At 62.4% G+C, this 226,617-nt stretch carries 205 protein-coding genes and 5 pseudogenes (1 of these 210 only partly in view); 110 read left to right on the forward strand and 100 right to left on the reverse strand.

The window, feature by feature from the left end; translation table 11 throughout:
- Positions 1-71: 71 nt before the first annotated feature.
- The 7 genes and pseudogenes from ACIPZC_RS03420 to ACIPZC_RS03450 all read left to right on the forward strand — a co-directional run.
- Positions 72-1,169, forward strand: a pseudogene (locus ACIPZC_RS03420) (type VI secretion system Vgr family protein); the annotation flags it as partial.
- A gap of 430 nt (positions 1,170-1,599) precedes the next feature.
- Positions 1,600-2,478 (forward strand): T6SS immunity protein Tli4 family protein, encoded by an 879-nt coding sequence (locus tag ACIPZC_RS03425; protein WP_400624839.1) that lies wholly within the window; start codon positions 1,600-1,602, stop codon positions 2,476-2,478.
- Positions 2,479-2,485: 7 nt separating this feature from the next.
- A pseudogene (locus ACIPZC_RS03430) lies at positions 2,486-2,674 on the forward strand (contractile injection system protein, VgrG/Pvc8 family); the annotation flags it as partial.
- A 533-nt stretch (positions 2,675-3,207) separates the two neighbouring features.
- Positions 3,208-5,724: an excinuclease ABC subunit UvrA gene (gene uvrA / locus ACIPZC_RS03435; RefSeq protein WP_400624841.1), complete on the forward strand. Its 2,517-nt coding sequence runs from the start codon at positions 3,208-3,210 to the stop codon at positions 5,722-5,724.
- A 243-nt stretch (positions 5,725-5,967) separates the two neighbouring features.
- Positions 5,968-7,617 carry an MFS transporter gene (locus ACIPZC_RS03440; RefSeq protein ID WP_400624843.1) on the forward strand — a complete coding sequence of 550 codons (1,650 nt, stop codon included), beginning with the start codon at positions 5,968-5,970 and terminating at the stop codon, positions 7,615-7,617.
- Entirely contained in the window at positions 7,614-8,747 is a 1,134-nt protein-coding gene (locus tag ACIPZC_RS03445) for an HlyD family secretion protein (protein ID WP_400624844.1), read from the forward strand. The genes ACIPZC_RS03440 and ACIPZC_RS03445 overlap by 4 nt, the downstream gene beginning before the upstream one ends.
- A 128-nt stretch (positions 8,748-8,875) precedes the next feature.
- Entirely contained in the window at positions 8,876-9,508 is a 633-nt protein-coding gene (locus tag ACIPZC_RS03450; RefSeq protein WP_400624846.1) for a hypothetical protein, read from the forward strand.
- A 34-nt stretch (positions 9,509-9,542) separates the two neighbouring features.
- On the opposite strand, the gene ACIPZC_RS03455 is transcribed toward ACIPZC_RS03450, so the two are convergent.
- Positions 9,543-10,418, reverse strand: coding sequence for an AEC family transporter (locus ACIPZC_RS03455; protein ID WP_400624848.1), 876 nt, complete (start codon positions 10,416-10,418; stop codon positions 9,543-9,545).
- 438 nt (positions 10,419-10,856) lie between these two features.
- On the opposite strand from ACIPZC_RS03455, the gene ACIPZC_RS03460 reads away from it, so the two are divergent.
- The 5 genes from ACIPZC_RS03460 to ACIPZC_RS03480 all read left to right on the forward strand — a co-directional run bounded on the left by ACIPZC_RS03460 (position 10,857) and on the right by ACIPZC_RS03480 (position 14,901).
- Positions 10,857-12,149 carry an MFS transporter gene (locus ACIPZC_RS03460; protein ID WP_267823511.1) on the forward strand — a complete coding sequence of 431 codons (1,293 nt, stop codon included), beginning with the start codon at positions 10,857-10,859 and terminating at the stop codon, positions 12,147-12,149.
- Between the two features lie 111 nt (positions 12,150-12,260).
- Positions 12,261-12,572 (forward strand): hypothetical protein, encoded by a 312-nt coding sequence (locus ACIPZC_RS03465; RefSeq protein ID WP_267823509.1) that lies wholly within the window; start codon positions 12,261-12,263, stop codon positions 12,570-12,572.
- Positions 12,573-12,620: 48 nt separating this feature from the next.
- Positions 12,621-13,172, forward strand: a complete 552-nt coding sequence (locus ACIPZC_RS03470; protein ID WP_400624851.1) for a YbhB/YbcL family Raf kinase inhibitor-like protein — start codon at positions 12,621-12,623, stop codon at positions 13,170-13,172.
- 44 nt (positions 13,173-13,216) lie between these two features.
- Positions 13,217-13,888, forward strand: coding sequence for a class I SAM-dependent methyltransferase (locus ACIPZC_RS03475; RefSeq protein ID WP_400624853.1), 672 nt, complete (start codon positions 13,217-13,219; stop codon positions 13,886-13,888).
- A gap of 176 nt (positions 13,889-14,064) precedes the next feature.
- Positions 14,065-14,901, forward strand: coding sequence for a bifunctional allantoicase/(S)-ureidoglycine aminohydrolase (locus ACIPZC_RS03480; RefSeq protein WP_400624855.1), 837 nt, complete (start codon positions 14,065-14,067; stop codon positions 14,899-14,901).
- Between the two features lie 99 nt (positions 14,902-15,000).
- Here ACIPZC_RS03480 and sodC read toward each other — a convergent pair whose 3' ends face one another.
- Positions 15,001-15,516 (reverse strand): superoxide dismutase [Cu-Zn] SodC, encoded by a 516-nt coding sequence (sodC, locus tag ACIPZC_RS03485; protein WP_267823503.1) that lies wholly within the window; start codon positions 15,514-15,516, stop codon positions 15,001-15,003.
- Positions 15,517-15,716: 200 nt separating this feature from the next.
- Between sodC and ACIPZC_RS03490 the strand changes: the two genes are divergently transcribed.
- The 4 genes from ACIPZC_RS03490 (at position 15,717) to ACIPZC_RS03505 (ending at position 19,092) form a co-directional block, all read left to right on the forward strand.
- Positions 15,717-16,634: an AEC family transporter gene (locus ACIPZC_RS03490; RefSeq protein ID WP_400624858.1), complete on the forward strand. Its 918-nt coding sequence runs from the start codon at positions 15,717-15,719 to the stop codon at positions 16,632-16,634.
- A gap of 48 nt (positions 16,635-16,682) precedes the next feature.
- Complete coding sequence (locus ACIPZC_RS03495) at positions 16,683-17,294, forward strand: cell wall hydrolase (RefSeq protein ID WP_241805718.1); 612 nt, start codon at positions 16,683-16,685, stop codon at positions 17,292-17,294.
- Between the two features lie 245 nt (positions 17,295-17,539).
- Positions 17,540-18,391 carry a CAP domain-containing protein gene (locus ACIPZC_RS03500; protein ID WP_241805719.1) on the forward strand — a complete coding sequence of 284 codons (852 nt, stop codon included), beginning with the start codon at positions 17,540-17,542 and terminating at the stop codon, positions 18,389-18,391.
- Between the two features lie 89 nt (positions 18,392-18,480).
- Positions 18,481-19,092, forward strand: a complete 612-nt coding sequence (locus ACIPZC_RS03505; RefSeq protein WP_267823497.1) for a LysE family translocator — start codon at positions 18,481-18,483, stop codon at positions 19,090-19,092.
- Positions 19,093-19,095: 3 nt separating this feature from the next.
- Here ACIPZC_RS03505 and ACIPZC_RS03510 read toward each other — a convergent pair whose 3' ends face one another.
- On the reverse strand, positions 19,096-20,304 hold the full coding sequence (locus ACIPZC_RS03510) for an MFS transporter (RefSeq protein WP_241805721.1): 1,209 nt from the start codon (positions 20,302-20,304) through the stop codon (positions 19,096-19,098).
- 113 nt (positions 20,305-20,417) lie between these two features.
- Positions 20,418-21,317: a LysR family transcriptional regulator gene (locus ACIPZC_RS03515; protein WP_400624861.1), complete on the reverse strand. Its 900-nt coding sequence runs from the start codon at positions 21,315-21,317 to the stop codon at positions 20,418-20,420.
- Between the two features lie 117 nt (positions 21,318-21,434).
- On the opposite strand from ACIPZC_RS03515, the gene ACIPZC_RS03520 reads away from it, so the two are divergent.
- From ACIPZC_RS03520 to ACIPZC_RS03530, 3 genes are all read left to right on the forward strand, one after another.
- Positions 21,435-21,788, forward strand: coding sequence for a cupin (locus ACIPZC_RS03520; protein ID WP_400624863.1), 354 nt, complete (start codon positions 21,435-21,437; stop codon positions 21,786-21,788).
- A 41-nt stretch (positions 21,789-21,829) separates the two neighbouring features.
- Complete coding sequence (alkB, locus tag ACIPZC_RS03525) at positions 21,830-22,474, forward strand: DNA oxidative demethylase AlkB (RefSeq protein ID WP_400624865.1); 645 nt, start codon at positions 21,830-21,832, stop codon at positions 22,472-22,474.
- Between the two features lie 113 nt (positions 22,475-22,587).
- Positions 22,588-23,310 (forward strand): hypothetical protein, encoded by a 723-nt coding sequence (locus ACIPZC_RS03530; RefSeq protein WP_400624867.1) that lies wholly within the window; start codon positions 22,588-22,590, stop codon positions 23,308-23,310.
- Between the two features lie 89 nt (positions 23,311-23,399).
- Here the strand turns inward: ACIPZC_RS03530 and ACIPZC_RS03535 are convergent, their stop codons facing one another.
- The 19 genes from ACIPZC_RS03535 to mnxG all read right to left on the reverse strand — a co-directional run bounded on the left by ACIPZC_RS03535 (position 23,400) and on the right by mnxG (position 44,641).
- On the reverse strand, positions 23,400-24,251 hold the full coding sequence (locus tag ACIPZC_RS03535; protein WP_400624869.1) for a CsgG/HfaB family protein: 852 nt from the start codon (positions 24,249-24,251) through the stop codon (positions 23,400-23,402).
- A gap of 33 nt (positions 24,252-24,284) precedes the next feature.
- On the reverse strand, positions 24,285-24,698 hold the full coding sequence (locus ACIPZC_RS03540) for a curli assembly protein CsgF (protein WP_267823484.1): 414 nt from the start codon (positions 24,696-24,698) through the stop codon (positions 24,285-24,287).
- Positions 24,695-25,102, reverse strand: a complete 408-nt coding sequence (gene csgE, locus ACIPZC_RS03545) for a curli production assembly/transport protein CsgE (protein ID WP_241805728.1) — start codon at positions 25,100-25,102, stop codon at positions 24,695-24,697. Before csgE ends, ACIPZC_RS03540 begins: the two co-directional genes overlap by 4 nt.
- A complete protein-coding gene (locus tag ACIPZC_RS03550) occupies positions 25,099-25,626 on the reverse strand; it encodes a type II secretion system protein (RefSeq protein ID WP_267823480.1) in 528 nt (175 codons plus the stop codon). The genes csgE and ACIPZC_RS03550 overlap by 4 nt, the downstream gene beginning before the upstream one ends.
- Positions 25,601-25,975, reverse strand: a complete 375-nt coding sequence (locus ACIPZC_RS03555) for a type II secretion system protein (RefSeq protein WP_241805730.1) — start codon at positions 25,973-25,975, stop codon at positions 25,601-25,603. Before ACIPZC_RS03555 ends, ACIPZC_RS03550 begins: the two co-directional genes overlap by 26 nt.
- Before the next feature lie 5 nt (positions 25,976-25,980).
- Positions 25,981-26,454, reverse strand: a complete 474-nt coding sequence (locus ACIPZC_RS03560; RefSeq protein ID WP_241805731.1) for a type II secretion system protein — start codon at positions 26,452-26,454, stop codon at positions 25,981-25,983.
- Complete coding sequence (locus ACIPZC_RS03565; protein ID WP_241805732.1) at positions 26,451-28,328, reverse strand: secretin N-terminal domain-containing protein; 1,878 nt, start codon at positions 28,326-28,328, stop codon at positions 26,451-26,453. The genes ACIPZC_RS03560 and ACIPZC_RS03565 overlap by 4 nt, the downstream gene beginning before the upstream one ends.
- Positions 28,325-28,822: a hypothetical protein gene (locus tag ACIPZC_RS03570; protein WP_400624872.1), complete on the reverse strand. Its 498-nt coding sequence runs from the start codon at positions 28,820-28,822 to the stop codon at positions 28,325-28,327. Before ACIPZC_RS03570 ends, ACIPZC_RS03565 begins: the two co-directional genes overlap by 4 nt.
- The gene (pilO, locus tag ACIPZC_RS03575; protein WP_241805734.1) at positions 28,822-29,385 is read right to left on the reverse strand and encodes a type 4a pilus biogenesis protein PilO; all 564 of its coding nucleotides are present in this window, start codon (positions 29,383-29,385) and stop codon (positions 28,822-28,824) included. Before pilO ends, ACIPZC_RS03570 begins: the two co-directional genes overlap by 1 nt.
- Complete coding sequence (locus ACIPZC_RS03580) at positions 29,372-29,914, reverse strand: PilN domain-containing protein (protein WP_400624874.1); 543 nt, start codon at positions 29,912-29,914, stop codon at positions 29,372-29,374. The genes pilO and ACIPZC_RS03580 overlap by 14 nt, the downstream gene beginning before the upstream one ends.
- 1 nt (position 29,915) lies before the next feature.
- Positions 29,916-30,710, reverse strand: a complete 795-nt coding sequence (locus ACIPZC_RS03585; RefSeq protein WP_400624875.1) for a hypothetical protein — start codon at positions 30,708-30,710, stop codon at positions 29,916-29,918.
- On the reverse strand, positions 30,691-32,370 hold the full coding sequence (locus ACIPZC_RS03590; RefSeq protein ID WP_400624876.1) for a GspE/PulE family protein: 1,680 nt from the start codon (positions 32,368-32,370) through the stop codon (positions 30,691-30,693). Before ACIPZC_RS03590 ends, ACIPZC_RS03585 begins: the two co-directional genes overlap by 20 nt.
- Positions 32,371-32,427: 57 nt before the next feature.
- Positions 32,428-32,961: a response regulator gene (locus tag ACIPZC_RS03595; RefSeq protein WP_241805738.1), complete on the reverse strand. Its 534-nt coding sequence runs from the start codon at positions 32,959-32,961 to the stop codon at positions 32,428-32,430.
- 237 nt (positions 32,962-33,198) lie between these two features.
- Positions 33,199-33,840: a SurA N-terminal domain-containing protein gene (locus ACIPZC_RS03600; RefSeq protein WP_241805739.1), complete on the reverse strand. Its 642-nt coding sequence runs from the start codon at positions 33,838-33,840 to the stop codon at positions 33,199-33,201.
- Positions 33,841-33,852: 12 nt separating this feature from the next.
- On the reverse strand, positions 33,853-35,379 hold the full coding sequence (locus tag ACIPZC_RS03605; RefSeq protein WP_400624878.1) for an ABC transporter substrate-binding protein: 1,527 nt from the start codon (positions 35,377-35,379) through the stop codon (positions 33,853-33,855).
- A 69-nt stretch (positions 35,380-35,448) separates the two neighbouring features.
- Complete coding sequence (locus ACIPZC_RS03610; protein ID WP_400625772.1) at positions 35,449-36,084, reverse strand: SCO family protein; 636 nt, start codon at positions 36,082-36,084, stop codon at positions 35,449-35,451.
- A 26-nt stretch (positions 36,085-36,110) separates the two neighbouring features.
- Complete coding sequence (locus tag ACIPZC_RS03615) at positions 36,111-36,764, reverse strand: SCO family protein (RefSeq protein WP_241805742.1); 654 nt, start codon at positions 36,762-36,764, stop codon at positions 36,111-36,113.
- Positions 36,761-38,743 (reverse strand): cytochrome D1 domain-containing protein, encoded by a 1,983-nt coding sequence (locus ACIPZC_RS03620; protein WP_400624881.1) that lies wholly within the window; start codon positions 38,741-38,743, stop codon positions 36,761-36,763. Before ACIPZC_RS03620 ends, ACIPZC_RS03615 begins: the two co-directional genes overlap by 4 nt.
- Positions 38,744-38,761: 18 nt before the next feature.
- The gene (mnxG, locus tag ACIPZC_RS03625) at positions 38,762-44,641 is read right to left on the reverse strand and encodes a manganese-oxidizing multicopper oxidase MnxG (RefSeq protein WP_400624883.1); all 5,880 of its coding nucleotides are present in this window, start codon (positions 44,639-44,641) and stop codon (positions 38,762-38,764) included.
- Between the two features lie 310 nt (positions 44,642-44,951).
- On the opposite strand from mnxG, the gene ACIPZC_RS03630 reads away from it, so the two are divergent.
- Positions 44,952-45,239, forward strand: a complete 288-nt coding sequence (locus tag ACIPZC_RS03630) for a hypothetical protein (protein WP_012314315.1) — start codon at positions 44,952-44,954, stop codon at positions 45,237-45,239.
- A gap of 85 nt (positions 45,240-45,324) precedes the next feature.
- On the opposite strand, the gene ACIPZC_RS03635 is transcribed toward ACIPZC_RS03630, so the two are convergent.
- From ACIPZC_RS03635 to ACIPZC_RS03655, 5 genes and pseudogenes are all read right to left on the reverse strand, one after another.
- Entirely contained in the window at positions 45,325-45,585 is a 261-nt protein-coding gene (locus tag ACIPZC_RS03635; protein WP_241805745.1) for a DUF1652 domain-containing protein, read from the reverse strand.
- The gene (locus tag ACIPZC_RS03640; RefSeq protein ID WP_241805930.1) at positions 45,539-45,715 is read right to left on the reverse strand and encodes a hypothetical protein; all 177 of its coding nucleotides are present in this window, start codon (positions 45,713-45,715) and stop codon (positions 45,539-45,541) included. Before ACIPZC_RS03640 ends, ACIPZC_RS03635 begins: the two co-directional genes overlap by 47 nt.
- Positions 45,716-45,805: 90 nt before the next feature.
- Positions 45,806-46,677 (reverse strand): annotated as a pseudogene (locus ACIPZC_RS03645) (pirin family protein).
- A 101-nt stretch (positions 46,678-46,778) separates the two neighbouring features.
- Positions 46,779-47,651 (reverse strand): alpha/beta fold hydrolase, encoded by an 873-nt coding sequence (locus tag ACIPZC_RS03650; protein ID WP_400624886.1) that lies wholly within the window; start codon positions 47,649-47,651, stop codon positions 46,779-46,781.
- Positions 47,652-47,672: 21 nt separating this feature from the next.
- The gene (locus ACIPZC_RS03655; protein WP_241805748.1) at positions 47,673-48,293 is read right to left on the reverse strand and encodes a LysE family translocator; all 621 of its coding nucleotides are present in this window, start codon (positions 48,291-48,293) and stop codon (positions 47,673-47,675) included.
- A gap of 137 nt (positions 48,294-48,430) precedes the next feature.
- Here ACIPZC_RS03655 and ACIPZC_RS03660 point away from each other — a divergent pair, with 137 nt between their 5' ends.
- Positions 48,431-48,910 carry a GNAT family N-acetyltransferase gene (locus ACIPZC_RS03660; protein ID WP_241805749.1) on the forward strand — a complete coding sequence of 160 codons (480 nt, stop codon included), beginning with the start codon at positions 48,431-48,433 and terminating at the stop codon, positions 48,908-48,910.
- Between the two features lie 87 nt (positions 48,911-48,997).
- Here ACIPZC_RS03660 and ACIPZC_RS03665 read toward each other — a convergent pair whose 3' ends face one another.
- Positions 48,998-50,170 carry an MFS transporter gene (locus ACIPZC_RS03665; protein ID WP_400624889.1) on the reverse strand — a complete coding sequence of 391 codons (1,173 nt, stop codon included), beginning with the start codon at positions 50,168-50,170 and terminating at the stop codon, positions 48,998-49,000.
- 179 nt (positions 50,171-50,349) lie between these two features.
- Between ACIPZC_RS03665 and mexE the strand changes: the two genes are divergently transcribed.
- From mexE to ACIPZC_RS03690, 5 genes are all read left to right on the forward strand, one after another.
- Positions 50,350-51,591 carry a multidrug efflux RND transporter periplasmic adaptor subunit MexE gene (mexE, locus tag ACIPZC_RS03670; protein WP_400624891.1) on the forward strand — a complete coding sequence of 414 codons (1,242 nt, stop codon included), beginning with the start codon at positions 50,350-50,352 and terminating at the stop codon, positions 51,589-51,591.
- Positions 51,592-51,603: 12 nt separating this feature from the next.
- A complete protein-coding gene (locus ACIPZC_RS03675; protein ID WP_400624893.1) occupies positions 51,604-54,783 on the forward strand; it encodes an efflux RND transporter permease subunit in 3,180 nt (1,059 codons plus the stop codon).
- Entirely contained in the window at positions 54,780-56,195 is a 1,416-nt protein-coding gene (locus tag ACIPZC_RS03680; RefSeq protein WP_400624895.1) for an efflux transporter outer membrane subunit, read from the forward strand. The genes ACIPZC_RS03675 and ACIPZC_RS03680 overlap by 4 nt, the downstream gene beginning before the upstream one ends.
- A 199-nt stretch (positions 56,196-56,394) precedes the next feature.
- The gene (locus ACIPZC_RS03685) at positions 56,395-57,450 is read left to right on the forward strand and encodes a tetratricopeptide repeat protein (protein ID WP_400624897.1); all 1,056 of its coding nucleotides are present in this window, start codon (positions 56,395-56,397) and stop codon (positions 57,448-57,450) included.
- Positions 57,451-57,542: 92 nt separating this feature from the next.
- Positions 57,543-59,156 (forward strand): response regulator, encoded by a 1,614-nt coding sequence (locus tag ACIPZC_RS03690; RefSeq protein ID WP_400624899.1) that lies wholly within the window; start codon positions 57,543-57,545, stop codon positions 59,154-59,156.
- A gap of 5 nt (positions 59,157-59,161) precedes the next feature.
- On the opposite strand, the gene ACIPZC_RS03695 is transcribed toward ACIPZC_RS03690, so the two are convergent.
- Entirely contained in the window at positions 59,162-61,150 is a 1,989-nt protein-coding gene (locus tag ACIPZC_RS03695; RefSeq protein ID WP_400624901.1) for an ATP-binding protein, read from the reverse strand.
- A gap of 281 nt (positions 61,151-61,431) precedes the next feature.
- Here ACIPZC_RS03695 and ACIPZC_RS03700 point away from each other — a divergent pair, with 281 nt between their 5' ends.
- Both ACIPZC_RS03700 and ACIPZC_RS03705 read left to right on the forward strand, forming a co-directional pair.
- The gene (locus tag ACIPZC_RS03700) at positions 61,432-62,115 is read left to right on the forward strand and encodes a type 1 glutamine amidotransferase domain-containing protein (RefSeq protein WP_400624903.1); all 684 of its coding nucleotides are present in this window, start codon (positions 61,432-61,434) and stop codon (positions 62,113-62,115) included.
- Positions 62,116-62,249: 134 nt separating this feature from the next.
- Positions 62,250-63,056 (forward strand): CSS-motif domain-containing protein, encoded by an 807-nt coding sequence (locus ACIPZC_RS03705; protein ID WP_241805757.1) that lies wholly within the window; start codon positions 62,250-62,252, stop codon positions 63,054-63,056.
- A gap of 16 nt (positions 63,057-63,072) precedes the next feature.
- Here the strand turns inward: ACIPZC_RS03705 and hppD are convergent, their stop codons facing one another.
- Positions 63,073-64,149 carry a 4-hydroxyphenylpyruvate dioxygenase gene (gene hppD, locus ACIPZC_RS03710; protein WP_241805758.1) on the reverse strand — a complete coding sequence of 359 codons (1,077 nt, stop codon included), beginning with the start codon at positions 64,147-64,149 and terminating at the stop codon, positions 63,073-63,075.
- A gap of 297 nt (positions 64,150-64,446) precedes the next feature.
- Here hppD and ACIPZC_RS03715 point away from each other — a divergent pair, with 297 nt between their 5' ends.
- Together ACIPZC_RS03715 and rarD are read left to right on the forward strand one after the other, a co-directional pair.
- Complete coding sequence (locus ACIPZC_RS03715; RefSeq protein WP_400624906.1) at positions 64,447-66,033, forward strand: EAL domain-containing protein; 1,587 nt, start codon at positions 64,447-64,449, stop codon at positions 66,031-66,033.
- Between the two features lie 32 nt (positions 66,034-66,065).
- Positions 66,066-66,953: an EamA family transporter RarD gene (gene rarD / locus ACIPZC_RS03720; RefSeq protein ID WP_400624908.1), complete on the forward strand. Its 888-nt coding sequence runs from the start codon at positions 66,066-66,068 to the stop codon at positions 66,951-66,953.
- Here rarD and ACIPZC_RS03725 read toward each other — a convergent pair.
- Entirely contained in the window at positions 66,916-68,487 is a 1,572-nt protein-coding gene (locus tag ACIPZC_RS03725; protein ID WP_241805761.1) for a TerC family protein, read from the reverse strand. The two genes, rarD and ACIPZC_RS03725, sit on opposite strands and share 38 nt — an antisense overlap.
- A 256-nt stretch (positions 68,488-68,743) precedes the next feature.
- On the opposite strand from ACIPZC_RS03725, the gene ACIPZC_RS03730 reads away from it, so the two are divergent.
- A complete protein-coding gene (locus ACIPZC_RS03730; RefSeq protein WP_400624910.1) occupies positions 68,744-69,325 on the forward strand; it encodes a LysE family translocator in 582 nt (193 codons plus the stop codon).
- Here ACIPZC_RS03730 and ACIPZC_RS03735 read toward each other — a convergent pair.
- The 4 genes from ACIPZC_RS03735 to ACIPZC_RS03750 form a co-directional block, all read right to left on the reverse strand.
- The gene (locus ACIPZC_RS03735) at positions 69,300-70,121 is read right to left on the reverse strand and encodes a helix-turn-helix domain-containing protein (RefSeq protein ID WP_400624912.1); all 822 of its coding nucleotides are present in this window, start codon (positions 70,119-70,121) and stop codon (positions 69,300-69,302) included. The genes ACIPZC_RS03730 and ACIPZC_RS03735 overlap by 26 nt on opposite strands.
- Before the next feature lie 142 nt (positions 70,122-70,263).
- Entirely contained in the window at positions 70,264-71,682 is a 1,419-nt protein-coding gene (locus ACIPZC_RS03740; RefSeq protein ID WP_241805762.1) for a TIGR00366 family protein, read from the reverse strand.
- Between the two features lie 149 nt (positions 71,683-71,831).
- Complete coding sequence (locus tag ACIPZC_RS03745; protein ID WP_241805763.1) at positions 71,832-72,488, reverse strand: CoA transferase subunit B; 657 nt, start codon at positions 72,486-72,488, stop codon at positions 71,832-71,834.
- Between the two features lie 35 nt (positions 72,489-72,523).
- Positions 72,524-73,222 carry a CoA transferase subunit A gene (locus ACIPZC_RS03750; RefSeq protein ID WP_241805764.1) on the reverse strand — a complete coding sequence of 233 codons (699 nt, stop codon included), beginning with the start codon at positions 73,220-73,222 and terminating at the stop codon, positions 72,524-72,526.
- Positions 73,223-73,361: 139 nt separating this feature from the next.
- On the opposite strand from ACIPZC_RS03750, the gene ACIPZC_RS03755 reads away from it, so the two are divergent.
- Both ACIPZC_RS03755 and ACIPZC_RS03760 read left to right on the forward strand, forming a co-directional pair.
- Positions 73,362-74,267, forward strand: a complete 906-nt coding sequence (locus tag ACIPZC_RS03755; RefSeq protein ID WP_400624915.1) for a LysR family transcriptional regulator — start codon at positions 73,362-73,364, stop codon at positions 74,265-74,267.
- A complete protein-coding gene (locus tag ACIPZC_RS03760) occupies positions 74,255-75,076 on the forward strand; it encodes an aldo/keto reductase (protein ID WP_400624917.1) in 822 nt (273 codons plus the stop codon). Before ACIPZC_RS03755 ends, ACIPZC_RS03760 begins: the two co-directional genes overlap by 13 nt.
- Before the next feature lie 53 nt (positions 75,077-75,129).
- Here ACIPZC_RS03760 and ACIPZC_RS03765 read toward each other — a convergent pair whose 3' ends face one another.
- The 4 genes from ACIPZC_RS03765 to lexA are packed head-to-tail and all read right to left on the reverse strand — an operon-like array spanning position 75,130 to position 80,869.
- A complete protein-coding gene (locus ACIPZC_RS03765; RefSeq protein ID WP_400624919.1) occupies positions 75,130-78,210 on the reverse strand; it encodes an error-prone DNA polymerase in 3,081 nt (1,026 codons plus the stop codon).
- On the reverse strand, positions 78,207-79,625 hold the full coding sequence (locus ACIPZC_RS03770) for a Y-family DNA polymerase (RefSeq protein WP_400624921.1): 1,419 nt from the start codon (positions 79,623-79,625) through the stop codon (positions 78,207-78,209). The genes ACIPZC_RS03765 and ACIPZC_RS03770 overlap by 4 nt, the downstream gene beginning before the upstream one ends.
- A 6-nt stretch (positions 79,626-79,631) precedes the next feature.
- The gene (imuA, locus tag ACIPZC_RS03775) at positions 79,632-80,252 is read right to left on the reverse strand and encodes a translesion DNA synthesis-associated protein ImuA (protein ID WP_267823417.1); all 621 of its coding nucleotides are present in this window, start codon (positions 80,250-80,252) and stop codon (positions 79,632-79,634) included.
- On the reverse strand, positions 80,252-80,869 hold the full coding sequence (gene lexA, locus ACIPZC_RS03780) for a transcriptional repressor LexA (RefSeq protein WP_400624923.1): 618 nt from the start codon (positions 80,867-80,869) through the stop codon (positions 80,252-80,254). Before lexA ends, imuA begins: the two co-directional genes overlap by 1 nt.
- A gap of 93 nt (positions 80,870-80,962) precedes the next feature.
- On the opposite strand from lexA, the gene ACIPZC_RS03785 reads away from it, so the two are divergent.
- The 3 genes from ACIPZC_RS03785 (at position 80,963) to ACIPZC_RS03795 (ending at position 84,182) form a co-directional block, all read left to right on the forward strand.
- Entirely contained in the window at positions 80,963-81,628 is a 666-nt protein-coding gene (locus ACIPZC_RS03785) for an HAD family hydrolase (protein ID WP_400624925.1), read from the forward strand.
- A gap of 119 nt (positions 81,629-81,747) precedes the next feature.
- Entirely contained in the window at positions 81,748-82,470 is a 723-nt protein-coding gene (locus tag ACIPZC_RS03790; RefSeq protein ID WP_400624927.1) for a DUF899 domain-containing protein, read from the forward strand.
- Between the two features lie 131 nt (positions 82,471-82,601).
- Positions 82,602-84,182, forward strand: coding sequence for a diguanylate cyclase (locus ACIPZC_RS03795; protein ID WP_400624929.1), 1,581 nt, complete (start codon positions 82,602-82,604; stop codon positions 84,180-84,182).
- Here ACIPZC_RS03795 and ureG read toward each other — a convergent pair.
- Genes ureG through ACIPZC_RS03835 form a run of 8 tightly spaced genes read right to left on the reverse strand, consistent with a single transcriptional unit; the run spans position 84,145 to position 89,699 of the window.
- Positions 84,145-84,768 carry an urease accessory protein UreG gene (ureG, locus tag ACIPZC_RS03800; RefSeq protein WP_119688944.1) on the reverse strand — a complete coding sequence of 208 codons (624 nt, stop codon included), beginning with the start codon at positions 84,766-84,768 and terminating at the stop codon, positions 84,145-84,147. The two genes, ACIPZC_RS03795 and ureG, sit on opposite strands and share 38 nt — an antisense overlap.
- Before the next feature lie 11 nt (positions 84,769-84,779).
- Positions 84,780-85,454, reverse strand: a complete 675-nt coding sequence (locus ACIPZC_RS03805) for an urease accessory protein UreF (protein WP_400624931.1) — start codon at positions 85,452-85,454, stop codon at positions 84,780-84,782.
- On the reverse strand, positions 85,454-85,999 hold the full coding sequence (locus ACIPZC_RS03810; RefSeq protein WP_400624933.1) for a HupE/UreJ family protein: 546 nt from the start codon (positions 85,997-85,999) through the stop codon (positions 85,454-85,456). The genes ACIPZC_RS03805 and ACIPZC_RS03810 overlap by 1 nt, the downstream gene beginning before the upstream one ends.
- Positions 86,000-86,014: 15 nt before the next feature.
- On the reverse strand, positions 86,015-86,506 hold the full coding sequence (gene ureE, locus ACIPZC_RS03815; protein WP_400624935.1) for an urease accessory protein UreE: 492 nt from the start codon (positions 86,504-86,506) through the stop codon (positions 86,015-86,017).
- Positions 86,507-86,516: 10 nt separating this feature from the next.
- Positions 86,517-88,220 carry an urease subunit alpha gene (ureC, locus tag ACIPZC_RS03820; RefSeq protein ID WP_400624937.1) on the reverse strand — a complete coding sequence of 568 codons (1,704 nt, stop codon included), beginning with the start codon at positions 88,218-88,220 and terminating at the stop codon, positions 86,517-86,519.
- Positions 88,217-88,534, reverse strand: coding sequence for an urease subunit beta (locus tag ACIPZC_RS03825; protein ID WP_267823945.1), 318 nt, complete (start codon positions 88,532-88,534; stop codon positions 88,217-88,219). Before ACIPZC_RS03825 ends, ureC begins: the two co-directional genes overlap by 4 nt.
- A gap of 19 nt (positions 88,535-88,553) precedes the next feature.
- Complete coding sequence (locus tag ACIPZC_RS03830) at positions 88,554-88,856, reverse strand: urease subunit gamma (RefSeq protein ID WP_241805779.1); 303 nt, start codon at positions 88,854-88,856, stop codon at positions 88,554-88,556.
- Positions 88,857-88,865: 9 nt separating this feature from the next.
- Positions 88,866-89,699, reverse strand: a complete 834-nt coding sequence (locus ACIPZC_RS03835) for an urease accessory protein UreD (protein ID WP_400624939.1) — start codon at positions 89,697-89,699, stop codon at positions 88,866-88,868.
- 329 nt (positions 89,700-90,028) lie between these two features.
- On the opposite strand from ACIPZC_RS03835, the gene ACIPZC_RS03840 reads away from it, so the two are divergent.
- The 5 genes from ACIPZC_RS03840 to ACIPZC_RS03860 all read left to right on the forward strand — a co-directional run bounded on the left by ACIPZC_RS03840 (position 90,029) and on the right by ACIPZC_RS03860 (position 94,232).
- Entirely contained in the window at positions 90,029-90,406 is a 378-nt protein-coding gene (locus ACIPZC_RS03840) for a glyoxalase superfamily protein (RefSeq protein ID WP_241805781.1), read from the forward strand.
- Positions 90,403-90,765: a hypothetical protein gene (locus ACIPZC_RS03845; RefSeq protein ID WP_267823396.1), complete on the forward strand. Its 363-nt coding sequence runs from the start codon at positions 90,403-90,405 to the stop codon at positions 90,763-90,765. Before ACIPZC_RS03840 ends, ACIPZC_RS03845 begins: the two co-directional genes overlap by 4 nt.
- 190 nt (positions 90,766-90,955) lie before the next feature.
- Positions 90,956-91,975 carry a branched-chain amino acid aminotransferase gene (locus tag ACIPZC_RS03850; RefSeq protein ID WP_267823394.1) on the forward strand — a complete coding sequence of 340 codons (1,020 nt, stop codon included), beginning with the start codon at positions 90,956-90,958 and terminating at the stop codon, positions 91,973-91,975.
- Positions 91,976-92,182: 207 nt separating this feature from the next.
- Complete coding sequence (locus ACIPZC_RS03855) at positions 92,183-92,863, forward strand: response regulator transcription factor (RefSeq protein WP_241805783.1); 681 nt, start codon at positions 92,183-92,185, stop codon at positions 92,861-92,863.
- Positions 92,841-94,232, forward strand: coding sequence for a sensor histidine kinase (locus tag ACIPZC_RS03860; protein WP_400624942.1), 1,392 nt, complete (start codon positions 92,841-92,843; stop codon positions 94,230-94,232). The genes ACIPZC_RS03855 and ACIPZC_RS03860 overlap by 23 nt, the downstream gene beginning before the upstream one ends.
- A 234-nt stretch (positions 94,233-94,466) precedes the next feature.
- Here the strand turns inward: ACIPZC_RS03860 and cysS are convergent, their stop codons facing one another.
- Together cysS and ACIPZC_RS03870 are read right to left on the reverse strand one after the other, a co-directional pair.
- Positions 94,467-95,849: a cysteine--tRNA ligase gene (cysS, locus tag ACIPZC_RS03865; RefSeq protein WP_400624944.1), complete on the reverse strand. Its 1,383-nt coding sequence runs from the start codon at positions 95,847-95,849 to the stop codon at positions 94,467-94,469.
- Between the two features lie 9 nt (positions 95,850-95,858).
- Complete coding sequence (locus ACIPZC_RS03870; protein ID WP_400624946.1) at positions 95,859-97,562, reverse strand: glutamine--tRNA ligase/YqeY domain fusion protein; 1,704 nt, start codon at positions 97,560-97,562, stop codon at positions 95,859-95,861.
- 248 nt (positions 97,563-97,810) lie between these two features.
- Here ACIPZC_RS03870 and ACIPZC_RS03875 point away from each other — a divergent pair, with 248 nt between their 5' ends.
- Positions 97,811-98,311, forward strand: coding sequence for a peptidylprolyl isomerase (locus tag ACIPZC_RS03875; protein WP_241805787.1), 501 nt, complete (start codon positions 97,811-97,813; stop codon positions 98,309-98,311).
- A complete protein-coding gene (locus ACIPZC_RS03880; protein ID WP_400624949.1) occupies positions 98,308-99,030 on the forward strand; it encodes a UDP-2,3-diacylglucosamine diphosphatase in 723 nt (240 codons plus the stop codon). Before ACIPZC_RS03875 ends, ACIPZC_RS03880 begins: the two co-directional genes overlap by 4 nt.
- Before the next feature lie 114 nt (positions 99,031-99,144).
- On the opposite strand, the gene ACIPZC_RS03885 is transcribed toward ACIPZC_RS03880, so the two are convergent.
- Positions 99,145-101,436: an acylase gene (locus tag ACIPZC_RS03885; protein WP_400625775.1), complete on the reverse strand. Its 2,292-nt coding sequence runs from the start codon at positions 101,434-101,436 to the stop codon at positions 99,145-99,147.
- A gap of 220 nt (positions 101,437-101,656) precedes the next feature.
- On the opposite strand from ACIPZC_RS03885, the gene ACIPZC_RS03890 reads away from it, so the two are divergent.
- Positions 101,657-102,031 carry a fe2+ zn2+ uptake regulation protein gene (locus ACIPZC_RS03890; RefSeq protein ID WP_400624951.1) on the forward strand — a complete coding sequence of 125 codons (375 nt, stop codon included), beginning with the start codon at positions 101,657-101,659 and terminating at the stop codon, positions 102,029-102,031.
- Positions 102,032-102,067: 36 nt separating this feature from the next.
- Here ACIPZC_RS03890 and ACIPZC_RS03895 read toward each other — a convergent pair whose 3' ends face one another.
- Positions 102,068-102,256 carry a hypothetical protein gene (locus ACIPZC_RS03895; protein WP_016394938.1) on the reverse strand — a complete coding sequence of 63 codons (189 nt, stop codon included), beginning with the start codon at positions 102,254-102,256 and terminating at the stop codon, positions 102,068-102,070.
- Between the two features lie 150 nt (positions 102,257-102,406).
- On the opposite strand from ACIPZC_RS03895, the gene ACIPZC_RS03900 reads away from it, so the two are divergent.
- The 4 genes from ACIPZC_RS03900 to ACIPZC_RS03915 all read left to right on the forward strand — a co-directional run bounded on the left by ACIPZC_RS03900 (position 102,407) and on the right by ACIPZC_RS03915 (position 104,870).
- Positions 102,407-102,907 (forward strand): hypothetical protein, encoded by a 501-nt coding sequence (locus tag ACIPZC_RS03900; protein ID WP_400624953.1) that lies wholly within the window; start codon positions 102,407-102,409, stop codon positions 102,905-102,907.
- 232 nt (positions 102,908-103,139) lie between these two features.
- Positions 103,140-103,520 carry a Mor transcription activator family protein gene (locus tag ACIPZC_RS03905; RefSeq protein ID WP_241805791.1) on the forward strand — a complete coding sequence of 127 codons (381 nt, stop codon included), beginning with the start codon at positions 103,140-103,142 and terminating at the stop codon, positions 103,518-103,520.
- Between the two features lie 63 nt (positions 103,521-103,583).
- Positions 103,584-104,240, forward strand: a complete 657-nt coding sequence (locus ACIPZC_RS03910) for a DUF2589 domain-containing protein (protein ID WP_400624955.1) — start codon at positions 103,584-103,586, stop codon at positions 104,238-104,240.
- Positions 104,241-104,312: 72 nt separating this feature from the next.
- Positions 104,313-104,870 (forward strand): DUF2589 domain-containing protein, encoded by a 558-nt coding sequence (locus ACIPZC_RS03915; RefSeq protein ID WP_241805793.1) that lies wholly within the window; start codon positions 104,313-104,315, stop codon positions 104,868-104,870.
- A gap of 9 nt (positions 104,871-104,879) precedes the next feature.
- On the opposite strand, the gene ACIPZC_RS03920 is transcribed toward ACIPZC_RS03915, so the two are convergent.
- From ACIPZC_RS03920 to ACIPZC_RS03930, 3 genes are read right to left on the reverse strand one after another with little or no spacing between them, the layout of a single operon-like run.
- A complete protein-coding gene (locus ACIPZC_RS03920) occupies positions 104,880-108,554 on the reverse strand; it encodes a translocation/assembly module TamB domain-containing protein (protein WP_400624958.1) in 3,675 nt (1,224 codons plus the stop codon).
- Positions 108,551-110,293, reverse strand: a complete 1,743-nt coding sequence (locus ACIPZC_RS03925; protein ID WP_400625777.1) for an autotransporter assembly complex family protein — start codon at positions 110,291-110,293, stop codon at positions 108,551-108,553. Before ACIPZC_RS03925 ends, ACIPZC_RS03920 begins: the two co-directional genes overlap by 4 nt.
- A gap of 51 nt (positions 110,294-110,344) precedes the next feature.
- Complete coding sequence (locus ACIPZC_RS03930) at positions 110,345-110,995, reverse strand: GNAT family N-acetyltransferase (protein ID WP_400624960.1); 651 nt, start codon at positions 110,993-110,995, stop codon at positions 110,345-110,347.
- A 163-nt stretch (positions 110,996-111,158) separates the two neighbouring features.
- Here ACIPZC_RS03930 and xthA point away from each other — a divergent pair, with 163 nt between their 5' ends.
- Positions 111,159-111,971, forward strand: coding sequence for an exodeoxyribonuclease III (xthA, locus tag ACIPZC_RS03935; RefSeq protein WP_400624962.1), 813 nt, complete (start codon positions 111,159-111,161; stop codon positions 111,969-111,971).
- A 209-nt stretch (positions 111,972-112,180) separates the two neighbouring features.
- Here xthA and ACIPZC_RS03940 read toward each other — a convergent pair whose 3' ends face one another.
- Positions 112,181-112,933 (reverse strand): anti-sigma factor, encoded by a 753-nt coding sequence (locus tag ACIPZC_RS03940; RefSeq protein ID WP_241805797.1) that lies wholly within the window; start codon positions 112,931-112,933, stop codon positions 112,181-112,183.
- Positions 112,930-113,451, reverse strand: coding sequence for a sigma-70 family RNA polymerase sigma factor (locus ACIPZC_RS03945; protein ID WP_241805798.1), 522 nt, complete (start codon positions 113,449-113,451; stop codon positions 112,930-112,932). Before ACIPZC_RS03945 ends, ACIPZC_RS03940 begins: the two co-directional genes overlap by 4 nt.
- Positions 113,452-113,580: 129 nt before the next feature.
- Here ACIPZC_RS03945 and ACIPZC_RS03950 point away from each other — a divergent pair, with 129 nt between their 5' ends.
- The 4 genes from ACIPZC_RS03950 to ACIPZC_RS03965 all read left to right on the forward strand — a co-directional run bounded on the left by ACIPZC_RS03950 (position 113,581) and on the right by ACIPZC_RS03965 (position 117,069).
- Positions 113,581-114,627 (forward strand): catalase family peroxidase, encoded by a 1,047-nt coding sequence (locus ACIPZC_RS03950; RefSeq protein ID WP_400624964.1) that lies wholly within the window; start codon positions 113,581-113,583, stop codon positions 114,625-114,627.
- Positions 114,624-115,157 (forward strand): cytochrome b, encoded by a 534-nt coding sequence (locus ACIPZC_RS03955; RefSeq protein ID WP_400624966.1) that lies wholly within the window; start codon positions 114,624-114,626, stop codon positions 115,155-115,157. Before ACIPZC_RS03950 ends, ACIPZC_RS03955 begins: the two co-directional genes overlap by 4 nt.
- A gap of 87 nt (positions 115,158-115,244) precedes the next feature.
- Positions 115,245-116,447 carry an MFS transporter gene (locus ACIPZC_RS03960; protein ID WP_400624968.1) on the forward strand — a complete coding sequence of 401 codons (1,203 nt, stop codon included), beginning with the start codon at positions 115,245-115,247 and terminating at the stop codon, positions 116,445-116,447.
- A gap of 76 nt (positions 116,448-116,523) precedes the next feature.
- On the forward strand, positions 116,524-117,069 hold the full coding sequence (locus ACIPZC_RS03965) for a cupin domain-containing protein (RefSeq protein ID WP_012314247.1): 546 nt from the start codon (positions 116,524-116,526) through the stop codon (positions 117,067-117,069).
- Positions 117,070-117,126: 57 nt separating this feature from the next.
- Here ACIPZC_RS03965 and ACIPZC_RS03970 read toward each other — a convergent pair whose 3' ends face one another.
- Entirely contained in the window at positions 117,127-117,720 is a 594-nt protein-coding gene (locus ACIPZC_RS03970; protein ID WP_241805802.1) for a 2-hydroxychromene-2-carboxylate isomerase, read from the reverse strand.
- A gap of 27 nt (positions 117,721-117,747) precedes the next feature.
- Complete coding sequence (locus ACIPZC_RS03975; RefSeq protein ID WP_400624970.1) at positions 117,748-118,479, reverse strand: SDR family oxidoreductase; 732 nt, start codon at positions 118,477-118,479, stop codon at positions 117,748-117,750.
- 87 nt (positions 118,480-118,566) lie between these two features.
- On the opposite strand from ACIPZC_RS03975, the gene ACIPZC_RS03980 reads away from it, so the two are divergent.
- Together ACIPZC_RS03980 and ACIPZC_RS03985 are read left to right on the forward strand one after the other, a co-directional pair.
- Positions 118,567-119,130 (forward strand): TetR/AcrR family transcriptional regulator, encoded by a 564-nt coding sequence (locus tag ACIPZC_RS03980; RefSeq protein ID WP_241805804.1) that lies wholly within the window; start codon positions 118,567-118,569, stop codon positions 119,128-119,130.
- Entirely contained in the window at positions 119,117-119,701 is a 585-nt protein-coding gene (locus ACIPZC_RS03985) for a DUF4157 domain-containing protein (RefSeq protein ID WP_400624972.1), read from the forward strand. Before ACIPZC_RS03980 ends, ACIPZC_RS03985 begins: the two co-directional genes overlap by 14 nt.
- Before the next feature lie 53 nt (positions 119,702-119,754).
- On the opposite strand, the gene ACIPZC_RS03990 is transcribed toward ACIPZC_RS03985, so the two are convergent.
- Complete coding sequence (locus ACIPZC_RS03990; protein WP_400624974.1) at positions 119,755-120,747, reverse strand: bile acid:sodium symporter family protein; 993 nt, start codon at positions 120,745-120,747, stop codon at positions 119,755-119,757.
- A gap of 117 nt (positions 120,748-120,864) precedes the next feature.
- On the opposite strand from ACIPZC_RS03990, the gene ampC reads away from it, so the two are divergent.
- Together ampC and ACIPZC_RS04000 are read left to right on the forward strand one after the other, a co-directional pair.
- Positions 120,865-122,004, forward strand: a complete 1,140-nt coding sequence (gene ampC, locus ACIPZC_RS03995; protein ID WP_400624976.1) for a class C beta-lactamase — start codon at positions 120,865-120,867, stop codon at positions 122,002-122,004.
- A gap of 297 nt (positions 122,005-122,301) precedes the next feature.
- Positions 122,302-122,634 (forward strand): hypothetical protein, encoded by a 333-nt coding sequence (locus ACIPZC_RS04000; RefSeq protein WP_241805808.1) that lies wholly within the window; start codon positions 122,302-122,304, stop codon positions 122,632-122,634.
- A 57-nt stretch (positions 122,635-122,691) separates the two neighbouring features.
- Here the strand turns inward: ACIPZC_RS04000 and ACIPZC_RS04005 are convergent, their stop codons facing one another.
- The 4 genes from ACIPZC_RS04005 to ACIPZC_RS04020 form a co-directional block, all read right to left on the reverse strand.
- Positions 122,692-122,991, reverse strand: a complete 300-nt coding sequence (locus tag ACIPZC_RS04005; RefSeq protein ID WP_241805809.1) for a hypothetical protein — start codon at positions 122,989-122,991, stop codon at positions 122,692-122,694.
- Positions 122,992-123,133: 142 nt separating this feature from the next.
- Complete coding sequence (locus ACIPZC_RS04010) at positions 123,134-123,322, reverse strand: hypothetical protein (protein WP_012314238.1); 189 nt, start codon at positions 123,320-123,322, stop codon at positions 123,134-123,136.
- A gap of 141 nt (positions 123,323-123,463) precedes the next feature.
- Complete coding sequence (locus ACIPZC_RS04015; RefSeq protein ID WP_012314237.1) at positions 123,464-123,784, reverse strand: YbjQ family protein; 321 nt, start codon at positions 123,782-123,784, stop codon at positions 123,464-123,466.
- Positions 123,785-123,875: 91 nt separating this feature from the next.
- A complete protein-coding gene (locus tag ACIPZC_RS04020; protein WP_241805810.1) occupies positions 123,876-124,763 on the reverse strand; it encodes an EamA family transporter in 888 nt (295 codons plus the stop codon).
- A 244-nt stretch (positions 124,764-125,007) separates the two neighbouring features.
- Here ACIPZC_RS04020 and ACIPZC_RS04025 point away from each other — a divergent pair, with 244 nt between their 5' ends.
- Together ACIPZC_RS04025 and ACIPZC_RS04030 are read left to right on the forward strand one after the other, a co-directional pair.
- Positions 125,008-126,063, forward strand: coding sequence for a GlxA family transcriptional regulator (locus ACIPZC_RS04025; protein ID WP_400624980.1), 1,056 nt, complete (start codon positions 125,008-125,010; stop codon positions 126,061-126,063).
- An 82-nt stretch (positions 126,064-126,145) separates the two neighbouring features.
- Complete coding sequence (locus ACIPZC_RS04030; RefSeq protein WP_400624982.1) at positions 126,146-127,351, forward strand: NAD(P)/FAD-dependent oxidoreductase; 1,206 nt, start codon at positions 126,146-126,148, stop codon at positions 127,349-127,351.
- Positions 127,352-127,387: 36 nt separating this feature from the next.
- Here the strand turns inward: ACIPZC_RS04030 and ACIPZC_RS04035 are convergent, their stop codons facing one another.
- On the reverse strand, positions 127,388-127,867 hold the full coding sequence (locus ACIPZC_RS04035) for a VOC family protein (protein ID WP_400624984.1): 480 nt from the start codon (positions 127,865-127,867) through the stop codon (positions 127,388-127,390).
- Between the two features lie 241 nt (positions 127,868-128,108).
- Between ACIPZC_RS04035 and ACIPZC_RS04040 the strand changes: the two genes are divergently transcribed.
- Positions 128,109-129,314: a hypothetical protein gene (locus tag ACIPZC_RS04040; protein WP_400624986.1), complete on the forward strand. Its 1,206-nt coding sequence runs from the start codon at positions 128,109-128,111 to the stop codon at positions 129,312-129,314.
- A gap of 259 nt (positions 129,315-129,573) precedes the next feature.
- On the forward strand, positions 129,574-130,224 hold the full coding sequence (locus tag ACIPZC_RS04045; protein ID WP_400624988.1) for a TIGR04211 family SH3 domain-containing protein: 651 nt from the start codon (positions 129,574-129,576) through the stop codon (positions 130,222-130,224).
- A gap of 54 nt (positions 130,225-130,278) precedes the next feature.
- Here ACIPZC_RS04045 and ACIPZC_RS04050 read toward each other — a convergent pair whose 3' ends face one another.
- Complete coding sequence (locus tag ACIPZC_RS04050; RefSeq protein ID WP_400624990.1) at positions 130,279-131,160, reverse strand: LysR family transcriptional regulator; 882 nt, start codon at positions 131,158-131,160, stop codon at positions 130,279-130,281.
- Between the two features lie 124 nt (positions 131,161-131,284).
- On the opposite strand from ACIPZC_RS04050, the gene argC reads away from it, so the two are divergent.
- The 3 genes from argC to ACIPZC_RS04065 all read left to right on the forward strand — a co-directional run bounded on the left by argC (position 131,285) and on the right by ACIPZC_RS04065 (position 135,098).
- The gene (gene argC, locus ACIPZC_RS04055) at positions 131,285-132,226 is read left to right on the forward strand and encodes an N-acetyl-gamma-glutamyl-phosphate reductase (protein WP_349974254.1); all 942 of its coding nucleotides are present in this window, start codon (positions 131,285-131,287) and stop codon (positions 132,224-132,226) included.
- Positions 132,227-132,306: 80 nt separating this feature from the next.
- Positions 132,307-132,993, forward strand: coding sequence for a GNAT family N-acetyltransferase (locus ACIPZC_RS04060; RefSeq protein WP_400624992.1), 687 nt, complete (start codon positions 132,307-132,309; stop codon positions 132,991-132,993).
- A gap of 479 nt (positions 132,994-133,472) precedes the next feature.
- Positions 133,473-135,098: a methyl-accepting chemotaxis protein gene (locus ACIPZC_RS04065; RefSeq protein ID WP_400624994.1), complete on the forward strand. Its 1,626-nt coding sequence runs from the start codon at positions 133,473-133,475 to the stop codon at positions 135,096-135,098.
- Positions 135,099-135,150: 52 nt separating this feature from the next.
- Here ACIPZC_RS04065 and ACIPZC_RS04070 read toward each other — a convergent pair whose 3' ends face one another.
- Complete coding sequence (locus tag ACIPZC_RS04070) at positions 135,151-136,557, reverse strand: purine-cytosine permease family protein (protein WP_400624996.1); 1,407 nt, start codon at positions 136,555-136,557, stop codon at positions 135,151-135,153.
- 317 nt (positions 136,558-136,874) lie between these two features.
- Between ACIPZC_RS04070 and ACIPZC_RS04075 the strand changes: the two genes are divergently transcribed.
- From ACIPZC_RS04075 to ACIPZC_RS04120, 10 genes are all read left to right on the forward strand, one after another.
- Positions 136,875-137,360: a flavin reductase family protein gene (locus ACIPZC_RS04075; RefSeq protein WP_012314149.1), complete on the forward strand. Its 486-nt coding sequence runs from the start codon at positions 136,875-136,877 to the stop codon at positions 137,358-137,360.
- A 66-nt stretch (positions 137,361-137,426) separates the two neighbouring features.
- Positions 137,427-138,470, forward strand: a complete 1,044-nt coding sequence (locus tag ACIPZC_RS04080) for an LLM class flavin-dependent oxidoreductase (RefSeq protein ID WP_241805821.1) — start codon at positions 137,427-137,429, stop codon at positions 138,468-138,470.
- A 375-nt stretch (positions 138,471-138,845) separates the two neighbouring features.
- On the forward strand, positions 138,846-139,442 hold the full coding sequence (locus ACIPZC_RS04085) for an amino acid synthesis family protein (protein WP_003256068.1): 597 nt from the start codon (positions 138,846-138,848) through the stop codon (positions 139,440-139,442).
- A gap of 68 nt (positions 139,443-139,510) precedes the next feature.
- Positions 139,511-140,344 (forward strand): alpha/beta fold hydrolase, encoded by an 834-nt coding sequence (locus ACIPZC_RS04090; RefSeq protein WP_241805822.1) that lies wholly within the window; start codon positions 139,511-139,513, stop codon positions 140,342-140,344.
- On the forward strand, positions 140,341-141,822 hold the full coding sequence (locus tag ACIPZC_RS04095; protein WP_400624999.1) for an aldehyde dehydrogenase: 1,482 nt from the start codon (positions 140,341-140,343) through the stop codon (positions 141,820-141,822). Before ACIPZC_RS04090 ends, ACIPZC_RS04095 begins: the two co-directional genes overlap by 4 nt.
- Positions 141,823-141,835: 13 nt before the next feature.
- A complete protein-coding gene (locus ACIPZC_RS04100; protein WP_267823299.1) occupies positions 141,836-142,321 on the forward strand; it encodes a flavin reductase family protein in 486 nt (161 codons plus the stop codon).
- A gap of 101 nt (positions 142,322-142,422) precedes the next feature.
- Positions 142,423-142,812 carry a carboxymuconolactone decarboxylase family protein gene (locus tag ACIPZC_RS04105; protein ID WP_012314144.1) on the forward strand — a complete coding sequence of 130 codons (390 nt, stop codon included), beginning with the start codon at positions 142,423-142,425 and terminating at the stop codon, positions 142,810-142,812.
- An 88-nt stretch (positions 142,813-142,900) separates the two neighbouring features.
- Positions 142,901-143,665, forward strand: a complete 765-nt coding sequence (locus ACIPZC_RS04110) for a GntR family transcriptional regulator (RefSeq protein ID WP_012314143.1) — start codon at positions 142,901-142,903, stop codon at positions 143,663-143,665.
- Between the two features lie 2 nt (positions 143,666-143,667).
- Positions 143,668-144,231, forward strand: coding sequence for an NUDIX hydrolase (locus tag ACIPZC_RS04115; RefSeq protein ID WP_241805825.1), 564 nt, complete (start codon positions 143,668-143,670; stop codon positions 144,229-144,231).
- Between the two features lie 105 nt (positions 144,232-144,336).
- Complete coding sequence (locus ACIPZC_RS04120; RefSeq protein WP_400625002.1) at positions 144,337-146,520, forward strand: ATP-binding protein; 2,184 nt, start codon at positions 144,337-144,339, stop codon at positions 146,518-146,520.
- 6 nt (positions 146,521-146,526) lie between these two features.
- On the opposite strand, the gene ACIPZC_RS04125 is transcribed toward ACIPZC_RS04120, so the two are convergent.
- Both ACIPZC_RS04125 and ACIPZC_RS04130 read right to left on the reverse strand, forming a co-directional pair.
- Complete coding sequence (locus ACIPZC_RS04125; protein ID WP_400625004.1) at positions 146,527-148,692, reverse strand: response regulator; 2,166 nt, start codon at positions 148,690-148,692, stop codon at positions 146,527-146,529.
- A gap of 96 nt (positions 148,693-148,788) precedes the next feature.
- Positions 148,789-149,403: a LysE family translocator gene (locus tag ACIPZC_RS04130; protein ID WP_400625006.1), complete on the reverse strand. Its 615-nt coding sequence runs from the start codon at positions 149,401-149,403 to the stop codon at positions 148,789-148,791.
- Between the two features lie 109 nt (positions 149,404-149,512).
- On the opposite strand from ACIPZC_RS04130, the gene ACIPZC_RS04135 reads away from it, so the two are divergent.
- Both ACIPZC_RS04135 and ACIPZC_RS04140 read left to right on the forward strand, forming a co-directional pair.
- Positions 149,513-149,965, forward strand: a complete 453-nt coding sequence (locus ACIPZC_RS04135) for an Lrp/AsnC family transcriptional regulator (protein ID WP_400625008.1) — start codon at positions 149,513-149,515, stop codon at positions 149,963-149,965.
- A 287-nt stretch (positions 149,966-150,252) separates the two neighbouring features.
- A complete protein-coding gene (locus ACIPZC_RS04140) occupies positions 150,253-151,665 on the forward strand; it encodes a cytosine permease (protein WP_241805828.1) in 1,413 nt (470 codons plus the stop codon).
- Between the two features lie 64 nt (positions 151,666-151,729).
- On the opposite strand, the gene ACIPZC_RS04145 is transcribed toward ACIPZC_RS04140, so the two are convergent.
- Positions 151,730-152,503: a transporter substrate-binding domain-containing protein gene (locus tag ACIPZC_RS04145; protein WP_400625010.1), complete on the reverse strand. Its 774-nt coding sequence runs from the start codon at positions 152,501-152,503 to the stop codon at positions 151,730-151,732.
- 170 nt (positions 152,504-152,673) lie between these two features.
- Here ACIPZC_RS04145 and ACIPZC_RS04150 point away from each other — a divergent pair, with 170 nt between their 5' ends.
- Together ACIPZC_RS04150 and ACIPZC_RS04155 are read left to right on the forward strand one after the other, a co-directional pair.
- Positions 152,674-152,913 carry a FeoA family protein gene (locus tag ACIPZC_RS04150; protein ID WP_241805830.1) on the forward strand — a complete coding sequence of 80 codons (240 nt, stop codon included), beginning with the start codon at positions 152,674-152,676 and terminating at the stop codon, positions 152,911-152,913.
- A complete protein-coding gene (locus tag ACIPZC_RS04155; RefSeq protein ID WP_400625012.1) occupies positions 152,913-154,739 on the forward strand; it encodes a ferrous iron transporter B in 1,827 nt (608 codons plus the stop codon). The genes ACIPZC_RS04150 and ACIPZC_RS04155 overlap by 1 nt, the downstream gene beginning before the upstream one ends.
- 297 nt (positions 154,740-155,036) lie before the next feature.
- On the opposite strand, the pseudogene ACIPZC_RS04160 reads toward ACIPZC_RS04155, so the two are convergent.
- Positions 155,037-155,240 (reverse strand): annotated as a pseudogene (locus ACIPZC_RS04160) (NUDIX hydrolase); the annotation flags it as partial.
- 144 nt (positions 155,241-155,384) lie between these two features.
- Between ACIPZC_RS04160 and ACIPZC_RS04165 the strand changes: the two are divergent.
- On the forward strand, positions 155,385-156,035 hold the full coding sequence (locus ACIPZC_RS04165) for a nicotinamidase (protein ID WP_400625014.1): 651 nt from the start codon (positions 155,385-155,387) through the stop codon (positions 156,033-156,035).
- 117 nt (positions 156,036-156,152) lie between these two features.
- Here the strand turns inward: ACIPZC_RS04165 and ACIPZC_RS04170 are convergent, their stop codons facing one another.
- A complete protein-coding gene (locus ACIPZC_RS04170) occupies positions 156,153-157,067 on the reverse strand; it encodes a LysR substrate-binding domain-containing protein (RefSeq protein WP_400625016.1) in 915 nt (304 codons plus the stop codon).
- 126 nt (positions 157,068-157,193) lie between these two features.
- On the opposite strand from ACIPZC_RS04170, the gene ACIPZC_RS04175 reads away from it, so the two are divergent.
- The 5 genes from ACIPZC_RS04175 to ACIPZC_RS04195 all read left to right on the forward strand — a co-directional run bounded on the left by ACIPZC_RS04175 (position 157,194) and on the right by ACIPZC_RS04195 (position 161,336).
- Positions 157,194-158,087: a sugar phosphate isomerase/epimerase family protein gene (locus tag ACIPZC_RS04175; RefSeq protein ID WP_400625018.1), complete on the forward strand. Its 894-nt coding sequence runs from the start codon at positions 157,194-157,196 to the stop codon at positions 158,085-158,087.
- On the forward strand, positions 158,084-158,863 hold the full coding sequence (locus tag ACIPZC_RS04180; RefSeq protein WP_400625020.1) for an SDR family NAD(P)-dependent oxidoreductase: 780 nt from the start codon (positions 158,084-158,086) through the stop codon (positions 158,861-158,863). Before ACIPZC_RS04175 ends, ACIPZC_RS04180 begins: the two co-directional genes overlap by 4 nt.
- A 45-nt stretch (positions 158,864-158,908) precedes the next feature.
- Positions 158,909-160,219: an MFS transporter gene (locus ACIPZC_RS04185; protein WP_400625022.1), complete on the forward strand. Its 1,311-nt coding sequence runs from the start codon at positions 158,909-158,911 to the stop codon at positions 160,217-160,219.
- Between the two features lie 47 nt (positions 160,220-160,266).
- On the forward strand, positions 160,267-160,548 hold the full coding sequence (locus tag ACIPZC_RS04190) for a YciI family protein (protein WP_400625024.1): 282 nt from the start codon (positions 160,267-160,269) through the stop codon (positions 160,546-160,548).
- Between the two features lie 434 nt (positions 160,549-160,982).
- The gene (locus ACIPZC_RS04195) at positions 160,983-161,336 is read left to right on the forward strand and encodes a winged helix-turn-helix domain-containing protein (RefSeq protein ID WP_400625025.1); all 354 of its coding nucleotides are present in this window, start codon (positions 160,983-160,985) and stop codon (positions 161,334-161,336) included.
- Positions 161,337-161,808: 472 nt separating this feature from the next.
- On the opposite strand, the gene ACIPZC_RS04200 is transcribed toward ACIPZC_RS04195, so the two are convergent.
- The gene (locus tag ACIPZC_RS04200) at positions 161,809-162,111 is read right to left on the reverse strand and encodes a LysR family transcriptional regulator (protein WP_400625027.1); all 303 of its coding nucleotides are present in this window, start codon (positions 162,109-162,111) and stop codon (positions 161,809-161,811) included.
- A 212-nt stretch (positions 162,112-162,323) separates the two neighbouring features.
- Between ACIPZC_RS04200 and ACIPZC_RS04205 the strand changes: the two genes are divergently transcribed.
- Positions 162,324-163,625, forward strand: a complete 1,302-nt coding sequence (locus ACIPZC_RS04205) for an OprD family outer membrane porin (RefSeq protein WP_400625029.1) — start codon at positions 162,324-162,326, stop codon at positions 163,623-163,625.
- Between the two features lie 412 nt (positions 163,626-164,037).
- Here the strand turns inward: ACIPZC_RS04205 and ACIPZC_RS04210 are convergent, their stop codons facing one another.
- Positions 164,038-165,273 carry an SRPBCC family protein gene (locus tag ACIPZC_RS04210; RefSeq protein ID WP_400625031.1) on the reverse strand — a complete coding sequence of 412 codons (1,236 nt, stop codon included), beginning with the start codon at positions 165,271-165,273 and terminating at the stop codon, positions 164,038-164,040.
- A 197-nt stretch (positions 165,274-165,470) separates the two neighbouring features.
- A complete protein-coding gene (locus tag ACIPZC_RS04215) occupies positions 165,471-166,460 on the reverse strand; it encodes a LysR family transcriptional regulator (protein ID WP_400625033.1) in 990 nt (329 codons plus the stop codon).
- A gap of 239 nt (positions 166,461-166,699) precedes the next feature.
- On the opposite strand from ACIPZC_RS04215, the gene ACIPZC_RS04220 reads away from it, so the two are divergent.
- From ACIPZC_RS04220 to dddP, 10 genes are all read left to right on the forward strand, one after another.
- On the forward strand, positions 166,700-167,308 hold the full coding sequence (locus ACIPZC_RS04220) for a DJ-1/PfpI family protein (protein ID WP_400625035.1): 609 nt from the start codon (positions 166,700-166,702) through the stop codon (positions 167,306-167,308).
- Between the two features lie 254 nt (positions 167,309-167,562).
- Positions 167,563-168,576: a GlxA family transcriptional regulator gene (locus ACIPZC_RS04225; RefSeq protein ID WP_400625036.1), complete on the forward strand. Its 1,014-nt coding sequence runs from the start codon at positions 167,563-167,565 to the stop codon at positions 168,574-168,576.
- Positions 168,577-168,665: 89 nt separating this feature from the next.
- Positions 168,666-169,985: an NAD(P)/FAD-dependent oxidoreductase gene (locus tag ACIPZC_RS04230; RefSeq protein ID WP_400625038.1), complete on the forward strand. Its 1,320-nt coding sequence runs from the start codon at positions 168,666-168,668 to the stop codon at positions 169,983-169,985.
- Between the two features lie 427 nt (positions 169,986-170,412).
- Complete coding sequence (locus ACIPZC_RS04235; RefSeq protein ID WP_400625040.1) at positions 170,413-171,306, forward strand: dihydrodipicolinate synthase family protein; 894 nt, start codon at positions 170,413-170,415, stop codon at positions 171,304-171,306.
- Positions 171,307-171,319: 13 nt separating this feature from the next.
- The gene (locus tag ACIPZC_RS04240) at positions 171,320-172,810 is read left to right on the forward strand and encodes an aldehyde dehydrogenase (protein ID WP_400625042.1); all 1,491 of its coding nucleotides are present in this window, start codon (positions 171,320-171,322) and stop codon (positions 172,808-172,810) included.
- A gap of 236 nt (positions 172,811-173,046) precedes the next feature.
- Positions 173,047-174,405 carry an MFS transporter gene (locus ACIPZC_RS04245; protein WP_400625044.1) on the forward strand — a complete coding sequence of 453 codons (1,359 nt, stop codon included), beginning with the start codon at positions 173,047-173,049 and terminating at the stop codon, positions 174,403-174,405.
- Between the two features lie 424 nt (positions 174,406-174,829).
- Entirely contained in the window at positions 174,830-175,975 is a 1,146-nt protein-coding gene (locus tag ACIPZC_RS04250; RefSeq protein WP_400625046.1) for a glycine betaine/L-proline ABC transporter ATP-binding protein, read from the forward strand.
- A gap of 67 nt (positions 175,976-176,042) precedes the next feature.
- Positions 176,043-176,996, forward strand: coding sequence for a glycine betaine/L-proline ABC transporter permease ProW (proW, locus tag ACIPZC_RS04255; protein WP_400625048.1), 954 nt, complete (start codon positions 176,043-176,045; stop codon positions 176,994-176,996).
- Positions 176,997-177,038: 42 nt separating this feature from the next.
- The gene (gene proX, locus ACIPZC_RS04260; protein WP_400625050.1) at positions 177,039-178,067 is read left to right on the forward strand and encodes a glycine betaine/L-proline ABC transporter substrate-binding protein ProX; all 1,029 of its coding nucleotides are present in this window, start codon (positions 177,039-177,041) and stop codon (positions 178,065-178,067) included.
- A 96-nt stretch (positions 178,068-178,163) separates the two neighbouring features.
- On the forward strand, positions 178,164-179,507 hold the full coding sequence (gene dddP / locus ACIPZC_RS04265; RefSeq protein WP_400625052.1) for a dimethylsulfonioproprionate lyase DddP: 1,344 nt from the start codon (positions 178,164-178,166) through the stop codon (positions 179,505-179,507).
- Between the two features lie 129 nt (positions 179,508-179,636).
- Here the strand turns inward: dddP and ACIPZC_RS04270 are convergent, their stop codons facing one another.
- Positions 179,637-180,557: a LysR substrate-binding domain-containing protein gene (locus ACIPZC_RS04270; RefSeq protein WP_400625054.1), complete on the reverse strand. Its 921-nt coding sequence runs from the start codon at positions 180,555-180,557 to the stop codon at positions 179,637-179,639.
- 215 nt (positions 180,558-180,772) lie between these two features.
- Positions 180,773-181,669 carry a dihydrodipicolinate synthase family protein gene (locus ACIPZC_RS04275; protein WP_400625056.1) on the reverse strand — a complete coding sequence of 299 codons (897 nt, stop codon included), beginning with the start codon at positions 181,667-181,669 and terminating at the stop codon, positions 180,773-180,775.
- 445 nt (positions 181,670-182,114) lie between these two features.
- Here ACIPZC_RS04275 and ACIPZC_RS04280 point away from each other — a divergent pair, with 445 nt between their 5' ends.
- The 4 genes and pseudogenes from ACIPZC_RS04280 (at position 182,115) to ACIPZC_RS04295 (ending at position 185,015) form a co-directional block, all read left to right on the forward strand.
- Complete coding sequence (locus ACIPZC_RS04280) at positions 182,115-183,098, forward strand: GlxA family transcriptional regulator (protein WP_400625058.1); 984 nt, start codon at positions 182,115-182,117, stop codon at positions 183,096-183,098.
- Between the two features lie 85 nt (positions 183,099-183,183).
- Positions 183,184-184,176: an isopenicillin N synthase family dioxygenase gene (locus tag ACIPZC_RS04285; RefSeq protein ID WP_400625060.1), complete on the forward strand. Its 993-nt coding sequence runs from the start codon at positions 183,184-183,186 to the stop codon at positions 184,174-184,176.
- 301 nt (positions 184,177-184,477) lie between these two features.
- Positions 184,478-184,546 (forward strand): annotated as a pseudogene (locus ACIPZC_RS04290) (hypothetical protein); the annotation flags it as partial.
- Positions 184,547-184,724: 178 nt separating this feature from the next.
- Positions 184,725-185,015, forward strand: coding sequence for a stress-induced protein (locus ACIPZC_RS04295; RefSeq protein ID WP_267823269.1), 291 nt, complete (start codon positions 184,725-184,727; stop codon positions 185,013-185,015).
- 143 nt (positions 185,016-185,158) lie between these two features.
- Here the strand turns inward: ACIPZC_RS04295 and ACIPZC_RS04300 are convergent, their stop codons facing one another.
- Positions 185,159-186,028, reverse strand: a complete 870-nt coding sequence (locus ACIPZC_RS04300) for a LysR family transcriptional regulator (RefSeq protein ID WP_400625062.1) — start codon at positions 186,026-186,028, stop codon at positions 185,159-185,161.
- 110 nt (positions 186,029-186,138) lie between these two features.
- Here ACIPZC_RS04300 and ACIPZC_RS04305 point away from each other — a divergent pair, with 110 nt between their 5' ends.
- Both ACIPZC_RS04305 and ppnN read left to right on the forward strand, forming a co-directional pair.
- Complete coding sequence (locus tag ACIPZC_RS04305) at positions 186,139-187,200, forward strand: YeiH family protein (protein WP_400625064.1); 1,062 nt, start codon at positions 186,139-186,141, stop codon at positions 187,198-187,200.
- Between the two features lie 50 nt (positions 187,201-187,250).
- On the forward strand, positions 187,251-188,624 hold the full coding sequence (ppnN, locus tag ACIPZC_RS04310) for a nucleotide 5'-monophosphate nucleosidase PpnN (protein ID WP_400625066.1): 1,374 nt from the start codon (positions 187,251-187,253) through the stop codon (positions 188,622-188,624).
- 229 nt (positions 188,625-188,853) lie between these two features.
- Here ppnN and ACIPZC_RS04315 read toward each other — a convergent pair whose 3' ends face one another.
- Positions 188,854-190,020, reverse strand: a complete 1,167-nt coding sequence (locus ACIPZC_RS04315) for a GGDEF domain-containing protein (protein ID WP_400625068.1) — start codon at positions 190,018-190,020, stop codon at positions 188,854-188,856.
- An 83-nt stretch (positions 190,021-190,103) separates the two neighbouring features.
- A complete protein-coding gene (gene pssA / locus ACIPZC_RS04320) occupies positions 190,104-191,432 on the reverse strand; it encodes a CDP-diacylglycerol--serine O-phosphatidyltransferase (RefSeq protein ID WP_241805840.1) in 1,329 nt (442 codons plus the stop codon).
- A 156-nt stretch (positions 191,433-191,588) separates the two neighbouring features.
- Here pssA and ACIPZC_RS04325 point away from each other — a divergent pair, with 156 nt between their 5' ends.
- On the forward strand, positions 191,589-192,581 hold the full coding sequence (locus tag ACIPZC_RS04325) for a GlxA family transcriptional regulator (protein ID WP_400625070.1): 993 nt from the start codon (positions 191,589-191,591) through the stop codon (positions 192,579-192,581).
- 4 nt (positions 192,582-192,585) lie between these two features.
- On the opposite strand, the gene ACIPZC_RS04330 is transcribed toward ACIPZC_RS04325, so the two are convergent.
- The 3 genes from ACIPZC_RS04330 to katG all read right to left on the reverse strand — a co-directional run bounded on the left by ACIPZC_RS04330 (position 192,586) and on the right by katG (position 197,738).
- Positions 192,586-193,920: an MFS transporter gene (locus ACIPZC_RS04330; protein ID WP_267823255.1), complete on the reverse strand. Its 1,335-nt coding sequence runs from the start codon at positions 193,918-193,920 to the stop codon at positions 192,586-192,588.
- Positions 193,921-194,028: 108 nt separating this feature from the next.
- On the reverse strand, positions 194,029-195,240 hold the full coding sequence (locus tag ACIPZC_RS04335; RefSeq protein ID WP_241805843.1) for a M24 family metallopeptidase: 1,212 nt from the start codon (positions 195,238-195,240) through the stop codon (positions 194,029-194,031).
- Between the two features lie 239 nt (positions 195,241-195,479).
- The gene (gene katG, locus ACIPZC_RS04340; RefSeq protein WP_400625072.1) at positions 195,480-197,738 is read right to left on the reverse strand and encodes a catalase/peroxidase HPI; all 2,259 of its coding nucleotides are present in this window, start codon (positions 197,736-197,738) and stop codon (positions 195,480-195,482) included.
- A gap of 376 nt (positions 197,739-198,114) precedes the next feature.
- On the opposite strand from katG, the gene ACIPZC_RS04345 reads away from it, so the two are divergent.
- Positions 198,115-199,017 carry a LysR substrate-binding domain-containing protein gene (locus ACIPZC_RS04345; RefSeq protein ID WP_400625074.1) on the forward strand — a complete coding sequence of 301 codons (903 nt, stop codon included), beginning with the start codon at positions 198,115-198,117 and terminating at the stop codon, positions 199,015-199,017.
- A gap of 18 nt (positions 199,018-199,035) precedes the next feature.
- Here the strand turns inward: ACIPZC_RS04345 and ACIPZC_RS04350 are convergent, their stop codons facing one another.
- On the reverse strand, positions 199,036-199,914 hold the full coding sequence (locus ACIPZC_RS04350) for a DMT family transporter (protein ID WP_241805846.1): 879 nt from the start codon (positions 199,912-199,914) through the stop codon (positions 199,036-199,038).
- A gap of 229 nt (positions 199,915-200,143) precedes the next feature.
- On the opposite strand from ACIPZC_RS04350, the gene ACIPZC_RS04355 reads away from it, so the two are divergent.
- Positions 200,144-200,968 (forward strand): aldo/keto reductase, encoded by an 825-nt coding sequence (locus ACIPZC_RS04355; protein WP_400625076.1) that lies wholly within the window; start codon positions 200,144-200,146, stop codon positions 200,966-200,968.
- A gap of 25 nt (positions 200,969-200,993) precedes the next feature.
- Here the strand turns inward: ACIPZC_RS04355 and ACIPZC_RS04360 are convergent, their stop codons facing one another.
- The 4 genes from ACIPZC_RS04360 to ACIPZC_RS04375 all read right to left on the reverse strand — a co-directional run bounded on the left by ACIPZC_RS04360 (position 200,994) and on the right by ACIPZC_RS04375 (position 204,590).
- Positions 200,994-203,093 carry a putative bifunctional diguanylate cyclase/phosphodiesterase gene (locus tag ACIPZC_RS04360; RefSeq protein WP_400625078.1) on the reverse strand — a complete coding sequence of 700 codons (2,100 nt, stop codon included), beginning with the start codon at positions 203,091-203,093 and terminating at the stop codon, positions 200,994-200,996.
- 136 nt (positions 203,094-203,229) lie between these two features.
- Positions 203,230-203,724, reverse strand: coding sequence for a GNAT family N-acetyltransferase (locus ACIPZC_RS04365; RefSeq protein ID WP_400625080.1), 495 nt, complete (start codon positions 203,722-203,724; stop codon positions 203,230-203,232).
- Positions 203,725-203,844: 120 nt separating this feature from the next.
- Positions 203,845-204,057 carry a PLDc N-terminal domain-containing protein gene (locus ACIPZC_RS04370; RefSeq protein ID WP_241805850.1) on the reverse strand — a complete coding sequence of 71 codons (213 nt, stop codon included), beginning with the start codon at positions 204,055-204,057 and terminating at the stop codon, positions 203,845-203,847.
- Between the two features lie 53 nt (positions 204,058-204,110).
- Positions 204,111-204,590 carry an FAD/FMN-containing dehydrogenase gene (locus ACIPZC_RS04375; protein ID WP_267823240.1) on the reverse strand — a complete coding sequence of 160 codons (480 nt, stop codon included), beginning with the start codon at positions 204,588-204,590 and terminating at the stop codon, positions 204,111-204,113.
- Positions 204,591-204,729: 139 nt separating this feature from the next.
- Here ACIPZC_RS04375 and ACIPZC_RS04380 point away from each other — a divergent pair, with 139 nt between their 5' ends.
- Positions 204,730-205,737 carry a GlxA family transcriptional regulator gene (locus tag ACIPZC_RS04380; protein ID WP_267823239.1) on the forward strand — a complete coding sequence of 336 codons (1,008 nt, stop codon included), beginning with the start codon at positions 204,730-204,732 and terminating at the stop codon, positions 205,735-205,737.
- Positions 205,738-205,744: 7 nt separating this feature from the next.
- Here the strand turns inward: ACIPZC_RS04380 and ACIPZC_RS04385 are convergent, their stop codons facing one another.
- Positions 205,745-206,416: a TetR/AcrR family transcriptional regulator gene (locus ACIPZC_RS04385; RefSeq protein ID WP_241805852.1), complete on the reverse strand. Its 672-nt coding sequence runs from the start codon at positions 206,414-206,416 to the stop codon at positions 205,745-205,747.
- 171 nt (positions 206,417-206,587) lie between these two features.
- Positions 206,588-208,495, reverse strand: a complete 1,908-nt coding sequence (gene quiC / locus ACIPZC_RS04390; RefSeq protein WP_241805853.1) for a 3-dehydroshikimate dehydratase QuiC — start codon at positions 208,493-208,495, stop codon at positions 206,588-206,590.
- Between the two features lie 538 nt (positions 208,496-209,033).
- Between quiC and ACIPZC_RS04395 the strand changes: the two genes are divergently transcribed.
- Positions 209,034-210,407 (forward strand): MFS transporter, encoded by a 1,374-nt coding sequence (locus tag ACIPZC_RS04395; RefSeq protein ID WP_400625084.1) that lies wholly within the window; start codon positions 209,034-209,036, stop codon positions 210,405-210,407.
- 35 nt (positions 210,408-210,442) lie between these two features.
- On the opposite strand, the gene ACIPZC_RS04400 is transcribed toward ACIPZC_RS04395, so the two are convergent.
- The 5 genes from ACIPZC_RS04400 to ACIPZC_RS04420 form a co-directional block, all read right to left on the reverse strand.
- Entirely contained in the window at positions 210,443-211,855 is a 1,413-nt protein-coding gene (locus ACIPZC_RS04400; protein ID WP_241805855.1) for a DOPA decarboxylase, read from the reverse strand.
- A gap of 112 nt (positions 211,856-211,967) precedes the next feature.
- Entirely contained in the window at positions 211,968-212,912 is a 945-nt protein-coding gene (locus ACIPZC_RS04405; RefSeq protein ID WP_241805856.1) for a LysR family transcriptional regulator, read from the reverse strand.
- Positions 212,913-213,104: 192 nt separating this feature from the next.
- On the reverse strand, positions 213,105-213,815 hold the full coding sequence (locus ACIPZC_RS04410; RefSeq protein ID WP_039603624.1) for a YebC/PmpR family DNA-binding transcriptional regulator: 711 nt from the start codon (positions 213,813-213,815) through the stop codon (positions 213,105-213,107).
- Positions 213,816-213,910: 95 nt separating this feature from the next.
- Positions 213,911-215,302, reverse strand: a complete 1,392-nt coding sequence (locus tag ACIPZC_RS04415; protein WP_400625087.1) for an FAD-dependent oxidoreductase — start codon at positions 215,300-215,302, stop codon at positions 213,911-213,913.
- 14 nt (positions 215,303-215,316) lie between these two features.
- Complete coding sequence (locus tag ACIPZC_RS04420; RefSeq protein ID WP_400625089.1) at positions 215,317-216,633, reverse strand: MFS transporter; 1,317 nt, start codon at positions 216,631-216,633, stop codon at positions 215,317-215,319.
- A 241-nt stretch (positions 216,634-216,874) separates the two neighbouring features.
- On the opposite strand from ACIPZC_RS04420, the gene ACIPZC_RS04425 reads away from it, so the two are divergent.
- Positions 216,875-217,744, forward strand: a complete 870-nt coding sequence (locus ACIPZC_RS04425; RefSeq protein ID WP_400625091.1) for a LysR substrate-binding domain-containing protein — start codon at positions 216,875-216,877, stop codon at positions 217,742-217,744.
- Positions 217,745-217,919: 175 nt separating this feature from the next.
- Positions 217,920-218,294 (forward strand): DUF2784 domain-containing protein, encoded by a 375-nt coding sequence (locus ACIPZC_RS04430; protein ID WP_241805860.1) that lies wholly within the window; start codon positions 217,920-217,922, stop codon positions 218,292-218,294.
- On the opposite strand, the gene tam is transcribed toward ACIPZC_RS04430, so the two are convergent.
- Together tam and ACIPZC_RS04440 are read right to left on the reverse strand one after the other, a co-directional pair.
- On the reverse strand, positions 218,284-219,060 hold the full coding sequence (gene tam / locus ACIPZC_RS04435; RefSeq protein WP_400625093.1) for a trans-aconitate 2-methyltransferase: 777 nt from the start codon (positions 219,058-219,060) through the stop codon (positions 218,284-218,286). The genes ACIPZC_RS04430 and tam overlap by 11 nt on opposite strands.
- A 285-nt stretch (positions 219,061-219,345) precedes the next feature.
- Entirely contained in the window at positions 219,346-220,755 is a 1,410-nt protein-coding gene (locus tag ACIPZC_RS04440; protein WP_241805863.1) for an amino acid permease, read from the reverse strand.
- A gap of 325 nt (positions 220,756-221,080) precedes the next feature.
- On the opposite strand from ACIPZC_RS04440, the gene ACIPZC_RS04445 reads away from it, so the two are divergent.
- Together ACIPZC_RS04445 and ACIPZC_RS04450 are read left to right on the forward strand one after the other, a co-directional pair.
- Positions 221,081-222,505 carry a PLP-dependent aminotransferase family protein gene (locus ACIPZC_RS04445; RefSeq protein ID WP_400625096.1) on the forward strand — a complete coding sequence of 475 codons (1,425 nt, stop codon included), beginning with the start codon at positions 221,081-221,083 and terminating at the stop codon, positions 222,503-222,505.
- Between the two features lie 282 nt (positions 222,506-222,787).
- The gene (locus tag ACIPZC_RS04450) at positions 222,788-223,330 is read left to right on the forward strand and encodes a WYL domain-containing protein (RefSeq protein WP_400625098.1); all 543 of its coding nucleotides are present in this window, start codon (positions 222,788-222,790) and stop codon (positions 223,328-223,330) included.
- 16 nt (positions 223,331-223,346) lie between these two features.
- On the opposite strand, the gene ACIPZC_RS04455 is transcribed toward ACIPZC_RS04450, so the two are convergent.
- The 3 genes from ACIPZC_RS04455 to ACIPZC_RS04465 form a co-directional block, all read right to left on the reverse strand.
- Entirely contained in the window at positions 223,347-224,081 is a 735-nt protein-coding gene (locus tag ACIPZC_RS04455) for a hypothetical protein (RefSeq protein WP_267823210.1), read from the reverse strand.
- A 98-nt stretch (positions 224,082-224,179) separates the two neighbouring features.
- A complete protein-coding gene (gene codA, locus ACIPZC_RS04460) occupies positions 224,180-225,421 on the reverse strand; it encodes a cytosine deaminase (protein WP_400625100.1) in 1,242 nt (413 codons plus the stop codon).
- A gap of 4 nt (positions 225,422-225,425) precedes the next feature.
- On the reverse strand, positions 225,426-226,617 hold the 3' portion of the coding sequence (locus ACIPZC_RS04465; protein WP_400625102.1) for a PucR family transcriptional regulator. Its footprint extends 26 nt past the window's final position; only the last 1,192 of its 1,218 coding nucleotides appear in the window; the start codon falls outside the window, past its right edge; the stop codon is at positions 225,426-225,428.

Genomic DNA, 226,617 nt, shown 5'->3' on the forward strand with positions numbered 1-226,617 from the left:
GGCGCATCATGCAGGGCTGGCTCCAGAAGGAAATCGGGAGCACAGCATCGGGCATCAGGTAAGCGCTTTGAATGTGGGGTTCATGGAGCACTTACAAAGCCGACAGCCACTGCATCGTCTTCACCGACAGCGTCGACACCCTGCCCGCCCTCGCGCCGCAGAGCGTCCCGTTCCACACCCAGAGCGTCACTGAAAAGCAGGACGGCATCACCCAGTGGAGCACCGGCTCGCAGCTGCTCAGCGGCAAGCTCAACTGGCGCAGTGTCGACTACCTGGCCCACAGCCAGCCCCGCGAAAGCGTGATGCCCGCGCTTGAAGCCGCTTCCGCCCCTGCCGCCTTGGAGCGCTACGAATACCAAGGCCAGTACAACTGGCAGAAGCAGGAGCGCGGCGACTGGCTGAGCCGCGTGCAGATCGAGCAGCGTGAATCCCAGGCCCGCCGCGTGCACGGCCAGGGCGGTGTGCGCCAGTTGCAGGCCGGGCGCTGGTTCGAGTTGACCCAGCACCCGCTGTACGAACGCAAGGCCGCCGAGGCCCGGCAATTCGTGCTGATCGAGGTGCAGTTCTTCGCCGAGAGCAACCTGCCCATGGTCCAGCAGCGCCGTGATGCGCCCGGCAGCCTGGCACCGTTGTTCAAATCGGTACGGCCGGCGCCTGACGATGGGCTGCTCGGCTCGAAGCTCAGCGAAGCCTCCTACGGCTTCTTCCTCAGCACCTTCGAAGGGCAGCTGCACAGCGCGCCGTACCGCAGTCCGTTCGAGCATGCCAAGCCGACCTTACCCGGCCCGCAGACCGCTGTGGTGGTCACCCCCAGCGGCCATGAAGTGTTCACCGACAGCCTCAACCGCCTGTGCGTGCGTTTCCACTGGGATCGCCTGAGCCAGGACGGTGAACTCTCCTCCTGCTGGCTGCGCATGCTGCAACCCAGCAGCGGTCCCGACTGGGGCAGCGTGCACGTGCCGCGGGCCGGTGAAGAAGTCGTCGTCACCTTCCTCGACAACGACATCGACCGCCCGCTGGTCATGGGCCAGGTCTATGGCGGCCACAAACCCGCCTGGCACTCCAGCGGCCTGATGAGCGGCTACAAGAGCAAGGAAGTCGGCGGCGGCGGCTTCAACCAGTGGGTGATGGACGACTCCACCGGCCAGGTGCGCACGCAGATGCGCTCCGACTGGATTGGCTGGGGAGACATAGAATCCTTTAATATTACAAGTGACGACCATTCAGGAAATATTGAACTCGATGCAGGTTTCAAATTCAGCTTCGGGCCCAAAATATCTCCGGGAGATGGAACCGTCCCTGTGGTCTCCTCTGCAAGCTGAAGAAACTTCCCACAAGTCAAGGCAGCTTTCGCCCACGGCAAGAATTCAACGTTACACCCCAATTTTTGCAGAGTGGGCGCGCACAACAACTCGCCTGGCTATGACCACCAGAGCGCCTATAACGATCCGGACGGTAGAACTTTATATGCAACACTGTACGGCATAGTGAGGATTTCTAAAAATGTACAAATCTAGGTATAAGTTTCAACCACGTATTATTTCTATTGGCTTTTTTTTAACAACTCTATTGACGAGCTTTAGTTCAGGAGCACAATCGATGAGCGATCAGACAACCAGATTTTTTTTTGGGAGATTCAGCTTTCAACTGCCTAGTGGAGAGCCCAAAATATGGTCCGCTTATAAAATAGGCGAAAAAAAAATCGAACTTATCAGTAAAAATGGGAAGCGGGAACTTGAGAGGCAAATTGGCACCACTGTTAGCGAAATAAATAAGCTTCACGAATCTGGATACGCGGCATATGATCAAACCGTCAGGCTTAATGGTGGGGGGGCTGTTGTGGTCTCTAAATCCACTGACTATACTTTTGATATTTTTTATCTAACCACAAAAAACACTCTATACAAGCAGCGTGTAGAGCTTATTGAATTGGATTCCTTTAATAGAGCCATGTCCGTTGTAAATGACATAAACTCTAGAATTCATTTTCGCCCACCGACTTCAAGCCCGCCTGCGGGAACGTTCGCCATAGAAGCTGGCTACTTGGATATTCCCGTTGACAAATACCCTGAGCAAGTATCTATAGGACTACCAATTACATCTAAACCTGGAATCCATTTGATATTTGACACGCAAGTCATCGGAGCGCCTGAAGAAGGACTTATTTCGCGTTATGAAAAGCGATCATCGGGAGTAATCAGGCCGCTTCTCAAGAGTGTTCTCTCACGTACTACACTCATGAGGAAGTCAAATAAAACAATTAGCGGACTGCCATTCGAAGAGTTACTTCTCAAGTCAAGAACTGATGGCAAAACTTTATACTCTTTCCGTCTGGAGTATCCCGGAACTCCGGAGTCCAGCCTAGCGCCCTATACAGTTTTAGAATTGAGCACTGTGGAAGGTGGCCCAGGCTTTAAAGATGATGACGAGGCTTTGCGCTTTTGGGATGAATTGGTTGCAACATTGGTGCGTATATGAATTGCACTCCCCCGCAGCCCTGGAACGCTACGAGTACCAGGGCCAGTACACCTGGCAGAAGCAAGAGCGCGGCGACTGGCTGAGCCGCGTGCAGATCGAACAGCGCGAATCCCAGGCCCCCCGCGTGCACGGTCAGGCCGGTGTGCGCCAGTTGCAGGCCGGGCGCTGGTTCGAGTTGACCCAGCACCCGCCGTACTAGTGCAAGCCCGCCGAAGGCCGGGAGCTTGGCAATCCTATTTAAATGGGTACGCCGCGCGCCAGACGATTCGCTGCTCGGCTCGAAACTGAGCGAACCCTCACGCAGCAATCACCCGTCCAAAAGTAGCAGCCCGATCATGAACAGCAGCTGGCCCCCCAAGGTCCAACTGAGCCATCTTGGGCGGCGCCCTAAAAGCCATACCAGGGCGTTCAGTACCAAGGTGATCACGTTGGTGAGCCAAAGGAACGTCAAAGCCCACATGAGGGAGGAGCTGCCAATGAGCATGGGTGCGTGGCCACCTGAGTCGAGTGCCACATACAGGGAAAACAGCGCGCCGACAACGGCGATACTGATGGAAGCGAAACCGATACGACCAGCCAAGCGAGATTGCATAAGCGTCATGTGCAGCACTGCCATTGAAAGTGGGTACAGTCTACTTAGAAGCGCCCTTTCCACAAACAAGAGCACGTATGCCCTTGGCAATGGAAATCCTGTTAACTTGAGCTTTTGACGTCGCCAAGGACCACCCCATGCCACCCCGCCACCCGACCCCGCCAGGCTTCATCCGCGTACGTGGCGCCCGTGAGCATAACCTCAAGAACATCGACGTCGACATCCCCCGGGACGCCTTGGTGGTTTTCACCGGCGTCTCTGGCTCCGGCAAGTCCTCGCTGGCCTTCTCCACCCTGTACGCCGAAGCCCAGCGCCGCTACTTCGAATCGGTGGCGCCCTATGCCCGGCGCCTGATCGACCAGGTCGGCGTGCCGGATGTCGACGCTATCGAGGGCCTGCCGCCAGCGGTGGCCCTGCAGCAGCAACGTGGCACCCCTAGCGCACGCTCGTCCGTGGGCAGCGTCACTACCCTTTCCAGCTCGATCCGCATGCTTTACTCGCGCGCCGGCAGCTACCCGGTGGGGCAGCCGATGCTGTATGCAGAGGACTTTTCGCCCAATACGCCCCAGGGCGCCTGCCCCGAATGCCATGGCCTGGGCCGGGTCTATGAGGTGACCGAGGCGACCATGGTCCCCGACCCGTCGCTAACCATCCGTGAGCGGGCGGTGGCAGCCTGGCCGATGGCCTGGCAGGGGCAGAACCTGCGCGACATCCTCGTGACCCTGGGCTATGACGTCGACATCCCCTGGCGTGAATTGCCCCAAGCGCAACGCGACTGGATCCTCTACACCGAAGAGACACCCACCGTCCCGGTGTATGCCGGCCTCACCCCGGCGCAGACCCGCGCCGCGCTCAAGCGCAAGCTCGAACCCAGCTACCAGGGCACCTTCAGCGGCGCCAGGCGCTATGTGATGCACACGTTCATGCATTCGCAGAGTGCGCAGATGCGCAAACGGGTCTCCCAGTTCATGCGCCCCAGCCCATGCCCGCTGTGCCAGGGCAAGCGCCTGAAGCGTGAGGCGCTGGCTGTAACCTTCGCCGGCCGTGACATCGGCGAGCTGTCGCGCCTGCCGCTGCAGGCACTGGCCGAGGTGCTGCGCACAGTGGCAGCGCCCGGTTACCTGGAGCAGCATGACGACACCCTGACCCTGGAAAAACGCCTGGCGGCCCAACGCATCGCCCACGAATTGCTGGAGCGCATCGCGCCGCTGATCGACCTGGGGCTCGGCTACCTGGCCCTGGAGCGCAGCACACCGACGCTGTCTTCGGGCGAATTGCAGCGCCTGCGCCTGGCTACCCAGCTCAACTCGCAACTGTTTGGCGTCATCTATGTGCTCGACGAGCCGTCGGCCGGGCTGCATCCGGCCGACAGCGAGGCGCTGTTCGAGGCGCTGCAGCAGCTGAAGCAGGCGGGTAACTCGGTGTACGTGGTGGAGCACGACCTGGACACCATGCGCCGGGCCGACTGGCTGATAGATGTCGGGCCGGCGGCGGGGGAACACGGCGGCCAGGTGCTTTACAGCGGCCCGCCACCAGGCCTCGCACAGGTCGCGGCGTCGCGCACCGGCGCCTACCTGTTCGCCGGCCAACAGCCGACGCGCCGCACGCCGCGCCGGGCGCAGGCCTGGTTGCGGCTTGAAGGCATTACCCGCAACAACCTGCGTGAGCTCAGTGTGCAATTTCCGTTGGGCTGTTTCACGGCGGTCACTGGCGTCTCTGGGTCGGGCAAGTCGAGCCTGGTCAGCCAGGCCTTGCTGGAGCTGGTGAGTACACACCTGGGCCATGCCGAACAGCTGTCCGAGCCCGAGGACCAGAGCCTGGAGGACGAGCCTGAACTGCCCAGCAGCGGGCGCGTGAGTGCGGGGCTGGAGCGCATCAAGCGGCTGGTGCAGGTCGACCAGAAACCCATCGGCCGCACGCCACGCTCCAACCTGGCCACCTACACCGGGCTGTTCGATCATGTGCGCAAGCTGTTCGCCGCAACCGAGCAGGCCAAGGCCCTTGGCTTCGATGCCGGGCGCTTCTCGTTCAACGTCGCCAAGGGGCGCTGCGCGACCTGCGAAGGCGAAGGCTTCGTCAGTGTCGAACTGCTGTTCATGCCCAGCGTCTATGCGCCCTGCCCGACCTGCCACGGCGCACGCTACAACCCGCAGACCCTGGCCGTGACATGGCAAGGCATGACCATCGCCCAGGTACTGCAATTGACAGTCGACCAGGCGCTTGAAGCCTTTACCGAACAGCCCCCGGCCCGGCGCTGCCTGCAGGTGCTGCAGGACATCGGCCTGGGCTACCTGCGGCTGGGCCAACCGGCCACCGAGCTGTCCGGCGGCGAGGCACAGCGGATCAAGCTGGCCACCGAACTGCAACGCACCGCCCGCGGCGCTACGCTGTATGTGCTGGATGAGCCCACCAACGGGCTGCACCCGCAGGACATCGATCGCCTGCTGGTTCAGCTGAACCGGCTGGTAGACGGCGGGCACAGTGTGGTGGTGGTCGAGCATGACATGCGCGTGGTCGCGCAGAGCGACTGGGTGATCGACATCGGGCCAGGGGCTGGGGATGCGGGCGGGACGGTGGTGGTGAGTGGTACGCCCGGGGATGTGGCGAGGTGTTCTGCAAGCCGCACAGCCGAGTTTCTGGCCAGAGCTCTTTAGTTTTTTAGACCTTTGGCTTTTTTGGCGCCTGCACTGGCCCTATCGCCGGCAAGCCGGCTCCCACTGGGGTCGCGCCAGCTTTTAGCAGTTGAGCAAGACAGTTGCGCCCAAAGGTACGTGGGTTGCTCCTCAAAAAAGGACAGGTTCGAGCTGCAGTATGAGCTCTGCACTGCTCGGGGCTGAGCCAGCACTGGCGCTGCTGGCGGCTTGCCGGCAGTAGGGCCTGTGGGTACAGTCTGCGCCATGGATAAATACACCCCTCACCAGTGGCTCCCGCACGAAAAGCCCAGCCTGCCCGGTTCCCCTTCCACGCCCCTGCATACACCGGCCAAACGCCTGGCCTTCGGCATGGTCGGGCTGCTGGTGGCGATCACCGGCGGCCTGGGCAGCGCGCTGGTCACCGCCAACCTGGTGTTTCTGCAAGGGGCCCTGGGCGCGACCACTGCGGAAATGGCCTGGTTACCCGCCGCCTATGTCATGACCAACGTGTCGATGAACCTGCTGCTGGTCAAGTTTCGCCAACAGTTCGGCCTGCGCGCCTTCACCGAAGTATTTCTGGTGCTTTACGCACTGGTCACTTTCGCCCACCTGTTCGTCAACGACCTCAACTCGGCCATCGCCGTGCGGGCCGCTCACGGCATGGTAGGGGCCGCGCTGAGTTCGCTGGGCCTGTACTACATGATCCAGGCGTTCCCCGCGCAGTGGCGGCTCAAGGCCATGGTGCTGGGCCTGGGCGCCTCGCAGCTGGCCCTGCCGCTGGCGCGGATTTTCTCCGAAGACCTGCTGCAAATCGCTGAATGGCGCGGCCTGTACCTGTTCGAACTGGGCCTGGCACTGGCCGCGCTCGGTTGCGTACTGCTGCTCAAGCTGCCCCCCGGCGACCGCTTCAAAACCTTCGAGCCGCTGGACTTTCTGACCTTTACCCTGATGGCCAGCGGCACCGCCCTGCTCTGCGCCGCCCTGTCGCTGGGGCGCATCGACTGGTGGCTGGAAGCGCCGTGGATAGGGGTCGCCCTGGCCGCGTCGATCGCTTTGGTGTTCAGCGGCCTGGCCATCGAGCACAACCGCCAGAACCCGCTACTGATGACGCGCTGGCTGGGCAGCGGCGCGATCATCCGCCTGGGCCTGTGCGTGATCCTGATTCGCATGGTCACCTCCGAGCAGTCCACCGGCGCCGTGGGGTTTCTGCAGGTGCTGAACATGGGCAGCGAACAGATGCGCACGCTGTACTGGGTGATGCTGTTCGGCGCAGTGGCGGGCCTGGCCACCAGCGCCCTGACCATCAGCCCCAACCACCTGGTGATCCCGCTGTTCATCTCGTTGCTCGCCATGGCCACCGGGGCGTTCATGGACAGCAGCTCGAGCAACCTCACACGGCCGGCGCAGATGTACCTCAGCCAGTTCCTGCTGGCCTTTGGCAGTACCTTCTTCCTCGGCCCGTCCATGGCCCTGGGCATCAGTCACGTGCGCGCCAACCCGCGCAACCTGGTGAGTTTCTCGGTGCTGTTCGGCATCTGCAACAACCTCGGAGGCCTGATCGGCGCCGCGCTGCTGGGGACCTTCCAGACCTGGCGCGAAAAATTCCACTCCAGCCACCTGGTCGACCGCTTGAGCTACCTCGAACCGCTGGTCAACGCCCGCGTGCAAAGCGGTGGCAGTGGTTATGCCGGTATCCTCGCCGACCCGGCGCTGCGCAGCGAGGCCGGCCTGCGCGTATTGGCCAACGCGGCCACGCGTGAGGCCAACGTCATGGCCTACAACGATGTGTTCATGCTGATCGGCAGCATCGCCATCCTCACCATGATCTGGATTTGCATCCGCGGTTCCTGGCTGTGGTACACAGCCCGCCAGGCCGCTTCACCCGATTCCTCCAGCGGTACTGCCAACCGATGACCGACCAAAACCGCACTACCACCACCACTGCGCTTGCTGAAACCCCGGAAGGCGCCACACCGCCCAGCGAACCCACCAGCCCGGTGCGCACGCGACGGGTGCGTATCCTGTCTTCGATCATGTTTGCCTGCGTGGCCCTGGCCGGCATCCTGCTGGTGCTCTATGCCTGGCGCCTGCCGCCGTTCGGCAGTGCCATCGAAAGTACCGAAAACGCCATGGTACGCGGCCAGGTCACCATCATCGGGCCGCAACTGAGCGGTTATGTGGTCGCTGTGCCTGTACATGACTTCCAGTTCGTCAAGGCCGGCGATTTGCTGGTGCAACTGGACGACCGCATCTACACACAACGCCTGGCCCAGGCCATCGCCCAATTGCAACAGGAGCAAGCGGCGCTGGCCAACAACCTGCAGCAGCGCAACAGCGCCGAAGCCACCATCGCCCAACGTCAGGCCGCCATCGGCGATGCCAAGGCCCAGGCGGACAAGGCCCGCGCCGACCTCAGCCGCAACCAGGCGCTGGTCAGCGATGGCTCGGTGTCGCGCCGCGACCTGGACGTCACCCAAGCCAGCCAGGCCGCTGCCGTCGCCACCCTGGCCCAGGCCAAAGCCGCGCTGGCCATCGCCCGGCAGGACCGCGAGACGGTCATCGTCAACCGCGCCGCACTGGAGGCCTCGGTGGAAAACGCCAAGGCAGCCGTGGAGCTGGCGCGCATCGATCTGGACAATACCCGGGTCACAGCCCCGCGCGATGGCCAACTGGGGCAGATCGGCACGCGCCTGGGTGCCTACGTCAACTCCGGCGCTCAACTGATGGCGCTGGTGCCCGATACCGTGTGGGTGATTGCCAACATGAAAGAAACCCAGATGGCCAATGTGCGTATCGGCCAGCCGGTGACCTTCACCGTCGACGCCCTCAACCACCTGAAGCTGCGGGGCCATGTGCAGCAGATTTCACCGGCCACAGGCTCCGAGTTCGCTTTACTGCAAGCCGACAACGCCACCGGCAACTTCGTCAAGATCGCCCAGCGAATACCCGTGCGCATTACCGTCGATGCCGACCAGCCAGCGGCCAGGCGTCTGAGCCCTGGAATGTCGGTGGTGGTGAGTATCGATACCCAGGATGAAAGATGACTGGACCGGCCCGCGGTGAATCTGAGAACTACGTCGAGATGCCGTCTTGCCACGATTGCGCCGCTCTAGCTCGTGGGTTCTAATTCTGACCCACCGGTTTTATCTTCGCCATCCAAGGACGCTTGATCATGTACAGGAAGCTCGTACCGCTGGCGCTGCTGGCCACTGTGGCTGGCTGCTCGGACACCACGGACACCCGCGAAACCCATTTCCAGAACGCCGCGCAAGCCTACCTCGACACCCAGTACCCCCACTGCTTCGTAGTCACTTCTTTCCCCGCCAAGACCAAGGATTTCGACACCACCGGCACCAACAAGGCGCTGCACGCGCTGGCGCAAGTCGGCGTGGTCAGCGAGAAGGAAATTTCCCGCACTGAAGTGCCGGAACGCCTGTGGCAGCCGGCACGCACCGACATCTATTACGCCTACGACCTTACCGATGAAGGCCGCAAGTACTACAAGGCTGACGCGCAGAAAACGCTCAACGGCAAAACCCGCGGCGGTTTGTGTTTCGGCAAGGCGCAGGTCACTGCGATCGAGCGCTTCACCGAACCGGGTGAGGTGATGGGCCAGACGATTTCCAATGTCACCTACGCCTACAAGATCACCGGCCTGCCGGCCTGGGCGGCGGACGACGAAGTGCAAGCGAACATTCCCACGCTGCATGAGGCCGTGGCCACCAACCAGGCGCCGGTCAAGGAAACAACAGCGATGGTGCTGACCGACAAGGGCTGGGTGCACGAGCGCTTGTTCGACAAGTGAGGTGCCTACCGGCCCCTTCGCGGGGCCGGTCCAGTCAAAGCCACCAGGCCAGCACCAGCGGCAACCAGGCAAACGACAACACGGTCGAGCACATCACCAGGTTGGCCACCTGCTCCGGCTCACGGTTGGCGCGCACCGCCATCAAGTAGTTGAACACCGCCACCGGCATGGCCGACTGCAGCATCAGCACCGCCCGCTCCATCTGCTCCAGCCCCAGCGCCATGCCCACTGCCCAACCCACACCCGCCCCCAGCACGATGCGCACGCCGCCCAGCACCAGGCCGCTGGCGATGTGCTGCGCGCGGATGCTCGCCAGCGACACGCCCAGGGTCAGCAGCATCAGCGGAATCGACATGCCACCGAGCAGGTCTGCCGTATTGGCCAGCCAGCGCGGCAGTTCGAAGTCCAGGAAGATGATCGGCATGGCCCCAGCCAGGCTGATGACGATGGGGTTGCGCAGCAGCGCCTTGAACGTGGCTGCCGTACCGGAGATGGCCATGCCAAGCGTGAACTGCACGATCGACAGGGTAAGGAAGAACGCTACCGCCAACGCCAGCCCATGCTCACCGAAGGCATACAGGCTGATGGGCAGGCCCATGTTGCCGGTGTTGGGGAACATGAACGCCGGCACCAGCACGCGCCAGTGATGGCCCGAGGCGCGGCACACCAGCCAGCCGCACACCGCCATCGCCAGGGTGCACAGCAGGCAGGCCATTGCCATGCTGGTGAAAGCTGCCGGGTCCAGTTCGGTACGGCTGAGGGTCGACAGCACCAGCGAAGGCGTGCCCACGGTCATGACCATGCGCGCGACGAATGCGGTGGGGTAATCCAGGCCTTTGCGGGCCCAGGCGTAGCCGATGCCGGCGACGATGAAGACCGGGGCCAGAACGGCGAACAGTGAAGCGAGCATGGGGTAAGCCTTCCTTGGAAAGGGTGCAGGGCGACATTATGCAGCAGGCGTCAAGGCCCTGCGGCTGATTTGCTGCTCTCTTGAATACCGGGTAAGGCTCAAAATGGCCCCCTTCCGACCTGCGGCGTCGCGTCGCAGCCCCTGGCCCCTTGGGTAAATCGTGCGCAGGCCGTAGAATCGCGCCTCCTTTTCGCCCGTCGCCTTGAACGGTGGCAACCGGCAGCAACGACAGAGTCCGTGCCTGACCACATGCCCGTCATGTGAAATAGGCTCAACCGACCCCGCCCGGCCCAGCGCTTCATGCTGCCAGCGGTTGAGTCTTGCCCAGGTCGCATCCAGCCCAGGCACACCCGTGCAACCTCGCGGCCCTCATTGGGCCTGTTTGGCGTGCGCGTTCGAAAAGGCGCTCTCTCACCGCCACTCCAACTTGAGGTTTGTATGTCTGCGCGTTTGCTGGCCATGGCGCTGGCGCCCCTGCTCGGGCTGTTCATCATTGCCCTGGGCAACGGTTTCATGTCTTCCCTGACTACCCTGCGCCTTGGCGCTGCCGGTGAATCGGCAACGATGATCGGTATCGTTTCGTCGAGCTACTTCCTGGGCCTGACCCTGGGCGCAATCTTCAACGACCGGCTGATCCTGCGCATCGGCCATATCCGCGCCTACTCCAGCTTCGCCGCGCTGATCGCCGCGACCATCCTGCTGCAGGGCCTTTTCTACGACACCACCTGGTGGTCGATCCTGCGCCTGATCAACGGCTGGGCTGCGGTGGGCGTGTTCCTGGTGATCGAGAGCTGGCTGCTGCTGGCGGGCGACGCGAAGATCCGCGGCCGGTTGCTGGCGCTGTACATGATTGCCTTCTACGGCGCCGGGGTGATTGCCCAGGCCGGTTTGGGCGAAATCACGCACCTGGGTGACAGCGCGCCGTTCATGCTGGCCGGCATGCTGGCCGCGTTGTCGGTGCTGCCGATCGTGATCCTGCCGCGGGTATCGCCGCTGCTGGACCAGGTCGAACCCTTGAAGCCACGCCAGTTGCTGGGTGTGGCGCCGTCCGGGCTGGTCGGCTGCTTCGGTTCGGGCGTGGCCATCGCCGGGATCTACGCCTTGCTGCCGCTGTACCTGCAGCGCATCGGCCTGGACGTGGGCGAAGTCGGCAACATGATGGCCTGGGTGATCCTGGGCGCCATGCTGTTGCAGTATCCGGTGGGGCGCTGGTCCGACCGCAAGGACCGCCAGGATGTGCTGATCGCCCTGGCAGCGCTGTGCGTGGTGCTGTCGCTGATCACCGTGTTCCTGCCCTCGCAGTCACCGCTACTGCCGGTGATGCTGTTCCTGCTCGGTGGTGGGGTGTTCGCGCTGTACCCGGTTGCGGTCAGCCATGCGGCCGACCGGGCCCCGTCCGATGCACTGGTGCCGATGATCCAGGGCCTGCTGCTGATCAACTCGCTGGGGTCGGCCATGGCCCCGCTGGCGATTTCGCCAGCCATGACCGAGTTTGGCGAGGCGGGGCTGTTCTGGGCCTTTGCCGTGGTCAACCTGGGCATGGTGTGCTTTTTCCTCTGGCGCCGGGGCAAACGCCCAGCGGCGGAGCACCCGGCACCGTTCACCGCCTCGACCACGTTCTCGCCGACTGGCGCAGAATTGCGCGTGACCGAAGACCTGAAGCAGGCAGCGCAGGAGCACCCGCCGCTGGAGCCAACAGAGGCTCCGGCCCCAGGCGTCAACGCCCACTGAAGCCAGGGGGCTGCCGGGCGGCCCGCAGGGTGACCGCCCGTCGCCCCAAGGGCACCCGGCCATCATTGGCCAGCCAAACGAATGACAGATCATCCGCACAGGAGATTCGCCATGATCCGCATTCGCCCCCTCCCCCTGCTTTTCACGCTCGCCCTGGGCCTTGGCTCGGCTACCAGTTTTGCTGCTTCCGATACCTCCAATACCAACACCGACGCCTATCCGAAAACCGACCAGCAAGGCGGCAAGACTGCCGGTGAAGGTAGCAGCGTCAACAGCCCCGGCAGCAGCCGGGACAACGACAGCGCCAACACTGGCGGCGATGCGGCCGATGGCGCCGCAGGCGGCTCCAACAGCACTGGCGAAGCGACGGGGTCTGGCGCTGGGCATACCGGCGGCACTGCCGAGGACCAGGACAGCCGCTGACGGCAGCCTGGGCTACACTGCGGCGAGTCGCCTTGCCAAGGAATCGCCATGAACCTCAAACCCTGGCTGCTCGCCGCGCTGATGCCCTGCACCGCCCTGGCTGCGGGCAGCGACTCCGGTGCGCTGTCGATCAGCTCATCGTCATTCACTGATGGTGGCGTCATCGCCCTGCAGCAGGTCGGGCCCGACCCGGCCTGCGGTGCGGGCGAGGAGCTTACGCCGCAGTTGAGCTGGATGAATTTGCCTGCCGGCACGCGCTCGCTGGCTTTGGTGATGTTCGACCCGGACGGCGGCAAGGGTATCGGGGTGGTGCATTGGGTCGCTTATAACATCGACCCTGAACTGGGTAGCCTCAAAGAAGGCAAGTACGCCTTGACCACCAAGGGTGTGACCGTGGGCCGTAATTCGCGCGGCACCCTCACCTACCGCGGGCCGTGCCCACCAGCCGGGGACAACCCGCACCACTATGCCTTGACCCTGATAGCCACGGACATACCCATCGGCATCTTGCCCGAGGGGCTGGATCGCAATGGCCTGATGGAGTTGCTGCAAGGGCATGCATTAGGTGCGCAGAGCCTGGTTGGCAAGTATGGACATTGAGGTTGAACGTACCGGCGTTGTCGCAGGCAACCCCGGAGGCCACCATGCCCTCACCTGAAGCAGCCCTGCGCCTTAGCTGGCAGCAAAACGCCCAGCGCTGGATCGAAGCCGTGCGCAGCGGGGCTATCGAAAGCCGGCGGCAAGTCACCGATCAAGCCATGCTGTTCGCGATACTGGGCCGCCAGCCTGAGCGCGCTCTGGACCTGGGGTGTGGTGAGGGGTGGCTGCTGCGCGCCTTGGCCGACCGCGGCATCGATGCCACCGGGGTGGATGGCGATGCCGCGCTGGTTGAGGCAGCACGCAAAGCAGGCTCGCCGAAGGTGCACCTGGCCAGCTACCAGCAACTGTGCGATGGCGCGGTCCAGATCGGTACGGGTTACGACCTGATCTGCAGCAACTTCGCCTTGTTGCATCAGGACATCATCCCGCTGCTGGTGGCGATCAACGCGCTGTTGGCCCCTGGTGGCGCACTGGTGATCCAGACGCTACACCCCTGGAGTGAGGCGCACGGGGATTACCAGGATGGCTGGCGTGAAGAGTCGTTTGCCGGGGTAGCCGGGAAGTGGCAACCCATGCCGTGGTATTTCCGCACCTTGGCCAGTTGGTTGAACGCGTTGGACATGGCAGGTTTCAAGGTGGTGAGCTTACAAGAGCCGCAACACCCACAAAGCACAGCGCCGCAGTCATTGTTACTGGTGGCTGATCGGGTGGGTTGACTCAGGACCAGGCATGCACAGCGAAGCAGGCTGCCATTCAGCAATCAAATACTGCGCATTCCAACATTTAATTTGTGGATGTGCAGCGCTGGCCCCTATGCTGTCCATGCATCCCCTGCACGCACCGGCCGGTGTGGTCCAAGGCATGGGGAGAGAACAACAAGTCGAGATCGTTCATGTCGAATCACTCCTACTTCGCCCCCCACGGTGGGCACCCGGCTCAAACCGAGCTGTTGACTGACCGTGCCATGTTCACCGAAGCCTACGCCGTGATCCCTAAAGGTGTGATGCGTGACATCGTCACCAGCCACCTGCCGTTCTGGGACAAGATGCGCATGTGGGTCATCGCACGCCCACTCACCGGCTTCGCCGAAACCTTCGCCCAGTACATCGTCGAAGTGGCCCCCGAAGGCGGCAGCGAGCGCCCAGAGCTGGACCCTAACGCCGAAGCCGTGGTATTCGTCGTCGAAGGCGAAATCGACATCACCGTCGAAGGCAAGCATCACACTCTGGGCCAGGGCGGCTACGCGTTCCTTGCCCCGGGCGCCGAGTGGAGCCTGCGCAACAACAGCAAATCCAACGTCACCTTCCACTGGCTGCGCAAGCACTACCAGAAGGTCGAAGGCCTGGACATCCCTGAGTCGTTCGTCACCCACCGCGACAACGCCACTGTCATCGAAATGCCGGGTACCGAAGGCCGCTGGGTCACTACCCGCTTCGTCGACATGGCCGACATGCGCCACGACATGCACGTCAACATCGTCACCTTCCAGCCCGGCGGCGTGATTCCGTTCGCTGAAACCCACGTCATGGAACATGGCCTGTACGTGCTGGAAGGCAAGGCGGTGTACCGCTTGAACCAAGACTGGGTCGAAGTGGAAGCGGGCGACTTCATGTGGCTGCGTGCATTCTGCCCGCAAGCCTGCTACGCCGGCGGCCCAGGCAAGTTCAGCTACCTGCTGTACAAAGACGTCAACCGTCACGTGCACCTGACCCTGAACCCAAAGCGTTAAGCCCTCGATGTTGTCGCAGAGCCCGCCACCTGGCGGGCTTTGTGTTTGCGGCACACAGGGTCAAGGCCTGCCGACGTCGCCCTGCACGCTTAGGGCAGCCTACTGAACCACCCCGCAAGCCACCCGCGCACCACCGCCACCGAGCTTCTCGGGGTGGTCGCTGTGGTTGTCGCCCCCTGCATGCACCATCAGCGCGTGCCCTTTGAAGTCCGACGCCTTCAGGCGTGGGGCCAGTACCGGGTAGGTGGCCTTGCCATCCGCGCCCACATACAGCGCCGGCAGGTCACCGCGGTGGCCGCTGTCGTCGTACGGGCCCTTGTGTGCATTGGTCGAGTCCGGATCCCAGTGGCCGCCCGCTGCACCTGCAGGCACAGGCTTGCCATTTTCCTCGGCAGGTGCGCATGAAGGCTTCTGGTGCAGGTGGAAGCCGTGGATACCCGGTGGCAAGTCTTTGAGGTCTGGGGTGAGCACGGCGCCGTACTTGCTCTGTTCGATGCTGACGGTGCCGATCGCTTTGCCTGGGCCATCCGGGGTGGCCAGTTGCAGTTCCACGGTCTGCGCAGCCTGGGCCAGGCCGGCCGTGGCCAGCAAGGCACTGAATACCACTGCTTTCATGATGTATCTCCATGGTTTGAGGTGAACGGTTACCCACCTAACAGGTGGGACTGCACAGGTTGGCAGGCATTCAATCCGGCCACAGAATGAAATACTTCCACCCAAAGCCATCAGCGCATCCTTCAGAGCCGAAACAAGCGTTTCATCCAACCCGCCAGCCACGCTAACCTGTGGCCGTTACCCGGCCACGGATCCCGCCCATGCTCCACCTCCTGCTGACCACGCTGGTTCCCATCATCCTGCTGATCGCCCTGGGCACATTCCTGCGCGTACGCGGTTTTCTTGCCGAGACCTTCTGGCCTGGTGCCGAACGCCTGAGCTACTACGTGCTGCTGCCATCGCTGTTCCTTCATGGCCTGGCGACCGCCAACCTCGAGGGTGTGCCGGTGCTGGGCATGGTCGGTGTGCTGATGCTCTCCACCGTGCTCGGCGCCGCGCTGCTGGTGCTGTATCAAGGTGCGGTGAACCACGATGGCGCAGACTTCACCTCGGTGTTTCAGGGTGGTGTGCGGTTCAACAACTATATTGGCGCTACCCTGGCCGCCGGGCTCTACGGCAGTGCGGGCATTGCCCTGGCAGCGGTGGCCAATGCCGCCATCGTGCCGTTGGTGAACCTGCTCTGCGTGCTGGTGTTCGCCCGCTTCAGCGCACGCCACAGCTCCCCGGCCACCGTGCTGCGGGCGATCTTCGCCAACCCGCTGATCGTTGGCTGTGCCGGCGGGCTGCTGCTGCGCGTCACGGGGTTGGGGCTACCCGCGGGCATCGAGCCAACGATCAAGGCGCTGGGCCAGGCCGCCCTGCCCCTGGGCCTTTTGTGTGTAGGCGCGGCACTGGGCGGCGCCAGCGTCGGCCAACAGGTGCGCCCGCTGCTGGCGGCGTCGACCTTCAAGTTCCTGGTCATGCCGCTGACCACCTGGGGCCTGTGCCGCCTGCTCGGCCTGAGTGGCCAGGCGGCGGTGGTGGCGGTGTTGTTCCAGGCATTGCCTACAGCATCGTCGTCCTATGTCATGGCGCGGCAAATGGGCGGCAACGCGCCGTTGATGGCGACCATCATCGCCTTGCAGACCGTAGCCGCCGCGGTAACCCTGCCTTTGGTGTTAATGCTTTCGCTCAATTGAATACGCTTGGCTAGACTGAGGATCAGCACACACCTCGGAACCTGCACCATGCGCCTATCGTGGATGGTAATCGGCTTCACCTCAGCCCTGCTCGCAGGCCCATTGAATGCTGCTGACACTGCCAAGGCCACCGTTGCCGAGGACAAAGCCGAGGTGCTTGAAGAGAAGGTGGTCGACGATGCGCCTGCACCGAAAAAAGCCGAAACCCTGACGCCCAGTGAAGTCAAGGCAGTCGACCCCGCAGGCCAGGCACCGCTGGACGACAGCATCACCTGCCTGGCACGCACGATCTACTGGGAAGCCAAAGGTGCCGATGAACAGGACATGAGCGCTGTGGCCAGCGTGGTGCTCAACCGCCTGGGCAAGGACGGTTTCCCCGACACCATCTGCGGTGTGGTCAAGCAAGGGGTGGAGAGCAAGTCTTGCCAGTTTTCCTGGTGGTGTGACGGGCGCGCCGACCAGGTCGAGGAGCCGCAACGCTACGACATCGCCAAAGAGATCGCGCGCAAAGCGCTCAACCAGCAGCTCAAGGACACCACCGGCGGCGCGCTGTACTTCCACGACCGCACCGTGCACCCCGACTGGGCCAAGGCCTACCGCAGGACCGCCCAGACAGGGCGCTTCTTGTTCTACAAACCCAACCAGGCGTTGGCACGCTGAGCCGGGTGATCGTCGCGCCCTGACGCCAACGAACGTTTACCCACGCCGTGCAGTCAAACTCAAGCCCCGACAATGCGTGGCAACTCATCGCACTTTTACGGCGGCCCGCGGTCTACCACCTCTTTTGCCGCCTGCAAGCCATTGCTGGTGTTTTCATTGCTTTGCACGACACCGGGCCAAAAGCCTTGGGCTTGTGTAGGATGAGCAGCGCATACCAAGACGCTGCCAGCCACAGGGAGATCCACATGCGCGTCCTGTCATCCGTTGCCGCCTTGTCGTTAAGCCTGGCCGTTTCGACTTCGAGCCTGGCTGCCAACGGCGAAGAAGCGCAACTGATCGATTCGATCAATGCCTACCGCAGCCAGGCCCAACCCTGCGGCGATGAAGCATCGCTTGAGCTGCCGCCGTTGAACAGCGACACCCGCCTGGCGCTGTCGCCCGAAGGTACGCGCGACCTCCAGCAGGCCATGACCCGCGCGGCCTACCCCATGGTCAACGTTCAGGCCATCAGCCTGTCCGGCCCGCGCGATGCGCGCGCCGCCATGCATGCCATCCAGGAAAGCTTCTGCCAGGTGGTGCTCGACCCACAATTCGTCGACATCGGCGTCAGCCAGGAAGGCCGTGACTGGCGCATCGTACTGGCGCGCCCATTGCTCAGCGGGCGCCTGGGCGACTGGCAGGCTGAGGGGCAAAAAGTCCTGCAGGCGATCAACACTGCGCGCAAGGCACCACGGCAATGCGGCGGCCAACCTTTTGCCCCGGCACCCGCGCTTGGCTGGAGCACTGTGCTGGCGGGGGTGGCGGCCAACCATACCAGGGCCATGGCCAACCAGAATTTCTTCGACCACATCGACCGCGACGGCCGCACCCCAGGTGATCGCGCTGAACTGGCCGGCTACCTGTACCAGCAGATAGGTGAGAACATCGCAGCCGGGCGCGACTCGGCGCAGAAGGTGGTGGATGGCTGGTTGGCCAGCCCCGGGCATTGCGCAACCTTGATGAACCCAGACTTCCGCGAAATGGGGGCCGCCTATGCCGTGGACCCAAAAAGCGATGCGGGCATCTATTGGACGGGGTTGTTCGGCACACCGCAGTGAGCCCTGTTAAGCAGCACCTACGCGTTGCGGCTGGCGAACGGTCGCTGGACTGAACAGCTGAACACACCGATAAGCAAAAGGCGCACGACATGGCTCTTGATACCTGGCTCATTTACCTGCTGGCAAGCATCGGCCTGTCGCTGACCCCAGGGCCGAACAGCTTGCTGGCACTGACCCATGGCGCGCTGTATGGCGCTCACCGCACCTTGTTCACCATCGTTGGCGGCGTGTTCGGCTTCAGTGCGCTGATCGCCCTGGCCATGTTCGGGCTGACGGCCCTGCTGCAAACGTCGGCGGCGCTGCTGACGGTGTTGAAGTGGGTCGGTGGCGCCTACCTGGTGTGGTTGGGGATCGCGCTCTGGCGCAGCCCGGCCTTGCACCTTGAGATGGACGCGCGAGCCGCGCAGTTGAGCAATGCCGGCCTGTTCCGCCAAGGCCTGCTGTCGGCCATGGCCAACCCCAAGGTACTGCTGTTCTATGGCGCGTTCCTGCCGCAGTTCATCGACCCCCAGCGCGGCTTGCTCATGCAGTTCCTGATCATGGCCGCCACCTTCGCCAGCGTGGAATTCATGGTCGAATACCTGCTGGCGCGGTTGGCGTTTCGTATCAGGCCCTGGCTGGCCAGAGGTGGCAAGGGTTTCAATCGCTGCTGTGGGGGGATGTTCGCGTTGATCGGGGTGGCACTGCCGCTGGGCCGCTAGGGCTCAACGGGCAGGTTCGCGGCGCTCCACCAGAAGGAACACCAGCAACGCCAGGCCCGGTAACGCAGCCCCCAGCACTGCCACACCCTGCCAGCCATAATCGGCAAACACCGCGCTGGCCGCTGCCGAACCCAATGCACCGCCGAGGAAAATGCTCGTCATGTACAGCGCATTGAGCCGTCCACGGCTGGCCGGGTCCAGCGCGTAGACCTCGCGCTGGCCGATGACCATGTTCATCTGCACGGCAAAATCCAGCAGTACCCCGGTCGTTGCCAGGCCGATGACGCTATAGCCCGGTGCGGTCAACCCCAGCAGCAACGCCACAGGCGCCAACACCAAGGCCAGCAGTGAAGCGGCGCGGGCATGGCCGGCATCAGCCAGGCGCCCGGCCAGTGGCGCGGCAATGGCCCCGACTGCACCCACCAGGGCAAACAGCGCGATCTGGCTTTGCGAAAGGCCATGCTCTGCCACCAGGAACAGCGGAACCGCCGTCCAGTACAGGCTGAACGACGCGAACATCAACGCTTGGTACAGCGAGCGCTGGCGCAACACCGGGTACTGTCGCAGCAGTGCGCTCAACGAGCGCATCAGTGCCGCGTAGCTGGCCTTGTGGTCGGGTACCCGGCGCGGCAGGGTCAGCACCAATAGCAAGATGATCGCCAGCATCAGGCCCGCAGCACCGATGAACACCATGCGCCAGCCGAAATGGTCAGCCACCAGGCTCGACAGCGGCCGCGCCAGCAGGATGCCCAGCAACAGGCCGCCCATGATGTTGCCGACCACACGCCCGCGCTGCTGTTCCGGTGCCAGGTGCGCTGCCAGCGGAATGAGCATCTGCACGGCGACCGAACTGAAACCGATCAGCAGCGCGTACCCCAGGAACAGCAGCCCCTGGCCAGCGCTGCTGGTCCCTGCCAACACCAGGCTGGCGCAAGCGAGCGCGGCGGTGAAGATCATCAGCCGGCGGTTTTCGACCAGATCGGCCAGCGGTACCAGCAGCAGCAGGCCCAGCGCATAACCCAACTGGGTCAATGAGACGATCAGGCTGGCGCGCTCTGCCGACAGCCCAAGGTCCGGGGCAATCAAACCGACAATCGGCTGGGCGTAATAGATATTGGCGACGATAGCACCGCAACAGAACGCCAGCAGGGTGATCAGGCCACGACTCAGTACTGGAGCTGTAGCCTGCGCAGCGGCTAGGGAGGGATTCATGCGAGGTTCCTCGGCATCAGTTGGAATATGCAGGGCACCTTAGCGGTAGATCCCCGGCAGGAGAATCCGGCCTGGGCGCAACGGGGCTTTGCACCCTGCGCAACGCCAGTGCCTCAGGGCACCAGCAGCTCCTCGCAGAACCTGACGAAGGCCTGCACGCGGCGCGAACCGCGATGGTTGGGCAGGTACAAGGCATTGATGCTGGCGTTGGCGGTGCCTGGGCTGACCTGCCAGGTATCGAACAGGCGTTGCAAGCGCCCGGCCGCGACATCCTCGCGCACCAGCCAGTCAGCCAGCAGCGCGATGCCGCTGCCGGCCAGCGCAGCTTCACGCAGCAGATCTGCGTTGGCGCTGCGCAGGGGGCCCCTGACATCCAGCTCCAGCACCTCATCGCCCAGCCGCAAGCGCCAAGGCCGCACCACCTGCCCATAGCTGAAGCGCAGGCAGGCGTGGTCGAGCAACTCACCGGGGTGCTGCAAGGGCTGGCGACCGGCCAGATAGTCAGGGCTTGCCACCAGCCAGCGCTCGAAGCGGCCCAGTTGCCGGCACACCAGTTCATCGCTGGGCGCAGGGTCGCCAAGCCTGATGGACACGTCGTAACGGCCGCCCAGCAGGTCATCGACCCGGTCACTCATGTCGATGTCCAGCTCCAGCGCGCGATGGCGCGCCAGAAACTGCCCCAGGTGTGGGGCAATCACCCGGCGGCCGAACTCAACCGGCAGGCACAAGCGCAGCACGCCCACCGGTTCCTCGCCCCGGTCGGCGACACTGGCATCGGCTTCATCCAGCGCGTCGAAGATTTCACGTGCACGGGCGTAGTAACGGGCACCTGCTTCAGTCAGGGTGACCTGGCGCGTGGAGCGGTTGAGCAAGGTGGCCCCCAGCGCCGACTCCAGCGCATCGACCAGCCGGGTGACCGACGAAGTGGCAACGCCAAGCTGGCGCGCTGCCGCGGAAAAGCCCTGGGCGTCGACGGTGGCAGCGAACATCTTCATTGCCAGAAGCTTGTCCATATGAGTCCTTTGGCGTTTTGTCTCAGAAAAGTCTTACATTCGAGATAGGTGGTCAAGAAGCGCGCCGCATTTCGAACCCGTCCATAGTGCAACACCTCCCCTACAGCGAGATCTGCCATGACACCTGCCAACGTCCTGACCCACCTCCCGCCGTGTGACCCTGGCGCACCGGAATGGGTCGATGACCTGCTGAAACGCCCGGGCCTGCGCATCGAACGTATCGTTTCCAGCGGCCAGTGCAGCCCACCCGGGTTCTGGTACGACCAGCCCGAAGGCGAATGGGTCGTGCTATTGAGCGGCAGCGCCGGCCTGCGCCTCGAGCACGAAGCCTACACACGGTTACTGGCGCCGGGAGATTGCCTGGACATCCCGGCCCATTGCCGCCATCGCGTGGAATGGACCGCCCAAGGCACGCATACCGTGTGGCTGGCCGTGTTCCATAGCAGTGAAAAACCCTGGCCGGCCTGCTGAGCGCGTTAGAATGGCCACACACATCCCTCGACGTCACGACCATGATCCAGTCCGATCTCGACCTGTTCGGCCCCCAGCCACAACGCTTGGCCAGCCACACCGTGCTGCTGCCCGGCTTTGCCCTTGCGCACGTCGAGCAATTGCTCGACGCCCTGCGCCCGGTGCTTCGCGCAGCCCCCTTCCGGCACATGCGTACGCCCGGCGGGCTGCACATGGCGGTGGCCTTGACCAACTGCGGCTCGCTGGGTTGGGTCAGCGACGCCCAGGGCTACCGATACAGCCCGACCGACCCCGTCAGCGGCGAGCCTTGGCCAGCCCTGCCTGAAGCGCTGCTTCAACTGGCCGGGCGCGCTGCGGCCGCGGCAGGCTTCGACGGGTTCGTGCCTGATGCCTGCCTGGTCAACCACTACCTGCCCGGCACCCGCCTGAGCCTGCACCAGGATCGCGATGAAGCGGACTTCGGCCAGCCAATCGTGTCGGTATCGCTGGGCTTGCCGGCAGTGTTCCTGCTGGGTGGTTTCCAGCGTTCGGACAAGACCAGCCGCATAGCGTTGAGCCATGGCGATGTGCTGGTCTGGGGCGGTGAGGATCGCTTGCGCTTTCATGGGGTATTGCCGATCAAGCCGGGCGTGCATCCGCGGATGGGCGAGCGGCGGATCAACCTGACGTTGCGCAAGGCGGGGTGATGCAGTCAAAAAGCCACCCGACATTTCTGCCAGTAGACGCGTGCCGTCCTGCTCCCGGTTAATTGTGCTGACGCCGCCACTCCCCGGGCGGCCTGGTTCAAGGGAGCGAACCCATGCGTGTGATGACAACCACCCTGCTACTGCTGACCCTCGTCGGGGCAACCCGCGTCATGGCGCTGGATCGCAATGAAGAGGCCTATGTCGATGCACCGCCCTCCACGTACCTGGTCTACTCCGTCACCTGGCAACCCACGTTCTGCATCATGCGGCCCTCGACAGCAGGGTGTGAACGGGCACCGCAACGCTTTCTCACCCACGGTATATGGCCCTACAGCGAAAGCATCGGCAAACTCACCAACCGTCACCCCCAATACTGCACCCAGTCCCCTGACTGCACCGACGGCGAGGCCTGTGCAATGAGCGCCGATAACATGAATGCAGTGCTTGCCAACAAAGCCCTGCGGGACATCGTTACCCGCGAGCCGATGGGCATGTTCGCGCATGAGTGGCGAAAACACGGTACCTGCTCAGGCAAGGGTATGCAGGCGTACTTTCAGGACTTCGTCGACTTGAGAAAAGTCGTGCGTTTTGACAATGACGCCTTCAATGCGATGGTAGGGCGCGCTACCGCGTTCTCAAAAGTTCGCGAGGCCTTCCCTGAGAACACGGCGTTCAGATGCTACCAGGATCCGCAGGGCAAACAGTACCTGCACGAGGTGTTCTACCTGGTCGACGACAACGGCACCCCATACACGGAAGAAAAAAACCTGCAGATCGGCGTTCAATGTGAAGCGAAGCAAACCTGGATCCCGGCGGGTGCCAAGCCTGCGTCCTGAAGCCAGGGGTCAGGTGGGTAAAGAAGCCAATCCCAAGGTACAGCGCGCTCGTGGCGCTGTACCTGTGAAGGTCGGGCCGGTGTGCATGGTCATTTCGCCTGCGACTGGCTCAGGTACTTGTCCACCTCAGCCTTGCCCTCCCCTGCATCCCCTGCCACCTGCCACAAGCGCCGCTCGATGCCTTGCGCCAGCAAATGCCCTACCGCCGACTCGATAGCTGACAGCACGCACAACTGCGCCGGTTCGTTGGTGGTGTAGCCCACTTCTGCCTCAAGCAGTTTCTTGAACTCGATGAACTTGAACACCCCAGCGCTACGCCCCACCGAGTAGATGGTCTTGCTGGTCATCACGTTGGCCAGTACCTGCCCGGTGCGCACGTCCACCGCCCGCAGGTTGACCGTGACCTGATCGACACGGTACTCGCGGGAGATATCGATGCCCAGGTAGCGCGCCCCTTCCCCGCCGCTGCGCACATTGGTGTCATAAGCGATGATGCCGCCTTCGAGCATCAGATTGGCCGCTTGCAGCGGCGGCAGCTCGGTCTGGATGTTCTCCGGTACGTCGGCCTTTTTCTGCGAGGCGCGGATGATCTTGCGTTCGGTCAGCAGGTTCTGCAGGCCTTCACGCTCCAGCACCACGAACCAGCCACTGGCATTGAGGGCATCCATCAGCATGCTCGCCGCCCCTTGGGTGACGCTGGTGGAGAACGAGCTGGCCGGGGTCGGCTTGTATTGCCCCGTCTGGTCACGGAAGCCGTACACCACCGCCATCAGCCGGCCCTTGGGGCGTGGCATGTTGATCAGGTCATAGTAGGTCGAAGCGCGCGGGGTCAGGGTCGGGCTCTCCGCGTCCTGTTCAGCCGACATCGGCTCGCGCAGGCTGCAACCTTGGAGGCCTTGCAGGGCGGCGAGGATCAGCAAAGTGCTCAGCAGACGTTTCATGGTGTTCTCTCCCCAGATAACAACCCTTCCCTCTCAGGGGTTCAGGCCGCTGACCTCAATGATCGAAATTTCGCCTGTGACGCGGTCGGTGACCTTGATGCTCAGGGCACCGGAGTCATCGATCACATCGATCAGGAAGGCATCGGTGGCCATGCTGCCGGTCTGGCCATTGCTGATGTTGTCCAGCAGCTGCGACAACATCCGCGACTCCAGCTGGTTGCTGAAGCGCTCCAGGGCCGAGGTGCCGCCAAAAGCGGAGGTGCGGTCCTTGAGGTCGGGGTCGTCATAGTCGTTCTGCGCCTGGGCGTTGTTCAGCAGCCAGGTGCCGTTGAGCGGGTTGCCGCCGAACGCCGGGTTGACCGGGGTATACACCAGTTCAGTGGCCTGGGCGGTAACGGCGCAGGCCACGAAACAAGCGGCGATGCAGTGGGGAATACGCGTGTTCATAGCTCGTCCCTCTCCAGATCAGTGGTGTCCTGGAGCAGGCGTTGCAGCTTGCGCTGAATGACCTCCTGCTTGACCAGGTCGGCGGCCGCGACGGCCTCTTCTTTCAATTGGGTGACGTTGGGTGGCAGAAAGCGGCGGTACAGCACGTCGCGCTCGAACTCCACCGTGATCAGGCTGCCCCAGCGGGCATCCGGGCGTTCGCGCACCACCAGGTTGAAATCCAGGCGGCTGGTGGCGCGCAGGCGGTCGGCGAAGTAGTAGTAAAAGTCGTGCCCGATGTGCGAGATGGTGTTATCGACGATGAAACCCTTCATCTCGTCTTCGGCATTGGCCCGCACCACATTGGGCACCCCGGCGGCCAACAGCAGGCCAAGGCTCAGGCAAAACACGTTCAGGCGTTTCATGGCGTGCCCCCCGGGCTGCTGTGGGTTTGTGCGTCAGTGGCGCTTTGGCTGAAGGCCTGCTCGGCGACGAACTGCCAGTCGCTGTAGCGCTCGAGGCCTTCGAAGCCAGACCACTGGGTGTCGAACCCACTGCGTTTGAACGCAGGGGCGTCGGAGCGGCTGTGCACACCCGTGATGCGCCCGTCGATCGAACGCAGCAGCCCCCATTCATCACTGCCGGTGACCGGGTCCGGGTACAGCCGGCGGATGTGCCGTTTCGGCTCGGGGAAGCGGTTGTCCTCCACCAGTTCGGCCAGCGCCTGCGGGTACTGCGCCAGGCCTGGCGAAGCGCGGTAGTAACTGCGCAAGGCCTGGGCGTACTGGCCCCCCACCCACAGCAACTGGCGCTCCTTTTCGCGCTGCGCCGCGCTGGCCCACAGCGTGCCGCTGGACGCCAAGGCCACGCTGCTGGCTGCGATCAGCAGCAATACACCCAGGTAGGTGAAGCCTTCGCAGGCCTTACCATTCAGCGAAGTGGCTGCCATCACGTGCCCTCCCTGTTGCACCGCTCTTGATGTCGGCCACGCCACCGGCCACGCCTTCAGGCGGCGGCAGCAGTTGCCAGGCATCACCGCGTTCGGTGATCGGGTCGACCGGGGTGTTGCGCAGGTAGCGCTGCTCGACCAGTTGCTCCAGCGAGTCCGGGTAGCGACCGGTGTCGCCGTAGTAGTGGTCCAACGCCTCGCGCAGTACCGCCAGGCTCTGGCGCAGGGCAGCTTCACGGGAGCTTTCCAGGCTGTTGAAGTAACGCGGCATGGCAATGGTCATCAGCGTGGCGATGATTGCCATCACCACCAGCAGTTCGATCAGCGTGAAACCTCGGCTGCGCTTCATGGCCGTCACCATTGCCCGTAGGGGATGTTGTTGAGGCCTTTGCCGCGGGCCTTGGAGTACACGTCGTAAACATCTTCGCCTTCCCGTGGGTCGTCCGGCCCGCTGTCATAGGCGCGCACGCCCCAGCCACCGCCGTCATCGTCCTTTGCCGCCACCAGCGGGTCGTGCGGGATGCGCCGCAGGAAGTAGAACTTGTTGCCCTTGGCGCTGCGCACATCGCGCACCCCGTCGACCAATACCTGCAGGTTTGGCGGGTAGCCACTGGCGTCCAGGCCTTTCTCGATGAAACCTGCGTCGAAGGCACGCTTGTAGGCATCGATGGCATCGCGGATCTGGTACAGCGCCTGACGCAATTGTTGCTCCTTGGTGCGGCGCACCACGGTTTCGGTCAGCGGTGCCGCCATGCTGGCGAGCAGCCCGAGCAATGCCAGGGTCAGCACCACCTCGATCAGGCTGAAGCCTTGCACGCGGCGTTTCATGGCCGTGGGCCCTTGCTGGCAGGCACCACCGCCATCTGGCTGTCGACAACCGGTGCATCGCCAGGCGCTTGGCCCGGCTCATCGGCCGGCAGCGCGCCGGCCGGCAACGGCTGGGCCAGTTGGCGCACCTGCATGCTCGATTCGGTACCGGTGGCGAACTCCATGTCCGAGGGGCTCTGGTAAGGCAGGTTGCGCACGATCCGCGGGGTGATCGCCAGTACCAGTTCGGACTTGCTCATGTCATCGCGGTTGCTGCCGAACAACCGGCCCAGGCCAGGGATATCGCCCAGCCCCGGGATCTTGTTGCCGCTGGAGGTCTTGTCGTTGCGCACCAGCCCCGCCAGCACCTGGGTTTCGCCGTCGTGCAGGCGCAGGCTGGTCTGGGCATTGCGGGTGTCGACCTGGACCGGGATGGTACCCTGGCGGGTAGGCTCCAGCGGGGTGGCGTTGCTGACCTCCAGCGCCACCTTGATCGCCACCTCGTTGTTCAGGTGCACGGTAGGCTGCACTTCAAGCTTCAGGCCGACATCCAGGTAGGTGACGCTTTCGGTGATCACCGGCCCTTGGGTGGAAGGGACCGAGGTGGCGCTGATGATCGGCACACGCTGGCCGATGTGGATGCGCGCCTGCTCGCGGTTGCTGACGCGGATCACCGGGCTGGCCAGGGTGTTGATGTCCTTGTCCTGGGCGTTGATCTTGGCCTGAGGCGCCGGCGAGATGCTGATACGCCCGGAGTTGATGCCGCGCAACTGGTCCAGCACGCTCACCGGGTTGCCCTCATCGCTGAGCACCCCGAAGGTATTGGGCCATTGCAGGCCAAGGTCGAGGATGCGCGAGCGGGCCACCTCCATCACCTCCACTTCCAGCACCACCTCAGGGTTGGACTGGTCCTGCGACTGCAGCAGCTTCTCGGCCATGCGCACGGCGTCGGGGGTGTCGCGCATGGTCAGGGTATTGAGGCGCTCGTCAACGAATACATCGCGGGTCTTGAGCATGGTCTTGACCATGTTCAGGGCGGTATTGGCATCGATGCTGGTCAGGTAGAAGGTGCGCATGACCAGTTCCTGGTAGTCCTTGGTCTTCTGCGGCGAGTCGGGGTAGACCAGCAAGGTGTTGTCGTTGACGATCTTCTGGCGCAGCTGGTTCTGCTCCAGCAACAGGGCGATGGCATCCTCGATACGCACCTCGCGCACGAAAATGGTGGCCTTCATGTCCGGGCGCAGGTCCTTGTCGAAGATGAAGTTGATGCCGGCCACCTGGGACAGCACTTCGAAAATGATCTTCAGCTCGGCGTCACGAAACTCCAGGGTCACCGGGCGTTCCAGCTTGCTGCGCAGTTGCGGGAAGGGCTGCGCCGTACGCGCCTGGACGTTCTCGATATCGCTGCGCAGCATGATGCCCTTCTGGTTTTGCGGGTCCAGGCGCAGGACTTCACGCATGTAGCGCTCGGCGCCGAACAGGTCGCCCTGGCGCAGCGCAGCCTGGCCCAGCGCCACGCGGTCATCGAGGGTGCGCATCAGTTCCAGCTGGCGGATGCCCTCCTGGGCGCGGCGGTTGTTCGGTTCCAGGGTGAGCACGCGGCCGTAACCCAGGCGCGCACTCGCAAAATCGTGGCGCATGCGGTCGCTGTCGGCCTGGCTCAGCAGCGCCTCGACCGCTTGCTGGCGGCCTTGGGCCAAGGCAATGTTCAGTTCGGTGTCGCGCGGGTCGTCGCGCAGCGCCTCTTCCAGGCGAGCGATACCGGCCTCGTACTGGCCTTCTTTCATCAGCGCCTGGCTGTCTTTGCGTACCGCGCTCGACCCGCAGCCGGCAATGGCCACGCAGAGCGCCAGCAGCATGAACGGAGCAGGCTTGCACAACTTCGATGGCTTCATGGTGCGCTCCCGACAGACAATGTCTGTGACTGGTGCAAAGGCAGGTAGACCAGGCCCAGCTCATTGGCCGAAACCCGATCGAGGCGGTAGGTGTCGTCAATCACATCGCCCTGGCGCACGACGTAGAGTTTTTCGCCGCTGCGCAAGAAGATCTGCAGGTCGTCGCGATCACCCAGGCGGCCGACGAACTGGAACGGCAGCGCCGGCGCTGCAGGGGCAGCGGCGACCACCGCGGTGGCGACCACAGGTTTTTCGGTGACAGTGGTCACGGCCTTGGGTTTGGTCCACTGCTGGCGCGGGAACAGGTCACGGGTGGCCTGTTGTGGCTTGGTCGCTGGTACGCTCGCCCCCTCGGCAACCGTTCGTGTGGGCGCCTGCTTGTCAGCGTTCAGGGCCACCTCGCTGTCCTCGCCGAACCAGTGCCCCGGCGCCCAGGCCAACGCACCGGCAAGCCCCAGAAACCCCACCCACACCACTGCACGCTGAGTGTTCATCACGACCTCGACAGGTAAAGGGTCATGCGCAGGCGGCCATTGAGCTCACTGTCGCCAATGCGCTTGCGCTGCAGCTCCATGTCTTCGAGCACCAGGGTCGGCAACTGGCCCAGCAGGCCGCGGACGAAACCGCGGATCTGCGGGTAGCTGCCGCGTACCGGCAGGACGATCTGGTAACGCGCCAGCTGGGTCTTGGGGTCGATACCCAGGGCGTACTCACCACGGGCCAGGCTGATGCGTTCGGCGCTGGCCAGGCGGTACAGGCGCTCGATCAGTTCGCTGGCTTCAGGTTGCCCTGGCAGTCGCTGACGCAGGCTGTCCAGCGCCTGTTGCTCTGGCTTGACGGCGATTTTCAGCTCGCCGCGCCGCACCCGTTCGACCTGGGCGCTGGCATCGGCCTCGCTGGCGCGCAGCTCGCGCAGGGCCTGCCACTGCGGCAGCACCCCGGCCAGCGCCAGGGCGACTGCCAGCACGGCCACTGCGGCGCCGGCCAGGCCGACCGGGCCGATACGGCGCAACTGCTCCTGCAGGATCAGGGGGCTTATCGAGTCAGGGGCGCGCATGGCCGGTCTCCCAGGTGGCAGTCAGGGTGAAGCGCACCGGGTGCTCGGGTTGGCCCGCCACCACCTCATGGTTGAGCAGCGAGACATCGCTGAGCTCGGTGCTCTGCTCCAGGCGGTGGTGGTATTGCAGCATCGCTTCCAGGTTACGGGCCTCGGCGGCAATGCGGACCTGGCCCTTGCGGGCATCAGGGGTCAGGCTGAGCAGGGCCACGTCCTCCTGGGGTTGCGCTTCAAGCATGGCGAACAGTTGCTGCCAGGGCCGTTGCAGTTGCTGGGAAACGCTACGCATCTGCGCCAGGCGTTCGGCCTGCTCGCGGCTGGCGGCGCTGCTCTGCGGGGCGGCCGTGGCCGAGCGGCGGCCCAGTTGCAGCTCCAGGCTGTGCAGCCGGGCCTCAAGGTGGACCTGCTCGGCTTGCAGGTGCTGTTGCAGCAGCACCAGCACGGCCACCACGGCGCCGCCCAAGGCCAGCAGTGACCAGGCCAGCGGGCTGCTGCGCCGGGGCTGAAATTCCAGGTCGAGGCGGCGCATGTCAGGCCACCGCCCGCCACATGGCGCACAGCGGGTCGGTTTCGCTGGCCGGCTGGCACAGCTGCACCGCCGCCAGTTGCGGCACGTCGCCCCGCCCAGGGGCATGCAGGTAGACCTGCGGCATGTGCTCGCCATACAGCTCGCACGTCCGCTCGATCAGCGCCTGCAGGGCTTGGTCGCTGTCGGCGCAGCCCTGGGTCAGCACCTGCTGCCAGGCACCACCGGCGGCCAGCAGCAGCACGCTGCGCCGTGGCTCGGCGAGGACAAACAGGAAATCCCCTGCCTGCAATTGCGCTGAGCAGCGGTTGTAGGCAGCCATCAGGTACGGCTGCACCGAGCGCAGGCGCAAGCGGTTGTCCTGGGCCAGTGCCTGCAGGCCCTGCAGCAATGCCTCGGGCAACGCCGTGGCGATACGCGCGGCACCGGCTGGCTCTGGCGAGAGGACGATGCGCCAGCCGTCGAGCGGCTGGGCGTAGAGGTTCTCGAAGCAGGCTTGGGCGTAGGCCTGCAGCTCGCGTGGATGGCTGATGGCAGCGCTCCATGGCACCAGGCAGAAGCGGCTGTAACGCGCCGACAGCAGCACCTGGCATTGGCCTGCGCGCACGGCATGCTCGCCCAGCAGCGCAGCCAGGGCCGGCAAGGCCGCTGCCCAGGCCGGTTCGCCGGCGTCACTGGTGAAGGCGCGGCTGCCCAGCCACTGATGCTGGTTGCCGTGCCAGCGGCCCACACCGACGCCTTCGGCGCCGAGCACGATGCAATAACGGGTAGAGGCATGATCACGCAATGAATGTGACACGGTTGATCTCCTCAAGCGTGGTACGGCCCTCGCGGACCAGGTCCAGGGCGGATGCGCGCAGCAGCCGCAGGCCGCGCTGGCAGGCCAGCGCCTTGATCTGCGCCAGTGGGCGACGTTCGACGATCATCTGCCGCAGGTCATCGTCCAGGTGCAGCAGTTCGGCGATGGCACTGCGGCCGCGGTAGCCACTGCCGCGGCACTGGCCACAGCCCGGGGCACGGACGAACGTCCAGCCCTGCACGGCGTCACGGGTAAGGCCAGAGGCGGCCAGGGTTTCGTCATCGGCCTCGCACGGCGTGCTGCAATGGGGGCAGGCCAGGCGGATCAGGCGTTGGGCCAGCACGGCGTTGAGGGCGGAGACGAAGCTGTAGGGGTCGACCTGCATCTGGCTGAAGCGGCCGATCACATCGAACACGTTGTTGGCGTGGATGGTGGTGAACACCAGGTGGCCGGTGAGTGCCGACTGCACGGCGATTTGCGCGGTGTCGGGGTCGCGTATTTCGCCGACCAGGATCTTGTCCGGGTCGTGGCGCAGGATCGAACGCAGGCCACGGGCGAAGGTCAGGCCTTTCTTCTCGTTGACCGGGATCTGCAGCACGCCGGGCAGTTGGTACTCGACCGGGTCTTCGATGGTGATGATCTTGTCCACCCCGTGGTTGATCTCGCTGATCATGGCGTACAGGGTGGTGGTCTTGCCGCTGCCGGTGGGGCCGGTGACCAGGATCATCCCGTAGGGCTCGGCGGCCAGGCGGCGCAGGGCGCGCAGGGTTTCATCGGCAAACCCCAGGGCCTGCAGCTGGACGCCGCTGACCCGGTCGGACAAATCCTGCTTGTCGAGCACCCGCAGCACGGCGTCTTCACCGAAGATGCTGGGCATGATCGACACCCGGAAATCGATCTGGCGTTCGCCTACGGCAACCTTGAAGCGGCCGTCCTGTGGCACGCGCTTCTCACCGATATCCAGCTCGGCCATGACCTTGATGCGCGAAATCACTTGGTCGGCGAAGGCGCTGCCACTGGCCTTGCCGGCCGCGTTGAGCACGCCGTCGATGCGGTATTTGATGGTCAGGCCCTGGCCGGTCATGCCCAGGTGGATATCGCTGGCATGCTGCTTGAGGGCGTCGTAAAGGGTTGAGTTGACCAGCTTGACCACCTTGCTCTGGTCTTCGCTGATGCTGGTCAGCGACAGCCGTTGCAGCGGGTCGCTTTCGCTGCTGGCTTCGGCGTCGTGATCCAGGGCATCGACGGCGTGAAAGCTTTCTTCGTGGCGGGCCAGGAACGTGGCCAGGTCGGCGGCGTGGGCCAGGTACAATGGCGCCCCTTGCAGCACATCGTCGATCCAGGCCAGGCGGGCGTGGTCGAAGGGGTCGGCGAACACACCCCGCAGTTCACCGCCCTGCTCTATCAGCACGAACTCGCGCTTCAGGCATTGGGCCAGGCTGATCTTGTCGAACCGGGGGCTGCTGGCCAACAGGCGCTGGCTGTCCAGCACCGGGTAATGCAATGTGCTGCCCAGGCGGCGGATGAAGGTGTCGGGGGTGTCGCAGGCGAGGCGCTCGAGGCAGTTGAGCAAGCGCTCGTCGCCAGCTTGCAAGCGGGCCTGGGCCAGCAGGTCGCGGGGGTATCCCGAGATTGGCAGAGGTTGTACTGCATCGGACATGGCCTGCGACTCCGCTCAGGGGGCGCGTCGCAGGCTCGGTGAGGGCTGCGGGCGCCGTTATTCCCCGGTGAGCAGTTGGTCGTCGTCGGGTCCAGGGGGCTTGGCGCCATTACGGCGGCGGTCGGCCAGTACCCAGCTACCATCGTACAACTGCAAGGGGAACGATTCGTTCCTGTTCTGGCGTCGTTCGACGAACCCTTCTGCCGGGTTGTCCGTGGCCCTGCGCCGGCGCTCGATGCCCATCAGGTCGAAGATCGGGCGCGCCAGTTCCGAGAGCGGGAACGGCTTGAACAGGACATGGGTCACGCCAAGTTCGGCGGCTCGCTCACGGACCTCGGCGGTCGGGTGGGCGGTGATGAGCACGAAGTGGCACTGCCTGTTCTTGCGCACGGTCTGCAGGACCTGAAAACCCTCCATATCGGGCAAGCGGTAATCCAGCACAATCACATCCGGTGCCAGGCGTTCAGCCAGGCCGATACCACTGGCACCGTCGTGGGCAACATGGACTTCCAGGCCTTGCGCCTGCAGGTACGCTTGCAGGTTTTGCGCAAGGGTCTGTTCGTCATCGACTACCAATACTCTGTTCACCAAGGTCGACTCCCAAGAACTGCCCGGTTCCCCGGTCTGCGAAGTGCGGCCTTGGGAAGGCTTGAGCAGGCTTCGTGCCAGGCATGAATAGTCATGTTGCACCACGTCAAGTTGTTGATTTTCAAAGCACCTTTGATAGCCCTACGAACAGGCCGAGGCCCGCTGCCCCACATCCGGGGCAGCTGATGGCACTTTGCCAAGCCGTTATTCCCCAGCTTTGGGGAAACGCCATCGCAGGCTTCAGTCAGCGATTTCCACTTTAGCGGATTCGCGCAAACGTTGGCGCGCCGCTTGCCGTGCCTGCGCCTGCAATTGGCTGATGAGCGAAGCCCTGGCCAGCACCAGGCCCTGTTCGCGTATGACCGAAGAATTATCACTTTGGTTCTGCGCTCCTTGCAGCCTCTGTTGGTTGGCCTGATAAAACGCTTCCACCTCGGCCTGGGTGGGTTCGGCTACCGCGCTGAGCTGGGCATACACCTGTTGCGCTGCCAGCTCCCGGTGCAGGTAGTCAGCGTATGCTGCGCGGTCGAACCCTGCATCTGCAAGCCGTCTTTCAAACAGCGCCGGGTCACCGAATGCTGCTTCCACTTCACCTAGCTGCGCCGACACCTGCTCATCGCTGATGGCGATGCCGCGGCGCTGGGCTTCTTGCCAAAGCAATTCCTTGTCGATCAGTTCATCCAGCGCCTGGCTACGCAGACGCTTGTACAGCGTGGGGTTACGGATGCTGGTCACAGCCCGCCCCTGTGCCTGCAGATATTCACTGAAATAGCGCTCCAGGCGCATCAGCCCGATGTCCACACCATTGACCCGCGCCGCCGGGCTATCGGCCCAGCCCGCCTTGGCGATCAGCAGCAACAGGCACAGCATCACGATACGCATGGCAACCTCCATTCATGGGCTGACCGGTACAGGCCGATAGGGAGCGACAGCGGTAAAGCGCGGCCCAGGCAGCGCCACCGCCACCACATGGGCACCTGCCAGGCCCTGGCGCTGGCCTGGCCCGAAACCCAGCGGCGGGGTCAGGCCGGTATCGACGTCATGCAAGCCCTCCAGCGCCGCGACCAGGCGTTCGCGGCTGGCATCACGGCCGATCTGCTTGAGGGCTTCGCCAAGCAGGCGCAGTGCGCACAGGGTGTTCACCTGCAACGAGGCCTGGCGTGGGTCCAGGCCTTGGCGCTGCTGCAGGCCGGCCAAGGTCGCCATGCCCTGTTCGGTCCAGTCGCTTGGCACGAACGGATAGGCCAGGAACACCCGCTGCGACCACTGCACCGGCAGCGCGGCGACGGCGCCGGCCACCTGGCTGGAGGTGGCGAACAGGTAGGGTTTTCGGCCTGCCGCTTGCAACGCCGCAGCCAGCTCGGCAAAGGCCTGGGCGCGGCCGACGAACACAATGCCCTGCCCCTGCACCGCCTGGCCACTGAAGGCCTCGATCGGCCCCGGCGCCCAACCCTGCTGCTGCAGGCGCTCGCGCACCTGTTCGGCCAGCATTGCCTGGTCATCGCCGGCATACACGACGCGCAAGCCATCTGGCGCCAGGCCCAGCGTTTCGCGGGCATGCACGGCCAGGCTCAGCAACTGCGTGGCAATGCCTGGCAAGGGGTCGAAGATGTGCGCGTTGCCGCCGCTACGCGGTGCACTGCCAACCAAGGGTACGCCGTGTTGTTCGAGCAGCAGGGCCAGGCGCGAGTCGAGCATCGGTGCCAGCGGGCTGATCAGCGCAAATACCCGCTGCTGCTCGAGCAACTGGTGCAGCGCATGCTCGGCACTTGCCGCGTCGCTGCCGGGGTCGACCACCACCAGCGCCAAGCGCCGGCCATGCACGCCGCCCTGTTGATTGAGTTGGGCCACCCCGTCTTCGAGCACCGCGCGCACCACATGCCCGGCCTCGGCCAACGGCCCGCTGGCGGGCAACAGGGTACCCAGGCGTAGCTCCCCTTCTTCCACGCCGGGGTCGCGCTCGTCAGCCAGGCGCTTGAGGTAGGCGGTGAGGTTGCGCTGGTCAGCCAGGGTGAGCTCGAAACGAGGCATGGCTGGGTCCAGGCGGTTGCCGGCGGGGTCCAGACCGTGCTGGATGGCGCGGGCCAGGCTGTTATCGGTGTAGGCGGGGTAGCTGCGGCCGTTGCTTTGGCGTGCACCTTGGCCCAGGGCCAGGCGCTGCCAGTCGAGGCTGGGCGGGCGCACCCCGCCTTCGGCGCGGCCACGGCCGTCATTGCCGTGGCAACTGGCACAGGGCAATACGCTAGCGGGGACGCTGATGTCGCTGGCACCTACCCGGGCCATCAACTGTGCATCGCTGCTGGATACGCCTTCGCGGTACAGGCGTTTACCGGCTTGCTCGTGGGCGGTGAGGTCCAGGGCAAGCGCCTGAACGCAGCAGGTCAGGCCTAGCGCCAAGCAAAGTGATCTCGCTGTGTTCATTCTGGCCTCATCGCCGGCAAGCCGGCTCCCACTGTGTTCTGCGCCGCTGCGCACAGGCTGTCAGTACATTCAGCGTCCGGCCAACGGCTGGGCCAGCAGCTTCATGCGCTGGGCGATCGCCGCTGGCGGTGCATCGGGGCGGATCTTGCTCCAGCGCTTGCCCGCCACGTCACCGGCTATCAGCTGGGTCGAGTGCTGCTCGGGGCTGGGCAGGAACTGGCCGATACGCCCCAGCACCAGGTCGACGCTGGCTTTGTCGCCGGTCAGGAACAGCCAGTTGGCGCTGTCCACCCCTTGTTTTTCAGCAAAGGCCTTGAGCGCAGCTGGGGTGTCGTTGAGCGGGTCGCTGCTGATGGACACGAAGGTCACTTGGCTGGCCAGCTCAGGGCCCATGGCCTCGCGCACCTCACGCAGTTTGCGGGTGATCAGCGGGCAGGCATCGGTGCAGTGGGTAAAGATGACGTTGAGCATCACCACCTTGTCTTTGAGCACATCGCTGTAGAAGCGCAACGCGCGGCCGTTCTGGTCCTGGAGCACGGTGTCGGTGAACCAGGTCTGCGCGTCGCGGGTGCCTTCGCCACTGGCCATCGCCGGTGGCGAAGGCTGAGGGCTGGGCGCGCTCGGTGCGTGGCCTTCATGGGCCAGGGCCACCGACGCGAAGATCCACAGGCAACCGGCCAGGGCCAGCCAGTCGAAGCTGCGCATGCCGATACGACAGGACGCTTGGCTGCTCACGGTTGCACCTCCTGGTGTTCGGCGATGGCCGTGCTCTTGGCATGCACCCGACGGGCGCTGAGGCGGTTGATTTCGTCGATCAGCACGGCCGGGTCGGTGAAGCCGTAATAACGCGTCCAGTGCCCGCTGTGCCCGTCACCCACCAGAATCAGCGGCGGGTGCTGGCTGAGGTCGGCACTGAAGCTGCCCAGGCCTTTGAGGGTCTCGGTGATGGCATAGGGCGAGCCGGTCAGCCAGCTCCAGCCTGGGCCATGCTGGAAGGCCTTGGCGTAACTCTGCAAGCGTTTGGAGTCGTCACGTTGTGGGTCCACGCTGATCGACACCAGGCGCACTTCCTCGCCTACCCGCCCCCCCAGTTGCTGCTGAACCTTGCCCATGATCGAAGACACCACCGGGCACACCGTGGTGCAACTGGTGTAAATGAAGCCCATCACCACCAGATGATCGCCGACCAGGTCCTTTTCCAGGCGCACCGGCATGCCATCCTGGTCAAGCAGTGAAACATCGGCGAAACGCACGCTGGCTTTCTCCTGATGTGCCGCTGGCGGCTGCGCATGCCCACTGTGGTCATGGCCCGCGTGGGCCAGGGCGAGTTGGCTGGCCATGGCCATGGAAAGTACGAGCAGCTTGCAAGAATGTCTGGCGTTCATTGCACATTCCTCACTTCAGTCTGGGAGGCGGTAGACGCTGCGGCCGGCAGGACACGCAGGCTGGTGTAGTTCTCTTCGGCAAACTTGTGCCCCAGCGATGGCGACTGCACATGCAGGTACCACGCGCCGGCTTCAGGCAGCATCAGTGCAGCCTGGTAAACCCCCTCGCCCACCTCTTCCAGGCGCAGATTGCGCGGCATCGATGACGGCGCCAGGAAGTAGCGCAGGGTCAGGTCGTCCAGGCCCACCCGCGGGCGGCCGTCGTCACCGAAGATGCGCACTTTGGCGGTGATGGCGCGGTGCTGCGCCATGGGCTGGTCGAGGCCGATGAACTCGGCATGCGCGCCCTTGCGCTTGGCCGCATCCGGCACGGCGGCCACGTCGGTGCTGAAACAGTGAATGATCTGCGGCTGGTTGAGCAGGAACGCCACGTCGAACTTGCCCGACGCTGGCATCTTCACCGTCGAGCCATACACCCCAGGGGCCAGTTCGCGCAGGCTGCGGTCGATGACGATGGCGGCGCGGGCCTGGTGGCCGCGGTTGTTGTAACCCGACATCGGTGCATTCATGCCTTCGGTATAGAAGTACGTGGTGTTGTCCACCGGGTTGACCACGAACACCGAATTGTCATCGCGTGACACCGACAACCCCTGGGCCAGCGGCAGGTCGCCGGCCTGGCGCGGCGCGGCGGGGCCGGCATCGAAACCCTGGACGATCGGCTGACGGCCTTCGCCCAGGCTGCTCAGGTTGATCATGCTGACCTTCGAAGACGCCAGGCCGCGCACGTAGGCATAAGCTTTGGTGAACGTCAGTTGGTACGGCTCGGCGGCCACCGGGATGCGGTGGATCAACCTGTCGGTACTGGCATCGATCACCAGGGCCTGGTTTTCCAAGGTGTTGAGGACGATGCCGTAACGGCCATCGCTGCTGAAGCGCATCGGCCCCAGGCCTTGCTCGGCCTGGACGGTATGGCGCAACTGATGGCTGCGGGCATCGTACACCCGCACCGTGCCCTCTGAACCATCGCTGACGTACACCGCCTGCGACAGCGCCGAGTAGGCCACAGCCAATGGATGCGGGCCGACTTCCAGGGTGTTCACCAAGCGCATCTCGGGGATGTCGATAATGCTCAGGGTGCCGCCGTCGCGGTTGCTGACGAAGGCGTAGCGCGAATCGGCGCTGAAAGCGATTTCGTGGTGCCCGGAGCCGGTGGCGAAGCTTTTCAGCATGCTGCGGCTGTGCACATCGATCACCGTCACCCCGCCCTTGGCCGGGTCATCACTGTTGTTGCCGACCCACAACCGGCGCTGGTCCGGCTGCAGGGCTACACGCAGCGGCATCTCGCCAGCCTCCAGGTTGGCCACACGGGTAAAGGTTTCGGTGTCGATCACCGCGACCTCGCCGCGCTCAGGTATCGACACGAATACCTGCTTGTCATCGGCGGTAGCTACCCAGTCCATGGGCCGCCCCGGCAGTTCGATGCGTGCCAGGGTGCTGGTGACACCGCCCACCGAGACGGTCGGGTCGATCACCGTCAGGCTGGCATCCTTGTTCAGCACCAGCAGGAAGTAACTGTTCAGATCCAGCAGCGGCCTGGCACCGATGCTGCTCTTGAGAAACAGCGCCACCCGGGCCTTGCAGCTCTGGTCACGGCTGCTTTCCTGCGGTGCCGCTTGTGCCGGGTCGATCCACGCCCCTGGCGCCATCCCCGACAGCGGTTGGCCGCTGGTCTGGTCGGTGACCTTGAAGCGGATATTGGCGAAGGCGCCTTCGCGCAACTCGCTCCCGGCCAGCGGCCGGGCCTCGAACTCCACGGTCACCCCATCCCGGCTGAGCCGGTGCAGCGCCTGCGGGTCGGCAGGCCCCTGCAGCAGCTCGCGCGGGTCGCACCAAAGCTCCTCGTAGGCCACGCCCAGGCCGATCAACGCCGCGCCCAGCAATACCCCCAGCACGGCGGGGCGGGTTTTCTTGTTATGCATGTTCGTACGCCCCTTTTCTTATTGTGCCGGCGCCGTTGCCGGCGGTGCGTCGTCGGTAACCCGCAGAATCCCCCACAGCCCCGATGTATTGCCGTAGGCGGCGTAGTCACGGAACAGGTAGTCGCCCGGTACGGCGTTGGCGCCCCCGGCGCTGGGCAACATGAAGCTGAAGTGCGCGGCGGGCAGCACGCTCTCCTGGGCACCGATGTACATCGACATCGGGTTGTAGCCAAAGCGTACCGAGCCGATACCAGGCTGCTTCATTGGATAGCCATCGAGGTCATTTTTCTCGGCCTGGAAGGCATGCAGCGGCCACAGGTGCCCATCGAGCTGGTAGGTGATGCCACGGCTGCCGCCACTGGGCATCACCACATGGCTGCGCACGGGTTGGCCGGGCTTGGCATAAAGCACCGGGGTTTGCGGGTCGCTACCCACCAGGGCATTGCTGTAGGCCATGTGCGCGTTCGGTACATCGCCGAACCCAAAACCATCGGCACGGCCGAACGGAGCGTCCGGTGCCAGGCCGAAGCGCAACCACAGCGGCTCGGTCTTGTAGTTGATGGCCATGTTGCCGTTGTCTTTCGGGTCACCCGGCACACCGTTGCCTTCGGTGGCGATACCCTCTACCGGGCGGCCGTCGGCCCAACGCATGTTCAGCGCCCGCTGCCAGACGGTGACGAAGTCACGGTAGTCTGGCTGGCCACTGACCTTGACCGTGGCTTGCGCCCGGCTGGCCGCGTCCTCGGTAAAGGTAGCGGTCTGCGGCAGGATGCTCATGGCACCGACCAGGCCTTTCTGCGGTTGCTTGATGACATCCGCCGGGGTCAGGTTGAGAGCGCCGAACTCGATTGCCGTGGTGCGGATGTTGTCCACCGTGCGGCCCAGTTGCAGCACCGGCTTGCCTTCGCGCTCCAGGTGCCCGGCATAGTACTGGTACACCCTGGTCGGGTAGGCACCGCTGTTACCGCTGCGCGGCGGTACGGTCTGCACCGGGTTGAGGCCGACGTTGACACCATCGGACTTGGTGATGTCATAGGCCAGCAGTTGGGCGTGCAGGCCGACGTGGCTGGAGGGCCGAATCAGGTTGTTGTTGAAGGCGGTGGAGCCTTCGCTGTCGTTGCGATCGCGCTTGACCACGTTCTGCATCACCGCCGTGCTGGGCAGGTCCGGCATCACCAGCGGCAGGCGGTTCTCCAGGGTGATGCTGATGCAGTCCCCGGCATTGGCGCGCAACACCAGAGGCTCGACCGGCACCCCAGCCTTGAGCTTGCCGGTGCTGGTATCCAGGTCGGCCTTGCGCACGTACAGCACGGCGGTCGGGTCGTGCAGGGGCGCGCTGTGCCCGCCCACGGTGAAGGTGGTGCCATCCTCCTCGTCGGTCACCGTCACCTGCGGGATGCTGGTGGTACGGCTGTTGAATACCAGGGTGCCGCCATTGGCCTTCAGCGGGCCGCCGACGTGCTGGCCGATACCGGCCGGGTCGCTGATGCTCACACCTTGGCGGTTTTCCAGGATGTCGTTGGCCAGCGCGGCGACCACTTCGTAGTTGCGCTTGACCGTTGGCCGGCTGCCGACGCCGCTGGGGTTGGCCGTGGTTCTCGGGCAGATACCATCGAAGTTGACGGTGTTGCGCATGGCTACCGGCTGCGGGTTGTTCGGCAGCGCGAACAAGTCGGCCCGTTGCGCGGTGTAGTTGCGCATGACGCCCCAGATGCCGTTCCAGTAGCCTTCCAGCGCCGCGTCCAGTGAATACAGGTAGTCACCATTGGTGGCTGCCGAGCTGGAGATCATCGATACCGGCGCCAGGAAGCCCAGTTGCTCGGAAATGCCGATCATCTGCGATGACTTCCATCCCGAGTTGGAGCTGCTGCCGTAGCCGGTGCCGTTCTGCAGCCATTTGACGCCGTGCATCGTGACGTTGTGCTCCTCCTCATAGCCGCCAGCGTGCATACGCAACCGCACGTTGTCGCCAGAGTAGGTACGCAGCATCGGGGTGAACGGGTCGCCTGGCTCGCTGCCTGCTGTATTGATGTGCGGTGGGAACAAGGTGGTGCCACCCGTGGGGCCAACCGCCGAGTTGATCGCCGAGGGGGCCAGGTTCATGGCCGGGATGGCTCGGTCGGTACGGCTCTGCAGGGCATACCCCAGGTCGCCCCCGAGGCCATCGGCCTGCATGCCGCGTTTGCCATCCGGCGCCACCTTGTTCGGGTCGAAGACGCGCAGGGCCAACGGCTCGTTGCGGTAGTTGACGACGAACATGCCCGGGTCATCCACCGAGATCGCCTGTGGGCATGGCCGGGTCGGGCAACCCGGGTTGAGGCCACCGCGTGATTCGACGATCGACTCCAGCAGGTTCGAGGCTTTCTGCCGCACGGGCGGGTTGATGGCGTAGCGGAAGCTGTCGGCCGAGGCTGGGTAGGCCTGGGCGTTGGGCACGCCATCGGGGCCGGCGCCCACATACACGCCTGCTTCATAGGCATGCTGGAAGTCGCTGTACTCGAGGAAGAACTCGCGGTAGCTATCGTTCTTGCCATCGCCGTCATTGTCGCCGGTATTGATCACCGCCTGCCACGAGGTCGGGCCACCGTCCTGGCGCAGTGCCGGGTTGTACAGCTGCTCGCCGGTTTCGGCGTGGTGCCAGGTAGAGCCGGCAGGCTCGGCCAGCACAGTGGCGTACAGGCCCAACTGCTGGTGGGTCGATGGGCCGAAGTGGTCATGGGTGAAGATGGTGCCCAGCCCCCGGTCGACGTTATGCACGTTGACCAGTGGGTCGGCGAACCAGCGCTGCATGGCCGTGCGCGCGCCCACCCAGTCGGCCCGGCCAAAGCGGCCGAAGTACGGGTGCGGCTTGGCCGTCGGGCAGGCTGCAGTGCCGTCGCGGCTGTCGCCCTCGGAACAGCCATTGAACGCACGGATGGCATGCACGCGCTCCACCACGCTGCCGGGCGAGAGGACACCGTCTTCGTAGTTCCAGCCGTTGGCCGAACCGTCGGCTGAGGTCAGGTCCCACTTGGGCAGGTGGATGTGCTGGCCGATCACATCGGTCGGTGTACGCACCTGGTAGTCGTCCATTTCATAGAACGCCGGGATCAGGTTGGTCTGCTGGTACATGGTGCAGTCGAAGGTGTTCATGCGCATCACCAGCGGCTCTGGCGGGCGCTGCTTGGTGATCACCGGCCAGGCGTCTTCCCACAGCGCAAGGATGCGCGTCTGCGGGAAGTGATAGCCGACCTTGTTGAACACCGCGTCGAACTGGATATTGGCCGCCTTGTAGATGCGAGGACGGTCGGCAGTGAACGTGGAGGCACCCCGGAAGCTGATGCTGCTCAGGGTTTCGCCGCTGTTGTATTCGCCCGTGGACGAGGCTTGGGTCAGACGTTTGCCGCGGTCATCCATGCACGGCTCGAAGAAGGGGGCGCCGGCGGTTGGCAGAGCACCATTGGTGCGAAACGCCTTGGCCACCGGCTGGCTGCCAGGGATCAGGGCAAAGCTTGGGTGCTCGGCCTTGGCGTGGAACTGCATGGCGGCCTGCTCGACCTCGGTGCCCTCCTCGGGCAGGTAGATCGGTTTGGCCTTTTCTACCACCTTGGAGAAATCGAGCTTGGTGGTGGTGGTCACGGCTTCGCCCCCAGCGGAGACGCCATCGAGCGCATGTCTGCCCAGGCCGCCGTCCCATCCGTCGACCTGGTTGCCGTCGAGGTTGGCCCACAGCGCTGCGCCGCTGTCCTTGAGCTGGCGAGCCATGGCCGGGTCGAGCATGTCCAGCGGCGGGGTCGGCGGACGCTGGCCGACGCTGCTTTCCATACCGCCGATCCAGAAGGGGTAGCCTGGGTTTTTCAGGGTGCCATCAGCGTTGCGGTTGGTTTCACTGCGGTCGACCAGTGCCAGCGAGCCTATAGCCTTGGCCGCGCCCGGCGCACTGCTGTGGTCGTCATCGCCATGCTCTGGGTCTTCGTGATCGTCGTCACCTTCGGCGACCAGCTCTTGAGCCAGCTTCGGCACGACCACCACCTTGCCCGGCATCGGCGCCATGGCTTTGCCTGGCAGTGGCACGATCGCCGGTATCGGCGTACCCGCGATGATTTCGCCGTCAGGCAGCGCACGTGCGCCGGCCGCCGGCTTGCCGCTGCGCAGGGCGAACGGCGTGTCATGGAAGCCATCCTGCCCCTGCCCGCTGACTTCCAGGCGGGTCCCCTCCTCGAACACATCGTGCACCCGCCACATGGCCCACATGCCTTGGGCGAAGTGCGGATAGAAGTGGCAATGGTAGATGGCATCGCCCGCCACACGGTTACGGTTGCCCGAGCCGCCGTTGGCTATCTCATAGGTGTACCCCACACCTGGGCCTATGCCCTGGGCATCGATGTAGTCGGAGTTGTCGTCATTGGGGTTGAACAGCCACTGGTGACCGTGCAGGTGGAAAATGTGCTGCTCATGGCCGTTGTGGGTGTTGCGGAACTTGGTGAAGTCGCCAATGTAGCTGTGGTGCACGTTGGACGGCTCGGATGGGTACAGCGCCATGCTGGCCTTGACGCCAGTGGCGCTGGCCGGTGGGGTATCGCCTGGGCGAATGTGTTCAAGGCCGACGTTGGCTGGCACGTCCACCAGGGTGCCGATATCACCCACGGTGTGGGCGCTGAGGAAGAACTCCTCGAAGGCGCAGGACAGGCAATCGTGCATCGGCCCGACACCCAAGCGGTTGGCAACGACTTCAGCACCCATGCCGCCCGAGCCGTAGTTGATCATGAAGGCGTCGCGCGCAGGCTCCAGCACGTGGCCCATGACAGGGTCAGCCCAGTAGGCGGGGAAGGCCTGAGTGGAGGCCACTTCATCGGCAAACTGCGAGGCGAAGTCGCGAAACGCTTCCAGCCGGTTGGGCAAGGCCGGGTTGCGCTTGTTGATGCTTTCCAGAGGGTAGGTGGAACGTGGGAAGCTACCGTCCGGGTTGGGCCCCATGACGATGGCATCGGTTTCACTGCTGAGGATTTCGTTGCCGTCGACCATCGCGATGATCGGCTTGCCCGCCTTGCCTTCGGCAATCCACGGCTCAACCTGAGGGTAGCGGGCCTCATAATCGACCACGGGCTGGCCGGTGGCGGCACGGCCGGTACTGGCCAGGCGCATCTCCTCTTCGCTCAGGGTGTTGCGGTAGGTGCGCCCACCTTTGGGCACCACGACCACTTGGCCAAACAGGCCATTGGCTACGTTGCCGGCGTTACCCTGGCCGCCGAACGTAGCGCCCTGGCTGGTGGCGGCGAAAGCACCTTCGCGTTCGGCATAAAGGGTGTAACTGCGGGTGGCGCCTGGGGCGATCAGGAAGTTGCCGTTGCGGCCGGTGTTGGCGGCAATGTCGCCGATGCTGTTGACCGCCTGCAGGCCATTGACCTGAAAGCCGACGTGGCGATCCGTGACCTGCTCGTCGACAACGAAGTTGTCGCCGCCCTCATCTTCCACCTCTGCGGCTTCTTCGCCTTCTTCGCCTTCTTCTTCCTCTACACCTTCGACCTCGTTTTCATCATGGTCGATACCGTGTTTATTGGGATTGGCCTGGTAAGCCAAGAGATTGGTCAGGTTGACCGTCAGGCAATCACCCGCGGCCACCCGCAGCACTATGGGGCGCGGGCGTTTGTCCGGGCGCAGGGTTACCTTGCCCGGCACTGCAGCGCCCCCCTTGCTCAGCGGTACCTGGTGTTCGTCCACCACATCCTGGCGCAGGGCGAACATCATGCCGTTGGCGTTTTGCGCACCAAGGCGGTTGAACATCAGCGGCTGGTCCAGGGCAATCACGTTGGCCACCAAGGTGCGCTGGCATTGCACAGCCGCTTCGCTGGTTGCTGTAACGCTCAGCAGGGCCAATACAAGTGATGTGAGGACGGGGCCTTTATTGGGGGTCGACATGCTGCACCTCCGGGACACAGAAACTGTGCAAGAGGGTCAGCAAGGTGTATGCCAGAAGAAAATTTTCTTTTAGATCAACGCCTTGGATTGGCAATTGAACCAGATTGGGGAGGATTCCCCGCTGCGATCCCCACATCAGGGGATGGTATTGGTGGTCATTGCGGGGGTGGCTCACCAGGCCATGGGTATTCACTGATAGCTGGGGGGCCGGCGTGAATGTCCTGTCAACAACCTTAGAAAATAATTGAACGTCCGCGCTCACCCGCTTTCAAGATGATGATTGAGACCAACTCCCTGGAGCCCCGCAACGATGAAGATGCCCGGCCGCGCCCCGAACGCCAATGTGCAACTCGATTATGTGCGCGACACGCTGTTTGGCCCGGTCGCCCTGAGCGTTGAATGCCAGTGCCAGCTCGCCGCGCTTAATTTACAGGGCCGCCCTGCCCTGCGCTTGCACATCTGCCCGCCGCTTCCGGACAAAGTCGAGCGCGCGCACAGTGTGGCTTTCGTGTGGGATGGCCGCAGTTACCACGGCGTCGTTCGTGACAAGGGCAAATGCGGCGATGGCGGGCTTAATCTACTGGTTGAATTGCAATGAAGCGGCGGTCAACCAACTTGAACTGGCAGGGGACTGACCTATATGTGCCACGGCCAGCCTCGGCTGACCTTGGCACACCGTGTGGTCAGGCAGTGGCCCTTAGCGACGCTGGCTGACGGTCGCGCAGCGCATGCAGCTGATCGACCAGTTTCACCACGTCACGGCAACTGTTCAGGTCCTGCAATGAGACCCCACTGAGCGTCACGCCCTGTTCCATGTTCTGCCCATGAGCCAAACGAATGGTCAGGCTGGTGCCGTCCAGGCAACTGACTTCACAGTGATCAGGCAGGCAGGCCTGTTCAATCATTTGCCTCATTTCCAGCATCGAAACGCCTATCAATGACATTGTCGCGACCCTCTCTTGAGTGGATGGCCTGTTTATTGGAATACGCCTTTGGCAGGCGCGGTGCCAATTGATAATGAGCATGCCAGGGCGGCCGTCCATGCGCCGCGGCAATAGTGATGCGGAGAATCATCTAGCACCTTAGTAAAAGAACGGGCACGCCCTGCTACCGTTCGATCCAATCATGGCACTTCACGACAGGCGGTCAGCGGTGCAAGGCCGGTCAGTGTGGCTCAGCCGCCATCTGGCCGAAGCGCCCGGCATGGAAATCATCGAAGGACTCGGCAATTTCCGCCTGGCTGTTCATCACGAATGGCCCGTAGCCCACGATCGGCTCGTCGATTGGCTCGCCGCTGAGCAGCAGCACACTTGCGCCAGCGCCTCGATGGCCACGTCTTCGCCCGCTCGCTCCAGCAATACCAGGCTGGCCGGCCCGGCGTCACGCTCACCATTGACCCGCACAGTGCCCCGCAGCACCACAAGTGCAGCATTGCGGCCAGCAGCGACTGGCAGTTGCAGCGCAGCACCTGCACCCAGGCGCATGTCCCAGACATCCATCGCGGTGAAGGTGCGCGCCGGGCCTGGGTGCCCTTGGTAGCTGCCGGCGATGACCCGCAGGCTGCCTGCCTGGCCCTGCAGCGGCACTTGCGGGATATCCGCTGCCAGTAGCGTCTGGTAACCGGCAGCGGCGCGTTTGTCCTGGGCAGGCAGGTTGACCCACAGCTGCACCATTTCCAGTGTGCCGCCACTGCGGCCGAACGCCGGGGAATGGAATTCCTCGTGGAGGATGCCGTTGGCGGCCGTCATCCATTGCACATCGCCAGGGCCAATCAGGCCGCCGGCGCCAGTCGAATCACGGTGCTCCAGTTCGCCCTGATAAACGATGGTCACCGTTTCGAAACCACGGTGAGGGTGCTGGCCTACGCCACGCCGGGCACTGGTGGGGGTGAAGGCACGCGGGCCGGCATAATCGAGCAGCAGGAACGGGCTGATCTGGCTGGCCAGGTTGTCGTAGGTGAACAGGCTGCGCACCGGGAAGCCATCCCCCACCCAGTGGGTGTGGGGGCTGCGGTGAATACCCAGGATCTTTTTCATGAGAAGTCTCCTCTCTAAGGCTAAGTTAACCTTACCAATGAGACCAATCGGCCGGTAGCCCGCGCAAATGGCATGCATCGTCCCAGCGATGGAACAGTGATTCAGCCCTGCAGGTATTCCAGTACCTGCTGCGTTGCCATGCCGGGGTCTTCCTGCATGAAACAATGGCCTCCGGCGACCTGGCAGGCTTCGACACTGGGGTTGATCGACGCCAGCCGCTGCACCGAACGTGGCACGAAGGGATAGGTCTGCTCGCCATACAGCACCCGGGTGGGCGTTTGGATGGCGGCAAGATGCGCCCACATGCGCGTGGGGAACGAACTGAAAATTTCCACTTCTCGGCTCGGCCGGCACTTGAGCACCACGCCTTCACCGCACTCACCGATGGCATGTTCGATGTAGGCCTGCAGCGCGGCATCGCTCCAGCCCTTGAAGATGCCCCGCCCCTGCAGCGAAGCCAGTGCCGCTTCGCGGTCGGGCCAATGGCTGCGGCGGTTGGCGGCCTTGCGTGCCAGGGCGTGCCGGCGGTGCAGCCCCATCAGCGCGGCAGCCCCCATGACCCCGATCATGCGCCGGCTGAACAATACCGGGTCGAGCAATACGGCGCGCTCGAACAACGCAGGCCTGCTGGCCAGGATGAGCCCCGTGAGCACGCCGCCAAAACTGTGCCCCAGTGCATAGCGAGGTACCTCGCCGTACTCGCCACGGCCTGCTTCGAAAGCCTCAACCGCCAACTCAGCCGTGCGGTTCCAACCGCGGAACACACCGCCATGGTCACTGTCGCCATGCCCCTGCACATCACTGAGCCACAGGTCGAAGTGCTCGCCCAGACGCGCCAGCATCGGCTGGTAGGCCAGGCAGCAAAAGCCATTGCCGTGCAAAAAGTGCAGCAGCGGCTTGCCGCTGGCCGGCGAGCGCCAGCCGCGCAAGGTGAAACCTTCGGAGCATTGGTGAGACCAGGGGATCAACTGCATGGGTGTGCCGTACTCGACGCGTTACGAAAACGCCGATTCTACAAACAGCAGCGGGTAAAGCGATATCACCAGCAGCAAGGCCATCAGGACATTGAACAGCATCAGCCAGCGCGGGTTCTGCAGCAGGTTACGCAGCGCACTGCCAAACATCACCCACACGCCGACGCTGGGCAGGTTGACCAAGGCGAACACAGCCGCGATGACGATCACGTTCATCACATAGCCCTGGGCCGGTGTGTAGGTGGTGATCGCCCCTACCGCCATGACCCACGCTTTGGGGTTGACCCACTGGAACGCTGCAGCCCCCCAGAAGCCAAGTGGCTTGCGGGCATTGGGCGAATTGGTGCTCAGCGGGCCGGAAGTGGCGATCTTCCACGCCAGGTAGAGCAAATAGGCAGCGCCCACGTAACGCAGCACGGTGTACAACGCAGGCCAGGCCTTGAACACCTCGCCCAGGCCCAGGCCAACGGCCAGCACCAGGACCATGAAGCCGATGCTGATGCCCAGGGCATGAGGGATGGAGCGCCGCACGCCAAAGTTCACCCCTGATGCCAACAGCATGGTGTTGTTGGGGCCCGGGGTGATGGAGGAAACGAAGGCAAACAGCACAAAGGCCATCAGCAGGTCGAAAGAGGCAAGCATGGCAGGCGTTCCAGAATCGTTATGAGTGGTGTCACACTACGGCAGTCGCCTTCCGCGCGACCGGTACAGTTACATTAAATTACGCAGATACACATGACTGTATCGATGAAACACCCTGCATTTCAAGGAAGCCCAGCATGAGCCTTACCATTCGCCCCGCAGTACGCACTGACGCCGCGCAGATTCTTGCTTTCATCACCGAACTGGCCGATTACGAGCGGGCACGCCACGAAGTCATCGCCACACTCGCCGATATCGAGCACAGCCTGTTCGATGAAGGCAGCACGGTGCACAGCCTGATCTGCGAGCGCGATGGCCAGGCAGTGGGCTTCGCCGTGTATTTCTATAGCTATTCGACCTGGCTGGGGCGCAACGGTATTTACCTGGAAGACCTATACATCACGCCAGAACAGCGCGGCGGTGGCGCAGGCCGCGACCTGCTGCGGCACATTGCCCGCGAAGCCGTGGAGAACCGCTGCGGGCGGTTGGAGTGGAGCGTGCTGGACTGGAATGAGCCGGCGATCGGGTTCTACAAATCGCTGGGGGCCGAGCCGCAGGATGAGTGGGTGCGGTACCGGTTGGATGGGGACAAGCTGCTGCAGTTTGCCCGGGGTTGACCGGTAGCCCGGATGCCCTTGCCGGTTGGTCGGTCGCTGGCAGTGCCGGCGACGGGGCCGGTATTGCCTACATCGATTTCCCGCCCGTCACGCGCTGCTGCGCACCCGCTGCATCACCATCCCCACCAACACCACATTGACCAAGGCCAACAGGCACAAGGTCACCAGCACCCCCATCGCGCCGAAGTGCTCGAACAGGTAGCCCCCCACCACGGGCGTCAACGCCTGCCCGATCAGCGAAGGCCGCGACATGCGCCCCATCAACAGCACGTATTGCGCGGGCGGCATCATCGCCAAGGGTAACAGCCCGCGCACGATCGCCCGCAAGCCATTACCGCAACCGAACACCAGCAGGCCCACGGCCGTGGCCGCCGGGACCAGCGTCACCAGCAGCAGGCCGACCAGCACCAGGCTGACCCAGGCCAGCGCCGTCCAGATCGGATGGCGTTGGCCGGCCAGAATCTGCAACACCCTGGAGGCCACCTGGCTGGGGCCGAGCATCGCCGCCAGGCCGATGGCCACAGGCAACGAATGCCCAAGGCCCTGGAGCACGGCCACCAGTTGCACCGCAATGGCGGTCATGATGATCGCGCCAATGGCGAACATACCGGTCAACAGCAGGTAAAGCTGGCGATCGACCCCAATCGCGGTGCCTTGGCCCTGCGCCCTGCGTACCTCCACCCGCCCTCCGGCCGGCAACACCCGCCAATACAGCGGCGCCACCACCAACAGCAGCACCAGCGCATAGCAACCGCACGTGGTGCGCCAGCCCAGGTGTTCGATGGCCAGGGCCACGGTGGGCCAGGACAGGGTCGAGGCGAAGCCGGCGATCAGCGTGATCCCCGTGATGGCTTTGCCCGCACCCTCGCCATACAAACCGCCAAGGGTGGCGAACAGTGCCTCGTACAGCCCCATTGCCATACCCACCCCGATCACCACCCAAGCCAGCAAGAACAGCGCCAGGCTCTGGCTGGTGGCCATGATCAGCAAGCCCACCGCGACCACCGCGCCGCTGGCGGCCATCTGTGGACGGCCACCGAAGCGTGCGATCAGGCGGCTGGACAGCGGGGCGCACAGCGCCGAGACCATCAAGCTCAGCGATAGCGCACCGTACACCCACTGGCTGGGCCATCCCGTATCGTGGTTGATCGGCTCGGCCATCACCGCCATGAGGAAGAACGAACCGCCCCACACCAGGATTTGCAGAACGCCCAGGCAGACGATGCCAAGGGGCCCGGGGAGTTGGGGGGAGCTGTTCACGGTCGGGCCTTGGGTCACATGCGGGGAGAGATTAGAACGGGCACCCTACCATGCTCGCCATTGATGAAATATCCCGACATATCATTGCGCGTGATATTAACCTTCGCTGCGTTCGATTCGTGCGTCACGCGCAAGGCACTCACACTCCGCCCACTACTAATACTTTGGCGGAGTTCTCCATGGACCACTCACTCAAACCCCTGCGCTTTCCCCTCGCTGCCCTGGCAGTGGTGGTGCTCAGCGCTTGTGGCCGCACCCCAGATGCCGTGCAGGCTCCCGCCGCGCCCAAGGTCACCGTCGCCAAGGTGATCGAGCAGCCGATCAACGAATGGGACGAATTCACTGGCCGCCTCGAAGCACCGGAAACCGTCGAAGTACGCCCGCGCGTGTCCGGCCAGATCGACCTGGTGGCCTTCACCGAAGGCGCCAAGGTCAAGAAAGGCGACCTGCTGTTCCAGATCGACCCCCGCCCGTTCCAGGCTGAAGTGCGCCGCCTCGAAGCCCAGTTACAGCAGGCCAAGGCCACCGCCGTGCGCAGCGCCAACGAAGCCCGCCGCGGCGAGCGCCTGCGTGACAGCAACGCCATCTCCGCCGAGCTTGCCGAATCGCGCAGCAGCGCAGCCGCTGAGGCCCGCGCCGGTGTCGATGCGATCCAGGCTCAGCTCGACCTGGCACGCCTGAACCTGAGCTTCACCCGCGTCACCGCGCCAATCAGTGGCCGCGTCAGCCGCGCCCAGTACACCGCCGGCAACATCGTTACCGCCGATGTCACGCCACTGACCAGCGTGGTCTCCACCGACAAGGTCTATGCCTACTTCGATGCCGACGAGCGCGTGTACCTCAAGTACACCCAGCTGGCGCGTGAAGGCCAGCGCGGCCAGGCCACCCCGGTCTACCTCGGCCTGACCAACGAAACCGGCAACCCGCACCTGGGCCACATGAACTTCGTCGACAACCAGGTCAACCCGCGCACCGGCACCATCCGTGGCCGTGCCGTGTTCGACAACCGCGACGGCCAGTTCACCCCTGGCCTGTATGCCCGCCTGAAGCTGGTGGGCAGCGCCCAGTACGACGCTGTGCTGATCAACGATGAGGCGGTGGGCACCGACCTTGGCAAGAAGTTCGTGCTGGTCATGGACAAGGACAACAAGGCCAACTACCGCGCCGTTGAATTGGGGCCCAAGCTCGAAGGCCTGCGTATCGTGCGCAGCGGCCTGGACAAGGACGACCGCATCGTGGTCAGAGGCCTGCAGCGGGTGCGCCCCGGCTCGCCAGTCACCCCCCAGGAAACACCGATGGCCAGCGAACAGACCCTCGCTGCCCTCGCCCAGCAGCGCCAGGCGCTGGAGGCCAGCAACCCGGCGCCAAAGGTGGCCGGCACCAATGCAAAAGTCGCCGGCGCCCAAGCGCCGCGCGGTTAAGGGACAACACCGATGAACTTCTCCAAATTCTTCATTACCCGGCCAATCTTCGCCGCGGTGCTGTCGCTGGTACTGCTGATCGCGGGCTCTATCTCGCTGTTCCAGCTGCCAATCAGTGAATACCCCGAAGTGGTGCCGCCTACCGTGGTGGTGCGCGCCAACTTCCCGGGCGCCAACCCCAAAGTGATCGGCGAAACCGTCGCCGCACCGCTGGAGCAGGCCATCACCGGTGTCGAGAACATGTTGTACATGTCCTCGCAGTCCACCGCCGACGGCAAGCTCACCCTGACCATCACCTTCGCCCTGGGCACCGACCTGGACAACGCGCAGGTACAGGTACAGAACCGTGTCACGCGCACCCAGCCCAAGCTGCCGGAAGAAGTGACCCGCATCGGTATCACCGTCGACAAAGCCTCGCCCGACCTGACCATGGTGGTGCACCTGACCTCGCCGGACAACCGCTACGACATGCTCTACCTGTCCAACTACGCCATCCTCAACATCAAGGACGAACTGGCACGCCTGGGCGGCGTGGGTGATGTGCAACTGTTCGGCATGGGCGACTACTCGCTGCGGGTGTGGCTCGACCCGAACAAGACGGCTTCGCGCAACCTGACCGCCGGCGACGTGGTCGCCGCCATCCGCGAGCAGAACCGCCAGGTGGCGGCAGGCCAACTGGGCGCCCCGCCCGCCCCCGGCTCGACCAGCTTCCAGTTGTCGATCAACACCCAGGGCCGGCTGGTCAACGAGGAAGAGTTCGAGAACATCATCATCCGCGCCGGTGCCGATGGCGAAATCACCCGCTTGAAGGACATCGCCCGGGTCGAGCTCGGCTCCAGCCAGTACGCCCTGCGCTCGTTGCTGAACAACCAGCCCGCAGTGGCCCTTCCGATCTTCCAGCGCCCTGGCTCCAACGCCATCGAGATCTCCGATGAAGTGCGGGCGAAGATGGCCGAGCTGAAGAAAAATTTCCCAGAAGGCATGGACTACAGCATCGTCTATGACCCGACCATCTTCGTGCGCGGCTCCATCGAAGCGGTGGTGCACACCCTGTTCGAAGCGCTGGTGCTGGTGGTGCTGGTGGTGATCCTGTTCCTGCAGACCTGGCGCGCCTCGATCATCCCGCTGCTGGCTGTGCCGGTGTCGCTGATCGGTACCTTCGCCGTGATGCACCTGTTCGGCTTTTCGCTCAACGCCTTGTCGCTGTTCGGCCTGGTATTGGCCATCGGTATCGTGGTGGACGACGCCATCGTCGTGGTGGAGAACGTCGAACGCAACATCGGGCTGGGCCTCAAACCGCTGGAAGCCACGCAAAAGGCGATGGGTGAAGTGACCGGGCCGATCATCGCCACCGCCCTGGTACTGTGTGCAGTGTTCGTGCCCGCCGCATTCATCTCCGGCCTTACCGGGCAGTTCTACAAACAGTTCGCCCTGACCATTGCCATCTCGACCGTGATTTCGGCGTTCAACTCGCTGACCCTGTCACCGGCCCTGGCCGCAGTGCTGCTCAAAGAGCACCACGCACCCAAGGACCGTTTCTCGCGGTTGCTGGAAAAACTGCTGGGCAGCTGGCTGTTCTCCCCGTTCAACCGCTTCTTCGACCGCGCCAGCCACAGTTACGTCGGTGGCGTGCGCCGGGTCATCCGCTCCAGCGGCATCGCCCTGTTCGTCTATGCCGGCCTGATGGGCCTGACTTACCTCGGCTTCTCGTCCACCCCGACCGGCTTCGTACCGGCCCAGGACAAGCAGTACCTGGTAGCCTTCGCCCAGTTGCCTGATGCCGCCAGCCTCGACCGCACCGAGGCGGTGATCAAGCGCATGAGCGAAATCGCCTTGAAGCAACCTGGCGTGGCCGACTCGGTAGCCTTCCCGGGCCTGTCGATCAACGGCTTCACCAACAGCCCCAACAGCGGCATCGTGTTCACCCCGCTCAAGCCGTTCGATGAGCGCAAGGACCCGAGCCAGTCGGCCGCTGCCATCGCTGCAGCCCTCAACGCCCAGTTCGCCGACATCCAGGATGCCTACATCGCGATCTTCCCCCCACCGCCGGTACAAGGCCTGGGCACCATCGGCGGCTTCCGTCTGCAGATCGAAGACCGCGGCAACCTGGGCTACGAAGCGCTGTACAAGGAAACCCAGAACATCATCGCCAAGAGCCACAACGTGCCGGAGCTGGCAGGCCTGTTCACCAGTTACCAGGTCAACGTGCCCCAGGTCGATGCAGCCATCGACCGGGAAAAGGCCAAGACCCACGGCGTGGCGATCACCGATATCTTCGACACCCTGCAGGTTTACCTGGGCTCGCTGTACACCAACGACTTCAACCGCTTTGGCCGCACCTACCAGGTCAACGTCCAGGCTGAGCAGCAGTTCCGCCTCGATGCCGAGCAGATCGGCCAGCTGAAGGTGCGCAACAACCTGGGCGAAATGATCCCGCTGGCGACCTTCCTGAAGGTCAGCGACACCTCCGGGCCAGATCGGGTGATGCACTACAACGGTTTCATCACCGCGGAAATCAACGGTGCGGCAGCCCCGGGCTACAGTTCCGGCCAGGCTGAAGCCGCGATCGAAAAACTGCTCAACGAGGAACTGCCCAACGGCATGACCTTCGAGTGGACCGACCTGACCTATCAGCAGATCCTCTCCGGCAACACCGCACTGTTGGTGTTCCCGCTGTGCGTGCTGCTGGCGTTCCTGGTGCTGGCGGCCCAGTACGAAAGCTGGAGCCTGCCACTGGCGGTGATCCTGATCGTGCCGATGACCCTGCTGTCAGCGATCACCGGGGTGATCGTGTCCGGTGGCGACAACAACATCTTCACCCAGATCGGCCTGATCGTACTGGTGGGCCTGGCCTGCAAGAACGCCATCCTGATCGTCGAGTTCGCCAAGGACGAGCAAGCCAAGGGGCTCGACCCACTGGCTGCGGTGCTGGAAGCCTGCCGCCTGCGCCTGCGGCCGATCCTGATGACCTCGATCGCATTCATCATGGGCGTGGTGCCGCTGGTGTTCTCCTCCGGGGCCGGCTCGGAGATGCGCCATGCGATGGGTGTCGCGGTGTTCTCGGGGATGATCGGCGTGACGGTGTTCGGCCTGTTCCTGACCCCGGTGTTCTTCTTCCTGATTCGCCGTTTCGTCGAACGTCGCCAGGCGCGCAAGGCCGAACGCGTTCAATCGCTGGAGAACCACGCATGAAGCTGCTCAAACCCCTGATCCCGAGCCTGCTGGCCCTGGCCCTCGCGGCCTGCGCGGTAGGCCCGGACTACAAAGCGCCAGCCACTGAGCCTGCGCGTATGGCCAGCGACGTGCCGGCCAAGGCCTTCGACCGTAGCCGCTTCGAGAGCGTGTGGTGGAAGCAGTTCGATGACCCGGTACTGAACCAGTTGGTGCAGGCTTCGCTGGACGGCAACCGCGACCTGCGCGTGGCCTTTGCCCGGCTCAAGTCGGCACGGGCGATCCGCGATGACGCCGCGAACGACCCGTTGCCAGTGGTTACCAGCCGCGCCAGCAGTGAGATCGGCAAGGGCCAGGTGCCCGGCCAGACCGATCAGCGGGTCAACAGCGAGCGTTACGACCTGGGCCTGGACATGGCCTGGGAGCTCGACCTGTTCGGCCGTATTCAACGCCAGATCGAGGCCAGCGACGCGCAGGCCGCGGCCGCCGAGGCCGACCTGCAACAGTTGCAGGTCAGCCTGATCGCCGAACTGGTCGACGCCTATGGCCAGCTGCGCGGTGCACAACTGCGCGAGAAGATCGCCGTGGCCAACCTCAAGACCCAGCAGGCGTCGCGCAGCATCACCGTGACCCTGCGTGACGCCGGGGTCGGCAACGAGCTTGACGTGGTACGCGCCGATGCCCGCCTGGCCGGCGTCGAAGCCACCGTGCCACAACTGCAGGCCGAGCAGGCACGGGCGCGTCATCGCATTGCCACCCTGCTCGGCCAACGCCCGGACGCCCTGAGCGTGGACCTCTCGCCCAAGGCCTTGCCGGCCATCGCCAAGGCACTGCCGGTGGGCGATCCGGGTGAGCTGCTGCGCCGCCGCCCGGATATCCGCAGTGCCGAGCGCCAACTGGCCGCTGCCACTGCCAATGTGGGCGTGGCCACTGCCGACCTGTTCCCGCGGGTGAGCCTGAGCGGCTTTTTGGGCTTTACCGCGGCGCGCGGTTCGCAGATCGGTTCGTCGGCCGCCAACGCTTGGGGGCTGGGGCCAAGCATCACGTGGGCGGCGTTCGATCTGGGCAGCGTACGGGCCCGCCTGCGCGGTGCCAAGGCCGATGCCGAAGGCGCCTTGGCCAACTATGAACAACAGGTATTGCTGGCCTTGGAAGAGTCGGCCAACGCCTTCAGCGACTATGACAAGACCCAACAGCGGCTGCTGTCGCTGATGCGCCAGAGCGAGGCCAGCCGCAAGGCGGCTGACCTGGCCTCAGTGCGCTACCGCGAAGGTACGGTGGATTATCTGGTGCTGCTCGATGCCGAGCGTGAGCGGCTGAGCGCCGAAGATGCACAGGCGCAGGGCGAGGTTGACCTGTATCGCGGCATTGTTTCGATCTACAAGGCGCTGGGTGGCGGCTGGCAACCGGAAACGGTGGCCAGCGCGCGCTGAGTCCTCTCTCTTCAACGACTCCTTTGGTTGGTTCCTCCCCCAACCGTTTGCCCCGCTGGCCTTGGCTTGCGGGGCTTTTTTTGCCAGGTTTGCAGGCCGCTTTCGGCGCGGCCAGGCGCATGCTCCGATTGCCGTGGCGCCCTTGCAGCCCAGGTCAATCTGCCCCAAGCTTCCACTTCCTCCGCCATGGCCCCATCCGATGCCCACACGCCGCCGCTACCTGATCGCTGTGTTTCTGCTGATTCTGGTATCAGTCGGCATCGCTTACCTGCGCCGGGAAACCCCGCCAGCACAACCGACTTTACCGCCGCACAGCTACGCCAAGGCCCTGCGCCAGGCGCATGATGGCCTACCGGGCGCCGCCCGCATGCTCTACCAGCAACTGCAGCGCAACGACCTGGCGCCGATCCGGCGCGCCGCCCTGTATGCCGAGCTGCCCAATTACCCCTCGCCGCAAGCGCTGAAACTGGCCCGCATGGGCCTGGAAAACGATGAGCCCTTGGTTCGTCGTGCAGCGATCGCCAGCATCCGCCGCCTGCTGCCTGCCGCACAACGCAGCCTGGTGCTTGGCCCACTGCTCGATGATGCCGAGCAAAGCGTTCGCTTTGCCGCCGTCGATGCCTTGCTTGGCCTGGACCCTGACGCCATAGGCCTGTACTTCGGCCCACTGCAGGCGGCGCTGGAGCAGTACCAGCAAACGATGGAACAGCAGCCCCAGGATGCTGCAGCCCAGGTCCACTTGGCACGCCTGTACCTGCACGAGAATGACTACACCGGGGCCGCGTCCGCCCTGCAACGCAGCCTGGCGTCCAACCCCGACAACCTCGAGGCCCTGGCGACCCAGGTCCGCTTGCTCGAACGTCAAGGCCAACATGACCAGTCCCGGCAGGTGCTGGCCCAGGCGCTGGCGCTGCGGCCGGATTCGGCCTTCCTGCAACACGAACTGGGCCGCTGGCTGATCCGCCATGGCCAGCGCGAGTTCGCCCTGCTCGCGTTGTCCCGCGCAGTCGAACTGGAGCCGGACAATGCCGACTATCGCTATAACCTGGCAGTGACCCTGCACGACCTGGAACAGTCCGACGCAGCGCAAAAGCAGCTTGAAACCCTGCTCAACCGGCAACCGGCCAATCGCCGGGCGCGGGTGCTTCTGATTCAATACTGGAAAGAAACAGGGCAGTTGCAGAACGTTCAGGTGCTGCTTGCCGAACTGGAGCGGCAAAACCCGGACGATCCGTTTCTGCAACAAGGGCTCTAGATGCGTTGAACCCCAAGCGATTGCCAGTGGTCCAGTGGGTATCGGACCACTCACGGCTTGGCCAGACATGGCAGCCCCCAAGGAGAATCGCATTGGCCAGGTCGCTGTCGCTGGACGAACGTGCCTTGATTCTGGCACCCAGGCAACTTGCCACGCACGCCTCGACGTTTCTGACGAGCGCTGGCATCGAGTGCTTGTGTTCGCGTGACATGACCCACCTGCAAGATGGGCTGGGCAGTGGCGCGGGCTTGGTGGTCATCGACGAACACATGCTCAACGGCAGCCAAAGCGGCGTGTTGCAGGCTTTCATCGACCATCAACCGCCCTGGTCGGACCTGCCCATCGTAATGCTCACGCAAAGCCCGCAGAACTCAACCAGCCCTTGCACGCCCGCCGACCATCCACTGGGCAACCTGACCCTGCTGGCCGTTCCGTTCGAAAACGAACAGCTACTGGCGCTGATCCAGGTGGCGCTGCGTCACCGTCGCCGCCAGTATCTGGCGCGCGACCAGTTACTGGACCTGGAGCAACGCCTGAAAGCGCAAAGCGAGGCCCTGCAGAGCGCCGAGCAAGCGCGGCACCAGACCCGCAAGATGGACGCCATCGGGCAATTGGCCGGCGGTGTGGCACACGATTTCAATAACTTGCTGACCAGCATCGGGGGCAGTTTCGAACTGATCGACAGGCGGGTGAAACAGGGCAGCACCAAGGGGCTTGAAAGCCTGCTGCACAGGGGGCAGGAGGCCGTTTCGCGCGCAGCACGCCTCACGCATCGTCTGTTGGCGTTTTCCTCCCGGCAGTCGCTGCATAGCCGTCGCATCGACCTTCGGGCACTGCTGCAGCCGCAGCGGCTGGAGGCCGTGCTGCAGCCGGGGGTGAAACTGCAACTGACAGTACCGGACGACACCTGGCCGGTGGCCGGCGACGACACACAATTGCAAGAAGCGCTGGACAACCTGCTACACAACGCCTGCGAGGCGATGCCCAACGGCGGCACGGTATTTGTCGAAGCCAGCAATCGAAAGGTCACCGCGCAACCGTTCGCCGATGGCAGCCTGGCGGCGGGCGACTATACCTGCCTGAGCGTTACCGACGAAGGCCAAGGCATGTCGCAGAGCACACTCGAACATGCCTTCGAGCCGTTCTTCAGCACCAAGCCGGTGGGCCAAGGTATCGGCCTGGGCCTTTCGATGGTCTACGGGTTCAGCAAACAGTCCCATGGGCATGTGGTACTGCATAGCCATATCGGCCAGGGCTGCCGTGTGGACCTTTACCTGCCGCGCCACCTGGAGCAGGAACAAGCGCAGGCCCCCGCAGCGCCCCCTCCTTCACGGCGCAACGGCCGCACGGTACTGGTGGTCGAGGATGACCCGGATGTGCGCCAGCTTTTGTGTCAAACCCTTCAGGAACAGGGCTTCCCGTGCCGCAGTGCCTGCAATGCCAGTGAGGCCCTGCAAGTACTGCGTTCCTCCGAGGCGATCGACCTGCTGGTCAGTGACGTCGGCCTGCCAGGCATGAACGGCCGGCAATTGGCAGAAATCGCCCGTACCCTGCACCCGCATCTGCCCATATTGTTCATCACTGGCTACACCGAAACGGCAATGGCACGGGAGGGTTTTCTCGGCGCAGGCATGCAACTGATGTGCAAACCCTTCGAACTGGCACAATTGCATGCCCGAGTGAAACAGATTTTCGGTGAGGGCTGAGGGCCTCAGTCGTCCAGCAACAACAGCGCCTGGTTGGCCAAGGTCGACAATTCGAAGGGCTTGATCAACAGCGCCGTGCCTGGCACGTCCAGTATGTGCGGCTCCAGCGGCTGATCCACATAGCCGGTAATGAACAGGATCTTCTGGTCAGGGGTGATGGCGCGCATGGCTCTGGCCATCTGGCGACCACTGAAGCCTTCAGGCAGCCCGATATCGGTGATGACCAGCTCGTACGGGCCCTTGTGACGAAAACACTCCAGCGCGGAATTGGCGTCTGTCACATCACTGACGGTAAAACCCCGCTCGCGCAGATACTCGGCCATGACTGCACGCAGGCTGTGCTCGTCGTCGACCAACAACACCCGCTGCCCGCTTGCCCGTGACGCCTGCGGTACTGGCACAGCAGGGGCTTGCGGTATCGCTTCCAGGCATCGCGGGAACAGCATGCAGACTTTCGTACCTTGGTCAGGTGACGATTCGATCCACACGTAACCGCCTGATTGCCCGACGAAGCCATGCACCATCGCCAGCCCCATCCCAGAGCCACGCCCAATCGGTTTGCTGGTAAAGAACGGCTCAAAGGCCCTGGCTACATCTTCGGCCGGCATACCGTGGCCATCGTCGATCACCTGCAGCCCCAGGTAGTCCCCCGGCGGGAGCCCTCCTTCTTCAGGAAACGCCGTGGCCAACCGTGTGTTGATCGTGCGAATCGCAACATTGCCCCGGCCCAGGCAGGCTTCACGAGCATTGGCGCACAGATTGATCAGGGTGGTTTCCAGTTGGCCGGCATCCAGGCACACAGTCCATGGCTCGACATCCATCTGCCACGACAAAGACACCTCAGCCCCAAGCACATGGCGCAACATCGGCTCCAGGGTGGTCAGTTGGCCATTCACGTTCAAAGGTGCCGGGGCAAGGGGCTGATGGCGGGAGAACGCCAGCAGGCGGTGGGTAAGGCTCATGGCCCGCTGCACCGAATCGCGCGCCATCTCCACGTAGCCTTCGATAGCCTCCGTCCGGCCTTGGCTCAGACGCCGTTGCAGCAACTCCAGGCTGCCGCCGATTCCTGACAACAGGTTGTTCATCTCGTGGGCCATGCCGCCAGCCACTTGACCGACAGCTTCCAGCCTTTGGGTGTTGCGCAACAGTATCTGGGACTGGCGCATGGCCTCTTCACGGTCGGCTGTAATGTCCCGCCCCACGGCAGTCAGCACCGAACCGTCGAAGCTGCCACTCCAGTGGAACCAGCGGTAATGCCCGTCGACATGGCGCACGCGTGTTTCAAGCTCTGCAGGCCCTGTACCGTTGACGAAATCGATTGCAGCTGCCTCGACTTCTTCCCTGTCGGCCGGATGAACCAAGTCCAGGATCGACAAGCCCTGTATCTGAAGCTCGCTCCAGCCCAGGGCGCGATGCCAGGCCGGGTTTGCCCCGATCATCATGAGGTCCAGGCTCACCGTGATCATGACATCACGTGACAGGCGCCAGATGTAATCACGGTCAGCAATGTATCGCGCTATCTGCCGCTCGAATGACTGCGCCTGTTCGCGCCACCTGTCATGCACTGCAGCGCTGGCAGAGCTCTGGATCACCGTATGCAGCATGCCGACTACTTCATAGTGCTCGTCACGAATCGGCGCATAGCTGAACACGAACCACCCCTGGGCTCCCGTCTTTGCGCATGTGATCTGATGAGGCTGATCCTCGACAAAACTGGTTGTACCTTCCAGCGCCTTGAACACCCACCGGCCGATATCGTCCCACACGCCCTTCCACAACGCATCGAAACGCATGCCCAGCGCCTGGTCCCGGTCACCGATCAGTGCCACGTAAGCATCGTTATGAGCAATGTTCATGTTCGGCCCCCAGACCACTGCACTGGGGAATGACGACGTCAGCATCATGTCGATTGCAATGCGCAAGGTGGCATCCCAGTGCGGCAAAGGCCCAAGGTCCGTATCCCGCCAATCGAACTGCACGATCTTCTCTCGCATGCCAGCCGCCGACTGTGGAGGGGTAGACAATGCCATGCCACGCGGCGAGATATCGCAAGGTGTACTGTTATCGGCCAAAACGTGGGTTCCACCGTTGCTCAAGGTTCAAGGACGTGCTCCTGCATCATCGACTCCATGGTCAAGCGCTGCAATAGGCCGTATGCGGGTTGCAGGGATTTTGACAGCGATGCACCGCCAGTGTTTCCAACGCCAGCTATGCTTTATTGGCTTCCCGCGCCATGTGCTGGCTTCCCCGTTCGATTACAGGCAGGAGTGCCGTGATGAGCAAGAAAATTCTGGTGGTACTGACCAATACCGCCAAATATCCGACCCTTAATCGCGCAACCGGTTTATGGCTGGGTGAAGCTGTGCATTTTGTAGACGCGGTTCAGCAAGCAGGTCATACAGTGGACTACGTTAGCCCCAGCGGCGGATACGTGCCAATCGATCCGCACAGCTTGCAGATGGCCCCCGAGCTGGATTGGCGCTACTACACCGACAAGGCATTCATGAACCGCCTGGGCGCCTCGCTAAGCCCCGGCCAGGTCATGGCAGAGGAATACTGTGCCATGTACTACACCGGCGGCCATGGTGTGATGTGGGACTTCCCTGACGACCCGCAATTGCAGGCGCTGGCGCGCAGGATCTACGAGAACAACGGCGTGGTGGCCGCCGTGTGCCATGGCGTCGCAGGGCTGCTGAACATCAAGCTCAGTGACAACAAGTTGCTGCTCAAGGACCGCCAGGTCACCGGATTCTCCAATACCGAAGAAAAGCTTGCCGAGCTAGAGGAGGTGGTGCCTTTCCTCACCGAAAACGAACTGGTCGCACGGGGGGGCAGTTACAGCAAACATGATGATCCCTGGAAGCCCTTCGTGGTCTGTGACGGCCGCCTGATCACAGGGCAAAACCCCGCCTCGACGCATTCACTGGCAGAGAAAGTGCTTCAGGCGCTCAAGCCGTAACCATTCTTACGCGCCAACCGCGCGAATCCTCACTCAAACACGGTTGGGGATTACAGTGGCGACTACGCAGAAAACATAGGCTCTCCGGTCAATTGTCCATCTCGGACAATTCGAACCAGGAGGGCTGCAGTCCTATGTCGAAATTCAAGGTTCTCGGTCGCAGCATGATGGCGCTGCTGCTGACACTGGCGATCAGTTTGATACCCGTTGCGTCAGGCTTGATGGTGATGATCTACCAGCACGATAACAAGCTCAAAGAGACGGCTCGCGTATCGTTGAAGGAAGCCATTTTTTCCATTGATCTGTCCCTCAACCGCTTGCACGACGCGGCCTTGGCGGCAATGCCACTGGCGGGCAGTGCTTGCGAGACAGCCAGGACGCACTTGCTGAAACAAATTCAGGATGTTCGATACCTGCGAGCGCTGGCATTGGCTGTCGATGGCCGTACGTACTGTGACACGCTGGTTCCGCCGAGTGCACAAAACCGGTTTTCGCCTGACCTTGAGGCTCCGGTGCAACTGATCTTCGACTCGCCCGCAGCGCCCAATGAAGTGCTTGTGGCCTACCAGCTTCGTGATGAAAATCTGAGTGTGATCGCATCAACCTCCGGCTTGGAACTGCGCAACGAACTGCGCGCATTTCAAACCGGGCTGGTGTTGCTCCTGGAGTTCGGGGATTTTTACATCTGGGCCGATGGCGACAGCCGGGACCCTACCCGCCCCTCGCAGTCCGAGTTTTCAATGACCGGGACATCGGACAAGTACGGCTACACCGTGAAAGTCGGCTACCCCGACGGCTTTGCCGCTGATGAACGGCGCCATATGCTGATGCAGATGCTGCCATCGCTTACGTTGATCGGCATCATTACAGGGTCGATCGTCTACTGGGGGCTGTTCAGGCAGTGGCGTAAAGCGGAACGTACCGCCGCCCCAAAAAAGTGACGGCGGTACACTTCAGTTATTGAACGTCGAGCACGCCCCGGCGAACCTGGTCGCGCTCGATCGACTCGAACAGCGCCTTGAAGTTGCCTTCGCCAAACCCGTCATCACCTTTGCGCTGGATGAACTCGAAGAACACCGGCCCGAGCAGGGTTTCAGAGAAGATCTGCAGCAGCAGGCGCTTATCGCCGGCCTCGGAGGCGCCGTCGAGCAGAATGCCGCGAGCCTGCAATTGGTCGACTGGCTCACCGTGCCCTGGCAGGCGCTCCTCGAGCATTTCGTAATAGGTCTGCGGCGGCGCAGTCATGAAGCGCATGCCGTAGCCCTTGAGTGCATCCCAGGTCTTGAGCAGGTCATCGGTAAGGAAGGCGACATGCTGGATGCCCTCACCGTTGAACTGCATCAGGAACTCTTCGATCTGCCCCGCCCCTTTGGACGACTCCTCATTGAGCGGGATGCGGATCATGCCATCCGGAGCGGTCATGGCCTTGGAGGTCAGGCCGGTGTACTCGCCCTTGATGTCGAAGTAGCGGATTTCGCGGAAGTTGAAGAGCTTCTCGTAGAAGCCGGCCCAGTAAGCCATGCGGCCGCGATACACGTTATGAGTCAGGTGGTCGATGATCTTCAGGCCTGCGCCGGCCGGGTTGCGGTCCACGCCTTCGATGAAGTTGAAGTCGATGTCATAGATCGAGCTGCCCTCTTCGAAGCGGTCGATCAGGTACAGGGGGGCGCCGCCGATGCCTTTGATCGCCGGCAGGCGCAGTTCCATCGGGCCGGTTTCGATCTCGACGGGCTGGGCGCCCAGTTCCAGGGCACGGGCGTAGGCTTCATGAGCGTTGCGCACGCGGAACGCCATGCCACACACGGACGGCCCATGCTCGGCTGCAAAGTAGGAGGCGATGCTTTTCGGCTCATTGTTGAGAATCAGGTTGATGCCACCTTGCCGATACAGGTGCACGTCCTTGGAGCGGTGTGTGGCGACCTTGGTGAAACCGAGCATCTGGAAGACGGGCTCAAGAACGCCTGGGGTTGGCGACGCCAGTTCAATGAATTCAAAGCCCATCAGGCCCATAGGGTTGTCGAAGATATCAGCCATGTTCGTGTCCTCATCTGCAGCGAAAATTATTGTGTGCCGGGGATGTGGTACGAAAATGGCGGCGAGCAGGGGATGCCGCGCACGCTTCTGGCGAGGAAGTCACCAATGATCAGCTTGAACCCTTGGTTTGTCATATAGTCCCATTCTCGGTGGGGATGATCCTTCAGTGATGAAAGACCTTATTGTTGTAATCGTAAACCGATTCTACAGTGCGTAAATTTCTTTGTCGCGCATTTGTTCTCCGGCTGCGACGACAAACGGCTATCCTCAGTCATTTCAAGTCAAGAATACGCCAACATGCCCCTGCGCAGTAAAAGACCCGCCCGCTGGAGCTGGCGCACCCTCCTCCCATGGGGCGTTGGCATCTTGCCCCTGGCGTTCGGCCTGATCGTGATGCACTGGCAAATCGAGCGCGAACTGCGCGCCAGCAGCCAGGCCACCACACGGCAAGTGGTCGAACAGGTCGAGCATATTCTCGACAGCCTTTCCGGTGCCGCTCAGACGCTGCTGCCATTGGCGGGCAGCCCGTGCGCGCAAGCCGAACTGGCCTTGCGCAAAGAGGTGACGCGCAACGCCTTCGTGCGCTCGACCAACCTGTTCCGGCAAGACACGCTGTACTGCACCTCGCTGTTCGGCGAATTCGACGAGCCGGTGGCCCCCCGCGACTACAGCGATGGAAAGCTGTGGCTGATGGACGGCAACTCCGTGACACCGGGGCACCCATTGCTGGTGTATCGGGCCAGTGACGGCGACCGAGGCGCCATCACCACTGTCGATGGCGACCATTTGCTGACCGCGCTGCGCCTTATCGGCCCCAGCGAGGCACTGCACTTGCGTGTCGGCACGGCGTGGATGGGCAAGGATGGCGTGGTGCATCAAGGCCTGCCACCCCCTGCAGCCATTGGCGACGTGACACTCGGGTCGACGCACTACCCTTTCAGCGTCCACGGCGGTTACACCGCCGACAAACGCAGCGAATTACTGCGCAGCCGCTACCCGGCACTGCTCAGCTTGCTGCTGTTGCTCGGTGTTGCAGCCGGTTGCACCTGCCGCTGGCAAATCCGCCGCGCCAACTCACCCCGCGCCGAACTGCGCCGTGCGCTGGAAGCCGACGAGTTCCTGCCGTTTTTCCAGCCGGTGGTGCGCAAGGGCGACTACCGCTGGGCTGGCGCCGAAGTGCTGATGCGCTGGGACCACCCGCAAGAAGGCCTGGTGCGCCCCGACCTGTTCATTCCCTATGCCGAACACAGCGGTCAGATCGTCGACATGACCCGGGCATTGATGCAGCACACTGCGCAAAGCCTGGCGCCTTACGCAGCATTGCTGGAAGACGGCTTCCACATCGGCATCAACATCACGGCCGATCACTGCCGTGACCTGGCCCTGATCGACGACTGCCGCACGTTCCTCGGGCACTTCCCCCCCGGGCGGGTGGTGCTGACGCTGGAGCTGACTGAGCGCAAACTGATCGAGGCCAGCGCAGTGACCCTCGAACTGTTCGAACAGCTCCATGAGATGGGCGTGATGATCGCACTGGACGACTTCGGCACAGGCCAGTCCAGTCTCAATTATCTGCGCCAGTTCAAGGTCGACTACCTGAAGATCGACCAGAGCTTCGTGGCAATGATCGGCGGTGATGCGCTGTCACAGCATATCCTCGACAGCATCATCGAACTTTCGGGGAAGCTGGGCCTGGGCATCGTTGCCGAAGGCGTGGAAACCGAAGTGCAGCGCGACTATCTGGCCCGGTATGACGTGGACTTTCAGCAGGGCTATCTGTTCGCCAGGCCAATGCCGGCAGCGCAATTTCTCCAGGCGCTGGCCACGCGACCAGGCGTGCCGCGGTTGCCGCATGACGCGGCCCCTGAGATCATGCGCGGCTGATCCCACCGCCCACCCCGCTATTCGAGGCATTCGTGTCAAAAGGCATTCTCTGTTCGGTCATGGCCTCCTGCCTGTTCGCCGTGATGTACTTCTATACCTCCCTGCTCACTCCGCTCGATGGCGAAGAGATCTTTGGCTGGCGCACGCTGCTGACGCTGCCCTGCCTGACACTGTTCATGCTGGCCAGCAAAGACTGGAAACGGGTCGGTGACTTGCTCGCGCGCGTGCGCCAGACCCCAGCGCTGCTGCTGGGCATGGTGGGCACCTCATGGCTGATGGGCGTGCAACTGTGGCTGTTCCTCTGGGCGCCCCTGCACGGGCGTAGCCTTGAGGTGTCGATGGGCTACTTCCTGCTGCCGCTGGCGATGGTGCTGACGGGCCGCCTGGTGTACGGCGAACGCCCGTCACGCCTGCAAAAAGTGGCGGTGGCCTGCGCTGCGCTGGGCGTGGCGCACGAGCTTTACCAGCACGGCAGCTTCGCCTGGGAAACCATGCTGGTGATGATCGGCTACCCCGTCTACTTCGTGCTGCGCCGGCGCTGCCGCACCGACCACCTGGGCGGCTTGTGGTGCGACATGTGCCTGTTGCTGCCCTGGGCCCTGTACTTCGTCAGCCAAGGCCCGCTGTCCAGTGCTGACCTGGTTGCACATCCTGGCCTGTACGGTCTGATTCCACTGCTTGGCGCGATCAGTGCCTCAGCCCTGATCGCCTACGTGCTGGCCAGCCGACTGCTGCCGTTCAGCCTGTTCGGCCTGCTCAGCTATGTCGAACCGGTGCTGCTGGTGGGCGTAGCGCTGCTGCTGGGCGAGACGATCGGCCCGGATCAGTGGCTGACTTACCTGCCGATCTGGGCCGCGGTCCTGGTGCTGGTGCTTGAGGGTTTCAAGCACCTGCTGCGCCAACGTCGCCGTTCGGTTTAAGGCGCACCTGGCGCACCCGCCGTTCTTCCACCGCCACCACCGTCATGCTCCAGCCGTTCCAGGCCAGGTGGTCACCGACCACCGGCAGGCGGTCGAGCAGGCTCATCACCAGGCCGGCAAGGGTCTGGTAATCTTCGGTCGCACGCGCGCTGAAGCCGGTGCGCGCCTGCACCTGGCTGAGGTTCAGCGCGCCGCTGACGACGAAGCCATCAGCGTCCTCGACGATCGCCGGGCCTTCCACCTCGCTGGCATCCGGCAGCTCACCGGCGATCGACTCGAGAATGTCGGTCATGGTCAGCAGGCCGGTGAAGTCACCGAATTCGTTCACCACGAAGGCGATGTGCGTGGACTGGCTGCGCATCTGCTCCAGCGCGTTGAGGATGCTGAAGCTTTCCAGCAGATTCAACGGCGCCCGGGCCATGCGCTCAAGGTCTGGCTGGTTGCCAGAGAGCAGCTCTTTGAGCAGTTCTTTCTTGTGTACAAAGCCCAGCGGCTCGTCGATGCGGCCGTCACGGATCAGCGGCAGGCGCGAGTAAGGTGAGTTGGCCAACGCCTCGGTAATCGTCGCCGCAGGCTGCGCCAGGTCGAGGACGTCGACTTCGGTACGGGCAGTCATCACCGTGCGGATCGGCCGCTCGGCCAGGTTCAGCACACCACTGATCATCACCCGTTCACGGCGGTCGAACAGCACATGTTCCTCACCGCCCGCGACCAGGTCAGCGATCTCCTCACCGACCTCGTCAGCCTCCACCCTGCGCCCGCCGAGCAGGCGCAGCACAGCGTGGGCGGTACGCTCACGCAGTGGCCGGTGCTGCTGCAGGCTACGCTTGCGGCGAGCACGGGCCAGCTGGTTGAACAGCTCGATCAGGATCGAGAAACCAATGGCCGCATACAGATAGCCTTTGGGGATATGGAAGCCCAGGCCTTCGGCGGTCAGGCTGAAGCCGATCATCATCAAGAAGCCCAGGCACAGCATGATCACCGTCGGGTGAGCGTTGACGAAGCGGGTCAGCGGCTTGCTAGCAACGATCATGATGCCGATCGAGAAGATCACCGCGATCATCATCACCGACAGGTGTTCGACCATACCCACTGCAGTGATCACCGCGTCGAGCGAGAATACGGCGTCGAGCACCACGATCTGCGCCACGATGGGCCAGAACGCGGCATGGCGCACCGCGCCACTGGCTTGGGTGACATGGCCTTCGAGGCGTTCATGCAACTCCATGGTGGCCTTGAACAGCAGGAACACACCGCCGAACAGCATGATCAGGTCACGGCCGGAGAAGCTCTTGCCGAACACCTCGAACAACGGCGCGGTCAGGGTGACCATCCACGAGATACTGGCCAGCAGGCCCAGGCGCATGATCAGCGCCAGGCTCAGACCGATCACCCGCGCGCGATCGCGCTGATGCGGCGGCAGTTTGTCGGCCAGGATGGCGATGAACACCAGGTTGTCGATACCCAGCACCAGCTCGAGGACGATAAGCGTCAACAGGCCCAGCCAGGCCGTGGGGTCGGCTAGCCATTCCATTAGCGGGTACTCACGAAAGAAGCGTCACGAAGACGGGTGAAGGATGGCCAGGACGGCCGAAAACTGGGGGGTTCCGCGAAGGTGCTCATGGGGACCTGGATAGAAGATAGGGAAAATAATCCTACAAGAGCGAAACATCATTCTGATAGCGCCAAACTATTACAAAACCTGTACGTGGTTTGAGGGACTTTTCTTCAATATCCCGATTTCCCTTTTGCGCAGCATGGGAAGCTTCCCCTCCATATGGACATTTACGATGAGCCTGTACCTCTCAATGGCTGCGTTCGCGCTGGCAGCATCGATATCCCCCGGCCCGGTAAACATCGTCGCCCTTGGCAGCGGAGCATGTCACGGCCTGCGCGCCAGCCTCGCCCATGTGGCCGGGGCGACGTTGGGATTTTGCCTGCTGCTAGTACTGGTGGGCCTCGGTTTGCACGCCCTGTTGACGCGCTGGCCTTTGCTAGGCGTGGCGCTGCATTGGGGCGGCGTGGCGTTCCTGCTGTACCTGGCGTGGAAGCTGGCCAGTGATGACGGCCAGTTGGGAGGTGAGCGCCACCAACGCGCCCCTTCGGCCTGGGAGGGTGCAGCCATGCAGTGGCTGAACCCCAAGGCCTGGCTGGCGGCGGTGGCGGGCGTGGCAGCGTATACCGGTGGCGAGCAGCAGATGCTGTGGCTGTTCACCTGGATCTATGGACCAGTCTGTTTCGTTTCAGTGGCAAGTTGGGCTTGGGCAGGCAGTATGATTCAGCGTTACTTGCGCAAGCCGCACTACGTGCAGAGGTTCAATCGATGCTTGGCAATACTGCTGGTGTTCAGTGCGCTGTATCTACTCGTTTGACGCTCGCTGAGCCGGCCCTTTCTGCCTTGCGATAATGCCCGGGCGTCGCCGCCAAATGTTGCTTGAACGCCCGCTGTAGATGGGCCTGATCGGCAAACCCTGCCTCCAGTGCCACTTCGGCAATCGCCCGCCCCGTGCGCAGTTGCGCGCGGGCATACTGCACGCGCTGATCAAGCAGGTAGCCATGCGGGGTAAGACCGAAACGCTCGCCGAAGGCACGGATCAGATAAGAGCGGGACAAACGGCTGGCAGCACAGATGTCCTCCAGGGTCAGCGGGTCAGTGCGGTGGGCCCGGATGAATGCAGCTGCCGCCTCCAACTGCGGGTGGTGGGCTTGCGTTCTGCCGGCAGCAGCCTGCAGGTGGTTTGGTAGCACACTGAAAAAACGCGCCAGCCGGGCCTCCCGGTCATCCAGGTTGCCGTCGAACAGGTCGGCAAACATTTGCAGCCCGGCACTGTACAGTGCCGGCGAGGTACTCCAGGTTTGCGCTGGCAACTTGAAACCGATGCCCTCCAGCCACGGCATGTCCACGAACAGCATAAGGTACGACCACCCCTGCCCTGCAATCGGATTGCACGCGTGCACCACGCCAGGGTTCATCAGCACTGTGGTGCCAGCGACCACTTCGACATGGCTGCCTCTACTCAGGAAGGTGCTACGCCCCCCGGTGATCACGCCGATCGAAAAACTCTCATGGGAATGGGCGGCGTAGCACACTTGACGCCCATCCCCAACGCGCCTTGCTTCTACGAAGGGCAACGCCGAATCCCGCCAGAACCGCGACACCTCGATCATCGCCTCGCCCTCGTCTGCTGCTGTACCCGGTCCTGTGCCGAGCCGTCAAAACCGGCGCGATAAGAGCTACTTTTGTGCCCGGCTCGCCATGATACACACCTGTTCAAGGAGTGTTCAGCCGCTCCTTCAATGCACGTTCAGCTCAAGGCATCACCGGCGGCACATACTGCAAGGTCGTCCCCAACGCCCAGAGCAACACCAGCACCAGCGGCACATGCACCAGCAGTTGCACGAACGAAAAGCCGATCAGGTCACGCGCTTTCAGGCCCAGAACCCCGAGCAGCGGCAGCATGTAAAACGGATTGATCAGGTTCGGCAGCGCCTCGGCGGCGTTGTAGATCTGGACTGCCCAGCCCAGGTGATACTGCAGGTCATTGGCCACCAACATGACGTAGGGCGCTTCGATGATCCACTTGCCACCCCCCGAGGGGATGAAGAACCCCAGCACCGCTGAGTACACGCCCATGAGCACGGCATAGGTGTCATGGGTGGCGATCTGGGTGAAGAACAACGAGATGTGGTGGGCCAGGGTCTGCTCGTCGACACCCTTCACCTGGGTGAGGATGGCGGCGATCGAGCCGTACAGCGGGAACTGGATCAACACCCCGGTGGTGGTCGGCACCGCACGCGCCACGGCGTCCAGGAAGCTGCGTGGGCGCCAGTGCAGCAAAGCGCCAAGCATGATGAACAGCAGGTTGTAGGTATTGAGCCCGGAGATTGCGGTAATGGCAGGCTTGGTGGCGAACTCTTGGTACAGCCAGCCGCCAGCCAGCGCCACCATCAGCAGGATCAGGATCGGGCTGTATTCCAGCCATTCACCCGGGCGCGTGCGCTGGGGTGCGGGCGGTGCGGTGAAGCTGGGGTCGACGCCGCAGTCTTCGGCACTGCGCGCACTGTTCGGGCCAGGTGCGGTGGCGTAGGCGATCACCAACGAGACGATGACCAGCGCGGCCAGCAATACCCCGGACTGCCAGAGGAAGATGGTCTCGGTGAATGGGATGACGCCGGTTATCGACAAAATGGACGGCGGCAGGCTGGCCGGGTTGGCCTGCAACTGCGCCGCTGAAGACGACAGCCCCAGGGCCCAGACGGCCCCCAGGCCAAGGTACGCAGCAGCACCGGCGGCGCGGTAGTCCATCTTCAGGTCACTGCGCCGTGCCAGCGCGCGCACCAGCAGGCCACCGAACACCAGGGACAGGCCCCAGTTGAGCAAGGATGCCAGCATCGAGATCAGCGCCACCCAGCACACCGCCGAACGGCCGTTCTTCGGCACCCGCGCCAGGCGATCGATCAGCCGAGCGGCTGGGGGCGAGCTGGCCACCACATAACCGCCGATGACCACGAAGGCCATTTGCATGGTGAACGGGATCAAGCTCCAGAAGCCATCGCCAAAGGCCTTGGCGGTATCGGTAGGTTTGGCGCCCATGGCCATGGCGCCAAGGCATACCAGCACCACTGCCAGGGCGGCGAACACCCAGGAATCGGGGAACCAGCGCTCGGCCCAGTTGGAGCAACGCAGGGCAAATCGAGCGGAGCGGCTGTCTTGGATTTCAGCGGCCACGGTAACTTCCTTTTTATTGGTTTTATGGGGTGTAACGTTTCAGGCACAACGCACAAAACCCTGTGGCAGTAGCGCCACCGTCGAAAGCGTTGGTGCATTCACCAGCGCATTCGCCGTTGCCGCCACTGCCACAGGGCTGGGGAGGTGTATCAGAAGGACATTTCCTTCACATCATCCGGCACGATCAGCTTGCCGGCGGTTTTCGCGACGATTTCTTCGACGCTCACCCCCGGTGCGGTTTCGCGCAGGATGAAGGCACCGTTTTCGATCTCCAGGTACGCCAAGTCAGTGAGCACCTTGCGGATGCAGCCGGCGCCGGTCAGCGGCAGGCTGCAGCGTGGCAGCAGCTTGGATTCGCCGTCTTTCGAGGCGTGAGTCATGGTGACGATGATGTTCTCGGCCCCGGCGACCAGGTCCATCGCGCCGCCCATACCCTTGACCAGCTTGCCCGGGATCATCCACGAGGCGATATTGCCCTCGACATCCACTTCGAAGGCGCCGAGCACAGTGAGGTCGACATGGCCGCCACGGATCATGGCGAACGATTGTGCCGAATCGAAGATCGAGGCGCCGCGACGGGCGGTGACGGTCTGCTTGCCGGCATTGATCATGTCGGCGTCGATCGTGCTCTCGGTAGGGAATTCGCCCATCCCCAACAGGCCATTTTCCGACTGCAGCATCACATCCATGTCAGCAGGGACGTAGTTGGCCACCAGGGTGGGGATGCCGATGCCGAGGTTGACGTAGAAGCCGTCCTGCAGTTCGCGTGCGACGCGTTGTGCCATCTGTTCGCGGGTCAGTGCCATGGTGAAAGTCTCTTTATTGTTCTGGAGGACGGCGCTCAGGCCTTGACGGTGCGCTTTTCGATGCGTTTTTCGAAGGTGCCGACGATGACCCGGTCGACGAAGATGCCAGGGGTGTGGATCTCGCTGGGCAGCAGCACGCCTGGCTCGACGATTTCTTCGACTTCGACCACGGTGATCTTGCCGGCGGTGGCGGCCAGCGGGTTGAAGTTTTGCGCGGTGTTGCGGTACACCACGTTGCCGTAGTGGTCGGCCTTCCAGCCTTTGACGATGGCGAAGTCACCGGTGATCGATTCTTCCAGGATGTAGTTGCGGCCCTTGAACTCGCGCACTTCCTTGCCCTCGGCAACTGGCGTGCCGTAGCCGGTTGCGGTGAAGAAGGCCGGGATGCCGGCGCCGCCAGCGCGCATTTTTTCGGCCAGGGTGCCTTGCGGGGTCAGTTCCACTTCCAGCTCGCCACTGAGCAACTGGCGCTCGAATTCGGCATTCTCGCCGACGTAGGAGGCAATCATCTTGCGGATCTGCCGCTCTTCCAGCAGTACGCCCAGGCCAAAGCCATCGACGCCGCAGTTGTTGGAAACCACGGTGAGGCCCTTGACGCCACGGCGCTTGATTTCGGCAATGAGGTTTTCCGGGATGCCGCACAGGCCGAAGCCGCCGGCCAGTACCGTCATGTCGTCGGTCAGGCCTTCGAGGGCCTGTTCATAGGTTGCTACGCGCTTGTCCAGTCCGGCCATGCTGATCCGCCTTTTGTAGTTGTTGACCGACGAGGCTGTCGGTGAGCGTGTGCAGGCATCTTCACCGCTGGCGACTGATTTGTTAATTTTGTTTTCGTCATCGATTGATAACTTTTTCAAAACAGCCTGTGAGCCCGCCATGAACGTCAAGCAACTGCGCGCCTTCGTCGCCGTGGCCAAGTACCAGAGTTTTGCCCAGGCCGGCGAACACCTGCATGTCTCGCAACCGGCGCTGAGCCTTACCATCAAGGCACTGGAGGACAACCTGGGTGGCGCCCTGCTCACCCGAACCACGCGCAGCGTCAGCCTGACCGCTGAAGGTGAGGTCCTGCTGCCACTGGCCCGGCGCCTGCTGGCCGACTGGGACGACACCGAGGAGATGCTGCGCCAGCGTTTTACCCTGCAATTGGGGCGGGTGTCGGTGGCGGCCATGCCGGCGTTTGCCGGCAACCTGCTGCCCTACTCACTCAAGGTGTTTCGCCAGCGTTACCCTAAGGTCAACGTCACGGTGCACGATGTGATCAACGAGCAGGTTCTGGAACTGGTGCGCCACCGCCGCGTCGAACTGGGCATCGGCTTCGAACCGGAAAACACCGACGGCCTGCGCTTCCACCCGCTGTACCTGGACCGTTTCGTTGCCGTGGTGCCCACCGACTCCCCGTTGTCAGAGCTGGCCGAAGTCAGCTGGGCGCAGCTGCTGGGCGAAGATTTCATCGCCCTGCAGCGCCCTTCGGCGGTGCGCCTGCTGCTGGAGCAGAACGTGGCGGCACTGCACGGCAAGCTGGCGGTGGCGTTTGAAAGCCACCAGCTCTCGACCATTGGCCGCATGGTCGCCAGTGGGCTGGGCGTGAGCGCGGTGCCGGCGCTGTGCATCAACCAGATGCAGGAGCTCGGCGCGCGTTGCATTACCCTGGTACAGCCCACTGTCGAACGGCGGATCGGCGTAATCGCCTTGAGCGACCATAAACTGTCCACTGCAGCGCAGGCGCTGCTTGAGGTACTGCTTTCCCATACCCAGATTCCGGAGGTGACATGCGTTACATGAAACTGGCAGGTTGCAACGTGCCGGCCATCGGCCAGGGCACCTGGTACATGGGCGAAGACCCGGCACGCAGGGCTGCTGAGGTTGCCGCCCTGCAACACGGCATCGATCTGGGTATGAACCTGATCGACACCGCCGAAATGTATGCCGAAGGTGGCGCCGAAGAAGTGGTCGGCCAGGCTATCGCCGGGCGGCGCGATCAAGTCTTTTTGGTCAGCAAGGTGTACCCGCACAATGCCAGCCGGCGCGGTGTACCCGCTGCCTGTGAACGCAGCCTCGCTCGCTTGGGCACCGATGTCATCGACTTGTACCTGCTGCACTGGCGCGGCCAGTACCCGCTGGAAGAAACCGTCGAGGCGTTCGAACGCTTGCGCGAACAGGGCAAGATTCGCCGCTGGGGTGTTTCCAACTTCGATGTCGACGACCTGATCGAGCTGGACCGCCCTGACTGCGGCACCAACCAGGTGCTGTACAACCCCGTGCAGCGTGGCATCGAGTTCGACCTGCTGCCCTGGAGCCGGCAACACGGGCTACCGACCATGGCCTACTGCCCATTGGCCCAGGCCGGCAAGCTGCTGCAGCACCCGTTACTGCACGAGATTGCCGAGCGCCATGGGGCCACCCCGGCGCAGGTCTGCCTGGCCTGGGTGACGCGCGAGGACGGTGTCATCGCGATCCCCAAGGCGGTGTCGCCGGAGCACGTCAGGTTGAATGCGGCAGCCGCAGGCTTGACCTTGACCAGCGAGGACTTGCAAGCCATTGACCGGGCATTCCCGGCGCCAACACGCAAGCAGCACCTGGCAATGGTTTGACAGCTCGGCAACAACGGCGACTGGGCTGCTGTGCAGCCCGTTCGCCGGTCGAATCAATGAAAGTCCCGGCTGCGCACGTCCAGCCCCTGCAGCAACACGCTGACATCCTCCAGCCGCCGTGCAATCAGGTGCCGCACCCCGTCCTGCTGTTCCAGGCGGCCATTCACCTTGAGCAATCGAGACCCCACCAGCGCACGCCGCTGCCGCTCGGCCAGCTCGCGCCAGACCACCACATTGACCATGCCGAATTCATCCTCAAGGGTCACGAAGGTCACCCCGCTGGCGGTCTGCGGCCGTTGCCGCCCCACCACCAGGCCGGTCACGGCGACTGCATCGCCATGCTCAACGCCCGCCAACTCATGCGAGCTGCGACAGCCCAGCGCCCGCAGACGCGGGCGCAACAAGGTCAGCGGGTGAGGCCCCAGCGTGGTTCCCAAGGTGGCGTAGTCGGCCACCAGGTCTTCGCCCACGCTAGGCACAGGCAAGGCCACCGCGGCTTCGGGCGTTGCCTGCAGCTCGGCGAACAGGGGCAGTTGCGGCTGCACCGCCGCGACCTGCCAGCGCGCCTGGTAGCGGTCACGAGCCAAGGCGCGTAACGCACCGGCATCGGCCAACCGGGCGCGGGCTCTGCTGTCGAGGCCGGCACGCAAGCACAGGTCCTCGACATCCCGCCACGGCCTGAGCGCCCGCGCCGCTTCGAGCCGGCGAGCATCGGCTTCGGCGAAACCGCGGATTTGCCGCAACCCCAGGCGGATGGCAAGGACACCCTCGGCAACCGCTTCCAGCGTGCAATCCCACTGGCTGTGGGCGACATCCACCGGCCGTACCTCGATCCCCTGGCGGCGTGCCTCCTGTAACAGTTGGTCGGGGCTGTAGAAGCCCATCGGCCAGCTATTGACCAGCGCACAGGTGAAAATCGCCGGTTCATGGCATTTGAGCCAACTGCTGGCATAGCACAGCAAGGCGAAACTGGCGGCGTGCGACTCCGGGAAGCCATAACTGCCAAAGCCCTTGATCTGTTCGAATATGCGCTCGGCAAACGCCAGGTCGTAGCCGTTGCGCAGCATGCCTTGCACAAGCCGTTCGCGGTGTGGTTCCAGGCCGCCATGGCGCTTCCAGGCCGCCATGCTGCGGCGTAACTGGTCGGCCTCGCCCGGGCTGTAGTCTGCGGCCACCATGGCCAGCTCCATCACCTGCTCCTGAAACAGCGGCACGCCCAAGGTACGCTCGAAGACTTCCTTGAGCTTGGGCGATGGGTAGGTCACCGGCTCCTGCTTCAAACGCCTACGCAAGTAGGGGTGCACCATGTCGCCCTGAATCGGCCCCGGGCGCACGATCGCGACTTCGATCACCAGGTCATAGAAGGTGCTGGGCTTGAGCCGTGGCAGCATGGCCATCTGAGCGCGTGATTCGATCTGGAACACGCCCATGGTCTCGGCGCGGCTGATCATCGCATAGGTGGCCGGGTCTTCGGGGGGGATCGTCGCCAGGGTCAGGTGCCGCCCCCGGTGCCGCTGCAGCAGGTCGAAACAGCGGCGCAAGGCACTGAGCATACCCAGGGCGAGCACATCGACCTTGAGCAGGCCGACCATGTCCAGATCGTCCTTGTCCCACTGGATGACCGTGCGCTCAGCCATGGCGGCGTTCTCGACCGGCACCAGGTGGTCCAGCGGTTGCTCGGAAATGACGAAACCGCCTGGGTGCTGAGACAGATGGCGGGGGAAGCCTATCAGTTGCCCGGCCAGCACCAGAATGCGCCGCAACGAGGGGCTGCCGGGTTCGAAGCCGGCCTCGGCCAGGCGTTGCTCGTCCGGGATGCGGTCGGTCCAGCGGCCACAGCACTTGGCCAGGGCATCGACCTGGTCGGCAGGCAACCCCAGCACACGGGCGACATCACGCACCGCGCCGGCAGCATGATAGGTATTGACCACCGCAGTGAGCGCTGCGCGGTGCCGGCCATAACGGCGGAAAACGTACTGGATCACTTCTTCGCGACGGTCGTGCTCGAAGTCGACGTCGATGTCCGGTGGCTCGTTGCGCTCGCGTGACAGGAAACGTTCGAACAGCAGCCGGTGCTTCATTGGGTCGAGCTCGGTGATGCCGAGCACGAAACACACCACAGAGTTGGCCGCCGAACCGCGGCCCTGGCAAAGGATGTGCTGGCTGCGGGCAAAGGCGACGATATCGTGCACAGTCAAAAAGTAGCTTTCGTAGCCAAGCTCAGCGATCAGCGCCAGCTCCTTGGCCAGCACCTCGCGCACCTTGTCGCTTGCCCCCGCCGGCCAGCGATGGGCCAGCCCACGCTCGCACAGCTGGCGCAACCAACTGGCCGCGGTTTGCCCTTCGGGCACCAGCTCACGCGGGTACTGGTAGCGCAATTGGCCCAGGTCGAACTGACAGCGTTCGGCAATGCAGAGCGTTTCGCTCAGCAGGTCGGCCGGATAGAGTTCGGCCAGTTGCTCCAGCGTGCGCAGGTGACGCTCGCCGTTGGCAAACAGATACCGCCCTGCCTGGGCGACGGTGCAACGCTGGCCGATAGCGGTCATGCAATCCTGCAAGGCCCGCCGGCCGCGGACATGCATGTGTACGTCACCACAGGCCACGGCGCGAATGCCCAGTTGCCCGGCCAGGCCACGCAGCTGGGCCAGGCGGCGCTCGTCATCACTGCCACGGTGCAGGTGCACACCCAGCCACAGGCGCTCGCCGAACACGCCCTGCAACCATCGACCGGTTGCCAGGTCGCTGGAGTCCTCGGCAAGCCATAACGCCAGCAACCCTTGATGCAGCTCGCGCAGGTCGTCATGCAACAACTGATAGTCGCCCTTCTCCGCTCGCCGACGCGCACGGGTGATCAAGGCGCACAGGTTCTGGTAACCACCCAGGTCCTGGACCAGCAACACCAGCTTCGGGCCATCGTGCACGCGCACTTCACTGCCGACTATCAAGCGGATCTGCTGCGCTTTGGCAGCCTGCCAGGCACGCACGATGCCGGCCAGGGTGCACTCATCGGTAATCGCCAGGGCCTGGTAACCCTGCTCCCGCGCTCGGCGCAGCAGTTCTTCGGCGCTGGATGCGCCGCGCTGGAAGCTGAAGTTGGACAGGCAATGCAGTTCGGCGTAACCCGGCGCGCTCATGCGAACCAGCCTTGCAGCCACAGGGCTCCGGGCTGGGCCAGGTCGCGATAGGCCCAGCCGCGCAGGCCTTCACGCGTTTCGATGCGGTAATAGTCGCGGCGCACATCACCGCCATCCCACCAGCCCGACTCGATACGCTCAGCCTGCCCCAGCAACCTGTGAACGCTGGGGTCCAGTGCCAGTGGCTGGGGCAACAACCAGCCTGGGCGGCTCCCGGGCAAGGTGGGCAGGCTGCCCTGCCCGCCATACTCGGCGGCCTGCCAGGCACATTCGGGGCGGTGGTCGGCTTCAGCGCGCAGGCCCGTGACCGCGTCGTCGCCCAGCCGGGCACGCAAGCGCTCACGCAGTTGCTCCCAGGGTTGGGCCTGCTGGGCCCGTGGGTCGAACAACGCGTGGTGCTGGGGCACGAAAGCCGGCAAGTCATCGGCCACCAGGCGCAGATTACGCACCGGTGCCGGGATGCGCAGCGGCTCCAGGCGCCCGCGCGCCAGTTCGAAGAGCATTGCCGCATCACGTTCTGCCGCCAGCAGGCCGACCTGCAGTGGCGTGTCCGGCCCCTCGGCGTGCTCCAGGTACAGGCTGAACCGCTGTACACCGCAGTCCCGCCCGGCCAGGAAGGCGGCCAGGTCGTTGAGCATGCGCCGCAACGGGAACAGCAACGCCTGGTGCGATTCCACGTCGAAGTTGAGCTCCAGCCGCGTTTCGAAGCGGTCCGGCGGTTGATAGAAGCTCAAGCCAAGCGTACGCAGCCCCAGCAGCTGGTCCAGGTGCAACTGGACCTGGGCACCGAAGCGTCTGGCCAGGGCATCACGCGGCAAGGCCAATACCTGGTCAAGCTGATGCAGCCCCATGCTGGCGAACGCTTCAGCGGCGTCCTGTGGCAACCCCACCCGCGCAATGGGCATGCGCGCCAGCGCCGCGCGGGTTGCTTGCGGGCAGCTCAACGCCAAGCCGTCATGACCATTGGCAAGCATGCGCGCCGCCACCGGGTTGGTGGCCAGGACAATCCGCTGACGCAGCCCGAGGGCTGCGAGCTCTTCGCGCAGACGCGCCTCGAACACGGGCCAGGGGCCAAACAGTTGCAGGCTGGAGCCCACTTCCAGCAACACGGCACGCGGGTAATGCAAGCTGACCTGGGCACTGAAGCGGTACGCCCAGGCCGCCAGCAATTGCTGCAGTTGCTCGATGCGCGCCGCGTCTGCTTCAACGCAGGTGAAACCGTCGGCCAAGGCGCGGGCGGCGGTGAGGGTTAGCCCAGCACGCAGACCGAGCGCTGCCGCAGCAGGGTTCACCGCTTGCAACACACGCCGTTGTGCCGGCCCGCCGATCAGCACCAGTGGCGCATCGGCGTCATCACGTTCACGCAGGATCGAGTCCAGCGCCAATTGCGGCAGTAGGATGCAGGCCCAGAGCATGTTGCATCACCCCTGCCAGGCACAGGGGATGGCTGCAGCCGGCGGTAAACCACCGCGGCACTTGAGCACACGCCATTGCGCGGGCCGCGCGTCGATGGCGATGCGCACCGCGGCCGGGGATGGATTGTGCGCAGCCTGCTGCGGCCGGCAGGCAAAAGCCAGCGCCTGCCCGGTTTCTGCCGCCACCTGCAGGCGGCGCAACGCACGGTCATCGGCTCGCTCCGGCCAGCACAGTACTGCGGCGCAACTGCCAGAACGCAGGCACTGCTCGGCAGCCCAGAGGGCATCAGCCTGCTGGGCATCGACCTGGACCAGCCAGCGCAAGTCCACCCCGGCCGCTTGCCATGCCGGTGCGTAAGGGATAAAGGGAGGCGCCACCAGCACCACTCGCCCGCCATCGGCGGTCAGCCGGGCCAATGAGGGCCACAACAGTTGCAGTTCGCCACACCCAGGGCTGGCCAACAGCAACTCGCTCAGCGCAGCCGCGGGCCAGCCCCCCTCGGGCAGCCGTTGATCAAGCGCCGCATGGCCGGTGGGCTGCAACCCGGCCGGCCGGACCCGCGCCTGCCGGCCGCGCCAGACCTGGCGCTGGTCCAGCAAGCGGTCAAGGTCGACCACCGCGCCCATCAGTCGCGCCTCAACAGGCCGCAGAACACGCCTTCGATGAAGAATTCGCGCTCAGGCCCGACATCGATCGGCGCATAGGCAGGGTTGCGAGGCAGCAGCCGATAGCCGCCGGGTTGGCGTTGCAGGCGTTTGATGGTGACCTCGCCGTCGAGGCGGGCGACCACGATCTGGCCATCGCGGGCCTCACCTTGCTGGCGAATACCCACCAGGTCACCGTCGAAGATGCCGTCATCGATCATCGAGTCGCCGCGCACCTTGAGCAGGTAGTCCGGTGTACGCCGGAACAGGCTGGGGTCAATCAGCAACTGCTCGTGAATGCCCAGGTCGGGGCCGATCGGCGCGCCTGCAGCCACCTGGCCGAGCACGGGCACTTCGAGAATTTCCGGGCGGCGCAAGCGTGCGGCCAGGCGGATGCCACGTGCCTGATTGGGCGTGACGTCGATGTAGCCGGCCTGGCACAGGGCAGTGATGTGCTTGCGCGCAACACTGCGGGAGGCGAAGCCGAAACGCTGGGCGATGTCGGCAAGGCTCGGCGGCTGGCCATGATCGGTGATGCGTTCACGGATGAAGTCGAGGATTGCGCGGCGTTTGGGGGTAAGATTGTCCATGGAGCACATTTGTACTCTTTTCAGCGAAGACTGAACAGCCCCCTTCGTCGCTGGGTTTGGTTATGATGCCCCGACGTGTGTTTTCTACTGCCTAGATGCCTGATGCTGACTGCACTGCTGTTCGACCTCGACGGAACCCTCACCGACACCGACACCCTGCATTTGCAGGCTTTCCGTCAGTTGTTGCGCGACCATGATGGCCGTGAGCTGACCCAGGCCCAGTTCGATGCCCAGATCAGCGGCCGGGCCAATGGGCCCTTGTTCGCCGAGCTGTTCCCAAACGCCGGCGCGCAGGAATGCCTGGCGCTGGCTGATCGCAAAGAAGCGCTGTTCCGCGAGCTGGCCCCTGCCCTTGAACCCATGCCGGGGCTGCTGCGCCTGCTGGACTATGCCCGGGCACGCTGTATCGGCATGTGCGTGGTGACCAACGCACCGCGGCTCAATGCCGAGCACATGCTCACTGCCATGGGCCTTGGCGCACACTTCGAGCATGTGCTGGTGGCCGAGGAGCTGGCACGGCCCAAGCCTGACCCGTTGCCGTACTTGACCGGCTTGCAGCGCCTGGGGGCAACGGCCAGGGAGGCGCTGGCGTTCGAGGATTCGTTGCCAGGCGTGAAAGCGGCGAGCGGCGCCGGGATCTTTACCGTGGGGGTTGCCACGACACAGACGGCAGAACGGCTGATGGCTGCGGGGGCCAGGCTTGTGGTGGATGATTTTGACGATCCGCGGTTGTGGGAGGTGATAGAAGCGATGCAGTGCAGCGCTTGAGCCTCATGGTGTGACGGGGCTTGCCGGGCCCTGACCACTCGTCGCGAGCACAGGGCCTGCTGTCGATCTCCTCCCTGCCCGCTCGACCACACTTGAACCCCACGTGTGGAGTCATCCCCATGAACCCTCAAAAGCCCGACATCGTCTCGCGCAGCCAATGGTTGGCCGCCCGCCGTCAGCTATGGCTGCATGAAAAAGCCTTTACCCACCAGCGCGACGAACTGGCCGCCGCCCGCCGCGCCCTGCCCTGGGTCAAACTGGAACAGCCCTACCGTTTTCAAGGCCCGCACGGCGAGCTGAGTTTAGGCGACCTGTTCGCCGGGCGCAGTCAGTTGCTGGTCTACCACTTCATGTTCGCCGAAGGCTGGAGCGAAGGCTGCGCCGGCTGCTCGTTCCTCGCCGACCATTTCGACGGCGCCAACCTGCACCTGGCGCATCACGATGTTTCGCTGGTCGCCGTTTCGCGTGCGCCCCGCGCTGAGTTCCAGGCATTTGCCCAGCGCATGGGCTGGCGCTTTCCCTGGTACTCGTCAAACGGCAGCAGTTTCAATGAAGATTTCGGCGTCAGTGTCGCCACTGACGGCAACAGCCACTACAACTACGAACCCTACACCGGCAACGAAAGCGAGCTGCCTGGGTTGAGCGCCTTCTACCGGGACCAGGACGGCAGCGTCTTTCATACCTACTCAACCTATGCGCGCGGGCTCGACATCCTGGTCAATACCTACAATTTCCTCGACATTGCGCCATTGGGGCGCAACGAGGAAGGCACCATGGACTGGGTGCGGCATCACGATCGCTACGAAAGCCAGCCCGGCAAACCGCATTGCTGCCATGACTGAACAGGCCACAGCGCCGCCTGCGCCATGGCTGAGCCAGCCGGGCGGCGCAATGGCAGCAGTTCGGCAGAATACGGCCATACTTGAGCCCGTCGCCCTCGCATTACAGGCCCCCCATGCTCAAGCGCTTGCCCATGTTCCACCTACGCACCCTGGTCGTTGGCATTGTCGTGCTGGCGTGCCTGGCAACCTTGTGCAACACCCTAGCTGTCGCCTACCGGGTACAGCACCGCGCCTTGGTCGACCTGGAGCTCAAGGCCAACCAAGCCTATGCGAGCAAACTGGCATCGGATATCGACGAGTTCCTGCGCTCGGCCCGCAACCACCTGTCCTACAGTGCCGGGCAACTGGGCGGCGGCCTGGACGACCTGGCCGCGCTGCAAAGTGAAGCCGAGCGGCTGCAGGTGCAGGACAAGGACTTCAACTCCATCGTCATCGTCAACGCCCAAGGCCAGGTGCTGGTGGCGCATCCGGACATAGAACAGGTCACCAGCCACCAGCAGCACTCCAGCGAAATCCGCCAAGCCATGCAAGCCCGTCAGCCGTGGGTCAGTTCCGCCTACACCTCGCGCGGGGGCGACCTGGTGATCTTCGTTTCGCAACCGATCTTTGCCGCCGATGGCCGCTACCTGGGCATTGTCGGCGGTTCGGTGTTTCTCAAGAAAGAAAGCGCATTGCATACGTTGATCGGCCTGCACTACCAACAGGACGGCACCTTCGCCTTCGTCGCCGACGCCGACCTACGCCTGCTGCACCACCCCGAGCATGCGCGCATTGGCACCCAGATCAGCAACAGCCCAACGATCAGCGCGGCGCTGCGTGGCCAGACAGGCACCCTCGAAGTGCCCAACTCTGCCGGCGTTCCCATGCTGGCAGGCTTTGCCCCGGTGCCTGAAACGCACTGGGCAGTGGTGGTGCAGACACCGCGGGACCTGGCCCTGGCGCCCCTGGGCGAAATGACCCGCAAGGTGCTGCTCTATATCCTGCCGGTCAGCATCATCGGCTTGCTGTTGATGCTCTGGATGACCTACCGCCTGACCTTGCCGTTACGCCAACTGGCACACAGCGCCAGCCACCTGTCCGCCACCCAGACCGGCGATCAGCTGCGCCGTATCGACGCGTGGTACGTGGAGGTCGCAGCCATCCGCCGCGCCTTGCTGACAGGCGAGCAATTGCTGCAGGAAAAATTCGGCAAGCTGCGCCAACAGGCTCAGAGTGATGCCCTGACCGGCCTTGCCAACCGGCGTGCCATGCAACTGACGCTGGACGCCTTGATGCAAAGCCCAAGAGCATTCGCCGTGCTGGCCCTGGACATCGACCATTTCAAACAGGTCAACGATAACTTTGGCCACGATGCGGGCGATGAGGTGCTCAAACACCTCGCCGAGCTGTTGCGCCATAATTCACGCCACGACGACCTGCCCTGCCGGGTCGGCGGTGAGGAATTCACCATGCTGCTGCCGGACACTGGCCTGGCCGATGCCCGGCGCATTGCCGAACGCATACGCGCCGCGGTCGAACAGGCCGATGCACCGCATGTGGGCAAGCTCAGCGTGTCGATTGGCGTGGCCTGCCGCCGGCCCGATACGCATCAGGCCGACAGCGTGCTCAAGCAAGCCGACGAGCAGTTGTACAAAGCCAAACACAACGGCCGCAACCGCGTCGAAGTGCTTGACCTCAGCCCCTCACCCCCAGCATCCCCCGCTCGACGATGAAGTCGATCACCGCCTGCAGGCCCTCGCCTTTCTTCAGGTTGCTGAACGTCCACGGGCGCTCCGGGCGCATACGCTGGGTATCACGCTCCATCACCTCCAGCGAGGCACCGACGTAAGGCGCGAGGTCGGTCTTGTTGATCACCAGAAAATCGGACTTGGTGATGCCAGGCCCGCCCTTGCGCGGGATTTTTTCGCCTTCGGCCACATCGATCACGTAGATGGTCAGGTCGGCCAGCTCAGGGCTGAAGGTGGCGCTGAGGTTGTCGCCACCGCTTTCCACGAAGATGACTTCAAGGTTGCCGAACTTGCGCGCCAACGCTTCCACGGCAGCCAGGTTCATCGAGGCATCCTCGCGGATGGCGGTGTGCGGGCAGCCACCGGTTTCGACGCCGACGATGCGCTCGGGCTCCAGCGCGCCGGCCTCGGTAAGGATGCGCTGGTCTTCCTTGGTGTAGATATCGTTGGTGACCACGGCGATCTGGTAGTGGTCGCGCATGGCTTTGCACAAGCATTCGAGCAGCGCGGTCTTGCCAGAGCCGACCGGGCCGCCGACACCGACGCGCAGGGGTTGCTGATAGCTTTGCATTAAGGCAGTCCTCAGGAACGGAATAAACGGGTGTATTGGGTTTCGTGACGCGATGATGCAATGGCCAGCAGCGGCAAGCCGCCACCGAGCTGGTCGTCACCAAGCGCCAGGGCTTGGTCGATGATGCCGGGCAATGTCTCACCCAGGTCGCGCAGCAGGGTCTGGGCCGCCTGCTGGCCGAACGGCACCAGTTTGACCCCAGCCATGACCGCGCCCTCCAACCAGGCGAAGGCATGCCCAAGGGCAAGCTGGCGCAACGGGATCGACCAGTGCACGGCCAGCCAGGCCATGCCGCCCAACTGGCTGAGTTCCAGGCTTGGGCGCCAGGCCGGGGCCTGGCCCAACTGCCAACCATCGAGCAAGCGCGCCAGCGCCGCGCCCCGCTGCTGCTCTTCAAGGCGCAGCTCGGCGGTTTCGCGGTTGGCCAGCAGAAAGCGGCTCCAGCGCGCAAACGCGCCAGCATCATCGGCCTGGCACGCGTGGTACAGGCGCGCCAGGACCGGCCAGTCCAGGTAAGCGAGGGTGTCGTGCATCTGCTCGCACTGCCAGGCGCTGAAGCTTTTGATGTCTCGCACCCACCCCGCCTCAACGGCCCACTCAAGGCCTTGCGAGTAGGTGAAGCCCCCCACCGGCAAGCCGGGGCTGGCCAGCTGCAGCAGGCGCAGCAATGCCAGGTCGCTGTTCATCAACCGGCCAGCACCACTGCGGCGCCGGCAAGCATGCCGCCACCAAAGGCTTTCTGCAGCGCGCTATGGCGGCGCAGCAGGCAACCGACAGCGAAGCCCACGACCAGCAGCAAGCCGCTGACGGTGACGAAACCGGCGCTGAACAGCCAGAAGGCGCTGGGCGTGGCCTCAACGCCATGGGCCCAGCCATGGAACAGGGCAAACACAGGCATGGCCAGCGCCAGCAGCAACTGGCGGCTAGGCAGCAGTACGGCGACGCCTGCCACCAGCACCGACACGGCGATCATGGTCTCCATGCCCAGCACATCACCGAACAGATGGCCACACACGGCGCCGACGAACATCGCCGCCAAGGTTGCCAGCGGCAAGGCCAGGTTGCGTCGGGTCAAGGCCGCCAGCACACCGGTACCCAACAGCATCAACAGGTGATCGAGGCCGGTCAGCGGATGCAACAGGCCATCGTGCAGCGGATTGCTGTCATGGCCCGGGTGGGCGAAGGCCGGCAGAGCAACCAGCAGCAGCGCAAGGGCAAGCGTTTTTTTCATTGTGAGCTCCAAGGTTCAGGAATGGGCTGGCAGGCGCACGAAGGGGTGATCGTGCCCATGGCTATGGCTGTGGCTATGCGGCGCGCTTTGGTAGGCCCCGGCTTCCGGCTCGAACGGTGCCTGTTCGGCCTCGACCGTCAGGCCCAGGCCGCGCAGCATGTCGTCAAGCACGTGGTCGTGCTGGTAACGCAGCAGGCCCGGCTCGATCTGCAGGGGGACGTGACGGTTGCCCAGGTGGTACGCGGCACGCGCCAGCAGGTGCGGGTCGTTGCAACGCACGGTCGATACTGCCTCGGGCGCTGCGAGCACCTGCACCACCTGGCTGCCCGCGGCATCGGCCAGCAGCTCGCCACCGCGCAGCAGGTGGCCGCGCTCAAGCATCAGGCCCGCCTCCCGGCCATCGTCGAGGGCAACCCGCAAGCGGCTCTTGATACGGCTATCGACGTCCAGGGTAACGGTGCCGGTGATAGTGTCGGATGCATCGATCCGGCGGGTCAGGACAATCATCTTCGCTCCTTCAGAACAGGAAATAACGCTGGGCCAGCGGCAGTTCGCTGGCCGGCTCGCACACCAGCAGTTCGCCGTCGGCGCGTACCTGGTAGGTCTGCGAATCGACTTCGATCACCGGTTGCAACGTGTTGTGGACCATGTCGGCCTTGCGTACCTGGCGGCAGCCGTGGGCCACGCCGATCAGGCTCTGCAAGCCCAGTTCCTGGGCCAGGCCACGGTCCATGGCGGCCTGGGGCAGGAAGGTCATGCGCGTGGCATGGCGGGCAGCACCGAGCGCCCCGAACATGGGCCGGTAATGCACCGGCTGTGGGGTCGGAATCGAACCGTTGATGTCGCCCATGGGCGCGGTGACGATCATCCCGCCCTTGATGACCAGTGCCGGCTTGACCGCGAAGAAGGCCGGCGACCACAGCACCAGATCAGCCAGCTTGGCCACCTCCACCGACCCCACCTCATGGGCGATGCCATGGGTCAGCGCCGGGTTGAGGGTGTATTTGGCGATGTAGCGCTTGACCCGGAAGTTGTCGCTGTAGCTGCTGTCCGGTGCCAGAGGCCCGCGGCGCACCTTCATCTGGTGGGCGACCTGCCAGGTGCGCAGCACCACCTCACCGACGCGGCCCATGGCCTGGGAGTCGGACGAGGTCATGGCGAACGCGCCCATGTCATGCAGGATGTCTTCGGCGGCGATGGTTTCGCGGCGGATGCGTGACTCGGCGAACGCCACGTCCTCGGCGATGCTCGGGTCCAGGTGGTGGCAGACCATCAGCATGTCGAGGTGTTCATCGACGGTGTTGACCGTATAAGGCAGGGTCGGGTTGGTCGAGGATGGCAGCACGTTGGCCTGCCCTGCCGCACGGATGATGTCGGGTGCATGGCCGCCGCCGGCCCCTTCGGTGTGGAAGGTATGGATGGTGCGGTCACCGATGGCGGCCAGGGTGTCTTCGATGCAGCCGGATTCATTGAGGGTGTCGGTGTGAATCGCCACCTGGATGTCCATTTCCTCGGCAACGCCCAGGCAGCAGTCGATGGCGGCCGGGGTAGAGCCCCAGTCCTCGTGCAACTTCAGGCCCACCGCACCCGCCGCGATCTGCTCGCGCAGCGCGTCAGGACGCGAGGCATTGCCCTTGCCCAGCAGGCCGATGTTGATCGGCAGGCTGTCGGCCGCCTGGAGCATGCGCGCCAGGTACCAGGGCCCCGGGGTGCAGGTGGTGGCATTGGTACCGGTGGCCGGCCCGGTGCCACCGCCGATGAACGTGGTGACGCCACTGGTCAGCGCTTCTTCCACCTGCTGAGGGCAGATGAAGTGAATGTGCGAATCGATGCCCCCGGCGGTGACGATCTTGCCTTCGGCCGCGATCACTTCGGTGCCTGGGCCCACTGGCACGGTCACGCCCGGCTGCACGTCAGGGTTGCCGGCCTTGCCGATGGCAGCGATACGCCCGTGCTTGACGCCGATATCGGCCTTGACGATACCCCAATGATCGATGATCAAGGCGTTGGTCAACACCAGGTCCATGGCCTGGGCAGCAAGCATCTGGCCCTGGCCCATGCCGTCGCGGATGACCTTGCCACCCCCGAACTTGACCTCTTCGCCGTAAACCGTGAAGTCCTTCTCCACCTCCACCCACAGCGCAGTGTCGGCCAGCCGTACACGGTCGCCGACAGTAGGGCCGAACATGTCGGCATAGGCCCGACGTGAAATACGGCTCATGCCTGGCCCTCCAGTGCGCCCATCACTTTGCCTTGAAAGCCATACACCTCGCGCTTGCCGGCGTAGGCGACCAGTTGCACGGTACGCGCCTGGCCCGGTTCGAAGCGCACGGCAGTGCCGGCCGGAATGTCGAGACGAAAGCCGCGGCTAGGCTCGCGGTCGAACACCAGGGCGTCGTTGACTTCGTAGAAATGGTAATGCGAGCCCACCTGCACCGGCCGGTCGCCATGATTGGCCACGTTGACACTGACCGTTTCGCGGCCGGCGTTGAGTTCGATGTCGCCGGCGGCGACCTGGATTTCACCTGGGATCATGCTGGGCTCCTCGGCCAGGTCAGACGATGGGGTCATGCACGGTCACCAGCTTGGTGCCGTCAGGGAAGGTGGCTTCGACCTGCACGTCATGGAGCATCTCGGGCACACCGTCCATGACGTGCTCGCGGCCGATCACTTCCCGGCCCAGGCTCATCAGCTCGGCTACCGTGCGGCCATCACGGGCGCCTTCGAGCACTGCGGCGCTGATCAGCGCCACCGCCTCGGGGTAGTTGAGCTTCAGGCCACGGGCCAGGCGCCGTTCCGCCAACAGCGCGGCAGTGAACAGCAGCAGTTTGTCTTTCTCTCTCGGGGTCAGCTCCATGGCGCTCTCTCAAGTGGCCCAGATGCGCGGCGGGCACGCCGGCAGGCCGAGGACGGCCGGCCGCAGGACGTGCCAGAGGCGCTGCAGGGTGTGTTGCAGATGTTGGTTGTCGTGGTCCAGCAGGCGAATCACCAGCAGCGAACCGAGCAAGGTGGCGCCGCCTGGCGTTTTCAGTTCATCGAGCAGAGGCCGCACCGTTTCCAGCACGGCTGGATCTGCCGGGTACGCGCAGAAGGTGGCGAGCAAGGGGTGCCCGCCGAGCTTGTCGAGTTGGCCCCCGGTGATGCGCAGGCGCTCGCTCAAGCCAGGGTCGTCGGGCACCTCGATGCTAAGACGGCTGTCCAGCGCGCCCTGAGCGAAACGCTCGCCCATCACCGGTCGGCCCAGGCAGAGCGTCTCCCAGGCCAGCAGGCGAGCACCGGGCTCGAGGGTGAAGCGGCTGTCGAGGCTGGCCCGTGCGCCGGAAAAGAAAATGCTGTCCTGGGGCAGCCACTCCAGGGTGCTGCCCGCTTGCAGATGAAAACGTTGGGTCAGCCATGCGGTGGGGCCGATACTTCGATAAAACTTGCTGGCGCCGGGCATGGTCAGCAATGCATGGCTGCCAGGCTCTAGCTGAAGATCCAGTTCCAGGCGATCACCGGCAACGATGCCCCCTGGCGGATGCAGCACATAGACGTGGCACGGCGCACCTTCCGGGTAGAACGGCCGCTGCACCAAAAGCGGGCCAAAATGACGACGCGCACCAAGGCGGGTCACGCCAGCACGCTCGACAAAGCGCAACTGCAGGTAGGCGCTCCATCCTGCATCATGTTCAGATTTTTCGACACGCTCGGCCAGCAACATCCTATAGCCCCTGATTTTCACGGCCTCATGGCCGTTGCGAGCACCAGCGCCGCGCACTGACGTGCTGCAGGCCTGACCACTCGATCAAATTCGATTGGCTGGGATATAGCAGTTTGCGGGCCAACTACGCAGGTGAAGCCACATGAAACATAATGCGCAAGGCTCTGGCGTGGGGCATGCCCGCTCATGGCGCACGACACGAGGGCACGCATCAGCCCTGTTTCGGTGCTCGAATCAGCCGGGGTGTTTCCCCGCGAACAGGACAGCCCGCCGCCACAATCGGTAGACTGGCAACCCAGTCACATACCGTCCACGGCCAAGGAACCGCCATGCCTCTCGCCCCTGCCATCCCCATCCTGCGTATTTTCTCGGTCGAAAAGGCCAAGGAGTTCTACCTCGACTTCCTCGGCTTCACCCTGGACTGGGAGCACCGCTTCAGCCCGGACCTGCCTTTGTATGCGCAAATTCATCGCGACGGCCTGATCCTGCACCTGAGCGAGCACCACGGCGACGCGTGCCCAGGCTCGACGGTGTTTGCCCGCACCGACGAACTGCTGGCACTGCAACGTGAACTGCAGGACAAGCAGTACGGCTATGCCCGTCCACAGGCCGAGCGCGTCGATTGGGGCCTGCAGATGCAGATACGCGACCCGTTCGGCAACCTGCTGCGTTTCTGCCAGCAGATCGATGACGAGGCTGCGCCATGAAAGCATTGGGCAAACGCGAACTGGCCCGCCTTGAGCGTGAACTGGTGGCATGCCTGACCGACGCATGCGAAACGGCCAAGGCACAGATCGTCGGGTTCAGCTGGCTGACCCATCGCCTGGACCCTGAACAGTTCCCTGCGAGCTTGCGCATCACCTGGGTCTTCGAGCGCGAGGTCGACAAGGCCGCAGCGCTGGCGGGTGATGCCAAGGCTCGCATGCTCAAGCTGACAGCCCAGGCGCTGGACGAAGCAGGTGTAGCGCTGGATCACCCGGCATGGCATGTGCGCTTTGACAGCGAAGAGGCGTGTGAGCGAAGCCATGGCGGGGATTGGAACAGGCGGCTCGGTGCTGCGCGCTAGCGCTGGAGGCAGTCACATGGCGCAATGCTGGCCCTGATCGGCCCCAAGGACACCGCGAATCCATCGCCAGCCCCGCGCCTCCAATTCGTGACTGGGCGTTCCCGATCAGCGGCGGATGTATTATCGTGGCGAGGTGCGCATATAACAGCAGCCCGAGCGATCGGGCACTTGCAAGACAATCGAGGGTGTCATGAGTAACGAAAGCATTAACTGGGACAAGCTGGGTTTCGACTACATCAAGACCGACAAGCGCTACCTGTCCGTATGGCGCAACGGTGAGTGGGACAAAGGCACCCTGACCGAAGACAATGTGCTGCACATCAGTGAAGGCTCCACTGCCCTGCACTATGGCCAGCAGTGCTTCGAAGGCCTGAAGGCCTACCGCTGCAAAGACGGCTCGATCAACCTGTTCCGCCCTGACCAGAACGCCGCCCGCATGCAGCGCAGCTGCGCTCGCCTGCTGATGCCGCAGGTGCCGACCGATGTGTTCATCGAGGCCTGCAAGCAAGTGGTCAAGGCCAACGAGAAATTCGTCCCGCCACACGGCAAGGGTGCCCTGTACCTGCGCCCGTTCGTGATCGGCACCGGCGATAACATCGGCGTGCGCACCGCCCCCGAGTTCATCTTCTCGGTATTCGCCATCCCGGTTGGCTCGTACTTCAAAGGCGGCATGAAGCCGCACAACTTCCAGATTTCCAGCTTCGACCGCGCCGCGCCACAGGGCACCGGCGCCGCCAAGGTCGGCGGCAACTATGCAGCCAGCCTGCAGCCAGGTGCTGAAGCCAAGAAAGCCAACTTCGCCGACGCCATCTACCTCGATCCGCTGACCCACACCAAGATCGAGGAAGTCGGTTCGGCCAACTTCTTCGGCATCACCGCCAACAATGAATTCATCACCCCGAAATCGGCCTCGGTACTGCCAGGTATCACCCGCCTGTCGCTGATGGAACTGGCGTCCTCGCGCCTGGGCCTGACCGTGATCGAAGGCGATGTCGAAATCAACAAGCTCGACCGCTTCATCGAAGCGGGTGCCTGCGGTACCGCCGCAGTGATCACCCCGATCGGTGGCATCGAGTACAACGGCAAGCTGCACGTGTTCCACGACCTGGAAAAAGTCGGCCCGGTCACCCAGAAGCTCTATAACGAGCTGACCGGCATTCAGAGTGGCGACGTCGAAGCACCGGCTGGCTGGATCGTCAAGGTCGCCTGAGCCTTCGCACCACGCTGAACCGCAGGGCATGCCAGGCGCTGGCATGCCCTTTTTTCTGCCTGACAGGACCGGCCTCATCGCTGGCAGGCCGCCTCCCCCGCAGTTGCGTCGACTTTTGCCACTCTGCAGCCAGATGAATTTTTCTTAAATTCCCGGCAGTCTATTCTTTGGCACAATCAAGCCTCCACTAGACGCCCAGGAACCAGCATGCCACGCGTACTGACCATCGAAGACGACGCCGTCACCGGCCAGGAAATCGTCGCCGAACTCACCAGCCACGGTCTGGAAGTGGATTGGGCAGACAATGGCCGTGAAGGCCTGGCCAAAGCCATCGGCGGCGGCTATGACCTGATCACCCTGGACCGCATGCTGCCTGAGGTCGATGGCCTGACCATCGTCACCACCCTGCGCAACCTTAAAATCGCAACGCCAATCCTGATGATCAGCGCACTGTCCGACGTCGATGAGCGTGTGCGAGGCTTGCGTGCCGGTGGCGACGACTACCTGACCAAGCCGTTCGCCTCCGACGAGATGGCTGCACGGGTGGAAGTGCTGCTGCGGCGCAACAGCGTGCCGATGACCCAGACCCGACTGCAGGTCGCCGACCTGCAACTGGACCTGATCAGCCATGAGGCCCGCCGCGGCGACCAGACGCTCAACCTGTTGCCCACCGAGTACAAACTGCTGGAGTACCTGATGCGCCACAGCGGCCAGGTGATCACGCGGATGATGATCTTCGAGGAAGTCTGGGGCTACCACTTCGACCCTGGCACCAACCTGATCGATGTGCATATCGGCCGCCTGCGCAAGAAGATCGATTCCCCCGGGCAAGCGCCGCTGATCCGTACCGTACGGGGCTCCGGCTATGCCATTGCTGAACCCAACTAAGGGCTGGAGCTCCTCGACCAGCCGCCTGCTGGCGTTGTACAGCTTCCTCTTCGTGGCCTGGAGCAGCATCCTCATGGGGGTGCTGTATTTCGAGGTGTCCAGCTACCTGAACAAGCTTACCCGCCACTCCATGCTGCAGCGCCAGCACCTGTTCGCACACATGAGCGGCAAGCAGCTGGACGACGCCCTGATCGCCAGCCAGGCATTCGAGGAGCGCGCCTTCGATGCCTACGGCCTGTTCGACGCCCAGCTCAACCCGATTGGCGGGCGCATCCGTGCTATCCCGCCGGAACTGCGCCTGGACGGCAAGGTGCATGAACTCGAGCGCTGCCTGGACGCCGATGACCCGCACATGCCGCGTGACAGTTGCGATGCGGTGGCAATCAAGGTTCAGGACGGCCGCTGGCTGGTACTGCTGCGCGACAACGGCTCGTTGTTCGTGGTGACACGCATCATCCTGCACGCCTTGCTATGGGGCATATCGCTGACACTCATCCCTGGCTTCGCTGGCTGGTACATGCTGCGGCGCAGGCCTTTGAAACGCATTCGCGCGATACAGGCGCAGGCAGAGCTGATCGTCGCCGGCGACCTCACCCACCGCCTGCCACTGTCGGCCCGGCGCGACGAACTGGACATGCTGGCAGCCATCGTCAACGCCATGCTTGACCGGATCGAACGGCTGATGCACGAGGTCAAGGGCGTGTGCGACAACATTGCCCACGACCTGCGCACACCGCTCACCCGCCTGCGAGCGCAGCTGTACCGCATCCGCCAGCAGAGCGGTTTGGACTCAGCGCAAGCCGAAGCACTGGACCAGGCCATCGGCGAAACCGATACCCTGATGGCACGTTTTCGTGGCCTGTTGCGCATCAGTGAGCTGGAGGATCGCCAGCGCCGCGCCGGCTTCATTGAGCTGAACCCCCGTGAGTTGCTGGTGGAATTGCACGATTTCTACCTGCCCCTGGCTGAAGATGGCGGTATCCGCCTGCAGCTGCAGCAGCCTGAGCACCTGGCGGCGCTGCATGGGGACCGTGAGTTGCTGTTCGAAGCGCTGGCCAACCTGGTGGGCAATGCCATCAAGTTCACGCCAGAAGGTGGCCGGGTAGCCATTACCGCGACGCAGGACGAGGCAGGCGTGCATATCGCTATCGAGGACAGCGGACCTGGGATTCCGGAACAAGAGCGCACTGCAGTGCTGAAGCGGTTCTATCGCAGCGATGAAGGCCACCGCCACCCGGGGTTCGGGCTCGGTTTGTCGATCGTTGCGGCGATCGTCGACTTGCACGGGTTTGGGCTGGAGGTGGGTGACAGTGAGCTGGGCGGGGCCAAGCTGGTCTTGCATTGCCCGTTGCCGGGGTTGCCGAGGTAAAAGCGGGGACTACTGTGCAGCCCATCGCCGGCAAGCCCACCACGACAGCACAACCGTCAAGCCCTAGGCAATCCCTGAGGGCTTGTTCGGCTCTCACACCACCACGCAACCTTCAAACCCTGCGCAGTACCTGTGAGCTTGTTCGGCTCTCACCACCACGCAACCTTCAAGCCCTGCGCAATACCTGTGGGAGCCGGCTTGCCGGCGATGGGGCCGCTAAGCGGCCCCCGTTAATCAGTCAGCCAGACGCCAGGTAGTGCCACCCTTGCCGTCTTCCAGCACCACGCCCATGGCGCTCAGCTGGTCACGGATCCGGTCGGACTCTGCCCAGTTCTTGTCGGCACGCGCCTGCAGACGCGCCTGGATCAGCGCCTCCACTTCAGCCGCATCGACCTTGCCCTCAGCACCTGCACGCAGGAAGTCATCGGCCTCCAGCTGCAGCACACCCAGCACATCACCCAGCTCGCGCAGGCGACCGGCCAGGCCAGCAGCCGCATCCGGGTCGCTGTCGCGCAGGCGGTTGATCTCGCGCACCAGGTCGAACAGCACGGCACAGGCTTCGGGGGTGTTGAAGTCGTCGTTCATCGCCACGCTGAAGCGCTCGACGAATTCCTCGCCACCCTTGGCTGCCACACGCGGCAAACCCCGCAGTGCGTGATAGAAGCGCTCCAAGGCACCTTTGGCATCACGCAGGCTGTCTTCGGAGTAGTTGATGGCACTGCGGTAGTGACTGGCCACCAGCAGGTAGCGCACCACCTCCGGGTGGTATACGTCGAGCACGTCACGGATGGTGAAGAAGTTGTTCAATGACTTGGACATCTTCTCGCCATTGATGCGGATCATGCCGCAATGCATCCAGGCATTGGCGTACTGCTTGCCGGTCGCCGCTTCGCTCTGGGCGATTTCGTTCTCGTGGTGCGGGAACTCCAGGTCGCTGCCGCCACCGTGGATGTCGAAGCTCTCGCCCAGGCAGCAGGTGGACATCACCGAGCACTCGATGTGCCAGCCCGGACGGCCCGGTCCCCACGGCGAATCCCAGTACGGCTCGCCCGGCTTGACGCCCTTCCACAGGACGAAGTCGAGCGGGTCCTGCTTGGCCTCATCGACCTCGATGCGGGCACCGATGCGCAGGTCCTCGATCTTCTTGCGCGACAGCTTGCCGTAGCCGACGAACTTGCCGACCCGGTAGTACACGTCGCCATTGCCGGGCGCGTAGGCGTAGCCCTTGTCGATCAAGGTCTGGATCATCGCGTGCATGCCGGCGATATGGTCGGTGGCACGCGGTTCCTGGTCCGGTTTGAGGATGTTCAGGCGCCGTTCGTCCTCGTGCATCGCATCGATCATGCGGGCTGTGAGCGCGTCGAAGGTTTCGCCGTTCTCGTTGGCCCGGTTGATGATCTTGTCATCGATGTCGGTGATGTTGCGCACATAGGTCAGCTCATAGCCGCTCTTGCGCAGCCAACGGGTGACCAGGTCGAAGGCCACCATGCTGCGGCCATGGCCCAGGTGGCAGTAGTCGTACACGGTCATGCCGCACACGTACATACGCACCTTGTTGCCATCGAGCGGCTTGAAGACTTCCTTGGTTTTGCTCAGCGTGTTGTAGATGGTAAGCACGGCGGTTCCTTAGCTGCCCCAGGAGTCACGCAGGGTGACGGTGCGGTTGAACACCGGGCGGCCCGGCTGGCTGTCCTTGAGGTCGGCGCAGAAGTAGCCTTCGCGCTCGAACTGGAAGCGGTCTTCAGGCTGCGCCTGGCCCAGCGACGGCTCGGCACGGCAGCCGGTCAGCACCTGCAGCGAGCCCGGGTTGATGTTGTCGAGGAAGCTGGCGCCCTCCTCGGCCTTCTCTGGGTTCGGCGAGCGGAACAGGCGGTCGTACAGGCGCACTTCGCATTCGACACTGGCGTCTGCCGGCACCCAGTGGATCACGCCCTTGACCTTGCGGCCCTCGGGGTTCTTGCCCAGGGTATCCGGGTCGTAGGAGCAGCGCAGCTCGACGATGTTGCCATCGGCGTCCTTGACCGCTTCGTCGGCGCGGATCACGTAGCTGCCACGCAGGCGGACTTCACCGGCCGGCTCCAGGCGCTTGTAACCCTTTGGCGGCTCTTCCATGAAATCGTCGCGGTCGATGTACAGCTCGCGAGCGAAGGGCAGCACGCGCACGCCCATGTCTTCCTTGGGGTGGCGCGGCAGTTCAAGCTGCTCGACCTGGCCTTCAGGGTAGTTGGTGATGACCACTTTGAGCGGGCGCAGCACGCACATGGCGCGTGGCGCGGTGCGGTCGAGGTCGTCACGGATGCTGAATTCGAGCATCGACATGTCGACGACGCCGTCGGAGCGGTTGGTACCGACCATCTCGCAGAAGTTGCGGATCGAGGCCGGGGTGTAACCGCGACGGCGGAAGCCCGACAGGGTGGACATGCGCGGGTCGTCCCAGCCGCTGACGTGTTTCTCGTCGACCAGCTGCTTGAGCTTGCGCTTGGAGGTGATGGTGTAGTTGAGGTTCAGGCGGCTGAACTCATACTGACGCGGGTGCGCCGGTACCGGCAGGTTGTCAAGGAACCAGTCGTACAGCGGCCGATGGCCTTCGAACTCCAGGGTGCAGATCGAGTGGGTGATGCCTTCAATGGCATCGGACTGACCATGGGTGAAGTCGTAGTTGGGGTAGATGCACCACTTGTCACCGGTCTGGTGGTGGTGGGCATGACGGATGCGGTACAGGATCGGGTCGCGCAGGTTCATGTTCGGCGAGGCCATGTCGATCTTGGCCCGCAGCACGCGCTCGCCATCCTTGAACTCGCCAGCCTTCATGCGGGCGAACAGGTCGAGGTTCTCTTCGACGCTGCGCTCACGGAACGGGCTGTTCTGGCCAGGCTCGGTCAGGCTGCCACGGTAGGCCTTGGCCTGATCAGGGGTCAGGTCGCAGACATAGGCCTTGCCACGCTTGATCAGTTCAACGGCCCAATCGTGCAGTTGGTCGAAGTAGTTCGAGGCATAACGCACCTCGCCGGCCCAGTCGAAGCCCAGCCATTTGACGTCGCGCTGGATGGCATCGATGTACTCCTGGTCTTCCTTGGCCGGGTTGGTGTCGTCGAAGCGCAGGTGACAGACGCCGCCGAACTCCTTGGCCAGGCCGAAGTTGACGCAGATCGACTTGGCATGGCCAATGTGCAGGTAGCCATTGGGCTCCGGCGGAAAACGGGTGACGATGCTGCTGTGCTTGCCCGAGTCCAGGTCGGCCTGGATGATCGGCCGCAGGAAGTTCGCAGGGACGGCGGGGGCGCCTTTGGCAGCGGCGTTGGGCGCGTTGTCGGCAGTGGGCTTGCTCATAGGATCCTTGAATGCACGTGTCCGGCCTGGGTAGGCCGATTGAATCAAAGGGCCTATCATAGCCGAAGCAGTCAAGCTGCTGACAGCCAGGCTCGGACAAACTGCCGTGATTTATCGCAGCTTTTTGTCGCGGCCTGGCAAAATGGCCAGTGCGCGCCATGTGTCGCGGTCGCCCGATCCTGCGTCAGGTGACTACAGGCGCACTGCGCACCCTAATTCCCGAATGCCTTGAAAGAGCGAATTCCAGCATGTCCAAAGTCAAACTGACCACCAACCACGGCGTTATCGTCCTGCAACTGGACGCCGAAAAGGCGCCGCTCACCACGGCAAACTTCGTTCAGTACGTCAAGGACGGTCACTACGACGGCACCGTGTTCCACCGTGTGATCAAGGGTTTCATGATCCAGGGCGGCGGCTTCGAGCCAGGCATGAGCCAGAAGAAGACCCGCGCCAGCATCCAGAACGAAGCTGACAACGGCCTGAAGAACACCAAGTACAGCATCGCCATGGCCCGCACCATGGACCCGCACTCGGCCTCGGCCCAGTTCTTCATCAACGCCTCCGACAACGACTTCCTCAACCACAGCGGCAAGAACACCCAGGGCTGGGGCTACGCGGTGTTCGGCGAAGTGACCGAAGGCCGTGAAATCGTCGACGCCATCGAAAAGGTCGCCACCGGTTCCAACGCTGGCCACCAGGACGTACCTAAAGACGACGTGATCATCGAGAAAGCCGAGATCGTTGAGTGATACTGCTGATCTCTGATCTGCATCTGCAAGAAGAACGCCCGGACATCACCCGGGCGTTTCTTGATCTGCTCGACGGCCGCGCACGCCACGCCGATGCGCTGTACATCCTCGGCGACTTCTTCGAAGCCTGGATCGGCGACGATGCCATGACGCCCTTTCAGCAGTCGATCTGCCAGGCCCTGCGCCGGCTGAGCGACAGCGGCACGGCCGTCTACCTGATGCACGGCAACCGCGACTTTTTGATTGGCGAGGGCTTCTGCCAAGCGGCCGGCTGCACCTTGCTGACCGACCCCAGCGTGATCAGCCTTGGCGGCGAGCAGGTTTTGCTGATGCATGGCGACACCCTATGCACCCGCGACATCGGCTACATGAAAATGCGCCGCTATCTGCGCAACCCGTTGAGCCTGTGGGTTCTACGGCACTTGCCGCTTGCCACCCGGCAGAAGCTGGCGCGCAAGCTGCGTAGCGAAAGCCGTGCCCAGACGCGCATGAAAGCCACCGACATTGTCGATGTCACAGCCGAAGAAGTGCCAGCGGTGATGGCGGCGCACGGTGTGAAAACGCTGGTGCATGGCCACACACACCGGCCGGCGATCCACAAGCTGGTGGTGAACGGGGAACCGGCCCGGCGCATCGTGCTGGGCGATTGGGACCGTCGCGGCTGGACCCTGCAGGTCGATGCGCAGGGCTTTCAGTTGGAACCCTTCGAGTTTTCCTGAAGCTGATGGCTTGGCCATACCGGCCTGATCGCCGGCAAGCCGGCGCTACAAATACGCTGTGGCGAACCTGTAGATGCCGGCTTGCCGGCGATCAGACTGGTACTGGTTTGCGACTCAAGGCCGGCTCGCCACCGCCGCCTTGTCACCCTCGCTGATCACATACTGCCGATACTCAGGGTCAGCCTTGATTTGCGCCTCGGTGAACGGAATGGGCGCCAACTGCTTGGCCGAGAAGGCCTTGGTCTGGTCGCTCGAATGTGCCGAAGCGGCTTCGCTGGATTGCGAGAAGGCCAACAGCCCCCGCGCCTGCGGCCCATCCTCGGTGAAACTGACCAGTTGCAGGTAACTGGTGCCACTGACCACCAAGCGCTTGCCCGGCCCATGCGGGATGCTGTAGATCGCGTTGTACACCCCCATCGCCTGCGCGCCGCCAGGTACCGGCGTGCCATCGGCCGCCTGCTGGATCTGCCCCCAACGGCTGCCTTCAGCAACCCCGGCTTTGGCGACCTGCTGCAGGGAGGCCAGCGCCGCTTCGCGCAGCAACTTGCGCACCGCGGCCTGCTCCACTGCCAAGCCGCGGGGGGTGTGTTGCGGGTCTGCCGGATCAAACGCCACCCGCCAGCTTTGCGGATGCCTGGCCATGTGTTCGACGATGTTCTGGAAATGCACCAGGCCAATCCCACTGTCAAGGTCAGCCTTGCCATCCCAGCTTGCCAGGCTCGTACATAACGCCTGCAAATCAGCCTCAGCGCCTTTGCACCATTGCAGCAAGTCTGGGAGCACCAGGCTGGCCAGGTAGACCTCGTCATCCATCACCATACGCTGCAGGTCATCCACACCCAGCTTGGCCTTGCCTTGCAGGCGCTCGAGCGCGAAGCGCCCGCGCATACCCAATGGCTGGTCGCTGCGGCTGATCAGCGGTGAGTACCCGGTCAATGGCTGGGCGGGGTTGGTCATCCACGCCGGGTCGTTGGAGCTCTGCACGAAATCGTTGCGCGCAAGGCTGGGCAACAGACGCGGCGGGAAGATGCCAGGCTGCGCCGCCTGGGCATCGACCTTCCACTGGCAGGCGCTGCGTGAGCCATCGAGCACTACCAGCGGGCCTTGCGCCGCCGGGTTGCTGCACTGGCTGAGCAACTGCTGGTCCACGTAGGGCACCACCGACTGGTTAAGGTAGAGCGCCTTACCGCCCGAATCGACAGCCAAGGTGTTGACCCAGGGTATGCCTTGCAACTGCTCGATCGAGCCCTGCAGTGCCGCCAGGCTATCGGCACGGTTGATGCGATACCACTGCTGCAGCACACGGGTATTGTCCAGATTGGCGTCACGCAGGCTGTAGGCCGTTTTGCTGTCCCAGTCCAGGCGGCCTGGCCACTGCACCACGGGCCCGAATTTCGAGCTGTAGACCTGGCGCTCCACCTGGCTCAGCGTGCCATCTTCAGCCTTGACCGTGACACTCACAGCCTGCTGGGTCAGGGGCAAGGACTTGCCATCGAACAGGTAGCGCGTCGGGTCTTGCGGGTCCAGTTGCAGTTTATAGAGCGTGAAGTGCTTGGAAGTATCGACCGTATGAGTCCAGGCCAGATGACGGTTGAAACCAATGTTCACTACTGGCAAACCAGGCAGTGCGGCCCCCATCACGTCCAGCTGGCCTGGGATGGACAGCTGCATCTGGTAGAAGCGCATCCCGCCCATCCAGGGGAAATGCGGGTTGGCCAGCAACAGGCCGCGGCCATTGGCCGAACGCTCTGCGCCCACGGCAACGGCATTGCTGCCCCGCTCCGAAGCGAAGCGCTGTTGCTGGGCCAGTGCCTCGCCGAACGTGTGCGCTGCCTGCTGGCTGGTCAACTGTGGCGGTTGGGCACCCGCCAACGCTTCGGCGAATTGCCCCAACCCGCCCTCCGCCAGCAGACGGCGGGTCAGCTTGATCAGGTCCAGGCTGGTGATCGGCCGCAACCACTGGCCATCCCCGCATTCTGCCGGCAGCCCTTGGCTACGGCGCTCGGCCAGGGCGCGGTTGAAACCACTGGCATAGCCTTCCAGCAAATCGCGCACCTCAGAGGGTTGGGCCTGGAGGAAGCTGTTGACCGCGGTCGGCGTATTGAGCCAGGTGAAGAACAGGTCGCTGGCCAGGTTATCGCGCTGCTCGAGGGTTTTGCCCTGCGCGCCAAAAAAGCGCGAGCGTTCACCGTTGACCGTCAGCACTTCATTGGCCAGCAGGCATAGGTTGTCTTGGCCATAGGCATAACCGATGCCGTAACCCAGACCGCGCTCATCCTTGGCCACGATATGCGGCACGCCGAAACTGGTGCGCCGGATTTGCGCAGTGGCATCGCTACTGGCCGCTTGCGCCTGCGCGGCGAGGCTTGAGGCAACCAACGCGGCCGCAAGGCCAACGCAGGTCATGGGTCTTGAAATTGAGAGCACGGGCACTCCTGGGCTTCTGGGATCATTCCCAATCAGACGAACACCCAGATGAAAATTTTACGCAGCAGGCGTGTCAGATTCGTCTTCATGACACAGGCAGCGATTTTTTTTGCGCAAAAGCTGCAGTTTCTCCGCGCTCATTCGTCCTAGTAAGTGAGGCACCCATATTTTGGGACAGTCCACGAAAAGGAGCATTCACATGTACAACCCGCAACCTTCACTTCAGCCCGGGCGAACCCCGGCCGAGGCGGCCAATGGACAGGACGCCTGCGGGGAAGAGCGTGTCGGCAACGAACAGATCCGCGAGTTGCTGCGCACCTATGGGCTGCGTACCAGCCTGATCCGTCTCAAAGTGATCGATGCCCTGCACAGCGCCGGCCGCGCCGGGCGCAGCATTGGCGTGCGCGGGGTGCACGCGCACCTGGAACAACTGGATATTCCGCTGTCGTTTCTGAGTGTGCGGGAGGTGCTCAAGCGACTGTGCGCAGAGGGCGTGATCCACTTGGGCAACGACAAGTGCTACAGCCTCAACCCGCAAGCGCGCGCCATGCTCGAGCAGCCCTCTTCGCGCTGAGCGCAAGGCCGGCCATCGCTGGCCGGCCGGCAAGGGTCAGGGCTTGACCTTGCGCCGCAGAATCCCGTTGATCACGACCACCACGACTGCAATGGCGATGGCCAGCATCTGGAAGGTCTGTTCACTGATGGTGCCCTGTTTCTGCAGGTGCGACAGGCCCAGCATGAGGCCCAGCACCACCAGGATGATCAGAATCGAATATTTGAGGCGCTGCACGTGTGTCATCGATAGTTCCTTGCAACATCGGGGGCAAATGGCTCGCAACGAGCCGGCGCCATGATACAACGCCCGTGGCTTTTGGCGCTGCATTTCCTGCTTAGCGCGGCCCCTCAAGCCTGAAAGCATTGGCCTCCCTACCCCCAAGTTGGAGGCTCCATGCTCAAGCCCGCCCTGCTCATTCTGTTGTTACTCCCCGCTCTGCCCACCCACGCGCTGGATGTCCGCCAGATACCGCCTGAACGATTGCTCGAACTGGGCCGCGAACTGGCGGCCCACGCCGGCAGCAGTCAATGGCAGCAGTTATGGCAGCGAACGAGGGCGGCCGGGCACCTGAACGCCGAGCCTGGCCACGCCCATTTCACCCTCGAGCAGCCGCAGCTGCCCAAGCTCGCCTACGAAACCTTGGCCAACGCCGGGCAGGTCGAAGCCGTAGGCGAGACCCTGGCGCTCTACCGCAGGTCCTTCCCCGATAAGGTACTGGGCCGGCACGACAAACAATCGCTCAGTGCACTCTGCCTCGTGGTGGATTGGCGCAGCCTGCCTCAAACCATGGCCAGTCGGCCCCACGCCTACCTCGCCAACGTGAGCTTGATGCATGTTTACCCCTGCGTTGAGGGTACTGGCACCCAGTTGCCTCACGGAAAAGCGCCCCCCTGAGTATCAACGCCTGTAGGGCAACGCCAGAGCGATGTCCTACAACGCGCGAAATCGTTGCCTTCAAATCCTGCACCTTGAGGCTACAACAGCTGGACCACTTGGCGCCTAGCGACAGTCTTCGTCACTCACTGACAATCCGCTCATGCCAGCGACAGAGCGCCGATGCTAATCGCCGACACGTCATTGCGGCATATCCAAGCATCGCGCCCCATCAACCGCGAGGGAGCCACATATGGAATTGCAAGATCTCACAGCCATAGACATCAGCCAGCTACCGCATTCGCTGCAGTCCCTGATCGAGTGTATCGGCATCGAAAACGCCTACCAGCTCACCTGTGCCTTTGGCGGCAGACCCAAGTACATCCCCAAGCACCGCGAGCGAACCAAGCTCGCCGAGATACTCCCGGGTGAGGCCCTCGACGCCCTGATCAAGCGCTTTGCCGGTGTGGCGCTGGAGATTCCCAAGCCAGACCACTTCCTGCGGCAATTGCGCAACCTGCAAATCCAGAAAGAAAGCGCCGAGGGCCTGTCACGCAGCCTCTTGGCCGACAAGTACGGCCTGAGCCTGCGCCAGATCGGCAATATCCGTCGCCAGGAGCCTTGCACGCGCTGACGACACCCACCCGGCCGCACTGACGGCCGTCTTTGCAGCACCCATTAAAAAGAGAATCGAGCTATGTCCATCGACAACAGCCTAATCGGATCGGTCATCAATGCCTTGCCCATGGACCGGATGATCGCCGGGCCACTACAAGCCATGGTTCAGGCGCAGGTCACTGCGAGCAAGTCCTATGCGGACTTCCTCATGCAGGTCTGCGTACAGGATGGCAAAGCGGTTGCCATCCAGTTCGACTATGACGAGACCATCGTCAACGAACAGGGCGAATACAAAGGTGTCGTCAACAAGTCCATGAAGGTGCCGCTGCTGGCGGCCATCACCCACCCCAACATTGTCATTGAAGAAGGAACGGTCGACTTCGAACTGACCATCAGCCAAGCGGCTGAGGATTTCAGTGAGTCCAGCAAAAGTGGCGAAGTGGCTGGGTCACTCGGCTGGGGCCCTTTCAAGCTGGACATGAAGGGCAGCATCAGCCACAAGTCCACGCAGACCCGCAAGACCGATACCCGCGCCCGCTACGCATTCAATACCACCTTACGCCGCCAGGACCCGCCAGAGGCCGTGATGAGAGTCATCGATTTTCTCACCGATGCCGCCACCAAACCAACGGTGGTACCTAACTCGACCCTGCAGAGCACCGATACGATTTCCGATGCCGACGTACTGAAGGGCGATACAGCGAACACCCCCTCCCCAAGTCCCAGCACGCCCTGACGCTTAGCCCTGTCTCAAAATGTCCGCCTCGCTGAGCACAGCGGGGCTCCCGTGTACCAAGGAGACAAGTGAGTGGACAATCACCCTGCCCCCATGACCGCTATCGACCTGCGGGATATCACCCGTGGCCTGCAGGAGGCCGCAGCGGCCACCAATAGCCTGATTGCCCAGCAGTACATCAATCTGTTCGACCACTTCTTCGACATCGACCCCCAGGCGCTCGGGGCACCTATGAAGGCCAAGATGGTCGAGGTCGCCATGGACGACCAGCATGTGATACGCGTGCCGTTGTTCGCCCTGGTATCACCCAAGGGGCTGGCCTTGGAGCGCATGCAAGTCGACCTCTCGGTGCGCGTCAACGGCACGGAGGCGCTGCGCGCGATGCAGGCCAACGCTGAGGCCGGCGGCGCAGCGGCATTCAAGGTCACGATCGGCGCCCAGGGCCGCCAGGGCGAAACGCGAGACCCGGACGAGGTGCAGATCCGCATGCAGTTTCAGGCCAGCGACCCCCCCGAAGCGCTAAACCGCCTGATCGAGGAATACACCAAACTGATCAACCCTACCCGCAAGCCACCCGCTGCGCCCGGCCCTGATACCAACGAGTTCATCGAGGCCGCCACCGTGCGTTGATGGCGCCCTTCAGAAGTCGCGCTTATAGAAAATATCCAGCGAACTGGCCAGGCCGCTCGCCGCCTCAAGGTAAACCCTCTTGCTCAGTTTGTAGCGCAACGCAATGGTATTGGCCGGCTCGAACACCCCTACCCCATATCGCAGGCTCAGCTTCTCGGTCAGGTTGCCGCTGGCCACCACACTGGTGGTATTGCCCGAGCCCTCGGTGTCCAGCTGGAAGTCGTCAATCCCCAGGCTGGACGCGATGCTGCCGGTAACCCCTGCGCTGCCCGCCAGGCCCAGGCCCAGGGCCGCCTCGGCCAACATGTTGTTGTCCTCGCCCGACGTGCCCAGCGGGCGGCCCAGCACCAGGTAGGACAGCGCCTGTTCCTGGCTCATCGCCGGTTCCGAGAACACTTGGGTAGTAGGCTGCTCGGCACTCCCGCTCAGGCGGATACCGGCGATCACGTCATCGACTTGGCGGATGGCCTCGATGTCCAGGTAGGGCTGGTCGATGGGCCCGGCGAACAGCAAGCGCGCTCGGCGGATGGTCAGGCGCTGACCATAGGCGCGGTAACGTCCGTCAGCCAGGCTCAACTCACCACGGGTGTCCATGTTATCGCCGATGTGTACATGGCCGAGCAAGTTGGCGGTAAGCCCAAACCCGCTGAACGACAGTTTGTCCTGCCCCACTTCGACATCTATGTCCATGGCCATCGCTATCGGCGTTTTGCCTTCCTCGGTCTGGTGGCCGACGATGACCGTGTCGTCGGATACCTTCACGGTCGATGGCGGCAGCTCGCGCACCGTGATCTTGCCCTTGGGCACCTGCACCTTGCCGGACACCGCCAGTTTGTCGTCGATCAGGCGCAGGTTCAAATCGGGCGCGACTTCAAGCGTTGCATAGGGTTCTACGGTCACCGGCAACTGCTGGCCCTGCAGGCGCAGGTTCATGCCCAGGGCCTGGCCCCAGGTCAGGTCGCCGCTCAGCCGGCCACGGCCCGCCTCGCCACTGCGCCAGCCACCGTTCAGCTGAACCTGCTCGCCAGCGATCAAGGCTTGCAGCGACAGGTCCTGCATGCTGACGGGCAACTCAGCACCACTGACCTCGCCACCACTGAGCATCAGGTTGCCGTTGAGTTGGGGCGCCAGCAAGGTGCCGGACAACTGGCCACTGCCATTCAATTGGCCTGCCAGCCGCTCGACCATCGGTACGAAAGGCCGGGCAACCGACAGGTCCAGGCCGGCGAGGCGGAAGTCACCCGACAATGGCTTGTCCTTGCCCAGCGGGTCGAGACGGGCGTTCAGGCGCAACTCGCCAAGGCGCTCGCCACGGAAATTCAGCTGCGTATCGATGCGCCGAGGCGCCAGGGTGCTGTCCAGGCGCAGCGCCTGGTAAGGGAAGTCGATCCAGCGCCCATTGTCCCGCACCCTCAGCGTGCCGCCGCTGGCATCGACGCGCACGGTCCCCTTGGGGCCGCTGGCCGGGATGTCCAGATTGACGTCAGCGTTGAGCAGCCCCTGCCAGGCGAAATCCTTCGGCAACCATTGAGCCAGGCTGTCCAGCGGGAACTGTTTGAGGTGATAACGCAGGCGCGGCTCCGGTGCCAGGCGTTGGTCCTCGCCACACAGGCTGGCCTGACCGGAGCGCCAGCAGTGGGCGCCGAAGTCCAGTTGGCCGCTGGCCAGGCGCTGCAGGCGAGCCGGCGCCTGCAATTGCCAGTCCTGGCCACCGGCCTGGACTCTGCCGCTGGCCAGCCGCCCACGCCAGTCGCCCTTGCTCAACTGGCCGTCGAGCCCCAGGTCAAGCTTCAGCAGCGGGCCATCGAGCCCCAGGGTCAGGGCTTGCTGGCGGATATCGCCCTTGCCGTTGGCCTGCAAGGTGCCCAGCACCGTATCGCCCAGGCGGATGCCACTGGCCTTGAGATCGACCAGCCCACGCTGGGCGTTGTCCAGGCGTGCACTGAGGTCAAGACGCTGGATACGGTTCTGCTCCTGCGCCACCTGCTGGCCTTGCAGGGTCAGGGTACCTTGGGGAGCGCTGAGCGTGCCGCTGGCATCCAGCCGCCCTTTTACCTGGCCTTGCAGCCCGGGCCACAGTTGCCCGAGCCGGGGCAGGTCGAGGTCGACACGCCCGGCCAGGCGCTGTTGCAGGCTGCCACTGCCGTTGATGCGGTTGTCGCCCAACTGCACGGCCAGCGTACCGAGGGTCCAGCGCTGGCCGGCGCCTTCGGCCTGTACCTTGAGCATTGCCGGCTGGCCACGCAGGCGCCCCTTCAGGTCAAGCTGGGCATCGAGGCTGAGCTGCTCACCCTTCATTTCACCTTTGCTGCGCAACGGGCCGGCCAAGGTGCCGGGCAGTTCGGCGAGCCAGTAGGCAGGGTCGAGTGCCGACAGTTGCAGGTCAACGTCCCAGGCCAAGGTATCGGCAAAGCGCACCGCGACACTGCCGGCAGCTTTGCCTTGCCCGGCAGTCAGGGCCAACTGCGGCAGGCGCACCTGGCCAAGGTCACCCTCGAAGGGGCTGGCCAGGGTAAAGGCCCCAGCCGGGCCGTCGAGGTCGCCATTGAAAGTCCCCTGGTAACTGCCATCGCGGTATTGCACATGCGCGTTCAAGCGCTTGAGCGTGACCTCTGGCGGCGTGTCCAATGGGTACAAACGCAGCCAAGGGAAATCCTGCCAATCGAGCTGGGCATTGGCCGCCAGGCCTTGCTGCCAGTCGGCGCTGGCCTGCAGCTTCAGGTGCTGGGCGTCGCTTGCAGCAAGGTCCAACGCCTGGATGTGCGCCCCTTTGGCATCTACCTTGCCGTTGAGCAGCAAGGCGATCGGTGCCTGTTCGGCCGGCAGGCTGGCGCTACCAGACACCTGATACCCCTTGAGCAGATCGCCCTCGGCGTCGAGCTTGAGCTGGTTGAGCTGCAGCGTATCCGGTAGCGTCTGCGCGGGCTTGAAGGCATCGGAGCGCAGTTGCAACCTGGCTGGCAAGTGCTCGGCCAGTGCCTGCAACTCACCGGTCAGACGCGCGTTGAGATAGCCGCTGCTGGTCGCATCCAGTTCGAGGGTTTTCTGCAACTCGCCCTTGGCGGTAAGTGCCAGTTGCCAGGCCTGCCCTTGCACGGCTGGCAGTTGCACCTGCCCCTGCAGTTGCACCGGCCAGTCACCCTCGGGCTGCAGATCGCCCTGCACATTCACGTGCAGGTCGTCGCGCTGCAGTTGCAGGCTGTCGATCTTCAGCCCTGTGGCAGTCCAGTGCGCCGCCAGGTGCAGATCGCCGAGCAGGTCGCTGCCATCGAGGCGCACCTGGCCAACCTTGACATCCCCCAGCTCGATGGCCACCGGCAGCCGCAAAACCGGTAACTGCAGCGGCCCGCTGTCGGCAGGTTGATCGCTCGGCGCGAATACCATGTCGATCCGCTGGGCATGCAGTTGATCGATGCACAGCGTTGCCCGCAACAAACAGCCGGGCGTCCAGTTCAGCAGCGGAGCTTGCACGTCGACGCGGTTGCCGCCGTCAACCCAGGTCAACTGGCTCGCCTGCCAGCGGCCTGCAAGGTGCCCTTGGAAATCACTGACCTGCAAACCTGGCACGCGCCCGAGTACCCAACGGCTGCCACCTTCGGTGGCCAGTAATGCCCCCAGCGCCAGAACAACCAGCAACACGCTGCCGAGCAGGCCCAGCAGAATGAATTTGAACACACGCATCACAGCTCTGGCCCCATGGAGAAATGCAGGCGGATACCACCGTCGTCATCGAGGGCCTTGGCCAGGTCGAGGCGCAATGGCCCGACCGGCGAAACCCAGCGCACGCCGAAACCGACCCCGGTCTTGAGGCTCGGCAGCTCCAGCGTGTTGAACGAATTACCCTGGTCGACGAATGTCGCCACACGCCACTTCTCGGTCAGCGAATACTGGTATTCGACGCTGCCAGCGAGCAGATAACGGCCACCGATACGGTCGCCGTCGCTATTCTTAGGCGACAGCGTCTGATAGTCGTAGCCGCGCACGCTCTGATCGCCACCGGCGAAGAAGCGCAGCGAGGGCGGGATGTTGTTCTTGTAACCGTTGGTGGCGCTGCCTCCAAACTGCAACCTGCCGAGCAAGCGGTGGTTGTGCCCGAGCGTGGTCAGGCCCTTGAGCAGTACGTTGCCATGCAACAGGTTGGTGTCGGACACCAGCCCTTCCTTGGCCACCTGGGTATCGAATTGCAGGCGGTAGCCGTTGTGCGGGTCAATGCGGTTGTCGCTGCGCAAGTAAGAGAAACTAACGCCCGGCATGAGCAGGTTGCTCAGGCCTGAATCGTCGCCAAGGCGATACTCTTCACGCTGGTACTTGAGCGAGATCACGCGCTGCCAGCCACTGGGCAGCTTGCTGTGCCATTCGGGCCCCACGGTCAGCAGCTTGCTGAGTGTGTCTGTGCCGGCGATCTCTTCATTCTGATAGCCGCCAGCGAAACGCAACTTGTCGGTCAGGGGTGGGTCAAGAGGCACGTCGTACCACAGCCCGACGTTTTGCCGGGGGGCAGAAAGCTCTGTCTCCCAGCCGTAGCTATGGCCTTGGGCGTTGACCCAGTGGCGCGTCCAATTGGCTTTGCCGCGCGGCCCGACATCCGTCGAAAAGCCCAGACCAAGGCCCATGGTCCGCGGCTTGCGGGTATCGAGGCGTACGTCTACAGGAATTTGCTCGGCCACCGCGGCAGTGGGCGCGGCATCGACCCTTACACCTTCGAAGTAACCGCTGGACTGCAGGTCATTGTTCAGTTCCGCGATCAACTCGGAGTCGTAGGGCGTGCCTGGTTTGAACGACACCATCCGCTGCAGCAGGTCTTCGTCCAGCGGGGTATCGCCACTGAACCTGACCGCCCCCAAGCGATAGCGTGGGCCGCTCTGATACACCAGTTCGATATCGGCCACCCCGGCCTGCGGGTCGACGGCCAGGCGCTGGCGGGTGAAATGCCCGCTGAAGAAGCCGTAGCGTGAGGCCTGGTTCTGGATCAGCCGCTTGGCATCCTCGTAATGCCCATGGTTGAGTTGCTCACCAGCGCGCAGGGCTTTGCTGTCAGGTACGCGAATCGCCTTCATCTCGCTGGCAGGCCCCTCGATGCGCACGGTCACGTTGCGCAGGCGCACAGGCTCGCCCGGTTCGATATGAAGGATCAGCTTCGCAGGTTCGTCAGCCCTGGCAGAAGGCCTGACCTCGCTATCGATCTGCGCCTGGTAGTAACCCAGCGCTTGCGCCGCTTTTCGCGCCTGCTCCTGAGCCCCGCGACTGAAGCGCAACAGCGCCTCTTCATCGCGGTCCCCAAGGGTACCTACATAGCCTTCGACATTGGCTTTGAGCGCCTTGTTGGCAGGTTTTACCTGCACCAGCAATTCGCTCTGCCCCCATGCTGTGAAACTGGCAACCCAGAAAACCAGGCCCCAAGTCAGTCTTCCTGAATACGTCATGCGGCGCATGCTACCAGAGCCAGGCGCTCAAGGGAGCCGCCTGGCAAGCTTTCAAGCAGTCGGGGAAACTGAAGGTACCGGACAGGGATGAAAAAACACCCGTTCACGGATTGGCCCTACAGCCACCTCGCCAATCTCCTGATACCCCTGGCGCTCATAGAACGGTAGGTAATGCTCGTTACCCGAATCCAGCACCACGCCTTGAGTGTTGGGGTCTTCTGCACACCAGTCGTGCACGGCTTGTAACAATTGTTCGCCGTAGTGCTGACCGCGAAACGCCGGATGCACACCCAGAAGCGGCAACATGTGAACCTGCGGTGTTGGCAGGCAGCCGACCAGCGCTGCCTGGTACTCCATGTAACGTCGCGTGCAGCGTTGCCCGGTGCCCAGCAGCATGCGCAGGCGCCAGGCCCAGCTGTCGGCCACGCCCAGGCGGCGCTGCGGCGGCACGATCAGTGCCAATGCGATCAGGCGGTCATCCAGCAACAGGCCAATGGCCGGCAACTGCAGGTAGAAATGCTGACGAACCCACTCGCGCACCATCACGCGCAACCGTCGTTCGTAGCCAGGGCGCTGGGCCTCGAAGATGTAGGCGAAGGTGGGCTCGTTCAGATAAGCGTTGTACAGCAGTGAGCGGGCCTCACGGCTGTAGCCATCATCGAGTGTGCAGACGCGAGCCTGGGCGGCGGTGGCTTCGGGCATTGCGGGCAGACCTCCTGGAGTGGGCATACAGTGCCTTGGAGGAGCCCGGCGGCGCATCGTTCCCCCCGTGAGTGCACGTTAGCAGCGCCTCGGCGAAGCCGCCACGCTGGTGATCAGGGGCGATGTCGGCTAGCATCCGGCCTTTTACCGGGATTGTCTTTCCATGAAGATCGTCTGTTTCAACATCAACGGCCTGCGGGCCCGCCCGCACCAGCTGGCGGCCCTGATCGAAAAGCACCAGCCGGACGTGATCGGCCTGCAGGAAACCAAGGTCAGCGACGATCAGTTTCCCTTGGCCGACGTTCAGGCCTTGGGCTATCACGTGCACTACCACGGGCAAAAAGGCCACTACGGCGTTGCCCTGCTTTCGCGCCAGGCGCCGCTGAGCCTGTTCAAAGGCTTCGCCACGGACGAAGAAGACGCGCAGCGCCGTTTCATCTGGGGTACGTTCGCTGATGCCAATGGCACACCGATCACCATCATGAATGGTTACTTCCCGCAGGGCGAAAGCCGCGACCACCCCACCAAATTCCCGGCCAAGCAGCGTTTCTACAGCGACCTGCAGGCGTTGCTGGAGGGGCAGTTCAAGCACGACCAGCCCGTGCTGGTGATGGGCGACATGAACATCTCGCCCCAGGACTGCGACATCGGTATCGGCCCTGACAACGCCAAGCGCTGGTTGAAAACAGGCAAGTGCAGCTTCCTCCCCGAGGAGCGCGAGTGGATGGAGCGCCTCAAGGGCTGGGGGCTGGTGGACAGTTTCCGCCACCTGCATCCCGAGGTAACGGACCGCTTCAGTTGGTTCGACTACCGTAGCCGCGGCTTCGAGGACGACCCCAAGCGTGGCCTGCGCATCGACCTGATCATGGCTTCGCAGCACCTGGTGCCGCGGATCAAGGCAGCGGGCGTGGACTATGAGCTGCGCGCGATGGAAAAACCCTCCGACCATGCGCCGATCTGGCTGGAGTTGAGCTGACCGGCTTGGCGCGATGCGGGCGATTCTTTTAGTGGGAGCCGGCTTGCCGGCGATGAGGCCCGCCCTGCCAGCGACCGACTAACCGGCAAGACCAACGAGTTTCCGGGCCAACCGCTCTCACAGAAGTTGCGTCAACTTCCAGAAATTGGGTAAGGCTGTTACTCCAGCGCACACGTTGCTCAATGGCCCGTGACCGGGCTTACCCAACCCTAAAGGCCCGAACGCAAGGCCTCCCCCACCCCGGCCCCGCGCACATCATCCGCCGCACTGACCAAGGCAAAGTTGTAGGCCCCATGCGACCAGTACCTCGCCTCCAGTTGGCCATCGACACGCTGCCCTTGCGGCATGCGTTCGAAACGCTCGCCAGGTGAGCGCAGGAACAGGCTGATGCGCTGCCCTTGGCGGTCCTGGAACACCAGCAACGCCGCAGGCCCCTGCTCATTGCTCAACAATCGTGCCCCCACAGGCTGGAACCCGTAACCGGTCAAGTCAGGCAATTGCCCCACCCTGCTGAAATGCCTGCCCAGCCAGTCGCGCAACTGCGTGGGGTCACTGGCCTGGATATCCAGCGCCTCACTGCCGGCGAACAAACGATGCGCCTGGACCGCATCGGCCATGGGCAACGCGCTCCCTGCCAACGTGACCTGCCGCGCCTGCCAACCACCTACCCCGCCCACGCCCAGGGCCAGCAGCAGCACTGCAGCCGACGCCAGGCGCCGCTGGCGCCGTTGACGCACACGCCGTTGCAAGTGGCCGAGATCCAACTGCGCCGCCCCGGGTTGATCACCGAAACCGGCCAGGGCCGTGCGCAAGCGCCGAGCATCGTTGCGCCAGGCTTCGATACGTGCTGCTTGCTGAGGGTTGGCCGCCAGCCAGGCCTGCACCTCGGCACGCCGCGTCGGCTCGAGTCGGTCATCAACGTAGGCATGCAACTCGTCTTCGCTGGGTATCAGGCGCGTCATTTCAGTCTCCGCAGAGCCGGGGGCTGGGGGTTGCCCTCGGTCAGTTCACGCAGGGCGGCACGGGCACGTGACAGGCGCGACATCACCGTGCCGATGGGGATGCCGAGTGTCTGGGCCGCCTCTTTGTAGCTCAGCCCTTCGACACTCACCAACAGCAGCAAGGCACGCTGCTCGGTCGATAGCCGGGCGAAGGCTTGCAGGTCGGCCTGGGCCAGAACGATGCTTTCGATGTTGCCGCCGAGTGCTTCGCTTTCCTGTTCCGCCCGGCCGAACCACGATAACCAGCGGTTGTGCAGGCGCTCACGGCGTTTACCGTCAAGAAACAGCCGGTAAAGAATGGTGAACAACCAGGCACGCAGCGCATCGGCATCACGTTGCTGGGTGCTGCGGCTAAGGGCTCGCTCCACCGTGGCCTGCACCAGGTCGTCGGCGCTGCCCGGTTCGCGGCTCAGCCACAAGGCAAAGCGGCGCAGGCGCTGCAGCAACTCGCGCCACTGCTGTTCGTCCAGGTCGTGCATGGCAAGGTACCGGCTCGGGGGTGGTCAGTGTATGGGGCAGACGCGCCGCCACAAAATATATTCCCACCCATGGAATAAATATTTCCCAGCCCCGTCGTACCGGCATCTTCACTGAACCGGATGAACACCATGAACTCACCCTTGCACGGCCCGGACAAGGCCCTGCGCCTGGCCGGCATTGGCGCCGTGATGCTGGCCTTGGGCGCAGGCTTTGCCTACGCCGCAGGCTGGATCGGCGGGCCAGAGCTGACCCCGCAACGCATCATCGACACCTTCGAAGCCCAGGCCGGCCACTACCCCGGCTATCGCAAGAACCACGCCAAAGGCCTGTGCGTGAGCGGCTATTTCCAGCCCAGCGGCCAGGCCGCCGCGCTGTCGACAGCACGCGCGTTCACCCAGGATCGCGTACCGGTCATTGGCCGTTTCGCCATCGGTGGCGCCAACCCCTTCGCCCCCGATACCGGCGTCCCGGTGCGCAGCCTGGCCATTGAGCTGAGCACCGACGACGGCCAGGTCTGGCGCACTGGGATGAACAATCCGCCCGTGCTGGCGATCAGCACGCCACAAGGGTTTTACGACCAGGTGCTGGCCAACGCGCCCGACCCTGCTACCGGCAAGCCGGGCCCGGCAAAGCAGCAGGCCTTCTTTGCCGCCCACCCGGAAAGCGCCGCCTTCCGCCAATGGGCCGCAAGCTACAAACCCAGCGACAGTTTTGCCAACACCCAGTATCACAGCATCAATGCTTTCCGCCTGATCGATGCCAGTGGCGCTGCGCATCCAGTGCGTTGGCAACTGGAGCCGCAAACGCCTTTTGCGGCCTTGCCCGGCAAGGTCGACGACAAGCAATTCCTGCAGCATGACCTGCAGCAACGCCTGAACCAGGGCCCGTTGCGTTGGAACCTGCGCCTGGTATTGGCCGACCCCGGCGATGCGCAGGACGACCCGGCCCAGCCCTGGCCCCCCGAGCGGCGCAGCGTCGATGCCGGCACCCTGGTCATCGAACAGGTGGATGCACCGGAGCAAGGCGCTTGCCGTGACGTGAATTTCGACCCGCTGATCCTGCCCAGCGGCATCCAGCCCTCCAATGACCCGATCCTCGCTGCCCGTTCGGCGGCCTACTCGGAATCCTTCAACCGCCGCAGCCGCGAAGCCCTCGGCGCAGGAGCCCGCCCATGAAACCTGAAGCCTTCCACCCCCTGGCCCGCCTGGTGCATTGGCTGATGGCGGTTCTGATCATCGCCATGCTGTTCATTGGCGTGAGCATGGTGGGCGACCTCTCGTTGCGCCACCCGCTGCTGGTAGAGTTGCACAAGGCCACGGGCCTGGCCCTGCTGCTTCTGGTGATCGTGCGTATCGGCCTGCGCCTGAGCCTGCCCCACCCCCCTCTGCCACAGGAGCTGCCCGCGCTGCAGCGGGTCGCTGCAGGCGCATCCCACCTGTTGCTCTACGCGTTGATGCTGGCAATGCCGCTGTTGGGTTGGGCCATGCTCTCGGCAGGCGGGTACCCTCGCCCACTGCAACTGCCCCCGATCGCCCCGCACGACCTGCAACTGTACGCAATACTGCGCCAGGCGCATGGCTGGGCCGGCTACCTGCTTTTCGCTACGGTGCTGGTGCACCTGGGCGCCGCGCTGATGCATGCGCTGGTGCGCCGGGACGGGGTATTGCGTAGCATGTGGCCAGGGCCGCTGCGCCGCAGTGACTGACGGCAGGTGGTGCATGGGCAGCCCCGACAACCGATGAATGTTCTCATCCATTTGCACGCCGTCTGCCCAACTGCCCTGGAATGCCCGATGAATGTCGCGAAGGACCCTGCCATCCTGACCCCCGCCAACACACTGGACACGCGCCCGTTGCTGCTGGCCAACATGGCCTGCACCATGGCGATGATGGCCTTCGTCGCCTTGATCGGGCCCATCGCCCGCCTGCTCGGCATGGCCACCTGGCAAGCCGGCGCAGCGGTGACCGTATCGGGTGTGGTCTGGGTGCTGCTGGCCCGCCCATGGGGGCGCGCAGCTGATCGACTGGGCCGCCGTCGCATCCTGTTGCTGGGCAGTGCTGGCTTCACGCTGGCGTACTGGCTGCTGTGCCTGTTCGTCGAAGGCGCTTTGCGCTGGCTGCCAGGGGCTACCTTGGCGTTCGTCGGCCTGATGCTCGCGCGCGGCTGTATCGGCGCCTTCTACGCGGCCATTCCGGTGGGCTGCAATGCGCTGATCGCCGACCATGTCGGGCCACAACAGCGCGCCCGGGCCATGGCATCGCTGGGGGCAGCGAATGCTGTAGGGCTGGTATTGGGGCCGGCGCTGGCAGCCTTGCTGGCACGGCACAGCTTGAGCCTGCCCTTTCATGTGATGTCGCTGCTGCCTGCCAGCGCGTTTCTGGTCCTGCTGTTCAAACTCAAGCCGCAACCCCTCGCACATCGCCATACGCCCAGTCCGGTGCACCTGAGCGACCCGCGCCTGCGCCGGCCGCTGCTGGTGGCCTTCACCGCGATGCTCAGCGTGACGGTGTCGCAGATCATCGTCGGCTTCTTCGCCCTTGACCGCCTGCAACTGGGGCCGGCAGAGGCCGCCCAGGCCGCCGGCATCGCCCTGACCACCGTCGGGGTGGCACTGATCCTGTCACAGGTGATCCTGCGCCAGCTGGAGTGGCCACCGCTGAAGATGATCCGCGTCGGCGCCAGCGTTTCGGCACTGGGCTTCGCCGCCGGCTCGCTGGCTACCACGGCCCCATGGCTATGGGGGTGCTATTTTGTCGCCGCCGCCGGCATGGGCTTTGTTTTCCCGGCGTTCTCGGCACTCGCCGCCAATGCCATGAACGCCGCAGAACAGGGCGCCACTGCCGGCTCCATCGGTGCCGCTCAAGGCATGGGGGCGGTGATCGGCCCGCTGGCCGGGACACTGATCTACGCCCTCGACCCGCGCCTGCCCTTCCTGGTCGTGGCTGTGCTGTTGCTGCTGGTCGGGCTGTGGCCGATGCCGCGCGCGCGGGCCTGACAAGCACAGCGCGCGCGCGTGCAGAGTGTGTTTTAATGCGCCAATTATTTTTAACACCTCTGATTACAAGGCGGCTATGGACACGGGGACACGACTCAAACTGGTGCGTGAACGCAACAACCTTTCCCAACGCGAACTGGCCCGCCGCAGCGGGCTGACCAACTCGACCATCTCGCAGATCGAGCAAAACCGCGTCAGCCCGTCGGTCAGTTCCCTGAAGAAACTGCTCGAAGGCATCCCCATGACCTTGGCAGAGTTCTTCAGCTTCGACGAGCCGGTACGAGAAGAGCGCTTCGTGTTTCGCGCCAGCGAGCAGCCTGACCTGGGTCGCAATGGCCTGCGCATGCTGCTGGTCGGTGCCAGCGTCGAGGCACGGCAGATGCGCATGCTGCGTGAGTTGTATGCGCCAGGCGCCGATTCGGGTGAACCGATCGTGCATGCCGAAGGCGAGGAATGCGGGCTGGTCACACGAGGGACCGTGGAATTGTGGGTCGATGGCCAGGTCAGCGTTCTCAACTCTGGCGATGGTTACTACATCCCCACCACCCTGCCGCACAGCTTCAAGAACATTGGTCAGGACGAAGCGGAGATCATCAGCGCCAACACGCCGGCCAACTTCTGACTCAAGGGCCAATGGCCCGGGCTGTTCGCGTGTGACGCTGCGAACAGCCCGCTGCGCTCAACGCTTCAGTGCATCGGCCACGAAATCCAGACGATCCTGGCCAAAGTACATCTGCCCGTCGACAAAACAGGTCGGTGCGCCAAACACCCCTCGCTCCACAGCCTCCTCTGTCGTCTGTTTCAATGCGGCCTTCACCTCTGCGTCGCCAATCAGCACCTGAAATTCAGCGGCGCTAAACCCCGCATCTGCCAGCACCTGCTCCAATACGGCGGCATCCCCCAGGTTGCGCCGTTGAACCCATAACCCGTTGAACAGCGCCGCCAGCAAGGTTTCGAAGCGTTCCGGGGCGCGCAGCTGCGTGCCTACCAGGCCGCGCATCAAAGCCAAGGTGTTGATGGGGAAGCCAGGCGGGAGCCCGAACGGCACCCCATAGCGCGCGGCGAACCGCCCCAGGTCGGTGAACATGTATCGCCCCTTGGCGGGGATCATCGCAGGCGACGCGTTGCCTGTAGCCTGGAACACACCGCCAAGCAACATCGGCCGGTACTGCAACGTTGCGCCATGGCGGGCGCACAGTGCCGGTAGCTGGGTCCAGGCCAGATAGCTGGCGGGGCTACCCAGGTCGAAGAAAAACTCCACAGTCTTGCTCATGCAACGCACTCCTTTTGAGGGTAGGCCTTACCAGCGCTCCATCCACGGGCGCAGGTCGAGTTCGAAGGTCCAGGCGTCGCGGGGCTGCGCGTGCAGGAACCAGTAGTTGTCGGCGATGTGCACCGGATCCAGAACACCGTCCTGATCCTTGAGGGCGTAAAGGTCGGGGAAACTGTCGCGGATGAACGCGGTGTCGATGCCGCCATCCACTACCACATGGGCAACGTGGATATTGCGCGGCCCTAACTCACGCGCCATGCTTTGCGCCAAGGCCCGCAGGCCATGCTTGGCACCGGCAAAGGCTGCAAACCCGGCTGCGCCCCGGGTGCCAGCGGTGGCACCAGTGAAAAGGATTGTGCCGCGCTCACGCACGACCATGCGCCTGGCCACCGCCTGGGCGGTCAGAAAGCCTGCGAAGCAGGCCATTTCCCAGATCTTGAAGTATTTGCGCGGTGTTTCGTCAAGGATGCTGCAGGGCACATTGGCGCCGATATTGAAAACAAAGGCTTCGATCGGGCCAATGTCGCGCTCGATGGTCTCGACCAGCTCAGCGACCTCGTCTTCCTTGCGCGCATCGGAGGCGAAACCCCGTGCCTGACCGCCTGCAGCGCGGATCTCGTCCACCAGCGGTTGCAGCTTGTCGGCCTGGCGCCGAGTGACGCAGGCGAAATACCCCTCACGGGCAAACCGCTTGGCGATTTCGCCGCCAGTGGCATCCCCCGCACCGACCACCAGCACCACTTTTCGTTGTTCTGCCATGCGTGCCTCCATTGATGAACGGTCGTTTAGTAAACGAACGCTATGTTATGATCACCGCCATCGTCAAGCCGCGCGTGAGGCTTTCAAGTGCGCTACTCAACCGACCACAAGCAACAAACCCGTGACAAGCTGCTTGCCAGCAGCGGCGCCCTGGCCAAACGTGGTGGTTTTGCCAGCACTGGCGTGGCCGGGCTGATGAAGGCCATCGGCCTGACCGGCGGTGCCTTCTACAACCACTTCCCGTCCAAGGACGACTTGTTTACCGAAGTGGTCCGCCAGGAGCTGTGCAACAGCCCGCTGGCACGCCTGGCCAACCAAGGCGCCAGCCGCGAGCGCTTGGCGCGCTGCCTGCAGCAGTACCTGAGCCTGGCGCATCTGCACAATGCCGAGGGCGGCTGCCCGCTGCCGCCGCTGGGGGTGGAAATCGCCCGCGCTGAACGGCCGGTACGTGAAGAAGCCGAGCACTGGCTGGTGAGCCTGCACAGTGCATGGAGCCAGACACTGGAGGATGAAGCCTTGGCCTGGGTACTGATCAGCCAATGTGTCGGGGCGCTGGTGGTCGGGCGGATGCTGGCTAGCGAGACGGTTCAAAGCCAAGTTCTAGAGGCCAGCCGAAGCCACGTCGAAAGGGCTCTGAATGAGAGCGGCTAGCCTGCTGTGCGCCCTGTTGCTGAGCACGGCGACCTCTGCCGAACAGGTGTGCCCACCGGGGCAGTACCCAGTCTGCCTGATGGGCTGCTTCTGTGCGCCGATCGACCCCGGCCAGGTGCTCAAGGACGTCGAGGTCATGGCCGCCAGTAGCCTGGCCTTCGGCTTGCGCCAGGCGCGCGATGAGGCAACCGCCAGCGGCAGTGAACCGATCCCCTTGCACATACGGGCCCAGCTCGAAGGCTGGTATGACTTCGCCGTGCTCGATGCCGCGCGCTTTCGGGTTGGCGACGAGCAGCAGATCAGCGCTGCCAATGCCCTGCTGCAGAACCCGGATGTGAACGCGGTAACGCTGATCGACACGATCATCTTCCGCCATGCCCGCGATGCCGAGGACAACGTGGCCCTGTGGGCGCATGAACTCAAGCATGTGCAGCAGTATCAGGAACTGGGGGTAGAGGAATTCGCCCGGCGCTATACGCGCAACTACCAGGCGCTGGAAGAGCCCGCCTACAAGGTCGAGGCCGAGGTCAGCAAAGCCTTGCGTCAGCGCAGTTCGGGGCAGGCGCGTTAGTCGATACCGGCCTGGTCCGAGCCAGGCCCACGCAGGCCGGTATCGATGACTCATCACGAGGAAGCTGCAGCCGCCTCGCCTTCCTCCACTCGGCTTGCATACCGCTGCGCCAGCACCGCACACACCATCAACTGAATCTGATGGAACAGCATCAGCGGCAAGATCATGGCCCCGATGCCACTGCCCACGAACAGCACCTGCGCCATTGGCACCCCCGTAGCCAGGCTTTTCTTGGACCCTGCAAACAGAATGGTGATGCGGTCTTCAAGGCTGAACCCCAGCACCTTGCCCAGCAGGCGCGTACCGAACAGCACCACCGCCAGCAAGATCCCGCACACGGCGAACAAGCCTGCAAGATGCTGTGGCGATACGGTGTGCCACAAGCCAGTCACCACCGCCTCACTGAACGCGGTGTAGACCACCAGCAGGATCGAACTCTGATCGACCAGTTTGAGCCAGCGCGCATTGCGCTTGACCCAGGCCCCGATCCAGCGGCGCGCGATCTGCCCGGCGACGAAGGGTACCAACAGTTGCAGGGTGATTTTCAGCACGGCGTCCAGCCCCGAACCGGTTTCCCCTCCGGCCCCCAGCAACAGCATCACCAGCAGCGGTGTCAGGAAGATCCCGATCAGGCTGGAGGCCGCTGCACTGCAAATGGCTGCCGGCACGTTGCCGCGGGCCAACGACGTGAAGGCAATCGCCGACTGCACGGTGGCCGGCAAAGCGCACAGGTAGAGCACGCCCAGATACAACTCGTTGCCCACCAGTGGCACGAACAGTGGCTTGAACGCCAGGCCAAGCAATGGGAACAGCACGAAGGTGCAAGAGAACACCAACAAGTGCAGGCGCCAGTGCCCCGCCCCGGCGATAATCGCCTCACGTGACAGTTTGGCACCGTGAAGGAAGAACAGCAGACCGATGGCCAGGTTGGTCAACCAACCGAAATACACCGCGCCATCGCCGGAACAGGGCAGCACGGTGGCGATCAGCACCACCCCGAGCAGGGCCAGGGTGAAGTTGTCGAACAACATGCGCAAATGTCTCATAACAGTTTCCATCTTGTCGTTGTGCAAGGGCAGACGATAAGGTTTCGGGCTTTATTCCGCTAACGCCGGAACCCCCATCGGTGTCGCTGAACGGACACAGCCTGAAAGGATCTTCGTATGCACTTCGCTTCCCTGACTGCCGCCGCCGCGCTGGCCTTGATTGCCGCCCCTGCAAACGCAGCCGATCCGCTGCAGGCTCAGGTGGACGCCATCATCCACCCACTGATGCAGGAGCAGGACATCGCCGGCATGGCCGTAGGGCTGTACGTCGACGGCAAAGCGCACTACTTCAGCTACGGCGTGGCCAGCAAGGCCGACGACAGGGCTGTCACCGCCGATACGCTGTTCGAGATCGGTTCCTTGAGCAAAACCTACACCGCCACCCTTGCCGCACTGGCCAGCGCCGAAGGCAAGCTCGATCTCGACGCCCCGGCCCAACGCTACCAGCCAGCGCTTGCCGGCACGGCGCTGGGCAAGGCCAGTGTGCTCGAACTGGGGGCTTACAGCGCCGCCTGCCTGCCCCTGCAGTTCCCTGACACTGTGCAGACTGACGCGCAAGCGCTGGAGTTCTTCCGAACCTGGAAGCCCAGTGCCGCACACGGCACCCAACGCTGCTATTCGAACCCCAGCCTTGGGCTGTTCGGTGACCTGGCGGCACGCGCGCAGCAGCAGCCATTCGCTGAACTGATGCGCAAAAGCCTGTTGCCGCAAATGGGCCTGAAGCATACCTACCTTCAGGTACCTGCCAGCGCGCAGGGCCTCTATGCCCAAGGGTATGACGCGCAAAACCGGGCGGTGCACGTCAACCCGGGCCCGTATGCCGATCAGGCCTATGCAATCAAGACCAGCGCCAGCGACCTGCTGCGCTACGTGCGGCTGCACATGCAGCCAGCCGAGCTATCGCCTGCGTTGAGAAACGCGGCAGCCATCACCCAGTCGGGTTATTTCCAGGTCGGCGCAATGACCCAAGGCCTGGGATGGGAACGCTACCCCTACCCCACAGCGCTCGATACGCTGGTCGATGGCAACAGCTCACGGATGGTTCGGGAGCCTCAGCCCACGCAACGTCTTACCCCGACGCGCCCCGCCCTGCCCCAGGCCTGGTACAACAAGACCGGTTCCACAAGCGGTTTTGGTGCCTATGCCGCGTTCATTCCGGCCGAAGGCAAGGCCATCGTGCTTCTCGCAAACCGTAATTATCCCAACGAAGAACGTGTGCGTGCAGCCTACCGGATCCTCTCCCGTATTGGCCGCTGACAGACACCCAGGCAGGATTGTCAGACAAGATGTAGTGATCAAAAATATTCACTACAAAACGGTTGACGCCATTCATCGCGCTTGGGCATGATGAAGCCGTCTCCCCGATCGGGAGCGGTGGCAAGGGTGTTCCAGATGGCCTGCGCGGTAACGCAGGCCATCCGTGGAGAGGGAACTGTCCAAAAGGCAGCGTGAGAAAGCCCCTGTTGCGATGCTGCTGTAGCAGCCTAGGTAGTGCGCTACATGCTGTAGCGCCAACTGTGAAAATCACCAACAAAAACGGGTAATGGGGGCTTTATGATGAACTTGAACAACAATCCCACAATTGACCAACTGGCCCAGCTGTTCGCCATGCGCAAGGACAGCCTCGACGACCACTTGCTGTGGGTCAGCCAAACCGGCGAAGTGCGCCTCGACCGCCTGCCGCCGAATACCGTAGAAGATGAATTCGAAGAGCACCTGCCCAGCATGCGTGCCCGCTTCAAGGTCTACCGCCGTGGCCAGGGCTACGTCGGCAAGAAGGCTGCCGCCGACACCGAGTTCGTTGGCCGCGTGCTGCAGACCCTGCAACAAGAATGGCCCGCCGCCCGTGAGCGGCAGGCAGTCAAGGTGATCGAGCCGCTCAACTGACCCTTCATTGAGTTGCCGCACCACTTTCTGAGCCCGGCCCGCATAGGCCGGGCTTTTTCATGCCTGCCGACGTTGCTGCTGCGGCAACGCCAATGCGCCGGTCGCCAGCGCCCTGGCCCGCTCCACGCCCCATACCAAGGCACGTGTCATGGTCTCACCCGGGCGTGCCGGGTAGTACTCTTCCAGCAACGCTTTGCCACCCTGGCCGTACAGCCCCAGGAACAGCTGCGTGGCGCCCAGCCGAGACAGGCGTACCTGCACATCGATGGTGGTGCCATCGCTCAACGCTTCATCGTGGCTGCGGCAGTGCAATTGTGCGTCGGCCCACTGCCAGTAAGTTTCTTCCCTGACCCGCATACAGCGGTGCTCCTTTGCTGAGATCCCCTGGCAGAAGACCACAGCGGCATCGATTCGGCGAGCACAACCGAGCGTTACCATGAGCAAGGTCAAACAACGCATAAAAAAACCCCGCGGTAGGTGCGGGGTTATGTGAACGGGGTCACTTTCTCGGCGCGACCCTCGGCGTGAAGCGGCCCTTTTTGCTGCGCTGCAGATGTGCCGGTTGCAGCTGCTCCGAATCATCCAGTGTCATGTGGGCAAAGCCCAGCCGAAACGCTGCCTGACCGCAGCGCACCTGGCTGTTGATGGGGAACGCATCGTTCATGTCTTCGAAAAAGGACTCGCTCATGCCCTGTCTCCATTTCAGTGGCGACCGCGTCGGCAAAGGAAGGGTTTTGCCTGAAAAACGCAGCCTGTGAAAGTGAGACTAGCCGGTCATTTAAGGACTGCCCGGGCAAAACGCCGGGACCCGACCAGTGGCACAATGCCTTTATTTCAGGCGCACAGCGGTGCCCGTGGCGAACACTACGACCATGCCGCCTTGCACTGAGGGCATGCTGATTTCGAAATCCACACCCACCACTGCATCGGCTTGCAACTGCCGTGCCCGGGCTTTCAGCTCCTCGGTCGCCTGCTCGCGGGCAAGGCGTAGCGCGCCCTCCAGCGTCTGTGAACGGCCGCCGAAGAAGTCGCGAAAGCGTGCAAAGAAATCGCGCACGAAGTTGATGCCTTGCACCGATTCGGAGCTGACTACGCCAAGGTACTCAGCGATTGGCCGGCCTTCGAGCTGGCTGGTGGTGGAGATGATCATGGGGGCTCCGGTGGCGTGACAAAGAGCCCGAGTCTAACAAAGCAGCGGCCCTTCGGGTTTACCCGCGAGGGCCGATGGCTCTACACAACGGCTATTGAGCGCTGGCGGCCCGTAACCGCTGGCCAAGCTTGGGTCCGAACACATTGACCAGCAACCCGAGCATCACCAGCAGCGCCCCCCACCCCTGCACCGCCGTGAGCCGCTCCCCCAGCAGCCAGGCGGACGAACTCAAGCCGATTACCGGCACCAGCAACGAGAACGGCGCAACTTTGCCCGCCGGGTGCCGCGACAGCAGGGTGCTCCACAGGCTGTAGCCGAGCATGGTGGCTACGAACGCCAGGTAAGCCAGCGCCAGCACCGAGCTCCAGCCGATATTGGCCAACGCATGGCCGATGCGTTCCGGCCCTTCCAGCCACCACGACAAGGCCAGGAACGGCAGCGGCGGGATCAGCCCGCCCCATATCACCAGCGCAACCAGGTCGACCGAGCCAAAACGCCTTGTGATGATGTTGCCCATGCCCCACATGGCGCCTGCACACAGGGTAAGCAGTAGCGCCACCATTGGCACGTGGCCACTGTCCTCGCTGCCGATCAACGCCAGCCCGCTGGCTGCCACCAGCAAACCCAGCAGGCTCGCCAGGCGCAAGCGCTCCCCTAGAAACAGCGCGGCAAAGCCGAGGGTGAAGAAAGCCTGGGACTGCAACACCAGTGACGCCAGGCCTGGCGGCATGCCGCTGTACATGGCCTGGAACAGGAAAGCGAACTGGCCCAGGGAGATCGTGGCGCCATAGGCGATCAGCCAGCGCCATGGCAAATTAGGCCGTTTGACCAGCAGGATCGCCGGGAACGCAACCAGCAGAAAGCGCAGCGCCCCCAACAACATCGGCGGCAGACCATCAAGGCCTACCTTGATGACCACGAAATTGACTCCCCAGGCGACGATCACCACCAGGGCAATCAGCAGGTCCTTGAGCGGCATTGCAGCTTCCTTCTTCAGGCGTACTAGACATATTTGGTTACAGCATAAAGCCATTTGCCCAGCCTGGACCGGCACAGTTAGGCTTCGGCCTTACGCAACAGTACAGATAATCGGTATCCGGCCTGGGCATTCACCCCGCCGCGAAGTCCCTGTAACGTTGCCCTGCGCGAGCAGTTGATGCCCTGGAAGGCCGTTGCGTTACCCTAATAGTCAAGCGCCACTTTTCGTTGAATCAGGCCAAACCATGACCGATATCGCAGGGCAACTTGAGCCTCCCCTGTTACCCGTCGACCAGCCTCGGGTGGTGGTGTTCGTTGCCTACCCCGCCATGGGCCTGCTCGACCTCAGCGGTGCGCAAACCGTGTTCTGGGCAGCCACCAAGGCCATGGCCGAGCGCGGCCTACCCGGCTACCGCCTGCATACCGCCAGCCTCGAAGGGGGTCTGCAGCCAACCGCCGAAGGCCTGGTGGTGGCCACCGAGCGCCTGGATGACGCCATGGCCCAAGCCGTCGACACGCTGATCGTACCCGGCGCCCCGGACATCATCCGCAGCCTTCCCGAGCACGGCCCGCTGGTGGCCTGGCTGCGCCGCGCCAGCCTGCACGCCAGGCGCACGGCGTCGGTCTGCAGCGGGACTTTCCTGCTGGCCAGCGCCGGCCTGCTCGACGGCCGCCGCGCTGCCACCCACTGGGCCATGTGCGAGGTGCTGCGCCGTGACTTCCCGGCCGTGCAGGTGGACCATGAATCGATCTTCGTTCAGCAAGGCACCGTGTGGACCTCGGCGGGCGTGAGCGCAGGGATCGACCTGGCACTGGCGCTGGTCGAACTCGACTGTGGCCGCGACGTCGCGATGCAGGTGGCGCGCGAACTGGTGGTGTTTCTCAAGCGCCCGGGCGGGCAGGCGCAGTTCAGCGAACTGCTCAAGCTGCAAGGCCAGGACTGCACGGAGTTCGAAGCCCTGCACCTGTGGATCAATGAGCACTTGGGCGACCCGCGCCTGAGCGTCGAGCGCCTGGCCGAACAGGCGCACATGAGCCTGCGCAATTTCACCCGGGTATACAAACTCAAGACCGGCCGTACACCGGCCAAGGCGATCGAGGTCTTGCGCCTGGAAGCGGCCCGGCGCCAGCTGGAAAATACCGATGCACACATCGAGCAAGTCGCCCGCCTTTGCGGCTTCGGTAGTGAGGAACGCATGCGCCTGGCCTTCCAGCGCCACCTGGCCGTCACTCCGCGCGACTACCGTGCGCGCTTCGCCCGCAGCGTACCGCTGGCCGAAATTCAGGGTTCTTTGGCCTAGGGCTGACGGTTCATCGCCCGTAGCATCGTTGATCGCAAACAAGAACTACCTTGTTTGATTCGTACCTTCCAGGAGCACAACGATGAAAAACATCCTGATCATTGGCGCAGGTTTCGCCGGCCTTTGGAGCGCCCTGAGCGCCATCCGCCAACTCGACCTGCATGGCCGTACGGATGTCGAGGTGACGCTGCTCGCGCCGCAGCCCGAATTGCATGTGCGCCCACGGTTCTACGAGCCCGAGGTGCACACCATGGCTGCGCCGTTGCAGGCGTTGTTCGAGGCAGTGAGTGTACGTTTCGTGCAGGGCACGGCGTTCCACATCGATGAAGCTGTAAAACGTGTGAGCTACCGCACGCAAAGTGGTACCGAATGCAGTTTGCCCTACGACCGCCTGATCATGGCCTGTGGCAGCGTACTCAACCGGCCGGACATGGTCGGGATCGAACATGTGTTCGACGTCGACACGATCGACAGCGCCGCACGTCTTGAGACCCACCTCAAATCCCTGGCCAGCCTGCCCGACACCCCGGCACGCAATACCGTGGTGGTTGCGGGGGGCGGCTTCACCGGCATCGAGACCGCCACCGAGCTGCCATCGCGCTTGCGCAGCATCCTTGGCGAGCAGGCACGGCTGCGTGTGGTGGTGGTCGACCGCGGCGTGAAGATCGGTGCAGCCTTGGGTGACGGCATTCGCCCCGCCATCGAACAGGCGTGCGAGTCACTGGGTATCGAATGGATCTGCGCAGCCTCAGTGGCCTCGGTCGACCCCGAGGGGGTATTGCTCGACAACGGCCAGCGCATCGAGGCCAGTACGGTGATCTGGACCGTGGGGTTCAAGGCCAACCCGTTGACCGAGCAGATCAGCGGTGAACGTGACCGCCAGGGCCGCCTGCACGTGGATGGCAACCTCAAGGTCAAAGGCAATGATGCGGTGTACGCCGCCGGTGACGTGGCCTACGCCGCCTGCGATGAGGCAGGCAATTATGCGGTGATGTCCTGCCAGCATGCCATCCCGCTCGGGCGTTACGCAGGCAACAACGCCGTGGCCGAGCTGATTGGTGTGGCGCCAATGCCCTACAGCCAGCCCAAGTACGTGACCTGCCTCGACCTGGGAGCCTGGGGTGCGGTGTACACCGAAGGCTGGGAGCGCAAGGTTTCGCCGCCGACAGACAAGGCCGAAGCCAAGGTGCTGAAATCGCAGATCAACTCGATCTGGATCTACCCGCCGGCAGCCGAGGACCGCCAGGCGGCACTGGCAGCGGCAGACCCGACCATCCCAGTGGCCTGAGCCGGCACGCAGGGCCCAGGCTTGGGCCCTTTTCCTTCAGCCGCGCAGCGCCGCCTCGATGGCGGCCACATCGATCTTGCCCATGCCCATCATCGCCTCGAAGGCCCGCTTTGCTGCCGCCCTGTCCGGGTTGCCAATGGCCTCGATCAGCACCCTTGGGCAGATCTGCCAGGATATCCCCCACTTGTCCTTGCACCAGCCGCAGGCGCTCTCTTGCCCACCATTGCTGACGATGGCGTGCCACAGTCGATCGGTCTCGGCCTGGTCCTCAGTGCTGACCTGGAACGAAAACGCCTCTGAGTGGCTGAATGCCTTGCCGCCATTGAGCCCCACGCAAGGGATGCCCATGACGGTGAACTCGACCGTGATCACATCACCCGCCTTGCCTGAGGGGTAGTCGCTCGGTGCCTGGTGCACCGCGATCACCTCGCTGTCGGGAAACGTACTGGCGTAGAAGTGCGCAGCGTCCTGCGCGTCGTGATCGAACCACAGGCAAATCGTGTTCTTGGCAGTCATGGCATGGCTCCATGGATAGGCCGGAAACGTTCAGTGTAGCCCTTGGGTAAGGTACGACGATGGGCAGAGCGCACCCTTGAACGCAGCGCGTCAAGCGCAAGGATTGCCGATCTCCGAGTAAATCAGAAACGCCCTACACGTAGCGGAGAATTATCCAGCCTTTGCGCGCTTCACTTATCCATTCGGCAAGCACGATCATCCTCAAAGCGGGCTATTACCGACTTTTCAGGGAGATTCAGGTTTGTCGGACTTCCAAGCAAAGCTGCAGCACCTTAGCGCTGAACAGGTCGAGGCGCTGTACAGCGAATACATCAGCGGTGAGAAGATTGCACACCTGCTCGAGCGCTACGCCATCGACGTAGCTCCCAGCAGCCTGATCAAGGCTTTTCCACCCCTTCCCTGCGCCGCCCTGCGTTGTCCCTACTGCAAAACCAGCCTGTTCGAGCGGCGCAAAAGCCGCACGGCGTCCAGCTGCCACGACAACATGGCATTCTGCAAAACCTGCGACCACCGCCATTACTTCCCCGGGCATACGAAGTGGCGCCGTGTTTGCGCGTGCCAGCCGTGCCTGGCGGCGCGTCAGCAAGCCAGGCTTGAGCTGCAAGCACAGCAGCGCCAACGCATCAGGGAACACTGGTCACTGGCCAGACGCCAGCCGATACCTCTGCGCAGCCTTTCGATAACCCGCAAGCTGCAACTGTTGGCGCTGCTCGAGGTGCGGATGGACAAACAACACGAGCGGCTGCTTCCGGCCGAGCACCCCACTGGTGAGGAACTTGTCAGCCCTTCGAAGGCCATGGATGCAAGCCTGCTGCAGGCTTTGCAAGAGGACCTGATTCTGCTGGTCGACCCGGATTCGCCACCGGCATCGTTCAGCAATGACCCAACACCCAAGGCGTGGCGTGACAAAGTGTACTGGGTGGTGAATGTAAGCCTGCACGGGCACCAACGTGCGGGCCTGAAGCCGTTGCGTCGCGCGCTGCTTGACCTGTTGGGCGCAGGCCCCCGGCCCGAGTGGCGCGAGCAGCTCAGCGAGGCAATCACGGCCCTATCGATTGAACACGTGTGTGCCTGCATTGCGTCGCGCTGTGCAGCGCATGGCCTGCCTTTCGAACCCCGGGAAAAGGCCACGCAGGCTGCCGCGCAATTGCTCGGAATGCTGCCAGTGGCGTCTGCCCTGTCGTTGGTCGACGACGCGGTGCACAGCGCGCTTACCTACATAGCGCGCAGCCATGTCACGCCGCATCACGCCAGCAGCACGATTCCCGCCAACATGCTGGCGGGGGCTGAGCGGGCCGTGAGGGAGCAGTGGCAGTTCGGCCCGTGCAGCTACGCCAGCAGCGCTTACAGCCGCGTGCTGTTCGACGTACTGCTGCGACAGGACGACCACGGCCTGCGGCGCAGGATTGCCGAGTACATCGAGGAGCTCCCCCGTCGTGGCGCATGACGGCAGCCACTTCAAGGCTGTTGCCAGGCACATGACGCCCTCGCGTACAGGCCGCTTGCGACACGCAAAGCAGCCTGTTCGCCGCGAGCGCTCTAGCTCGCCTTTTGCAACATCCTGCAGACAATTCCCACACCCAGCAGTGAACCTGCCTTCAAAAATGAGGTCTTTCGCTGACGGTCAACTCACCGACCGGTTCGCCGGCCCAACTGACGCGCAAACGTCACCGGGCCTATTTTTCCTGATGCAGCGAAGACCCAACATGCCTGAATCCCGCCCAGCCTCCCTCGCCCTCCCTGCCCTGCGCGGCAGCTTGATCGCCGCCCTCGTGGCGCTTGCCGCCCCCGCGCATGCCCAAGAGCCGGCCAGCGATGCGCGCTGGGTCAGCGACAGCCTGAGCACCTATGTACGCAGCGGCCCTACCGACGGGCACCGCATCGTCGGCACACTCAAATCCGGACAGAAGCTGACCCTGATCGGCACCCAGGGCAACTACAGCCAGGTGCGCGGGCAGAACGGCGACGTGGTGTGGATCCTCTCCAGCGACCTGCAATCGGTCCCGGGCCAAGGCGAGCGTTTGCCTGAACTTGACGCACAAGTGGCGCAGTTGTCCGAGCAACTGAAAACCATCGACGACAGCTGGAAGAACCGCGTGCAGGGCATGCAGGAAACCCTCGACTCGCGCAAGAAACTGGCCGACGAACTGCAAGCACGCAACCAGGCATTGAACGAACAGCTCGATCAGGCCCAGTCGAACCTACGCGACGCGCAGGCGCGCCTGGGCGATGAGAACAAGCAAGTCATGATGCGCTACATGGTCTACGGCGGCAGCATTGCCGGCGCGGGCCTGCTGGCGGGGCTGATCTTGCCGGCGCTGACCCGCGGCCGCAAGAAGAACGACCGCTGGTTCTGAGGCCTGTCCGGCCAGGCGCCGGGTTGCCAGTACCGGCCTTGTACCGGCCGCCAGCTACTGGCGCAACCGCTCCAGCGCCTGCAGCACGTACCCCGTCGCCCGCTCGACCTCGCCGTCCCGGCAGGCAATCCCTAGTTGCCGCCACAACCCAGGGCGCAGCGGCCGGCGCGCAATGCGCCGGTCCAGCTCGGCCATCTCGCCTTCCTGGGGCAGCAAGGTAGCGCCATAACCGGCCCCCACCAGGCTTTTGATCGCGTCGTTGTAGTTCAACTCGATCCGCGGCTCAGGATACAGCCCGGCGGCAGCGAACCACTCTGCGGTCACCCGCGAAAGCTGGGTGCTGCTGTCATTGAGAATCAGCGCTCGCTGCCCCAGCCAGGCCGGGGTGACCCGAGCAGGCGGCTGCCAGTCTGCCGGCACGTAGGCCAGGATCGGGTCGCGCCGCCAGGCGGTGACCTTGATGCCCTTGCCCGCTACCTGCGGCAAGGCCACCAGGCCGATATCCAGGGCGCCTTCGCGCAGGCGCACCAGCGAAGCCTGGGAGGTCAGGACCTGCACCTGCACATCGATACCGGGATGTGCCACCCGCAGGTGCTCCAATGCCTGCGGTAACAGGTGGGCAATGGCGCCGGTCGAGGCGCCCAGGCGCACCCGTCCTGCCAGCCCTTCGACCTGGCGCCGCACTTCATCCAGAGCAAGATCGGCATCGGCCAACAGCCGGCGGGCGCGTACCAGCAGGGTTTCGCCAATGGCGGTGGGGCGTACCTGGTTACGGTTGCGGGTCAACAGCGGCGCCCCGACCCGCGCCTCGAGTTCGGCCACGTGCAGGCTGATGGTAGGCGGCGCCAGGTTGAGCTGACGCGCGGCCTCGGCGAAAGACCCCAGGTCGGTGATGACCACAAGGGTGCGGAGGCGATCGAGGCTGATTTCACGCATGGGCTGGGCCGCTTCTGAATGACTTTCGTTCAGAAACTATGAAGGTCTGCATCATGATATTCAAATTTTCTTTACCACGGCGACAGGCGAGCATAGGCCATCTTTCATGTGACCGGACCCGACCATGCGTACCCCAATTGTCTTTATCGACGGCGACCAAGGCACCACCGGCCTGCAGATCCATGCCCGCCTGCAAGGGCGCACCGATGTGCAACTGCTGACCCTGCCCGAGGCAGAACGCAAGCACCCACAACGGCGCAGCGACGCCATCAACAGCGCCGACATCGCCCTGCTCTGCCTACCCGACGACGCTGCGCGCGAGGCCGTGTCGGCCATCCGCAACCCAGCGCTGCGGGTGATCGATGCAAGCTCCGCGCATCGCACCACCCCCGGCTGGGTCTACGGGCTGCCTGAACTGGACGAACGGCAGGCCGAGCGCATTGCCCTGGCCAAGCGGGTCAGCAACCCCGGCTGCTACCCCACTGGCGCCATCGCCCTGCTGCGCCCGCTGGTGCAGGCCGGCCTGTTGCCCGCCGACTACCCGCTGAGCATCCATGCCATTTCCGGCTATTCCGGCGGTGGCCGTGCGGCGGTCGAGCGCCATGAGCAGCCCGGGGCTCAGCGCGCGCCGACGTTGCAGATGTACGGCCTGGAGCTTGCGCACAAGCACGTGCCGGAAATCCAGCTGCACGCCGGCCTGGCAGCCCGGCCGGTGTTCTTGCCTGGCTACGCGGCCTATCGCCAGGGCATCGTGCTGAGCATCCCGCTGCAGTTGCGCCTGTTGCCAGGGCAGATCCGCGCCGAGCACTTGCAGGCCTGCCTTGAACAGCACTACCAGGGCGCACGCCATGTGACCGTCGCACCCCTGCACCAGCAGGGGCCGGCCTCACCGCTGGACCCTGAGGCATTGAACGACAGCAACGATTTGCGCCTGAGCGTGTACGCCAACCCCGAACACGGCCAGGTACTGCTCACGGCAGTGTTCGACAACCTGGGCAAGGGCGCCTCGGGTGCGGCGGTGCAAAACCTCGAGCTGATGCTTGCCGCGCTGCAGGCCCAAGGCTGACAGGTAAAAAAGGGGGTAGACTGTGCGTCCCGCATCAACCGGTGCGGGGCGATTCAACAGCCGCCGGAGCCCGTCCACCGATGTTCATTCTGAGCCGCCTTGACAGCGTGCCGCCCGAATCTTTCCAGAATCAGATCCGTGACCTGGTGATCCACCATGTCGGCGAACTGAGCAGCGTCGCCATTCGTGCCGACAATCCGTTGTACCCGCTGTACCAGTACGGCGTCGGCATGGAGGTGCATCAGTACCTGCAGGCCATGGACGGCACTCGCGGCCTGGCCGTGCAGCTGACCCTGGCGCTGGACGCCGAAGCCCCCGACCAGATGCTCGGTTTCGCCCTGACGTTGCCGGCCCAGGACACTCCGCAGGCCTGTGCAGTGGCCTTTCTCGCCGTTGTGCCCGGGCATCGCCGCCACGGTATCGGCCGCGCCTTGTTGGCCGATGTGCAGGCGCGCTTTGCCAGCGTCGAACTGAACGCGTTTGCCAACCAGGTGCCTTGGTTCGAAGCGCGGGGCATGCAGGTGGTAGCCGCCAGCGGGCCGCAAGTGTTGATGAGCAGCACCGGCCAGGCCAGCGGCGCGCTGATCGGCCGGCTTGATATCGCGCCGATTTACCAGGCCACTGAAGTGCACCAGATCCACACCTACCTGCTCAATCAGCAGGGTGAAGATGCGATGATCGAAGCCGAGCAACAGCGCGATGAGTGGTTGGATGAGCTGACCGAACAGGCTCGCGCCTGTGTGCAGCAACGCAAGACGGTGCATTGACCCCCGGGCCTCATCGCAGGCCCCGAGAACGGTCTGAACCAGCACTTGAGCTTGGCCTGGCTCACCGGACTGTCCCCCCGCCCCCGCACCGCTCCCCTCTCCGCGCACTGCGCGCCGCTCGCCTGCCCAACAAGACATGGGCCGATACCCTGGCAACGAGGCCATGGCCGGCCTATCTGGCGAGCGGCCATTTGCGTCAAAAGCCAGAGCCTGCCCTTCGCCCGGAATACTATTGCCCCATTGATTCCGGCGGTTTAACCACGTTTTCCTGACAGATCCGTCAATAAATGACGGATTTACCAGCAAATGACGTTAGATTGAATGCCTGGTCAATAATGATGGCAATGTGGCACTATTCTGAAAAACAAGAATCAGAGGTGAGTCCCATCACTATATTGCAGCACATTGGGAGCATGGCACCGTCGGTGAGCGGGGTTTGCCCATGGTCCTGATTGCGCACCACCGTCAAGGAACATTCCATGCAGTTACGGAATATGAAGATCGGCATTCGCGCTGCCAGCGTATTTGCTCTGTTGGGCGCCCTGGTCCTGTTCATGGGCCTTATAGCCCTCTATGAAACCCGGCAGATGGACGAGGCTACGGACGAAATCCGCATCACCTGGATGCCTGCCGTGGTCGCCCTCGGTGACATCAGCACCAACCTCGGCCGCGCTCGCGCTATCACCATGCGCGCTGCGCTGGATGACAGCCCCACTGAGCGCATGCGCAACATCGAATTGCTCAAAGGCATCAATGAGCAACTCGACAAGGGCCTGAAGGACTATGAGGCCACCATCATCGCCGCCGATGATCGTGCCCTGTTCAACGCATTGATCGCGGCCCATCAACAGTATTTCGGCCTGCAGGCCCAGGTACTCAAAGACATCGCCGCCGGCCGAATGGCTGAGGCCAGGCAACAGATCAGCGGCCCACTCACGCAGTATGCTGACACCATGATGAAAGCCCTGTCGGCGTTGACCACCTACAACAGCACCGGCGCCGAACAGGCCTCCCAGCGCAGCAGTGACGTGGCCGACGAAGCCTTTGCGGCCATTATCGGTTCTCTGCTGGTAATCATGATTGCCCTGGTGGCCATTGCCACCGTGCTCACCCGCAGCATCGTCGTGCCGTTGGCAGATGCCGTGGCCGTGGCCGAACGTGTCGCCACGGGCGACCTGACGCGGGAAATCACGGTTACCGGTCGCGACGAGCCAGCCTTGCTGCTGCGCGCCCTGAGCCGCATGCAGGCCAGCCTGCGCGATACCATTCGCAAGATCGCGGCCTCGTCCGACCAGCTGGCCTCGGCCTCGGAAGAGCTGCACACGGTTACCGAAGATACCAGCCGTGGCCTGCACCAACAGAGCGCGGAGATCGACCAGGCGGCCACCGCCGTCAACCAGATGACTGCCGCCGTGGAAGAAGTGGCGAACAACGCGGTGAGCACTGCCGATGCGTCCCAGGGCGCCGACCGCAGCACGCGCGATGGCCGCGATCAGGTCAACCAGGCGCTGGTCTCGATCCAGCACCTGGTCGATGACGTGACCGGCACCTCTGCCGAAATCGAGCAGTTGGCCAGCAATGCCAACGAGATCAGCCGCGTGCTCGATGTGATTGGCTCGATTGCCGGGCAGACCAACCTGCTGGCTCTCAACGCCGCCATCGAAGCCGCCCGCGCCGGTGAGGCGGGCCGTGGTTTTGCCGTGGTCGCCGATGAAGTGCGCGCCCTGGCCCACCGCACCCAGCAGTCCACCGCCGAAATCGAACAGATGATTGCCGGGATTCAGAACGGTACCGAGCGGGCGGTCACGGCCATGCACAGCAGCCAGGGGCGTGCCACCGGTACGCTGGAAGTGGCACAAGGTGCCGGGCAGGCGCTGGAAGTGATTGCCGAGGCGATCGCGTCGATCAACCAGCGCAACCTGGTGATCGCCAGCGCTTCGGAAGAACAGGCACAAGTGGCGCGGGAAGTGGACCGCAATCTGGTGAACATCCGCGACCTGGCGATGCAGACATCGGCGGGCGCCAACCAGACCAGCGCGGCGGCACAGGACTTGTCGCGGTTGGCGGTGGACCTGAATGGCATGGTGGCGCAGTTCAAGGTTTGATCGGATAGAGCCGGGGCTGCGTTGCAGCCCCTGTTACAGCAACCGCAATCTCTCAGTCGTTGACACTCACAACCCGCCCCGCCTGCTCGGCAGCCTTGCCGCGCGTCGCCAGGCAGTAATACAGCGGCACCGTCACGATCAGGCCGAACAGCCAGGACAGGTCTGCGCCCTCCACGATGTTGGAATAGGGCCCTACATAAAGCGACGTGTTGGCGAACGGCAACTGCACCAGAATCCCGCATGCATAGGCAATGATCGCGTGGGGGTTGAAGCGCCCGTAAATCCCGCCATCGGCGCGGAAGATCGAGGCGATGTCGTACTCGCCTTTCTTGATCAGGTAAAAGTCGATCAGGTTGATCGAAGCCCACGGCACCAGCACCAGCAACAGCGCCAGGATCAGCCCGATGAAGTGACCGATGAAGTCTGCCGAGGCATTCAGGGCAACCATCCCGCACGCCACCAGAATCATCGCAGCCAGCATTACCCGCACTTTGATGCTAGGCGTCCATTGGGCGAAGAACGTCTGGATGGCCGTGACGATCGACAGCACCGCGCCGTACAGGTTGAGGGCGTTGTGGCTGATGATGTTGAGCAGGAACAGCACCATCAGTATCGGGCCCAGCCAGCCGGTGGCCTGCTTGACCGCGTCCATCGCGTCGGTGCCTTGGGGCACGCACAGCACTGCCACTGCACCGAAGCTGAAGCACAGTATGGTGCCCAGGGTGGCGCCGAAATACGTCGCCCAGAACGGCTTGGCGATACCGACCTCTTTGGGCAGGTAGCGCGAGTAGTCGGAAGTGTACGGCGAGAAACTGATCTGCCAGATGGTGCCCAGCGAGACGGTGGCGATGAAGCCGGACAGGTTGAACGCGCCCCGGCTGAAGAAGTCGGCCGGCAACTCTTGGGTGAACATCATGATGAAACCGGCCAGCAACGCCGAACCCATCACCCAGGTGCCGATGCGGTTGAGGCTATGAATGAAGCGGTAGCCGATGACACCGATCGCCGTGGCGCTCAGGGCACCGATGACGATCGCCGTAGGCATCGGCACGCTCGGCGCAATGCCGTGGATCGACTTGCCTGCCAATACGATGTTGGAAATGAAGAAGCCAACATAGATCAATGCCGTGAAGAACACGATCAGTAGGGCACCATAACGCCCGAACTGGCCGCGGCTCTGCACCATCTGTGGAATGCCCAGCTGCGGTCCCTGCGCAGAGGCCAGGGCGATGACCACCCCGCCGATCAGATGGCCCAACACGATGGCGATCAGGCCCCACAACAGGTTCAGGTGGAACACCTGGACCACCATGGCGCCGGTGACGATGGGCAGTGGCGCGATGTTGGTACTGAACCAGAGGGTGAACAGGTCGCGGGCCTTCCCGTGGCGCTCGGCAGGTGGAACGTAATCGACCGTGTGATTCTCGACAAACTGGTGTTGCGATGACGGTTGGGACATGGTTTTCAGCTCGAAAGGTCGTTTTTATCTTTGTAAGGAAACCGCGTCTAGGCGGCCTCTCAGCTGCGGACCATATTATGGTATTCCAAGCTTTTGACAACACTGATTCGGTTTAAAAAAGCCCGACTGATCCGGTTCAGCACTCTCGGCCAGGCCTTCATGATTGGAGCAAAGCCCCATTTCATGCGGCTTTTAGCCATTCATCGTGTTTTACCCAGCCCTGAAAATTCCGCTTGCAAAACGAGTATTACGGTATACCATCAGACACATCAACGATAAAAAGCGGCTCACCGCTACCCCCTTTCGAGGTACACGCCATGATCGACGCAACCGTCTACAAGAACGTCCTGGGCTCCTTCCCCTCAGGCGTCACCGTCATCACCACACTGGACGACGACGGCTCGATCGTCGGCCTGACCGCCAGCGCCTTTTCCTCCCTGTCGATGGATCCGCCGCTGGTGCTGTTCTGCCCCAACTACAGTTCCGATTCCTACCCGGTATTGATCAAGAACAAGCGCTTTGCCATTCACCTGCTCTCTGGCGAACAGCAAGCTGAAGCCTACGCCTTCGCCAAGAAAGGCAAGGACAAGGCTGCGGGCATCGAGTGGACCCTGAGCGAACTGGGCAACCCGGTGCTGGCAGGGGCCACTGCGGTGATCGAATGCGAGTTGTGGCGTGAATATGAAGGTGGCGACCACGCGATCATGGTCGGCAAGGTGCACAACCTGATCGTTCCCGAGCAGGCACCACGGCCGATGGTCTACTGCCGCGGCAAAATGGCCAGCCTGCCCGCCTTCGCCTGAGGCGCCTGACGTTATTACTGACGCCTGGCACGCCAGGCGAGACTTTCAAGCTGCGAGGAATGCCCCATGAAATTTTCGTTGTTCGTACACATGGAACGTTGGGATGAACAGGTCAGCCACCGCCAGCTGTTCGAGGACCTCACCGAACTGACCCTGATGGCCGAAAACGGCGGTTTCAGCACCGTATGGATCGGCGAACACCACGCCATGGAATACACCATTTCGCCCAGCCCGATGCCGCTGCTGGCCTACCTGGCCGCGCGCACCGAAAAGATCCGTCTGGGCGCCGGCACCATCATTGCGCCTTTCTGGAACCCGATCCGCGTGGCCGGCGAGTGCGCCCTGCTCGACGTGATCAGCAACGGTCGCATGGAAGTGGGCCTGGCCCGCGGCGCCTACCAGTTCGAGTTCGACCGCATGGCCAATGGCATGCCGGCCACCGACGGCGGCAAGGCCCTGCGCGAAATGGTGCCGGCGGTACGCAAACTGTGGGAAGGCGACTACGCCCATGAAGGCGAGGTCTACAATTTCCCGACCTCCACCAGCGTGCCCAAGCCGGTGCAGCATGGCATGCCGCCGATGTGGATCGCTGCGCGCGACCCGGACTCACACAACTTTGCGGTGAAAAACGGTTGCAACGTGATGGTCACCCCGTTGATGAAGGGTGATGAAGAAGTACTGGACCTGAAAAACAAGTTCCAGGCTGCGCTGGACAACAACCCCGAGGTACCGCGCCCGCAACTGATGGTGCTGCGCCACACCCACGTGCACAGCCCGTCGGAGCCCGAGGGCTGGAAAGTCGGCGCCCAGGCCATCTCGCGCTTCTACCGCACCTTCGATGCCTGGTTTGGCAACAAGACGGTCCCGGTCAACGGCTTCCTGGAGCCGAGCCCGGAGTCGAAGTTCGCCGAGGTGCCGGCCTTCGCGTTGGAAAACATCCGCAAGAACACCATGATCGGTACGCCGGAAGAAATCATCGCGCGCATCAAGTACTACCAGGAACTGGGCGTCGACGAGTTCAGCTTCTGGTGCGACAACAGCCTGCCCCACGCCGAGAAGAAGAAGTCACTCGAGCTGTTCATCAAGGAAGTGGTGCCGGCGTTCGCCTGAATTTCCCTTACCTGAAAGCGTTGCTGGATTAGCCCGCTTCCCGAGGCCGCCATGGCCCTCGGGCGCGGGCGTTTTTTTAGCTGCAAGCTGCAAGTTGCAAGCTTCAAGCTTCAAGCTTCAAGCTTCAAGCTTCAAGCTTCAAGCTTCAAGCTTCAAGCTTCAAGCTTCAAGCTTCAAGCTTCAAGCAACAGCGTACGTGCTCGGCCGTGAGCTCGGCGCTTGCAGCTTGCAGCTTGCGGCTTGCGGCTTGCGGCTTGCCGCTTGCCGCCGCCTTTCGTCTCCTGCTTGGAGAAATTTTCAGCGGGCTCTTGCACAACAAATATTATGGTATACCATCAGACAACAAGAGCTGATAACCCTCACCAGGAGCCCCTCATGAGTTTCGAAATCCGCAAGATCGTCACCTACTCCGAAGAGACCCGCATCGAAGGCGGCAAGGCCACCGACAAGCCGGTGACCATGGTCGGCCTGGCCGTGGTGATCAAGAACCCATGGGCCGGCCGCGGCTTCGTTGAAGACCTCAAGCCGGAAATCCGCGCCAACTGCTCCGAGCTGGGTGCGCTGATGGTCGAGCGCCTCACCGCTGCCATTGGCGGTGCCGACAAGATCGAAGCCTACGGTAAAGCTGCCGTGGTCGGCGCCGATGGCGAGATCGAACACGCTTCGGCGGTGATCCACACCCTGCGCTTCGGCAACCACTACCGCGAAGCTGTACAAGCCAAGAGCTACCTGAGCTTCACCAACAAGCGCGGCGGCCCCGGCACCTCGATCCAGATCCCGATGATGCAGAAAGACGACGAAGGCCTGCGCTCGCACTACATCACCCTGGAAATGCAGATCGAAGACGCCCCGCGTGCCGACGAAATCGTCGTGGTACTGGGCGCGGCCGACGGCGGCCGCCTGCACCCGCGCATCGGCAACCGTTACATCGACCTGGAAGAACTGGCAGCCGAAAAAGCCAACGCTCAATAACAACAACCAAGACGGGCCGGGGCGTGGCGTGCTTACCCGCCGCGCCCGACCTTCAAGGAGCGCCCTCCATGATTCAGCCTGTCGCTGAACGTACACCGGCCGGGACCAGTTACCTGGCCCAAGGCCAGGGCCAACCCGTGGTGCTGATCCACGGCGTGGGCCTGAACAAGGAAATGTGGGGCGGGCAGTTCGTGGGCCTGGCCAACGACTACCGCGTCATTGCCTACGACATGCTCGGCCATGGCCAGAGCGCACTGCCTGCCGCCGATACCGGCCTGGAAGGCTACGCCGACCAGCTGGCAGAACTGCTCGACCATCTGCAGATCGCCCAGGCGACCGTGATCGGCTTCTCCATGGGTGGCCTGGTCGCACGCGCCTTTGCCCTGAACTACCCGCAGCGTTTGTCTGCGCTGGTGGTGCTCAACAGCGTGTTCAACCGCAGCCCGGAACAGAGCGCCGGCGTCATCGCACGCGCAGCCCAGGCGGCCCAGCAAGGCCCCGACGCCAACGTCGACGCCGCGCTCGACCGCTGGTTCAGCCGGGAGTACAAGGCAGCCAACCCGGCGCAGGTCGCCGCGATTCGCCAGGTGCTGGCGAGCAACGACCCGCAGGGCTACCACACCACTTACTCGCTGTTCGCCACCCAGGACATGTACCGCGCCGCTGATCTGGGCAGCATCCAGGTACCGACACTGATCGCCACCGGCGAACTCGACACGGGCTCCACCCCGGCCATGACCCGCCAGCTCGCTGCCAGCATACCTGGCGCGCAAAGTGTGGTCCTCGCCGAGCAACGTCATATGATGCCGGTGGAGGCCCCCCGTGAAGTCAACAAGATGCTGCTGGATTTCCTCAGCCAGGCCCGCACCCTCACCGAATCCGCCAAGGGGATTGTTGCATGACCCTCGTTCGTTTCCAGATGTGCATCGACGGCCAATGGCTCGATGCCCAGAGCGGCAAGACCTTCGATAGCCTCAACCCGGCCACCGCCCAGCCCTGGGCGCAACTGCCCGACGCTGATGAAGCCGATGTGGAGCTGGCCGTTCAGGCTGCCCAGCGTGCGTTCGACAGCAAAGCCTGGCGCAGCATCACCGCCACCGCGCGGGGCAAGCTCCTGCGCAAGCTGGGTGACCTGATCGCCGAAAACAAAGAACACCTGGCTCAGCTGGAAAGCCGTGACAACGGCAAGCTGATCCGCGAAACCCGGGGCCAGGTCGGCTACCTGCCAGAGTTCTTCCATTACACCGCGGGCCTCGCCGACAAGCTCGAGGGCGGCACCCTGCCGCTGGACAAGCCGGACCTGTTCGCCTACACCGTGCACGAGCCGATCGGCGTGGTGGCCGGGATCATCCCGTGGAACAGCCCCCTGTACCTCACCGCGATCAAACTGGCGCCCGCCCTGGCCGCTGGCAACACCATCGTGCTCAAGCCTTCCGAGCATGCCTCGGCGACCATCCTCGAGCTGGCGCGCCTGGCCCTGGAAGCGGGCTTCCCTGCCGGCGTGGTCAATGTGGTCACCGGCTACGGCCCCAGCACCGGCGCGGCACTGACGCGCCACCCGCTGGTGCGCAAGATCGCCTTCACCGGCGGCGCCGCCACCGCTCGCCACGTGGTGCGCAGCAGCGCCGAGAACTTCGCCAAGCTGTCGCTTGAGCTGGGCGGCAAGTCGCCGAACATCATTTTCGCCGACGCTGACCTGGACAGTGCCATCAACGGCGCAGTGGCCGGCATCTACGCGGCCTCCGGGCAAAGCTGCGTGGCAGGTTCGCGCCTGCTGGTGCAGGACGAAATCTTCGACGAATTCGTCGCCCGCCTGATCGAGCGGGCCAAGCGCATCCGCATCGGTAACCCCCAGGACGACGCCAGCGAAATGGGCCCGATGGCCACTGCCCAGCAACTGGCCGTGGTCGAAAGCCTGGTTGCTGCGGCCAAGGCCGAAGGCGCCACGCTGCACATGGGCGGCAAACGTGCCGACGTCGAGGGCGAAGGCTGGTTCTACGAACCGACGCTGTTCGAGTGCGACAGCAACTCGATGACCATCATGCAGGAAGAAGTGTTCGGCCCGGTCGCCGCGGTCATCCGCTTCAAGACCGAGGAAGAGGCCCTTGCCATCGCCAACGACTCGCAGTTCGGCCTCGCTGCCGGCATCTGGACGCGCGACCTGGGCCGCGCCCACCGCCTGGCCCGTGACGTGCGTTCGGGGATCATCTGGGTCAATACGTACCGCGCCGTGTCGGCCATGGCGCCGATCGGCGGTTTCAAGAACAGCGGCTACGGCCGTGAAAGCGGCATCGATTCGGTGCTGGCCTATACCGAGCTGAAGACCGTGTGGATCAACCTGTCCACCGCGCCGATGCCCGACCCGTTTGTGATGCGCTAAGAGGTAATACACGATGATCGAACCAGGCATCTACAAAGACGTGATGGGCTCCTTCCCGTCAGGGGTCACGGTGGTCACCACGCTGGACGCCGACGGCGGCATTGTCGGCATCACCGCCAGCGCATTCAGTGCGCTGTCGATCGACCCGGCGCTGGTGCTGTTCTGCCCCAACTACGCCTCTGACACTTACCCGATCCTGCGCGACAGCAAGCAGTTCGCGATCCACCTGCTGTCCGCCGAGCAGACTGCCGAGGCTTACGCCTTCGCCGGCAAGGGCAAGGACAAGGCCAAAGGCATCGAGTGGCACCTGAGCGAGCTGGGCAACCCGTTGCTGAGCAAGGCCACGGCGATCATCGAGTGCGAGTTGTGGCGCGAGTATGACGGCGGCGATCACGCGATCATCGTCGGCGCGGTGAAGAACCTGGTGCTGCCCGCCGACCCGGTGACCCCGATGGTCTACCACAAAGGCAAACTGGGCGCCCTGCCCCCGCTGGGCTGATGCCCTCGGGGCCGCAAAGCGGCTCCGACAGTTCTTTTTTCAGGGGCCGCGCGACCCTCTCACCCTTGGTTGCGGCCCCTCTTTTGATTCGGAGCCAGACGATGAGCAACGAAAAGTACGAAAAAGGCTTGCAGATCCGTACCCAGGTGCTGGGCGAGGACTACGTGAACCGCTCGATCCAGAACGCCGACGACTTCACCAAGCCTTTGCAGGAGCTGGTTACCGAGTACTGCTGGGGCCACGTCTGGGGCCGCGATGGCTTGTCGCTCAAAGAGCGCAGCATGATAAACTTGGCCATGATTTCCGCGCTCAACCGGCCCCACGAGCTCAAGCTCCATATTCGCGGCGCCTTGCGTAATGGCCTGAGCCGTGAACAGATTCGCGAGATCCTGCTCCAGGTCGGCATTTATTGCGGCGTACCCGCGGCGGTGGACAGTTTCCGCCTGGCCCGCGAAGCGTTCGCCGAAGCCGATGCGGAGTCAACCCGTTAACAACGGGCTGTTCGAACCACTGCAGGGAGCACCTCGGTTCGGGGTGTTCCGCGATGTTGGCGAAACAGCCTCATAAAGAGCGCACCTGATGAAACGCCAGCCACTCGACGACAGCTTCAAGGTCAACCGCAACCCCGTAACACTGCGTGAAATCGTGCTCGACAAGCTGCGCGGCGCGATCATGAATTTCCACCTGCTCCCCGGCGATCGCCTGGTCGAGCGCGACCTCTGCGACCGCCTTGGTGTCAGCCGTACCTCGGTGCGTGAAGCCCTGCGTCACCTGGAGTCCGAAGGCCTGGTGGAATTCGCCGATGCCAAGGGGCCACGCGTGGCCATCATCACCCTGGAAGACGCCCGCGATATCTACGAGCTGCGCTGTGTACTCGAAGGCCTGATCGTGCAGCTGTTCACCCTCAATGCCAAAGCCAAGGACATCCGGGCCCTGGAACGGGCGCTGGAGGTCAACCGCGAGGCACTCGAGGAAGGCGAGCTGCAGCAGGTGCTGGACTCTGTCCAAGGCTTCTACGAGGTGCTGCTCGAAGGCTCCGGCAACCAGGTCGCAGCGCAGCAGCTGCGCCAGTTGCAGGCGCGCATCAGCTACCTGCGCGCCACCTCGGTGTCGCAGCAGAACCGCCGCGGCGCCAGCAACCTTGAAATGGAAAAGATCGTCGACGCCATCAAGAGTGGCGACCCGCTGGTGGCCCACCAGGCCTCGGTCGACCATGTGCGCGCCGCCGCCAAGGTGGCCCTGGACTACCTGCGCCAGAAGCAGGACGACAACACCAAGGTGCGCGACATGGTCGAGCCTCTGGCCCTCAAGGAACCCCGCATCGAACCCCGCATAGGCCGCTGACCATGCCCAACGCCCCGCGCTACTGCCCGCACTGCACCACAGAACTGGCCCGGGGCGTTCCCCATGGCGACACCCATGAGCGCCTGCACTGTACCGGGTGCGGCTATGTCCACTACATCAACCCGAAGATCATCGCCGGCTGCATCATCGAACGCGATGGCAAGTACCTGCTGTGCCAGCGGGCGATCCCGCCGCGCCCCGGCACCTGGACGCTGCCGGCCGGGTTCATGGAAGCGGGCGAAACCACCGAGCAGGCAGCGCTGCGTGAGGTGTGGGAAGAAAGCGGCGTGCGTGCCGAAATCGTCTCGCCCTACTCGATCTTCAGCGTGCCGACAATCAGCGAGGTGTACATCATCTTTCGCGCGATCGCCACCGAGGAGACCGGCCAGTACGGGCCAGAAACGCTGGCCTACACGTTCTTCGAACCCGACCAGATCCCTTGGGACGAGATCTACTATCCGGCGATACGGCAGATTCTCGAGCGTTACATCCTCGAGCGGCAGGCTGGGGTGTATGGGATCTACATGGGCAATGACGACACCGGCAAGGTGCACTTCATTCGTTGACCTCGCTGCGGCCTGATCACCGACATAGACAGCATAAAGCCCTCGCCAATCGGTTATGCTCGGTGCACCCTTGGCATCCCCGGCAAAAGGATGGGCGGAGCACACATGGCTAAATGGCTGGACGGCGGCGGGCTGATGGCCGAGCGCATTCGCAATCACGACTGGACCACGACCTCCCTGGGCCCGATCGAGACCTGGCCTGACGTACTCAAGACCACCGTGGCCCTGTGCCTGGCCTCGCGCTTTCCTCAGGCGATTCTCTGGGGCCCCGACCTGCTTACCCTGCACAACGACGCGTTCTTGCCAATCCTTGGCAAAAAACCCGGTGCGCTGGGCAAGCCGTTTCGCGAAGTGTGGCAAGAAGCCTGGGCCGACATCTCGGCCATGGCCGAACGCGCCCTGGGCGGCGAAGCCATCTATATCGAAGACTTCCCGCTGACCATCGACCGCAACGGCGGCCCGGAGCGTGCTTACTTCACCTTCTGCTACAGCCCCATTCGTGACCAGAACGGCGAAGTGGTGGGCATGCTCGACACGGTCACCGAGACGACCAGCAGTGTGGTCACCAACCAGCGGCTGGCATTTCTTGACGACCTGGGGCGGGCCGTGGCGAATGCCACCGATCCGGACCGGGTAATGGCCATCACCACCGGCATGCTGGTGGAGCACCTGCAGCTGTCCAGTTGCGCCTATGCCGTGATGGATGCCGACCAAGATGGCTTCACGATCTGCGGCGACGCTGTCGCCCCCGGTTCCCCACGGCTGTTGGGCCAGTACCGCCTGGCTGACTTCGGCCGCCTGGCGGTCAACCAACTGCGCAACGGCCTGCCGCTGGTGATCAACGACAACCTGAACGAGTTGGCCAGTGACGAAGCTGCCACCTTCCAGGCCATCGGCATTACCGCCACCATCTGCATGCCATTGGTCAAGGACGGCCGACTCACCGCGCTGATGGCCATCCACGATAAAATGCCACGGCGGTGGACGGGCTACGAACAGGCGCTGATCGGGGAAGTGACAGAGCGTTGCTGGGCGCATATCCAGCGGGTCCAGTCCCACGCCGAAGTGCGGGAGGCGCTGGCTGCGCTCGAATCGCTCAACGCCACCCTGGAACACCGCGTCGAAGAACGCACTACCCAACTGCTGCATACCGAGGCCGTGCTCCGCCAGGCCCAGAAGCTCGAAGCCATTGGCCAGCTGACCGGTGGCGTCGCCCATGACTTCAACAACCTGCTCACCATCATCCGCTCGTCGCTGCACTTCCTGCAGCGCCCCAACCTCGAGCCAAGCCGCCGCGAACGCTACCTCAAGACCATGGCCGACACTGTCGACCGCGGCGCCAAGCTGACAGGCCAGTTGCTGGCCTTTGCCCGCCGTCAGGCATTGAGCCCCCAGCTATTCGAAGCCGGGGCGCGCCTGCAGGCCATGGCCGACATGCTCGATACCGCCACGGGGGCGCGGATCCAGGTAGCACTGGAGTTGCCGCCGACGCCATGCCACATCCGCGCCGACCTCAGCCAACTGGAAACCGCGGTGATCAACCTGATGCTCAATGGCCGTGATGCCATGGCCGGCGAAGGCACCTTGCATTTGCGCCTGCTGCCCAACCAACGCATGCCTGGCCTGCGCGACCAGCAGGCACAAGACGGGCCGTTCGCCGCCATCTCAGTGGTGGACAGCGGTGCTGGCATCCCGGATGAACTGCTCGAGCGCATCTTCGACCCGTTCTTCACCACCAAGGCACCCGGGGAAGGCACGGGGCTCGGGCTATCGCAGGTGTTCGGTTTTGCCAAGCAATCCGGGGGGGATGTGGAGGTTGCCAGCGTCCCGGGCCAGGGGACGACCTTTACCCTGTACCTGCCGCAAGAGGAACCGCCTGCCGAGTACGCCGATAGGGCCGCCGAGTTCAGCGCCCCTCAGGTGAACGGTGCGCGGCGGCGGATACTGGTGGTGGAAGACAACCCCGATCTGGGCAATTTCACCGCGCAGATCCTCGAAGACCACGGGTACCGAATCTGCTGGGTGAACTCAGCGGAACACGCCCTGGTGGAGCTGGCAGGGCCGGCAGGCGACTTCGATGCGGTATTTTCCGATGTGGTCATGCCCGGTATGGGCGGCCTGGCCCTGGCCCGCGAGCTACGCCGCCAGCGCCCGCAATTGCCGGTGATCCTCACCTCCGGCTACAGCGACGCGATTGCCGAAGGCGGCCACGAAGGGTTCACCTTTCTGGCAAAGCCGTACTCGGCCGAGCAAGTATGCCAGTTGCTTGGCAAGGTGCTGGCGCCTTGAAGACCGTCAAGGCCTGCCGGTAAGCAGGCGCGCCACACTCTGCGCCAGTTCTGCGCGCCGATACGGCTTGCGCAACACCTCGAAGCCCTTGAGTTCGCGCGGTGTCAGGTTGGCATAGCCGGTTATGATCAGCACGGGCAGGTCAGCCTGGCGCTCGCGCATCCGTTGAGCGAACCGCACCCCGGTCATATCCGCCATGACATGATCGGTCACCAGAACATCAGGCCACCAGCCCTTTTCTACCAACTGCCACGCTGCAGCGGCACTGGCCGCTTCGGTCACCTGATAACCCAGGTCGCGCAACTGCAAGGCTGTGGCATGGCGCACGATCTCTTCGTCGTCCACCAGCAGCACGCGACGCGCAGGGTCTGCCAGCGGCACCTCTGCCCGTTCACTGTCACGACACACCGCAACCCCATCGCTGCTCGGCAGCCACAACGTGGCAACCGTACCCTGCCCTTGCTGCGAGCGTATCTCGAAGCCGCCACCGGACTGTACGGCCAGCCCCTGAACCATCGGCAGGCCAAGGCCGGTGCCCTTGCCGACGCCTTTGCTGGAGTAGAACGGTTCGACGCAACGGCGCAACTGATCTTCATCCATGCCGCTGCCACTGTCGCGAACCTGCAGCCACACCATCCGTCCCGCCGCCAGAGCCGCTGGCCTTTCGGGGCCCTCGCCCTCAAGCCCGGCGCAGATGCTCAGGGCGCCACCTTCGAGCATGGCGTCGCGTGCGTTGACCGCCAGGTTCAGCAGCGCCAGCTCAAGTTGATGAGGGTCTACGACCACCGCAGGCAAAGCCGGGTCAATCTGCACGCTCACCGCGATGGTCGGCCCCAGTGATCGGGCCAGCATCTCGTGCATGTCCTCTACCAGAGCGGCCAGCGAAACTGCCTGGGGCTTGAGGGTTTGCCGACGGGCGAAGCTGAGCAAGCGCGCGACCAGATTGCGTGCCCGTTCGGCAGCCTGCAGCCCCCCATCGATCAGGCGCGGGGCACGGTCGGACTGTGGGTGCCGGCGCAGCAGTTCGAAAGAGCCGATGATAGGCGTGAGCATGTTGTTCAAGTCATGGGCAATACCGCCAGTCAGTTGCCCGATCATTTCCAGCTTATGCGCTTCGTGCAACTGCAGCATCGCGGCCTCACGCTGGGCGAGTGCCGCCGTGACGCGCTCCTCCAGGCTGTCGTTGAGCAGGTGCAGCGCGCGTTCTGCGCGGGCATGGGTGATGGCCGCCCAGCCTTGCTTGGCCGTCTCCTCCACCAAGCGGCATTCCTCTTCAAGCCACTGGCGCGGGCCATGACAATGCACGCCGAGCATGGCTTCCAGGCGACCGCCACGCAGCACCGGCACATGCAGCGTCGAGCACAGGCCGCTCAGAGGTGACGTTGCACTGTCATACGCTTGCTGCACCACCTGGCCTGCCGCCAGTTGCTCATGCAGCGCCGCGCCGTAGCGCGCGTAGCGGTGTTGCCCGACCAGCGATGGGACGCCATCAGCCCAGTCGTGCGCAACCTTGAACCCTACGCCGTCGCCCTGATCCTCAGCGAAACAGACCTGCGTCGCACCCAGGTGCTCAGCCAGGCGGCTCACCACGTAGGCTTCGATGCGATCGGCTTCACCCAGCCCAGGCAACGTGCGGCTCAACTCCAGCAAAAACGCCTGATTCTGCTGCAAGCGTACCCGCTCGGTGGTCTCGGTGACCAGGCACAGCACCCCGCCGACACTGCCATCGGCCTCACGCACTGCGGAATACGACACGTCGAAGTACACCGTTTCGCCCGATCCGTGGCGCTCTATATAAAAGGGGCGATCCTTGGCCGAAAAGGTCTGGCCAGTCTCTCGCACGCCACGCAGCAACGGTTCGAGGTCATGCCACAGTTCGCGCCAGTATTCCTGGGCTGGGCGCCCTAAAGCGTGGGGATGCTTGCTGCCAATGGTCGGCGCGTAGGCGTCGTTGTAAAGCGCTGCAAAAGCCTCCCCCCAGAACAGCACGAACTGGGCCTGGGCCGGCAATAACGTGGCCATCACCGCCTGCAGGTGGGGCGACCATGATTGCGGCGGGCCGAGCGGTGAATCGCTCCAGTCCATCGTCTGCAGCCGTGTGCCGATGGCACCGCCATTGAGCAGAAAGTGCGGTAGCGGCTTTGGGGTTTCGTGTCGTTGAAGCGGTTTCATCTCTGGGAAGTCCCGGGCACATTGCCATCCATCTGAAGATAAGAGATGTGCAATAAACAGTTCGTTCCCCGCTACTCGCCGTTAGTCACTGGCCCCTCAGCCGAATTGCCCCACCATCAACCCCAGCGCCACCAGGATCATCGCCGCTCCCGATAACCGCCCCACCCTCTTCGCCGCCTCCGGCCGGGTACTCAGGACGGCTTTGGCGCCATAACCTACCAGCAGATAGATCACCAGCGAGCTGCACAGATGGACCAGCCCCAGCAGCAGGATCTGTACAGAAACCGGCCAACTCGACTGAGGGTCCGTGAATTGCGGCAGCAAGGCCAGGAACAACAGGAATACCTTGGGGTTGAGCCCGCTCACGCAAAAGCCTCTGAACGCCCAGCGCGAGCCGCTATCGCTTGAATCACTCGGCCCTCCTTGTGGCACCGCCGGGCTCAGCAACAGGTTGCCGCCCAGCCAGAGCAGGTAGGTGCAACCCGCCAAGGTCAGCAACAACAACGCCTGCGGGTTCCCGACAACCAGGCTCCCCACGCCAGCCGCAACGATCAGGGTTGCCAGAAAATGGCCGGACAGCATGCCGGCCACCGCTGGCATCACCCAGCGCCCGCGCATGCCGGCCGAGATAGCGTAAGCCCAGTCTGCACCGGGGGTGATCACGAACAGCAATGACACGGCCCAGAACGCCGCCAGCACATTGATTGACACTTCAGACTTCCTTCACTGGATTTGGAGTGAAGAAAGCGTACGGATTCCAACGGGGCATTATCTTTCGTATATTCCCTTTCAACGCCTCATTAGTGGAAGATTTTTCCCCGTGGACAGGACAGACCGCAAGATACTTGCCGAGCTGCAAAAAGATGGTCGTTTGTCGGTTACCGAGTTGGCCGATCGCGTGGGGCTGAGCCTGTCACCTTGCCATCGGCGGCTAAAAGCGCTGGAGGAATCAGGGGCGATCCTCGGTTACCACGCACGCCTGGCACCCAGCGCGTTGGGGCTGAACTTCGCCGCGCTGGTGTTCGTCACGTTGCGCGAAGTCACCCGTCAGCCAGTGGCGGATTTTGAGGCGGCTCTGGGCGAAATACCGCAGATCGTCGAGGCGCAGCGGCTGTTCGGTGATCCGGACTACCTGCTGCATATCGTGGCAAAAGACCTGCCGGCCTTTCAGAAACTGTATGACGAACAACTGACCAGCATCCCCAACGTCAAGCGCTTGAGTTCGACCCTGGTGATGAAAGAGGTGATTCAGGACCGGATACTGCCGATGTAACCGGGCGCACTGCAATCGGGCAGTTCGCACCAACACCGCCCACCCGTATGCACGCATACCTGCCCGAACCGGCCAAGCCCGCGCCTTCCAGCCCGGTGGCGCGCTCTTTGCTACCACTGGCCTCTTAACCTTTTGTCAGCCTTAGGTTTTTTAAGGCTTATGGGCACATATTTACTAATTTCTCCTTCCCCCCGCTCCCCGCATCATCGCTCCAACAAGAACGCGTCGCCCTTCGCCGGCACGCACCCGGGCAGCACCCGATGCCCCACCTTGCCTTGGAGTCAGTCATGACCAGTGCAGCCAATTCGGCACCCCTCATAGAAAAACACACGATCGGCTACGTGCCGCCACAAGACCGCCATGGAAAGGTAAGGGATCTGTTCACGCTGTGGTTCGGCGGCAACATCGCGCCGCTGCCCATCGTCACCGGCGCGCTCGGCGTGCAGCTGTTTCACCTGAACCTGCTGTGGGGCATCGTCGCCATTCTGGTCGGCCACCTGGTCGGCGGCGTGTTGATGGCACTGCACTCAGCGCAGGGCCCGCAAATGGGCATCCCACAGATGATCCAGAGCCGCGCCCAGTTCGGCTCGCTCGGGGCACTGCTGGTGGTGGTGATCGCCGGGGTGATGTACATCGGCTTTTTCGCCTCCAACATCGTCCTGGCCGGCAAATCGCTGCATGGCGTGGTAGACAGCGTGCCGGTACCGGTGGGTATCGTCATCGGCGCGCTGGGCTCGGGAATCATCGGCATCATCGGCTATCGCTTCATCCACGTGCTCAACCGCATCGGCACCTGGGTCCTGGGCATCGGCATCGTGGTCGGCTTCGGCTACATCTTCAGCCACGTGCAGAGCGACGATTTCCTGACCCGCGGCGGCTTCAACCTGGCCGGCTGGCTGGCCACCGTGTCGCTGGCGGCGCTGTGGCAGATCGCCTTCGCCCCGTACGTGTCGGACTACTCGCGATACCTGCCGGCTGACGTGAAGGTATCTTCGACCTTCTGGACCACCTACTTGGGGTCGGCGCTGGGCTCGAGCCTGTCGTTCATCTTCGGCGCCGTAGCGGTGCTGGCGATCCCCGCCGGCATGGACACCATGGATGCGGTCAAGCTCGCCACCGGCACCCTCGGCCCGATCATGCTGGTGCTGTTCCTGCTCAGCGTGATCAGCCACAACGCGCTCAACCTCTACGGCGCAGTGCTGTCGATCATCACCCTGATCCAGACCTTCGCCTACCGCTGGATCCCCACCGCCAAGAGCCGTGCGGTACTGTCGCTGATCGTGCTGGCGGCCTGCTGCGTAGTGGCAGTGTTTGCCTCAGCGGACTTCATCGGCCACTTCGTCGACATGGTGCTGGTGTTGCTGGTGGTGCTGGTGCCGTGGACTGCGATCAACCTGATCGACTTCTATGTGATTCACAAGGGCGACTACGACATCCAGTCGATCTTCAAGGTCGATGGCGGTATCTACGGGCGCTACAACCCGCAGGCGCTGGCCGCCTATGCCGTGGGTATCGTGGTGCAGATCCCGTTCATGAACACGCCGCTCTACGTGGGGCCGATCTCCGAGCACATCAACGGCGCCGACCTGTCCTGGCTGGTGGGCCTGCTGATCACTTCGCCGCTGTACTGGTGGCTGGCGAGCCGCGACAGTGCCTATCGCCGTCGCCAGACCAGCGCCAAGCTCGCCGCCGCTGCCTGACCCGGCAGAGGGCGCAGGGCGTGGCACGATCACAATCGCCTGGAAACGGGCGGTTGTGGCAGCCTCAGGGCGCCGCCAGCCACTGCGCAGTGATGCTGTCGTAGCTGCCGTTGGCCACGCTCAGGTGCAACCACTGGTCGACGTAGCCTTTCCAGGCCACATCATCGCGAGGCAGCAGGAAGGCTTTTTCGCTGTACTGCATGGCGCGCTCCGGGTTGACCGCGCACAACCCGGGTTTGAGCTTCTGCTGATAACGGGCTTCGCTGGCGTCAGTGATCATCACATCGGCCTTGCCCGACAGCAGCTCGTCGAAAATCGTCACGTTATCGTGCAGGCGTACGCTCGCCTGGCCCAGATGCGCCCGTGCGAACGCCTCGTTGGTGCCACCAGCGGGTTCGATCACCCTGACCTGGGGCTGGTTGATTTGCGCCACGGTCTGATAACGCTGCACATCGGCGCAGCGTACCAGCGGGATCTTGCCGTCGACGCCCAGTGACTCGCTGAAAAATGCCTTCCTCTGCCGCTCCAGTGACACCGAAATGCCCCCGACTGCAATGTCACAGCCTTGGCCCAGGAAGTCCGGCATCAGGGTTTTCCAGGTGGTGGGGACCCACTGAATGTTCACATCGAGGCTCTTGGCCAGGGACTGTGCCATGGCAATGTCGATGCCTTCATAGCTGCCGTCCGCACGCAGGGAAGAATAGGGCTTGTAGTCGCCCGTCGTGCAGACCTTGAGCGTACCGCGCTGAAGCACCTCATCGAGGCGCGAAACGGGGGGCGCGGCCAGGGCCGTGCCGGTCATGGCTGCCAGCAGGCAGAAGGTCAAGGGTGCTTTCATGCGGTCAGGTCCTTGTGAGCAGGGTTGATTAAGGTCATCTGCGCCTCGCGCCCCAAACAGATACACCAGGTGCCTGGCTTTCGTGAAGATATCTTCACATTCCTTGTATCTGGCCTGCGCGGCCAATAGCATCAACGCAAATCCGAATCATTAACATCATGGGTAGTTCGATGTATCTGTGCGATTTGCCGCATCAGCAAAAAGCGTTCGTCACCGAGGTTCTGAAGGCGGACACCTCTGATTGCCTCAGCCAGCGCCTGCAGGATATCGGATTTGTCCCCGGTGAACCTGTAACGGTAGTGGCGCGCGCACCGTGGGGAGCAGACCCCATTCTGGTACAGGTTGCCGGCACCCGCTTCGCGCTGCGCCGCAATGAAGCCATGCGCATCGTGGTGGAGGTCGCCGTCTGATGTCCGGGACCCGCTTAGCCTTGGTCGGCAACCCGAATTGCGGAAAGACAGCCCTGTTCAACGTGCTCACCGGTGCGCGGCAAAAGGTGGCGAATTATGCTGGCGCGACGGTCGAGCGCAAAGAGGGCGTGCTTCGCACAGCGTCAGGCCGAGCCTGCCGGGTTCTCGATTTGCCGGGCACCTACAGCCTGTCTGCCGTAAGCGACGATGAACGGGTGACACTGCGCGTGCTTCAGGGCGACTACCCCGGCGAGGCTCGCCCCGATTTGCTGCTGTGCGTCGTAGACGCCACCAACCTGCGTTTGCACCTGCGTTTCGTCCTTGAAGTCCAACGTTACGGCATCCCCATCATCCTGGTCTTGAACATGGCCGATGCTGCGCGCAAGCGCGGTATATGCATCGACACCCGCAAGCTCTCAGCGGCGCTGAATGCGCCTGTCGTGCAAACCATCGCCGTTCGTCGCGACGGGGCTGACGAGCTGCTCAAGGCGCTCGATGCACCCTGCGAACACCAGGTTGCAGCGGTACCGATGGAAGAGGACCTGCACACCCGGGTTCGTCAGATTCTCGCCACTTGCGTGGTAACCCCGCAGGTGGGGGATACACGCGTAGATGCCATTGACCGATGGCTGATCCACCCCCTGGTGGGCCCTTTAGTGCTGTTGACGGTCATGCTGGTGGTTTTTCAAAGCGTCTACCTGGTGGGTAAACCCATCACTGACGCCATCGCTGACGGTTTCGACATGCTGGCAACGCTGACCCGTACCCTTCTACCTGCCGGCCCGCTACAAGGGTTGCTGTGCGACGGGTTGATCGGTGGCCTGGGCACCGTGTTGGGTTTCATGCCGCAAATTCTGGTGCTGTTCTTCTGTATTTTCGTTTTGGAGGAGTCCGGTTATCTGCCCCGCGCAGCGTTCATACTCGATCGACTGATGCGAGGGGTGGGCCTGTCGGGCCGCTCGTTCATCCCTTTGCTGTCGAGCTTTGCCTGCGCCATCCCGGGCATCATCGGGGCACGCAGCATCAGCGACCGTTACGACCGGCTCACAACCATACTGGTAGCGCCGCTGATGACTTGCTCGGCACGCTTGCCGGTGTATGCCCTTCTGATAGGCGCGGTGATACCCGACAAGACCATAGCCGGGGTGCTCGGCTTGCAGGGGCTGGTACTGCTTGCGCTGTATGTGCTGGGGATCGTCGGCGCCATGGCCGTAGGCTGGGTATGCAAGCGCCTGAGGCCCACGGCCATGGCGCAACCGCTGCTACTGATGGAGCTGCCGGCCTACAGGATGCCCTGCGCAAGGGACCTGGCCCAGAGACTGTGGGAGCGTGGTTATCTGTTTCTGAAGAAACTCACCGGGGTGATCCTGGCCCTCACCGTCATCATGTGGTTCATCTCGACATTCCCAGCGCCCCCCGCCGGTGCAGCCGGAGCCGCTATCGATTACAGCGTGGCGGGCTATCTGGGCAAAGCCCTGCAGCCGCTTTTTGCTCCGCTGGGTTTCAACTGGCAGATTACCCTGGCACTGATCCCGGCTTTCGCAGCCAGGGAAACGGCGGTGGCAACGCTGGCGACGGTGTATTCAGTGGCCAGCGCCGAGGATGTGTCGTCGCTTGGCCACGTGTTGTCGGCACAGATCTCGATGGCCAGCGCGCTGTCGCTGATGGTCTGGTTCGCATTCGCGCCTCAATGCATGTCGACCTTGGCGGTGATCCGCAAGGAGACTGCCAGCTGGCGGCAGGTGGGTTTGGCGTTTGGCTACATGTTCGTTGTGGCGTACGTCATGGCGTGGCTGACCTACAGCATCGTTCGGGCCGCCTCATGAGCCTCCTGGTGCAGTACGCCATCGTAGCGCTCGTGCTGCTCGGCTGCGCGCGCAGCCTGTGGCGCCGTTTGAGATCGTCGGCAACCGGTGGTTGCGCAAGTGACGCGTGTGGCAGCTGCTCTGCAGGGTGTCAGCCAGCGCAAAGGATACCGGCTGAAAATCTGCCAACGCCGAGCAAGGGTAGCTCCGACCAAGCGCCGTGACGGGCAGGCCTTCTATCACCCTGGGCGGCGCAGGCTGCTCAGGGTTTGTGTCGTGCTCCGCTGGCCATCGAGTGAAACGTGCGGGGCCTGAACACTATGAGCCCTCCGGCAGCAAGCTACGGTCGAACATGAACGGCCGATCACCTTGTGGCGTATATTGATACAACTGCTGCGGCCTGCCGAGCCGCGGCTGATTCTTCTCCGCCGTATCGCGCACCCATGCCAGCTCGCGCAGTCGCTCCAGGCGCTTGCGCAGCGAGGTGTTGTTCACGGCCTGGCCGAGGTACGCCTGCATCGCCACAATGCATCGATATCAGCAGGTTGAGATCGAACGGCAGCAGCAGCTTGCGGCCCAACACGCTGTCCAGGTCAAAAACGCCAACTGGCCCCAGCCCCGCCACCATCAGGTGAATTATATGGCCAGCCTACCGAGGAGAGCCCCATGAAAATCGCCAGTTTCGATGTCGACGCGCAAAACGGCTTCACCGCCAATGCCCCACAGGAATTGCCGGTGCCCGAAGGCAATGAAATTGCCGCCGACCTCAATGCAATGGCCCGACGCGCCGACCTGCGCCTGGGCAGCAAGGACGCGCACCCAGCCAATGCTGCGTGGGTGGTCACAGAACCTGGGCAAATGTTGCAACCCCTGGCGCTGGCCAATGCCGACCTGACCTGGGTCAGCCACTGCGTGCCAGGTACGCCGGGCTTCGAACTGTTGCCCGGCCTGCCCGCCCCCATCGATTACGACTACTTCGTGTGGAAAGGCGTCGAACCCGACCTGCATCCCTACGGTGCCTGCTACCACGACCTGGCCGAGCGGCGCTCCACAGGTGTCATCGAATACCTCAAAGTGCAGCAGGTTGGTGCAGTGATCGTCGGTGGCCTGGCCCTGGACTACTGCGTCAAGACCACCGCCCGGCAGCTACGCCAGGCAGGCTTTCAGGTGCTGCTGTACCTGCCGGCCTGCCGCGCCCTCACCCAGGAAGGCGCCATTACCGCCTGCGGCGCACTGGCTGCAGACGGCGTCATCCTCTGCGGCGACGAGGCCGCGCTCGACCATCAGCTCTCTCTGATCAAGGACGCCCGCCCATGAGTGAAAGCGTTTCCGGCCCAACCTTGGTGGCACGTGCCTTCAGCGCTTAGGTTTATGATCAGCCCACCCCATGTGGGATACCCGGCAACCCGATTGGTCAGTGATCCGCCTATTCGCCTAATGTTGAGATTGTGTACACCACTGCCTCAGCAGGTCGGCAAAAAAAGTGGCCGCCTCTGACAAAGGCCGGTCTGTCGGGGACGTTAGCCCGATCGGAGCTCGAAGAAGCGTGCTGTTGAAGGGTAGCTGCTTGACCAGCCCCATGCGCAGATCCAGATCGACCACACCCCGCTGAACGAACCAGACTCCATCATAATCCTGCACGTACACGCGCGAGAATGTCTCACTCAGAGACTCCTGTATTCGAAAACCCTCTACCCCACCTTTAGAGAGTAGAAAATTGTCTACGCTGATACGCACCAAGGTTCCGTGCGGGGATACGACGAGCGTGAAAGGACGCAGATCATCAAGGTCAAGATGGCGACGCTGCGTGAGCGGATGGCCGTTGCGTACCACAAGCACCAGATCTTCTTCGTAGAGTGCCTCGAACACTACACCCACCATGTCCCGTCCGATCAAGCGCCCAACGATCAAATCGAGCTCACGCGTGCGCAACTTGCCCACCAGGTAATCATAAATGCCGGAAGCTACCTGCACCCGAATGTGCGGGTATCGCTGACGCATCTGCTCTACGACGGGTGCAAGCATGTAACCCGCTGCAGTCGGTAATGCACCAACTTTCAGAATCTGTGGTGCTTGAGGCGCATCTTTCACGTCCTCCAAAGCCAGCCTGAAGCTGGCCATGGTCTGAGACGCATGTTTGCCGAAGGCCTCACCCGCCTGCGTCAGTTGTATGCCTTTACGCCCACGCACCAGCAATTGGGCATCGAGTGCCTGCTCAAGCTCCTTGATGCTTTTAGATACTGCCGACAACGTGATGTGAAGAAGCTCGGAAGCCGTCACAAGGCTGCCAGAGCTGACGACCGCGAGGAACACCTTGAAGTGACGCAGGCTGATGGAGGATGGCTTCATACAATAACTCCCTTATCAACCTGCAGGTTAATGAAAGGTGGCTTTTATATCAATTTAATCAACCAGGGGTTTGAGCTAGCATCGATTCACTCCATCAGTTCAGGGTGTGATAAAGGTGCTGTTCAAATGACACAACAAAAAAGGCCGCGCCTAGGCGTCTCTAGCGCTTCGTTACCCAACCTTCTTCCAGAGCAGCTCGTGGAGCATTTAGCGCGAGAAGGCTATCAAGGCGTGGAATGGCGGGTGGCGAATATTGATGGCCTGGATAGCGGGCGGCCATGGGACGCACGAAGCAATAATCGCTGCACAGTGGCGCCTACCCTCAAGGCAGTGGATCGTATTTACCGTCACTGCCAGTCGCATGGACTGGACATTTTCGGCCTTAGTCCTTACCTGGAGGTTGGCGATAGTGAAAATGCTCGCCTGCTGATCGACCTCGCGGCGCAAGCGGGTCAAGCACGGCTCCGACTCTGGGCGCCTGGTTACCAGAATCAGCGGTACGCCGTGAGCTATTCCAAGATGCGCCACTTCCTGGATGCCATTGTGCCGCTCGCCGAAAAAGCTGGCATTCAGCTCGCGCTTGAAGTCCACCAGCGAACCATATGCTCAAGCCCTTCGCTTGCGATGCGAGTCGCTGAGCACTATCCCACGCAGCAGCTAGGAATAATTTACGACCTCGGCAACCTGGCAATCGAGGGGCGAGAGGATGTGCAACTGTCCCTCGATCTGATGGGCGATCACCTCGCCCACGTGCAGGTCAAGAATGTCGCATACGTCCCGCAGGCCCCGGGCGAGGGCTGGAGCTGGGAATGGTGTCCGCCGGATGAGGGGGTTCTGCCACTTCGATCCATGCTGAAAACGCTCCAGGAAAATGGCTTCGACGATTGGATTTCGATTGAGGACTTTGACTCGAGCCGTACCGACGTATCGAAACTGTCCCGAAACCGGGATCTGGTGCGTAGCTACATGAAAATGACCACCGTCGCTTCCGACACAAGCCTTGAGGTACCGTGCCCATGAATACGACAAATGAAAATCGCCGGGTTGCACTCGTTACCGGCGCTGCTGGAGAACTGGGGCGCGCGATCTGCGTTCGTTTAGCCAAAGATGGGTTGAACATTGCCGCAGTCGATATCGACTTGGAAACGACTCAAGGCTTTCTCAAACAGCTTCAACTGGCGCCGGGCCAATCTGCAGTTGCAGTCCAGGCTGATCTTGGCATCCCCTCCTCGATCAGTGAGATGGTAAACCAGGCGGGTCAGAAGTTCGGTCGCATCGATGTCGTGGTCAACAACGCCGCCGTCAACCATCGAGGCTCTGTTTACGACTTTGATGTAGCGAAGTGGGATCACATGATGGCCGTGAACCTTCGCGCTCCAGCCCTGATCTGCCAGCACGTCGCACCTTACTGGCAGCGCCAAGCCAGTGGTCGGGTAATCAACATGGTTTCGCGGTGCTGGGTCGCAGGCGGCCCTCCAGCTTATGTGGCATGCAAGGCTGGCTTGGTAGGCCTGACACGATCGTTGGCCCGTGAATTGGCTGAACACAACGTCACGGTGAATGCCATCGCACCCGGCCTCATACCTTCCGCTTTCACACTGGATGGACGCGATGCCGAGAGCTTTGAGCGTATGGCGCAAGGATCAATCAGCAATACACCGCTGGGGCGCCTGGCCACGCCAGAAGACATCGCTGGAACAACTTCATATCTGGCATCCGAAGACGCCGCATTCGTGACAGCCGAAGTCATCCATGTCTGCGGTGGGAGCCAGCTCGCGCCATTTGGCAGTCGCTGAGTTACCTAAGTTTCCTAAAAAGACAATTACAATAAAGGTGTCACCATGCATTCAGAAGCCACACGCCATCGGCGCATGGCCCAAAGGGCTGCCTTCGGCAGCTTCCTGGGAAGCGTCGTCGAGTATTACGATTTCTTTATTTACGGCTCTGCCGCAGCCCTGGTTTTCAGTACCCTGTTCTTCCCCTCCAACGATCCTATGGCGGGAACCCTTGCTGCACTTGCCACCTTTGGGGTTGGCTACATAGCGCGCCCGATCGGCGCATTGGTTTGCGGGCACCTGGGCGACAAATGGGGCCGCAAGCAAGTGCTGATGATGACACTGCTGTTGATGGGCATCGCCACGTTTACCATTGGCCTTTTGCCTACCTATGCAACAGTCGGCGCGTGGGCCCCCGCTTTACTGGTATTCTGTCGATTGCTGCAAGGGTTCTCTGCAGGTGGCGAGCAAGTGGGTGCGAGCTTGCTGACGATGGAACATGCTCCGGGTAAAAGTAAGGGGTTTTACACCAGCTGGTTGATCAATGGCGCCTCTATGGGGTCAATTCTCGCCACCTCGGTTTTCATTCCTTTATCCATGTTAAGTGAAGAGCAGCTTCTGAGCTGGGGATGGCGCGTTCCGTTCTTGCTCAGCGCAGTCATGGTCGTGATCACCTGGATCATCCGCCGGGGCGTCGAAGAAAGCCCCGAATTCAAAGCGAGCAAGCCAGCAAATGACCTTCCGCCAGTCGTCGATCTCATGCGCAACGAACGTCGCGCTTTCTTCACTGTTTTTTGCTGCGCATTGATCTGCTCGGTTTCCTCCCTTGTGATGATTTTCGGCCTGTCCTGGGCCACCAACAACCAGGGGATCGACCGCCCGTCGATGCTTTCTGCAATTGCAGCGAGCCAAGCAGTAGCCTTGATCTGCCAGCCTTTGTTCGGTTTGCTGGGAGACCGAATTGGGCGCAAGACAATTTTTACGGTTGGCGCATTCGCTTGTAGTGCGGGGGTGTTCTTCTTCCTGTGGTCAATCACCACCGCAAGCATCGGTCTGATCATTTTCAGCACCATTGTACTGAAGTCCGTGCTTTACAGCGCCCCCAACGCTCTGTGGCCATCATTCTACGCAGAGATGTTCAGCATTCGGGTGCGCTACACCGGCGTCGGCCTGGCGACCCAACTGAGCTTCATCGTTGCCGGCTTCTCGCCAAGTCTGTGCTACGCGCTGATGTCCAACGGCGACGATTGGGTTCCGGTGGCATGCTTCATAGGAGGTCTCGCTTTGATAGCGGCAATCGCAGCCCTGTCGTCAAGGCCTGCCGTGCTTGCTGATTCAGTTCCAACCCACCACCTGCAACCGCAATCGCAGCACTGACCTAAAGGTGCTGGACTGCCAGCACCTCCTTCGTGAGAGAAAACCCCATGCAGTTCGCTATTATCGCATATGACTTCGACGATGCCTTGGAGCGCCGCATCCAGAGCCGAGACGATCACGTGGAACGGCTGAAGGCGTTGGCCGTTCAGGGCCAGCTCGTGAGCGCGGGCGCTCTGCTCGACAACGCTGGCAAGATGATTGGCTCTAACGTCCATCTGACATTTGAGACGCGCGCAAGCCTGGATCAGTGGCTGGCCTCTGAGCCCTACATGGAGAATCGTGTATGGGAGGATGTTCAAGTACGCGAAATCAAGCTTTTGTCCATCTGATACGGTAAGGGCAATATCAGTGTGCGCACCTATAAACCGGAGCGCGTACCGATTAGCTCCTTGCCTACGGACTTCGCCAACATTGAGGGTAGCGGCATAAAGCTACCCTCAAACTATTACTATATACCGTTCGGAGTAAGGATTCGGATCGCGCTATCGAAACACAGCGGTGACGGCCCGCCTCGAGAACGACCTGGAACGGCGCGTCGTCGATCTCAAGTGGCCAGAATACACCACCTCAGCTCTCAATGAGCGCTCAAGCGATTCAGAAACTGAATTAGTCGCAGGATTTTTTTCAATAGCTGCACGCGGCTCAGCAGGATATTGTCTCAGAGCTCGCGTCAGGCCTTCTGTAGCGCTGGTAAAGGACACTGTAAAAATGGCTAGACGCTTGAAGAACATTGACCTGGACCGTATCGGGATTGATAGACTGCATGAGAGCCACAGCTTCGAACAAGCGTAATCTTTCCTACGCCGACCTGAATCTGAACCCTGGTAAGCGGGAGGCCAGCTGCCTTCATACGCGCATCGTTATGAAGGCCACACCGTTCAGGCTTCTCTCTCTTTTGCTTAGCAACGCCAATAAGATTGTCAGCCGTCAAACTATATTTGAGGATGTATGGGGCTTCAATTTCGACCCGGGTACGAAACGCATTGAGGTGCAGCTCAATTATCTGCGTAACGTTTTGCGATCGTTGAACTCATCGACCGTGATCGAAACCCACCGTGGTAAAGGTCTCAGACTTCACCAGCGCGCCAACAATCACGAACCGTCCGAGATAACGTAGATAACGAGGCCAACAAAGGCGGTGAGGGTCCCACTATATCCGCTGCTCGCCCGACCCCGACCAGCTGTAACCGCCATGCTGCCGAATCATGAGCCCACTGCGTTGGCTAGGTTGAACACTGCATGAGCGATTTTCGGCAGTATCAGACATGAAGTCCATGGGAGCGAACTCGCCAATGCCCTTCGCGAAGCTGCCAAGAGCCATGGCGGCTTTCGTTCTAGCCGAAGCCGTTTTTCAGCACCGAGAGATGCGGCCTTTCCTGGAGTACGCCGATGTTGAGAGCTTTGATCAGCAGCTTCGCTCCGATAGCGTCACCCTCGCCGGTGACTCATCGATGAGCATAATGGTCGCGTAGGCATCGATATGCACAGCGCACGGAGGTGTTCTAACTGAAGGTTTTTGGTAAAAGAAAATGTACTGACCAGCGTTCACAACAGGCGTCGCGTCGTGACGCCATCTGCTTGAGCTGAACTCACCTGAATTGAATTGAGAACCTACCAAACACCTCTTCAATCAGCGAGTGCTCAAGATACCGGGCAATGGCGTCAGCGCGTGGTGTAGCGTGCAACCGCTTTCCTCTGCGAACAAACAGTTCATCACCAAAAAAATCTCTCAGATCACTGAGCGTATTGCTAATAGCAGGTTGGGTGACACTGAGCGTAGCTGCCGCATCGCTCGCGCTGCTCGAACGATGAACGGCGATAAATACGACTAATTTATTCAGATCAAGACAGCGCAGGCGCGCGGGGTCAAAGTCGGTATAAACACCTGGCATTTAGCTCACCCTTTGCAGGCCGCAATATGACGACAACATGCACTCAAGGGCATGCGTTCATTGAAGGCTACAGGCGTCACGCCGGCAAAACAATAACCGATTATGGACTCCAATTCCATAATGTTTGGAATCGCAAGATGGTTATCGACAATGATGAACACCGTATATTGTTCCGATCAGCGTGTCGAAGCGCTCCATCGAGAGACCCCATAATGAGCAAGCTTTTTACACCCTTCCCCTTATCAGGCCTCAACTTGAAGAACCGCGTCGTCATGGCCCCCATGACGCGCGCACGCGCTGAAACGACGGTTCCCGATGAGCTGACCGTGTTGTACTACCAGCAACGCGCTGGTGCGGGGCTGATCATCACCGAAGGTGTACCCGTTTCGATGCAAGGTCGTGGTTACCTGTTCAACCCTGGCTTGTATATGCAAGAACAAGTCGAAGGATGGAAAAGGGTCAACGCAGCCGTCCACCAGGCAGAGGGGTGCATTTTCGCCCAGTTGTGGCATGTGGGCCGTGTTTCACACACCAGCTTGCAACCTAGCGGCGAAGCGCCTGTCTCCTCCAGCGCGAAGCTGGCAGCTAATTCCAATGCGTACGCTTACGATGAAAACCATCAGCCAGGCCCTGTCCAGGCCAGTAAGCCGCGTGCCTTGTCCGTCGCGGAAATTGCTGGCATCAAAGCTGATTTCGTCCGTGCCGCAGCGAGGGCTATGGAAGCAGGCTTCGACGGTATTGAAATACATGGAGCCAATGGCTACCTGTTCGAGCAGTTCATCAATCCAACCGTAAACGATCGTACTGATGACTCTGCGAGTTTCGTTGGTGGCCGGTACCAGAACGACAGCTTGTCATTTACGCTTTACGCCGGACAACTTGAAGATGCCTGGCACCAGTACTACGCCAACACGAAATACACCTATGCAATCGACCCAGGCAGGCGCCTTGCATTAGACTTTAACATCTACCGCACTTTGGATTACGGGCGGAGCGTTGCCGGCCCCATCAACAACACGTCATGGTCACTTTCAACCGCATATGCTACCGGGGCCCATACTTTTTCCCTGACCCATCAGCAGATCAACGGTGATGAACCCCTGGACTGGATCGGCTTCGGCACCATGGGTGGAACCATAACAATCGGTAACGCCGTTCAATATGCCACCTTCACCGAAGCAAATGAACGCTCTTGGCAGCTACGCTATGACTATGACTTCGCAGCACTAGGAATACCGGGATTGTCATTTATAGCAAGGTACGTCAGGGGGGACAACATGGACAATGCTCACAGCACTAATCCCTACTATACCGCGCGGCATATCTACGACGCTGACAAAAACAATAAGCACTGGGAGCGGGACTTCGACATCCGCTATGTGATTCAGTCTGGCCCTGCTAAAGAGATGTCCTTCCGACTCAGGCAGTCGACTCATCGCGCGACGGGTGGCTATCGCTACGTCGACATCGACGAGATGAGATTGATTACAGAGCTTCCCATCAACGTCTTCTGAGAAATCGACGAAAACGGACATCGTGAGGACCTGGTAATTCACCGAACCACGCAGAGAATGCTCGCATACCGAGATGCGCCGCTGGCCCCTAGGGACTGCATCCAAGGTAAGGCCGCACACCATTAAGCGCCCATCCCCGGCATAACACCTCAAACGTAATCTCTATGGCGATCTCAAGCCCAAGTGTTTAGCCTTACCCCTGGCTGACCTAAATGTCGCTGACAAGACTGAGCGTGACTGCGTAAAACCTCAACCGGGCGATCAGCGCCTGCTCAATATCCAGTTGATGGCCGCAAGAGCCTGCCGTTCAGCACAAAAGACCAAACGCCGCGAACGTGTCGGGGCGCTTGGTCTAGGGCCTGTCAGCGCGTTTTACCCTTGACTGCCAGGCGCCGTAACGACCAAGTCGTCATCAGCCTACCGACTTCAACTGTGGACGTCCTTCCAGGCGCTCCAGCATGGTCGAGCAGTACCAGTCATCGAACTGGCAGACACCATTTTCTGCGTTTTCGGAGAAAGGACCCGGCTCGTACGCCGGAGACGAGACCCCGGCAAAGGTCCCCTCAACCAGGCGACGATCCTGGTCGTTGGTCGCCAGCCAGACCTTGGTGAGGCGATCCAGATCGTAATCTACACCTTCGACAGCAGACGCTGGCACCAGCCACTTGGTCGTCACCAAGGTTTCACCCGGACCGATTGGCAGAACACGGAAGCTCAATGCATGGTCACCGAGAAAGTGGTTCCAGGTCGATGGGTAATTGAAATACAGCAGGGCACCAATATCTGGTTCGCCGCTCTTGTCGAGACGCCCGGCCACAGCAGGTTTGCCGTCCATTGTATAACTGACAGCGCCGGCGGAGAGCGGAATCCGAGTCATGCGGAAACGGCCCTGTGGATCCATGTTCAGCCGGCTCGGCATGCCCGCCGCCTCGCAACGATCCCAGTGGGCTACCAGTTCCGGATCATCATTGCCACCTACGCCCGCGACCGACAGGTTCTCCACGAAGGAATTGAGCAACTCAGGATGAGTGCCATCACAGTGATAGCACTCACGGTTGTTCTCAAATACCAGTTTCCAGTTGCCTTTTTCGATGAGATTGGATTCGAACGCAACCTTGGCATTTTCTAGAAAGTGAGGAGCAATGAACGGTGAAACCGCTGTACGGAAACTAGAGAAGTCCGGTGCATTCTCTGCCACACACACGTAGATGTAAGTATGGACGATCTCCACATGCACAGGCTTGAGGTTATATTGGGTACGGTCGAACTCAGGGCCCATATTACCAGCGTAAATCAAATTACCATCGAGTTCGAACGTCCACTTGTGGTACGGGCAAACAAGTTTGGCCACCTTGCCAGTTGCATGCTCGCAGACCTTCGCTCCCCGGTGCCGACACGCGTTGTGGAAAGCTCGAACCTCTCCATCCTTGCCCCGTACAACGGCGACCGGGTAGTCGCCGATTTGTAGGGTGAAGTACTGACCTGCCTTTGGAATTTCAAAGGTATGGCCAGCGAAGACCCAGTCTTTATGCCAGATGTGCTCCAGATCCTGTCGATATACTTCAGGGTCGAAATACAGCTCACGAGGCAGGACATGCCGAGGCTTGCGCTGTTGTATCAGGCCAATGACGGATTCGTTGCTATTCATGATTATCCTCCATGCGTCGTGCCGATATCGACGGGCACAACTGACTAAAACATTATTCTTGTAAATAGCCGTATGGTAGCGTGGCTAATAGGCGAAAAACTTATTCAACGAAGGCGTGACCTGGCGTCAAGCTTTTGCAAAGGGTAGGTCAACGCCCCGCAACCGCTCAAGCTACATTTTCAATGCCGAATTGATAATCACAGGTTATGAGTTTCACCTTTGGCTTTCCAGGAGGAGAATTTAGACATCATCCAATCTTTAACACGCCCACAAGCATTCCCTGCAATAGCGTTCTCACGACAGGCCAAGTAATGAAGACTATTGCGTAACGTCACCCGGTCTTTGACCGGCTGTACAAGCCGACCACTTTCAACCATATGCCCGACTAACTGATCCCAACCCAACGCCACGCCTTGGCCTGAGAGGGCCATGCTGATAATAAGGTTATAGTCGTTCGCATGAAAAAGCGGCGGACTCCCCGCGCTTCGCTCATCAATATCTACGTTTTTAAAAGCAAGCCATACGCTCCAATCAACGTGTTCTGCCACACCCGACCGGCCATAAGGGCTCAGGTCCAGAAGCTCTGAGCTGCGCAACCCTTCCAACGTCGTAATCCCGGGATTGCGGTCCAAGTATTCAGGAGAACAGACCGGGTAAATGATGTCATGGCACAGCGGGTGTAACGAATACCCCTCACCCACATCAATGAATTTTGAAATGATGATATCTGGCTCGATGCCAGGCTCTCGCGCGTGAAAATTCTGGGTCGTGATGAGATTGAGTTCTATATCCGGATTTTTGGCACGAAAGTCTTTGATGTGATTCGAAAGCCAAAGTGCTGAAAACGCGGGGGAACAGGCCACTGTCAAAACGTGTTTATCGATAGGCGCATTTTTGATCCGTTCCGCAGCCTGAGCGATGTTTACAAAAGAAATCTTTGAAGCATCGAAAAACACGGCCCCTGCAGGCGTAAGCTCCACCGTTCGCCCCACACGAACGAACAAAGGAGCGTTGAGGTACTCCTCTAGCTCCCGGATCTGTCGGCTGATGGCCGCCTGAGATACACACAGCGCCTCTGCTGCGCGGGTGAAGCTCTCGTATTTGGCTGCAGCCACGAAGGCTTTTACTGCCCGCAGCGAAGGCATCTTGAGAAGTAAGGTATCTGGATCCACGTGCCTCTGCGACATTCTTTTAACCCTTCTCAACCGCTGCACTTACGTCTACCCGCACATAGTACGCAGCAAAAAATAACCGTACACCACCACAAAAATTACCAATGACATAACTGAAGGTTATGTCAACTATATTTTTCAACGCTCTGGACATTCCATTAACTCCGACCGTATGTTAACACGCAGCTCCAGAGGACTGGCGCACACCTTGCCACGCTAATTATTGGCCTTTAACCTGAGCAAAGCCGACTGCCATGCATGACGTTATCAATAGGCGCACCAGCCGACCAACCAGGCATTTGAGTATTGTACTTATTGTCTTGGACGGCTTTGACCTCAGCTCATTGAGCGCGACAATGGAGACCCTATCAACAGCCAAAAGAAGACTCGGTACTGACGCTGTATCATGCACAACGGTAGGCCTGCAGTCATCCTGCATGAGTAACCTAGGCATTTCGATAACGCCTGACACTACGCTTGGCAGCATCCACCTCAGTGAATATGAGGTGAGCATTTTGATAGGCGGCTCTGATACCAAGTTAAACACCAACCTAGCGCTAACACAGCAGCTGATCAGCGCCGCTGAAGCGGGCCGGTTGTTGGGCGGAATATGGAACGGTGCCTATCATCTGGCAGCGGCTGGACTGACCGACGGTTATGAGTGCCTCATAGAAGGTGACGGTAGATTCTCCATCGAACCCACAACCCCAAAGCGCAGGCGCTACCTCTCATGGCAGTTTGACGAATATAGAATGGCCTGTAGCGATGGCGTCAGCGCTACGTTCATGCTCAATGAGATGTTTGAGCATTTTTACCAGGCTCAAGCCAGCCGCCCGCACCTTGAAATCTCGAAAACCCAATAGCTAATTCTTACCAAGCCGCTTTCTGCAGACCGCTAAGCCATTTAGCTGAAGGCATTTATGACTCGCGGCCCCAAGCACGCCGTGGTCTTGGAACGATAACGCGACGTTATCCAAAAAAGCGCACAAATGTCGTTGGACTCGGTCATGGGGCGATCATAAGCTAGAGGCTGACCTGATGATCAACCGCTTTAACCACAAAGCGCTTTAATTCAATACGTTAGTCAAGCATTGGGCTTGGGTTGCTAGGTGCCCTAATGAAAACAATTACAAGAGAATTCAGCCGTACGTTTGCCGATCGCAATTGGGGCTTTATTACTCAAGCATTCAGCGAGCGCAGGACATCCCGCGTGGGCTTCCTACTACTTGAAAATTTTTCGTTGCCCTGCTTCACCCAGGCATTGGATGTGTTGGTAACCGCCAATCTCATCTGCCCAGGTGCTGTCCATGTGCATACGTTTAGCCACAACCATGCTGAAGTCATGAGCGACCTGGGCATTCCAATCCGTCCGGATACGCCGCTCACAGACGTCCGGCTGTCCAACCTGGACCTCATAGTTATCTGTGGCGGTCTTCGTGCGGCCCGCACTGTACCCAATTGGCTATCGTCGTTGCTTAAAAAACTATCAAAGCTTCCCATCGCCCTTGGCGGCCTATGGAATGGCGCCTGGTATCTTGGCGTTGCTGGGCTGCTCGATGGCTACCGATGCGCTATACATGCCGAGCAACGCACTGCTCTGGCTGAACGCGCGCCCTACGCCGTCGTATCCCAAGAACCTTTGGAACTAGACCGAAACCGAATGACGTCGGCCACGCCGAATGGTGCGTTTGACATGATGATTCGCTGGTTAGGTTACGGCGCGTGCAGCGGACTCGCAAACGCGGTCTTAGATACCCTAGATTCAGACCAGAGCAAACATCGTAGCTTTCAGAAACCACAGCATCATAAGGTGAGCAAACCGCTGCGAGAAGTTATCACGCTGATGGAGTCCAACCTTGAGGAGCCGTTAAGCCAATTGCAAATCGGCCAGCTGGTTGGCCTTTCAGCCCGACAAATCCAGAGACTATTTAAATATCAGTTGAGCACTACACCTCAGAAATATTACTTCCAGCTCAGAATAACTGAGGCTCGCCGGCTCATACAGAATTCCAATGCTTCGATCTTCGATGTGTCGATCGCCTGCGGCTTCGTGTCCTGCACCCATTTCAGCCGGTCATATAGAGCCTTTTTTGGTCACCCACCTTCCAAAGAGATCCGGTATGAAATCTAGCGATCAGCCCGGCGCTCAGCGCGCTCATTGAGATTGCGCCATTACCATTTTCGGCGTTTTGCTCAAGCCCACCTTTCAGGATCCCCATAATGACAAAAATCACTTCATTACCAGCGGATGACGCTACCTGCGGATGGTATCACTTGAGCAAAGGACGCCGCGTGCACGCAGCCCATCAGGGCACTACCCGTGTGCGCTGGGCCATAGTCGGCGCAGGCTTTACCGGTCTTGCCGTTGCCCGACAACTCGCACTGAATTTCCCTGATGATCAAATCGCGCTGATCGAGGCCCAAGAAGTGGGGTTGGGTTCTTCGGGTCGCAATGCTGGTTTTGCCATCGACCTGCCGCACGATATCGGTGCGGATGATTACATTGGCGACATCGGTATCGCACAGACCACTCTGAAGCTTAATCAGTTCGGTCTGAACTCTCTGAAAGAACTGGTCGGCCAGTTCAACATCGACTGTCAGATGAAGCACTGTGGCAAATACCAAGCCGCCGTCGAATCCCGTGGTATAGCAGTGTTGGACGCCTACCGCAGTGGCCTTGACAAGCTGGGCCAACCTTACGAGATGATCGAAGCGGATGAATTGCCACACCACATCGGCACGCGCTTCTACCGCAAAGCCCTTTTCACACCGGGGACATCACTCATCCAACCATCGGCCCTGGTCAAAGGGCTAGCGGAATGCCTTCCAGCCAATGTAGTGCTGTATGAAAACACCCCGATAACCGACGTCGAGTACGGGGAAAAGGTTGTCCTGCGCCACCAGAGCGGCTCTATCACAGCCAGTAAACTCATCCTCAGCAACAACGCATTTGGCATGCATTTCGGTTTCTTGAAAGGCCGTATGCTCCCAGTGTTCACGTATGGGAGCCTCACCCGCCCCCTGTCCGACGAAGAGCAGGCTGAGCTAGGCGGCAAACCCTACTGGGGCGTGATCCCAGCCGATCCTTTCGGCACCACAGTCCGACGGACACCTGACAATCGCATCCTGATCCGCAATAGCTTCAGCTTCAACGCGGATGGAAGGTGCAACAGCAAGTACGCCACGCGCTTCGTGAAACGGCACCGTGAGTCGTTCACCCGCCGATTCCCGATGCTTCCCAATGTGAGCCTCGAATATACCTGGGGTGGTGCACTCGCTTTGTCTCGAAACCACGAAGGTTACTTCGGTCAGTTGGCGCCTAACGTGTATGGCGTGCTGTGCTGCAACGGCTTGGGGGTAACCCGTGGCACTGCGACGGGAAAACTGATGGCTGACTGGCTTGCGGGGCAGGATAACGAGCTTATTGAGTTTCTGCTGAAGTCGCCAGGCCCTTGCGCGAATCCACCCGAGCCGCTCGTAACCCTTGGCGTCAATCTGAATCTCATGTGGGGACAATATAAAGCTGGCATTGAAGCTTAAGCCGAGATTCAAAGGACATGCATCATAGTGGAGCAACATACCTAAAACCATCGCTCCCTGAATTTTTGAGAGGGTTCCCGACCGCCATGTTTGCGAAGCCGCGCTGTCAACACTCAAAAATTCCATTGTCAGGAGAGAACAATGACAAGTCCTAGTCTCTCAGCAGACGGTGCACCGCTTATGGGCTTCCATAAACTACTCCTTTTAGGCTCAGGCGGGGGTTTGTTCGTCGCCGCTTACCTCTTGAGCCTCTTCGGTGTTGCAGCAGCAGGTAATACTTTTTTCGGCCTGATTCTAGCTTGGATGCTGGCCCCAGTAACACGTTCGCTGAACGTCCAGCAGGCAGCATCGCTTGGCTAATTAAATCAATGCCTGGCGGTGAGCCCGGTATTGAGTGTTTTATGGTGATAACAATCGGAGCAGCATCATGAAATTCGAAGGCATCTACACTCCTGCAGTGACCCCTCTCGCTGCTGATGGCTCGATCGATAAGGTGGCGTTCGCTGCAGTACTTGAGTACTTGGTCGATTCGAAGGTTCACGGCATCATTATCGGCGGTTCCACAGGCGAATACTACGCGCACACCCCTCAAGAGCGAGTTGAGCTGGCCGCCCAGGCCAAGGACGTACTCAATGGCCGCCTGCCGCTGATCGTCGGCACCGGAGGGATCCGCACCGAAGATGCCGTGGCCTTTGCCCAGCATGCCAAGGAAATCAAGGCCGACGCGCTGCTGGTCGGTACACCGCCCTACGCGCTGCCGACCCAGCAGGAAATCGCCCTGCACGTAAAAGCCGTCGACGCTGCTGCCGGCCTGCCGATCATGCTCTACAACTACCCGGGCCGCATGAGTGTGAGCATGGGTGAAGAGTTTTTCGACGCCGTGGCCGACGTGAAGAACATCGTCGCTATCAAGGAAAGTTCCGGAGACATGGCCCAGTTGCATCGACTGGCCATTAAGCACCCGAACATCCAGCTGTCCTGCGGCTGGGACGACCAGGCCCTTGAGTTCTTCGCCTGGGGTGCCAAGAGCTGGGTCTGCGCCGGGTCCAACTTCATCCCACGCGAGCACGTGGCACTGTACGAAGCCTGCGTGATCGAGAAGAACTTCGACAAAGGCCGCAAGATCATGGCGGCGATGATGCCACTGATGGACTTCCTCGAAGGCGGTAAGTTCGTTCAAGCGATCAAGAACGGCGTTGCCCTCAACGGCCTGAAGACCGGCGGCGTGCGTAAGCCGCTGTACGACCTAGATGACGCCGAGAAGGCAGAGCTCAAACGCGTGGTCACCGAACTGAAGGCCACCATCGCCCAGATCAAATAAGGAGGCTGGAACAATGGCTGAATTGCTGAGCAAAGAACAATACGCGGCCATCGCCGCCGACCTGCAACTGCGCACCCGCGCGTTTATCGACGGTGAGTTCCGCGACGCCATCTCGGGCAAGACTTTCGTCACGACTAACCCAGCCACCGGCAAGCAGCTGGCCGAAGTCGCGGCCTGCGATGTCAACGATGTGGACGTTGCCGTGGCCGCCGCCAAGCGTGTGTTCGAAGAGGGCACTTGGTCGAAGATGCAGCCGAACGACCGCAAGCATGTACTGCAGAAGTTCGCCCAACTGCTGGAAGACAACGCCCACGAGTTGGCCGTGCTGGAAGCGCTGGACAGCGGCAAGCCGGTCAGCGAGTGCCAGACCGTTGATGTGCCAGAAACCATCCACACTATCCGCTGGCACGCCGAGCTGATAGACAAGATCTACGATGCCACCGCTCCGACAGGCAACGCGGCCGTGACAATGGTGGTGCGTGAAGCCATCGGCGTCGTCGGCTTGGTGCTGCCGTGGAACTTCCCGCTGCTGATGCTGGCCTGGAAAATTGCGCCATCGCTGGCCGCAGGTTGCTCGATCGTGGTCAAGCCGGCCAAGGAAACCACACTCAGCGCCCTGCGCGTGGCGGAACTTGCCCATGAGGCGGGTATCCCTGCAGGCGTGTTCAACCTGGTACCTGGCGGTGGCCGTGAAGTCGGCGAGGCCATTGGCCGCCATATGGACATCCCGATGGTCAGCTTCACCGGCTCGACCGAGACCGGCCGCCTGTTCCTGAAATACGCTGCCGAGTCCAACCTCAAGCGCATCGTCCTGGAGCTGGGAGGCAAGAATCCCGCCGTGGTCATGAACGACTGCGAAGACCTCGACGAAGTGGCCCAGTTCGTAACCGCCGGTGCGTTCTGGAACATGGGTGAAAACTGCTCGGCTTCGTCGCGCCTGATCGTACACAAAGACGTCAAGGATGAGCTGCTGGGCCTCATCGCCAAGCATTTGAAAGACTGGAAGCTGGGCGATCCGCTCGACCCGGAAAACCGTCTGGGCGCGATGGTCAGCCAAGCACATTTCGAGAAGGTCAAGTCGTACCTGGAATACGCCGCTGCGCAGAAACTCAGCATCGTTCAAGGTGGTGAGACCGAGGATGGCGTATTTGTGCAGCCCACCATCGTCGACAACGTCAGCCGTGACAACAAGCTGTTCGTCGAGGAAATCTTTGGCCCGGTGCTGAGCGTGACCAGCTTCGAGACCATAGACGAGGCAATCGAACTGGCCAACGACACTGTTTACGGTCTCGCCGCCTCGGCTTACACCGGCAGCCTGCGCAACGCGCTGCGCTTGTCGCGTGAAATCCGTGCGGGAGTTGTGACCGTCAACTGCTTCGGTGAAGGTGATGTGAGCACGCCGTTCGGTGGCTACAAGGAGTCTGGATTTGGCGGACGCGACAAGTCCATCTGGGCCCACGACCAGTACACCGAGCTCAAAACCATTTGGATTAACGCTTCATAAAAGAGCAGTACCGGTGCTGTTCTGACGGAGATCGGCACCTCAAGGGTCACGGCCTGTCACAGGCGTGACCCTTACCCAACTTGTCTGGCGCGACCTTGCTTGCGACCGTTGGGGGTGAATAAGGCATCGCCGTTCGACCGTCGCGTCGAACATCCCACGCGCGTGAAATCCTAACTGTCGGTTGAAGCAGCCGGGCTCAAATTATCCAACGATAAAAACAATGTGGAGAGGTAGTTTTGTCCAAGCACGCAGCACAGCCTGTGAAGGCTATGTCCGAGAAACAGCGCAAGTTCATCATAAAACTTACCACACTCATTGCAGGCGGCATGCTGATTGATGGCTTTATCCTTGGATCCATCGGCATCGTCATGCCGGCGATTACCAATGACCTGGAGCTTTCACTCGCCTGGCAAGGCCTGATAGGGGCCTCCGCGCTCATTGGCATCTTTTTAGGTGGCCCACTGGGAGGCTATTTTGCAGACAAAATAGGCCGGAAACCGATGTTCACGATTGACCTCGCGATCTTTCTGGTGGGGTCCGTCTTGCAATTCTTCGTCACTGAAGCTTGGCAGCTTTTTGCAGTACGGCTTCTCATGGGCGTGGCCATCGGGGCTGACTACGCCATCGGCTGGCCCCTGTTGGCCGAGTTCGCGCCCGCTAGGCTGCGGGGCAAGCTGCTCTGCATTCAAGAGGTCGGCTGGTACGTGGGCTATCTTGCTTCGTATGCCATCGGATGGGCCCTTACGATCTCTGATACTGCCAACTGGAACGTCATTCTGGGGCTGAGCACGATCCCCACCGTAATCGTTCTGCTTGCTCGACTGGGTACACCAGAGTCTCCGCGCTGGTTGATGAGCAAAGGACGAACAGAAGAGGCCCTCGCGCTTGCCGAAGAGTACATGTCACCCGATGAACGAGCGGACTTGGGAACGAAATACATAGGTAAGAAGCTTGGATTTACCAGCTTGTTTTCTTCGGAATACGCCAAGGCCACGATCTTCGTTTCGGTTTTCTGGATTTGCCTTGTCACGCCCTACTTCGCGATCGGTACCTTCGTACCAACCGTACTGGAGCACTTAGGCCTTGAAGACGGCCTCACGGGCGGGCTCGCTATCAACGCGATCGCCGTAGCCGGCACTTTGATTGCGGTGGGCCTGATTGAAAAAGTGGGACGGCGAAAACTGGCGATTCCACCTTTCGTCGTCGCGACTATCGCCCTGTTCATCGTGGCCTTCTTCTGGAACGTGTCGCCAGTAGTAACAGTCGTCTGCTTCTTGATCTTCTCTCTGGCGAACGCTGTTTCGACAACCCTCACCGGCGTCTATCCCGGCGAAGTATTCCCTACTGAAATTCGCGGTGTTGGTGTCGGCTTCGCTACGGCTGCTTCACGCGTCGGCGCGGCCGCAGGCACCTTCTTGCTGCCGATCAGCATTGAAACCTACGGGGTCACGACTACTGTGCTGATCGCCGCTGGCGTCAGTCTCTTCGGTGCGATCGTCACTTATTTCCTCGCACCTGAGACCAAGGGCAAGCTACTCAGCGAAACCTCCGCTCCCAGTGTCGACCGGCATCCTAGTCAGGCAATAGAAGTCTAAACAGTAAGGCATCCTTGCCGCGTGAGCACCTACGCTTTTTCAACGTGCAGCACCGGTGTAACTCCCATGGAGCAGCACCCTGCCCGCCCCGCCCCACGCAGGTGGTGGCGGGCCCCTTCCGACTTCGGCCGCTCTGCGCCAATCGATACGGTGGCAAACGGTTGCCGTAGACGTCTGCTGCTATCCTTATGAAAACCCGCCCAACCAGAGATAACCCCACGTTATGCATTACGACCGATAAATGTTGATGGTCGTCGAGGCCGGATGCGCATAAATTCTAGGCAAGCCCATCTGGGGCCACAACAATAAAAAACCCAGGACGCCGCCATGTATAAGCCACCCTTTTGGTACTGCCTCCCAAGATCAATACGTTCTTCGACTCGCGAAGCCACCGTATCCCTAAAACAATATTAGGAGGGAAGTCATGACCACTACCGACGAAATCCTTTTGATCAGGAATATCTATAAGGTATTCGGATCACATCCGGCTGAAGCTATGCAAATGGTCCAAGCCGGACTTAGTAAGAAAGAAATTTTCGAGAAAACGGGCCAAGTTATCGGCGTATTTGACGCTACATTTTCAGTAAAGCGCGGTGAGATATTTGTAATCATGGGCCTGTCAGGATCTGGCAAATCCACAATGGTTAGGCTATTCAATCGTCTCATCGAACCTACTGCTGGCAAGATTTATCTGAATGGCCGTGAAATCACCGGGCTTACCGACAAAGAGCTTTTGGATGTACGTCGTAAAGAAATGGGCATGGTCTTCCAGTCCTTTGCCTTGATGCCCCACATGAGTGTCCTCGAAAACACCGCTTTTGGTCTGGAAATCGCTGGTGTCAATGAATCAGAGCGGCAGAGGCGCGCTCGAGAGGCCCTTCAACAGGTTGGACTGTCGGGGCAAGAACACAGTTATCCTCATCAGCTCTCCGGCGGTATGCAACAACGTGTGGGCTTAGCGCGCGCACTGGCTAACGATCCAACGATCCTCTTGATGGACGAAGCCTTTTCAGCACTCGACCCGCTTATTCGTAGTGAGATGCAAGGTGAACTGATTAAACTGCAGGCTGAGCAGAAGCGCACGATCATTTTCATTTCTCATGACATCGAAGAAGCGATTCGAATTGGGCATCGTATCGCAATCATGGAAGGCGGACGGGTCGTGCAAATTGGCACACCACAAGAACTTATCAGTCAGCCAGCCAACGACTATGTGAGAACGTTTTTTAAAGGTTTCGACAGCTCTAAGATCCTTAAGGCTGGTGACCTGGCGCGCTTTGATCCTGATTCAACCTGCCACGTCGAAGACGCCAAGGCATTCAAGCCAGGTATTGATTTCGGGTACCTGCTGAATGATCAAGGGCAGCTGGTAAGCGTGGTAGACGCTGACAGGTCAACAAACCACTATTCCCAGCATGAGCAGCAGCCCGTGTATTTGGACACACCTTTGCATGAGGTGCTAAGTATCGCGGCAACATTACCCTACCCCGTCCCGGTTCTGGATCGAAATGGATTCTTGAAGGGAACGCTCTCCAAAAATCAGCTCCTGCAGACTTTGGGCAGCCACTGAGTTAATCGATCAAAACTGTAAGCTCGCAAATGCCGCAACTGCGAAATGCGTTATGAGGACTGTCGAAATGTCTGACTTTAGTTTTCTGGACCCCTTCCAGACCACTGTTATTCCCTTGGGTGACTGGGTCACCAGCACGCTAAACTTTCTTGTGCACAATTTCAGGGATTTTTTCAGGGCCATTCGATGGCCAATCGATAATGTTCTGAACGCTATTGAATGGTGCCTGCAGAGCATACCCCCATCCATCGGCATTATCCTGTCCAGTCTTCTTGGCTGGCAACTGGCAGGCCAGCGGATGGCTTTACTTTGCTTTATTACCCTTACGTTACTGGGACTCATCGGTGTGTGGTCGGAGTCAATGACGACCCTCGCCCTCGTCCTGACTTCGGTATTTTTTTGTGCGGTTATTGGGATTCCGCTTGGGATAGTGTGTGCCCGAAGCGACCGACTTGAACGCGTCGTCAGGCCGCTGCTCGACGCTATGCAAACCTTGCCTGCTTTCGTTTATCTCGTGCCCGTGGTGATGTTGTTTGGCATCGGTAACGTTCCTGGTGTTTTGGTCACCATCGTATTCGCTTTGCCGCCGCTAGTGCGCCTGACGAACCTGGGTATTCGCCAGGTTCCCGACGACAAAATCGAAGCAGCACGCGCGTTCGGCTGTACTCCGCATCAAATGCTGGTTCGAGTTCAGCTTCCTTTGGCCACCTCCACCATCATGGCCGGGCTTAATCAGACACTTATGCTATCCCTTTCGATGGTAGTGATCGCGTCCATGATTTCGGTGGGTGGTTTAGGGCAAATGGTATTAAGAGGTATAGGTCGACTCGACATGGGCCTCGCCACCGTAGGCGGCGTTGGCCTCGTGTTGCTGGCTATCTTCCTGGATCGTCTCACCCAAGCTATTGGAGACCGTACACATTCAGACCCTAGCCTGAAGTGGTATCAAACAGGGCCCATCGGCTTTGTGGTTCGAATTTTATTCAAACGTAAATCCAGTCCGCGCCACAAACCCGCGTAAGCGATACGAACGATAAATATATTTCCTGGCTTGGAGTACATAATGTTCACTATGACTGTTCCCCGTCCCATCCTGCACGCAGTGACTGCACTGTTGATCGGGTGTACTGCGGTCTGCGCCAACGCTGCTCCTGCGTCCCCCGGCGAAGGCGTAAAAGTCACCCCCATTTTCCCTTCGATTGCTGAAGAGCGCTTTCGAGGCGAGATCGCCACGCAAGGCTTGCGCGAATTAGGGTACAACGTTCAGGAACCCAAGGAAACCGAGTACGGCGTTATGATGATGGCGCTAGCCAACGGCGATGCTGATTTTACCGTGCATCTTTGGGACAAGCTGCACGAGAAGTTTTACACGCAAGCCGGGGGCGACGATGTCATGGTCAAAACTGGCCAGATCATGCCTGGTGTTCTGCAAGGCTATCTTATTGACAAAAAAACGGCCCAAGCGCACAACATCAAATACATCACCGACCTCAAGAAGCCCGAGATTGCAAAACTCTTCGATGCTGATGGCGATGGAAAAGCAGACCTCACCGGCTGTAACCCAGGATGGGGTTGCGAACTTATCATTGACCATCAAATGAAAGCCTACGGCTTGCAGAAAACTGTTCATGTCAATCAGGGCTCCTATTTCGCACTGATGGCCGACACCATCACTCGATACAAAGAAGGGAAGCCGATCCTGTATTTCACATGGGTACCACAATGGATTGCGAACGTCCTTGTAGAAGATAAGGATGTCGTGTGGCTGGAAGTTCCAAAAACTGACCTTCCTGGCGGAAACAATGACGTAAACACCACCTACAACGGTAAGAATCTCGGGTTCGCGGTAGACACCGTGCGTGCGGTACTGAACAAAGAGTTTGCTGAAGAAAATCCAGCAGCACTGAAATTTTTGTCTGTCATGAGTATTAGTACCGCGGATGAAAGTGCTCAGAACATGAAAATGCAGCAAGGCGAAAAAAGTCCTGAAGCTATCCGTGGCCATGCCACCCAGTGGATCGCCGAGCACCGGCAACAGTTTGACGAATGGCTTCAAGCTGCCCGAGCCGCCGCCACACAATCGGCCAAGTGATACACAGCAGAAGGCAGCCTGGCTGCCTTCTGCTTCCTCTACACCACGTCAATCCTGATTGTTCACGTGCAAATCACGCCTTACTTGGAGACTGTGATGTCGGCACCCTTTTCTATTTCTGCTGATAAAAGGCGTATTGACCCTGCTCGGCAATGCGCCGCAGCACTGAAGGCAGATGGCTCGGTCGACGATAACGACCGAACGGAGATCGGCCCCACTCCTTTGGCGTTTGCTGAATGGCGCGCGCTGGGCCTAGAGGCACCGCATCTGCCGACGATGCGTGAATACCGCCTTCAGCGCATTCGTGAACAGCTTGTCGCGCGCGACCTGGCGGGAATACTGCTATTCGACCCACTCAATATCCGTTACGCCACCGACTCTACAAACATGCAGCTGTGGACGACCCACAACCCAGCCCGCGCTTGCTTCATCGCCGCTAGTGGCTACGTTGTGCTCTGGGACTTCCATGGCTGTGATCATCTTAGTGCCCATTTGCCGCTCGTAAACGAGCTTCGCAGCGGGGCCTCTTTCTTCTATTTTGAAACAGGCAATCGCACGGATCAGCATGCCCGACGCTTTGCTATGCAACTCGACGACATCTTACGTCAGCATGCCGGATCCAATCGCCGCCTCGCAGTAGACCGAATAGAATTAGCTGGCGTCCGGGCATTGGACGCCTTGGGGATACAGCTCTTCAACGGCCAGGAAGTCACTGAACTCGCTCGGGTGATCAAGGGACCGGATGAAATCAAAGCCATGCGCTGCGCAGTGGCCTCTTGCGAAGCCGCGGTAGCGGAAATGCAACAGGCAATGCGCGCTGGAATGACAGAGAACGATGTATGGGCGGTCCTTCATGCAGGCAATATACGTCGCGGCGGTGAATGGATCGAAACTCGAATTCTCAGCTCGGGGCCGCGCACCAACCCCTGGTTCCAAGAATCAGGGCCTCGAGTGCTGAACGATGGTGACCTGCTGTCGTTCGACACCGACCTGATCGGGGTGTACGGGATGTGTGTCGACATGTCACGCAGCTGGATCTGCGGGGGCCTGACACCAACCGCTGAACAAAAAAGGTTGTATCGAATCGCCCATGAGCACATCTGTCATAACATCGAGATGATCAAGCCGGGCGTCAAATTCACCGAGCTTACCGCTAACGGCCACCGACTTCCCGAGTCATGCCGAGAGCAGCGTTACGGGGTCATGTTTCATGGCGTCGGGCTCTGTGATGAATATCCATGCATTCGTTATCCCGAAGATCTGGACTCCTACGGTTACGAAGGAATGCTTGAACCCGGCATGGCGCTTTGCGTCGAGGCTTATATCGGAGAGGTCGGCGGACGCGACGGTATCAAATTGGAGAACCAGCTATTGGTGACAGAAACCGGCTACGAACTCCTGACGCACTATCCTTTCGATAGTAGCTTCCTGGACGACTAGCCGTGAGGCTCTGCGACGCCTGCCGTAGAGCCTTTTACCCGCAGATCATTCACACGCCTCGCAGGCAGCAGTAAGCAACCCTGACCGACAAAGTAAGCAACCCTGACCGACAAACGATCCAGGTGGTTGCTAGCTGCGCAACCATTCTGCGAGCCCGATGATCGTTCTGGTGGTCTCCCGCCCCTTGGGTACTACCAAGTAGTATGCTTCGTTGGGCTTTATCACAAGATCCGTCAACCGTACCAATTCGCCCGACGCCAACAGATGATCAAGCATTCGCCCCCAGCCCAGTGCAACCCCATGCCCGTGAAGTGCTGCTTGAATCGTATCGGTGTACAGCTGGCAGTGCAGTCGATAATGAAGCTTGGGAGGATTTGCACCCAGGGCGCGGAACCATGTTGGCCATGTCATCCACCCCTCGGTAGTGGCCTCCGCATCGAGCAGATCAGCATCGTAGAGTTCCTCCACAGTGGACGGCACTGAATGTCGAGCAAGCCAGGCCGGGGAGCACACCGGAAAGACCTCTTCGTCAAACAGATGCAAGGCGCTCCCGTCCACCCACTTGCCATTGCCATACCGCACCATCAAATCAACATCATGGCTGCGCAGATCTCCGGTGAACATCTGCGTGGCAAGCCGCAAGCGTATATGAGGCATGGCCGCTTGGAGGCTGTTCAAACGAGGCATAACGCGCAGGTGCGAAAAAGTCGCGGTGGTGCTGAGCACTAATTGCTGCTCATCATTACCCTCGGAGAGACGATCAAATACCGCCGCAACCTTCTGCAGCGATTCAGACATCACCGTAAACAACGTCTGCCCCTCACTGGTCATCCGCACGCCGCGATGCAGACGTTGAAACAGCTGTACGCCAATGTTTTCCTCAAGGATCCGGATCTGTTTGCTTACTGCGGCTTGAGTCACTCCCAATTCCCGAGCGGCCAAGGTGATGCTGCTGTTACGGGCAACCGCTTCAAACTCTAAAAGCGCGGTCATCGACGGAATGATCCGTCGGTAGCCCCGGGAAGTGCTCCCATCTTCTGTTTTTGTCATGCAACGTCCCGACATGATTCGACGCTCAGACCTGCGCCGCAACGAACATTGGCAGAAAACTCAACGGGATAACAGAGGTGCTTGCGCTTGAAATTGGCTTGAGGTTAAAGCCGTCTTTTCTTTCCCACTCGGCTGACATGAAGGTGCGGCAGAAAGTGAACCAGGGCTACCCCTGTTCTGTGTCATTTGAAGCAATAACGCGTTGTCCTCTCCAGCTAAGAGGAGGCGGCGGCCTCGTACTCGATCAGAGGCGCTAATGCGTCACGCAGTGGACCCAACTTTTCAGCGGCCAGACGGGCAAGCGGACGGCGTGGATTGCCTGCACCATACCCCATGATTTCTGCGCCTGCATAAACGGACTGAACGTAGTCACCCTGCCAAATGAGCGACATGACAGGAGCCAGCGACTGCCAGATCGCTCGTACGTTTTCCCACTGCTTTAGAGCGGCAGCATTTGCCAGATCGACGCATGCTTTCGGAGCCATGTTGGCCCCGCCCCAGATCAACCCGGCGGCGCCGGCAAATAACGCGAAGGGAGTAAGCGGGTCTGCGCCGTTCAGGGTTGGCAAGCCGGTACGAACGAGCGCGGCTTGATCCGTCAGGTCACCGCTACTGTCTTTCACCGATACGAAGTTAGGGATTTGGCTCAGTTGCTGGAAAAGAGATGGAGTGACCTTCACACCCACAACCTGCGGAACGTTGTAGCCAATGACCGGTAGCCCAGCCTCGGAAACGGTAGCGTAGAAGTCGATAATGCCCTGATCATCGGTCGGGCCTTCGAAGAAAGGTGGAAGTACCATAACGCCATCCGCTCCGCAATCTCTGGCATGACGGGTGCGCTCCACGACTTCATCAGCCATTAGCGCGGAGGTCTGAGCGATCACGCGAGCACGACCGTTTATGACCTTAGCGCCAAAAGCCACCAGTTCCTTGGACTCTTCCTTGCTGAGATACACATGCATCCCGGTTCCGGAGCTCAGCACGAAGCCATGCACACCGGCTGCCACGTACCGCTCAATGAGAAGTTCAAATCGTGAGTAGTCGATTTTGCCTTGGGCATTGAACGGCGTGGTGACCGCGAGATTGACATCGGAAAAGTTGAAGCCTGTCATCGTAACCTCCGTTATTGCTGTGAAAGTCAGACCCCACGCCTGGCGCACTAGATTACGGATGACTGCGTGCCCCAATACAGCAACATTTTCCACGCATAAAGGATGCGATTGGGTTATGCATATAATGCTTGTGGGTGCCGGAGGTTTTTTAGAACAACGCTTGCTCGATTCATTATGTTCAGTGACGCATTTACGCAGTAGCGCTAGAACACCCGCAACCAGGCTCTCGCATCGACGCGTGAGGTGTAAGGTAGAGAAAAGCCAAGCGCCCGGGATCTGATCCAGTGGTGTGATCGGCCCGCTAACCCCTTATCACTCCAGCACAGGTAAAAACCTTGCTGGGATGCAATGTTTGCAGTACTGTCAATCCGGCGTATAGCCAGCAACAATGGCATGCAGAATAGCCTCTACTTGATTAGAACACCACGCCAGAGATTTTTCTCACATGCACAAACCGCAAGCCCAGCCCCTCGTCAGGCGAGTTGGCTTTATTCTGCTCCCAGGTTTCGCCCTGACTTCATTCGCACTGGCGGTCGAGGCGCTCAGCGTATCCAACCTTCTATTGGGCTACGCTGCTTACGACTACCAGGTCTACAGCGGTGACGTCGACCCCAATAGTAACGAGGTACTTACCTCAAATCACATTCCGATCAGAGTTACGGGCGGGCTCGAAGCACTGGGTGAATGCAATCTGTTATTTATATGTGCCTACAAGAAAGCGGCAAACTATGACAATCCTAAAATCCTGGCAAAATTGCGGACGCTGAAAAAAAACGGCTGCAGGCTGGCATCGCTCTCCAGCGGTAGTTTTATTTTGGCCAAAGCTGGGCTATTGCGAAGTGGCCCTTGTACCTTATTCAGTGAACAGATGTCAGCCTTCAAGGAACTCTACCCATCCATCACAGTTTCAGAGAGTATCTTTACCGTGCATGATGGCGTTTTCACTTGTCAGGGTGGCACCACGGCTCTGGATATGTTGCTGTACGTCATCGGCCAGGATCACGGTGCCGATTTCGCTCTTAGCGTGTCCCGACAGTTCTCTCAGGATAGAATAAGAAGCCACGATGAAGTGCAGGCAGCACGCCGTTATCTTGAACTGAGGATGAAGTCACCTTGCCTTGGCTCGGCCATCGAAATAATGGAAGCCAATATTGAGACGCCTCTTACCATTGAGGCGATAGCGCACAAGATCGGTGCCACTGTGAGGACCCTGGAGCACGCTTTCCGTACCCACGAGAACACGACACCGATCAACTATTATCTACAGATGCGCCTGCGGTATGCCAGAACGATGATCGAAGACACGTCGCTTGCGATTGCCAATATTGCTCAGGCAACCGGTTTTGCTTCGCAGAGCTACTTCACCAAGCGCTTCCGGGAAGCCTATGGCGCCTCCCCGACTCGCTTGCGCAGCGATAAAAAATTATAAATTTCTTCGTGTTTGTTATAGCTCGTCGTCACGCTTGAGTGGAAGCTAAAGGTCAAATCCATCCCGCTTGAATGAGGTTGAGACCGTGACGCAATCTGTCGAAAGCTGCCTGACCAGCAAATCTACTTCGTTTCATGAGATTCCTATCGTTGACATAGCGCCTTTGCTCGACGGCAGCGACGTTAACTTGGTCGCGCGCCAAATCGGCGATATATGTGAAAAGGTAGGCTTTCTGTACATCAGAAATCATGGCGTGCCCTCATCACTGGTCAAGGACGTATACCGACTTTCAAGAGCGTTTTTCACACAGCCCTTCGACGTCAAAAACCAGCTAAATATCGTGAAGTCCGGGCCGACCTTACGCGGCTACATTCCCATGTATGGGGAGAACGTCGACCCTAAGAACACTAAAGACTTCAAAGAGTGCTTCGATTTTGCTCAGTCCGAAGAGCGTGTATCTCCATTCTTCGGGCCGAACCTCATGCCCGAGTCACCCCGAGAATTTACGGAAGTCATGGAGCGCTATCATGCGGAGATGCTAAAACTGGCACGCAAGCTCATCAGCGCCATTGCTCTTAGTCTTGGCCTGCCAGCCGACTATTTCCAGAAGCTGCAACAAAAACCTATTACAATTCAGCGACTGCTACATTATCCGCCGCAATTTGGACAAATCACCTCAAAAGAAATAGGCATTGGGGCGCATACCGACTACGGTTTCCTGACCATTTTGTCGCAGGATGAAAACGGTGGTTTGCAGGTTCAGAACCGGGATGGCGAGTGGGTCAGCGCTCCCCCCGTACCCGATACCTTCATCGTTAACATTGGTGATCTGGTTCAAACGTTTACCAATGATCGCTACATCTCCACCATGCACCGGGTCATCAACACCAGCGGCGTGGATCGTTACTCCGTGCCATTTTTCATTGATCTTGACTTCGATGCGGTAGTCGACGTGGTGCCGACCTGTATCAGCGATACATCTCCGAAAAAATACTCGCCCTATACGAGTGGCGCGCACAAGTACAAACGTTTCGTCGATAGCTACACACACCTGCAGGAGGCAGTTGCTGAGGCCTAATCCAACTTCAACCAGGCTGCGGAGACTCGCGCTAGAAGCCAAGGTCATGCTCGGCTTCTAGCGCTTGAATTTGAACCTGAGTAGGCACGGTGGCCGCTACGGGCCTATGAGATTGTTGACACAGTCTCACGCTGCCTTTCTGGGCCCGCGTGACGCCTAGGCTCACTCCCCGTCGACGTCGCACCCTTTGGCTTGAGGTGGGTGAATGCGTTTAACACGGATGAAGGAGCTCTATGAAAAACCTCCACTTCGGAGCAAGCGAGAGCAAGAGCGCCCCCCCTGGGGCCAGGATCAGTGAAGACCCAGCAAGACTCAATGCCGCGATGAGAACTTCGTGGCGTACCTGAGGCATGTCTTCAACGTCGCCTGAACACGCTCATGTCCACCGCCCGGCCTATTGGCAGCGGCTTTTACGGCGCAATACATCTAGCTTCACATTCATTCGCGCACCCCGTCGGTTAATACGAAAGTAGAGGGAGCGAGTGCCTTGCACCCAGCGTCGGAATTAAACACAGCCTTTTCTGTGTGAATTCACGAGGTGCAAGATCATGGCTAACGATCAAGGCAAAAGTGGACAACAAGGCGGCACTCCCCAACACAACCCGGATCAGGTTTCCAACGACCCGAACAAAGCATGGGAAGAGGGACGTCAAGGCGGCCAGATGCCCGATGACAAGTGGGAAAACGATCCGCAGCGTTCAGGGGGTGGTGCACAGCAAGGAGCAACCGGCGGCCATGGCTCTGGTAGCCGCGCCGACACCGATGTTGAGAAAGGTATGGATTCCGACCCACAACTCGATGACGAAGAAGACAGCGGCATGAACAAGGACGATCGCTGATCCTCACAGGCCAGGGCGGAGGGAACGCCCTGGCCGTTAACCCCTACAGCGCGGTCGCATCCAGCCGTTCAGCAATCCCGTCTCGAAGACATCAGTCTGACTGCCAACTCAGGCACCTTCAAGCAACCGTCACAATATGAGTGTCACGTACACAGCGACATGAACCGCGCCGCCGCCCGCGACGGCGTGGCCGCGTGTGGCAGCAGAATGGAAAAATGCCTGACCAACGGCTGTGGGCCAATGTGCAAGCGCTGCAAGGCGCCCCCCTCATGCCTGATCGACATCGCCGAAACGAAACCGATGCCCATCCCTGCCCGCACCGCCTCCTTCACCCCTTCGACGCCGGCGATTTCTAATGCTACGCGCATGGCCACGCCACTGCGCGCGAACGCCCGCTCGACAACCTGCCGAACCCCGGAGCCGCTTTCACGCAGCACCAACGGGAAGCTGCCCAGGGCCTCCAGTGTCTGGCGCGATTGGTTGGCCAACGGGTGACCGCTGGGCACGATGGCGACGATCTCGTCCTCGCGCCACGGCGTCACACGGGTGCCCAATGGCAACTCCTGCCCGGGCGGGCCTTCGATCAGGGCAATGTCGACACTGCCCAGCGCCGACACGATCTCTGCGGTATTGCCGTGCAAGGTGCTTACCTGCACCTCGGGATACTGCGCGTGAAAGTCGGCGATCAAGTAAGGCAGCAGGTAGCTGGCGGGCGTAGTGCTGGCGCCGATGCGCAAGGTGCCGCGCTCCAGCCCGCGCATGGCGTCGCGCAGTGCCTGGGCCTGGCGAAAGGTTTCGCGCAAGCGTTCGGCATGGGCCAGCAGCTGCTCGCCGGCCGCGGTAAGCCGCACACCGCGGCCGGCACGTTGGTATAAAGGCTCGCCGAATGCGTCCTGCAGCAGCTTGAGCTGGCCAGAGACAGCCGGCTGCGACAAGTGCAAAGCCAACGCCGCATGGCTGATATTGCCATGCTCGGCAACGGTGGCGAACGTTATCAGTTGTTCCGGGGTCATCCATGCAAAATATCAGCTACACGGATATTTGCCATCCTGAATTACGATTTTTTATAAGCTTATAACCAAATTAAAGTAGGCCTTGTCGATCCACTGTCCGGAGGACTCACATGGCCACGGTACCTTCCAACCCTGCCTTTGCCCCTACCCTCTCTACCCGAGGGCGGCTCAACGGCATCCTGTTCGTCGCATTGTTCGCGTTCGCCGTCACCCAACTGGCGGCCCTGCCCTTCATCGCCAAGCTGGGCATCAGCCCGCTCATCGTCGGCATCGTCGCCGGTGCCCTCTACGGCAACGCCCTGCGTGATGGCGTACCGGCCAGTTGGGCGGCGGGCATCAATTTTTCTGCCCGCGGGCTGCTGCGCATCGCGGTGGCCTTCTTTGGCCTGCGTGTCAGCCTGCAGGAAATCGCCGAAGTCGGCTGGGCAGGCCTCACAGTCTCGCTGCTGGTGGTGGGCAGCACCCTGCTGGTCGGCCTGTGGTGTGGCATGAAGCTGCTGAAACTGGACCGCGACACCGCCTTGTTGACCGCCGCCGGCAGCGCGATTTGCGGCGCCGCAGCAGTGCTGGCCTTCGAATCGGCGCTGCGCAGCGCGCCGCACAAGAGTGCCATGGCCGTGGGTAGCGTGGTGCTGTTCGGCACCCTGTCGATGTTCCTGTACCCGCTACTGATCAACAGCGGCTGGTTGCACCTCGACACCCTGGGTGCCGGGCTGTTCCTGGGCGGCACCGTGCATGAGGTTGCCCAGGTGGTGGGCGCGGCAAGCAATGTAAGCCCCGAGGCCACGCATGTCGCGACCATCGTCAAGATGACCCGGGTGATGCTGTTGGTGCCCGTGCTGCTGGTGGTGGGCGCCTGGATCAGCCGTACCCGCCTGCCGGGCCAGGCACAAGGCAACGGTCGCATCGCCATGCCCTGGTTCGCCTTCGGCTTTCTCGCCCTGGTGCTGGTGAACTCGCTGCAGGTTTTGCCAGGCAGCGTGACGCAAGCGGTCAACAGCCTGGACACCTTCGCCCTGACCATGGCCATGACCGCATTGGGCATGGAGACACGCTTGAGCCAGATCCGCCAGGCCGGCCCGCGGGCGCTTGTGACCGGGGCGATTCTCAACCTGTGGCTGCTCGGTGGCGGGCTGGCGATTACGCTGGGTGTGCAAAAGCTCTTCGCATGACTTATGGTGTTGTCAAAGAAGGATGTTTTACCTGCACAGGAAAGACTTAGATGCCCCAACGCCATGTCATCAATGCATCCGTCAGCCCCAAAGGCAGCCTGGAGACGCTGTCGCAACGTGAAGTCCAGCAACTGAGTGAAGCCGGCACCGGAAGCCTCTACACCCTGTTCCGCCAGTGCGCCCTGGCCATCCTCAACACCGGCGCCCATGTCGACAATGCCAAGACCATCCTCGAGGCCTACAAGGACTTCGAGGTACGCATCCACCAGCAGGACCGCGGCGTGCGCCTGGAGTTGCTGAACGCTCCCGCCGATGCCTTCGTCGATGGCGAAATGATCGCCAGCACCCGCGAGATGCTGTTCAGCGCCCTGCGCGATATCGTCTACACCGAAAGCGAGCTGGCCAGCCAGCGCATCGACCTGGAAAGCTCCCAGGGCATCACCGACTACGTGTTCCACCTGCTGCGCAACGCTCGCACCCTGCGCCCGGGCGTCGAGCCGAAAATGGTGGTGTGCTGGGGCGGCCATTCGATCAGCAGCGAGGAGTACCAATACACCAAGAAGGTCGGCCACGAACTGGGCCTGCGCAAGCTGGACATCTGCACCGGGTGCGGCCCGGGCGTGATGAAGGGGCCGATGAAAGGCGCCACCATCGCCCATGCCAAGCAACGCATGCACGGCAGCCGTTATCTGGGCCTGACCGAACCGGGCATCATCGCCGCCGAGGCGCCCAACCCGATCGTCAACGAACTGGTGATCCTGCCGGACATCGAGAAGCGCCTGGAAGCCTTCGTACGTGTCGGCCACGGCATCATCATCTTCCCCGGTGGCGCCGGTACTGCCGAGGAATTCCTCTACCTGCTCGGCATCCTGATGCACCCGGACAACCAAGACCTGCCGTTCCCGGTAGTGCTGACTGGGCCGCGCAGTGCCGAAGCGTTCCTGCTGCAACTGCATGCCTTCGTGGGCGCCACGCTGGGTGAGGCCGCCCAGCGCCACTATCAGATCATCATCGATGACCCGGCCGAGGTGGCGCGGCAGATGGTCGAGGGGCTGAAGGAGGTCAAGCAGTTCCGCCGAGAGCGCAACGACGCGTTCCACTTCAACTGGCTGCTGAAGATCGACGGCGGTTTCCAGCACCCGTTCGACCCGACCCACGCCAACATGGCCGAACTGGCCCTGCGCCGCGACCTGCCGCCGCATGAACTGGCCGCCAACCTGCGTCGGGCGTTTTCCGGCATCGTTGCCGGCAACGTCAAGGACAAGGGCATCCGCCTGATCGAGCAGCATGGGCCGTACCAGATCCGCGGTGACAGTGCGGTACTGGAGCCACTGGGGCGCCTGCTGCAAGCGTTCGTCGACCAGCACCGGATGAAGCTGCCGGGTGGCGCGGAGTATGTGCCTTGCTATCAGGTTGTGACCTGAAGAAAAACGGGCCGCACTGCGGCCCATCGCCGGCAAGCCGGCTCCCACACTGATGTGGAATGCCTCCAGGAAGTTGGGCACTAATCCAATGGATTGGGGCAGTCCAGTAAATTGAAGCCCCCGCCGCACCGGTGGGAGCTGGCTTGCCAGCGATGGGCTACGTAGCAGCCCTAATGAAGCTGACTCACTGGCATTGGGATGACTGCACTTGTAAGGGCCGGTTGACGCGCTAGCTGGCGGGGTTCATCTCGCTGCGGTCGAGCAGGCGAATACTGTTACGCCCGCCACGCTTGGACTGATACAGCGCCACATCACCCTGCTCGATCAACGCCGCCAGGCTCGCCGGTGGCTGGTCGAACAGGTTGGCGCCGATACTCAGGGTCACCGCCTGCGGGGTCGGCATTGCCTGCTCGGCAAATTGCTGGAACTGGCTACGCAAAACACCACCCAGCTCCACCACCCGCTCACTGCTGGCATCGCTGAGCAGGATGACGAACTCATCCCCACCCAGCCGCGCCGCCAGTGACCGCTCTGGCAACACCGCACGGATCATCTCGCTGAGCGTGACCAGCAGCCGGTCGCCGGCCGCGTGGCCATGCAGGTCGTTGACCAGCTTGAAATTGTCGATATCGATCAGCAGCAGCGCCCCAGGCCGGGCCGGGCTCACGTCTTTGAACAGGGGCGTGGCACGTACCTCCAGCGCGCGGCGATTGTACAGCGCCGTCAACGGATCGCGGGCAGCGAGCCGGGCGATCCGCTCTTCACGCCGATAACGCACGGTACCGGTCATCGACAGGGCGATCAGCATGATTGCCATGGCCCCCTCGACCAGCGACACCTGGATGATCAGGCCGCCAAAGGTCGCCAGGTCGATCAGCGTGCCAGGCGTCACCGCGATCCCAGCCTTGATCACATAGAACAGGCCATGGATGAGCAGCACATACCGCAACTGCACGGCCCCCACGCTCAGCGACTTGCCGTGCGGGCGCAACAGCAGGCTGGCCTTGAGCGTGAGCAGCGCCACCAACAGCGAGTTGACCATCAGCATGACCTTGGACCACTGTGGCCCTACGGGCAGCAGCAGCAAGGCGAACCAGGCAACGACGATCAGTAGCCAGGCCCGCGACAGGCGGGCCTGGGTAAAGCGCAGCACCCCCAGCAGGAAGAACGCATGCGCTACCACCAGCAAACCGTTGGCGAACCAGATACCGATCAACAGCAGGCCGATCCCGCGCAGCAGGGCCAGGGTGGAGCCGACGGTGATGGTAGCGAAACCCGCGCTCCAGAACAGCAGCGAGGGTTCGCGGACGCTGCGCCACTCTATCGCCAGGTACAAGGCTGCAGCGGCAGCCAGGGCAATCGTGATGGTCAGCATCGTGGGTGGATCAAGCGCCATGAAAGTTTTGGCCTATCTGGTTAACGTGGAAAACGGCTGATTGTATTCGTTTGCCATGACTTTTCAGAGAGGTAAAAAACGCCTTACAACACCCGCTTGATCAACGGCTCCAGGCGGCTGTAACGCAAGCGGCGCAAGAACCTGCGCACCTCTTTGGGGTGTTCGGCCTTGACCCCCAATGCTTGCGCCGAGTCGATCTTCGGGGCATGCCGGCGAATACCCTCCAGCTCCACCTCCCGCGGCACCGTCCACTCGCCCAGCGGGTCGTCGATCAGCAGCCCGTTTTCCAGGTCCAGGTTGAACCCGCGTGGGTTGAGATTGTTGCCGGTCAGCAACGAGTAACGCTGATCGACCCAGACGCCTTTGGCATGAAAGGTGTGCCCAGGGTCGCTCCAGATCCGAACCACCAGTTGGCCGCTGACGATGCCGGCATGGCGCCGCCGGACGAACGCACGCAGGTTGTCCTCGTACAGGTAGGGCAAGGCGCCACTGGCGCTGAACGGCTCGCCCGGCGCGATGTAAAAGTCATTGGCCGTCCGATGGCCGATAATCAGTTCCACCCGCACGCCACGCTCCAGGGCGTGGTCGATCTCACGCATCAATACTCGCGGTGGGTTGAAATAAGGCGTGCTGATGATGATCTGCGACCGCGCCGCGGCCAGCAGCGCGCACAGCGTGCGGTTGAGCGGGTTGCCGCGGCCAACCCCGAGCAACGGCATCACCCGCATGCCCTGCCCTGCAACGGCAGCCGGTGCGTCATACGCCATGCGCCGCAACCGTGCACGCAAGCGGCGAATATCGCCGCGCAGGCTGCGGTTGGTCGGTGGCGCCGGCAGGTCCAGCCGCGGCGTCGCAGTGTGGTGCAGCAGCCGGCGTACCAGGCCGACCATGGCATCGGCCAGCGCAGGCGACTGGAACAGGTGGTAACGGTCCAGCCGGTAGCGGTCGAAACGGTGCAGGTAGACGTTGTTCAGGCTGGCGCCGGTATAGATCACGCAGTCATCGATGACGCTGCCCTTGAGGTGCAGTACGCCAAACAGCTCACGGGTTTGCACCGGCACGCCATGGATGACCACGTCCAGCCCACGCAACTGGCGCTGGGCCTGGTACCAGGCGGCATTGCCCGGCTGGCGCCCGGCGCCGAGCAGGCCACGGCGTGCGCGAAACCAGTCGACCACGATAAGGATCTCCAGGCTCGGCCGCGCCGCTTTGGCCTGGTACAGGGCATCCAGCACTTCCTGCCCAGCCTCGTCCTCCTGCAAGTACAAGGCGACGATGACGATGCGTCGGGTCGCGGCGCCGATGCGCTCAAGCAAGCAGGTGCGATAGGCCGCGGCATCGGGCAACACCTGGATGGCCTGCGGCGCGATGGCGAAACCCGGCAGCGCCGCCAGCATGGATTCGGGGTTCAAATAGTTTCACCTTCTGTCTGCATTGAGGTCCATTCCTGGCTATCGCGCCGAGGTGTAAGATCGACCCGGCAACGATCCATAACAACAAGAAACATGCGAGGCCTGCTTTTCACTGCCCCCAACGAATCACGCCTCAGCTTGCACAGGAAGATCGCAATGGTCCACCCCGTATCTGCAATCGTATCGCCTTGCCCAGCCAAGACCTTCGGCTTTCTGGTGCTGCCCAACTTCACAACCATCGGCCTGGCGTCGGCAGTGGAAACCCTGCGCATGGCTAACCTGGCCGCCCGCCGGCCCCTCTACCGCACTGTATTGCTCGCTGCCAGCGAAGCGCCGGTGATGGCCAGTAACGGCATGCGCATCCTGCCTGACCATACGATCGCCACCGCCCCGCCGCTGGATGCCCTGTTCGTGGTCGGGTCCAACCCGATCGACCGCAGCCGGGGTAACCGGCCCTTGATCGACTGGCTGCGCCAATTGGCCCGCCAGCACGTCCCGCTGGGGGGCATCTGTACGGGCAGCTACCTGCTGGCCAAATCCGATCTGCTCAAAGGCTATCGCTGCACTATCCACTGGGAGGACATAGAGGCCCTGCAGGAACATTTCCCTGGGATCGTCATTTCCAGCCAGCTGTTCGAACTGGACCGCGACCGTTACACCTGCTCCGGTGGCATTGCGGCCATGGACATGATGTTGCAACTGGTCGCCCGCGAAGTCGACGGCCCAGACATCGCTGCCAAGGCGGCCGAATTGCTGCTGTGCGACCGTGTGCGCGGCGAGCGCGAGCCCCAGCGCGTGCCGTTGCGCACCTTGCTGGGCAGTGCCCAGCCCAAGCTTAGCCAAGTGGTGGCGATCATGGAGGCCAACCTAGAGGAACCACTGGCGCTGGAGGAGCTGGCCAGCCTCAATGAGGTCACCGTGCGCCAGCTTGAACGGCTATTCCACAAGTATTTGCAGCGTACGCCCAGCCAGTATTACTTAGAGTTGCGGTTGTCACGGGCGCGGGAATTGCTGTTGCGCAGCGACGTGCAGGTGCGGGAGGTGGCGCTGGCATGCGGGTTCAGTTCGCCGGCGCATTTTTCCAAGAGCTACAGCCGATTCTTTGGCCTATCGCCGCTTGGGGAGCGGCGACAGGCATCGTTGCACTGATACCTCAGTCCTTCAGTTCGCCATGAGCTGTTTCCCGGCACATCAACATGGCCACCAGCGCCACCAGAGCCGCCGCCAGCAAGTACCCGGCAGGCGCCAATTTGCTACCGGTCACATGAATCAGCCAGGTAGCGATAAACGGTGCCGTCCCGCCAAACAAGGCGTTGGCCAGGTTGAAGCTCAAGGCAAAGCCACTGAAACGCACTCGGGTGGGGAATATTTCGGCCAGCAGGCACGGCAAGGTGCCGTCGTTCATCGCCAGCATCGCCCCGAAGGAAATCTGGATCGCCAGCACCACCAGCAGGGGCTGGCCATCGAGCAGCTTGAACAGCGGCACGGTCAACCCCAGGAACAGCAACGAAGCAACCACGAGCATGGTTTTGCGGCCAAAGTGGTCAGACAGGCGCCCCATCAGGAAAATCAGGCCAATGTATGTGGTCAGCGAAACCGTCGAGGCGATGAACGAGTCACGCTCGTTCATACCCATTTCGCTCGACAGGTAAGTGGGCATGTAACTGAGCAGCAGGTAGAACGCAACAGCGTTGAGGCAGGTAACCCCAATGCCGATCGCCAAACTACGGCGGTGATGGCTCAGCAGTTCCCGGATCGGCGCCGGGGTCATGCAGGCCTTACTTTCCAACCGCTGTTCCATTTCCAGGAACTTGGGTGTGTCCTGCAGGCTCATGCGGATATAACGCCCCACCAGTCCGAACGGTGCCGCTAGCAAAAACGGCAGGCGCCAGCCCCAGCTGTGCAAGTCCTCAGTACTGAGCAGTTCATGCAACGCCGCGACGAATGCTGCGCCGAACAACAGCCCGGCGGCGGTGCTGGCCGGCACGATGCTGGTGTACAGCCCGCGTCGGCCAGGCGGTGCATATTCGGCAAGAAAGGCCGCCGCGCCGGCATACTCGCCCGAAGCGGAAAAACCCTGCACCAGGCGGATCAGCAACAATAGGCAAGGTGCCCACAGGCCGATTTGCGCATACCCCGGCAACAGGCCGATGCAGAAGGTCGAAATCGACATGATGAGTATCGACAGTGACAAGGCATTACGCCGGCCATAACGATCGCCAAAATGACCCCACACTATCCCGCCCAGCGGGCGTACGAGGAAGGACAGGGCGAATACCGCGAACGTCGCCAGCAGGCCGCTGGTCTTGTCCGTTTGCGCAAAGAAGGTGGCGGCGATGATGGTCGCCAGGTAGCCATAGGCGGCGTAATCGAACCATTCGACGAAGTTGCCCATGAAACTGGCACGGGCGGCCTTGCGCAGGGCCTGGCGTTCGGCGCCTTGGGCGGCACCGGCGAGGGTGGGAGCATTCAGGGTGGTGCTGGACATGACGGATACCCTCTGATTCTTCTAATTGGAGGCAGGGTCTGAAGGTCATACAGTTGTTATTGTGTGGTTTGCGCCGGCCTGCGCACTCGCAGAGGCCGGCACATGCAGTCACTTGCGAATGATGTTGCGCTCCGGTCCATACGGGAACTTGGTGATGTTCTCGGCCCCCGTTTCATTGACGATCAGAATGTCATGCTCGCGGTACCCCCCTGCCCCCGGTAGCCCTTCGGGCAGCATGATCATCGGCTCTATCGACACCACCATGCCCGGTTCCAGAACCGTATCGATATCCTCGCGCAGCTCCAGTCCTGCCTCGCGGCCGTAATAATGGCTGAGCGTGCCGAATGAGTGGCCATAACCGAAGGTGCGGTACTGCAGCAGGTCATGACGCAAGAAGATTTCGTTCAGCTCGCGGGCGATATCGCAGCAGCGCATGCCCGGGCGCACCAGCTTCAGCCCTGCCTCGTGCACCTCGACGTTGGCTTGCCAGAGGCGCAAGTGCTCGTCCGGGCAGTGGCCTAGGAACAACGTTCGCTCTAGCGCGGTGTAGTAGCCAGCGATCATGGGGAAACAGTTGAGGCTGAGGATGTCGCCCGGATTGACCTTGCGGCTGGTTACCGGGTTGTGCGCACCGTCAGTGTTGAGCCCGGACTGGAACCAGGTCCAGGTGTCCATCAACTCGCTGTCGGGGCAACTACGAGCGATCTCGCGGACCATCGCCTGGGTGGCATGCAGTGCCACTTCATATTCCGGCACCTGGTCCTGCAGCGCCTCGACCACCGCAGCACCGCCAATGTCGGCCACCCGGGCACCGTGGCGAATGAGCGCCTGTTCTTCGGCGGACTTGATCATGCGCATGCGCATGCAGGGGGCACCGATGTCCACCAGTTCGGCCCTTGGGTAGCAGGCGGCGAGCTTGGCATGGTTCTGCAGGTTGAGGTGGTCGTACTCCACACCGATACGCGACGCCAGCGGCAGCGCCTGCTGGATCGCCACAAAATAGTTGTCGCGTTGCCAGTCGGTGTAGACGATATTGTCGGTGCCAACCGTACGACGCCAGGGTTGCCCACCGTCTATGTTGGCGCTGATCGACACCACCTTGTCGTGGGTCACCACCAGTGCATAGGGGCGGCCGAATGAGCAGTACAGGAAGTCGCTGTAGTAGTTGACGTTGTGGTACGAGGTGAAGATCGCCGCCTCGATGTCCTGCTCGGCCATGTAGGCCCTCAGCCGGGCATGCCGGGCGGCGTATTCCTGTGCGGAAAATGTCGGCTTGACCTTGTTGCCGTTGTGGATTTTCAGGGTCTGGGGCATTTGCATAGTCGGTGTTCCTTGTCGTTGTGAGCACGCTGTTTCAGGCCGGCCGCCTGAGATGCATTGCAGCAGAACGAACGAGGACGCTTTTGTACCTACCCGACCTGGAATTGGCGCGATGGCCACTTCCCCATTTGCAAACAAGCCGGCCCCCACAAGCACTCCACCGCCGTCAGGCTTAGCGAGGTGCCCGTGGGAGCCGGCTTGCCGGCGATTGGGCTGCAAAGCAGCCCCAGCCATTACCTCTATTTCAAATCAAAACGGTCCAGCTCCATGACCTTCACCCAAGCCGCGACGAAGTCCTTGATGAACTTGTCCTTGCCGTCGCTGCTGCCATACACCTCGCTCAGCGCCCTTAGCTGCGCGTGCGAGCCGAACACCAGGTCCACACGGGTGCCGGTCCACTTCACCTGCCCGGTCTTGCGGTCGCGGGCTTCGAAGTTTTCGTTGTCATCCGAGGTGGGCTTCCACTCCACCCCCATGTCCAGCAGGTTACGGAAGAAGTCGTTGCTCAGCGTGCCTGGCTGGTCGGTGAACACCCCGTCCTTGCTGCCGCCATGGTTGGCACCGAGCACCCGCAGGCCGCCGATCAGCACGGTCAGTTCCGGGGCGGTGAGGGTCAGCAACTGGGCTTTGTCCAGCAGCAACTTCTCGGCCTTGACGCTGTAGCGCGCTTTGCTGAAATTGCGGAAACCGTCAGCCAGTGGCTCGAGCACGGCAAAGGACTCGACATCGGTCTGTTCCTGAGAGGCGTCGACCCGGCCCGGGCGAAACGCCACGTTGCCCGTGTAGCCGGCATCCTTGGCGGCCTTTTCCACGGCGGCGGTACCGGCCAGAACGATCAGGTCAGCCAGCGAGATGTGCTTGCCAGCGTTATTGAACTCACCCTGGATCTGCTCCAGTGCCGCCAGTACTTTGCCCGTGCCCTGGTTGGCCGGCCAATCCTTCTGCGGCGCCAGGCGCAGGCGGCCGCCATTTGCCCCACCACGCTTGTCAGAGCCCCGGAATGTCGACGCGGCTGCCCAGGCGGTCGATACCAGCTCACCCACACTCAACCCTGATGCCAGGATTTTGCTCTTGAGCGCGGCAATGTCCTGCTCACTGGGTAACGGTTGAACGGCCTTGGGCAGCGGGTCTTGCCAGAGCAGTTCCTCATTGGGCATTTCCGGCCCGAGATAACGTGCCAGCGGCCCCATGTCACGGTGGATCAGCTTGTACCAGGCGCGGGCGAAGGCGTCTGCCAGCTGGTCAGGGTTGTCCTTGAAACGCCGGGCTATCGGCTCGTAGATCGGGTCGAAGCGCAGGGCCAGGTCAGAGGTGAGCATGGACGGTGCGTGGCGTTTGCTCGGGTCATGGGCATCCGGCACGGTACCCGCGCCTTTGCCCTCCTTGGGCTGCCACTGGTGGGCACCGGCCGGGCTCTTGGTCAGCTCCCACTCGAAGTTGAACAGGTTGTTGAGGTACTCGTTGCTCCAACGCGTTGGCGTCGAGGTCCAGGTCACCTCCAGGCCGCTGGTGATGGTGTCGCCGCCCTTGCCGGTGCCAAACGTGTTGGCCCAGCCCAGGCCTTGCAGTTCAAGGCCGGCAGCTTCCGGTTCGGCGCCGACGTTGTCGGCCGGCCCTGCGCCGTGGGTCTTGCCGAAAGCGTGGCCGCCGGCAATCAACGCCACGGTCTCTTCATCGTTCATGGCCATGCGGGCAAAGGTTTCGCGGATATCCTTGCCCGAAGCCACCGGGTCGGGGTTGCCTTCCGGGCCTTCCGGGTTGACATAGATCAGGCCCATCTGCACGGCGGCCAGCGGGTTTTCCAGGTTGCGTTCGGCGGCCAGGTCGCGGTTCTGCTCTTCACCGTGCTTGGCAGGTTCGGCCACCAGGTCACCCTGCCCCGGTGCCTGCGCCTTGACCTGGTCCTTGCCGTAACGGGTGTCGCCGCCCAGCCAGACCTTTTCCGAGCCCCAGTACACGTCTTCGTCCGGCTCCCACACATCTGCCCGGCCGCCGGAGAAGCCAAAGGTCTTGAAGCCCATCGATTCCAGGGCGACGTTGCCAGTGAGCACGATCAGGTCGGCCCAGGAAATCTTGTTGCCGTACTTCTGTTTTATCGGCCACAACAGGCGCCGGGCCTTGTCCAGGCTGACGTTGTCCGGCCAGCTGTTGAGCGGTGCGAAACGCTGCTGACCGGAGCCGGCACCGCCGCGGCCATCACCGATGCGGTAGGTGCCGGCGCTGTGCCAGGCCATGCGGATGAACAAGGGGCCATAGTGGCCGAAGTCGGCCGGCCACCAGTCCTGGGAGTCGGTCATCAAGGCGGTCAGGTCTTGCTTGAGCGCCTGGAAGTCGAGGCTCTTGAACGCCTTGGCGTAGTCGAAGTCCGGGTCCATAGGGTCGGACTTGGCGCCATGTTGGTGAAGAATTCTGAGGTTGAGCTGGTCAGGCCACCAGTCTCGGTTGGTGGTGCCGCCACCTGCGGTTTGATGGAACGGGCATTTCGATTCGTTCGACATCTGCTGTTACCTTTGGGTCGGTTATCCAGATTTCAGGTCTGTGCCAGTTGTTCTTCTGCGCTGAGCACATGGGCTCATGCCTACCCCTCATCAGGTCCGGTCGGTCACGTCCGACAGGGGCTTGCGAAACTGTCACGGCGTGGCGGCAAGGTCTTGCACCCAGGTGCTCTGTCGCCGCCCGCAGGGGAATTCGCAGGGCCACGGACAAGACTAGTCGAGCTTGGGCAGACTTCTAATAGAGTGGCTATTGCAGGGTGATAGGTTGGCTCTGTCAGGTGCCCAGTACGGCCACCTGGCCGCACATCCCTACAAGGCGCGCGGCCCCGCGCCGTGCTTCAATACAGCGCTAACCAACCTTCTGCGTGAGCCAAGCCCCATGAACCGCAACGACCTGCGCCGCGTCGACATGAACCTGCTGGTGGTTTTCGAAGCGCTGATGCTCGAGCGCAACCTGACCCGCGTCGGCGAAAAGCTGTTCATCACCCAGTCCACCGTCAGCGCCGCCCTGGCCCGCCTGCGCGAGCTGTTCGATGACCCGCTGCTGATCCGCAGCGGCCGGGCCATGGAGCCAACCCCCCGGGCCGTGCAGATCTTCGCCGAGCTGGGCCCGGCCATGGACGTCATCTCTTCAGCGATCAGCCGCGCCCGGGCGTTCGACCCGAGCAACAGCTGCAACGTGTTCCGCCTTGGGCTCTCGGATGACGCCGAATTCGGCCTGTTCCCCGCCCTGCTGCAAGCCCTGCGCGAAGAAGCACCCAACATCAGCGTAGTGGTGCGCCGGACCAACTTCCTGTTGATGCCTGGCCTGCTGGCCAGCGGCGAGATCTCGGTGGGCGTCAGCTATACCACTGACCTGCCAGCTACGGCCAAGCGCCGCAAGCTGCGTGACATCGGCGTGCGCGTATTGCGCGCTGACAGCCGCCCAGGCCCACTGAGCCTGGACGAATACTGCGCCAGGCCGCATGTGATGGTGTCGTTTTCAGGAGACATGAGTGGCAACATCGACCTTGATCTGGCGCGCATCGGCCGTTGCCGCAAGGTGGTGCTGGCCGTGCCACAGTTCGGCAGCCTGCGTGCGCTGCTGCGCAACACCGAGCTGATCGCAACTGTGCCGGACTACGCCGCCTGCGCCCTGGCTGACGACGGCAGCCTGCGCGCCGACCCGGCGCCGTTCGACATCACCGAGGCGGAACTGTCCATGGTATGGAGCGGCGCCCAGGACAATGACCCGGCCGAACGCTGGTTGCGCGAACGGATTCTGCAGTTCATGGCCAGGTAGTGCGGGCGTGGGCTCTGTTCACTTCCTGCGCTGCATCCAGGCAGCCCCAAGCCCACTCAGGCAGATGATGGCGATGCCCACAAGGGTGGTGCTATCGGGCACCTGCCCATAGATCAGCACCCCCAACAAGCCGGCAAACACGATCTGGCAATAACTGAACGGCGCTAGCAGCGCCGGCGCGGCATGGCGGAAGGCCTGGGTCAGCAGCAGGTGCGCACTCATGCCAAAACCACCCAATGCCAGCATCAGCAGCGCATGGTCCCAACGCGGCAGCTCCCAGAAGAACGGCACCAACGCACTCATCACCAGCGTGTTGCACAGCCCGGCGTAGAAGTTGCTGGTGGTGGGGCTGTCATAGGCGGCGAGTATGCGCGTGAGCAACTGGTAGAAGCAGAAGCCCAGCGCTGAGCCGAGGGGGAACAGGATCGCCGGGGTGAACATCGCGCCACCGGGGTGCACCACCACCAGCACGCCGACGAAGCCCAACACCACCGCGACCCATTGCCCAGGCGTGACCCGCTCCTTGAGCAGCGGCGCCGACAGCGCCGTGACCAGCACCGGGGCCAGGAAGTTGACGGAAGTCGCCTCGGCCAGTGGCAGGTACTGCAAGCCGGCAGTGAAGAACAGGCTGGTGCTGAGCAGGCTCAGGGCGCGCAAGGTCTGCAGCACCGGGCGCCGGGTGCGCAGCACATTGAGGCCGGACTTGGGCAGGAATATGCCGGCCATCAGCAGCGTGTGCACCACGTAGCGGGCCCACACCACCATGATGATCGGGTACAGGCCACCGAGGAATTTGGACAAGGCATCGTGGCTGGCGAACAGGAACGTGGCCACCACCACCAGGGCGATGCCGCGCAGGGGGTGGTTGACTCCGGACAACGGTGTGCTGGAACTCATGGCGTTCTCGATGGCGGCGTTGCGGCATGCGACGCCAGGTGAAGGCAGTGCGACTGCAAGGGATTCTAGAAGAGATACGACGACTTGAGGAAGGCCAATCGGCACGCGCGTGCAGAGCAATGTGTTTTTCGTTCGCTGATCGACCACTTTCTGGAGGCTGCTCATGGTCCCTGACCGTCGAAACGCGCACCATCGGCGCTGGAACCTCAAACCCGGACAAGGAGTTTTCATGCATAGGCTCACCACCCGCAACGGCCTCGACCTGCCCAGCATTGGCCTGGGCACCTGGCCGATGACTGGCGCCGAGTGCACGCGTGCGGTGCACCAGGCACTGGAGCTGGGTTACCGGCACATCGATACCGCCACTGCCTACGACAACGAAGCCGCTGTCGGCCAGGCGCTGCGCGACAGCAGCGTGCCCCGCGAGCAGATTCACCTGACCACCAAGGTCTGGTGGGACAGCCTGGCGCCCGCGGCCATGCGCCAGTCGCTGGAAAACAGCCTGCGTGCCCTGGGCACCGAGCAGGTCGACCTGTTCCATATTCATTGGCCCGGCAAAGACTGGGACTTGGCCCGCAGCATCGAGACGCTGGTAGCCCTGCGCGACGAGGGCAAGGTACGCAGCATCGGCGTGGCCAACTTCCCACTCGGGCTGCTGCGCCAGGTGATCGAAGCGCTGAGCGCGCCGCTGGCGGCGATCCAGGTGGAATACCACGTGCTGCTCAGCCAGCAACCGCTGCTCGACTACGCCCGTCAGCATGACCTGCTGCTCACGGCCTATACCCCTCTTGCCCGCGGGCGGGCGGCGGCGCAGCCAGTGATCCAGGACATCGCGCGCAAGCATGGCGTGTTGCCGAGCCAGGTGGCGCTCAAGTGGTTGCTGGACCAGGACGGCGTGGCGGTGATCCCCAAGGCCAGCAGCCGCGAGAACCAGCTGAGCAACCTGGCGGCGCTGGATGTGCACCTGGATGATCAGGACCGGGCACTGATAGCCGGTTTGCCGAAGGATCAGCGCGTGGTGAGCCCTGACTTTGCGCCAGACTGGAACAGCTGAACAGCGGGGCCGCTGTGCGGCCCTTTCACCCCACCGCGCCAACCACCTTCTTCAACCGCTCCCCCGCCGGCACCGGCCGCCCGTACAGATACCCCTGAAAGTGCGAGCAGCCCTCTGCCGCCAAGCGCTGCATCTGCTCCTCTGACTCCACGCCTTCAGCCGTCGTCTTGATCATCAGGCTGTTGGACAGCTCGGTGATCGCCCGGATGATCGACATCGCCTCGCGGCTGTCGCACATGTCATGCACGAACGACTTGTCGATCTTGATCCGATCGAACGGGAACGAGCGCAGGTAACCCAACGACGAATAACCCGTGCCGAAGTCATCCAGCGATATCGACACCCCCAAGGCCTTCAGCGCGCGCAGGGTACGCACGTTTTCCTCGCTGTTGCCCAGTAGTACCGATTCGGTGATTTCCAGCTCCAGGCGCTGGGGCGCCAGGCCCGAGTCCGCCAGGGCCAGCGCCACGGTATGCACCAGGTTGGCGTTCTTGAACTGCACCGGTGAAAGATTGACCGACACCGTCTGCTCACTGTCCCAGCTGGCCGCCTCCTGGCAAGCCAGGTTCAGCGCACGGGTGCCGAGTTCGTGGATCAGCCCGGTCTCTTCGGCAATGGGAATGAAGTCCATGGGCATCACCATGCCGCGGCTGGGGTGCTCCCAGCGCAACAGCGCCTCGTAGCCCGTCACGCTGCTGGTCTGCTGATCCACGATCGGCTGGTAGTGCAGGTGCAACTGCCCCAAGTGCAGCGCGGTACGCAAGTCGGTTTCGACCAGCCGGCGCTGGCGGGCGGCGACATCCAGTTCGACGTGGAAGCACTCGAAGCGGTTGCGGCCATTGCGTTTGGCTTCGTAGAGGGCCATGTCGGCGTAACCGAGCAGCTGTTCGGCCTGTTCATTGTCATCGGGGGCAATGGCAATGCCGATGCTCACCCCCACGGTGAACTGGTGCCCTTCGATCTGGAACGGCGGGCAAATCGCGTCAATCAGGCGCCGCGCCGTGTTGCAGGCAGCCTCGCGGCCATCCAGGCCAGCCAGCACCACGGCGAACTCGTCGCCGCCCAAACGGGCCAGGGTGTCTTGTTCACGCAGTTCGCGGCGCAGGCGCTTGCCCAATGCACGCAGCAGCTTGTCGCCGAAGGCATGGCCGAGGGAATCGTTGATATTTTTGAAGTTATCCAGGTCCAGGCATAGCGCTGCGGTCAGCTTCTCGCTCTGGTGGCCGCGCACCAACGCCTGCTTGAGCCGCTCGTTGAACAGCGTGCGGTTGGGCAACCCGGTCAGCGCGTCGTGATGGGCCATGTGGTGGATCTGGGCGTGGGCGGCCAGTTCCTCGGTGGCGTCTTCAGCCACGAACAGCACATAATCGGCCTGGCCCTCGCGGTTCTGGCTGAGCAAGGCGCGGCTGCGCAGGGTCCGCGGACCACAGGCGGTATCGACGCGGGTTTCAGCGGCATACCCTTTGGGGTTGCGCGCGCCGCGGGCGAGCTGCTGTTCCAGGTAATCGGCCGCAGCCGGTGCCAGGCACTCACCTGGCAACTGGCCGATCATGCTGCGCCCGCCCCCACCGAACAGGCGTTCGGCCTGCTGGTTGACCAACAGAATACGCTGGCTTTCCAGGTCCTGGACGATGACGCTGGCGGGAATGTTGGCGATCACCGAATCGAGGAACTGCGAAAGCTTGGTCATCTCCTGGCTGTACTGTTCAGCCAGCTCCTTGGCCTGCAGCAGCTCCAGCTCCTGCTGGTGCCGCTCGGAAATGTCGCGAGTGACCTTGGCGAAGCCGACCACACGGCCGCTGTCATCGCGCACGGCCTCGATCACCACATGGGCATGAAAGGTCGTGCCATCCTTGCGCAGGCGTGTGCCGATTTCTTCGAAACGGCCAGTGTCACGCGCCTGTGCAAGGTTCTGCTCGGGCAGACCGGCAACGCGCTCGGCTTCGCTGTAGAACAGCGAGTAGTGCTTGCCGACGATCTCGTCGGCAAGGTAACCCTTGGCCCGCTGGGCGCCCGGGTTCCAGTTAGCGACGATACCGTCAGGGGTGAGCAGGTAGATGGCGTAGTCCACCACGCTCTGGATCAACAGCCGGTACATGACGTCGGGGCTTGCGACTAGCGACATGAAAATTTCTCTGAACCTGCAACGCGCACGAAAAGGACCCCCAGGCCAGAGCGACCGGGTCTTAAATACAAGGTAATGGCATTATGCCGCTTGGCGGGATTTTGTGAAGTAGATCACAATTTTTTGCCCACCCCGCTCAGTGGTAAGCGGACGTTACCTTATAGGTGAGCAGGTCCGGGTCATCACCCAGCATGATTGGCTGCACCGGCCGCGGCAGGTCGGCCACGACGGCTTTGCAGAAGGCGACAGCGATGGGGTCCGGCGCGTAGCAACGCAGCAGCCAGTCGCCGGCACCGCTCAGCACCTGCAGCGCGACCGCACGGCCAATACCCTGCCGTCGGTAGCGCTTGAGGATGAACAGGTCGGCCAGTTCACTGGCATCGATACCCGGCAGCTCGCTGCGTTCGACCAGCACGAAGCCGGCAATGAAACCATCCACCAGCACCAGGTTGGCGCTCCAGCCGTCTGCAAGCCAATAGCGCTGCAGGTGCTCTTCGTGGATGTAGAAGCGCCCATCCACCTCAACGTCTTCCTGCTCCCAGTCAGAGGACTCGTAGGCATAGAACTGATAGAGATTACGGATCAGGTCGGCCTGGTCGGGGGTAGTGGTCAGCAGTTCGATGGGCAGCATGGTGGGCTCGGGGCAAGAGAGTGTTCGAAGGCTTACGTCAACAAAGTAGCGGCCCCCGAATTATGGCTCAACTCGCCACCACAAATGGCATCAGGCGCTGCGCACCTGACGCCGTGCCCCTCACTTTTCCTCCAGTACCGCCCTGCCCTTCACTGCCCGCGGCCCTCGCCAGGCCCAGAACAGCAATCCCGGGAACGGGGCGTAGACGACGAAGACGATCCATAACATCTTGCGCTCCGCGCGCCGCTCGCTGCCGATGATGTTCCAGATGGCGAAGATCTCCAGCAAGATGACCAAGGCCGCAACAATGATCCAGATCGTTCCGATTTCCATGAGCACTCTCCCGTTGGCATGTAAAGGGTTGGGTTACTGCCAGCGGCAAGGGTTCATTCGGATTTGCTTGGCTGCGCCTTTTCCAGGGCCGCCTTCAACGCTGGCGCATCCGCGAACTCCTGCTGGCTGACCAGCGCACCCTGCTCAAGCTGCAACCACAGCACCTTGCCTTCATGCCCAGGGTAACGGCTGGCCACCTGCCCTTCACGATCAAGCATAACCCGGTAGTTGTAATCACGCATGGCGGGGATGGCGAACAGTTTGCTGATCAGCGCAGGCATGCGCTGGATATCCGCCACGAACACCGCATGGCGCGACTCCAGGTAGCCCTTGGGCTGGTCGGCCAGAGCCGCCTTCACCAGCTTGGCACCGTCCATATCGCGGGCCACCAGCAGCACCTGCGTGCCGGCCTCCAAGGTATAGGGCTGGTCATGTTGATCGAGCAGCGTCCACGGTGCGAGCTTTTCCCCGGTTTGCAGGGCGTTCGCCACCAGCGGCAGCAGGCTGAACAACAGGGCGACGGCGTATTTCATCGAGGCTCTCCAAGTGGGAGGCGCCAGCATAGCCCAGTTGCCTCAATACGACCTCCACTACCACAACCCCACCCGGGCGATTGTCTTTCCACAGGCCACCGGCCACACTCTGCTGGCCAGCCAGGAAGCGGAGTCCAGAGTGCCCAGCCCACGCCAGTTCAGCAAGAAGACCAGCACCACCAACATGCTACGGCTCAAGTCCACCGCGGCCAGCCCCCAGGTGCCCTATCGCGTCGACTTCGTCCTGCTCAAGCACTTCTCCATGGCCAGTTTCACCGTGGCCATGGACGTGCTGGTCACCGCCAACCTGCTGCGCGCCGACAGCTTCAGCTTTACCCCGCTGTCGCTGGACGGTGACCGGGTGCTGAGCGACCTGGGCCTGGAACTGGTGGCCACTGACCTGGTTGCCAGCGAGCTGAAAGCACTCGACCTGCTTATCATCTGCGGCGGCTTGCGTACACCGCTCAAGTACCCCGAGCTGGACCGCCTGCTGGGTGACTGCGCCGCCCACGGCAAGGCCCTGGGCGGGCTGTGGAACGGCGCCTGGTTCCTTGGCCGCGCCGGGGTGCTGGATGACTACGGCTGCAGCATTCACCCCGAGCAGCGTGCCAGCCTGTCCGAGCGCAGCCCGCAGACACGCATCACCCCGGCCAGCTTCACACTGGACCGTGATCGGCTCAGCGCCGCCAGCCCCAACGGCGCCATGGAACTGATGCTCGGCCTGGTCCGCCGCCTGTACGGTGACGGCCTGGCAGAAGGCGTCGAGGAAATCCTCTCGTTCTCTGGTGCGCGCCACCGCCAGGTTGGGCCGGGGGCGAAAAAGTCGATGAGCCTGCACCTGCGTACCATCGTCGAGCTGATGGAAAACAACCTTGAGGAGACCCTCAGCCTCGACCAGTTGGCGGCCTACAGCGGCCGCTCCCGGCGGCAGATCGACCGCTTGTTCCAGGCCCAGCTGGGCACCTCGCCACGGCGCTATTACATGGAACTGCGCATCACCAAGAGCCGCCGCCTGCTGCAGTACTCCGACCTGTCGGTGATGGAGGTCGCGGTGGCCTGCGGCTTTGTTTCGGTATCGCACTTCAGCAAGTGCTACGCGGCCTACTTCGGCTACCCGCCGTCACGTGAGCAACGGCTGGGCGAGTGAACGGCACTCAGGCCTGGATGTAACGCATCACCGCTTCGCAGATCATGGCCTTGTGACGCAGTTTTACCTGGTCATCGAGCAGGTCGATCTGGAAGATGTCGCCGAAGGTGTGGCGGTTCGATACCCGATAGAAGCAGAACGCGCTCATCAGCATGTGCAGGTCGATGACTTCGATGCCCGGGCGGAACACGCCCTCTTGCACGCCACGCTCCAGCGTGCGGCCCAGCGCCTGAAGGACCAGGCTGCTCATTTCGCGGATGGCCGGGGTTTTCTTCACGTACTCGCCGTAGTGGATGTTTTCGGTGCAGACCATACGCACGAAATCGACGTTGCGGTCGTGGTGATCGAAAGTGAACTCGGTCAGGCGCTGGATGGCCTGCTCGGCCGGCAGCGACTCCAGGTCCAGGCGGTGCTCGGTCTTGCGGATGTCGCCGTAGAGTTTGACCAGGCACTCGACGTACAGCTGCTCCTTGCTACCGAAGTAGTAGTAGATCATGCGCTTGGAGGTAGCGGTGCGCTCGGCGATGGCATCCACCCGCGCGCCTGCCAGGCCTTGCTGGACGAACTCGTTGATGGCGGCCTGAAGGATGTCCTCGCGGGTTTTTTCAGGGTTGTTCTTGCGCGACTTGCGTGTCCCTTCGATCTCGGGCTGGCCGAGGGGGGCAACGGGATTGCTCATAGCTGCTCACGGGGTATTTATTGGGATTTGGACGGGATTATCCGTGAGTGGAGGGTTGGGGGGAAGCGCGCTGTTGATCGAGCGGGCAGGATTGGCGAGGGCCAGCCTGTGGCCATGATCAGGCGCCGCGCGAGCAGCGCCCGATTTCACAGGCCGTGAACCCTGCGCGGGTTACAACACCGGCTTGCGCGCCGCCCCGCTGCGCCGCTTGGCCATCGCCGCCAAGCGCACAGGCACGTTGGCCGCGCCATAGCCGGCATAGCCACCCTTGCGCTGGATGATTTCAAAGAAGAAGCGGTCTTCGAACGCCTCGGTGTACACGTGGAACAGCTCGCCACCCTGTGCGTCGCGGTCATACAGCACGTTGTAGTACGCCAGCTCGCTGAGAAACTCGTCGTCGAAATCGAAACGAGCCGCCAGATCGTCGTAGTAATTGAGCGGAATTTCCAGCAACGGCACACCGGCCTCCTTCGCCCGCGCCACTTCCTTGAAGATGTCGGCACAATCGAAGGCGATATGATGCACACCCGACCCGCGATAGCTCGACAGCGCGTGGGCGATAGCGGTGTTGCGGTTTTCCGAGATGTTCAGCGGCAGGCGCAGGCTGCCGCACTGGCTGCGCAGCGCACGGCTTTTGACCAGCCCGTATGGGTCGGGCAGCACCACTTCATCGTCTGCGGCAAAGTCGAACAGGCTCTTGTAGAACAGCACCCAGCTGTCCAGCGACTCGGCCGGCAAGGCCAGGGCCATGTGGTCGATGCGCTGCAGGCCACCGGTGCTGCTGGCACTGGGCTCCAGGCGGAAGTCGGTGTCGTACAGCGACGGGCCTTCCTTGCCCTGCTCCACCAGGTAGATCAGGCTGCCATCCGGGGCGCGTACGGCAGGCACCTCACATTCGTTGGGGCCGACCAGCCCGCGGAACGGCTGACCGCGGAAGTCGGTGGCACGTTGCAGCGCCGCGTGCTCGTCCTTGACCCGCAGTGCGGTGGCGCACAGCGATGGGCCGTGGGCTTCGAAGAAGTTGTGGCCAAAGGAATACGGCTCGGCATTGAGCACGATGTTGATGTCGTTCTGGCGCAGCAGGCGTACGTCCTTGCTGCGGTGCTTGCCCGCGTCGGCGAAGCCCAGGCGCTTGAGCCAGCTGCCCAGCCGCGCGCCGACGGCTTCGTCGACGGCAAATTCGAGGAACTCCACGCCGTTGTAGGCACTGGCGGCGGGCGGTGCGAACAGCACACCCGGCTCGATGGCGGTACCTTCCTGCTGCAGGCGCAGACGGGTCTGTTCCTCCAGGTACAACAAAGAACGCAGGCCATCGGCGGCGTTCTGGCGCGGCGGTGCAGCGCGGAAGCCGTCGTTGAAGATTTCCAGCGACAACGGGCCGCGATAACCGGTAGCCAGGATCGGCGCGAGGAAACCGGCCAGGTCCATTTCGCCCTGCCCCGGGAAGCAGCGGAAATGGCGGCTCCACTCCAGTACATCCATGGCCAGGATCGGCGCGTCGGCCATCTGCACGAAGAAGATCTTGTCGCCGGGGATATCGCGGATCGCAGCAGGGTCGCCCTTGAGCGACAGGGTGTGGAAGCTGTCGAGGATCACGCCTAGCGCCGGGTGGTCGGCCTGGCGCACCAGGTTCCACACTTGCTGGTAGGTGTTGACGTGACGGCCCCAGGCCAGGGCTTCGTAGCCGATGCGCATGCCGCGTTGGCCGGCATGCTCGGCGAGCAGGCGCAGGTCGTCCACCAGCAGTTGTTCGTCGCCCAGGGCGTCGGCCTGCACGTTGCTGCACACCAGCACCAGGTCGGTGCCCAGCTCTTGCATCAGGTCGAACTTGCGCTCGGCGCGGTCGATGTTCTTCTGCAGGCGGTCGCGGCGGCAGCCTTCAAAATCGCGGAACGGCTGGAACAGGGTGATGGCGATGCCGAGGTCGGCGCACATCTGCCGCACTTCGCGGGGGCTGCCGGCATAGTAGAGCAGATCATTTTCGAAGATCTCGACGCCGTCGAAACCGGCGGCGGCGATGGCTTCGAGCTTTTCCGGCAGTGTGCCGCTCAAGGACACGGTGGCTATCGAACGCTGCATGGTGGAATTCCTTGTTATGGGCTACAGGGCTGGAAGCGAGTGGTGCTGTGGGTACCGGCCGCTTGGGGCGAACCTGCGAAGGGCCGGGAGCGGCAGCTCACCATCAGACTTCTTGGCATGATGAATTATTCGCAGGTAAAGTCATGGCAGCAATCACTTTGTACGGAATGGTTAGTTTTGCGTTCGATTATCGCACAAAACCCGTTTTGGCGAATTGATTCACTGCCACCCCTGCGCAACTATGAGACCAGACGCAGGCACACCGACCACCACTTTCTGCCCAGTGGCCGTTCGGCGCAACCTGCGCTCACAAGCCCAGCGCCACAACATAATAAGTTCAATAAAACGGGTACCGACCTATGCACATCTCCCTCGCCTTGCAACCCGCACCTGCTGGTTCGTCTTCACCTAGCAGACTTCGCCAGCGATCGCCGGCTTTATAAGCGCACCCCTTATTCCCGATAGCGATCGCACACCCACTGGCTGCCGCCTGACGGCGCCTGCTGTGCGGCGACAAACAAAAACAACGGAGACAACGATGGCTCACTCCAGCTCTCAAGCCAAGAAAGCGACCGCCAGCGGATGGATAGGCTCGGCACTCGAGTATTACGACTTTTTCATCTATGCCCAGGCTGCGGCACTGATCTTCCCGCAGATCTTCTTCCCCAACACCGACCCCAAGATGGCGATCATCGCCTCGCTGGCCACCTACGGCGTGGGTTATCTGGCCCGTCCGGTCGGCGCCTTCGTGCTCGGCCACTGGGGTGATACCCGCGGGCGCAAGAACGTACTGCTGCTGTGCATGTTCCTGATGGGCATTTCCACCATGGGCGTGGGCCTGCTGCCTACCTACCATGATATCGGCATGCTCGCCCCGGCCTTGCTGGTGCTGCTGCGCCTGGTCCAAGGCTTTGCGGTGGCCGGTGAAATCTCCGGCGCCAGTTCGATGATCATGGAACACGCGCCATTCGGGCGACGCGGCTACTATGCCAGCTTCACCTTGCAGGGCGTGCAGGCCGGCCAGGTCATGGCGGCGGCCGTGTTCCTGCCACTGGCCTACTTCATGCCCAGCGAGGCGTTCAACGACTGGGGCTGGCGGATCCCGTTCCTGATGAGCGCCATCGTGCTGATCGCAGGCTTCATCATCCGTAAGGAAGTGCACGAAACCCCGGCCTTCGTGAAAGAAGAGAAACAGGCCAAGGTTGCCAAGTCGCCAATCAGCGAGGCCTTCCGCCACAGCTGGAAGCACATGGTGCTGGTGATGTTCATGGCGTTGATGAACGTGATCCCGGTGGTTGCCACCATCTTCGGCGCAGCTTACGCCGTACAGCCGGCCTACGGCATCGGCTTCGACAAGAGCGTGTACCTGTGGATCCCGGTAGTGGGCAACATCGTTGCAGTGCTGGTGATCCCGTTCGTGGGCAACCTTTCCGACAAGATCGGCCGTCGCCCGACCATGATCGCCGGCTGCCTGGGCTCTGGCCTGCTGGCCTTCGTGTACCTGTATGCAATCAGCATCCAGAACGTACCGCTGGCCTTCGCCACCTCGATCCTCATGTGGGGCATGGTTTACCAAGGCTACAACGCGGTGTTCCCAAGCTTCTTCCCTGAGCTGTTCAACACCCGCTACCGCGTGTCGGCCATGGCCATCGCCCAGAACATCGGCACTATGCTGACCGCCATGCTGCCGGCACTGTTCGCACTGGTGGCACCACCGGGTTCGGACAACATCCCGCTGGTCGTTGGCGCCCTGGCGTTCATCATCACCTGCATATGCGCCCTGGCAGCCTATATCGCACCGGAAACCCACCGCCTGGCGATGGAAGACCTGGGCAACCCGCAGGCCAAGCCGATGGACAAGCAAGCCTACGAGGCCAACCGCAAGAGCGGCCTGCAGACAGCAAGCCACTGACAGATGCACGGGGCCGCTCTGCGGCCCCAAGCATTTCAGCCGTTAACCACTGCCTGCAAGCGCTGCCACAACTGCTCGACATGTTCACGCTCAGTGGGCAGCGCCCCCACCGAAACCCGCACCATCCAGCGCCCATTCAAGGTCGCCGGCGTAACATAAGCATCACCGCAGGCATTGAGCCGCTCAGCCCAGGCCTTGGTATGCGCATCCAGCGCTTGCCCCTCCAGCCCCGCAGGCCGGTGCACAATGCACAAGGTCTGCAACTGTACCGGCGCCAACAACGCCCACTCCCCTGCAGCCTCGATCTGCGCAGCCAGCCAGCGGGCATTGTCCATGTCGCGACGCAAGCGCTGCTGCAACGCCTCGACCCCTTCGCTACGCAACATGAACCATAGTTTCAGTGCCCGGAACCGGCGCCCCAGGGGGATGCCCCAGTCGCGCAGGTTCTTCACCTCGCCATCGACCGCTGACTGTAGGTAGCTGGGGTTGGTGCTCATCACCCGAATCAGGTGCTGCGGGTCACGCACGTAGTAGATCGAACAGTCGAACGCCACCCCCAACCATTTGTGCGCGTTGACCACCACGGAGTCGGCCAGCTCGATGCCGTCCCACATCCAGCGGCATTCGGGCAGGATCATCGCCGAGCCGGCCATGGCAGAGTCGACGTGCAGCCACACCCCCTGGGCCTGGGCGATCTCGCCAATCTGGCGCAAGGGGTCCAGCGCCGTAGTGGTCGTTGTGCCGGTGGTGGCGACCACTGCGCAAGGCTGGTTGCCGTCGGCCAGGTCCTGTTCGATGGCCGCCAACAAGGCCTCGGGGCGCATGGCGAACTGCTCGTCGGTGGCGATCAGGCGGATGTTGGCGCGGCCGAAGCCGGCCAGCAACGCGGCCTTGTCCACCGAACTGTGGGCGTGGGCACTGACGTAGACGATCAGCGGTTTGGCTTCGGCTTGCAGGCCGCCGCGCACCAGGGCGTAATCGGTGGCACGTTCGCGGGCACAGATCAGCGCGACCAGCGTGCTGGTCGACGCGGTGTCCTGAATCACGCCGCTCCACTGCCCCGACAGGCCCAGCAACTGGCGCACCCAGTCCAGGGTGGTTTCCTCCAGCTCGCTCAGCGCCGGGCTCGATTGCCATGACAGGCCCAGTACCCCAAGGCCCGTGCTGAGAAAGTCGCCAAGCACCGAGGACAAGGTGCCATTGGACGGGAAGTAGCCATAGAAATCGGGGTGTTGCCAATGCGAAAGCCCAGGCATCACCAGGGTGTTGACGTCATCGAGGATCGCCTGGAACGGTTCGCCCTGCAGCGGGGCGCCGGCAGGCAAGGCAGCTTTCAGGTAGCCGGGCTCGACCTGGGCCATCACCGGGCGTTCACCGACCGTCTGGCGGTAATCGGCAATCAGGTCGATCAATTGGTGGCCGTATTGACGGAATTGTTCTGGGGTCACGCGCGGTCTCCTGTGGGTTGTCCGCTGTCGGCGATGGGGCGTCACCAACAGCTCAAGGGCCCCAGTCTAGGCGCGTACCGCCACGCCTATAACCCCGCTTCGCGCATACCTGCTATGGCGAACCTGCATGCCCACCCTGCACACCGAACTGTGATTGGCGCCACAGCTCGAACACCCGGTTGCGCAACCAGCGGTGCTCGGCCGACGCCTGCAGGCGCTGGTGCCACACCACCCAGTAGCGCTGGGTATGCTCCACAAACCCCAACGGGCGCCAGGCCAGGCCATGCAGCCGGCAGAGCTGGCGGGCAATGTGCTCGGGCAACGTCGCCAATGCCTGGCTGTTACCGACCACCTGCACGGTGGCCGAAAAGAACGGCACCTCCAGGCTGATGCGCCGTTGCAGCCCCTGGGCGCGCAGGTGGCGGTCGATGAAGCTGTCCTTGTCGCCACCGCCACAGATGCGCACGTGCTTGAAGGCCAGGTAGTCGTCCTGGCTCAGCACTTCGCAGGCCGCCAGCGGATGGTCGCGGCGCATCAGGCACACCGCCCGGTCCTCGCCGAGCAGGCGGCCGTGCAGGTTGGCCGGCGACTCGTCGAACAGGGTGGTGGCAAGGTCGATCTCGCCGCTGGCGAGCAACGCGTATTGCCCGGCCTGCCAGGTGCGGTAGTCGATACTGACGCCGGGGGCTTCCTGCTCCAGCGCCGCCACCAGCAGCGGCAGCATGTGCTCGGCAACGTAGTCGGACGCGGCCAGGCAGAAGCGCCGCTCACAACGGGCCGGATCGAACGCGGCAGGCTGGCGGAGGGCCTGGAGCTCTTCCAGCACCTGGCGCAGCGGTTCGACCAGGGCTTGGGCGTATTCGCTGAGCACGTAGCCGCGGCCCTGGCGCACCAGCAATGGGTCGTCGAAGGCTTCACGCAGGTGGGCCAGCTGGCGGCTCAACGCCGACTGGCTGACGCCCAGGCGCTCGGCGGCGTGGCTGAGGTTTTTCAGCTGCAGGAGGCAGTCAAGGGTACGCAGGTGGGCGAGGCTGAGGGAGGCGAAGGTTGGGTTCATACAGGCTTCCCTGTGCAGTATCACAGGCCCAATCGCCGGCAAGCCGGCTCCCACAAGGACGGTGCAAGCCTCAGGTTCCCGCAGGCACAGTGCAACCCCTGGGTTCTTGCAGGCACACTGCGGGCCATGGGCCTGCGAGGTCCCTGTGGGAGCCGGCTTGCCGGCGATTGGGCCGCAAGGCGGCCCCGCTTTTTACTCGGTCAGGCCAACATAGACGTTCTGTACGTCATCGTTCTCGTCGATCGCTTCAAGGAACGCCTCGACTTCAGCCAGCGCCTCGGCACTGAGGCTGGCAGCGCTCACCGGGTTCTTCGGGGTATAGCCGATCTTGGCCGAAGAAACAGTGAAACCATGCTCCGGCAGGGCTTTTTGCACTGCATCCAGGTCAGTGGTGTCGGTGATGAACAGGGTCGAGCCCTCTTCCTCACCTTCTTCAAAGTCCTGGGCACCGGCCTCGATGGCGGCCATTTCCGGGTCGGCATCGCCGTCGGGCATGGCTTCGATCAGGCCCACATGGTTGAAGTCCCACGCCACCGAACCGCTGGCACCGAGTTGGCCCTTGCGGAACAGCACGCGAATCTGCGCGACGGTGCGGTTGACGTTGTCGGTCAGGCACTCGACGATCAGCGGCACCTGGTGCGGCGCAAAACCTTCGTACGTCACCGCCTGGTACTGCACGGCATCACCGTCCAGGCCCGCGCCCTTGCGGATCGCCCGGTCCAGGGTCTCGCGGGTCATGGAAGCCTTCTTGGCTTGCACGATGGCCAGGCGCAGGCGTGGGTTCATGTCGGGATCGGCGCCCGACCTGGCCGCGATCTGGATTTCCTTGGACAGCTTGCCCATGATCTTGCCCTTGGCATTGGCAGCTGTTTCTCTATGCTTGGCTTTCCACTGTGCGCCCATGTCGACTCTCTTGTTTCAGCGGCCGGTTCAGGAAGCGACCGGCCAAAAAGTGGGAGCAGTTTATACGCCCTCGGGCCAGTGTTCGACAAGAAATCTCATGCTTTGTCGGCCTTGCCCGCCGCCGCGGCGAAGCGGGCCAGCCGTACGTCCAGGTGGCGTGGCCGCAGCCCCCGGTCTTCGGCGCGCTCCTTGCGGCGAATGGCATTGCGCACCATCAGCGAGCCCAGGTAGCGGATCGGCTCCGGCGGGAACAGCCCCAACGGGCCCTTGACCAATGGCGAGCGGGTCCACGGATTGTCCAGCCCCAGCGCCAGGGACGAGAGGATCTGCCCGCCCATGTGGCACGGCCCTACCCCGCTGCCAGAATAGCCGAAGCCATAGAACACGTTGCCCTGCCCGTCCAACCGCCCAAAGAACGGCAGCCCGGTCACCGAGCGGTCCGAGGGGCCGTTCCAGCTGGCCGCCAGCGGCACATCGGCCAAGGCAGGGAAGAAATCGGCCAGGCTTTCACGCAGCAGTGGCCGGTAGGGCGAGGGTTGATCGAACACCGGCAGCATGCGCCCGCCATAGGCGAAGGTGTTGCCACCCTTGCCGAGCATCAGCCGCCCATCAGAGGTGTTGTGGTAGTAATGCACGAAAATCCGTGAGTCCAGCACGCTGATGCCGTTGTTCAGGCCGATCTCGCGCAGCAGCTCGGGGCACGGCTCGGTGATCACCATGTCACTGGAAACGATCGCCACGCTGCGCTCGAACTGCGGGAAGGCTCGCGCCATCCAGGCATTGAGGCCGAGCACGACACGGTCGGCACGCACCGTGCCATGGGCCGTGCGCACCTGCACCGGAGCGCCGTGCTCCAGGCCGGTCATGGCTGTGCCTTCATGGATGCGCACGCCGCGCTGCAACGCCACCCGCCGCAGGCCGCGCACCAACCGGCCTGGCTGCACGGTGGCGGCGGCTGGCGAAAACCAGCCTTCCAGGTGCCGCGCTGAACCGGCCAAGCGCTGCACCTCGTCCAGCGGCAAACGCTCGAATGAATTGATCCCCTTGTGCTCCAGCGCAGCGATCACCGCATCGGTGGCGCCCACCTGGGCCTGGTTGGTGGCGGTGTACAGGGTGCCGTCCAGGCGGTAGTCGCAATCGATGCCATTGGCCGTGCAGAATGCGCCAATGGCACCGATGCTGCGCTCCGACTCGCTTACCAGGCGTACCGCTTCGGCCACCCCGAACAGACGCTCGAGGGTGAAGTACTTGGCCGACCACGACAACGCACACCCCCCATTGCGCCCACTGGCGCCCGCACCGCAGATGTCTGACTCGATCAGCAGCACGTCCAGCGACGGTACTGCCTCCTTGAGCATCAGCGCGGTCCACAGGCCGGTGTAGCCGCCGCCTACGATGCACACGTCGCAGCGGGCATCGCCTTGCAGCGGCGGGCATACCGCGTCCTGCTCACAATCCAGGGCCTGTTGCAGCCAGAAGGGTCTCATTCGCTCGCTTTCCTTTAGGTACGCAGTGGCTTGATCGCCATGCTGGTGTTGGGAGCCACATCATTGGCCTGGGCTGCACTGGCCGGCCGGCTGTTCCAGTGCGGCAGCAGCACCAGGGCCGAGAACAGTGCGCAGCCAGCGAACACGATGAACACCGTGACGCTGTCGAAGTAACCGGGCAGCAGGCCGCCAAGCACCGCGCCCACCGAGCCGCAGCCATTGACGAAACCGGCTGCCGTGGCACCGGCCTTGGCCGTGCCGAAGTCGATGGCCGCCGCGCCGCTGATCATCGAGTCCGGCCCATACAGGGTCAGGCCCATGAAGAACAGCAAACCCACCACCATGACGATGCTCCCGCTGTGCATGGCTGCCATGAACGCCGCCAGGGCCACGGTCAGCAGCACCAGGCTGATCACACAGGCCGGCATACGCCGTGCGCCGAACAGCTTGTCCGAAGCCAGGCCAATGATGATCGGGCCCAGCAGCCCAGCCAGTTCAAAGGCCGTGGGGATGATCGCAGCGCCTACCTTGCCCACCGAGGGCATCTGCTCGAAGACGATCACCGGCCCCCAGAGCAGGATCGCGTAGCGCGCCGGTTTCAGAAGAAAGTACGCCAGGCCCAGGGTCAACACCGTGCGGTTGTGCAGGATCTCGCGCAGCGGCGCCCAGACACTGCACAGGCTACCGGCCGGCGCCATGCTCTGCGGCTCAGGCTCGACCGCCGGCAAGCCTACATCTTCGGGTTTGTTGCGCTGCAGGAAGAAGAACAGCACCGCCACCGCAGCAACCACCGCGGCACTGGAGAAGAATGCCGCATGCCAGGTGCCGATCAGGGTGTAGGCCCACCAGCCGGCGAACGGCGAGGCGACCAGGCCGCCAAAGGCATAGCAGGAGCTCCACAACCCCAGTACCCGGCCGCGCTGCACGGCGGGGAAGAAGCTGCCGATGTTCTTGCACAGCCCGGCCCAGCCCGTGGACTGCGCCAGGCCTTGGATCAGCATGCAGGTGGCGAAGATCGGGAAGGTAGCGTAGCTGCCCATCACCACGGCTGCCGCCGCCGAAATCAACAGCCCCCCTAGCACCACCACGCGCGGGCCGAAACGGTCGGCCAGCATGCCCCAGGTGAACTGGCCGACCGCATAGGCGGCCAGGTAGATGGCATCGAGGTTGGCCATCGATGCCTTGTCGAGCATGAATGTCGGGTCTTCACCAATGCCTAGCTTGGCCACCGAGAAGGCCTTGCGGGTGAAGTAGAAGGCGGCGTAGGCCAGCCAGGTGATCGCGAAAATCTGGATGCGCCAACGTTTCAACGCGGCTAGAGAGTGATTCATGTGCGTCTGACCTCTTGCTCAAGTGTGCCGGCAGAATGTGAATAAACGCCTGTCTTGTTTTTGTGTTGCGCACTGCATGACGTGGCTCGTCATCTGGTCAGATGGCGCGGGGGTGCGCGCCATGTCCCGCAGCTGCTCGTGGCAGCGCCGGGGTTGATGAATATGGAAACAGCTGGTGACTGATAAATAAAATCGATTTATCGTATTTCACACATAAGCTCAGCTTGTTACTGGAGTCGACATGTCGGTGTCCCACGCTCAACTCAAGGCTTTCCATGCAGTGGCCGTGCACGGCAGCTTTACCCGGGCGGCAGAAAAGCTGTTTCTGACCCAGCCGGCCGTCTCCGACCAGGTGCGCAAGCTCGAAGAGCGCTTCGGGGTGTTGCTGTTCCACCGCAACAAACGTTCGGTGCAGTTGACCGACCTGGGCGAGCGCCTGTTGGGCATCAGCAAGCGCCTGTTCGCCTGTGAGGCCGAAGCCCACGAACTGCTGCAAGACTCCCGCGCCCTGCACACCGGCAGCCTGGTGCTGGCGGTGGATGCGCCGGTGCACGTGCTGCCCCAGATCGCCCGCTTTTGTCAGCGCTACCCGGGCATCCAGGTCAAGGTCGAGACCGGCAACACCGATGAATCCCTGGCCCGGCTGTTCAGCTACCAGGCCGACCTGGCACTGTTGGGGCGCGATGTCGACGATGAGCGCCTGCACTGCCTGCCGCTGCGCCGCGACCCGATGGTGGCCTTCGTCTCGCACAACCACCCCTGGGCCAGCCGTGGCTCGATCAGCCTGGCAGACCTGGACGACACGCCGCTGGTGCTACGCGAGCCGGGCTCGGTGACCAGGCAGACGCTTGAGGAAGAAATGCAGCGCGCCGGCTTGCGAATTCGCCCCGCCATTCAGGTCGAAGGCCGCGAGGCGGCGCGCGAGGCGGTGGTGGTGGGGATTGGCGTGGGGGTGGTGTCGGCCGCCGAGTTCGGCGCCGATGCGCGGGTGTGTGCACTGCCCATTGTCGATTGCCAGCGGCACCTCACCGAGACACTGGTGTGCTTGAGCGAGCAGCGTACCCGGCGGGTGGTGGCCACGTTCCTGCAGGTGGTACAGGAAAACTTGTAGCGGCCTTGCCGGCGATTGGGCCGGTAAATCCAATGCAAGACTCAAGAGAAAGCCCCGCAAAAGCCATCCTGGCTAGAAAACGCCCAGCACCTCCAGTCCTGAGTGCCGTGTTCAATAGGCCAGTGAAGCCTTCATAACTATGCTGGGTATACATCCCTGTCAAAATGCATACCCCATGCTCTACCGTCTAGCCGCCGACACCCTGGTGCTGCTGCACCTGGCCTTCATCCTGCTGGTACTGTCAGGCGGCCTGCTGGTGCTCAAGTGGCGCCCCGCCCTGTTCATCCACCTGCCCGCCCTGGCCTGGGGCCTGGCGGTTGAGGGCCTGCACCTGGAATGCCCGCTGACCGACTGGGAAAACCGCATGCGCTTCGCCGCAGGCGGTGCCGGCTACCACGGCGGCTTCGTCGAGCACTACATCTGGCCCCTGATCTACCCTGCCGGGTTGACCCCGCAGATCCAATGGCTGCTGGGCGGCGTCGTGCTGGTGGTCAACCTCGTGATCTATGGCTGTGTGATCCGGCGCTGGCGCCGCTCACCTACCGGGTAGCGATGACGAACAGCCGTGGGAACGGCAGCAGCACCTTGCCGTCGGTGGCCGCCGGGTAGTCGTGCTGCATGGCCTGCAGGTACATCTGCAGGAAGTCCGCCTGCTCTTTCTCGTCCAGCCTGGCCAGATAAGGCCGCAGGGCCGACCCCTTGAACCACTCGACCACCGCCTCGGCGCCACCGGTCAACGGGTGATGGTAGGTCGTGCGCCATACGTCCACCCGCGCACACAGCGGGCTGAGCAGGTCGTAGTAGAACGCCGCGTTATGCCGGGGCGGCAAACTCAGGTCGGCGAATTTTTCGGCCCAAGGGCCACGACCGGCAATCTCGCGCAACTGGCGGTGGGCCGGCTCATCAAGGTTGTCCGGGGTTTGCACAGCCAGGCTTGCACCCTCACTGAGCTGGCGCACCAGGTGCGGGTAGAGCGAACCGTGGTCAGGCAGCCATTGCAGTGAAGCGTTGGCCAGGATCAGATCCTGCGGTTCGGGGGCGGCCCACTGGGCGATATCGGCGATTTCGCAACGCACCCTGGGGATGCGCAAGCGCTGGCGTGCACGGGCCTTGTCGATCATGTCCGGGTCGCTGTCCAGGGCCGTCACCTGGGCGTCGGGGTGGCGCTGCAACAGTATTTCGGTGGAATTGCCTGGGCCGCACCCCAGGTCGGTGGCATGGCGCACCGGGCGTGGCGGCACCGCGGCAAGCAGGTCGCGCACCGCACGGGTGCGTTCGTCTTCGAACAGGGAATACTGGGTGGCGGACCAAGCCATGAGGGGCTCCTTTTGGCGGGCAATGTGCTCAGCATAAGCCATCTGTCGCCTGTACGGGCCCTGTCGAGGGAACTGTTCGCGGATACTTGAAGTCAGTCCTCTTATGCGTATGCCGATGAAACCCTTCCTGGCCCTGGCCCTTCTGGCCCTGATGGCTGCCGCCGCCCTGCTCGGCTCACCCTGGATGAACGGGCGCTTTCACATGCCGGATGAGAAAACCCCGCCCATCAACGCGAAACGGCCGGGTCCACGAGGGAGCCGGCCGCTTCGGGCAAGCACTAGCGCTTAGTGCTTACGGGCGCTGCGCATCTGGTGCACCACCCCCATGGCCACAACGACAGCCGCGGCAATACCGGTGGAGATCACCAGGATCTGGTAGTCAGGCATGAAAGCCATGGTCACCAGCGCGGCGACGATGAAGGCGATCACCAGGTAGGTCAGCCACGGGAACAGCCACATCTTCAAACGGACTTCCTTGCCCTCGGCGATCAGCTTGCGGCGCATGCGCAGCTGCGAGAAGGCAATGACCAGGTACACCAGCAAAGCGATCATGCCGGTGGTGTTCATCAGCGTATCGAGCACGTCTTTCGGGCGCAGGGTCTCGCTGAAGTTGATCAGCGCGCACACCACGGCCACGGCGCACGAACCGATGATCGCGTTCACCGGCACGCCGGTACCGGGACGGGTCGATTTGAAGAACGACGGCGCATCGCCACGCTGTGCCAGCGAGAACAGCATGCGTGAAGCGGTGTAGTGGCCCGAGATCAGGCAGCTGCTCACCGAGGTCAGCACCACAAAGTTCATCAACAGCTCGGCATACGGCACACCCAGCAGTTCCAGGGTGCGGCGATACGCGCCATAACCGGAAACGCCCAGGTGCGGGTCGTTCCACGGCACGAGGCAGACGATCAGGAAGATCGAACCGACGTAGAACAAGCATACCCGCCACACCACAGAGTTGGTGGCCTTGACGATCTGAGTGGCCGGGTCCTTGGCTTCGGAGGCGGCGATGGTGACGATTTCGGCACCCAGGAAGGCGAACATCACGCCAAGCAACGCCCCGATCACCGTGGTGATGCCATTGGGCATGAAGCCTTCGGCGGTCAGATGAGTGATACCGCGCACTTCACCGAACTGCCAGATGTTCATCACCGCTGCGGTACACACGATCAGGAAGCAGACGATCGCGATCACCTTGATCAACGCGAACCAGAACTCGAACTCGCCGTAGTGTTTGACGTTGAAGAAATTGACGGTGATCAGCACCAGGGTCGTGGCCAGCACGAACACGTTGACGCTCACATCAGGGAAGAAACCATGCAGGATCTTGCCCGCCACATAAGCTTCCCAAGCCATGAGGATGACCCAGTACCACCAGTACAGCCAGCCGATGGTGAAACCGGCCCAACGGCCGATGGCGCGGTCGGCGTAGGTGGAAAACGAACCGGTGTCGGGCGACGAAGTCGCCATTTCACCCAGCATGCGCATGATCAGTACCACCAGGATGCCGCCTGCCAGGTAGGCCAGGACAGCCGCCGGGCCGGCGCTGTGGATCACGCTGCCGGAGCCGACGAACAAGGCGCCGCCGATAACCCCGGCGATCGACATCATCGTCAGGTGGCGCGACTTGAGCGAGGCACTGAGTTTGCTCTCATGCCCGCTGTTCGCGGTGGTGGTTGTGGATGTTGCGTCCATCAGTTGTGTACCCCGTGCTTCTTTTTATCCAAGGAAAACTGTAAAGCCGCGATGGTCATCGGCCTCACCTGTACATCAGTGCTAATGCGGGCAGGAGGTGTGCGGTTACACACGCAGGCCTTCCATGGCGGCCTGCTGACGCGCCCCAGGGTTTGCCCCTTGAGCGAACTGAACATGCTTTATGTGGCGATATCTGACACCTAATGTAAAAATGTCCGACACATAGAGCCATGCACAGTGGCATGAAAGTCGCACTGCACTGTACAGGTCGCCGATGCAATACACCCTGCAGGCGCCTGCCGTTACGCACCCTCAAGGCCCCCGAATGCTTGAATTACACCCAGACTCCTCGACGCCGTTGGTCAACCAGATCATCGACGGGCTGCGTGAGCTGATCGACAACCAGACCCTCAAGCCAGGTGCCAAGGTCCCGTCGATCCGCGCGTTTGCCGCAACCTACTCGGTGAGCACCTTCACTGTGGTCGAGGCGTACGACCGCCTGGTTGCCCAGGGGCTGCTGGTGAGCAAGGGCAATGCCGGGTTCTTCGTCAACCGCGCGGCGGCGGAACTGCTGGAGAACCACGGCGCCGAGGCCGATGCCAGTCGGCCCTCGTTCAACTCCGAGTGGTACCTGCAGCAGATCTTCGAGACCCGCCAGTTGCCATTCAAGCCGGGCTGTGGCTGGCTGCCCAACGACTGGATGTACGAAGAAGGCCTGCGCCGCGGCCTGCGCCAGGTTGCCGGCAGCCCGCTGGAGCTGTCCGGCTATGGCGACCCGATGGGCCTGCCGGAACTGCGCGCGCTGACCGCGCAGAACCTGCAGCAGGAACTGTCGATCGTCGCCAACCCGGCGCAGCTGATGCTCACCCACGGTGCCAGCCAGGCCCTGGACCTTGCCGTGCGCACGCTGGTGCGCCCGGGCGACGTGGTGCTGGTGGACGATCCCGGCTACCCCAACCTGATGAGCATCCTGCGCACCCAGGGCGCCACCCTGATCGGAGTGCCACGCACCCCCAACGGCTACGACCTCAACCACCTCGAACAGCTGTTGGCGCACCATCGCCCGACGGCTTTCTTCACCCAGCCACACCTGCACAGCCCGACCTGCTCGCGCACCCCGCTGCCGCAGTTGCACCGCTTGCTGCAACTGGCCAGCCAGCATGGCTTTCGCCTGGTGGAAAACAACCTGTACGCCGACATGGTCGCCGAGCCACAGCCCTGCCTGGCAAGCCTCGACCACCTGCAACAGGTGGTGTACGTGGGCAGCTACTCCAAGAGCATCTCGCCCAACGTGCGGGTCGGCTACCTGTTGGCCAACCCGGAACTGGCGCAGAAGCTGCTGCACCTGAAGATGCGCTCGGGCCTGACCACCTCGCAGGTGATGGAGCGCGTGGTGTATGCCGCGATCATCGACGGCCGCTGGCGCAAGCACCTCAAGCGCCTGCGCCAGCGCCTGGCCGAGGCCCACCAGGACGTTGGCCGGCACCTGCACCGGCTGGGTTTCGAGCTGTTCATCGAGTCGGATGAAGGCATGTACATATGGACCCGTCACCCGGCGCTTCCCGACAGCGCTGCACTGCTCGATGATGCGCTGGAGAAAGGCATCATGCTCGGGCCCGGGCAGTTGTTCATGGTCGATGCCAAGCCGACCGGGTGGATGCGGTTCAATGTGGCGTTCAGTACCGACCCTGCGATGTGGGAGTTGTTGGAGAAGGTGCTGGTCAAGCACGTGCGCCGGGCGGGCATCTAGGGCTTACGGAGGGTGCTGCGGGCCTGCTCGCCGCGGCATTTTCAGCGTCTGCACCTCTAGCGCCGCGCGCGGCGCTCTATCCGATGGGTGCTATTGAGCAGGCCCGTCGTGTCGTCAGGCAATACCTCTGTGTAACAACCACCGGCCCCGCTAACCATGGCACTGGCCATGCCACTGATCCTGCTGAACTTGGATCCGATCCAATGAACGGGTATGCTCGCGGCAATAGCCAATTGCCATCATTCAGGCACGCACCACGCCTGAACTTCAAGGACGAGCCCTTTGCCCAGCAACTCAACCCGCCATACGATCGCCCGCCAGTGGCAACTGCTCAAATTGCTGCCAGACCGCCATCCAGGCATGAGCTCCACCCAGTTGCAGGCCGCATTGGCCAAGGTCGGCTTCAAGACCAGCAAACGGACAGTGGAAAGAGACCTCAACGAGCTTGCTTCGCTGTTCCATTTGCGCTGCAACAACAAGGGCATGCCCTACGGCTGGTACTGGCAGCCAGGCCGCAGCCTGGGTGAGGCTCAACTGCTGCAGCCGGATGCGCTCTGCCCTGCCCGGCAGATCGAATTGCGCGCCTGGGTGGATGATGCTCTCGCACGGCGCCTGGAAGATGAGCCCTTGTCAGATGACATGCGCCTGGCCCCGCACGGCGACGGCGGCGCGACACTGGATGCCACCGTCGACGACAGCCGCGCGTTGATGGGCTGGCTGCTGTCCCAGGCGGGTTCGATACGTGTACAAGCGCCAGAGGCATTGCGCACAGCGGTGATCGAGCAGTTGCGCCAAAGCCTGGCCTTGCACGACACCGGCCACTAGGCGCCAGCTGGCACCCTCAGGAAGGCAATACGGGCTTGCGCGGCCGCGCCAGGCAGGCGTAGCCCAGGCCCAACACGCTGAGCACCAGCACACCAAGCAGCACCATCAACTCCCGGCTGTAGCGCGCCACCAGCGCCGGAAAACCGATGAACTCTCGGTACACCTGCACATCCGCCACACCCTCGGCATGGGTGATGCTGATACCACCCTGGCGGATCTGCGAGTAGTCGGCATCGAAATAGACCCACACCTTGCACGCCCTGCCACGTTCGATCACAGGGATCTCGATCATGGCTGTGGGGGCCTCGTAGAGGGTGTCGTTGCCTGAGCCGTCGCGCACTTGCACCAGGCCCTTGGCCGGCAGCCGCACCTTCACCTCGCGCACCTCGGTGTCACCTGTGTTGCGCAGCTCGATGAGCAAGCCGGTACGGTGATCCACCAGGCCGGCCTCGAACGGTTTGGCGAACAGTTGCGCGTAGGGCGCCTGGGCAAGGTCGATCAGCCTGTCGACCTGATCCTGGCTCAACGCCCCCTGGCCGATGCTGGTGATGCGTGGCTGCAACCGCTCGTACTTGAGCTGGTCGTTGGTCTTGCTGATGCGCTCGCTGAACTGGCTTGGGTAAGTGAGGTAGGCGTAGGTCAGGGAAGCTTCAAGGCGGGCGTCGCCCTTGAGCGCCACATAGGCCACCAGCCAGACCATCAGGCCAAGCAACAGGGCTACGAGAAGTTTCCCGATTTTGTCCCAACTCAAGGGTAAATTTCCTTCTGTCACGGCGTCGACGGTTCAGAGGCCACAAAGGGTGCCAAGTTCAACACCGCCAGGCAAGCACTCAGTGGCCCCTCAACCCTTCAGGCAAAGCGTTCGACCTGCGCCTGGGTGCGGCGCATCAGCACCTTGCCCTGCCGGATCGACACCAGCGCATGGCCTTGGCTGCGCACCATCTCATAGTCGTCCGGCGCCGACAGCAGCAACAAATTCGCCGGGCGGCCCACCTCGATGCCGTAGCGCTCGCCAAGGTTCAGCGTGCGCGCGCTGTTGTCGGTGATCAGGTCCAGGCAACGTTGCAAGTCTTCGTACCCCAGCATGTGACAGATGTGCAGCCCGGCTTCGAGGATGCGCAGGATGTTGCCATTGCCCAATGGGTACCAGGGGTCGACGATGGAATCCTGGCCGAAGCACACATTCATCCCTGCGCGGTCGATTTCGGCGACACGCGTCAGCCCGCGGCGTTTCGGGTAGCTGTCGAAGCGCCCTTGCAGGTGGATGCTTTCGGTCGGGCACGAAACGAAGTTGATGCCCGACATTTTCAACAGGCGGAACAGTTTTGAGCAGTAGGCATTGTCATACGAGCCCATGGCCGTGGTGTGGCTCGCGGTGACCCGTGCCCCCATCCCGCGTACCCGCGCCTCTTCGGCCAGCACTTCGAGGAAGCGCGACTGCGGGTCGTCGGTTTCGTCGCAATGCACGTCCACCAGGCAGCCCGTGCGCTCGGCCAGGTCCATGAGGAACTTGACCGACGACACGCCCTGGTCGCGGGTGTTTTCGAAATGTGGAATGCCACCGACTACATCGGCGCCCATCGCCACCGCCTCGGTCATCAGCGCCCGCCCGTTGGCGTACGACTCGATGCCCTCCTGCGGAAATGCGACGATCTGCAGGTCGATCAGCTCGCGCACCTCTTCACGCACCTCGACCATCGCCTTGAGCGCGGTGAGCTTGGGATCGGTCACATCCACATGGGTCCGCACATGCTGTATGCCATGGTCCACCAGCATGCCGATGGTCTTCTTGGCGCGGGCCTTGATGTCGTCGTGGGTGGTGATTGCCTTGCGCTCGGCCCAGCGCTCGATACCTTCGAACAGCGTGCCACTCATGTTCCAATTCGGCTCGCCAGCGGTGAGGGTGGCATCGAGGTGAATGTGCGGCTCGACGAAAGGCGGCACCACCAGGTTTTGCTGGGCGTCCAGGTCATCGGGGCCGGCGGCCATGACGACATTGGCCTGGGGCACGATGGCGGCGATACGCTCGCCGTCCAGCTCGATGCGCACCAGGCCGGCCTTGCCGCGCAGACGTGCGTTGATGATGTTCATGGAGTTACTCCTTGCCTTGGGCTTCGGTCATGCGCCATATCAGCATAGCGACCGCCGCGTTCATACGGAAAAGCGGGTCGTCCAGCGACTGCCCGCTCAGTTGTTCGATGCGTTGCATTCTTTGATTGATGGTGTTGCGGTGCAAACCCAGGCGCTGACCAGCCTTGAGGCCATTGCCGTTTTCCTTGAGCAGCGCATCGAGGGTGTGCAGCAGTGCATTGGGTTGTTTACGGCCGGGGGCGCGCAGCGGGCCGAGCGTCTGGGCGACGAAGTCATCGAGCAGCGAACGGTCGCCAATACCCTGCAACAGGCGCAATACACCCAGCTCGCTGAAGTCGCACAGGCCGGTGGCTGGGCGCAGGTTCTGCGCCACCTCCAGGGCCTGGCGCGCCTGGTTGAGGGCCTGGCGGTATTGGCCGCAGTCCTCGGCAGGGCTCGACAGCCCCATGAACAGCCCCATCTCGCCTGCCTGCGCGGCCAGTTGCCGGTGCAGGGCAGCCAGGGCTGCACGCAAGTCCGGGGTATCGGGCAGCAGCAGCACGAACAGGTCACCGGCCAGTTGCGCGGTGACCGCGCCGGCCCGGGCCCGGCACCAGGCTTCGAGCTGGTCTTCCAGGGTTTGGCGGGTGTCCTGCCACAGGCGTTCGCCTTTGGCCAGGCCATGCCGTTCGAACAGTCCATCGACCGCAGACAAGCGCAACGCTACCAGACGCCGTGGCCCGTCCAGGTCGAGCTGCAGGTGCGCGGCCCGCTGCCGGGCGATCGCCAGGCTTGGATAATCACCGCTCAGCAGTTGCCCGAGGATGTCGTCGCGCGAGCGACGCACCTGGGCCATCTGTACCAGCGCGGTACCGATCAGGTGGGTGACCACCACCATCTTCAGGGCGTAGGGCTGTTCGATCAGTGGCAGCCCTAACTGCTCGGCGCGCTCGATTACCGCGGCCGGAATGCATTGGATGAAGGTGCCTCCCGTGAGGATCACCAGGCCGGCGATACCCACCGCATCGCCGTCTTCGACCAGGCTCAACAGGTTGCCCTCGCCGCGTGGGTGGTTGATGCCGGTGACGAACACCAGTTCGCCGCCCATCACCCATTCGGCGATGCCCTCGTTCTCCGCCACATAGGGCCAGCGCACCCGCCGCTGCAAGTTGCGTGCGCCCGCCCGCACGCTCATCTCGTGCAGGCCGGGCAGGTGC

This window comes from Pseudomonas sp. NPDC089743 (assembly GCF_044748785.1).
In the GTDB taxonomy this organism is placed as follows: Bacteria; Pseudomonadota; Gammaproteobacteria; order Pseudomonadales; family Pseudomonadaceae; genus Aquipseudomonas; species Aquipseudomonas putida_X.

What these genes read in the sequence shown, in the direction of transcription:
- ACIPZC_RS04250 (WP_400625046.1), top strand. Translation starts at nt 174,830, where the DNA reads ATGACCACTACCGACGAAATCCTTTTGATCAGGAATATCTATAAGGTA.
- ACIPZC_RS04030 (WP_400624982.1), top strand. Translation starts at nt 126,146, where the DNA reads ATGAAAAACATCCTGATCATTGGCGCAGGTTTCGCCGGCCTTTGGAGC.
- ACIPZC_RS03570 (WP_400624872.1), bottom strand. Translation starts at nt 28,822, where the DNA reads ATGAACACTCAGCGTGCAGTGGTGTGGGTGGGGTTTCTGGGGCTTGCC.
- ACIPZC_RS03875 (WP_241805787.1), top strand. Translation starts at nt 97,811, where the DNA reads ATGTCCAAAGTCAAACTGACCACCAACCACGGCGTTATCGTCCTGCAA.
- ACIPZC_RS03965 (WP_012314247.1), top strand. Translation starts at nt 116,524, where the DNA reads ATGGACACGGGGACACGACTCAAACTGGTGCGTGAACGCAACAACCTT.
- ACIPZC_RS03550 (WP_267823480.1), bottom strand. Translation starts at nt 25,626, where the DNA reads ATGGCAGCCACTTCGCTGAATGGTAAGGCCTGCGAAGGCTTCACCTAC.
- ACIPZC_RS04020 (WP_241805810.1), bottom strand. Translation starts at nt 124,763, where the DNA reads ATGCCGCTCAAGGACCTGCTGATTGCCCTGGTGGTGATCGTCGCCTGG.
- ACIPZC_RS03825 (WP_267823945.1), bottom strand. Translation starts at nt 88,534, where the DNA reads ATGATCCCAGGTGAAATCCAGGTCGCCGCCGGCGACATCGAACTCAAC.
- ACIPZC_RS04195 (WP_400625025.1), top strand. Translation starts at nt 160,983, where the DNA reads ATGAGAGCCACAGCTTCGAACAAGCGTAATCTTTCCTACGCCGACCTG.
- ACIPZC_RS03895 (WP_016394938.1), bottom strand. Translation starts at nt 102,256, where the DNA reads ATGACACACGTGCAGCGCCTCAAATATTCGATTCTGATCATCCTGGTG.
- ACIPZC_RS03715 (WP_400624906.1), top strand. Translation starts at nt 64,447, where the DNA reads ATGCCCCTGCGCAGTAAAAGACCCGCCCGCTGGAGCTGGCGCACCCTC.
- ACIPZC_RS04185 (WP_400625022.1), top strand. Translation starts at nt 158,909, where the DNA reads ATGCATTCAGAAGCCACACGCCATCGGCGCATGGCCCAAAGGGCTGCC.
- ACIPZC_RS03555 (WP_241805730.1), bottom strand. Translation starts at nt 25,975, where the DNA reads ATGAAGCGCAGCCGAGGTTTCACGCTGATCGAACTGCTGGTGGTGATG.
- ACIPZC_RS03650 (WP_400624886.1), bottom strand. Translation starts at nt 47,651, where the DNA reads ATGCAGTTGATCCCCTGGTCTCACCAATGCTCCGAAGGTTTCACCTTG.
- ampC (WP_400624976.1), top strand. Translation starts at nt 120,865, where the DNA reads ATGCACTTCGCTTCCCTGACTGCCGCCGCCGCGCTGGCCTTGATTGCC.
- ACIPZC_RS04065 (WP_400624994.1), top strand. Translation starts at nt 133,473, where the DNA reads ATGCAGTTACGGAATATGAAGATCGGCATTCGCGCTGCCAGCGTATTT.
- ACIPZC_RS04230 (WP_400625038.1), top strand. Translation starts at nt 168,666, where the DNA reads ATGACAAAAATCACTTCATTACCAGCGGATGACGCTACCTGCGGATGG.
- ACIPZC_RS03640 (WP_241805930.1), bottom strand. Translation starts at nt 45,715, where the DNA reads ATGATTCTCCGCATCACTATTGCCGCGGCGCATGGACGGCCGCCCTGG.
- ACIPZC_RS04005 (WP_241805809.1), bottom strand. Translation starts at nt 122,991, where the DNA reads ATGCGGGTCAGGGAAGAAACTTACTGGCAGTGGGCCGACGCACAATTG.
- ACIPZC_RS04225 (WP_400625036.1), top strand. Translation starts at nt 167,563, where the DNA reads ATGAAAACAATTACAAGAGAATTCAGCCGTACGTTTGCCGATCGCAAT.
- ACIPZC_RS03705 (WP_241805757.1), top strand. Translation starts at nt 62,250, where the DNA reads ATGTCGAAATTCAAGGTTCTCGGTCGCAGCATGATGGCGCTGCTGCTG.
- ACIPZC_RS04415 (WP_400625087.1), bottom strand. Translation starts at nt 215,302, where the DNA reads ATGAGACCCTTCTGGCTGCAACAGGCCCTGGATTGTGAGCAGGACGCG.
- ACIPZC_RS03455 (WP_400624848.1), bottom strand. Translation starts at nt 10,418, where the DNA reads ATGCTCGCTTCACTGTTCGCCGTTCTGGCCCCGGTCTTCATCGTCGCC.
- ACIPZC_RS03805 (WP_400624931.1), bottom strand. Translation starts at nt 85,454, where the DNA reads ATGAACAGCGACCTGGCATTGCTGCGCCTGCTGCAGCTGGCCAGCCCC.
- ureE (WP_400624935.1), bottom strand. Translation starts at nt 86,506, where the DNA reads ATGATTGTCCTGACCCGCCGGATCGATGCATCCGACACTATCACCGGC.
- ACIPZC_RS04115 (WP_241805825.1), top strand. Translation starts at nt 143,668, where the DNA reads ATGCCCAACGCCCCGCGCTACTGCCCGCACTGCACCACAGAACTGGCC.
- uvrA (WP_400624841.1), top strand. Translation starts at nt 3,208, where the DNA reads ATGCCACCCCGCCACCCGACCCCGCCAGGCTTCATCCGCGTACGTGGC.
- ACIPZC_RS03940 (WP_241805797.1), bottom strand. Translation starts at nt 112,933, where the DNA reads ATGACGCGCCTGATACCCAGCGAAGACGAGTTGCATGCCTACGTTGAT.
- ACIPZC_RS04175 (WP_400625018.1), top strand. Translation starts at nt 157,194, where the DNA reads ATGACACAACAAAAAAGGCCGCGCCTAGGCGTCTCTAGCGCTTCGTTA.
- ureC (WP_400624937.1), bottom strand. Translation starts at nt 88,220, where the DNA reads ATGAGCCGTATTTCACGTCGGGCCTATGCCGACATGTTCGGCCCTACT.
- ACIPZC_RS03950 (WP_400624964.1), top strand. Translation starts at nt 113,581, where the DNA reads ATGAACTCACCCTTGCACGGCCCGGACAAGGCCCTGCGCCTGGCCGGC.
- ACIPZC_RS03540 (WP_267823484.1), bottom strand. Translation starts at nt 24,698, where the DNA reads ATGAACACGCGTATTCCCCACTGCATCGCCGCTTGTTTCGTGGCCTGC.
- ACIPZC_RS03445 (WP_400624844.1), top strand. Translation starts at nt 7,614, where the DNA reads ATGACCGACCAAAACCGCACTACCACCACCACTGCGCTTGCTGAAACC.
- ACIPZC_RS03870 (WP_400624946.1), bottom strand. Translation starts at nt 97,562, where the DNA reads ATGAGCAAGCCCACTGCCGACAACGCGCCCAACGCCGCTGCCAAAGGC.
- ACIPZC_RS04275 (WP_400625056.1), bottom strand. Translation starts at nt 181,669, where the DNA reads ATGACAGGCTTCAACTTTTCCGATGTCAATCTCGCGGTCACCACGCCG.
- ppnN (WP_400625066.1), top strand. Translation starts at nt 187,251, where the DNA reads ATGCCCCAACGCCATGTCATCAATGCATCCGTCAGCCCCAAAGGCAGC.
- ACIPZC_RS04395 (WP_400625084.1), top strand. Translation starts at nt 209,034, where the DNA reads ATGGCTCACTCCAGCTCTCAAGCCAAGAAAGCGACCGCCAGCGGATGG.
- ACIPZC_RS03685 (WP_400624897.1), top strand. Translation starts at nt 56,395, where the DNA reads ATGCCCACACGCCGCCGCTACCTGATCGCTGTGTTTCTGCTGATTCTG.
- ACIPZC_RS04105 (WP_012314144.1), top strand. Translation starts at nt 142,423, where the DNA reads ATGAGCAACGAAAAGTACGAAAAAGGCTTGCAGATCCGTACCCAGGTG.
- ACIPZC_RS04010 (WP_012314238.1), bottom strand. Translation starts at nt 123,322, where the DNA reads ATGAGCGAGTCCTTTTTCGAAGACATGAACGATGCGTTCCCCATCAAC.
- ACIPZC_RS04110 (WP_012314143.1), top strand. Translation starts at nt 142,901, where the DNA reads ATGAAACGCCAGCCACTCGACGACAGCTTCAAGGTCAACCGCAACCCC.
- ACIPZC_RS03855 (WP_241805783.1), top strand. Translation starts at nt 92,183, where the DNA reads ATGCCACGCGTACTGACCATCGAAGACGACGCCGTCACCGGCCAGGAA.
- ACIPZC_RS03750 (WP_241805764.1), bottom strand. Translation starts at nt 73,222, where the DNA reads ATGGCCGGACTGGACAAGCGCGTAGCAACCTATGAACAGGCCCTCGAA.
- ACIPZC_RS03440 (WP_400624843.1), top strand. Translation starts at nt 5,968, where the DNA reads ATGGATAAATACACCCCTCACCAGTGGCTCCCGCACGAAAAGCCCAGC.
- ACIPZC_RS03985 (WP_400624972.1), top strand. Translation starts at nt 119,117, where the DNA reads ATGAGAGCGGCTAGCCTGCTGTGCGCCCTGTTGCTGAGCACGGCGACC.
- ACIPZC_RS04050 (WP_400624990.1), bottom strand. Translation starts at nt 131,160, where the DNA reads ATGCGTGAAATCAGCCTCGATCGCCTCCGCACCCTTGTGGTCATCACC.
- ACIPZC_RS04385 (WP_241805852.1), bottom strand. Translation starts at nt 206,416, where the DNA reads ATGAGCAATCCCGTTGCCCCCCTCGGCCAGCCCGAGATCGAAGGGACA.
- ACIPZC_RS03730 (WP_400624910.1), top strand. Translation starts at nt 68,744, where the DNA reads ATGAGCCTGTACCTCTCAATGGCTGCGTTCGCGCTGGCAGCATCGATA.
- ACIPZC_RS04170 (WP_400625016.1), bottom strand. Translation starts at nt 157,067, where the DNA reads ATGAAGCCATCCTCCATCAGCCTGCGTCACTTCAAGGTGTTCCTCGCG.
- ACIPZC_RS03530 (WP_400624867.1), top strand. Translation starts at nt 22,588, where the DNA reads ATGCGTGTGATGACAACCACCCTGCTACTGCTGACCCTCGTCGGGGCA.
- ACIPZC_RS03770 (WP_400624921.1), bottom strand. Translation starts at nt 79,625, where the DNA reads ATGCTCTGGGCCTGCATCCTACTGCCGCAATTGGCGCTGGACTCGATC.
- sodC (WP_267823503.1), bottom strand. Translation starts at nt 15,516, where the DNA reads ATGAAAGCAGTGGTATTCAGTGCCTTGCTGGCCACGGCCGGCCTGGCC.
- dddP (WP_400625052.1), top strand. Translation starts at nt 178,164, where the DNA reads ATGTCGGCACCCTTTTCTATTTCTGCTGATAAAAGGCGTATTGACCCT.
- ACIPZC_RS03495 (WP_241805718.1), top strand. Translation starts at nt 16,683, where the DNA reads ATGCGCCTATCGTGGATGGTAATCGGCTTCACCTCAGCCCTGCTCGCA.
- lexA (WP_400624923.1), bottom strand. Translation starts at nt 80,869, where the DNA reads ATGTGCTCCATGGACAATCTTACCCCCAAACGCCGCGCAATCCTCGAC.
- csgE (WP_241805728.1), bottom strand. Translation starts at nt 25,102, where the DNA reads ATGAAACGCCTGAACGTGTTTTGCCTGAGCCTTGGCCTGCTGTTGGCC.
- mexE (WP_400624891.1), top strand. Translation starts at nt 50,350, where the DNA reads ATGGACCACTCACTCAAACCCCTGCGCTTTCCCCTCGCTGCCCTGGCA.
- ACIPZC_RS04190 (WP_400625024.1), top strand. Translation starts at nt 160,267, where the DNA reads ATGCAGTTCGCTATTATCGCATATGACTTCGACGATGCCTTGGAGCGC.
- ACIPZC_RS03500 (WP_241805719.1), top strand. Translation starts at nt 17,540, where the DNA reads ATGCGCGTCCTGTCATCCGTTGCCGCCTTGTCGTTAAGCCTGGCCGTT.
- ACIPZC_RS03620 (WP_400624881.1), bottom strand. Translation starts at nt 38,743, where the DNA reads ATGCATAACAAGAAAACCCGCCCCGCCGTGCTGGGGGTATTGCTGGGC.
- codA (WP_400625100.1), bottom strand. Translation starts at nt 225,421, where the DNA reads ATGAACATCATCAACGCACGTCTGCGCGGCAAGGCCGGCCTGGTGCGC.
- ACIPZC_RS03695 (WP_400624901.1), bottom strand. Translation starts at nt 61,150, where the DNA reads ATGCGAGAGAAGATCGTGCAGTTCGATTGGCGGGATACGGACCTTGGG.
- ACIPZC_RS04075 (WP_012314149.1), top strand. Translation starts at nt 136,875, where the DNA reads ATGATCGACGCAACCGTCTACAAGAACGTCCTGGGCTCCTTCCCCTCA.
- ACIPZC_RS03830 (WP_241805779.1), bottom strand. Translation starts at nt 88,856, where the DNA reads ATGGAGCTGACCCCGAGAGAGAAAGACAAACTGCTGCTGTTCACTGCC.
- ACIPZC_RS04235 (WP_400625040.1), top strand. Translation starts at nt 170,413, where the DNA reads ATGAAATTCGAAGGCATCTACACTCCTGCAGTGACCCCTCTCGCTGCT.
- ACIPZC_RS04300 (WP_400625062.1), bottom strand. Translation starts at nt 186,028, where the DNA reads ATGACCCCGGAACAACTGATAACGTTCGCCACCGTTGCCGAGCATGGC.
- ACIPZC_RS03470 (WP_400624851.1), top strand. Translation starts at nt 12,621, where the DNA reads ATGAACCTCAAACCCTGGCTGCTCGCCGCGCTGATGCCCTGCACCGCC.
- ACIPZC_RS03925 (WP_400625777.1), bottom strand. Translation starts at nt 110,293, where the DNA reads ATGACGTATTCAGGAAGACTGACTTGGGGCCTGGTTTTCTGGGTTGCC.
- ACIPZC_RS03850 (WP_267823394.1), top strand. Translation starts at nt 90,956, where the DNA reads ATGAGTAACGAAAGCATTAACTGGGACAAGCTGGGTTTCGACTACATC.
- ACIPZC_RS03795 (WP_400624929.1), top strand. Translation starts at nt 82,602, where the DNA reads ATGTTCCACCTACGCACCCTGGTCGTTGGCATTGTCGTGCTGGCGTGC.
- ACIPZC_RS03635 (WP_241805745.1), bottom strand. Translation starts at nt 45,585, where the DNA reads ATGTCATTGATAGGCGTTTCGATGCTGGAAATGAGGCAAATGATTGAA.
- ACIPZC_RS04155 (WP_400625012.1), top strand. Translation starts at nt 152,913, where the DNA reads ATGTCCGGGACCCGCTTAGCCTTGGTCGGCAACCCGAATTGCGGAAAG.
- ACIPZC_RS04045 (WP_400624988.1), top strand. Translation starts at nt 129,574, where the DNA reads ATGCCTGAATCCCGCCCAGCCTCCCTCGCCCTCCCTGCCCTGCGCGGC.
- proX (WP_400625050.1), top strand. Translation starts at nt 177,039, where the DNA reads ATGTTCACTATGACTGTTCCCCGTCCCATCCTGCACGCAGTGACTGCA.
- ACIPZC_RS03615 (WP_241805742.1), bottom strand. Translation starts at nt 36,764, where the DNA reads ATGAACGCCAGACATTCTTGCAAGCTGCTCGTACTTTCCATGGCCATG.
- ACIPZC_RS04420 (WP_400625089.1), bottom strand. Translation starts at nt 216,633, where the DNA reads ATGAATCACTCTCTAGCCGCGTTGAAACGTTGGCGCATCCAGATTTTC.
- ACIPZC_RS04165 (WP_400625014.1), top strand. Translation starts at nt 155,385, where the DNA reads ATGAAAATCGCCAGTTTCGATGTCGACGCGCAAAACGGCTTCACCGCC.
- ACIPZC_RS03565 (WP_241805732.1), bottom strand. Translation starts at nt 28,328, where the DNA reads ATGAAGCCATCGAAGTTGTGCAAGCCTGCTCCGTTCATGCTGCTGGCG.
- ACIPZC_RS04430 (WP_241805860.1), top strand. Translation starts at nt 217,920, where the DNA reads ATGCTCTACCGTCTAGCCGCCGACACCCTGGTGCTGCTGCACCTGGCC.
- ACIPZC_RS03755 (WP_400624915.1), top strand. Translation starts at nt 73,362, where the DNA reads ATGAACGTCAAGCAACTGCGCGCCTTCGTCGCCGTGGCCAAGTACCAG.
- ACIPZC_RS03675 (WP_400624893.1), top strand. Translation starts at nt 51,604, where the DNA reads ATGAACTTCTCCAAATTCTTCATTACCCGGCCAATCTTCGCCGCGGTG.
- ACIPZC_RS03735 (WP_400624912.1), bottom strand. Translation starts at nt 70,121, where the DNA reads ATGATCGAGGTGTCGCGGTTCTGGCGGGATTCGGCGTTGCCCTTCGTA.
- ACIPZC_RS04355 (WP_400625076.1), top strand. Translation starts at nt 200,144, where the DNA reads ATGCATAGGCTCACCACCCGCAACGGCCTCGACCTGCCCAGCATTGGC.
- ACIPZC_RS03490 (WP_400624858.1), top strand. Translation starts at nt 15,717, where the DNA reads ATGCTCCACCTCCTGCTGACCACGCTGGTTCCCATCATCCTGCTGATC.
- ACIPZC_RS04350 (WP_241805846.1), bottom strand. Translation starts at nt 199,914, where the DNA reads ATGAGTTCCAGCACACCGTTGTCCGGAGTCAACCACCCCCTGCGCGGC.
- ACIPZC_RS03765 (WP_400624919.1), bottom strand. Translation starts at nt 78,210, where the DNA reads ATGAGCGCGCCGGGTTACGCCGAACTGCATTGCCTGTCCAACTTCAGC.
- ACIPZC_RS03660 (WP_241805749.1), top strand. Translation starts at nt 48,431, where the DNA reads ATGAGCCTTACCATTCGCCCCGCAGTACGCACTGACGCCGCGCAGATT.
- ACIPZC_RS03930 (WP_400624960.1), bottom strand. Translation starts at nt 110,995, where the DNA reads ATGCCCGAAGCCACCGCCGCCCAGGCTCGCGTCTGCACACTCGATGAT.
- tam (WP_400625093.1), bottom strand. Translation starts at nt 219,060, where the DNA reads ATGGCTTGGTCCGCCACCCAGTATTCCCTGTTCGAAGACGAACGCACC.
- pilO (WP_241805734.1), bottom strand. Translation starts at nt 29,385, where the DNA reads ATGCGCGCCCCTGACTCGATAAGCCCCCTGATCCTGCAGGAGCAGTTG.
- ACIPZC_RS04425 (WP_400625091.1), top strand. Translation starts at nt 216,875, where the DNA reads ATGTCGGTGTCCCACGCTCAACTCAAGGCTTTCCATGCAGTGGCCGTG.
- ACIPZC_RS04360 (WP_400625078.1), bottom strand. Translation starts at nt 203,093, where the DNA reads ATGTCGCTAGTCGCAAGCCCCGACGTCATGTACCGGCTGTTGATCCAG.
- ACIPZC_RS03840 (WP_241805781.1), top strand. Translation starts at nt 90,029, where the DNA reads ATGCCTCTCGCCCCTGCCATCCCCATCCTGCGTATTTTCTCGGTCGAA.
- ACIPZC_RS04025 (WP_400624980.1), top strand. Translation starts at nt 125,008, where the DNA reads ATGACCGATATCGCAGGGCAACTTGAGCCTCCCCTGTTACCCGTCGAC.
- ACIPZC_RS04365 (WP_400625080.1), bottom strand. Translation starts at nt 203,724, where the DNA reads ATGCTGCCCATCGAACTGCTGACCACTACCCCCGACCAGGCCGACCTG.
- ACIPZC_RS04090 (WP_241805822.1), top strand. Translation starts at nt 139,511, where the DNA reads ATGATTCAGCCTGTCGCTGAACGTACACCGGCCGGGACCAGTTACCTG.
- ACIPZC_RS04210 (WP_400625031.1), bottom strand. Translation starts at nt 165,273, where the DNA reads ATGAATAGCAACGAATCCGTCATTGGCCTGATACAACAGCGCAAGCCT.
- imuA (WP_267823417.1), bottom strand. Translation starts at nt 80,252, where the DNA reads ATGGGCGCGGTGGTCGACCTTGACCGCTTGCTGGACCAGCGCCAGGTC.
- ACIPZC_RS03655 (WP_241805748.1), bottom strand. Translation starts at nt 48,293, where the DNA reads ATGCTTGCCTCTTTCGACCTGCTGATGGCCTTTGTGCTGTTTGCCTTC.
- ACIPZC_RS04445 (WP_400625096.1), top strand. Translation starts at nt 221,081, where the DNA reads ATGCTTGAATTACACCCAGACTCCTCGACGCCGTTGGTCAACCAGATC.
- ACIPZC_RS04120 (WP_400625002.1), top strand. Translation starts at nt 144,337, where the DNA reads ATGGCTAAATGGCTGGACGGCGGCGGGCTGATGGCCGAGCGCATTCGC.
- ureG (WP_119688944.1), bottom strand. Translation starts at nt 84,768, where the DNA reads ATGCAAAGCTATCAGCAACCCCTGCGCGTCGGTGTCGGCGGCCCGGTC.
- ACIPZC_RS04015 (WP_012314237.1), bottom strand. Translation starts at nt 123,784, where the DNA reads ATGATCATCTCCACCACCAGCCAGCTCGAAGGCCGGCCAATCGCTGAG.
- ACIPZC_RS04140 (WP_241805828.1), top strand. Translation starts at nt 150,253, where the DNA reads ATGACCAGTGCAGCCAATTCGGCACCCCTCATAGAAAAACACACGATC.
- ACIPZC_RS04035 (WP_400624984.1), bottom strand. Translation starts at nt 127,867, where the DNA reads ATGACTGCCAAGAACACGATTTGCCTGTGGTTCGATCACGACGCGCAG.
- ACIPZC_RS04180 (WP_400625020.1), top strand. Translation starts at nt 158,084, where the DNA reads ATGAATACGACAAATGAAAATCGCCGGGTTGCACTCGTTACCGGCGCT.
- ACIPZC_RS04000 (WP_241805808.1), top strand. Translation starts at nt 122,302, where the DNA reads ATGATGAACTTGAACAACAATCCCACAATTGACCAACTGGCCCAGCTG.
- ACIPZC_RS03970 (WP_241805802.1), bottom strand. Translation starts at nt 117,720, where the DNA reads ATGAGCAAGACTGTGGAGTTTTTCTTCGACCTGGGTAGCCCCGCCAGC.
- ACIPZC_RS03860 (WP_400624942.1), top strand. Translation starts at nt 92,841, where the DNA reads ATGCCATTGCTGAACCCAACTAAGGGCTGGAGCTCCTCGACCAGCCGC.
- xthA (WP_400624962.1), top strand. Translation starts at nt 111,159, where the DNA reads ATGAAGATCGTCTGTTTCAACATCAACGGCCTGCGGGCCCGCCCGCAC.
- ACIPZC_RS03745 (WP_241805763.1), bottom strand. Translation starts at nt 72,488, where the DNA reads ATGGCACTGACCCGCGAACAGATGGCACAACGCGTCGCACGCGAACTG.
- ACIPZC_RS03465 (WP_267823509.1), top strand. Translation starts at nt 12,261, where the DNA reads ATGATCCGCATTCGCCCCCTCCCCCTGCTTTTCACGCTCGCCCTGGGC.
- ACIPZC_RS03835 (WP_400624939.1), bottom strand. Translation starts at nt 89,699, where the DNA reads ATGTTGCTGGCCGAGCGTGTCGAAAAATCTGAACATGATGCAGGATGG.
- ACIPZC_RS03480 (WP_400624855.1), top strand. Translation starts at nt 14,065, where the DNA reads ATGTCGAATCACTCCTACTTCGCCCCCCACGGTGGGCACCCGGCTCAA.
- ACIPZC_RS03910 (WP_400624955.1), top strand. Translation starts at nt 103,584, where the DNA reads ATGTCCATCGACAACAGCCTAATCGGATCGGTCATCAATGCCTTGCCC.
- ACIPZC_RS04405 (WP_241805856.1), bottom strand. Translation starts at nt 212,912, where the DNA reads ATGAACCCAACCTTCGCCTCCCTCAGCCTCGCCCACCTGCGTACCCTT.
- ACIPZC_RS04220 (WP_400625035.1), top strand. Translation starts at nt 166,700, where the DNA reads ATGCATGACGTTATCAATAGGCGCACCAGCCGACCAACCAGGCATTTG.
- ACIPZC_RS03885 (WP_400625775.1), bottom strand. Translation starts at nt 101,436, where the DNA reads ATGACCTGCGTTGGCCTTGCGGCCGCGTTGGTTGCCTCAAGCCTCGCC.
- ACIPZC_RS03945 (WP_241805798.1), bottom strand. Translation starts at nt 113,451, where the DNA reads ATGCACGACCTGGACGAACAGCAGTGGCGCGAGTTGCTGCAGCGCCTG.
- ACIPZC_RS03515 (WP_400624861.1), bottom strand. Translation starts at nt 21,317, where the DNA reads ATGGACAAGCTTCTGGCAATGAAGATGTTCGCTGCCACCGTCGACGCC.
- ACIPZC_RS04335 (WP_241805843.1), bottom strand. Translation starts at nt 195,240, where the DNA reads ATGCAAATGCCCCAGACCCTGAAAATCCACAACGGCAACAAGGTCAAG.
- ACIPZC_RS03890 (WP_400624951.1), top strand. Translation starts at nt 101,657, where the DNA reads ATGTACAACCCGCAACCTTCACTTCAGCCCGGGCGAACCCCGGCCGAG.
- ACIPZC_RS03475 (WP_400624853.1), top strand. Translation starts at nt 13,217, where the DNA reads ATGCCCTCACCTGAAGCAGCCCTGCGCCTTAGCTGGCAGCAAAACGCC.
- hppD (WP_241805758.1), bottom strand. Translation starts at nt 64,149, where the DNA reads ATGGCTGATATCTTCGACAACCCTATGGGCCTGATGGGCTTTGAATTC.
- ACIPZC_RS03810 (WP_400624933.1), bottom strand. Translation starts at nt 85,999, where the DNA reads ATGAAAAAAACGCTTGCCCTTGCGCTGCTGCTGGTTGCTCTGCCGGCC.
- ACIPZC_RS03955 (WP_400624966.1), top strand. Translation starts at nt 114,624, where the DNA reads ATGAAACCTGAAGCCTTCCACCCCCTGGCCCGCCTGGTGCATTGGCTG.
- ACIPZC_RS04095 (WP_400624999.1), top strand. Translation starts at nt 140,341, where the DNA reads ATGACCCTCGTTCGTTTCCAGATGTGCATCGACGGCCAATGGCTCGAT.
- ACIPZC_RS04200 (WP_400625027.1), bottom strand. Translation starts at nt 162,111, where the DNA reads ATGCCAGGTGTTTATACCGACTTTGACCCCGCGCGCCTGCGCTGTCTT.
- ACIPZC_RS04280 (WP_400625058.1), top strand. Translation starts at nt 182,115, where the DNA reads ATGCACAAACCGCAAGCCCAGCCCCTCGTCAGGCGAGTTGGCTTTATT.
- ACIPZC_RS03450 (WP_400624846.1), top strand. Translation starts at nt 8,876, where the DNA reads ATGTACAGGAAGCTCGTACCGCTGGCGCTGCTGGCCACTGTGGCTGGC.
- ACIPZC_RS03460 (WP_267823511.1), top strand. Translation starts at nt 10,857, where the DNA reads ATGTCTGCGCGTTTGCTGGCCATGGCGCTGGCGCCCCTGCTCGGGCTG.
- ACIPZC_RS04145 (WP_400625010.1), bottom strand. Translation starts at nt 152,503, where the DNA reads ATGAAAGCACCCTTGACCTTCTGCCTGCTGGCAGCCATGACCGGCACG.
- ACIPZC_RS03580 (WP_400624874.1), bottom strand. Translation starts at nt 29,914, where the DNA reads ATGCGCCGCCTCGACCTGGAATTTCAGCCCCGGCGCAGCAGCCCGCTG.
- ACIPZC_RS03790 (WP_400624927.1), top strand. Translation starts at nt 81,748, where the DNA reads ATGAACCCTCAAAAGCCCGACATCGTCTCGCGCAGCCAATGGTTGGCC.
- ACIPZC_RS03905 (WP_241805791.1), top strand. Translation starts at nt 103,140, where the DNA reads ATGGAATTGCAAGATCTCACAGCCATAGACATCAGCCAGCTACCGCAT.
- ACIPZC_RS03900 (WP_400624953.1), top strand. Translation starts at nt 102,407, where the DNA reads ATGCTCAAGCCCGCCCTGCTCATTCTGTTGTTACTCCCCGCTCTGCCC.
- ACIPZC_RS03845 (WP_267823396.1), top strand. Translation starts at nt 90,403, where the DNA reads ATGAAAGCATTGGGCAAACGCGAACTGGCCCGCCTTGAGCGTGAACTG.
- ACIPZC_RS04205 (WP_400625029.1), top strand. Translation starts at nt 162,324, where the DNA reads ATGAGCAAGCTTTTTACACCCTTCCCCTTATCAGGCCTCAACTTGAAG.
- ACIPZC_RS04070 (WP_400624996.1), bottom strand. Translation starts at nt 136,557, where the DNA reads ATGTCCCAACCGTCATCGCAACACCAGTTTGTCGAGAATCACACGGTC.
- ACIPZC_RS04305 (WP_400625064.1), top strand. Translation starts at nt 186,139, where the DNA reads ATGGCCACGGTACCTTCCAACCCTGCCTTTGCCCCTACCCTCTCTACC.
- ACIPZC_RS04125 (WP_400625004.1), bottom strand. Translation starts at nt 148,692, where the DNA reads ATGAAACCGCTTCAACGACACGAAACCCCAAAGCCGCTACCGCACTTT.
- ACIPZC_RS03605 (WP_400624878.1), bottom strand. Translation starts at nt 35,379, where the DNA reads ATGAACACAGCGAGATCACTTTGCTTGGCGCTAGGCCTGACCTGCTGC.
- ACIPZC_RS04215 (WP_400625033.1), bottom strand. Translation starts at nt 166,460, where the DNA reads ATGTCGCAGAGGCACGTGGATCCAGATACCTTACTTCTCAAGATGCCT.
- ACIPZC_RS03785 (WP_400624925.1), top strand. Translation starts at nt 80,963, where the DNA reads ATGCTGACTGCACTGCTGTTCGACCTCGACGGAACCCTCACCGACACC.
- ACIPZC_RS03700 (WP_400624903.1), top strand. Translation starts at nt 61,432, where the DNA reads ATGAGCAAGAAAATTCTGGTGGTACTGACCAATACCGCCAAATATCCG.
- ACIPZC_RS04330 (WP_267823255.1), bottom strand. Translation starts at nt 193,920, where the DNA reads ATGTCCAGCACCACCCTGAATGCTCCCACCCTCGCCGGTGCCGCCCAA.
- ACIPZC_RS04080 (WP_241805821.1), top strand. Translation starts at nt 137,427, where the DNA reads ATGAAATTTTCGTTGTTCGTACACATGGAACGTTGGGATGAACAGGTC.
- ACIPZC_RS03990 (WP_400624974.1), bottom strand. Translation starts at nt 120,747, where the DNA reads ATGAGACATTTGCGCATGTTGTTCGACAACTTCACCCTGGCCCTGCTC.
- ACIPZC_RS03680 (WP_400624895.1), top strand. Translation starts at nt 54,780, where the DNA reads ATGAAGCTGCTCAAACCCCTGATCCCGAGCCTGCTGGCCCTGGCCCTC.
- ACIPZC_RS03760 (WP_400624917.1), top strand. Translation starts at nt 74,255, where the DNA reads ATGCGTTACATGAAACTGGCAGGTTGCAACGTGCCGGCCATCGGCCAG.
- katG (WP_400625072.1), bottom strand. Translation starts at nt 197,738, where the DNA reads ATGTCGAACGAATCGAAATGCCCGTTCCATCAAACCGCAGGTGGCGGC.
- ACIPZC_RS03590 (WP_400624876.1), bottom strand. Translation starts at nt 32,370, where the DNA reads ATGTCCGATGCAGTACAACCTCTGCCAATCTCGGGATACCCCCGCGAC.
- ACIPZC_RS03610 (WP_400625772.1), bottom strand. Translation starts at nt 36,084, where the DNA reads ATGCGCAGCTTCGACTGGCTGGCCCTGGCCGGTTGCCTGTGGATCTTC.
- ACIPZC_RS03425 (WP_400624839.1), top strand. Translation starts at nt 1,600, where the DNA reads ATGAGCGATCAGACAACCAGATTTTTTTTTGGGAGATTCAGCTTTCAA.
- ACIPZC_RS04315 (WP_400625068.1), bottom strand. Translation starts at nt 190,020, where the DNA reads ATGGCGCTTGATCCACCCACGATGCTGACCATCACGATTGCCCTGGCT.
- ACIPZC_RS04085 (WP_003256068.1), top strand. Translation starts at nt 138,846, where the DNA reads ATGAGTTTCGAAATCCGCAAGATCGTCACCTACTCCGAAGAGACCCGC.
- ACIPZC_RS04060 (WP_400624992.1), top strand. Translation starts at nt 132,307, where the DNA reads ATGTTCATTCTGAGCCGCCTTGACAGCGTGCCGCCCGAATCTTTCCAG.
- ACIPZC_RS04440 (WP_241805863.1), bottom strand. Translation starts at nt 220,755, where the DNA reads ATGGACGCAACATCCACAACCACCACCGCGAACAGCGGGCATGAGAGC.
- proW (WP_400625048.1), top strand. Translation starts at nt 176,043, where the DNA reads ATGTCTGACTTTAGTTTTCTGGACCCCTTCCAGACCACTGTTATTCCC.
- ACIPZC_RS03535 (WP_400624869.1), bottom strand. Translation starts at nt 24,251, where the DNA reads ATGAAACGTCTGCTGAGCACTTTGCTGATCCTCGCCGCCCTGCAAGGC.
- ACIPZC_RS04370 (WP_241805850.1), bottom strand. Translation starts at nt 204,057, where the DNA reads ATGGAAATCGGAACGATCTGGATCATTGTTGCGGCCTTGGTCATCTTG.
- ACIPZC_RS04295 (WP_267823269.1), top strand. Translation starts at nt 184,725, where the DNA reads ATGGCTAACGATCAAGGCAAAAGTGGACAACAAGGCGGCACTCCCCAA.
- ACIPZC_RS04345 (WP_400625074.1), top strand. Translation starts at nt 198,115, where the DNA reads ATGAACCGCAACGACCTGCGCCGCGTCGACATGAACCTGCTGGTGGTT.
- ACIPZC_RS03505 (WP_267823497.1), top strand. Translation starts at nt 18,481, where the DNA reads ATGGCTCTTGATACCTGGCTCATTTACCTGCTGGCAAGCATCGGCCTG.
- ACIPZC_RS04410 (WP_039603624.1), bottom strand. Translation starts at nt 213,815, where the DNA reads ATGGGCGCACAGTGGAAAGCCAAGCATAGAGAAACAGCTGCCAATGCC.
- ACIPZC_RS03510 (WP_241805721.1), bottom strand. Translation starts at nt 20,304, where the DNA reads ATGAATCCCTCCCTAGCCGCTGCGCAGGCTACAGCTCCAGTACTGAGT.
- alkB (WP_400624865.1), top strand. Translation starts at nt 21,830, where the DNA reads ATGATCCAGTCCGATCTCGACCTGTTCGGCCCCCAGCCACAACGCTTG.
- ACIPZC_RS04100 (WP_267823299.1), top strand. Translation starts at nt 141,836, where the DNA reads ATGATCGAACCAGGCATCTACAAAGACGTGATGGGCTCCTTCCCGTCA.
- ACIPZC_RS04240 (WP_400625042.1), top strand. Translation starts at nt 171,320, where the DNA reads ATGGCTGAATTGCTGAGCAAAGAACAATACGCGGCCATCGCCGCCGAC.
- ACIPZC_RS04325 (WP_400625070.1), top strand. Translation starts at nt 191,589, where the DNA reads ATGGTCCACCCCGTATCTGCAATCGTATCGCCTTGCCCAGCCAAGACC.
- ACIPZC_RS03960 (WP_400624968.1), top strand. Translation starts at nt 115,245, where the DNA reads ATGAATGTCGCGAAGGACCCTGCCATCCTGACCCCCGCCAACACACTG.
- ACIPZC_RS03560 (WP_241805731.1), bottom strand. Translation starts at nt 26,454, where the DNA reads ATGAAACGCCGCGTGCAAGGCTTCAGCCTGATCGAGGTGGTGCTGACC.
- ACIPZC_RS03630 (WP_012314315.1), top strand. Translation starts at nt 44,952, where the DNA reads ATGAAGATGCCCGGCCGCGCCCCGAACGCCAATGTGCAACTCGATTAT.
- ACIPZC_RS04375 (WP_267823240.1), bottom strand. Translation starts at nt 204,590, where the DNA reads ATGAAATACGCCGTCGCCCTGTTGTTCAGCCTGCTGCCGCTGGTGGCG.
- ACIPZC_RS03600 (WP_241805739.1), bottom strand. Translation starts at nt 33,840, where the DNA reads ATGCGTATCGTGATGCTGTGCCTGTTGCTGCTGATCGCCAAGGCGGGC.
- quiC (WP_241805853.1), bottom strand. Translation starts at nt 208,495, where the DNA reads ATGCAGCGTTCGATAGCCACCGTGTCCTTGAGCGGCACACTGCCGGAA.
- mnxG (WP_400624883.1), bottom strand. Translation starts at nt 44,641, where the DNA reads ATGTCGACCCCCAATAAAGGCCCCGTCCTCACATCACTTGTATTGGCC.
- ACIPZC_RS03975 (WP_400624970.1), bottom strand. Translation starts at nt 118,479, where the DNA reads ATGGCAGAACAACGAAAAGTGGTGCTGGTGGTCGGTGCGGGGGATGCC.
- argC (WP_349974254.1), top strand. Translation starts at nt 131,285, where the DNA reads ATGCGTACCCCAATTGTCTTTATCGACGGCGACCAAGGCACCACCGGC.
- ACIPZC_RS04270 (WP_400625054.1), bottom strand. Translation starts at nt 180,557, where the DNA reads ATGACAAAAACAGAAGATGGGAGCACTTCCCGGGGCTACCGACGGATC.
- ACIPZC_RS04150 (WP_241805830.1), top strand. Translation starts at nt 152,674, where the DNA reads ATGTATCTGTGCGATTTGCCGCATCAGCAAAAAGCGTTCGTCACCGAG.
- ACIPZC_RS03725 (WP_241805761.1), bottom strand. Translation starts at nt 68,487, where the DNA reads ATGGAATGGCTAGCCGACCCCACGGCCTGGCTGGGCCTGTTGACGCTT.
- ACIPZC_RS03520 (WP_400624863.1), top strand. Translation starts at nt 21,435, where the DNA reads ATGACACCTGCCAACGTCCTGACCCACCTCCCGCCGTGTGACCCTGGC.